The organism is Streptomyces sp. CA-135486 (genome assembly GCF_050936555.1).
Lineage (GTDB): Bacteria > Actinomycetota > Actinomycetes > Streptomycetales > Streptomycetaceae > Streptomyces.
Genome location: NZ_JBNJMM010000001.1, coordinates 3,588,053 through 3,818,738, shown reverse-complemented (window position 1 = coordinate 3,818,738; position 230,686 = coordinate 3,588,053). Strand labels below are relative to the sequence as shown.

At 69.3% G+C, this 230,686-nt stretch carries 188 protein-coding genes and 7 pseudogenes (2 of these 195 cut by a window edge); 108 read left to right on the top strand and 87 right to left on the bottom strand.

Annotation, left to right across the window (positions count from 1 at the left end; all coding sequences use genetic code 11):
• From ACQEVG_RS17220 to ACQEVG_RS17190, 7 genes and pseudogenes are all read right to left on the bottom strand, one after another.
• Positions 1-570 carry the beginning of a S8 family serine peptidase gene (locus tag ACQEVG_RS17220; protein WP_432985419.1) on the bottom strand. Its footprint begins 2,181 nt before the window's first position, so only the first 570 of its 2,751 coding nucleotides appear in the window; its start codon is at positions 568-570; its stop codon lies off the left edge, out of view.
• Between the two features lie 915 nt (positions 571-1,485).
• Positions 1,486-2,316, bottom strand: a complete 831-nt coding sequence (gene nadE, locus ACQEVG_RS17215) for an ammonia-dependent NAD(+) synthetase (protein ID WP_432984020.1) — start codon at positions 2,314-2,316, stop codon at positions 1,486-1,488.
• A gap of 204 nt (positions 2,317-2,520) precedes the next feature.
• A complete protein-coding gene (locus tag ACQEVG_RS17210; RefSeq protein ID WP_432984017.1) occupies positions 2,521-3,051 on the bottom strand; it encodes a trypco2 family protein in 531 nt (176 codons plus the stop codon).
• 11 nt (positions 3,052-3,062) lie between these two features.
• A complete protein-coding gene (locus ACQEVG_RS17205) occupies positions 3,063-5,672 on the bottom strand; it encodes a CHAT domain-containing protein (protein ID WP_432984014.1) in 2,610 nt (869 codons plus the stop codon).
• Positions 5,673-5,834: 162 nt separating this feature from the next.
• Positions 5,835-6,140, bottom strand: coding sequence for a tetratricopeptide repeat protein (locus ACQEVG_RS17200; RefSeq protein ID WP_432984011.1), 306 nt, complete (start codon positions 6,138-6,140; stop codon positions 5,835-5,837).
• A 323-nt stretch (positions 6,141-6,463) separates the two neighbouring features.
• Positions 6,464-7,243 (bottom strand): alpha/beta fold hydrolase, encoded by a 780-nt coding sequence (locus ACQEVG_RS17195; protein WP_432984008.1) that lies wholly within the window; start codon positions 7,241-7,243, stop codon positions 6,464-6,466.
• A gap of 196 nt (positions 7,244-7,439) precedes the next feature.
• Positions 7,440-7,881, bottom strand: a pseudogene (locus tag ACQEVG_RS17190) (XdhC family protein); the annotation flags it as partial.
• Positions 7,882-8,076: 195 nt separating this feature from the next.
• Here ACQEVG_RS17190 and ACQEVG_RS17185 point away from each other — a divergent pair.
• Together ACQEVG_RS17185 and ACQEVG_RS17180 are read left to right on the top strand one after the other, a co-directional pair.
• A complete protein-coding gene (locus ACQEVG_RS17185) occupies positions 8,077-9,030 on the top strand; it encodes a M48 family metalloprotease (protein WP_432984005.1) in 954 nt (317 codons plus the stop codon).
• Complete coding sequence (locus tag ACQEVG_RS17180; protein WP_432984002.1) at positions 9,027-9,572, top strand: hypothetical protein; 546 nt, start codon at positions 9,027-9,029, stop codon at positions 9,570-9,572. Before ACQEVG_RS17185 ends, ACQEVG_RS17180 begins: the two co-directional genes overlap by 4 nt.
• Here ACQEVG_RS17180 and ACQEVG_RS17175 read toward each other — a convergent pair.
• The 6 genes from ACQEVG_RS17175 to ACQEVG_RS17150 all read right to left on the bottom strand — a co-directional run bounded on the left by ACQEVG_RS17175 (position 9,554) and on the right by ACQEVG_RS17150 (position 15,324).
• Positions 9,554-11,632: a caspase, EACC1-associated type gene (locus tag ACQEVG_RS17175; protein ID WP_432983999.1), complete on the bottom strand. Its 2,079-nt coding sequence runs from the start codon at positions 11,630-11,632 to the stop codon at positions 9,554-9,556. The two genes, ACQEVG_RS17180 and ACQEVG_RS17175, sit on opposite strands and share 19 nt — an antisense overlap.
• Positions 11,629-12,042 carry an effector-associated constant component EACC1 gene (locus tag ACQEVG_RS17170; RefSeq protein WP_432983995.1) on the bottom strand — a complete coding sequence of 138 codons (414 nt, stop codon included), beginning with the start codon at positions 12,040-12,042 and terminating at the stop codon, positions 11,629-11,631. The genes ACQEVG_RS17175 and ACQEVG_RS17170 overlap by 4 nt, the downstream gene beginning before the upstream one ends.
• Positions 12,043-12,238: 196 nt before the next feature.
• Positions 12,239-12,466, bottom strand: coding sequence for a hypothetical protein (locus ACQEVG_RS17165; protein WP_432983992.1), 228 nt, complete (start codon positions 12,464-12,466; stop codon positions 12,239-12,241).
• A gap of 372 nt (positions 12,467-12,838) precedes the next feature.
• Complete coding sequence (locus ACQEVG_RS17160; protein ID WP_432983989.1) at positions 12,839-13,855, bottom strand: SMP-30/gluconolactonase/LRE family protein; 1,017 nt, start codon at positions 13,853-13,855, stop codon at positions 12,839-12,841.
• Entirely contained in the window at positions 13,852-14,496 is a 645-nt protein-coding gene (locus ACQEVG_RS17155; protein WP_432983986.1) for a diguanylate cyclase, read from the bottom strand. Before ACQEVG_RS17155 ends, ACQEVG_RS17160 begins: the two co-directional genes overlap by 4 nt.
• Before the next feature lie 192 nt (positions 14,497-14,688).
• Positions 14,689-15,324: a TetR/AcrR family transcriptional regulator gene (locus ACQEVG_RS17150; protein WP_432983983.1), complete on the bottom strand. Its 636-nt coding sequence runs from the start codon at positions 15,322-15,324 to the stop codon at positions 14,689-14,691.
• Positions 15,325-15,427: 103 nt separating this feature from the next.
• Here ACQEVG_RS17150 and ACQEVG_RS17145 point away from each other — a divergent pair, with 103 nt between their 5' ends.
• The 5 genes from ACQEVG_RS17145 to ACQEVG_RS17125 all read left to right on the top strand — a co-directional run bounded on the left by ACQEVG_RS17145 (position 15,428) and on the right by ACQEVG_RS17125 (position 22,401).
• Positions 15,428-15,610: a hypothetical protein gene (locus ACQEVG_RS17145; protein ID WP_432983980.1), complete on the top strand. Its 183-nt coding sequence runs from the start codon at positions 15,428-15,430 to the stop codon at positions 15,608-15,610.
• A gap of 90 nt (positions 15,611-15,700) precedes the next feature.
• Positions 15,701-16,069 carry a VOC family protein gene (locus tag ACQEVG_RS17140; protein WP_432983977.1) on the top strand — a complete coding sequence of 123 codons (369 nt, stop codon included), beginning with the start codon at positions 15,701-15,703 and terminating at the stop codon, positions 16,067-16,069.
• 94 nt (positions 16,070-16,163) lie between these two features.
• Complete coding sequence (locus tag ACQEVG_RS17135; RefSeq protein ID WP_432983974.1) at positions 16,164-16,994, top strand: SDR family NAD(P)-dependent oxidoreductase; 831 nt, start codon at positions 16,164-16,166, stop codon at positions 16,992-16,994.
• 243 nt (positions 16,995-17,237) lie between these two features.
• A complete protein-coding gene (locus ACQEVG_RS17130) occupies positions 17,238-17,642 on the top strand; it encodes a CU044_2847 family protein (protein WP_432983971.1) in 405 nt (134 codons plus the stop codon).
• 1 nt (position 17,643) lies between these two features.
• The gene (locus ACQEVG_RS17125) at positions 17,644-22,401 is read left to right on the top strand and encodes a tetratricopeptide repeat protein (RefSeq protein ID WP_432983968.1); all 4,758 of its coding nucleotides are present in this window, start codon (positions 17,644-17,646) and stop codon (positions 22,399-22,401) included.
• Between the two features lie 178 nt (positions 22,402-22,579).
• Here the strand turns inward: ACQEVG_RS17125 and ACQEVG_RS17120 are convergent, their stop codons facing one another.
• On the bottom strand, positions 22,580-22,774 hold the full coding sequence (locus ACQEVG_RS17120; protein WP_432983965.1) for a hypothetical protein: 195 nt from the start codon (positions 22,772-22,774) through the stop codon (positions 22,580-22,582).
• Between the two features lie 209 nt (positions 22,775-22,983).
• Here ACQEVG_RS17120 and ACQEVG_RS17115 point away from each other — a divergent pair, with 209 nt between their 5' ends.
• Both ACQEVG_RS17115 and ACQEVG_RS17110 read left to right on the top strand, forming a co-directional pair.
• Complete coding sequence (locus ACQEVG_RS17115) at positions 22,984-24,084, top strand: mechanosensitive ion channel family protein (RefSeq protein WP_432983962.1); 1,101 nt, start codon at positions 22,984-22,986, stop codon at positions 24,082-24,084.
• Between the two features lie 71 nt (positions 24,085-24,155).
• Positions 24,156-26,045: a hypothetical protein gene (locus ACQEVG_RS17110; protein WP_432983959.1), complete on the top strand. Its 1,890-nt coding sequence runs from the start codon at positions 24,156-24,158 to the stop codon at positions 26,043-26,045.
• A gap of 380 nt (positions 26,046-26,425) precedes the next feature.
• Here the strand turns inward: ACQEVG_RS17110 and ACQEVG_RS17105 are convergent, their stop codons facing one another.
• Both ACQEVG_RS17105 and ACQEVG_RS17100 read right to left on the bottom strand, forming a co-directional pair.
• Complete coding sequence (locus ACQEVG_RS17105; RefSeq protein ID WP_432983956.1) at positions 26,426-26,872, bottom strand: hypothetical protein; 447 nt, start codon at positions 26,870-26,872, stop codon at positions 26,426-26,428.
• 161 nt (positions 26,873-27,033) lie between these two features.
• Positions 27,034-27,148 (bottom strand): annotated as a pseudogene (locus ACQEVG_RS17100) (FAD-dependent monooxygenase); the annotation flags it as partial.
• A 271-nt stretch (positions 27,149-27,419) separates the two neighbouring features.
• Between ACQEVG_RS17100 and ACQEVG_RS17095 the strand changes: the two are divergent.
• The 3 genes from ACQEVG_RS17095 to ACQEVG_RS17085 all read left to right on the top strand — a co-directional run bounded on the left by ACQEVG_RS17095 (position 27,420) and on the right by ACQEVG_RS17085 (position 30,724).
• Positions 27,420-28,010: a hypothetical protein gene (locus ACQEVG_RS17095; protein WP_432983953.1), complete on the top strand. Its 591-nt coding sequence runs from the start codon at positions 27,420-27,422 to the stop codon at positions 28,008-28,010.
• 614 nt (positions 28,011-28,624) lie between these two features.
• A complete protein-coding gene (locus ACQEVG_RS17090) occupies positions 28,625-29,101 on the top strand; it encodes a GNAT family N-acetyltransferase (protein WP_432983950.1) in 477 nt (158 codons plus the stop codon).
• A gap of 393 nt (positions 29,102-29,494) precedes the next feature.
• On the top strand, positions 29,495-30,724 hold the full coding sequence (locus ACQEVG_RS17085) for a cytochrome P450 family protein (RefSeq protein ID WP_432983947.1): 1,230 nt from the start codon (positions 29,495-29,497) through the stop codon (positions 30,722-30,724).
• A gap of 9 nt (positions 30,725-30,733) precedes the next feature.
• Here ACQEVG_RS17085 and ACQEVG_RS17080 read toward each other — a convergent pair whose 3' ends face one another.
• Both ACQEVG_RS17080 and ACQEVG_RS17075 read right to left on the bottom strand, forming a co-directional pair.
• Complete coding sequence (locus tag ACQEVG_RS17080) at positions 30,734-31,435, bottom strand: formylglycine-generating enzyme family protein (protein WP_432983944.1); 702 nt, start codon at positions 31,433-31,435, stop codon at positions 30,734-30,736.
• A 67-nt stretch (positions 31,436-31,502) separates the two neighbouring features.
• Positions 31,503-31,652: a hypothetical protein gene (locus tag ACQEVG_RS17075; RefSeq protein WP_432983941.1), complete on the bottom strand. Its 150-nt coding sequence runs from the start codon at positions 31,650-31,652 to the stop codon at positions 31,503-31,505.
• Between the two features lie 342 nt (positions 31,653-31,994).
• On the opposite strand from ACQEVG_RS17075, the gene ACQEVG_RS17070 reads away from it, so the two are divergent.
• On the top strand, positions 31,995-33,443 hold the full coding sequence (locus ACQEVG_RS17070; RefSeq protein WP_432983938.1) for a gamma-aminobutyraldehyde dehydrogenase: 1,449 nt from the start codon (positions 31,995-31,997) through the stop codon (positions 33,441-33,443).
• A gap of 379 nt (positions 33,444-33,822) precedes the next feature.
• Entirely contained in the window at positions 33,823-35,712 is a 1,890-nt protein-coding gene (locus tag ACQEVG_RS17065; RefSeq protein ID WP_432983935.1) for an ABC transporter ATP-binding protein, read from the top strand.
• Between the two features lie 149 nt (positions 35,713-35,861).
• On the opposite strand, the gene ACQEVG_RS17060 is transcribed toward ACQEVG_RS17065, so the two are convergent.
• Positions 35,862-37,400, bottom strand: a complete 1,539-nt coding sequence (locus tag ACQEVG_RS17060) for a S8 family peptidase (RefSeq protein WP_432983931.1) — start codon at positions 37,398-37,400, stop codon at positions 35,862-35,864.
• Positions 37,401-37,619: 219 nt separating this feature from the next.
• Positions 37,620-38,675, bottom strand: a complete 1,056-nt coding sequence (locus ACQEVG_RS17055) for a hypothetical protein (protein WP_432983928.1) — start codon at positions 38,673-38,675, stop codon at positions 37,620-37,622.
• 546 nt (positions 38,676-39,221) lie between these two features.
• Between ACQEVG_RS17055 and ACQEVG_RS17050 the strand changes: the two genes are divergently transcribed.
• The gene (locus tag ACQEVG_RS17050) at positions 39,222-39,752 is read left to right on the top strand and encodes a hypothetical protein (RefSeq protein ID WP_432983925.1); all 531 of its coding nucleotides are present in this window, start codon (positions 39,222-39,224) and stop codon (positions 39,750-39,752) included.
• Between the two features lie 65 nt (positions 39,753-39,817).
• Here the strand turns inward: ACQEVG_RS17050 and ACQEVG_RS17045 are convergent, their stop codons facing one another.
• The gene (locus ACQEVG_RS17045) at positions 39,818-41,254 is read right to left on the bottom strand and encodes an amidase (protein ID WP_432983922.1); all 1,437 of its coding nucleotides are present in this window, start codon (positions 41,252-41,254) and stop codon (positions 39,818-39,820) included.
• Positions 41,255-41,430: 176 nt separating this feature from the next.
• Positions 41,431-42,416, bottom strand: a pseudogene (locus ACQEVG_RS17040) (chitinase).
• 457 nt (positions 42,417-42,873) lie between these two features.
• Between ACQEVG_RS17040 and ACQEVG_RS17035 the strand changes: the two are divergent.
• Positions 42,874-43,656 carry an Fpg/Nei family DNA glycosylase gene (locus tag ACQEVG_RS17035; protein WP_432985416.1) on the top strand — a complete coding sequence of 261 codons (783 nt, stop codon included), beginning with the start codon at positions 42,874-42,876 and terminating at the stop codon, positions 43,654-43,656.
• A 129-nt stretch (positions 43,657-43,785) separates the two neighbouring features.
• Here ACQEVG_RS17035 and ACQEVG_RS17030 read toward each other — a convergent pair whose 3' ends face one another.
• Positions 43,786-44,055: a WhiB family transcriptional regulator gene (locus ACQEVG_RS17030; RefSeq protein ID WP_432983919.1), complete on the bottom strand. Its 270-nt coding sequence runs from the start codon at positions 44,053-44,055 to the stop codon at positions 43,786-43,788.
• Positions 44,056-44,684: 629 nt separating this feature from the next.
• Between ACQEVG_RS17030 and ACQEVG_RS17025 the strand changes: the two genes are divergently transcribed.
• Entirely contained in the window at positions 44,685-44,861 is a 177-nt protein-coding gene (locus tag ACQEVG_RS17025; protein ID WP_432983916.1) for a hypothetical protein, read from the top strand.
• A 254-nt stretch (positions 44,862-45,115) separates the two neighbouring features.
• On the opposite strand, the gene ACQEVG_RS17020 is transcribed toward ACQEVG_RS17025, so the two are convergent.
• The 4 genes from ACQEVG_RS17020 to ACQEVG_RS17005 form a co-directional block, all read right to left on the bottom strand.
• Complete coding sequence (locus ACQEVG_RS17020) at positions 45,116-45,499, bottom strand: hypothetical protein (RefSeq protein ID WP_432983913.1); 384 nt, start codon at positions 45,497-45,499, stop codon at positions 45,116-45,118.
• Between the two features lie 176 nt (positions 45,500-45,675).
• Positions 45,676-46,239 (bottom strand): hypothetical protein, encoded by a 564-nt coding sequence (locus ACQEVG_RS17015; protein WP_432983910.1) that lies wholly within the window; start codon positions 46,237-46,239, stop codon positions 45,676-45,678.
• 191 nt (positions 46,240-46,430) lie between these two features.
• Positions 46,431-47,111: a response regulator gene (locus ACQEVG_RS17010; protein WP_432983907.1), complete on the bottom strand. Its 681-nt coding sequence runs from the start codon at positions 47,109-47,111 to the stop codon at positions 46,431-46,433.
• The gene (locus tag ACQEVG_RS17005) at positions 47,108-48,289 is read right to left on the bottom strand and encodes a sensor histidine kinase (protein WP_432983904.1); all 1,182 of its coding nucleotides are present in this window, start codon (positions 48,287-48,289) and stop codon (positions 47,108-47,110) included. Before ACQEVG_RS17005 ends, ACQEVG_RS17010 begins: the two co-directional genes overlap by 4 nt.
• A gap of 358 nt (positions 48,290-48,647) precedes the next feature.
• Between ACQEVG_RS17005 and ACQEVG_RS17000 the strand changes: the two genes are divergently transcribed.
• The 4 genes and pseudogenes from ACQEVG_RS17000 (at position 48,648) to ACQEVG_RS16985 (ending at position 51,204) form a co-directional block, all read left to right on the top strand.
• A complete protein-coding gene (locus tag ACQEVG_RS17000; protein WP_432983901.1) occupies positions 48,648-49,469 on the top strand; it encodes a class I SAM-dependent methyltransferase in 822 nt (273 codons plus the stop codon).
• Positions 49,445-49,570: pseudogene (locus tag ACQEVG_RS16995) on the top strand (IS481 family transposase); the annotation flags it as partial. The gene ACQEVG_RS17000 and the pseudogene ACQEVG_RS16995, both read left to right, overlap by 25 nt.
• A gap of 109 nt (positions 49,571-49,679) precedes the next feature.
• Complete coding sequence (locus ACQEVG_RS16990; RefSeq protein WP_432985413.1) at positions 49,680-50,654, top strand: NAD(P)-dependent alcohol dehydrogenase; 975 nt, start codon at positions 49,680-49,682, stop codon at positions 50,652-50,654.
• Positions 50,655-50,820: 166 nt separating this feature from the next.
• The gene (locus tag ACQEVG_RS16985; protein WP_432983898.1) at positions 50,821-51,204 is read left to right on the top strand and encodes a hypothetical protein; all 384 of its coding nucleotides are present in this window, start codon (positions 50,821-50,823) and stop codon (positions 51,202-51,204) included.
• A 27-nt stretch (positions 51,205-51,231) separates the two neighbouring features.
• On the opposite strand, the gene ACQEVG_RS16980 is transcribed toward ACQEVG_RS16985, so the two are convergent.
• Positions 51,232-51,459 (bottom strand): DUF5133 domain-containing protein, encoded by a 228-nt coding sequence (locus ACQEVG_RS16980; RefSeq protein ID WP_432983895.1) that lies wholly within the window; start codon positions 51,457-51,459, stop codon positions 51,232-51,234.
• A 271-nt stretch (positions 51,460-51,730) separates the two neighbouring features.
• On the opposite strand from ACQEVG_RS16980, the gene ACQEVG_RS16975 reads away from it, so the two are divergent.
• Together ACQEVG_RS16975 and ACQEVG_RS16970 are read left to right on the top strand one after the other, a co-directional pair.
• Positions 51,731-53,839, top strand: a complete 2,109-nt coding sequence (locus ACQEVG_RS16975; RefSeq protein WP_432983892.1) for a SpoIIE family protein phosphatase — start codon at positions 51,731-51,733, stop codon at positions 53,837-53,839.
• Between the two features lie 115 nt (positions 53,840-53,954).
• Entirely contained in the window at positions 53,955-54,326 is a 372-nt protein-coding gene (locus tag ACQEVG_RS16970) for a hypothetical protein (RefSeq protein ID WP_432983889.1), read from the top strand.
• Between the two features lie 71 nt (positions 54,327-54,397).
• Here the strand turns inward: ACQEVG_RS16970 and ACQEVG_RS16965 are convergent, their stop codons facing one another.
• The gene (locus tag ACQEVG_RS16965) at positions 54,398-54,808 is read right to left on the bottom strand and encodes a MerR family transcriptional regulator (RefSeq protein ID WP_432983886.1); all 411 of its coding nucleotides are present in this window, start codon (positions 54,806-54,808) and stop codon (positions 54,398-54,400) included.
• 101 nt (positions 54,809-54,909) lie between these two features.
• Here ACQEVG_RS16965 and ACQEVG_RS16960 point away from each other — a divergent pair, with 101 nt between their 5' ends.
• On the top strand, positions 54,910-55,716 hold the full coding sequence (locus ACQEVG_RS16960; RefSeq protein WP_432983878.1) for an amidohydrolase family protein: 807 nt from the start codon (positions 54,910-54,912) through the stop codon (positions 55,714-55,716).
• 216 nt (positions 55,717-55,932) lie between these two features.
• Here ACQEVG_RS16960 and ACQEVG_RS16955 read toward each other — a convergent pair whose 3' ends face one another.
• Complete coding sequence (locus tag ACQEVG_RS16955; RefSeq protein WP_432983875.1) at positions 55,933-57,018, bottom strand: DUF5937 family protein; 1,086 nt, start codon at positions 57,016-57,018, stop codon at positions 55,933-55,935.
• 432 nt (positions 57,019-57,450) lie between these two features.
• Between ACQEVG_RS16955 and ACQEVG_RS16950 the strand changes: the two genes are divergently transcribed.
• Positions 57,451-58,452 (top strand): ArsR/SmtB family transcription factor, encoded by a 1,002-nt coding sequence (locus ACQEVG_RS16950; RefSeq protein ID WP_432983872.1) that lies wholly within the window; start codon positions 57,451-57,453, stop codon positions 58,450-58,452.
• A 29-nt stretch (positions 58,453-58,481) separates the two neighbouring features.
• Here the strand turns inward: ACQEVG_RS16950 and ACQEVG_RS16945 are convergent, their stop codons facing one another.
• The 6 genes from ACQEVG_RS16945 to ACQEVG_RS16920 form a co-directional block, all read right to left on the bottom strand.
• Positions 58,482-60,299, bottom strand: a complete 1,818-nt coding sequence (locus tag ACQEVG_RS16945; RefSeq protein ID WP_432983868.1) for a hypothetical protein — start codon at positions 60,297-60,299, stop codon at positions 58,482-58,484.
• Positions 60,300-60,301: 2 nt separating this feature from the next.
• Positions 60,302-65,563: a hypothetical protein gene (locus ACQEVG_RS16940; RefSeq protein WP_432983865.1), complete on the bottom strand. Its 5,262-nt coding sequence runs from the start codon at positions 65,561-65,563 to the stop codon at positions 60,302-60,304.
• Positions 65,556-68,894 carry a hypothetical protein gene (locus ACQEVG_RS16935; RefSeq protein ID WP_432983862.1) on the bottom strand — a complete coding sequence of 1,113 codons (3,339 nt, stop codon included), beginning with the start codon at positions 68,892-68,894 and terminating at the stop codon, positions 65,556-65,558. The genes ACQEVG_RS16940 and ACQEVG_RS16935 overlap by 8 nt, the downstream gene beginning before the upstream one ends.
• Before the next feature lie 130 nt (positions 68,895-69,024).
• The gene (locus tag ACQEVG_RS16930; RefSeq protein ID WP_432983859.1) at positions 69,025-72,441 is read right to left on the bottom strand and encodes a DUF6603 domain-containing protein; all 3,417 of its coding nucleotides are present in this window, start codon (positions 72,439-72,441) and stop codon (positions 69,025-69,027) included.
• A complete protein-coding gene (locus ACQEVG_RS16925) occupies positions 72,434-74,095 on the bottom strand; it encodes a hypothetical protein (protein ID WP_432983856.1) in 1,662 nt (553 codons plus the stop codon). Before ACQEVG_RS16925 ends, ACQEVG_RS16930 begins: the two co-directional genes overlap by 8 nt.
• Before the next feature lie 185 nt (positions 74,096-74,280).
• Positions 74,281-75,864 (bottom strand): hypothetical protein, encoded by a 1,584-nt coding sequence (locus ACQEVG_RS16920; RefSeq protein WP_432983853.1) that lies wholly within the window; start codon positions 75,862-75,864, stop codon positions 74,281-74,283.
• Between the two features lie 442 nt (positions 75,865-76,306).
• Here ACQEVG_RS16920 and ACQEVG_RS16915 point away from each other — a divergent pair.
• Both ACQEVG_RS16915 and ACQEVG_RS16910 read left to right on the top strand, forming a co-directional pair.
• A pseudogene (locus ACQEVG_RS16915) lies at positions 76,307-76,407 on the top strand (ATP-binding protein); the annotation flags it as partial.
• Between the two features lie 170 nt (positions 76,408-76,577).
• Positions 76,578-79,004, top strand: coding sequence for a SpoIIE family protein phosphatase (locus ACQEVG_RS16910; protein WP_432983850.1), 2,427 nt, complete (start codon positions 76,578-76,580; stop codon positions 79,002-79,004).
• Positions 79,005-79,945: 941 nt separating this feature from the next.
• Here ACQEVG_RS16910 and ACQEVG_RS16905 read toward each other — a convergent pair.
• Both ACQEVG_RS16905 and ctaD read right to left on the bottom strand, forming a co-directional pair.
• Positions 79,946-80,239, bottom strand: coding sequence for a hypothetical protein (locus ACQEVG_RS16905; protein ID WP_432983847.1), 294 nt, complete (start codon positions 80,237-80,239; stop codon positions 79,946-79,948).
• 68 nt (positions 80,240-80,307) lie between these two features.
• Positions 80,308-82,038 (bottom strand): aa3-type cytochrome oxidase subunit I, encoded by a 1,731-nt coding sequence (ctaD, locus tag ACQEVG_RS16900; protein ID WP_432983844.1) that lies wholly within the window; start codon positions 82,036-82,038, stop codon positions 80,308-80,310.
• 301 nt (positions 82,039-82,339) lie between these two features.
• On the opposite strand from ctaD, the gene ACQEVG_RS16895 reads away from it, so the two are divergent.
• From ACQEVG_RS16895 to ACQEVG_RS16885, 3 genes are all read left to right on the top strand, one after another.
• On the top strand, positions 82,340-82,735 hold the full coding sequence (locus ACQEVG_RS16895) for a hemerythrin domain-containing protein (protein WP_432983841.1): 396 nt from the start codon (positions 82,340-82,342) through the stop codon (positions 82,733-82,735).
• Positions 82,732-84,147: an amidohydrolase family protein gene (locus tag ACQEVG_RS16890; protein ID WP_432983838.1), complete on the top strand. Its 1,416-nt coding sequence runs from the start codon at positions 82,732-82,734 to the stop codon at positions 84,145-84,147. Before ACQEVG_RS16895 ends, ACQEVG_RS16890 begins: the two co-directional genes overlap by 4 nt.
• A 92-nt stretch (positions 84,148-84,239) precedes the next feature.
• Complete coding sequence (locus tag ACQEVG_RS16885) at positions 84,240-84,530, top strand: Atu4866 domain-containing protein (RefSeq protein ID WP_432983835.1); 291 nt, start codon at positions 84,240-84,242, stop codon at positions 84,528-84,530.
• Here ACQEVG_RS16885 and ACQEVG_RS16880 read toward each other — a convergent pair.
• A complete protein-coding gene (locus ACQEVG_RS16880; protein ID WP_432983832.1) occupies positions 84,485-85,099 on the bottom strand; it encodes a TetR-like C-terminal domain-containing protein in 615 nt (204 codons plus the stop codon). The two genes, ACQEVG_RS16885 and ACQEVG_RS16880, sit on opposite strands and share 46 nt — an antisense overlap.
• Positions 85,100-85,786: 687 nt before the next feature.
• Between ACQEVG_RS16880 and ACQEVG_RS16875 the strand changes: the two genes are divergently transcribed.
• The 6 genes from ACQEVG_RS16875 to ACQEVG_RS16850 are packed head-to-tail and all read left to right on the top strand — an operon-like array spanning position 85,787 to position 94,592.
• Positions 85,787-86,785, top strand: coding sequence for a 3-oxoacyl-ACP synthase III family protein (locus ACQEVG_RS16875; protein ID WP_432983829.1), 999 nt, complete (start codon positions 85,787-85,789; stop codon positions 86,783-86,785).
• A 2-nt stretch (positions 86,786-86,787) separates the two neighbouring features.
• The gene (locus tag ACQEVG_RS16870; RefSeq protein WP_432983826.1) at positions 86,788-87,735 is read left to right on the top strand and encodes a hypothetical protein; all 948 of its coding nucleotides are present in this window, start codon (positions 86,788-86,790) and stop codon (positions 87,733-87,735) included.
• Positions 87,735-89,702, top strand: a complete 1,968-nt coding sequence (locus tag ACQEVG_RS16865; RefSeq protein WP_432983823.1) for a fatty acid CoA ligase family protein — start codon at positions 87,735-87,737, stop codon at positions 89,700-89,702. The genes ACQEVG_RS16870 and ACQEVG_RS16865 overlap by 1 nt, the downstream gene beginning before the upstream one ends.
• Positions 89,660-90,733 (top strand): NAD-dependent epimerase/dehydratase family protein, encoded by a 1,074-nt coding sequence (locus tag ACQEVG_RS16860; protein WP_432983820.1) that lies wholly within the window; start codon positions 89,660-89,662, stop codon positions 90,731-90,733. Before ACQEVG_RS16865 ends, ACQEVG_RS16860 begins: the two co-directional genes overlap by 43 nt.
• A gap of 2 nt (positions 90,734-90,735) precedes the next feature.
• On the top strand, positions 90,736-93,915 hold the full coding sequence (locus ACQEVG_RS16855) for a non-ribosomal peptide synthetase (RefSeq protein WP_432983817.1): 3,180 nt from the start codon (positions 90,736-90,738) through the stop codon (positions 93,913-93,915).
• Complete coding sequence (locus tag ACQEVG_RS16850) at positions 93,912-94,592, top strand: formyltransferase family protein (protein WP_432983814.1); 681 nt, start codon at positions 93,912-93,914, stop codon at positions 94,590-94,592. Before ACQEVG_RS16855 ends, ACQEVG_RS16850 begins: the two co-directional genes overlap by 4 nt.
• 219 nt (positions 94,593-94,811) lie before the next feature.
• On the opposite strand, the gene ACQEVG_RS16845 is transcribed toward ACQEVG_RS16850, so the two are convergent.
• Positions 94,812-95,306 (bottom strand): peptidylprolyl isomerase, encoded by a 495-nt coding sequence (locus tag ACQEVG_RS16845; protein WP_432983811.1) that lies wholly within the window; start codon positions 95,304-95,306, stop codon positions 94,812-94,814.
• 99 nt (positions 95,307-95,405) lie between these two features.
• On the opposite strand from ACQEVG_RS16845, the gene ACQEVG_RS16840 reads away from it, so the two are divergent.
• From ACQEVG_RS16840 to ACQEVG_RS16820, 5 genes and pseudogenes are all read left to right on the top strand, one after another.
• Positions 95,406-95,564, top strand: coding sequence for a hypothetical protein (locus tag ACQEVG_RS16840; RefSeq protein ID WP_432983808.1), 159 nt, complete (start codon positions 95,406-95,408; stop codon positions 95,562-95,564).
• 282 nt (positions 95,565-95,846) lie between these two features.
• On the top strand, positions 95,847-97,823 hold the full coding sequence (locus ACQEVG_RS16835; protein ID WP_432983805.1) for a PQQ-binding-like beta-propeller repeat protein: 1,977 nt from the start codon (positions 95,847-95,849) through the stop codon (positions 97,821-97,823).
• 98 nt (positions 97,824-97,921) lie between these two features.
• Complete coding sequence (locus tag ACQEVG_RS16830) at positions 97,922-99,670, top strand: glycosyltransferase family 2 protein (RefSeq protein WP_432983802.1); 1,749 nt, start codon at positions 97,922-97,924, stop codon at positions 99,668-99,670.
• A complete protein-coding gene (locus ACQEVG_RS16825) occupies positions 99,667-100,791 on the top strand; it encodes a glycoside hydrolase family 26 protein (protein WP_432983799.1) in 1,125 nt (374 codons plus the stop codon). The genes ACQEVG_RS16830 and ACQEVG_RS16825 overlap by 4 nt, the downstream gene beginning before the upstream one ends.
• Positions 100,792-100,957: 166 nt before the next feature.
• Positions 100,958-101,170, top strand: a pseudogene (locus tag ACQEVG_RS16820) (DUF6224 family protein); the annotation flags it as partial.
• A gap of 169 nt (positions 101,171-101,339) precedes the next feature.
• Here ACQEVG_RS16820 and ACQEVG_RS16815 read toward each other — a convergent pair.
• From ACQEVG_RS16815 to ACQEVG_RS16805, 3 genes are all read right to left on the bottom strand, one after another.
• A complete protein-coding gene (locus ACQEVG_RS16815) occupies positions 101,340-101,765 on the bottom strand; it encodes a VOC family protein (RefSeq protein ID WP_432983796.1) in 426 nt (141 codons plus the stop codon).
• Between the two features lie 27 nt (positions 101,766-101,792).
• Positions 101,793-102,665: a helix-turn-helix domain-containing protein gene (locus ACQEVG_RS16810; protein WP_432983793.1), complete on the bottom strand. Its 873-nt coding sequence runs from the start codon at positions 102,663-102,665 to the stop codon at positions 101,793-101,795.
• Between the two features lie 341 nt (positions 102,666-103,006).
• A complete protein-coding gene (locus ACQEVG_RS16805; protein ID WP_432983790.1) occupies positions 103,007-103,414 on the bottom strand; it encodes an ester cyclase in 408 nt (135 codons plus the stop codon).
• 91 nt (positions 103,415-103,505) lie between these two features.
• Between ACQEVG_RS16805 and ACQEVG_RS16800 the strand changes: the two genes are divergently transcribed.
• Both ACQEVG_RS16800 and ACQEVG_RS16795 read left to right on the top strand, forming a co-directional pair.
• Complete coding sequence (locus tag ACQEVG_RS16800) at positions 103,506-104,108, top strand: TetR/AcrR family transcriptional regulator (protein WP_432983787.1); 603 nt, start codon at positions 103,506-103,508, stop codon at positions 104,106-104,108.
• Positions 104,109-104,156: 48 nt separating this feature from the next.
• Positions 104,157-104,699 (top strand): GNAT family N-acetyltransferase, encoded by a 543-nt coding sequence (locus tag ACQEVG_RS16795; RefSeq protein WP_432983784.1) that lies wholly within the window; start codon positions 104,157-104,159, stop codon positions 104,697-104,699.
• A gap of 192 nt (positions 104,700-104,891) precedes the next feature.
• On the opposite strand, the gene ACQEVG_RS16790 is transcribed toward ACQEVG_RS16795, so the two are convergent.
• Entirely contained in the window at positions 104,892-105,689 is a 798-nt protein-coding gene (locus tag ACQEVG_RS16790; RefSeq protein ID WP_432983781.1) for an ATP-grasp domain-containing protein, read from the bottom strand.
• A complete protein-coding gene (locus ACQEVG_RS16785) occupies positions 105,686-106,642 on the bottom strand; it encodes an ATP-grasp domain-containing protein (protein WP_432983778.1) in 957 nt (318 codons plus the stop codon). The genes ACQEVG_RS16790 and ACQEVG_RS16785 overlap by 4 nt, the downstream gene beginning before the upstream one ends.
• A 332-nt stretch (positions 106,643-106,974) precedes the next feature.
• On the opposite strand from ACQEVG_RS16785, the gene ACQEVG_RS16780 reads away from it, so the two are divergent.
• The 5 genes from ACQEVG_RS16780 to ACQEVG_RS16760 all read left to right on the top strand — a co-directional run bounded on the left by ACQEVG_RS16780 (position 106,975) and on the right by ACQEVG_RS16760 (position 109,461).
• Complete coding sequence (locus ACQEVG_RS16780) at positions 106,975-107,319, top strand: hypothetical protein (protein ID WP_432985410.1); 345 nt, start codon at positions 106,975-106,977, stop codon at positions 107,317-107,319.
• 103 nt (positions 107,320-107,422) lie between these two features.
• Positions 107,423-108,181 (top strand): hypothetical protein, encoded by a 759-nt coding sequence (locus ACQEVG_RS16775; RefSeq protein WP_432983775.1) that lies wholly within the window; start codon positions 107,423-107,425, stop codon positions 108,179-108,181.
• A gap of 160 nt (positions 108,182-108,341) precedes the next feature.
• Complete coding sequence (locus ACQEVG_RS16770; RefSeq protein WP_432983772.1) at positions 108,342-108,761, top strand: phage holin family protein; 420 nt, start codon at positions 108,342-108,344, stop codon at positions 108,759-108,761.
• The gene (locus ACQEVG_RS16765) at positions 108,758-109,198 is read left to right on the top strand and encodes a DUF3618 domain-containing protein (protein ID WP_432983769.1); all 441 of its coding nucleotides are present in this window, start codon (positions 108,758-108,760) and stop codon (positions 109,196-109,198) included. Before ACQEVG_RS16770 ends, ACQEVG_RS16765 begins: the two co-directional genes overlap by 4 nt.
• A complete protein-coding gene (locus tag ACQEVG_RS16760; protein WP_432983766.1) occupies positions 109,195-109,461 on the top strand; it encodes a DUF4235 domain-containing protein in 267 nt (88 codons plus the stop codon). Before ACQEVG_RS16765 ends, ACQEVG_RS16760 begins: the two co-directional genes overlap by 4 nt.
• Positions 109,462-109,527: 66 nt before the next feature.
• On the opposite strand, the gene ACQEVG_RS16755 is transcribed toward ACQEVG_RS16760, so the two are convergent.
• A complete protein-coding gene (locus ACQEVG_RS16755; RefSeq protein ID WP_432983763.1) occupies positions 109,528-110,019 on the bottom strand; it encodes a hypothetical protein in 492 nt (163 codons plus the stop codon).
• 272 nt (positions 110,020-110,291) lie between these two features.
• The gene (locus tag ACQEVG_RS16750; RefSeq protein ID WP_432983760.1) at positions 110,292-110,750 is read right to left on the bottom strand and encodes an SRPBCC family protein; all 459 of its coding nucleotides are present in this window, start codon (positions 110,748-110,750) and stop codon (positions 110,292-110,294) included.
• A 283-nt stretch (positions 110,751-111,033) separates the two neighbouring features.
• Between ACQEVG_RS16750 and ACQEVG_RS16745 the strand changes: the two genes are divergently transcribed.
• Positions 111,034-111,978 (top strand): ribose-phosphate diphosphokinase, encoded by a 945-nt coding sequence (locus tag ACQEVG_RS16745; protein ID WP_432983757.1) that lies wholly within the window; start codon positions 111,034-111,036, stop codon positions 111,976-111,978.
• A 178-nt stretch (positions 111,979-112,156) separates the two neighbouring features.
• Positions 112,157-113,659, top strand: coding sequence for a DUF6056 family protein (locus ACQEVG_RS16740; protein WP_432983754.1), 1,503 nt, complete (start codon positions 112,157-112,159; stop codon positions 113,657-113,659).
• Here ACQEVG_RS16740 and ACQEVG_RS16735 read toward each other — a convergent pair.
• The gene (locus ACQEVG_RS16735; protein ID WP_432983751.1) at positions 113,634-114,611 is read right to left on the bottom strand and encodes a glycosyltransferase family 2 protein; all 978 of its coding nucleotides are present in this window, start codon (positions 114,609-114,611) and stop codon (positions 113,634-113,636) included. The two genes, ACQEVG_RS16740 and ACQEVG_RS16735, sit on opposite strands and share 26 nt — an antisense overlap.
• A 795-nt stretch (positions 114,612-115,406) precedes the next feature.
• Between ACQEVG_RS16735 and ACQEVG_RS16730 the strand changes: the two genes are divergently transcribed.
• The 4 genes from ACQEVG_RS16730 (at position 115,407) to ACQEVG_RS16715 (ending at position 120,213) form a co-directional block, all read left to right on the top strand.
• Positions 115,407-116,252: an MIP/aquaporin family protein gene (locus tag ACQEVG_RS16730; protein WP_432985407.1), complete on the top strand. Its 846-nt coding sequence runs from the start codon at positions 115,407-115,409 to the stop codon at positions 116,250-116,252.
• A gap of 54 nt (positions 116,253-116,306) precedes the next feature.
• Positions 116,307-117,824: a glycerol kinase GlpK gene (gene glpK, locus ACQEVG_RS16725; protein WP_432983748.1), complete on the top strand. Its 1,518-nt coding sequence runs from the start codon at positions 116,307-116,309 to the stop codon at positions 117,822-117,824.
• A 75-nt stretch (positions 117,825-117,899) separates the two neighbouring features.
• Positions 117,900-119,612: a glycerol-3-phosphate dehydrogenase/oxidase gene (locus tag ACQEVG_RS16720; protein WP_432983745.1), complete on the top strand. Its 1,713-nt coding sequence runs from the start codon at positions 117,900-117,902 to the stop codon at positions 119,610-119,612.
• A gap of 133 nt (positions 119,613-119,745) precedes the next feature.
• Positions 119,746-120,213 (top strand): hypothetical protein, encoded by a 468-nt coding sequence (locus ACQEVG_RS16715; RefSeq protein ID WP_432983742.1) that lies wholly within the window; start codon positions 119,746-119,748, stop codon positions 120,211-120,213.
• 548 nt (positions 120,214-120,761) lie between these two features.
• On the opposite strand, the gene ACQEVG_RS16710 is transcribed toward ACQEVG_RS16715, so the two are convergent.
• The 3 genes from ACQEVG_RS16710 to ACQEVG_RS16700 all read right to left on the bottom strand — a co-directional run bounded on the left by ACQEVG_RS16710 (position 120,762) and on the right by ACQEVG_RS16700 (position 123,882).
• Entirely contained in the window at positions 120,762-122,060 is a 1,299-nt protein-coding gene (locus ACQEVG_RS16710; protein WP_432983739.1) for a tetratricopeptide repeat protein, read from the bottom strand.
• A gap of 146 nt (positions 122,061-122,206) precedes the next feature.
• Positions 122,207-123,025 (bottom strand): hypothetical protein, encoded by an 819-nt coding sequence (locus ACQEVG_RS16705; RefSeq protein ID WP_432983736.1) that lies wholly within the window; start codon positions 123,023-123,025, stop codon positions 122,207-122,209.
• A gap of 281 nt (positions 123,026-123,306) precedes the next feature.
• A complete protein-coding gene (locus tag ACQEVG_RS16700; protein ID WP_432983733.1) occupies positions 123,307-123,882 on the bottom strand; it encodes a hypothetical protein in 576 nt (191 codons plus the stop codon).
• A 584-nt stretch (positions 123,883-124,466) separates the two neighbouring features.
• Between ACQEVG_RS16700 and ACQEVG_RS16695 the strand changes: the two genes are divergently transcribed.
• The 9 genes from ACQEVG_RS16695 (at position 124,467) to ACQEVG_RS16655 (ending at position 135,453) form a co-directional block, all read left to right on the top strand.
• On the top strand, positions 124,467-125,372 hold the full coding sequence (locus ACQEVG_RS16695) for a LysR family transcriptional regulator (protein WP_432985404.1): 906 nt from the start codon (positions 124,467-124,469) through the stop codon (positions 125,370-125,372).
• Between the two features lie 150 nt (positions 125,373-125,522).
• Positions 125,523-126,689, top strand: coding sequence for a CaiB/BaiF CoA transferase family protein (locus ACQEVG_RS16690; protein ID WP_432983730.1), 1,167 nt, complete (start codon positions 125,523-125,525; stop codon positions 126,687-126,689).
• A gap of 22 nt (positions 126,690-126,711) precedes the next feature.
• Positions 126,712-127,482, top strand: a complete 771-nt coding sequence (locus tag ACQEVG_RS16685) for a crotonase/enoyl-CoA hydratase family protein (RefSeq protein ID WP_432983727.1) — start codon at positions 126,712-126,714, stop codon at positions 127,480-127,482.
• A 19-nt stretch (positions 127,483-127,501) separates the two neighbouring features.
• Complete coding sequence (locus ACQEVG_RS16680; RefSeq protein WP_432983724.1) at positions 127,502-128,257, top strand: acetoacetate decarboxylase; 756 nt, start codon at positions 127,502-127,504, stop codon at positions 128,255-128,257.
• 29 nt (positions 128,258-128,286) lie between these two features.
• Positions 128,287-129,255: a 3-hydroxyacyl-CoA dehydrogenase NAD-binding domain-containing protein gene (locus ACQEVG_RS16675; protein WP_432983721.1), complete on the top strand. Its 969-nt coding sequence runs from the start codon at positions 128,287-128,289 to the stop codon at positions 129,253-129,255.
• Positions 129,256-129,440: 185 nt separating this feature from the next.
• Positions 129,441-130,955 carry a class I adenylate-forming enzyme family protein gene (locus ACQEVG_RS16670; RefSeq protein ID WP_432983718.1) on the top strand — a complete coding sequence of 505 codons (1,515 nt, stop codon included), beginning with the start codon at positions 129,441-129,443 and terminating at the stop codon, positions 130,953-130,955.
• A gap of 47 nt (positions 130,956-131,002) precedes the next feature.
• The gene (locus ACQEVG_RS16665) at positions 131,003-132,772 is read left to right on the top strand and encodes a DUF3556 domain-containing protein (protein WP_432983715.1); all 1,770 of its coding nucleotides are present in this window, start codon (positions 131,003-131,005) and stop codon (positions 132,770-132,772) included.
• Positions 132,765-134,180: a phytoene desaturase family protein gene (locus ACQEVG_RS16660; protein WP_432983712.1), complete on the top strand. Its 1,416-nt coding sequence runs from the start codon at positions 132,765-132,767 to the stop codon at positions 134,178-134,180. Before ACQEVG_RS16665 ends, ACQEVG_RS16660 begins: the two co-directional genes overlap by 8 nt.
• 25 nt (positions 134,181-134,205) lie before the next feature.
• Positions 134,206-135,453: a PucR family transcriptional regulator gene (locus ACQEVG_RS16655; protein WP_432983709.1), complete on the top strand. Its 1,248-nt coding sequence runs from the start codon at positions 134,206-134,208 to the stop codon at positions 135,451-135,453.
• Positions 135,454-135,490: 37 nt separating this feature from the next.
• Here the strand turns inward: ACQEVG_RS16655 and ACQEVG_RS16650 are convergent, their stop codons facing one another.
• Positions 135,491-136,765: an MFS transporter gene (locus ACQEVG_RS16650; RefSeq protein ID WP_432985401.1), complete on the bottom strand. Its 1,275-nt coding sequence runs from the start codon at positions 136,763-136,765 to the stop codon at positions 135,491-135,493.
• Positions 136,766-136,906: 141 nt separating this feature from the next.
• Here ACQEVG_RS16650 and ACQEVG_RS16645 point away from each other — a divergent pair, with 141 nt between their 5' ends.
• The gene (locus ACQEVG_RS16645; protein WP_432983706.1) at positions 136,907-137,989 is read left to right on the top strand and encodes a DUF5937 family protein; all 1,083 of its coding nucleotides are present in this window, start codon (positions 136,907-136,909) and stop codon (positions 137,987-137,989) included.
• Between the two features lie 62 nt (positions 137,990-138,051).
• Here the strand turns inward: ACQEVG_RS16645 and ACQEVG_RS16640 are convergent, their stop codons facing one another.
• Complete coding sequence (locus ACQEVG_RS16640; protein ID WP_432983703.1) at positions 138,052-140,079, bottom strand: SpoIIE family protein phosphatase; 2,028 nt, start codon at positions 140,077-140,079, stop codon at positions 138,052-138,054.
• A 277-nt stretch (positions 140,080-140,356) separates the two neighbouring features.
• A complete protein-coding gene (locus ACQEVG_RS16635) occupies positions 140,357-140,818 on the bottom strand; it encodes a MarR family winged helix-turn-helix transcriptional regulator (protein WP_432983700.1) in 462 nt (153 codons plus the stop codon).
• Between the two features lie 115 nt (positions 140,819-140,933).
• On the opposite strand from ACQEVG_RS16635, the gene ACQEVG_RS16630 reads away from it, so the two are divergent.
• The 3 genes from ACQEVG_RS16630 to ACQEVG_RS16620 all read left to right on the top strand — a co-directional run bounded on the left by ACQEVG_RS16630 (position 140,934) and on the right by ACQEVG_RS16620 (position 145,423).
• Positions 140,934-142,427 carry an MFS transporter gene (locus tag ACQEVG_RS16630; RefSeq protein ID WP_432983697.1) on the top strand — a complete coding sequence of 498 codons (1,494 nt, stop codon included), beginning with the start codon at positions 140,934-140,936 and terminating at the stop codon, positions 142,425-142,427.
• Between the two features lie 124 nt (positions 142,428-142,551).
• Positions 142,552-144,549: an aldehyde dehydrogenase family protein gene (locus ACQEVG_RS16625; RefSeq protein ID WP_432983694.1), complete on the top strand. Its 1,998-nt coding sequence runs from the start codon at positions 142,552-142,554 to the stop codon at positions 144,547-144,549.
• Between the two features lie 79 nt (positions 144,550-144,628).
• On the top strand, positions 144,629-145,423 hold the full coding sequence (locus tag ACQEVG_RS16620) for a maleylpyruvate isomerase family mycothiol-dependent enzyme (protein ID WP_432983691.1): 795 nt from the start codon (positions 144,629-144,631) through the stop codon (positions 145,421-145,423).
• A gap of 106 nt (positions 145,424-145,529) precedes the next feature.
• Here ACQEVG_RS16620 and ACQEVG_RS16615 read toward each other — a convergent pair whose 3' ends face one another.
• The 8 genes from ACQEVG_RS16615 to ACQEVG_RS16580 form a co-directional block, all read right to left on the bottom strand.
• A complete protein-coding gene (locus tag ACQEVG_RS16615) occupies positions 145,530-145,988 on the bottom strand; it encodes a DUF5709 domain-containing protein (RefSeq protein WP_432983688.1) in 459 nt (152 codons plus the stop codon).
• A 203-nt stretch (positions 145,989-146,191) separates the two neighbouring features.
• On the bottom strand, positions 146,192-146,773 hold the full coding sequence (locus ACQEVG_RS16610; protein WP_432983685.1) for a hypothetical protein: 582 nt from the start codon (positions 146,771-146,773) through the stop codon (positions 146,192-146,194).
• A 680-nt stretch (positions 146,774-147,453) separates the two neighbouring features.
• Positions 147,454-148,503, bottom strand: a complete 1,050-nt coding sequence (locus ACQEVG_RS16605; RefSeq protein ID WP_432983682.1) for a polyprenyl synthetase family protein — start codon at positions 148,501-148,503, stop codon at positions 147,454-147,456.
• Complete coding sequence (locus ACQEVG_RS16600) at positions 148,500-149,564, bottom strand: tetratricopeptide repeat protein (protein WP_432983678.1); 1,065 nt, start codon at positions 149,562-149,564, stop codon at positions 148,500-148,502. The genes ACQEVG_RS16605 and ACQEVG_RS16600 overlap by 4 nt, the downstream gene beginning before the upstream one ends.
• Positions 149,565-149,790: 226 nt before the next feature.
• The gene (locus ACQEVG_RS16595) at positions 149,791-152,472 is read right to left on the bottom strand and encodes a SpoIIE family protein phosphatase (protein WP_432985398.1); all 2,682 of its coding nucleotides are present in this window, start codon (positions 152,470-152,472) and stop codon (positions 149,791-149,793) included.
• A 329-nt stretch (positions 152,473-152,801) separates the two neighbouring features.
• Positions 152,802-154,502 carry a CocE/NonD family hydrolase gene (locus ACQEVG_RS16590; protein ID WP_432983675.1) on the bottom strand — a complete coding sequence of 567 codons (1,701 nt, stop codon included), beginning with the start codon at positions 154,500-154,502 and terminating at the stop codon, positions 152,802-152,804.
• 184 nt (positions 154,503-154,686) lie between these two features.
• Positions 154,687-155,793: a hypothetical protein gene (locus tag ACQEVG_RS16585; protein WP_432983672.1), complete on the bottom strand. Its 1,107-nt coding sequence runs from the start codon at positions 155,791-155,793 to the stop codon at positions 154,687-154,689.
• Between the two features lie 283 nt (positions 155,794-156,076).
• A complete protein-coding gene (locus ACQEVG_RS16580; RefSeq protein ID WP_432983669.1) occupies positions 156,077-158,398 on the bottom strand; it encodes a collagenase in 2,322 nt (773 codons plus the stop codon).
• Positions 158,399-158,571: 173 nt separating this feature from the next.
• Here ACQEVG_RS16580 and ACQEVG_RS16575 point away from each other — a divergent pair, with 173 nt between their 5' ends.
• The 13 genes from ACQEVG_RS16575 (at position 158,572) to ACQEVG_RS16515 (ending at position 171,261) form a co-directional block, all read left to right on the top strand.
• Positions 158,572-159,936 carry an aminopeptidase P family protein gene (locus tag ACQEVG_RS16575; RefSeq protein ID WP_432983666.1) on the top strand — a complete coding sequence of 455 codons (1,365 nt, stop codon included), beginning with the start codon at positions 158,572-158,574 and terminating at the stop codon, positions 159,934-159,936.
• A 69-nt stretch (positions 159,937-160,005) separates the two neighbouring features.
• Positions 160,006-161,154, top strand: coding sequence for an NAD(P)/FAD-dependent oxidoreductase (locus ACQEVG_RS16570; RefSeq protein WP_432983663.1), 1,149 nt, complete (start codon positions 160,006-160,008; stop codon positions 161,152-161,154).
• A gap of 32 nt (positions 161,155-161,186) precedes the next feature.
• Positions 161,187-161,486 carry a (2Fe-2S)-binding protein gene (locus ACQEVG_RS16565; protein WP_432983660.1) on the top strand — a complete coding sequence of 100 codons (300 nt, stop codon included), beginning with the start codon at positions 161,187-161,189 and terminating at the stop codon, positions 161,484-161,486.
• On the top strand, positions 161,479-162,870 hold the full coding sequence (locus ACQEVG_RS16560; protein ID WP_432983657.1) for an FAD-dependent oxidoreductase: 1,392 nt from the start codon (positions 161,479-161,481) through the stop codon (positions 162,868-162,870). The genes ACQEVG_RS16565 and ACQEVG_RS16560 overlap by 8 nt, the downstream gene beginning before the upstream one ends.
• 73 nt (positions 162,871-162,943) lie before the next feature.
• The gene (locus ACQEVG_RS16555) at positions 162,944-163,852 is read left to right on the top strand and encodes a dihydrodipicolinate synthase family protein (protein WP_432983654.1); all 909 of its coding nucleotides are present in this window, start codon (positions 162,944-162,946) and stop codon (positions 163,850-163,852) included.
• A 16-nt stretch (positions 163,853-163,868) separates the two neighbouring features.
• Positions 163,869-164,870, top strand: coding sequence for a proline racemase family protein (locus ACQEVG_RS16550; RefSeq protein WP_432983651.1), 1,002 nt, complete (start codon positions 163,869-163,871; stop codon positions 164,868-164,870).
• Positions 164,867-166,237, top strand: coding sequence for an aldehyde dehydrogenase family protein (locus ACQEVG_RS16545; RefSeq protein ID WP_432983648.1), 1,371 nt, complete (start codon positions 164,867-164,869; stop codon positions 166,235-166,237). The genes ACQEVG_RS16550 and ACQEVG_RS16545 overlap by 4 nt, the downstream gene beginning before the upstream one ends.
• A gap of 42 nt (positions 166,238-166,279) precedes the next feature.
• Positions 166,280-166,999 carry a GntR family transcriptional regulator gene (locus ACQEVG_RS16540; RefSeq protein WP_432983645.1) on the top strand — a complete coding sequence of 240 codons (720 nt, stop codon included), beginning with the start codon at positions 166,280-166,282 and terminating at the stop codon, positions 166,997-166,999.
• Between the two features lie 641 nt (positions 167,000-167,640).
• Positions 167,641-167,988 carry a MerR family transcriptional regulator gene (locus ACQEVG_RS16535; RefSeq protein WP_432983642.1) on the top strand — a complete coding sequence of 116 codons (348 nt, stop codon included), beginning with the start codon at positions 167,641-167,643 and terminating at the stop codon, positions 167,986-167,988.
• A 343-nt stretch (positions 167,989-168,331) separates the two neighbouring features.
• A complete protein-coding gene (locus ACQEVG_RS16530; RefSeq protein ID WP_046930152.1) occupies positions 168,332-168,535 on the top strand; it encodes a cold-shock protein in 204 nt (67 codons plus the stop codon).
• Positions 168,536-168,889: 354 nt separating this feature from the next.
• Positions 168,890-170,437, top strand: coding sequence for a DEAD/DEAH box helicase (locus tag ACQEVG_RS16525; RefSeq protein ID WP_432983638.1), 1,548 nt, complete (start codon positions 168,890-168,892; stop codon positions 170,435-170,437).
• Positions 170,438-170,496: 59 nt separating this feature from the next.
• On the top strand, positions 170,497-170,895 hold the full coding sequence (locus ACQEVG_RS16520) for a CBS domain-containing protein (RefSeq protein ID WP_432983635.1): 399 nt from the start codon (positions 170,497-170,499) through the stop codon (positions 170,893-170,895).
• A gap of 57 nt (positions 170,896-170,952) precedes the next feature.
• Positions 170,953-171,261, top strand: a complete 309-nt coding sequence (locus tag ACQEVG_RS16515) for an SCO5918 family protein (RefSeq protein WP_432983632.1) — start codon at positions 170,953-170,955, stop codon at positions 171,259-171,261.
• Between the two features lie 79 nt (positions 171,262-171,340).
• Here the strand turns inward: ACQEVG_RS16515 and grpE are convergent, their stop codons facing one another.
• Both grpE and dnaK read right to left on the bottom strand, forming a co-directional pair.
• Complete coding sequence (gene grpE / locus ACQEVG_RS16510) at positions 171,341-171,988, bottom strand: nucleotide exchange factor GrpE (protein ID WP_432983629.1); 648 nt, start codon at positions 171,986-171,988, stop codon at positions 171,341-171,343.
• Entirely contained in the window at positions 171,985-173,859 is a 1,875-nt protein-coding gene (gene dnaK / locus ACQEVG_RS16505; RefSeq protein ID WP_432983626.1) for a molecular chaperone DnaK, read from the bottom strand. Before dnaK ends, grpE begins: the two co-directional genes overlap by 4 nt.
• Before the next feature lie 503 nt (positions 173,860-174,362).
• On the opposite strand from dnaK, the gene ACQEVG_RS16500 reads away from it, so the two are divergent.
• The 4 genes from ACQEVG_RS16500 (at position 174,363) to ACQEVG_RS16485 (ending at position 179,655) form a co-directional block, all read left to right on the top strand.
• Positions 174,363-175,778: an APC family permease gene (locus tag ACQEVG_RS16500; protein WP_432983623.1), complete on the top strand. Its 1,416-nt coding sequence runs from the start codon at positions 174,363-174,365 to the stop codon at positions 175,776-175,778.
• Positions 175,779-176,014: 236 nt separating this feature from the next.
• On the top strand, positions 176,015-176,140 hold the full coding sequence (locus ACQEVG_RS16495; RefSeq protein WP_432983620.1) for a hypothetical protein: 126 nt from the start codon (positions 176,015-176,017) through the stop codon (positions 176,138-176,140).
• Positions 176,141-176,578: 438 nt separating this feature from the next.
• Positions 176,579-177,850, top strand: a complete 1,272-nt coding sequence (locus ACQEVG_RS16490; protein ID WP_432983617.1) for an MFS transporter — start codon at positions 176,579-176,581, stop codon at positions 177,848-177,850.
• 551 nt (positions 177,851-178,401) lie between these two features.
• Positions 178,402-179,655 (top strand): cytochrome P450 family protein, encoded by a 1,254-nt coding sequence (locus ACQEVG_RS16485; RefSeq protein ID WP_432983614.1) that lies wholly within the window; start codon positions 178,402-178,404, stop codon positions 179,653-179,655.
• A 65-nt stretch (positions 179,656-179,720) separates the two neighbouring features.
• Here ACQEVG_RS16485 and ACQEVG_RS16480 read toward each other — a convergent pair whose 3' ends face one another.
• Both ACQEVG_RS16480 and ACQEVG_RS16475 read right to left on the bottom strand, forming a co-directional pair.
• On the bottom strand, positions 179,721-180,989 hold the full coding sequence (locus ACQEVG_RS16480) for an ABC transporter substrate-binding protein (protein WP_432983611.1): 1,269 nt from the start codon (positions 180,987-180,989) through the stop codon (positions 179,721-179,723).
• Between the two features lie 80 nt (positions 180,990-181,069).
• Entirely contained in the window at positions 181,070-183,118 is a 2,049-nt protein-coding gene (locus ACQEVG_RS16475) for a nitrate- and nitrite sensing domain-containing protein (RefSeq protein ID WP_432983608.1), read from the bottom strand.
• A gap of 900 nt (positions 183,119-184,018) precedes the next feature.
• Here ACQEVG_RS16475 and ACQEVG_RS16470 point away from each other — a divergent pair.
• Together ACQEVG_RS16470 and ACQEVG_RS16465 are read left to right on the top strand one after the other, a co-directional pair.
• On the top strand, positions 184,019-185,599 hold the full coding sequence (locus ACQEVG_RS16470; protein WP_432983605.1) for an acyl-CoA carboxylase subunit beta: 1,581 nt from the start codon (positions 184,019-184,021) through the stop codon (positions 185,597-185,599).
• A 61-nt stretch (positions 185,600-185,660) separates the two neighbouring features.
• A complete protein-coding gene (locus tag ACQEVG_RS16465) occupies positions 185,661-185,855 on the top strand; it encodes an acyl-CoA carboxylase epsilon subunit (protein ID WP_432983602.1) in 195 nt (64 codons plus the stop codon).
• A gap of 170 nt (positions 185,856-186,025) precedes the next feature.
• On the opposite strand, the gene ACQEVG_RS16460 is transcribed toward ACQEVG_RS16465, so the two are convergent.
• Positions 186,026-186,229: a cold-shock protein gene (locus tag ACQEVG_RS16460; protein WP_432983599.1), complete on the bottom strand. Its 204-nt coding sequence runs from the start codon at positions 186,227-186,229 to the stop codon at positions 186,026-186,028.
• Positions 186,230-186,625: 396 nt separating this feature from the next.
• Here ACQEVG_RS16460 and ACQEVG_RS16455 point away from each other — a divergent pair, with 396 nt between their 5' ends.
• Positions 186,626-187,246, top strand: coding sequence for a hypothetical protein (locus ACQEVG_RS16455; RefSeq protein ID WP_432983596.1), 621 nt, complete (start codon positions 186,626-186,628; stop codon positions 187,244-187,246).
• A 289-nt stretch (positions 187,247-187,535) separates the two neighbouring features.
• Here ACQEVG_RS16455 and ACQEVG_RS16450 read toward each other — a convergent pair whose 3' ends face one another.
• From ACQEVG_RS16450 to ACQEVG_RS16440, 3 genes are all read right to left on the bottom strand, one after another.
• Entirely contained in the window at positions 187,536-188,807 is a 1,272-nt protein-coding gene (locus ACQEVG_RS16450; protein ID WP_432983593.1) for an MFS transporter, read from the bottom strand.
• A gap of 85 nt (positions 188,808-188,892) precedes the next feature.
• The gene (locus ACQEVG_RS16445; RefSeq protein WP_432983590.1) at positions 188,893-189,372 is read right to left on the bottom strand and encodes an ATP-binding protein; all 480 of its coding nucleotides are present in this window, start codon (positions 189,370-189,372) and stop codon (positions 188,893-188,895) included.
• Positions 189,373-189,812: 440 nt separating this feature from the next.
• Positions 189,813-190,526: a GntR family transcriptional regulator gene (locus ACQEVG_RS16440; protein ID WP_432983587.1), complete on the bottom strand. Its 714-nt coding sequence runs from the start codon at positions 190,524-190,526 to the stop codon at positions 189,813-189,815.
• Positions 190,527-190,840: 314 nt separating this feature from the next.
• Between ACQEVG_RS16440 and ACQEVG_RS16435 the strand changes: the two genes are divergently transcribed.
• Genes ACQEVG_RS16435 through ACQEVG_RS16420 form a run of 4 tightly spaced genes read left to right on the top strand, consistent with a single transcriptional unit; the run spans position 190,841 to position 194,010 of the window.
• Positions 190,841-191,635, top strand: a complete 795-nt coding sequence (locus ACQEVG_RS16435) for a putative hydro-lyase (protein ID WP_432983584.1) — start codon at positions 190,841-190,843, stop codon at positions 191,633-191,635.
• Between the two features lie 55 nt (positions 191,636-191,690).
• Positions 191,691-192,455, top strand: a complete 765-nt coding sequence (locus tag ACQEVG_RS16430) for a LamB/YcsF family protein (protein ID WP_432983581.1) — start codon at positions 191,691-191,693, stop codon at positions 192,453-192,455.
• Positions 192,452-193,126 (top strand): 5-oxoprolinase subunit PxpB, encoded by a 675-nt coding sequence (gene pxpB, locus ACQEVG_RS16425; protein WP_432983578.1) that lies wholly within the window; start codon positions 192,452-192,454, stop codon positions 193,124-193,126. Before ACQEVG_RS16430 ends, pxpB begins: the two co-directional genes overlap by 4 nt.
• Positions 193,123-194,010 carry a biotin-dependent carboxyltransferase family protein gene (locus ACQEVG_RS16420; protein WP_432983575.1) on the top strand — a complete coding sequence of 296 codons (888 nt, stop codon included), beginning with the start codon at positions 193,123-193,125 and terminating at the stop codon, positions 194,008-194,010. The genes pxpB and ACQEVG_RS16420 overlap by 4 nt, the downstream gene beginning before the upstream one ends.
• Positions 194,011-194,059: 49 nt before the next feature.
• Here the strand turns inward: ACQEVG_RS16420 and ACQEVG_RS16415 are convergent, their stop codons facing one another.
• The 3 genes from ACQEVG_RS16415 to ACQEVG_RS16405 form a co-directional block, all read right to left on the bottom strand.
• Positions 194,060-195,334 carry an MFS transporter gene (locus ACQEVG_RS16415; RefSeq protein WP_432983572.1) on the bottom strand — a complete coding sequence of 425 codons (1,275 nt, stop codon included), beginning with the start codon at positions 195,332-195,334 and terminating at the stop codon, positions 194,060-194,062.
• A 166-nt stretch (positions 195,335-195,500) separates the two neighbouring features.
• Positions 195,501-196,793: an RNA polymerase sigma factor gene (locus tag ACQEVG_RS16410; RefSeq protein WP_432985395.1), complete on the bottom strand. Its 1,293-nt coding sequence runs from the start codon at positions 196,791-196,793 to the stop codon at positions 195,501-195,503.
• A gap of 3 nt (positions 196,794-196,796) precedes the next feature.
• Positions 196,797-197,198 (bottom strand): YciI family protein, encoded by a 402-nt coding sequence (locus tag ACQEVG_RS16405; RefSeq protein ID WP_432983569.1) that lies wholly within the window; start codon positions 197,196-197,198, stop codon positions 196,797-196,799.
• An 870-nt stretch (positions 197,199-198,068) separates the two neighbouring features.
• Here ACQEVG_RS16405 and ACQEVG_RS16400 point away from each other — a divergent pair.
• Positions 198,069-198,461: pseudogene (locus ACQEVG_RS16400) on the top strand (M14 family zinc carboxypeptidase); the annotation flags it as partial.
• Positions 198,368-199,069, top strand: a complete 702-nt coding sequence (locus ACQEVG_RS16395; RefSeq protein WP_432985392.1) for a M14 family zinc carboxypeptidase — start codon at positions 198,368-198,370, stop codon at positions 199,067-199,069. The pseudogene ACQEVG_RS16400 and the gene ACQEVG_RS16395, both read left to right, overlap by 94 nt.
• Before the next feature lie 210 nt (positions 199,070-199,279).
• On the opposite strand, the gene ACQEVG_RS16390 is transcribed toward ACQEVG_RS16395, so the two are convergent.
• Complete coding sequence (locus ACQEVG_RS16390; RefSeq protein WP_432983566.1) at positions 199,280-199,666, bottom strand: helix-turn-helix transcriptional regulator; 387 nt, start codon at positions 199,664-199,666, stop codon at positions 199,280-199,282.
• A gap of 127 nt (positions 199,667-199,793) precedes the next feature.
• Here ACQEVG_RS16390 and ACQEVG_RS16385 point away from each other — a divergent pair, with 127 nt between their 5' ends.
• Complete coding sequence (locus tag ACQEVG_RS16385) at positions 199,794-200,312, top strand: STAS domain-containing protein (protein WP_432983563.1); 519 nt, start codon at positions 199,794-199,796, stop codon at positions 200,310-200,312.
• A gap of 62 nt (positions 200,313-200,374) precedes the next feature.
• Positions 200,375-200,833: an SRPBCC family protein gene (locus ACQEVG_RS16380; protein WP_432983560.1), complete on the top strand. Its 459-nt coding sequence runs from the start codon at positions 200,375-200,377 to the stop codon at positions 200,831-200,833.
• Between the two features lie 37 nt (positions 200,834-200,870).
• On the opposite strand, the gene ACQEVG_RS16375 is transcribed toward ACQEVG_RS16380, so the two are convergent.
• Positions 200,871-201,980 carry a YihY/virulence factor BrkB family protein gene (locus tag ACQEVG_RS16375; RefSeq protein ID WP_432983557.1) on the bottom strand — a complete coding sequence of 370 codons (1,110 nt, stop codon included), beginning with the start codon at positions 201,978-201,980 and terminating at the stop codon, positions 200,871-200,873.
• Between the two features lie 143 nt (positions 201,981-202,123).
• On the opposite strand from ACQEVG_RS16375, the gene ACQEVG_RS16370 reads away from it, so the two are divergent.
• On the top strand, positions 202,124-202,549 hold the full coding sequence (locus ACQEVG_RS16370) for an SsgA family sporulation/cell division regulator (protein ID WP_432983554.1): 426 nt from the start codon (positions 202,124-202,126) through the stop codon (positions 202,547-202,549).
• A gap of 154 nt (positions 202,550-202,703) precedes the next feature.
• Here ACQEVG_RS16370 and ACQEVG_RS16365 read toward each other — a convergent pair whose 3' ends face one another.
• Positions 202,704-202,916 carry a CsbD family protein gene (locus ACQEVG_RS16365; RefSeq protein ID WP_432983551.1) on the bottom strand — a complete coding sequence of 71 codons (213 nt, stop codon included), beginning with the start codon at positions 202,914-202,916 and terminating at the stop codon, positions 202,704-202,706.
• A gap of 409 nt (positions 202,917-203,325) precedes the next feature.
• Between ACQEVG_RS16365 and ACQEVG_RS16360 the strand changes: the two genes are divergently transcribed.
• A complete protein-coding gene (locus ACQEVG_RS16360) occupies positions 203,326-203,622 on the top strand; it encodes a hypothetical protein (protein WP_432983548.1) in 297 nt (98 codons plus the stop codon).
• 192 nt (positions 203,623-203,814) lie between these two features.
• Here the strand turns inward: ACQEVG_RS16360 and ACQEVG_RS16355 are convergent, their stop codons facing one another.
• A complete protein-coding gene (locus ACQEVG_RS16355; RefSeq protein ID WP_432983545.1) occupies positions 203,815-204,495 on the bottom strand; it encodes a UdgX family uracil-DNA binding protein in 681 nt (226 codons plus the stop codon).
• A gap of 236 nt (positions 204,496-204,731) precedes the next feature.
• Here ACQEVG_RS16355 and ACQEVG_RS16350 point away from each other — a divergent pair, with 236 nt between their 5' ends.
• The 4 genes from ACQEVG_RS16350 (at position 204,732) to ACQEVG_RS16335 (ending at position 208,977) form a co-directional block, all read left to right on the top strand.
• The gene (locus tag ACQEVG_RS16350; RefSeq protein WP_432983543.1) at positions 204,732-205,394 is read left to right on the top strand and encodes an HAD family hydrolase; all 663 of its coding nucleotides are present in this window, start codon (positions 204,732-204,734) and stop codon (positions 205,392-205,394) included.
• 253 nt (positions 205,395-205,647) lie between these two features.
• Positions 205,648-206,865: a cytochrome P450 gene (locus tag ACQEVG_RS16345; RefSeq protein WP_432983540.1), complete on the top strand. Its 1,218-nt coding sequence runs from the start codon at positions 205,648-205,650 to the stop codon at positions 206,863-206,865.
• 58 nt (positions 206,866-206,923) lie between these two features.
• On the top strand, positions 206,924-207,895 hold the full coding sequence (locus ACQEVG_RS16340) for an LLM class F420-dependent oxidoreductase (RefSeq protein ID WP_432983537.1): 972 nt from the start codon (positions 206,924-206,926) through the stop codon (positions 207,893-207,895).
• Positions 207,896-208,095: 200 nt separating this feature from the next.
• Positions 208,096-208,977 (top strand): SDR family oxidoreductase, encoded by an 882-nt coding sequence (locus ACQEVG_RS16335; RefSeq protein ID WP_432985389.1) that lies wholly within the window; start codon positions 208,096-208,098, stop codon positions 208,975-208,977.
• Positions 208,978-209,021: 44 nt separating this feature from the next.
• On the opposite strand, the gene ACQEVG_RS16330 is transcribed toward ACQEVG_RS16335, so the two are convergent.
• Positions 209,022-210,206, bottom strand: coding sequence for an alcohol dehydrogenase catalytic domain-containing protein (locus tag ACQEVG_RS16330; RefSeq protein WP_432983534.1), 1,185 nt, complete (start codon positions 210,204-210,206; stop codon positions 209,022-209,024).
• 320 nt (positions 210,207-210,526) lie between these two features.
• Here ACQEVG_RS16330 and ACQEVG_RS16325 point away from each other — a divergent pair, with 320 nt between their 5' ends.
• On the top strand, positions 210,527-211,345 hold the full coding sequence (locus ACQEVG_RS16325) for a VOC family protein (RefSeq protein ID WP_432983531.1): 819 nt from the start codon (positions 210,527-210,529) through the stop codon (positions 211,343-211,345).
• A 48-nt stretch (positions 211,346-211,393) separates the two neighbouring features.
• On the opposite strand, the gene ACQEVG_RS16320 is transcribed toward ACQEVG_RS16325, so the two are convergent.
• The 6 genes from ACQEVG_RS16320 to ACQEVG_RS16295 all read right to left on the bottom strand — a co-directional run bounded on the left by ACQEVG_RS16320 (position 211,394) and on the right by ACQEVG_RS16295 (position 216,768).
• Complete coding sequence (locus ACQEVG_RS16320) at positions 211,394-212,410, bottom strand: iron-containing redox enzyme family protein (RefSeq protein ID WP_432983528.1); 1,017 nt, start codon at positions 212,408-212,410, stop codon at positions 211,394-211,396.
• Positions 212,407-212,628 (bottom strand): CDGSH iron-sulfur domain-containing protein, encoded by a 222-nt coding sequence (locus tag ACQEVG_RS16315; protein WP_432983525.1) that lies wholly within the window; start codon positions 212,626-212,628, stop codon positions 212,407-212,409. The genes ACQEVG_RS16320 and ACQEVG_RS16315 overlap by 4 nt, the downstream gene beginning before the upstream one ends.
• The gene (locus ACQEVG_RS16310; RefSeq protein WP_432983522.1) at positions 212,609-213,295 is read right to left on the bottom strand and encodes a HemK2/MTQ2 family protein methyltransferase; all 687 of its coding nucleotides are present in this window, start codon (positions 213,293-213,295) and stop codon (positions 212,609-212,611) included. Before ACQEVG_RS16310 ends, ACQEVG_RS16315 begins: the two co-directional genes overlap by 20 nt.
• Positions 213,296-213,461: 166 nt before the next feature.
• On the bottom strand, positions 213,462-214,685 hold the full coding sequence (locus ACQEVG_RS16305) for a carboxylate-amine ligase (RefSeq protein WP_432983519.1): 1,224 nt from the start codon (positions 214,683-214,685) through the stop codon (positions 213,462-213,464).
• On the bottom strand, positions 214,678-215,049 hold the full coding sequence (locus ACQEVG_RS16300; RefSeq protein ID WP_432983516.1) for a DUF6479 family protein: 372 nt from the start codon (positions 215,047-215,049) through the stop codon (positions 214,678-214,680). Before ACQEVG_RS16300 ends, ACQEVG_RS16305 begins: the two co-directional genes overlap by 8 nt.
• A 210-nt stretch (positions 215,050-215,259) precedes the next feature.
• On the bottom strand, positions 215,260-216,768 hold the full coding sequence (locus tag ACQEVG_RS16295) for an FUSC family protein (RefSeq protein WP_432983513.1): 1,509 nt from the start codon (positions 216,766-216,768) through the stop codon (positions 215,260-215,262).
• Positions 216,769-217,831: 1,063 nt separating this feature from the next.
• Between ACQEVG_RS16295 and ACQEVG_RS16290 the strand changes: the two genes are divergently transcribed.
• On the top strand, positions 217,832-218,731 hold the full coding sequence (locus ACQEVG_RS16290; protein WP_432983510.1) for a DMT family transporter: 900 nt from the start codon (positions 217,832-217,834) through the stop codon (positions 218,729-218,731).
• A 264-nt stretch (positions 218,732-218,995) separates the two neighbouring features.
• Positions 218,996-220,909, top strand: a complete 1,914-nt coding sequence (locus ACQEVG_RS16285; RefSeq protein WP_432983507.1) for a protein-arginine deiminase domain-containing protein — start codon at positions 218,996-218,998, stop codon at positions 220,907-220,909.
• An 87-nt stretch (positions 220,910-220,996) separates the two neighbouring features.
• Here the strand turns inward: ACQEVG_RS16285 and ACQEVG_RS16280 are convergent, their stop codons facing one another.
• Entirely contained in the window at positions 220,997-223,402 is a 2,406-nt protein-coding gene (locus tag ACQEVG_RS16280; RefSeq protein WP_432983504.1) for a SpoIIE family protein phosphatase, read from the bottom strand.
• 525 nt (positions 223,403-223,927) lie between these two features.
• On the opposite strand from ACQEVG_RS16280, the gene ACQEVG_RS16275 reads away from it, so the two are divergent.
• On the top strand, positions 223,928-227,212 hold the full coding sequence (locus tag ACQEVG_RS16275; protein WP_432983501.1) for a GH92 family glycosyl hydrolase: 3,285 nt from the start codon (positions 223,928-223,930) through the stop codon (positions 227,210-227,212).
• A gap of 116 nt (positions 227,213-227,328) precedes the next feature.
• On the opposite strand, the gene tgmB is transcribed toward ACQEVG_RS16275, so the two are convergent.
• Both tgmB and tgmA read right to left on the bottom strand, forming a co-directional pair.
• Positions 227,329-228,261, bottom strand: a complete 933-nt coding sequence (gene tgmB, locus ACQEVG_RS16270) for an ATP-grasp ribosomal peptide maturase (RefSeq protein ID WP_432983498.1) — start codon at positions 228,259-228,261, stop codon at positions 227,329-227,331.
• 13 nt (positions 228,262-228,274) lie between these two features.
• A complete protein-coding gene (tgmA, locus tag ACQEVG_RS16265) occupies positions 228,275-228,466 on the bottom strand; it encodes a putative ATP-grasp-modified RiPP (protein ID WP_432983495.1) in 192 nt (63 codons plus the stop codon).
• Positions 228,467-228,820: 354 nt separating this feature from the next.
• Here tgmA and ACQEVG_RS16260 point away from each other — a divergent pair, with 354 nt between their 5' ends.
• From ACQEVG_RS16260 to ACQEVG_RS16250, 3 genes are all read left to right on the top strand, one after another.
• Positions 228,821-229,096, top strand: coding sequence for a hypothetical protein (locus ACQEVG_RS16260; RefSeq protein WP_432983492.1), 276 nt, complete (start codon positions 228,821-228,823; stop codon positions 229,094-229,096).
• 97 nt (positions 229,097-229,193) lie between these two features.
• Complete coding sequence (locus ACQEVG_RS16255; protein ID WP_432983489.1) at positions 229,194-230,489, top strand: MFS transporter; 1,296 nt, start codon at positions 229,194-229,196, stop codon at positions 230,487-230,489.
• A 7-nt stretch (positions 230,490-230,496) separates the two neighbouring features.
• Positions 230,497-230,686, top strand: the 5' portion of a protein-coding gene (locus ACQEVG_RS16250; RefSeq protein WP_432983486.1) for a type 1 glutamine amidotransferase domain-containing protein. Its footprint extends 557 nt past the window's final position; the window shows 190 of its 747 coding nt (coding positions 1-190); it begins with the start codon at positions 230,497-230,499; the stop codon falls past the right edge of the window.

The window sequence follows — 230,686 nt, the reverse complement described above, 5'->3', positions numbered from 1 at the left end:
GTAGTCGCGCAGCCGCGGCCCGCGGGAGGAGAAGGAACTCACACGGTCGGTCTTGGAGACGCTGCCGACCGCGAGGGCCGCGTCCGCGGCCGCGGGCGTGCCGACGGTCAGCGGGCTGCCCGCGTTGCCCGCGGCGACGACGAACAGCGTGCCGTACTGCGCGGAGAGCCGGTTGACCGCGGCGGACAGCGGGTCGGTCCCATCGGTTGCGCTGCCGCCGAGGCTCATATTGACGATCTTCGCGCGCTGCGCGGCCCACTCCATCCCGGCAAGGATGGCCGAGTAGTCGCAGGTCTCCCCGGAGCACACCTTGCCCACGAGCAACTGGGCGTCGGGGGCGGCGCCCTTGTACGTGCCGCTCGACGCCGCGCCCGAGCCGGCGATCGTCGAGGCAACATGGGTGCCGTGCCCGAAGGTGTCCTTGACGCCCACGGAGCTTGCCGTGAAGTCCTTCGCCTCGGTGACGGCGGAGGCGAGATCGGGGTGGGTGGCGTCGTAACCGCCGTCGAGAACGGCGACCTTGACCCCCTTGCCGGTGTATCCGGCCTCCCAGGCGGCGGGCGCACCGATCTGGGTGTTGCTCTGGTCGTCGGAGACCGCGCCGCGGAGGGCGGGCCGACGATCGAAGTCCAGAGCCTGCCGAGCTGCTTCTTGTCGGTCACGACCGACGAACCGCCCACGCCGGGCAGGGCACGGGTCGCCCGGGCAAGGCGGCGCACGGCGTCCGGGGCGGCACCGGAACGGGAGTCGCGGGAGGTGACGATGAGCGGGAGGGTCGCACGGGAGGCGTCGTCCCGGTGCTGGCGTATCAGCTCCGGGATGTCGAACAGACGGCTGTCGAGCACGCCCGACGACACCAGCGGCGCGGCGTCGTTGGGCAGGAGGACGAGGTGACGCAGGCCGTTCTTGTCCGTGTGGCCCTGCTTGATGAATCCCACGTCCTGACGGCCGGGTCCGGGAAAGACCGTGAGCGACTGCTTCCCCTGGGCGAGTTCACGGACGACGACCCGGTCTCCGGTGATGAGGGTCGCGGACTGGCTCGCCGTGGTGGGCATGAGCGCGGAGTGTGTGAAGGCGGACGTCCTGGGATCCGGGGCGGGGCCCCGGTCGGGTAAGGCGGGTGTGACGCCCAGTGCGGGTGATGGCGGCCCGAGTACGGCGACTATCGCAAGGGAGGCAGTGATTGCCCTGGTCCAGTGCATGTTCGACTCCTTGAACGGCGGCTTGGGTGCACGACGTACGGCGGCGCTTGCTACTGGCTCGCTCAAGGAAAGTGGACTGGACCTCTCACGCTGTCAAGGGGAAGGTACAGACCAATAGTCGGTGCCCCTGCCAATCCGGCCAGGTGCGCCGGAACTCCTGCACAGGGCCCCTTGCGAAACATCCGGGAAAGGCCGCGGACGGCAGGGTGGGCCGCACAATGAGTTCCTGACCCCCGCCGCGAGCATCGTCCTCCTGCTTCCGGCCCCTCTGGACCTGTCATATCTAGGGAGCGACGGGCAGCCGGCGCTTGTGGTCGGTGAGGCGGTAGCGGCTGACGATCGTTTCGAAGGCCCGCTCGTCCACCGGCTTGCCCTCCAGGAAGTCGTCGATGTCGTCGTAGGTGACCCCGAGCGCATCCTCGTCGGCCTTGCCCGGGTCGAGGGTCTCCAGGTCGGCCGTCGGGGTCTTCCACACCAGCTCGGCGGGCGCGCCCAACGCGTCCCCGACGGCGCGCACCCGGCGCTTGGTCAGGCCGGTCAGCGGGACCAGGTCGGCGGCGCCGTCGCCGAACTTGGTGAAGAAGCCGGAGACCGCCTCGGCGGCGTGGTCGGTGCCGACGACCAGGCCGTCGTGCGCGCCGGCCACCGCGTACTGGGCGATCATGCGCTGCCGGGCCTTGATGTTGCCGTGCACGAAGTCCTGGTGGTGCGCGTCGCGGAAGCTCATGCCGACGGCCAGCGAGGCCTCGAGCGCGGCGTCGCTCGCGGGCTTGATGTCCACGGTCAGCACGTGGTCGGCCCGGATGAAGGAGAGCGCGAGCTGGGCGTCGTGCTCGTCGGCCTGGATCCCATAGGGCAGCCGCATCGCGTAGAACCGCGCCTCGTGCCCGGCGGCCCGGGCCCGCTCGACGGCGAGCTGGCACAGTCGGCCGGTGGTGGTGGAGTCGACACCGCCGCTGATGCCGAGCACGAGGGAGCGCAGACCGGTGGAGGTCAGCCGCTCGGCGAGGAAGGCCACCCGGCGTTCGATCTCCCGCTCGGCCTCGAAGGTCTCATCGACCTGGAGGTCCCGGGCGATCTCCTGCTGCAGGGCGATGGACGCCGGCTCGCTCACGTCTGCTCCTTGTTCCCGTTCACGATGTGCTGTCGCGGCCACCCTATCCAGGGGGTGTCCGGCGGCTCAGGGCCGGACAACGCCATGTGCATGAGCGCGGCCACCGATTGGCGTGGCAGTCGCGCACACCACGCGCCGTCTGCGGCCTGGATGGCGCCGGGCACTGACGAGAACAAGATCGTGCGTGCAATGGTGCGACACGCTTCAGGCGTCCGGCTGGAGCACCACCGCCGGCGGGGCAATCGTAATGACCAGCGTGTGCGTCACTTCCTCGTGCAGCATGCCGTCCAAGCCGAGAGAGACGGACCCGTCCTCAGTGATCGCGAACTCGAGGCTGACCGTACTGTCCTTGAGGTGGAATGGGTCCTCGCCCGCACGGGCCGAAGCCATCACGCGGCGGATCATCGTGATCGCATCGACCAGCACACTGTCCACCGTTCCGTCACGAAGCTCGTGCTGCGCTGCCAGATCAGGGGGGACCAGGGTCATGTCGATGACGTGGGTGTCCCGCTGCGTCACCGAGCGCCCGACCTTGAGTTTCATGCCGATGAACGGCAGACGAAAGTTCCATGAGCTGCCCGCGGTAGCGGTGGCAACGGCGTGAAGGGTGAGTCGCACCGAGGTGATGCGCAGATCCCTCTCGGCGTCGGTGGCCGAGATGTTCGACTGCGTCACCGCACTCTTGACCGCGGCCACCAGGTCCTCCACGGGAACGCCGTCGTCGGTCACATTCATGCTTCCTCGCCTTAGATGTAGGTGGGCACGACCGCCGCGGGGTTGCCATAGACCGTGTACGCCAGCCAGGTGGGATCCGCGGCATCGTGTCCAGCGTGACAGCGCGCCTGGTGTACCGCGACACCGAGCGGCTCGCCCGCGGAGAGCGACGCGTAGAAGGCTTCTGCGAACCGCTGGGCGCTGTCACTGCGAACCGCCCACAGCGTGCCCACGAAGGCTCCGGCACCGGCTCCCATGAACTGCTGCGCCCACCCGAGCATCTGGGTGTACTGCGGGACCACTCCGGCAGCCCGGCATGCGTTGATGAAGACAAGCGGGCTGCTGCCTTCCAGGGCGCGGCGTGCGACCGCGCTGTTCAGCAGGGCCGGGACGAAGGGGCCTCCCTCCAGGGCGATCGATGAACCCCCTCCGCCGGTGTCGAAGGTGTTGTGGCAGGTGAAGTGCAGTGGCCCCGTCGTGCCTGCATCGATCACCGAGAGAATGTCGTCCAGTGTGTTGACGATCTTTCCGCTGCCGAGGATCCGGCTGATCGACTCGATCTCGTTCGAGCCATTGACCGGTACCCGTGAGGAGACGACGTAGTGCGGCTCACCGATGGGCAGGGCAGGCGAGCGTGGCCGACCCAGGCTGTTTCTCAGGACCGGAAATTGTTCGACCATGAACCCTTCGTCGCGCCCCGGCGCGACGGGGTAGAGCAGTTCCCACGGGATGACATCGTGCTCGGTCGCGATACTGAACGCCGTGATGTGATCCCGCAGCTGCCAGAACTGCTCTTTGATCAGGTCCGGAACCATTTCGATCCACAGACCGACGCCTGTCTCCTTCATCCAGCGCCGGGCATGGCCGCCGCTGTAGTCGCCGCGGCCCGCTGCCAGTCTCTGCAACATCGCGAACGCCCGCTCCGTGGCCGCTTCCGGGTTCGCCGTGAGAGCCTGCGCGAGAACGGCGCCGTAGATGCACCGGTCCGAGAGAAGCCGGAACGTGTACTGGCCGCCCACGCGGTCGACGAGCAGCGTGACTTCACCGGGGTTGGCGCGAATCTCCCCCACCGCGGCGGCACTTGGCGAACCCACCTCGTAGGGGCCGTCGGACTCCACCGACACCTCGAGGCCGATCTCCGTGAGAAAGGTCCCGCCCGCCCAGGCAGTCACCCGGACGCGGTGCAGGCCCTCTCCCCGAGCCAGAAAAGAGAACCGCGCCGGGGCGGGGTCACCCGACGGCGCCACCATAATGGTCTGTTCCAAGGGTCCTTGAGGGTCCAGCCCGGCAGGCGCCTGAACAATGACGGTCAAAAGCGTGCCCTCGCCGCTCGGTTCGAACCCCCGCAGCGGGGCCGATACCTCATTGTCAAGGGAAGAAGCGCTGGTCGGCACCCGTACGATCAGACTCACCGGCCCGGACAACGCCGCGTGAGAGGGCATCTGCGCCACCAGGAATCGGCTGGTCACCGGAGTGATCGGCGCTGTTTCCTCATCTTCATCATCCGTGACGCTCAGCGTCTCGGCGTCGCCCCAGCCGGCACTCGCCACCGACCTCGAGCCGAGTGCGTAATGCGCCCGTTCGCCCCACTCAAGAACGTCGTCCGCAGCGCCGGCACGTGTCCACCACTCGACGGCACCGGACTGCCTTCCTGTCCGCGCGAGGTAGCCGGCCAGCACACGCATCGCCTCGACGTCACCCGCGACAGCCATCTCGTGCAGTTGCCACTCCACCCCCTCATCCCGAGCCCAATGGGCGGCTCGGCCCAGTCGCTTGGTCAGCCTCGCGGCCAGAGAGGAGGCGACACGGGCATCCAGGGTGTCAGCCCCCTCCCACCACTGGATGGCCTCGCCACGGCGACCGAGGTGGGCGAGTGCTTCCGCGACCCTTCGGACGTGCCGCATCCCGCGTTCGCGTGCCAGACGGAGCAGCTCCTTGCGGGACACCTCCTGGCGCGTATCCGCCGCTGCGCGGCCCACCAGTTCCGCCACCGCCTTGACGTCACCGCTGTCCGCCAACTGCCGCAGTTGCTCCTCGGCTTCGGCCGAGCGTTCTGCGCGGTCAAGGGCCGCGACGAGTTCCCACCGCAGGGGTGCACCGGCGCTCGAGGCACGGGACAGCCATTCAATAGCTTCGGAGAGCCGCTCACCCACGCCACCGTCCTGCAGGCGCCCCGCCAGGCCCCGCATGGCCTTTACGTCACCACCGTCTGCCAACTGCCGAAGTTGCTCCTCGGCTTCGGATGAGCGTCCTGCGCGGTCAAGGGCCGCGACGAGTTCCCACCCCAGGGGTGCACCGGCGCTCGACGCACGGGACAGCCATTCAATAGCTTCGGAGAGCCGCTTACCGGAGCCGCCGATCTGCAGGCGCTTCGCCAGGTTTCCCATGGCGACCACGTCGCCGCTCTCGGCCAGTTGCCGCAGCTGCCGTTCGAGCTCGACGGCGCCCAGATGGTCCGAAAGCTCGTGCAGCGCGGTCTCGTCTCCAGCCGCGGCCGACTTCTGCCACCACGCGATTGCTTCGTCGTGACGCCCATCCGCAGCCAGCGCGGCGGCCAGCACACGCATCGCGAACGCGTCACCCGCCGCCGCGAGCCGCCACCGCCAGTCCTGCCCCTCCCGACCTGCCCCACCGCCCGACACGCGCCCTCACCCCATGCATCATCGTCACCGAAGGTAGACGGAGAATCACAGTAGGGCCGATACGGTCGGCTTCACGCTGTTTTGCTCGAAGCGGGGGCACGGCCGGTGCCGGCGTGAGCCACCCGCTCCTCGGCTCGCCCAAAGCGTGCCGTCGGAGTGCCTTCATCGGCCGGTACCGGCGGGAGCAGTCCTGCGGCGCAGGCGCCACCACCGGTTGTGTCGCCGTGGGGAAACACGCGAGGCAGCCAGCGCCGTCTCCAGCTCGCCGCGGCTGGCCCGCGTGTGCGGGTGCTCGAGGCCCAGCACACGGGCACGGTCGTCGAGGACACGTTGCAACAGGCGTATCGCCTCGGTCGGCGCACCCATCCGGAATAAGGTCGTGGCCAGGTTGTTGCGGCTGGGTTGGTCACCGTTCCCAGTCCCGCCGCCACCACTGCGGCCGTCCCCGCCACCACCGAGCCGACCCACGCACCTTGCCCACGCCCCATGGCCCCGCCACCCCCGTCCGCCGCCACCAGCATGCCCCCAACGAGACAACGAGGGGCTCCGCCCGGCGCAAGCCGTCGTGTTGCTCGTGCTGTTCGTGCTGTTCGTGCTCGGAGACGGTCTGCAGTTGGTGATTCGTCACCGTACAACGTGCACAGCGCTGGACGGACCGAGAGATCGATCCAGGCGGCAACCTGTCGTCCCGCTCATGAGGAATGACGGCTCACGCCGGGTGGGTTCACCGAGTACAGCGCTGAGGACGGGTGACGAAGACCCGCAGAGGATCCACTCGGCCGCCTACCGCCTCATGCTCGGTCGGTCACGAACCCGTCGAGCGCCGCGGTCAGCTCCGCCGGTTTCTCCACCGGCAGTTCGTGGCCGGCATCCACGATCCGGACCAGCGCGTCCGGGTAGGCCTTCGCCATCCGCAGCATCTGCGCGACGGGCAGCTGGATGTCGTGGTAGCCGTGCACCAGCAGGGTGGGCGTGCGGATCTCGCCGACCCGGTCGAGGACGTCGAAGGACCGCATGGCGGCGTAGCACGTCATGACCACCTCCCGCGGCGTTGCCCAGGAGGCCCGGATGTACTCGCGAATCTCCTCGCGCGGGTAGCCGGGGGCAAAGGCCCGCTGGATGTTGGCGGCGACGAACAGCTTGAACGGCGCCAGCGTGGATGCCGCCATCAGCAGGCCCCGCCCACGGCTGTAGGTCATCCGGCTGATCGAGTTCACCAGCACCAGGCGCTCGACCCGCTCGGGATGGCCGAGGGCGAGGGTCTGCGCGATCATCCCGCCCATGGAGTGGCCGACGGGAATGAACCGGTCGACCTCCAGATGGTCGAGGAGGGCGAGGACGTCCGCGGCCAGCTCCTCGATCGTCCGCGCCCCCGACCCGCTGCTCTCGCCGTGCCCGCGCAGGTCGAGCCGTATGACCCGCCGCTTCGGCGCGAAGTGCGCCATCTGGTGGTCCCAGCGGTGCCGGTCGGCCGTCCAGCCGTGAATGAACACCACGGGCACGCCGTCACCGTCGCGGGTGCCCTCGTCGTCGTACGTCAGTGCTGCGTCGTCGACAGCGAGGTGCGGCATGGGTCGTGGCCTCCTGGAGTGTGGTTCGGGTATGGCCGGGTACTGCCGCCGACCGCCTTGGAAGCCGTCACCGGCGCTCGCCGAGGAAGCCGGGGATGTGCCCGAACACGACGAGGGCGGCGCCCCGGCCGAGGAACGTGTCGAGGTGACGGTAGCCGGGAATCTCGGTGTACGCCACGTCCAATTGCGGCTGCGGTCACGCCGCCGTTCGGGAGCGGGCCTCGCCCTCCTCCCGCCCGTCCACATCATGGTGAATGGGCGTCCCGAACCGGTCAGCGGAACCCCCGTCCCGCCCCGGCGCGCCGCGACGATCTCCGCCGCGATGGACAGGGCGCTCCTCGGGGGTGCGGGCGCCGAGGTCGAGGCCGATCGGGGAGCGCAGGCGGGCCAACTCGCGGTCGGTGACGCCGACTTCGCGCAGGCTCCGGTTGCGGTCCTCGTGGGTGCGGCGCGAGCCCATAGCGCCGACGAACACGACCGGTAGCCGCAGGGCCGTCTCCAGCAGAGGAACATCGAACTTGGCGTCATGGGTGAGCACGCACAGGACGGTGCGTTCGTCGCTTGCGGTGCGCCGGAGGTAGCGGTGCGGCCAGTCGACACACGATGTCGTCGGCCTCGGGGAAGCGGACGCGGGTGGCGAGTAGTGAATTCCCGTCAGCTCTTTGCCGTACCCCTCGACCAGATAGAGGCTGATCCGGTGGTAGGGGAGGCGTAATTCGCCGCGAAGCACGTTCGGCCGTGTGGCCCACTACGCCACGATGCGCACAGGCCGGCACATACGGGGGACTCCCGGGGCGTCGGCCGCGCAATAGCCTGCACCACGAGGGGGAGCCGTGACGACCGCGACCTTCGACACCCATGACATTCTCCATCCCCTTGATCTCGCCGCCCGTCAACAATTGGAGAAGATCCCGGGGCTCCAGACCGCGGCGAGAAAGTACCGCAGCATGATCGCGGACCGCCGCGACCGTGCCCGGCTGCTCTCCAACGCGATCCGGCTGGGCCCTCATCAGGTTCCGGACGTCTACAACCTGTTGCCGCCGATATGCACGGCCTTCGGCATCGAGGAGCCCGAGCTCTATCTGATGCCCGGACCGGCCAACGCGCTGACGATGGGGCACTCCAGAACCTGTGTCGTGATCCACAACGAACTGTTCCTCGACCTTCCCGAGGACGAGATCCAGGCGGTGCTGGCGCACGAATGCGGCCATATCCTCGCCGAGCACGTGCTCTACCGGCAGATGGCGCTGGCGGTGTTCAGCGGCATGGGAGCCCTGAGCGGCAAGGCCGGGATGGTAGCCGCTCTGCTCTCGGAGCCGCTGAAGGTGGCGCTGCTGGACTGGTACCGCAAGAGCGAGCTCACCGCCGACCGGGCCGCGGTGGCGTTCATGGGCGGTCCCGAGGAGCTCCAGCGGGCTCTCTTCCACCTCCATGGGATACCCAAGTGGCTGCCGAAGGAGCAGATCAGCTACGCGGCGTTCGCGGCGCAGGCCGACGAGTTCGACGTGGCGATGGGTGAGACGAAGCTGGACCGTTTCCTCCTGCGCCAGTTGGACAACGGGGCGACCCACCCGAACCCGGCCATGCGGCTGCGGGAGATTCAGCGTTGGGCGGACTCGGAAACGTTCCGCCAGGTCATGGCGATCGCGAAGGCCCCCGGCACCGCCGGGATCGACGGGACTGATCCGGAGACATGCGGCGGGTGCGGTCGTCCGGTCAGGTCCGACTGGCTGTACTGCCAGGGCTGCGGAAAGGACCTCAAGGCGACCGCGGGGGCAAGCTCATGAGCGCGTTCAGCAGCGAGAAGCTCGTCACCGTCACGATTGCCGACCTCGCGCCCGTGGCCGCCGATCTCGTCACCCACTTCCAGGAACGGGGCTACGAGACCGTCAGCATCGTGGGTCCGGACGGTGGACTGGAAGTCAGCATCACCAAGGGTGGCATGTTCAAGAAGGCGGTCGGCCTGCGAACCGCGCTCAAGATCGAGATGTTGCCGCAACCGACAGGAACGCTGATCCGGGCGGGGGTCGGGATCTTCGGCAAGCAAGCGCTACCGTTCGCGATCGCCATGCTGGTCACCTGGCCCGTACTGCTGACCCAGGTCTGGGGGCTTGTCAACCAGGCCGGGCTGGACGACGAGGCGATCAAGGTGGCCGAACTGAGCCTGAACCGCCTTTCCCGACTCGCGGGTCCGCCAGGTTCTGCCGGTGCGCAGTCACCAATCGGGGCGCGGAGGTTCTGCCCTCAGTGCGGCCACGCGCAGTCCGGCGAGGGCAACTTCTGCACGAAGTGCAACACCCGGAGTACGGATCACAAGGCGGCCACATAACGGGAGACCGTGGCCACCGCGTTCTCCACCACTCCGCGCGCTGTCGCCACCGGATCCAGCACTCCCGCGGCGCGCAGATCGGTCACCGAGCCGCTGCCGTACTCGAACCCGGCAGACGCATCGGCCGACGTGGCGTCGAGCAGGGCCATCACCTTGTCGGCATCGTGCCCCGCATTGCGGACGAGCTGCCGCAACGGGGAAGCCAGCGCGGCGCGGAACAGACCGGCATCCGCTCCGAGTGCCCGCCCGGCGCGGTACAGTCCGGTCCCGCCTCCGGGCAGCACACCGGAGCGGGCCGCCGAGCGGGCCACAGCGAGCGCCCGTGCGGCTGCGGCGTGCGCCGCTCCCCCAGCCGGACCCGCGTGAACCTGGACCCGCCCGCCGTCGGGTGGTGCGGCCCCGGGAAGCCCGGTGACCGTGGTGGAGGACGGGGTGACCAGCGCCCGGTCGGCCCGGCCCAGCGGCCTGCCGGCCAGCAGGCCGTGGCCGGTCCTGGTGCACAGCGCATCCCAGTCCGTGGCGGCGCCCGCGGGGCGCACCACGACCACCGTCCCCGCGAACAGACTGTGCAGGGAGCTCATGGCGAAGGAGTCGATACGCGACGCGATGATCAGGAGCGGTCCCGGCTCCCGCCAGCCGATCCGCTGCAACTCCTCGACCGGGAGGTCCCCTTCCGGTGCGACCAGAACGTACGGCTCATGGAGGGTCACGGGACGGGCGGAGGAGTTCGGCACCAGGACCGACGTGTCCAGAGTGAGCCGACTGACGAAGGACAGCCCCGGCTCGGGGTCGGCGGCAGCCCGGGTGCTGGTGGCGATCTCGACCCGATTCGCCCCCACGCGTGCGACTGCCGCCATCACCAGCGCTCTTTCCGGGACGTCCCCGAGGGCCGTCGCCACGGCTCCGGCCAGCTCTTCCACGGAGAGCGTTTCCCGGTCCGGGGCCGGCCCGGTCAGCCGCCGCAGAACTGCGGCGGCCTCCTCCTCGGCGCGGTCGGCGATCTCCTCCCACCGGGCGCCCGCCCGCACCACCTCATGGATCCCGGAAAGCAGTTCGCTCACGACGATCGCGGCGGTCGCGGCCCCATCACCGTAGTCCCGGCGCATGGCCGTCATCACGTCACGGACCAACTCCATCCCCGGCAGCCAGCGGCGGTCGGCCGTGTCGATCGCCGCTTCGAGCTCAGTGAGGGAATCGGGCCCTGCGGGGCCGAATACGGGCCGCACCGCGCTCACGCCGACATGGATCCCCACGACGAGATCCGAGGCGTCCTCCCCTGCTCCCCCGGCGGGGCGTCGACGCTGCGAGAACCATCCGCGCATGCCCGTCCATGGATTTCGCATGAGCTCGAGCTCCCGAATCCTGTTTTCGTGGCTCTGCGTCGGTTGCGGCCAGCCATTACCGGCCATGATCTTCTGGGTGTACTCAAAGAGGTCGCCGGGGGTGAGAAACGGCCTTCCGCTGGGGACACCGCTGCCGATGACGTCCAGCAGGCCGCCCGTGAACGCGGTGTGCCGATTGCCCTCGGGGGCCTTGCCCAGCACCGTGGCTCCTGTCGCGGACAGGACATACGCCCCCTCGATCTCCAGCTGCCCCACGACGACCGAGGAGGGATCCGCCATGACGCCGGTTGCCCGCCCGCTGAAGCAGCAGTCCAGGATGAGCAGCAGTCTTCTGGCCCGGCGGCGCCTGAGGATGTCCCGGACGTCCGGGTATCTCAACCCGGTGAGGAGGGGTAACCCGGAGGTTGTCCTGCCAGTGGCCAGGACCAGTTCACCCGTCGTCGGCTCGACCAGACCGTGCCCGGCGAAGTAGACGAGCAAGGTGTCCAGCGGCTCCTCCACGACCTGGGCCAGCACAGTGCTGACATCGGCGGAGTCTCTTCGGTCGGGCAGTACGACGCAGTGTTCCTGCGGCAGCCCCCATTTCTCCGGGTCACGGAGCGCCGCGCCGAGATCCGTGAGGTTGTTGACGACAGCGGGCAGCGGCGTCAGCTCCTCGTACGCGCTGTTGCCGATCAGAACCGCCTTGGACAGCAGTGGATCAGCGGGCTCGGTCATGACGCCCCGTCAGGGGGCGAACCACCGTCCTCACGACCCCTGTCCAGGGATGAACCGCTGTCGGGGTCGGGGCGTTCCTCCAGGACCCGTGTGATCAGGGCGGCGGGGTCCCTGACGTTCCCGGCCTCCACCTCCACGCTTCCGTGCGGACCCTCGATCCGTACCTTGACCTGCGTCACACGGCTTTGCAGCCACACCGATACGGAGTTCGCCATGACCGCCCCGGCACCTCCCGCGCCCAATGACGCCAGCAGAATCTCGCTGCCCGCTCCCATCTCGCCCGGTCGGGTAACGGGCGCGGGGCGCGTGAAACGAGCCTGCCGCAGACCAGGCTCCTGGAGGAGCCACTGCTGTAAGGAGCGAAGGTCCGCTTCGCCCTGGTCAGAGTCAACTGTGATGCTGATATCCACCTTTGTACTGTGCCATGGCGGTGGCCTCACCGAGGCCGGGTCACAAAGATTGAGCGGACGGACCCCGCAGTGCCCGAAACGCAGTACGCCGTGCCCCGCGTAGACCGTGCTTCCGTCGTCGCCCTTGCGCCGGGCAGCAGCGGTGGATTGCCGATCCGCACAGCGCTGCCTTCCCGAGCGAGCACTGGACGACCCATCAGCACACCTTCTGGTAGGGCAGGCCGGGGACGTAGCGGTGCCACTCGGCGCGGGTGAGGCCCGAGAAGGCGGCTCGGCAGGCCAGGGCGGGCGCGTCGGCCACCACTTCCTGGAGATCGCCGGTGTCCCAGAAGGCGGCGCCGCTGGGGGTCTTGACCATGAGCGTGTGCCCGTACGGGACTTCGCGCTGGACCCATCGCGATGCCGCGGCCTCGGGCGAAGCCATCAGGATGAATGCCGGTGCAGACAGCGTTGGAGCGCCGGGACCAGCCGACCGTCGGCAGCGTGGCTGTAGGAGATGAAGGCGTCGTACTCGGATCCGGAGCGAGGGTGCGGTGTCTGCCATCTGTTGACGCTGCGCAACTGCAACTCCACTTGTGAGCTCCGTTGTGGTCGCCGAGTTGCCTCAGGCTGATGACTCTACCTCCGGGTCAAACCGTCGTCGGCGCCAAGTCCGGTAACTTTGGGGGCAGTTGGACCGCCGAGACGCACATGCCGAGCAAGGCCGGGCTGACGTATCCGCGATCGGTCCCGCAGGCGGACAAGTACGCCGGGTCCAGGAGCGCGCAGGCTGCTGGCTCCGGCGTCCTCGTAAGATTCAGAGGCTCTGCACGCGAGGCGGTCCGCCAGGCAGGTCGCACAGCGCGACGGCCTCTTCATGAAGGCTGCCCAGAATCAGCCGTCCGGCGTGCTCGCAGACGCTTGTCACCATCCTGTAGCCGGCCCGCCGGCGGCCCAGATCGTGCCGGACACGCCCCTGCATGTCGACGCCCACCACCCGTGGGGCGTCCTGCGGTTGGGGCCTCAGCCGACGCGCCAAGCGCCACGCGAAGTGTCTGACCGCCGGCGGCGAGCGATGCAGCAGGTCCAGGGCAGCCTGGCGCGGTCCGGCCAGCGCGATCCAGATGATCGACCCGTCAGCGCTGCGGGAGAGATTGTCGGGGAAACCGGGCAGCCCATCGACAAGGATGTCCCGTTCGCCTGCCCGGGGCCCGGAAAGCCACAGGCGGACGAGCCGGTACGCACCGGTCTCCGCCACCGTCACAAACGATTCGTCCACCGCCAGCACCACCCCGTTGGCAAACTGCAGACCGTCCAGGAGCACCTCGACACCCCCGTCGGCACGGAGCCGCAGCAACTGCCCGGTCCCCTGGTGCTCCAGGATGTCGCCGAGCCAGTCCTGCAGTCCGAAGCGCCGGCTCGACACGGTGAAGTAGACCGTGCCGTCGGAGGCGGCCGCAGCGTTGCTGCAGAACCGCAAGGGAGAGCCGTTCACCGCGTCGACGAGGACCTCGACAGCCGCGTCGGTGCCATTCTTCAGATCGATACGGAGAAGGCCGCGTTCTGCGTCGCACGCCAGCAGCCGGCCGTCGGGGAGCAACTCGAGCCCGAGCGGCCTGCCACCCGTGTTCGCCATCTCTTCCACGAGAGGAGAGCGCCGGTCCTCCAACACGCTGAGCCGCAGGATCCGGCCGTCCGCAACGCCCGTGTACACCCGCCCCAGGTCGTCGACAGCCACATCCTCGGGGCCCTGCGCCCCGATGGGGATCACACGCAGCGCAGGCAGGGCGCGTCCAGGCGGGTTGTTCGGACGGCTCTCCCGGGCCGCCCTCATCGCTTCCGCCCGGCGCGGCGGGCCCGTACACAGCGGGTCATCTCCTCGGTGTACGGGAGTGCTACGCCCAGGCCGATGACAGCGGCCAGACCGGCCAAGTAGCGGACCGGCAACGGGTTCTCCTTGGGCAGAAGCCTCCAGTCCTCGGGGCTTCGCCCACCGGCCACCAGAGCCCGTACCTGATCCGAGTGCAGGCACGCGGTGAAGGCCATGGCCGACAGCGGGAGTACCTCGAGGAAGCTGTGGATGTGCTGTTCCAGGGGCCGTACTTCGCGCTCCCCGGTGGCAAGACTCACGTCATAGAGCGCAGTTGCCCCATGGGCCAGCGCCGCGCCGCCCATGGCCGAGAGCACCAGCGGATTGACCTTGGCCAGCAGGCCCATCGCGACGGGCACTCCGGCTTCGGCCATCATCAACGCGTGCACGGCCGATTCGCGGGTGCCGCTGGTGTCCTCTATGTGCGAGCGCCGGTGCATCCACCAGTCGGCGACTGCCGGGACCACCCACAGTGGGAGAACCCCATACAGCAGGAACCGCCGGTTGGCGTCCTCGACATCGGTCGTATCCAGGGGCACATCGAGGTCAGGGCCGCGGCGCCAGCGCTGCCACGCGCGGAGTCCGGAGCTGCGAGTCAGGGGCATGAGGGCCTTTCGGTAGCGAGCTGTCGTTGTCTGTCCGGTCTCTCTCTACGAGGGGCGAGCCGGCGTACCGGGCTCGGGTAACCAACTGCGCCGAGGAGGAAACGCCCGGGAGCGGTGATGGCCTGTTCACCACTGTCGGTCGTCCTGCCGTGGGCGGTGGGCGCCGGCCGGGGTCCGGCCGACCGCGGTGGGTCAGCGGGTGGCGTAGGTGCCGAGTGCAGGTTCGAGCTGGTCGAAAACGTGGGCGGCTTCGGCGGTGAGGGCGGTTGCGATGTGGTCGTTGTCGTGGCCGGCGAGGGTGAGTTCCTGGATGCGGGCGAACAGGAGGCGGTGGGCGGCGGCCAGTTGGGCGGCGGCGGCGCGGGGAGCGATGTCGTCGGGGGCGGCGTCTGTGGCGGTGGCGAGAGCCTGGGCGAGGGCGTGTTCGCGCAGGTCGTGGAGGTCGCGCAGGCGGGCGGTGAGAGTGGGGCTGTCGGCGATCATGCGGGAGAAGGCCGGTCCGGCGAAGCCCGCGACAGGGTCGCGGGCTTCGAGCGCGGCATCGAAGGCGCGGCGCAGGGCGGTGAGGGGGGATTCACCGTCGGCGCGCTCCGCGACGGTGGCGGCGAGGCTGTTGCTGAATGCCTCGTGGTGGTCGAGGGCGAGGTCTTCCTTGCGGGCGAAGTAGTTGGTGACCGTCTTCTTGGCGACGCGGGCGGCGGTGGCGATCTCGGCGATGGTCGTCGCCTCGAAGCCCTGCTGCATGAACAGGCGGGTGGCGTGGTCGGAGATCAGCTGCCGGGTCTCCAGCTTTTTGGCCTCGCGGAGGCCCGTGGGTTCAGCGCTCATGGAGCGCAACTTTACCACCGGAGTAAGTTTTCTCTTGACGAACAGGAAGCCTCGATATAAGTTTACGTCCGTCATAAGTTTTCCGTCCTGGGAGGGACCCCGCATGCGCCGCACCACCGATGCCACCCCCGCCGAGATGACCGCCACCGTTGCCGCGTTCCTCACGGGCCGGCGCGGCGGGACGGGCCCTGCCCCCACCCCCGCGCGTTCCCGCAGGGGCATGGCGACGACCGCCCGCGAGATCAAGCCGACCCGCGTCAACTCCCGTGCACGCCGCACCCCCTGAGCCCCGCCCCCACGATCTCTTCCACCTGCCCGACCAGCCCGCACACTGCCGCCACCGAGGGAGCTCCTCATCAACATCACCGCCTCCACCGTGTCCCTGACCGTCGACGACGTCGCCGCCTCCAGCGACTTCTTCACCGCCCACTTCGGCTACCACCAGGTCATGGCCGCGGACGGCTTCGCCTCCCTCGCCCGTGAGGACGCCGCCGTGGACCTCGTGCTGCTCCAACGCGGTATCGAGGTCCTGCCCCCGGAACAGCGCGACCAGCGCGCGGCCGGCCTGATCGTGGCGTTCACCGTCACCGGCATCGCCGAACACGAGGAGCGCCTGCGCAAGGCCGGGGCGCCCATCACGATGCCGCTGCGCGAGGAGCCGTGGGGCGAGCGGCTCTTCCAGGTCACCGACCCCAACGGCGTCGTCGTCCAGCTCGTCGAGTGGACGACACCCGTCGGCGCCTGACCCGGCGACATCGCGCAACAGCCCCCTGACCAGGGCCGGCGCAGACCCGAAGCAAGCGAGGCGGAGCATCTCGCACCGTTGATTGGAGAACCACATGACCCGAAGCACCGCTGCCGTCGACCGCGTCTGGTTCATCACCGGCGCATCCAGCGGCTTGGGCCTCGCCTTCACCCGGGCAGCCCTGGACGCCGGCGATCGCGTCGTCGGGGCCGCCCGGCAGACCGAGACGCTCGCCGCCCTCGCCGCCGAGCATCCCGACCGGTTGGTCGCCCTACCGCTGGACGTCACGGATCGCGCCGCGGTCTTCGCGGCGGTGCAGCAAGCTGCCGCCGCGTTCGGGCGACTGGACGTCGTCGTCAACAACGCGGGCATCATGGGCATAGGCGCCGTCGAGGAGTTCACCGAGGCCGATGCCCGGGCATTGCTGGAGACCAACTTCTTCGGCGCGCTCTGGGTCACCCAGGCCGTCCTCCCCCACCTGCGCCGGCAGTCAGGAGGCCGCCTTGTGCAGATCTCCAGCGTCGGCGGGGTCATCGGCTTCGCCACCAGCGGGCTCTACAGCGCGAGCAAGTGGGCGCTGGAAGGGATGACCGAGGCGTTGGCGCAGGAGGTCGCGCCGTTCGGCATCAAGGTGAGCATCGTCGAGCCTGGCGGGTACGCCACCGGTCTTTACACCGCCATGCGCACCCCGCCCGCCCACGAGGCATACGTGCCGCTGCACTCCGCCCTCGCGGAAATGTGGCAGGACGCCGAGGACGCCGATCCGGCCGACGCGGCCAGAGCCCTGCTCACGCTGGTCGACAGCGACGAGCCACCCCTGCGACTGATCCTCGGCGGCGCGATGTACGACGTCGCCCAGGAGAGCGCCGAACAGCGCAAAGAAGTATGGGCCAGTTGGGAGGGCGTCAGCCGCGCCGCCGGGTGAACCCGACCGCGGCCGCCCCAAGGAGAGAGTCTCTGCCGGGAACGTGAGACGCAACCCCTGATCATGACTGGTTGCGTCTGCGCAGAGACCTCGATGCGCCCATTGCCCAAAAAGCTCCATCCGGTACGAGGTTCGCTAAATCGGGCATCAATTGTGTGATTGTCGGCCGGAGGTGGCCGTGTGCCTGGTAAGGGTTGTCCTGATTGTTCGTCATCAGGTGCAGCGCTGTTTGTGGGGGGACGTATGGCTGGTGGGTCGATCACGGTTCAGGTCGGGGAGACCGAACTCCTCGTGGAGACGGTGCAAGTAGGCGGCACGCAGGCCACCTCGCGGGTGGGTGACGCGGCGGACAGTGTGCGCGAGGCATTCGTGCGGGCTCAGACCGCGATCGTGGAGGTGGCCACGTCCACGATCGCAGTGCTCAACAGGGCGGGGCAGCGAGCGGCACGGCCGGACGCGATGGAGGTGGAGTTCGGGCTGAAGTTCTCCGCCCAGGGCAATGTCATCGTGGCCGGCTCAGCGGGTGAGGCCACGCTGCGGGTGAAGCTCACCTACAACCGTGGCGCCACGGAGCCGGCCACTGCTGCCGCTCCCGTGACGTCTGCCGACTCAGCGAGCGGCACCACCTCGGGTCCTGCGGGGGCATGAGGTGAGCGCTCACGGTCCGGTCCCGGCGGTCCCGGTCCCCGGATATCTGGGGAGGGTCCTGGACGCCGGCGGCGCACCGGCCGGGACGTGTTTTCAGGCCGCGCCCGGGCTGTTGGTCACCGCCTGGCACGTCCTGGACAGCATCGGGGCAGGCGAACTGGAGGCGGAGGTGTCGGTGGACCCGCTGGCAGGCGGAAGCGCCTTCGGCGGAACCGTGGCGGCGCTCGACGCCGTGCACGACCTGGCGGTGATCCGTGCGCAGGAAGTGCTGGCGGCGTCGGTGGCCGGCTGGGACCGCACCGACGCCCAACAGCGCGGCGCCGAGGTGGTGATCACTGGTGCGCCCGAGGTCGAGGACGTACACGATTACCGGTTCCTGGACGCGCGGGGAACGTGCGAGGGCGGGACGGTGCGTGACGACGCGGTGCCACTGGGCCGGGCAAAGGCCCAGGATGTTCTTCCCGGGATGAGCGGGGCACCCGTCCGCCGCGCCCGCGACGACTATGTCATCGGTGTGCTGTCCGCCCGCTACAACAGCGCGGACGGCTGGCTCCAGCACAGCATCTGGATCGCCCGGACCGAAAACCTCGCCCTCCTCCTGGACGGCCTGACCCCCGTTGAGTTACCGGCCGCCACGCTGCCGGCGGACGGTGTCGAGCTGACCTTGCACATCGGCCCGGACGAGGTACAGCTCACCGGGGCGGGTCCGCAGCCGGCTCTGGCCGTGCATCAAGGAGTCCGGCCCGCTCTGGTCACCGCGCTGGACGAGGTCCGCCGGGCCCGGTTGAGGGCATCAGCGGAAGCCCCGGGGGACGTGCACCTGGCAGCCGGTGGTGGTGGGGCGGTGTACCGCGGACGCGGGACCGCGCAGGTGGTGTCGGTGGCGGCCGCCGTGCACCGGGCCGGCCGACTGCTGACCGACGCGTTCGTCACCGGAGATGTGGCCAAGGTGCTGGCCGGTGTGCTGCGGCAGGCCGAGCGGGAGCACAAGCCGGTCCGGCTGGCTGTGCGGGCCGACGGACCGACCGGGCGGCTGCCGTGGGAGATGCTCACCGACCCCGACACCGGCCTGCCGCTTGCCCTGCGCCCGCAGATCACCCTGTACCGGAAAACCCCGACTCATGCCGCGTCCGCCCTGCCGGGGCCGCTCCGGATCCTGGTGGCGGTCTCCGGGCCCGAGGACAGTGGCGGCGGAACGCTGGACTACGAACGCGAACTGCGCAACGTCCTGGCCTCCGTACGCTCAGCGCGCCAGGGCAGGGCCCGGGTGCGGATCGTGCCGTTCGCCACCACCGCTGCGATCCGCGCCGCGCTGGAACGCGAGCGTTTCCACATCCTGCACCTGTCCGGCCACGGCAATCCCGGACAGCTGGAACTGGAGGACGAGGAGGGCCAGTCCCGGCTGGTGGACGCCGACACCTTCATCACCGAGGCCGTTCCCGCGGGGCGGATGCCCTCCGTCGTCGCGCTGGCCGCCTGCCACACCGCCGTCGGCGACAGTGAACGACCATCGTTCGCCGCAGGGCTGGCCGCCCACGGCGCCGCCGCCGTGATCGCCACCGAAACCTCCATCACCGACATCTACGCCACGCGCGTCTTCGCCCGCATCTACAGCGCCCTTGCCGATCACGCCACCGCGGACCTCATCCAGGCCGTCGCCCAGGCCCGCCGTACCGTCCACACCGACCTCGCCCGCTCCCCCAACGCCCGCGAACACAAAATCGCCGCTCTGGAGGAATGGTCCACCCTCACCGTCCTCGCCGCCGCCGGCACTCTCCCTCTCCTGCCCGGGAACACTGCCGACAACAACGCGGGGAGCGACCAGCGCGAGAGTGGGGGCGAGGGTGTCCCGGCTCAGGGACGGCCGCGGCTGGACGGCCTCGTGGTCCGTCCGGAAGGAGACTTCGTCGGCCGCCGCCGCGAACAACGCGCCTGGCCCCGCACCCTGGACTCCCCCGCCACCGCCGGCCTGGTCCTCCACGGCATCGGCGGCATCGGTAAGACGACCCTCGCCGCCGAACTCGTTCTGCGCATGCAACACCTGCGCCCCGCATGGATCCACACCGGGCTCACCGGAGAAATCTCCGCCGACGACTTCTTCACCGCCGTCACCGACCCGTTCCTCTCCCACCCACCAGCAGCACCCGGACCGGGACAGGCACACGCACAAGGACAGCTGCAGGGGTGGACAGAAGAGTCAGGTCCGGTCCTGACCCGGCAGCAGCACGCGTACTTGCTCCAGGCCCGCCGCAGCGATCTGGCGTGGCAGCAGCGCCTCAAAAGCCTGCGCAGGGCCATCGGCGACATCCCCGTTCTGGTCAGCCTCGACAACTTCGAAGACAACCTCGCCACAGTCGGCGTCACCCCCGCAGCCGGTACCGCCGACTCCCGCGCTGCAGCCTCGTACACCACCGCGACAGGGCAGGACGAACACAGCGACCCTGGCGGGATGCGGATCAACGACCCTGATCTGGCCGGCCTCCTGGCGGCCTGGGTCCTGGATCCCGGCGACAGCAAACTCCTGATCACCTCCAGGTTCCCGTTCCTGCTGCCCGGCCACGCCCACGACGCACTCGTCTTCGAACACCTCGGCCCCCTCACCCACGCCGAAACCCTCAAACTCGCCTGGTCACTCCCCGCCCTGGACCGGCTCACCGAACCCGAACTCACCCGCGTCTGGCACCTGGTCGGCGGCCACCCCCGTGCCCTGGAATACCTCGACGCCCTCTTGAACAATCGCGTCGCCCGCTACCCCGACGTCACCCACCGCCTCGCCCAGTCACTCCGCAACAGACAACGACACGTAGCCGCCACCCCCGCGCCCTCACCAGCCAACGGCACCGCCACCGCAGCGCACACAGCGGGTGAAAACCGTGGAAACAACGAACTGGAAGGGACCGGCAGCGGAAGGCTGGACGTACGCCTCGCCGAAACGGCCACACTCGCCGCCGACGAGGTTCTGCTGCCCGGCCTTACCGCCCGCCTGTCCCCCGCAGCCCGCACTCTCCTCAACGGCGCAGCGGTCTACCGCGAGCCCATCGACATCAACGCCCTGCTCTTCCAGACCGGCACACCTGACGACACTGCCGCCACCACCCCCGACACCGCCGCCGCGTGGCAGCGCATCAACGACATCCTCACCGCAGCGGGCATCCCCCTCGACCAACCGGTGGACGCCGGGACCCTGCCCACCGGACTGCAGCAGGAACTCGCCCCCCATCTCGTGCAGATGAGGCAACTACCCACACCACCCCGCACCCGGCCCGCCGGCCTGGAACAGCTCATTGCCCAATGTGCCGGCACCGGCCTGCTCCACACCGACCCGCGCACCGGCCGGTTCTTCGTCCACCGCTGGACCGCCACCGAACTCCACCGCCACACCCACAGCGACTTCGGCATCGAAGACATCCGCCAGGCCCACCGCAACGCCGCCGCCTACTGGCTGTGGCGCGTGTCGAGATGGCCACAGGACCCGGACGCGAACATCCACGACGGCCTCGAAGCACGTCACCACCTGCTCCAGGCCGGCGAGCTCGAACAAGCCGCCGAAGCCACCGAAAGCGCCTTCGCCACGCTGCGCGACCGTAGCGCATGGAACCGCGCCCGCACCCTCATCATCACCACCCTCGCATGGCTCCCCTCCGACTCACCCCGACACGCCGCCTGGACCCTCGAACTCGGCAACCTCGCCTACCTGCAGGGTGACTACGACGAAGCCCGACGCCTCTACGAGCACTCCCTCGAGGCCTTCCAGCGCCTTGGCAACCAGTCCGGCACCGCGACCAGCTACCACCAGCTCGGCATCATCGCCCAAGACCAGGGTGACTACGACGAAGCCCGACGCCTCTACCAGCAATCCCTCGACATCGAAGAGCGCCTCGGCAACCAGGCCGGCGCCGCCAGCAGCTACGGCCAGCTCGGCAACCTCGCCTACGACCAGGGTGACTACGACGAAGCCCGACGCCTCTACCAGCAATCCCTCGACACCTTCCAGCGCCTCGGTGACCAGGCCGGCACCGCCACCGTCTACCACCAGCTCGGCATGATCGCCTACCTGCAAGGTGACTATGACCAGGCCCGACGCCTCTACCAGCAATCCCTCGACACCTTCCAGCACCTCGGCAACCAGGCCAGCACCGCCACCGTCTACCACCAGCTCGGCAACCTCGCCTACCGGCAGGGTGACTATGACCAGGCCCGACGCCTGTATCAGCACTCCCTCGACATCAAACAGCGCCTCGGCAACCAGGCCGGCGCCGCCACCAGCTACCACCAGCTCGGCATGATCGCCCAAGAGCAGGGTGACCACGACGAAGCCCGACGCCTGTATCAGCACTCCCTCGACATCAAACAGCGCCTCGGCAACCAGGCCGGCGCCGCCACCAGCTACGGCCAGCTCGGCAACCTCGCCCACGACCTGGGTGACTACGACCAGGCCCGACGCCTCTACCAGCACTCCCTCGACACCTTCCAGCGCCTCGGTGACCAGACCGGGGCCGCCACCAGCCACCTCCTGCTCGGCAACCTCGCCCAGCAGGAAGGCAGCTGGGAAGAGGCGGTGTCTTTCCATGGAAAGGCGCTGATGGTGTTCGTCCGCCTCCAGTCGCCTCATGCAGTGACCTGCCTGCGTCAACTTGGGGCATGTCGTGAGGCATTGGGCGACGAGCGGTTCGCGGTGCTGCTCTGCGAACAAGCAGGTCAGGAGTTGACCGAGATGGTCATGAGCTTGCTGAACGAAGACGGGGAGAACGGCGAATAGAGGGGAGGTGCGGGAGGCGTCTCGGAGCCTATCGGCCGGGCGGGTGAGTGGTGGTCGGTCACGGAGTCCACCGGGAGAAGGACCTTGGGGCATCCGTGCTGGCGCGTACCTCGCCGCGGACCGCTGACGCCGAGCGTGAGGTAGGCGTTGGACAGCTGCAGTTCGACAGTACGTACGCTCAGCGCCAGGGAACCGGCGATCCCGGAGGACGCTCGACGCACAGCGCGGCCGCCTTCTCCGTCGAGGTGGACATCCGCTGTAGCGCGTCGACCCAGCGCATCTGCTCCTCGGACGCCCCGGGGATCAGCATGTTGGTGAACACCCGGCGGAACAGAGAATCCGACCTGGCCCAGCCCACTCGGATCATGCTCACGAACGCCTCGAGAGGCGGGCCCGCCCGCAGCACTGTCTGCGGCGTGCGGCAGGATGGCAGGTCGCGCCGAGTCGACTCCGTACGTACCGACGCGACCGCACAACCGCACTCCCAGAATGCACAGGTGGCAAGGTGACGAGACATCACATCCGGATCCCAGCGGCGACCACCGCCGCCGGCGCCCTTCCCCGTGCATGGGGAGGGACGCGGTGAACCGGGACCTCACCATGCACGACGTGGTCGTCGCCGGAATCGCGGTGGCCTCAGGCATCGCGGCCGCCCTGCTGCTGCACGTGATCCTGAAATGGCTCGCCGTCCGGGCCGACAGAACCCGGTGGAGCGGCGACGACGTCATCGTCCACGCCCTGCGGGCGCTGGCCCCCTGGGCCGCGATCACCGGCGGCGCTGCGGTCGCGGCGTCGGTGCTGCCGCTGACCGCCAGGGTCGGACGCAACGTCACCATGACGCTCACCGCCGTGCTCATCATGGCCGCGACCCTCACCGCCGCGAGGATCGTCGCCGGGCTGGTGCAGGCCGTGGCGCAGTCCAAGTCCGGTGTCGCCGGGTCGGCCACCATATTCGTGAACATCACGCGCGTCGTGGTGCTGGCCATGGGTTTCCTTGTCGTACTGGAGACCCTGGGCGTCTCGATCGCCCCGCTGCTCACCGCGCTGGGCGTGGGAGGTCTCGCAGTCGCCCTGGCCTTGCAGGACACTCTGGCCAACCTCTTCGCAGGTGTGCACATCCTTGCTTCCAGAACGGTGCAGCCCGGTGACTACATCCGGCTCAGCAGCGGCGAGGAGGGCTACGTCGTCGACATCAACTGGCGCAACACCGTGGTGCGCCAGCTCTCCAACAACCTGGTGATCATCCCCAACACAAAGCTGTCCGGCACCAACATGACCAACTTCCACCGGCCGGATCAGCAGATGACGCTCAACGTCCAGGTGGGAGTCGGCTACGACAGCGACTTGGACCATGTCGAGCGGGTCACCACCGAGGTCGTCGAGAGCGTGATGGCGGACATCGCCGGTGCCCTGCCCGACCATGAACCGGCCGTTCGTTTTCACACGTTCGGCGACTCAAGGATCAGCTTCACCGTGATCCTGGGGGTCGGCGAGTTCAGTGACCAGTACCGGATCAAGCACGAGTTCATCAAGCGTCTGCACCGTCGCTACCGTGCCGAGGGCATCAGCGTTCCCGCTCCGACACGGACCATTGCCGTGAAGCAGGGAGAACTGCCCATTCCTCACCAGCGCTCCGTCACGGAGCCGCCGATGGCCGCCCCGACGCACGCTCGCGAGGCATGACCGCCGCAACCTGGGGGTAACAAGAGCTGCTCCGGCCAACCGGTCGCGGAGCATGGGATGGGAAGGCAACCGTGACGCAGCACGACCCGCCGGACGGATGGAGTCCGCAGGAACGGCGGATGTGGGAGGCGTACCGGCGCGGCGAGTGGTGCGACGACGCGCCCGAGGTCGGCGGTGACACCCTCCGCTGGCTGCTGATCTCCGCGCCTCCGCCCCACCCCGGCTGCCAGGCCCGCCTCCGGCTGCGCGACACGCACGTGACGGGAGACGTCGATCTCGCCGAGGTCACCGTGCTTGGATCGGTCCGTCTGCACGGGTGCCGTTTCGACAAAATGCCTTGCCTCGACGGCGCTCAGCTCGAAGCCCTGGAACTCACCGACTGCGAGATACCGGGGCTGAGCGCGCTCGGCACCCGCATCACCCAGGAATGCGAGATCGTCGCCTGCACGGTCACAGACACACTGGACCTGCGCTCCTTCACCGTCGGCAACTGGCTGTCCCTCAAGGACACGTCGGTACGCCCGCCGGACGGCCGAGCCGCGATCGACGCACAGTCCGTTGACGTGGGTGAGGACCTCTATGCCCCCGGCCTGCGGTGCACGGGGCCTGTCTATCTCAACAGCGCTCGGATACAGGATGTCCTGGTGCTCGGCGGCGCGCACATCAGCGGCTCGGGCGCCTACCTTCAGGCACCCGAACTCACCGTGGGCGGCGGACTGTATCTGGGCCAGGGGTTCACCTGCACCGGCATTGTCAATCTCTACGGGGCCTCGGTGGGCGGCTCGGTCGCGCTGGGCGACAGCACGCTCGCCCCTCACGTGCCCGAGCGGCAGACACTGCACCTGGCGTGCGCGGAGATCGGAGGCGACATCGAGTCGGTCGGGGGCGGCCTGACTGTGCACGGTTCCGTCGACCTCCGGGACACCTCGGTACGGGGTAGCGTCGTCCTCAGGGGCGCCCGGTTCCACAGCGCTTCCGACTCGGGTCTCGCGCTCAACGCGGCCCGTCTGCGCGTCGGCGGCGACCTCGACCTCCGGGGCGGCCTCGTCGCGCACGGCACGATCGACCTCTGCGATGCCCGCGTCGGCGGTTCCGTGCTTCTTGAGGGCGCGGACCTGACGGCTCACGACAGTCGGCTCGCCTTGCGCGGCAACGGAATCGAGACCGGCGGCGTGCTCCATCTGTGCGACGGATTCACGGCGCACGGCAGGATCTCCCTCAACAGTGTCACGGTCCGCAGCCGCCTCTGCTTCGACGACGCAGCCCTCGACGTACCCGCCGGCGCGACGGCGCTGTCCTGCCGCGGATCGTCCGCGGCCACGCTTTCGCTGCACACCCGTGAGGCATCGCCGGGCATCATCGATCTGGGGCAGAGCAGATTCGGGATGCTGCGCGACGATCCCGCCACCTGGCCCGCCGGACTCATCCTCGACGGAGCCGTCTACGAGAGCGTCCAGCCTGCCCTTCCGGCCCGCACCCGTCTGCCCTGGCTCGGCCGCGACCCTGCCGGCTTCGTCCCCCAGCCCTACGAGCAGCTCGCCGCCACCTGCCAACGCCAGGGCCAGGACGCCGACGCCCGCTCCGTACTCGTCGCAAAGCACCGAAGCATGCGCCCCACGCTGGCGCCCCCGGCCCGACTCTGGAGTCTCCTCCAGGACGCGACGGTCGGCTACGGCTACCGCCCCATGCGTGCAGTGGTACTCCTGCTGGGCTTACTGGCCCTGGGAACAGCGCTGTTCACTGCATGGCCCCCGACGGTGGTTGGGGACGGCAAGGCTCCGCACTTCCAGGCGGCGATCTACACCCTCGACCTGCTGCTGCCCCTCGTGGACCTGGGCCAGGAACGCTCCTACGCCCCGGGCGGCGCCCTGCAGTGGGCTGCCGTGGTTTTGATCGGCACGGGCTGGCTCCTCGCGACCACGGTCGCAGCCGGCGCGGGACGGGTGCTGCGCCGCACCTGACGAATGTCCGGCCGTCTCAGCGGCGGTGAACCGCAACGGCCGGTCTGCCAGGTCTCATCGGCGTGAGCTTGACGGTCAACCCGCGCGGGGCCGGCCGACGGTCGGCCGACTGGTCCTCGAGGACGTACCGCCGCCGTTCCCGCGGGATCGGACCATCCCGACCTGTCCAGATGGGCGGTCATGCGATTCCTACGGCCTGCCGCGGTTCCAGAACGTAGTCACGGACGTGGACGTAACCACGGACCGTGACTCGGGCTGGAGCGGGGCTGAAAGCGGATGCCGCGGGCTCCAGCGCGGCACGGTTCATCGTGGCACGGCGGACGGCGGTGCAACCGGCCGCCGAGCAGACCCGGTTCGCCCAGTAATGGTTCCGGGTTCCGCTACTGAGGTGGAGCGGGCGGGCGCATCGGGCACCGCGAGTCGGCCTGCCCTGCGCGGTAGGGAGCAAACGCCTCCTCGGCCGCCGAGTGGTATGGGCGCCGCGACATCCGGGTGACCATCTGCCACATGGTCCGCTCGTCGGCCAGGCTTTCGGGGAGGGTCAGGCCAAGGGCTTCGGCGAGCGGCTTACGGCCAAGGTTGACCAACGCCCGTACGGAGGCTGCCCATTCGTCGGTGGCGATGACGGCGGAGCGGTACCAGAGCGGGATCAGGGCGACGAGGACCACGACGGTGATGATGGGCAGCTCCAGGTACCCGCTCATGCCGAGCGTGGCGACGGCGAAGGCGGCCACAGCGGCATGGCCGCAGAGCAGTGCCACGAAGAAATCCACGCTGGTACGCGAGTTGTCCGCCTGGCGGCGGACCTGTGCGGGCACGGCACCCATGAGCTCGTTCCACAGGACCTGGGTGTCCAGTAGCGGTCGTGCCCGTATTCCTCGATACGTCGGATGGCGTTGCCGAGGCGGGTGGGGCCGATCTGGGCCTCGTTGTTCGGCTACCGGGACAACTGCTCGTGAAGTACGCCGAGTTGGATGTCTGAGAGCCTGGAACATCGCCTTCTCGTAGGTCGCGAGTGCGGCCTCTGTGTCGCCGGGGTGCGCGGCGAGGGCCTGTCCGAGTTCTGCGCCGTCCTGCATGGCGAGGTTGGCGCCCTCGCCGGCGCCGACCAGACCGCCGACCCCTGGCCAATCGACGGCGCGAAATCAATCGATGAAGAAGGGGCTCGTATCGCACCAGAATCCCGGATTCCAGTGGCTTGTTCTGACATAGACCGAAAACCTCCTCTTACTCTCCGGGCGGCGTCGCTAGCTTTCTGAGGCCGGATCGCCCGGCGGCTGCCCCCGCCCCCGACGCGGCGTCAGTCACCGCCTGTCCGCGCCGCAATTGAATGGGCGGCGCGGGCCTTTCAGAAAGAGGTGGTACATGCGGAACATGCGTACATCCACGCGCTCGTTCCCTGACTCGTCCAGAGCGCTGCCGGCGGCACTCGCCCTGCTCGCGACGGTCCTGCTCATGGCCGTCAACGCGCCCGCCGCCCGTGCCCAGGCGTCTGGGCTGGACAACACGTGGGCCTGTTCCGTGCCCGCCGGCTACACCTACGACCGAGTGGCCAGCCAGCTCAATGTGTGCGGATCGGGATTCCGCACCTCGTACCACCTGCGCGCGCCGCAGGACAACATCTGGGTCTGCAGCGTCTCCCCCGGCTACACCTACGACCAGGCCTCCAGCCAGCTCAATGTGTGCAGCACCAGCGGCTTCGCCACCAGCTACCGAATGCGTGCGCCCCAGGACAACCTGTGGGCCTGCACCCTCCCCAACTGGAACCTCACCTACGATCGGGTCTCCAGCCAGCTGAACGTGTGCAGCACCTCCGGATTCGCCACCAGCTATCGCCTGCGCAGCCCGGCCAACGGACTGTGGGCATGTACCGTGCCGTCCGGGTGGACGTACGACCAGACGAGCAGTCAGCTGAATGTGTGCAGCACTTCCGGGTTCGCCACCAGCTATCGCCTGCGCGGCTGAGCCGACCCGCACGGACGACGACGGGGCGGGCCCGCACCACGCGGCCCTGGAGCATGAAGTCGGGATGACCCGGTGGAATACGGAACCCCCGTAGCCGCAGCCGTGCTCCATACCCGGGACCGGCCATGACGGCGTGTCCGCCCGTTTGCGCAGAATGCCTTGGCGACCCGCAACGACGCCACGGACAGACCGCTGCCCGCGCCATGGTCGTACCGGCGCGGGCAGCATTTCTGCCTCGGTCCGTCCAATTCCTCTGCGTGACCGACACAGTGGACCCTGTACCACCCGCAAAGGCGTTGAGAATTACCAAGGTACGGACTGACGACGGTGAACGTGACGACCAGCCGGCCGAGTTGGCACCTCGTCACGTACGACCCTGGGACCATCTGTCACGCGGTCCGTACATCCACAGTCGGACGAACCCCGCCCTGGCGGCGGATTCGTCCGAACTGCCTTACGCGAGAGGGTTACTGAGTCCCCAACGCACCCACTCAGAAAGGCGCGGCCGGAGCGGATCAGCAAGCCCAAGCTCAGCGGAAGTGGTGGCGGTTCTGAGATGATCCAAGGGCGCTTTCGAGGCTTGCGACCGCTCACGATCAGCGCTGGAGGCTCTGATGCATGTCACGCTGCGAGAAGTACGGGACGGCGATCTGCCGGTCTTCTACTCCCAGTCGAATGACCCCGAGGGAAATCGGATGGCAGCGTTCACCGCCAAGGATCCCTCGGACCGCGACCATTTCGAGGCCCACTGGGCGCGGATCCGGCACGATCCGGCCGTCGTCGTGCGCACCGTCGTTGGCGAGAACGGCGAGGTCATCGGGCACGCTTCGGTGTTCGGCCCGCCCGGGGAGCGCGAGGTCACGTACTGGATCGGGCGGGAGCACTGGGGCCGTGGAGCGGCGACAGCCGCGCTGCGGGAGCTGCTTGGGGTCGTATCGGAGCGTCCGCTGCGCGCCCGCGCGGCCGCAGACAACGGCGGCTCTCTTCGAGTCCTGGAGAAGTGCGGATTCGTGGTGACCGGCAACGAACGGGGTTTTGCGAACGCGCGCGGCGAGGAGATCGACGAAGTGGTTCTCACCTTGGCCGACTGACACGTGCGCGACGCCAGGGCAGCCCGGTGAGAGCGGTCAGCCGACCACACCCCGGTGACCACCTACGGACAAGCCGCACCGCGGCTCCGCCTGGCTCATGCGTCAGCGTCGGGTTGTTGGGGAAGGACCAGACAGGGCGGAGGCCTCGATGCCGCGGTAGTTGGAGTCGGAGGTGTGGCGAACTGGGCGAGTCGTGACCGTGAATCGACGATGTGATCGCGCCAACCCGTGCCGGCTGAAGGACGAAGGTGGGTGCCGCTGACCCTGAGGATCCATAGGCTCACCTCACGTTCGCCCACTGTCCAGCCCTCAGCTTCCCGGTCTGCCCCGCCCGCTCCCACGCGTACCTGATCGCCCCGCCCGCCCCCTGGTCCGGAAAACGGAGACCCCGCCATGCCCCAGCCTCTCGTCCTTGACCCCACCGGCGCCGACCCGGACGCCGAACACCGCGCGCTGCGCGCCAAGGGACCCGCGGCCCGCGTCGACATCCTCGGCGTAACCGCGTGGTCCGTCACGGATCCCGATCTGCTGAAGAAGCTGCTGACCAGCCCGGACGTGTCCAAAGACGCCCGCCGCCATTGGCCGCAGTTCAACGGCGCCATACAGACGTGGCCACTCGCCCTGTGGGTCGCGGTCGAGAACATGTTCACCGCCTACGGCCAAGACCACCGCAGGCTGCGCCGGATGGTCGCCCCCGCCTTCAGCGCGCGGCGCGTCGACGCCCTCAAGGATCGCGTCGAGGACATCGTCGCCGCCCTGCTCGACGACCTGGAGAAGACCGCGCCCGGCGAGCAGGTCGACCTGCGGGACCGCTTCGCCTATCCGCTGCCGATCCAGGTCATCAGCCACCTCATGGGTCTGCCCGCGGGCCAACGGGAGGGCTTCCGCACCCTCGTCGACGGCGTCTTCGCAACCACCCTCACCCCGGAGCAGACGGCCGCCAACACTGCCGGCCTCTACGCGGTACTCGACGACCTCATCGCGACCAGGCGGGCCGAGCCCGGCGACGACATGACCTCCCTGCTCATCGCCGCGCGGGACGAGGACGGCGACGGGTCGGCGCTGTCCGAGAACGAGCTGCGCGACACGTTGCTGCTGATGATCAGTGCAGGCTATGAGACCACTGTCAATCTGATCGACCAGAGCATCACCGCGCTCCTGACCCACCCCGAACAGCTCGACGACGTCCGCTCAGGCCGCGCGACATGGGGGGCCGTTGTAGAGGAGACCTTGCGCCTGGAGCCGGCCGTCAAGCACCTGCCGATGCGCTTCGCCGTCCGTGACATTCCACTGCCCGACGGTCAAGTGATCGCCCAAGGGGAGGCGATCCTCGCCTCCTACGCCGCGGCAAACCGGCATCCCGACTGGCACGGAGACAGCGCCGAGAGCTTCGACATCACCCGCACCACTCCAGGACCGGAGCATCTCGCCTTCGGTTACGGCGCCCATTTCTGCCTCGGCGCTCCGCTTGCCCGCCTTGAAGCGGCCATCGCGCTCCGGGCCTTTTTCGATCGCTTCCCCCACGCCGCACTCGCCGTCCCCTCGGACGAACTCCAGCGCGTGCCCTCGCTGATCACCAACGGGCACCAGTACCTGCCCGTCCGTCTGCAACCCGCCGTCTGACAACGCGCATCAGCGCAGAATGGAACGCGCGATGCGGAATCCTACGTCGTCGATCCGGAAGGTCGGGTGGCTGCGGCGCCGCACCGAGGCCCGGCAGCTCCAGGGCTCGTCGAACCACCCACCGCCACGTAGCACCCGGTAGGTGCCGTAGACCTCGGCGTCGTAGACGTCCCAGGACCACTCCCAAACGTTGCCCAACATGTCGTACAGGCCCCACGCGTTGGGCTGCTTGCCGCCCACGTCGTGAATCCGCTCGTGCGAGTTGCCGCGATGCCAGGCGATCTCGTCGAGCTGCCCGTACCGCGCGCCGGCCGTACCGGCACGACATGCGTGCTCCCACTCGGCCTCGGTCGGCAGCCGGTACCCGTCGGCGGATGCGTCCCACTCGACGCCCTCGACACCGTCGACACCTTCGACGCCCTCGACCTCAGCCTTGTGGCGATACGCGGGCGCCAACCCCTCGCGCTCGGACAGGGCGTTGCAGAACCGGACAGCGTCCAACCACGAAACGCCCTCGACGGGCAGCCGGTCGCCTTGCGCGGTGCTCGGCCGCTGACCGGTGACCTGTGCGTACCGCGCCTGAGTGAGGGGGAACGCCGCGAGCTGGTAGGGCGCGAGCTCGACGGACCAGCTGCGCTGCGTTCGCCGGTCAGACAGCGTCACCTGACCGGGCGGGAGGGCAATCATCTCGTTTGCTGCACTCGCGTTCATGGGCAGACGATCTTACCAATCGCCTGTCCCCGCAGGGCGAACAGCTCCAGCGCCGGTATGGCCACGATCAGGCGGCCATGGCGAAGACGCCGATGATGAGGGCCATGTAGAGCACCAGGATCGCGGCCGCTCCGGCCGCGACAATGAGGACGACCTTGATCACTCTTTCTACGGGCCGAATGGCACGGGCGGGCTCCGGGATGACGCTCGTGCTCACTCATGAAGCCATCATGTTGATCGCACTGGCGTCAGGGATACCCGTAAACGTACTCATGCGCGACGGTCACCTCCGCACGCCCCGACGCGACGTGACCGGCCAGGTGCCGGGCAAAGCCACAGTGTGCAGATCATCCACTAGCACACCGGGGCAATGGATGATTCCGATACTTCATCGGCGGTCGAACCCCGGATAGCGTCCCCATCACCGCCCGGAGCCGACCACGCTCCGGCACCACCGGACCGTGCCCCCGCGTCCGCCGTGACCCGAGGGGGACGCGCCGTGACCATGGTCCGCTCTGCCCGGCAGCCGTTCCCCTCACCCAGCCACAAGGAGAGACGCGTGAGTGATCTTCATTCGCTGCGCAACTACATCGACGGAAAGTTCGTCGACGCACAGGACGGCCGTACCCTTCCCGTCGTCGACCCGACGACCGGCGAGCCGTACGCCACCTCCCCGCTCTCCGGCCCGGCCGACGTGGACGCGGCCATGGCAGCCGCCGCGGCCGCCTTCGCCGTCTGGCGCGACTCCACGCCCAGCACCCGCCAGCGGCTGCTCCTGAAGATCGCCGATGCCGTCGAGACACGCGCCGACGAACTGGTCCAGGCGGAATGCCGGAACACCGGCAAACCGCGCGCCGTGACCAGGGCCGAGGAGATCGGCCCCATGGCCGACCAGATCCGCTTCTTCGCCGGCGCGGCCCGGATGCTCGAAGGCCGCTCGGCCGGCGAGTACGCCGAGGGACTCACCTCGATCATCCGGCGCGAGCCGGTCGGCGTCTGCGCACAGGTCGCACCCTGGAACTACCCCATGATGACGGCGGTGTGGAAGTTCGCCCCGGCCATCGCCGCGGGCAACACCGTCGTCCTCAAGCCGTCGGACACCACCCCGGCCTCCACGGTGCTGCTCGCCGAGATCGTCGGGGAAGTGCTGCAGGAACTGGACCTCCCGGCCGGCATTCTCAACGTCATCTGCGGTGACCGCGAGACCGGCCGCCTCATGGTCGAACACCCGACCCCGGCCTTCGCCGCCATCACGGGCTCCGTCCGCGCCGGCATCGAGGTCGCCAAGAGCGCGGCCAAGGACGTCAAGCGGGTCCACCTGGAGCTGGGCGGCAAGGCACCCGTCATCGTCTTCGACGACGCGGACATCGACCTGGCCGTCGAGACCATCACGGCGGCGGGCTTCTTCAACGCGGGCCAGGACTGTACGGCCGCCACCCGCGTCCTGGTGCACGAGCCCGTCCGTGACGAGTTCGTGGCCGCCCTCGCAAAGGCTGCCGCCGGCACGAAGACCGGCGACATCGACGACGAGGACGTGCTCTACGGCCCACTGAACAACCCGAACCAGCTCGCGCAGGTGTCCGGCTTCATCGACCGGCTGCCGGTGCACGCGAAGGTCGAGGCGGGCGGCCACCAGGTGGGCGAGAAGGGCTACTTCTACGCTCCGACCGTCGTCTCCGGCCTCAAGCAGGACGACGAGATCGTCCAGAACGAGGTCTTCGGCCCGGTCATCACCGTCCAGTCGTTCACGGACGAGGCGCAGGCCCTCGAGTGGGCGAACGGCGTCGAGTACGCGCTGGCGTCGTCGGTGTGGACCAAGGACCACGCGCGCGCGATGCGGATGTCGAAGTCACTCGACTTCGGCTGTGTGTGGGTCAACACCCACATGATCCTCGTCGCCGAGATGCCGCACGGCGGCTTCAAGAAGTCGGGTTACGGCAAGGACCTGTCCGCGTACGGCTTCGACGACTACACGCGGATCAAGCACGTCATGACCTCCCTGGGCTGATCCGACTGCCGCGACGTCCCGAGTCGCAGGAGAAGAATCGGTGCCGGCCGTACCGCAGGCAGCCGTGTTCTGTGCCGGCCACCGCTCTTGTCGGGCGGCGACCGCACAGAGCACGGCTGTTGCCGTCACGGCCCCGGACCCGATCCGGTCAGCGATGATCGTCCGGCCGGTGATCCAGCGGGCGCGGTGAAGGTGGTGGTCACCTGGCCGACCACCGACTGCGGATGAGCGGTGGGTGAGCCTCATTGATGGGCTGCTTGGTGAGGACCAGAGGAATCAGTTGACCTCGAGTCTGGTTTAGGTCTTAGCGTTCTGGGTGCGCCCCGGGCCACGCCGGCCGACGGGAACCGCGTCGGCCCACCAGATTCCGGAGGCACTCATGGACATGGAAGTCACCGCGTGGACATCGCTGCACAGTGTGATGAACGCCCAGCAGGATCGCAGACCCTTCTCGCGGGCCACCCTGAAGCGCATCGCCGCCTTCGCCCGGCCGCACCGCCGACAGCTGTACCGTTTCCTGGTGCTCAGTGTGATCACCGCACTGCTCGCCGTGGCCACACCCGTGCTCGCCGGCCGCGTCGTCGACGCGATAGTCAAAGGCCAGGAGGCCGGCACGGTCACCCGGCTCGCGCTGCTGATCGCTGTCATCGCCGTCGCCGAGGCGGGGCTCGCTCTCCTCACCCGCTGGTTGTCGGCCACCCTCGGCGAGGGGCTGATCCTCGATCTGCGCACGGCGGTCTTCGACCACGTCCAGCGGATGCCGGTCGCCTTCTTCACCCGCACCCGCACCGGCGCACTCGTCAGCCGGCTCAACAACGACGTCATCGGGGCCCAACGGGCCTTCAGCAACACCCTCTCCGGTGTCGTCTCCAACCTCGTCACGCTGCTGATGACGCTCGCCGTGATGCTCAGCATCTCCTGGCAGATCACCTTGCTCGCCCTCGTCCTGCTGCCGGTGTTCGTCGTCCCCGCCCGCCGTACCGGCTCCCGCATGGCGAAGCTGCAGCGTGAGGCCGCCAATCACAACGCCGCCATGGGCACCCAGATGACCGAACGGTTCTCCGCGCCCGGCGCTACCCTCGTCAAACTCTTCGGGCGCCCCGCCGACGAATCCGCCGAATTCGCCGCCCGCGCCCGCCGGGTGCGCGACATCGGCATCCGTACAGCCATGGCCCAGTCCGTCTTCATCACCGCGCTCACCCTGGTGTCCGCCCTGGCCCTCGCCCTGGTCTACGGGCTCGGCGGCTACTACGCACTGCGCGGCAGCCTGGACCCGGGAGCCGTCGTCGCCCTCGCCCTGCTCCTCACCCGCCTCTACGCCCCACTGACCGCACTGGCCGGTGCCCGTGTCGAGGTGATGAGCGCCCTGGTCAGCTTCGAGCGGGTCTTCGAGATCCTCGACCTGAAACCACTGATCGCCGAGAAGCCGGACGCCCGCCGGGTACCGGACGGGCCGGTGTCCGTCGAGTTCGACGGCGTCCGCTTCGGCTACCCCTCCGCCGACAAGGTCTCCCTCGCCTCGCTCGAGGAGGTCGCCACACTCGACTCCCGCGGCGGCACGCAGGTTCTGCACGAGATCTCCTTCCGCGCCGAACCCGGCCAGATGGTCGCGCTGGTCGGCTCCTCAGGCGCGGGCAAGTCCACGATCGCGCAGCTCATGCCGCGGCTGTACGACGCCGACGCCGGCTCCGTACGGCTGAACGGCATCGACGTGCGCGACCTGGCCTCGGACTCGATCCGGGAGACGATCGGCATGGTCACCCAGGACGGCCACCTCTTCCACGAATCCGTCCGCGCCAACCTGCTCCTTGCCCGGCCCGACGCCACCGACGACGACATCTGGGATGCCCTGCGCCGCTCCCGCCTCGCCGGGCTGGTGACCTCGCTGCCCGACGGCCTGGACACCGTCGTCGGCGAGCGCGGCTACCGGCTCTCCGGCGGCGAGCGGCAGCGGCTGACCATCGCCCGGCTGCTGCTGGCCCGCCAGCGGGTCGTCATCCTCGACGAGGCGACCGCGCACCTCGACTCCACGTCCGAGGCGGCCGTCCAGGAGGCCCTGACGGAGGCGCTGCAGGGCCGTACCGCCGTGGTGATCGCCCACCGGCTCTCAACCGTACGGGCCGCCGACCTGATCCTGGTCGTCGAGGAAGGCCAGATCGTCCAACGCGGAACCCACACCGAACTCCTGGCCTCCGGCGGCCGCTACCAGGAGCTCTACCGCACCCAGTTCGAACACCCCGGAGCGGAGGAGGCACAACCCGTCCACTGACGCCACCACACCGACAGCGGACGTCGCGGCAGAGGCGATGAGGCCTTCAGCGGTCGACGGTGACAACGATCTTGCCCACCTGAGCGCGGTCGGGATGAACCGAAGCCCTGAGACCTGCGGACTCTGCAGGCCTCAGGGCACGCGGTGTGTCAGTGCCTTGTGACGGCGTCGAGCGCGTTGACGATGCCGTAGCCGTAGAACCCGTTCACCCGACCGGTGCCTTTGCAGGCCGAGTCTTCGACACCGTTGCCGTCCGGGTCGTACAGTCCGGTCGGGCAACCCGGGTTGTCCGCCTGGGCCTTGAGCAGGGCCTGCAGAGCCTGCGGTCCGGCCCACGGGTGGGTGCTCTTGAGGAGGGCCGCAACACCGGCCACGTGCGGGCCGGCCATCGAGGTGCCCTGCAGGAAGGCGTATCCGTTGTTCGGCATGGTGGCGAGGATCCGGCCGTTCTTCGACGGGGTGTCCGGGATCTGGTACTTGTCGCCGCCCGGAGCCGCGACATCGACGACGCCGAGTCCGTAGCTGGAGTAGTACGACTTCAGGTTCTGCACGCCGGTCGCGGAGACCGTGACGACACCCGGCAGCTGGGTGGGGATGTCGAAGCACTTGTGCGGGTCGATGGTCCGCGGGGCCGGAGTGGTGTCGTCGGGGCTGGAGTCCTCGACGATCGCGTCGGAGTCGAGGTCGTGGTTCGAGTTGCCGGCGGACGCGACGTGCAGCGTGCCCTTGCTCTGCGCGTACAACGAAGCACGGTTGACCGCGTCGACGATGGCCTTCTGGTCCGGGTCGTCGAGGCAGTTGTAGAGCCACGGGTCGATGTAATAGCTGTTGTTGGTTATCTCGACACCGTGGTCGGCGGCGAAGACGAACGCGCAGACGACGCTCTCTGGGAAGAACAGGCTGGTCTTCGGGTCGCTCACCTTGATCGAGGCGACCTTGACGCCCGGAGCGACACCGGCCACGCCTATGCCGTTGCGGGCGGCGGCTATCTCACCGGCGACGTGCGTGCCGTGGTAGTCGCTCGCCGGGTCGTAAGGGCGCCAGGCACCCTCGCTGGTGTCCGCGACGCCGCCCACGCAGTTGGCCGACTGGCTCTTGGAGAAGTTCGCGGCGAGGTCGGGGTGAGTGTCGTCGACACCGGTGTCGATCACGGCGACGGTGACGTTCCTGCTGCCCGGGTTGATCTTCGCGGCCTTGTCCGCGCCGATGGCGCGCAGGTCCCACTGGTCGGCCTCGAGCGGCTCGGTGCCATCGGTGGCGGCCGTAGCGGCCTGGGCCTTGGCGCTGTCCACGTACTCCGGGGCACCGGCCTCGGTGGTGCTCGCAGGGGCGAGTGCGGCGGTACGCGTGGCACCCGCGCTCTGAACGCCCTTGACCGTGCGCATCTGCTTGGCGAAGTCGGGGTTGGCCGAGTGGACGACGATGACGCCGATCTTCGCATGAGTGATGACAACGGTGCCGCCGGCCTCGGCTATCGCCTTCTCAACAGCCTTGATGGTGCCGTGGTTCGCCTTGGTGTTGACCACGTACGAGAGCACGGGGCCGTCCGCGGTCGCTGTGGCAGGGGTGTCCTGCCCGGCGGCCTGGGCGGAGGCAGCGCCCGGCAGAAAGCCGAGCGACGCGGTCAGCGCCAGTCCGGCCGGTACCGCGAGGGCGGCACGCAGGCGTCTGGAGCGCAGATGAGCCATGGAGGTACTCCGCATCATCAGTGGGGCCGCCCGAATTGAGTACGCACGGGCGGGGTACGTGACGATGAAAGCTAGCGTCGATCACACGTGCGTATCAATGGCCAAAGACCCCTGGACTTACTCGCCTCCTTCCGACACCTGCACAGCGCCCGGGCCATGCCGTCTGCCGCACCGGAATCCGATCACACCAACTGCGGGCAGGGTGTGGGCGATTCCCCCTCAATCAGCCCCGCAGCAGGCCTCCGGCTCACTCGAGTCACAAGGGCAAGCCCGCCACTTCGGCGCTGAGCCGGTCCACGGGGCAGCCGCAGGCGGCGGGCCGCTGCACGTTCGACGGCCAGGCGGCACAGTGAGCCGGCGCTTATGGATCGTGCCTCCCAACGGCCCTTCGTGCTCGTGCTTTCGCTGACTCGTCGTGGCACTGACGGAAAGTGATCCAGAACCCCGATTCAGCGTCGCCGGGAGCACGTCCTCGTCCCTCGGTCGACGAGCCGCGAGGCGTCCGTGAAGCAGCCCCAAGACGATCGCAGTGCCGATCGCGATCAGGTGCTCACGAGCTGCCAGATTGGGTTTGACGACAGACTCCAGCACCATCGAGCCACCGGTGAAGGCGAACAGAACAGGTGCCCGCCGGATCACCGCCAGGTAGGTGAACAGCCCTACCACAGCAGCAGATGGTCCCGTGTCGAGCACCTGCCCGATCTCGGGCGGCAGCCCCAGCCCCCACCACCCCGGGCCGAGCGCGATCATCACCCGGACGCTGAGTGTGCCCGCCAAAGTCGTGGCGTACGCGACCACAAGCGTCCGGGCACGACCCAGCGAAAGTTCGGCAAGCGCGAACGCCAGAAACAGCTGTGTAATGCCTGCCCACACCGGCAGGTCGAGGGCAGGGACGAACAGGGACACGGGAGTCCGCAACAGGGCAAGCGGGAGGGGCAAATCGGCACGTACCTCGCCCAACAGGCGCACCACCACCGCACCCATCGGCGTCTGGTGAATCGCGTGGAAGAAGATCACCGCGAATGTGGCCAGCAACGCCAGGGAGACTCCGCCCACCCCCCGGCGCAGGAGCTCCCGCACAGGCGCCACGACAATGCCACGCCACTCGCCGAGCAGCGTGCCCCCGACGAAGCGCGCGAACCAGCCCAGCGCAGCGGGCACTTGCCCTCGGACGCCATCACGCACCGCGCCCGGGCCGTCGTCGCCGAGGGACTCGCTTCTGCCGGTTCGGCCCTTTTCGGGTACGTCATCGCGAACACCCGCCACACGGGACATGAGCCCGATCAACCCCCTCATCACGGCGCCGAGCAATTGTGCCCATCAGCGCACCGGTGTGCCCACGCACTCCAGATCGCCCACCAGGCCGAACACGGCCTGCACCTGGGGGTCCTGGACGAGGTCATGAGCAAGGGGGCCGGCCATGCCCCCCGCCAGCCCGACGAACAGCGAGCTGTGGGCGTTCCCGCACGCCAACATCAGAAGCGGAGCGCGCTCCTTCGACGCGCCCGTCCACTCCGCGCGGCGCCCCGTACAAGCGGCACGCGATGGTCGGCACCTGGGGAAACGCAACTGCCTGTCGAAGTCGTCAGGAACGCAGCGCCGATAAATAGGAATGGTTTTCGTTTTCACTGACGTTGCTGGCGGCGACAACCCACCAGGACCACGTCGCATTCCCGGGCACAGCCCGCCTCTGTAAACAGCGCAGGCAATGCACGGCGCGCGCACACTGGAGGTGGTCCGCAGCGTGCCGGTGATACGGCGCACCGCAAACCGCCGGTCTTCCGCTGACGGTGCCTGGCCGGGCTGTGACCAGGAGGAACCATGCCCGTACATGTCACTCAACACCCGACGTCGCGCCTGTCCCTTTCGGCACAGGACCTGCTGCACCGCACGGCCCGTGCCCTCCGGCGCTGGGGGCCCGCCGCGCATACGCCTCCGGTGCGGCCCGCACGATCCGAGCAGCTCCGGACCCTGGCGGACGTGCTCGATGTGGCGGTCGCGGCGCAGCGGCAGGCGGACCAGGTGGTAGCCGCATGCGGAGAGCCGCAGCCGGTATCAGGCGCAGTCGCCAAGGCATGTGGGGAGCAGGTGGTGGTCTACCACCGCCTACGAGGGATGGTGCGCGCCCTGCCCGCGGACGGCGACGTCGCCGAAGCCCGCGAACGCGCCGCACGGCTGTTGTCCTACCACCAGTGGATGCTGCACCAGTCGCTCGTCTTCGCGTGCACCACAAACCCGCATTCCCGTGTGGAGGCCGCGCGGCTCTCACTGAACGGACTGGGCGCCCCTGCCGACGCTCTGCGCGAGCTGCGTGACCAAGTCCGGACCGCCGCGGACGCCGCGCCGGACTAGGGTCGCCGCAATCGAGGCCCGGTCGCCGTTGCCCGCGGTCGCGGTCGCGGTCGCTGTGGCAGTCGTCATGGCGTCGACGGTCGGCTGTCCTGGATGCGGCGCCAAGGCCGGTCGGCCTCCAGCGCGAAGGCGATTTCCAGCAGTGTGCGTTCGTCGCCGTTCCGCGCGGAGAACATCACCCCGATGGGCAGGCCGTCCTCGGTGGCGATGCGCGCGGGCAAGGAGATCGCGGGGCTGCCGACCACATTGTTCAGTGGGGTGAAGGCAACGTAGGAGGTGAGCCGCTCGATCAGCGTCTCGTACGGCACATCGGGGCTGAGGTGGCCCAGTCGCGGCGTGGTGTGCGCAAGCACCGGCGAGAGGATGAGGTCCAGGTCGCGCAGGGCCGCCGCGTACGCCTCGCGGGAGCGGCTCAGCCGGCGCAGCACCGCCGGTGTGCTGCCCAGCCGGCGCCGGTAGTGGGCGCGCAAGCCCTGGCTGAGACCGTCCATGCGGCGCCGGTCGAAATGGCGGTCCAACCGCTTGCCCGTAGCGCCCACGAGGAAGGACAGCATGCCCCAGTAGGTGATGAAGTCCTCTGCAAAGCGCCCGTCCAACGCGATTTGCACCGGCGTCACGGTATGGCCCAGCTTCTCCAGCGCGGCCGCGGTGTCCGTCACGGCAGCTCGGGTGGCGGCGTCCGTGGTGACGCCGGTCGGGGAATCGAGCAACAGCCCGATACGCAGACGGCGTTGTGACGGGCCCTCGACCAGGCCGAGCGGTGGCAGCTTCGGGTTGCGCCAGTATTTCTCCGCGGCAGCGAAAAACACGGCGGTGTCCCGTACCGATCGGCTCAGTATCCCGTCGCTGACCAGGTTGATGGGCAGAGTGCGGCCTTCTTCGTTGGCGACCAGCCTGCCGCGCGTGGCTTTGAGGCCGATCAGCCCGCAGCAGGCGGCCGGGATGCGGATCGAGCCACCGCCGTCGTTGGCGTGTGCGACCGGCACGGCGCCGGCGGCCACCAGCGCAGCGCTGCCACCCGACGAGCCGCCCGCAGAGTGCCCCGTGTGCCAGGGGTTGCGCACCGGTGCCGCGTTCTCGAACTCGGTCGTGGCGTTGAAACCGAACTCCGGCAGCCGGGTCTTGCCGAGCACCGTCACGCCGGTGCTCAGGAACTGCCGGGCGAACGGCGCGTTCCGCCTCGCGGGCCGCGCAAGGTACGCGGCGCTGCCGAAGCCCGTGGGCAGGCCGCGGTAGTCGATATTGTCCTTGATGAAGGTCGGCACCCCCGCGAAAACCCCCGACCCGCCCGCGGCGGAGGCCACGGCCCCGTCGTACGCGGGAACTTGCACGGCCTGCAGGTCCCCATCGACCTTCCGCACCCGCTCCACGGCGGCCCGCACCACCTCGACCGGGTCGGCTTCTCCGGCACGTATCAGCTTGGCCATGCTCACCGCGTCGTGCTCGCCGAGCACGTCGTCACCAAAGGCATGGACAGCGGTCGCGCTCAGGGGATCGCTCACATGGGCCTCCGCCACGATTCTTCGAGAGGCAATCAACGCTATGCCGTGCAGGCGTCGGCCACAATGAACCCCGCCCACCAAGATCGCTGCCGGCCGCCTCGCTGCGCCACCCGGCGGGCAGGCAGCTGCGCCACCGGGCGGCGGCGCAGCTGCTGGTACCTACAATCCCTGCCGCGCTACGACAGGCTGTGGACGTGCCGTCCAACGGACTCCGACCAGGCGTTGCCCGCGGCCGCGTCCCAGTTCGTCGACCAGGTCATCGCGCCGCGCAGACCCGGGTAGGTCTTCGACGGCTTGAACGTGCCGCAGTTGGCGCCCTGTGTCAGACAGTCGAGAGCGTTGTTCACAACCGACGGCTCGACGTAGCCGCTGCCCGCGCCACTGGTGGAGGCGGGCACGCCGATGCCGACCTGGGACGGGTCGAGGCCGCCTTCGAGCTGGATGCAGGCGAGCGCGGTGAGGAAGTCGACCGATCCTTGGGAGTAGACCTTGCCGTCGCAGCCCAGCATCGAACCGCTGTTGTAGTACTGCATATTGACGACGGTGAGGATGTCCTTCACGTTCAGCGCCGTCTTGAAGTGCTCGTTCGACGTCGACTGCATGTCGATGGTCTGCGGCGCCATCGTCAGGACGAGACCCGAACCGGCCTTCGCCGCCAGTGACTTCAGGGCCTGCGTCATGTACGTCGAGTTGAGTCCGTTCTCCAGGTCGATGTCCACGCCGTCGAACCCGTACGTCTCCATCAGCCCGTACACCGAGTCGGCGAAGGCCTTGGCGGAGGCGTCGTCGCTGACGGCAACCGCGCCCTTCTCACCGCCGATGGAGATGATCACGGACTTTCCGGCGGCCTTCTTCGCGGCGAGGTCCGCCTTGAACTGATCGACGGTGTACCCGCCGAGGCCGCCGAGTCGAGGTTGAACGTGACCTCGCCGGGCGTGCCCGTCGCATCAGCGAACGAGACCGCGATGATGTCGTACTGGTCCTGGACCTGCGCGAGGGTCTGGACACTCGCCCCGTTGTTGAAGTTCTGCCAGTAACCGGTCAGGGCGTGCGCGGGTACGGTGGTGGGGGCCGCCGAGGTGGTGCGTGACGTCGGCTCCTCCGACGCGTTTGCGGCGGGTATGGCGATACCTGCGGCCGCGAGAACGCCGACGGCGAGCATGGCTTCCAGCGTGCGGGGGCGTACTTTCCTGTGCACTGCATGGCCTCCGTGGGGGGGGAGAAGATCACGCCGCAGCACGCAGAGGTCCACTGCGTGAACGCGCGGCGCGCGTGGGGGGTGTGCGATTCGAAACGGTGGCCACCGCTGGACGTACAAACTGGTCCAGACCATTATTCTTGTCAAGGGCCCGCACACGGTCCCTGCCGCGCTTACCGATTTCCGCGCATCACCCCCGCTGTCCGGGGCAGTTGAAGCGCGTGGGCCGACGCCCTGGTCACCGCGGCAGCCCGCACCCTTCCCCGTAAGACGGTCGTCACGACGCCGGCCGCAGGCCCGGAGCGTGGCTCGGTAACGAGCATCTGGCCAGGAGCTGGGTGACCCGGCTCGCTCCGGGTACCCGCCCTCTATGTCCCAACCTCGTGGCCTGACCAGGCCCGATACCGTGCCGGAGGAGGACATGCCCGAGCTGCCCGACGTCGAAGGTTTCCGTGAGGTGCTGCACTCTTGCGGCCAAGGTCGGCGAGTCGAAAGCGTCGAAGTACTGGATGCCGGCGTCCTGCACGGGGTCACCGCGAGGCGGCTGCGGAAAGAGCTCGCGGGGCAGCGTTTCGCCAAGCCGTGGCGCCATGGCAAATGGCTGGTCGCTCCGACCGACGACGGACCCACGCTCATATGGCATTTCGGCATGACCGGAGAGCTGCGGTGTGCCGCTGCTGACGACCCGCTCGAAGCCCATGACCGTGTCGTACTGAACCTCGACGACGGCCGGCAGCTGCGCTATCGCGACCAGCGCAAGCTGCAGGGCATTCGGCTGACTGGAAGCAATGCCACTCTTGAGCGGCTCCTGACCGATCTGGGCCCCGACGCCCTTGACGTCGAGCGCTCGGAGTTCCTGGAGCTGCTGGCCAGGCGACGGGGAACCGTGAAAAGCGTGCTGATGGACCAGTCCGTCCTCGCAGGCCTCGGGAACCTCCTCAGCGACGAGATCCTCTGGCGGGCACGCGTCGATCCCGGACGTCCGGCTCGGGATCTCAGCGAGGCCGAGTGCGGAAGCCTGCATGCCGCGATGGGCCGCGTCCTGCGGTCCTCCGTGCGCGCCGCGCGCGTGCCACCGCGTCGTACGTGGCTCACCGGCCGCAGGGACGACGGCGAACCGGAATGCCCACGGTGCGACGGGGCGCTGCGGTCGCGCCGCATCTCCGGCCGCCGCACGGTCTGGTGTCCGCGCTGCCAGAGCTGAGACCGCTTGACGGCATCCGCACCGGCATCGCTGAGTCCATGTCCTCCCGGCCTCGGGCTCGCCGATGTCTGCCTCGAGGTGGAGGGCCGGATGCCGCTTCGGGTGACGGCCCTCGCGGCGGCTCCGCCGCTAGCGGGCGCTCCGCGCCCGGGACTGCCGCCTCGCCGTGCGGCGCTTGAGCGCCCGCCGTTCGTTCTCGTCGAGTCCGCCCCACACCCCGAAGTCCTGGCCAAGCTCCATAGCCCACTGCAGGCACTGCTCTCTGACCGGGCACCGGCCGCAGACGGACTTGGCCTCGGCGACCTGAAGCATCGCGGGGCCGGTGCTGCCGACCGGGAAGAACAAGTCGGGATCTTCCTCGAGGCATGCCGCGTCATGACGCCAGTTCTCGTTCTCCACGGGGAGTCTTCCTCCATTCGCAGACGTTTGCCGATTCTCTTCGGGTCACCGACGGTCGGCCGCTGAAACGACGAAAGTGTCGGCGAATGCTGGATCTGCCCCACACCCGGCGTCGCACGCCGACGGCCGCATTGCCGATGTCGCCTCTCTCGCGTGCAAGGTCGTCGGCAACAAGGCGCCTGAGCCCCCGTCACCACCACGCCTCACCACCACGCGGGAATACCGCCCTGGATCTGGGTACGCGCAGCGCCCGCACAGCGCCGACGCGGCCGCAGGGCCGCACGCAGCCAAGGTCATCGCAGCGTGATCTCCTCGCCGACTTGGCGCTCGCGGGCTGCGGAGAAGGGCGGCCCGCCGGGTTGTAGCCGACCGACGTGACATGCACGCCCGGGATCAGCCACCTCCAGCCCACCCGCGTCGGGCAGAATCGGCATAGCCTCGCCTTCTCAAGCCACCGCACACGGCGGCAACGAGCGGCAGAACACACCCATCCCGCCAAACGGTCATATGATCAGCCAGTCTTCGCTGCTCGCGCCACCCCATCAGGGGCGCGGCGAACAGGCGGGACAGTCACCCAGACGTCGGCGGGACGACCACGCCGCGTCGCACCTCACCCTCGGAAGGCCTGCATGAGTACTGCTGCAACCCGGCGCGATCCCGGCAACGAGCCGACCCCCGCCACCACCCCTACCGCGGCCTACGTGGGGCTGTTTCGCGAACCGCAGTACACCGTCGACCTTCCGCCGTTGGACGACGATGACGATGCTGCCCCGGCCCCGGCCCGAGGACCCGGCGCTCGCGGCTGACGTCGAATACCTGGTGCACGGAGAGCGGGACGAACCGGTTCACGGATCTGCTCTCGCTCGTGCAGCGCGACCAGGCAGTTGAGCCACTCGGCCGGGAGCAGAGTACCCAGCCGGTCGGCGTGCCCACCCGCGCCGTCGTCGAGCCCCCAACCCATCTGCTTGAAGCCGCAGTTGAGGAGATCCAGCACGGGTGTGCCGAACCGGCCGCCCGCGTAGGCGAACCGGCCCCGGTTGGGAGCTCGACAGACCGGGTCCTACGTGGTGAGCAGGCGGTCGAAGAAGGACCGGTACTGCCGTAGGGCGATCCGTAGATCCTCGGTGGCGACCTCATTTCCCTGGTGCCATTGCCCTTCGAGCGCCTCTTTGTGGTCGGCGAAGGTCGAAGCGAGCAACTGCATGACCTCGGCGACCAGCCCGTCCGCTGCTCGCACGGACTCCTGAGGGTCGTCGACGAAGCCCTGCTGGATCTCGCTCCACCGGGACCGCAACTCTTCCGCCTCCCGGGATCCGAGAAGCGGAACGGCTTCTTCGCCCTCCTGCCCTGAGCCAGTGGGTTCAGAGGCGGCGGGCCGCTGGTCCCCGGGCGCGTCCGTGATTCTGCTTCTCGGCTCCGCGCGGTCGGCATCGGAGACTGGCATCGGGTCGTCCCGGGGCGGCGGCTCGGCAGGTTCTGTCTCGGTCCGGGCTATGTCCTCAGTGGACAGCCTCTCCTCACCGGGTCCGGCACCGCCGTCACGCCCGAATCCGCCTTCTCTCTGCATGTCGCTTCCACCTCCATGGACTGGTGGTGACAGATGTTGTCCACGCTCGCCGGTCAGCGGCGTCCTTCATCCGATGAAGTGGTGTCGTCCTTCAGCAGTTCCTCGAACAGCGCCCGGTAGTGGACCATCGCGCTCCGCAGTTCTTCTGTGGAGGTGTCCCTGCTGCCGGCGCGACCGTTGATCTCGTGGGCCGTGCGGTAGTGCTCCAGCGTGCGGGCATGTTCGACGGACAGGTCGCGAGACTGCTGCTCGTACCCTTCGGTCGGATAGCCGCGCTCGCTCATCAGGGTGGTCACAAGGCGGTCGGCCTCGCCCACGGCCCGGTCGGGGCTGTCCACGAAGTGCTCCTGGACACTGGCCCAGTCCCGCGCGTACCGGTCCCGGACGGTCGACGGCAACGGCCGGATTTCCAGATCCTCGTGGCGCTTCTCTCGTGCGGCCAGATCACGCTCGGCCGCTCGACGGCTGTCCTCAGCTTCAACCGTGCGCTCGTATTCGGGCCCGAAGCGCTCCTGCAGTCGCCGGCGCTGGGCCATGTTCCGCACGGCCAGCGCCACCAGGGCCGCCACGACGATCACGGCGACCACGATGACGACGATCGTCCACTTCGTATCCATCGCATCCTCCACTGGGCAGCCAAGACCAGGCGTCCGAGCACGGGGACCGAAGCTTCGCGGCCCCCTCGGGGCGCGTCAGATCCAGAATTTCACATAGCGGCTAATCGGGACAATTGACAACTGTCGGAGGAACTACTCAAGCCATCAGGCGAGGTCATGGGCGAGAACAAGCGGGGCCCGCAGCGGGCGCGTCACGGCAGCACTCGCTGCTCTTTGGCGACCGCCACCGCCCCCGCCCGCGACTCCACCCCCAGCTTGCCGTAGATCCGTCCCAGGTGGGTTTTGACCGTGGCCTCGCTGATGAACAGGGCTCGGGCGATCTCCCGGTTTCCCAGGCCGCGCGCCAACTGCTGGAGGATCTCGCGCTCACGCTCGGACAGGGCGGGGCGCGGGGTGCGCAGCTGGGCCAGCACCCGGTCGGCGATCGGGGCCGACAGTGCGGTGCGGCCGGACGCCGCGTTGCGGATCGCCGCGAACAGTTCCTCCGGCCGTTCGGCCTTGAGCAGGTAGCCGGTGGCGCCCGCTTCGATGGCGCGGGTGATGTCGGCGTCGGTGTCGAACATGGTGAGCACCAGCACGCGTGGGGCCGGCGTGTGGGGATCCTCCCCGCCACGTGACGACAGGTGCCGGGTGGCCGTCACGCCGTCCATGCCGCCGCCGAGCTGGAGGTCCATCAACACGACGTCGGGTCGGACGCGGGCGGCCACGGCGAGGGCCTCCTCGCCGCTGCCCGCCTCACCGACGACCTCGATGCCGTCCGTGCTGGACAGCAGCGCGCGCAGTCCGGCACGCACCACGACATGGTCGTCGCACAGCAGCAGCCGGATCGGCGAGGAGGACTCCTGGGGGCTTACGGGGCTCACGGCGCTCACGGGGCGGTCTCCGTCGGGGTGTCGGGGACGAGGGGGGTGAGGGGAAGGGCTGCCGACACGACGGTGCCGTCACCCGGCGTGGATTCCACGGTGAGCGTGCCGCCCGACTGCCGAGCCCGGATCCGCATGGCCGGCAGCCCGTGCCCGCGCGCCCGGCCCGCTTCGGGGGCCGGCGGGCCGTCCGGGTCGAAGCCGCGGCCGTTGTCGGCGATGTCCAACGAGATCTGGTCGTCCAGGCAGGTCAGGGTCAGCGCGGCCCGCGTCGCCGCGGCGTGCTCACGCACATTGGCCAGCGCGCCCTGGGCGATGCGCAGCAGTGCCGCCTCGACCCGCTCCGGCAGTGGGCCCGGGGTGCCGTCGAGCCGGAAGACCACCGTCAGTCCCGGACCGCTCTCGCGGTCGGCGAGTGCGCTGAGCGCCTCGGCCAGGGTGCGCTCGGCGAGGTCGGCCGGGGCCAGGTCATGGACGAACCGGCGGGCCTCGGCGAGGCTGCGGGACGTGATCTCGGCCGCGTCCCGGATGTGCCCGCGGGCCGTGTCCGGGTCCGCCTGCCAGACGCGCTCGGCGGCCTGCAGCAGCATTTGCTGACTGGACAGGCTCTGCGCGACGGTGTCGTGGATTTCCGTGGACAGCCGCTGTCGCTCCGTCAGGATGCCCGCCCGCCGCTCGGTGGCGGCCAGATCACGGCGGGTGCGGACCAGGTCGTCGATCAGGACGCGCTGCCGGGCCGCCTGGCGCTGCAGATGAACCAGGACGGCGGTGGCCACTGCGGCGATGGCCGGCGGGGCGATGACCATATTGGGATTGAGCGCGCCCTGTGACACCCGCACCTGGGAGGCGACGACCAGCGCAGTGAGCCCGGCCACCACCGGCACCGCGATCCGCGCGGGCAGCGTGTGCAGGCCGGCGAACAGCAGCGGCATGGCGCACCACGTGGCGCTCGGCGCGAGGGCGAGCAGGACGATCCAGACGGCCGACACCGCACCCAGCCAGGCCAGGTGCCGGGCGGAGGGCCGGCCGCCGGGGCGCGGCGCGGGTGCCAGCAGCCGTCCGAGGACGTAGAGCAGCCAGAAGACGGCGAACAGCGCGATCACCCATGCGGTACGCATGTCGCCCGGGTCACGGGTCAGGAAGCGGGCGAGCGAGGAGCCCAGCAACAGGACGAATGCCGCGTGCATGACCGCCGTCAACCATCGCCCGTCCGGATCGGCCCGCTCCCCCTCCCCCGGGGAAAGGCTCCCGATCGCCGCCGTCACAGACCGCACGACCGACGTGATTGTTTACCGTGCCGCACCGACGGCCTCCTCATCGCCTCGCTCGGCTCTCCTCGCAGGCAGTCCCAACGTGCATGGCGTGCTCAACGTGCCCGACATGGTGCCGCAACATCCGATCGGCTGACAGCGGCATCCCTCGAACTGTCCCCGTAGCGGAGCCGGTCAGCCGCATCCGGCACGCGTTCGTACACCGAGGCTGGTATCGAGACTTGCGAGGCGAGGCGGCACGGCCGCCGCGTCCGCACCGAGCGAGGAGGACCGCGTGCCTGCCAAGAACGTCACCGTCAACCGCGCCACCCTCGGGCACCGCATCGCCTATGCGCTGCGCCACCCCGAGCGGGTGCCGCGCCACATGGCCCGTGCTGCCCGGGACGCGTGGCTGCGCCACCGCTGGCCGGACCACATCTCCTACTACCGCGCGGTGATGCGGTCCGACACCCGCGCCGACCCGGACGCGGCGGTCGGCAGCCGCAGCCACGAGCGGTGGCTGGCACTGGGGGCGATGCAGTTCGACTACCTGCTCGGCCACGGCCTGCGCCCGGAGCACCGGATGCTGGAGATCGGTTGCGGCAACCTGCGGGCGGGCTGGCGGTTCATCCGGCACCTGGAGCCGGGGCACTACTACGGCATCGACATCTCACCGGACATCCTCGTCGCCGCTCAGGACACGATCGTGCGCGTGGGGTTGCAGAAGCGTCTCCCCACACTGACGCCGGTCCGCGACCTGACCCTGCGCTTCCTGCCCGAGGCCCATTTCGACGTGGTGCACGCGCACAGTGTCTTCTCGCACTCCCCGCTCCCGGTCATCGAGGAGTGCCTGGCCAACGTCGGCCGGGTGCTGGCACCGGAGGGCTGGTTCGACTTCACCTTCGACCGCACCGAGGGCAAGGAGCACCAGGTACTGCGGGAGGACTTCTACTACCGCACCGAGACACTCATCGCCCTGGCCGAAAAGCACGGCCTGGCGGCCCGCTTCATGGCCGACTGGGAGGACCTGCCGCACGGCCAGTCCAAAATCCGCGTCACGCACGGCCCGGACAACGCCAGCGAGCGGCACCAAACACCGAACGCACCGCGGCCCTGACGGACTTCCTCCACACCTACGACCACCACCGCAGCCACACCGCACTCGAAGGCAAGCCACCGATCATCCGCGTGAGCAACGCTCCAAGTCAAAACACCTAGGGCTTGTCCCTGATGCCCGCATCGAGGCCGCTCGCCTACCGTCATGAGCAGTGCTGACCTCCCGGTCAGCCGATCCACTCGCACCGAACTCGTGCGTTACGGAGGCTTGATGAAGGCGATCGTCCAGGACCGGTACGGCTCACCCGAGGTTCTGGAGCTCAGGGAGGTCGACAAGCCGGTGGTCGCCGACCACGAGGTGCTCGTACGGATCCACGCGGCCGCGGTCAACGCCCGCGACTGGCATCTCATGCGGGGCGACCCGTACCTAGCGCGCCTGGTGCTCGGGGTCGGCAGGCCGAAGACGAAGATCCGGGGCACGGACTTCGCGGGTCGGGTGGAAGCGGTGGGCAAGGACGTGAAACGGTTCCGTCCCGGTGACGAAGTATTCGGTGAAGCCGACGGAGCATTCGCCGAGTACGTGTGTGCCGCGAACGACGTACTGGAGCCGAAACCGGTCAACCTGACGTTCGAGCAGGCGGCCGCAGTGCCGCTGGCGGGGAACACCGCCCTCATGGGCCTTCGTGATCTGGGGCGAGTACAGCCGGGACAGAGGGTTCTGGTCAATGGTGCGTCAGGTGGTGTGGGGACCTTCGCCGTGCAGATCGCCAAGTCGTTCGGCGCGGAGGTGACCGGCGTGTGCAGTACGAGAAACGTGGACCTGCTCCGGTCGATCGGCGCGGACCACGTCATCGACTACACCCGGGAGGACTTCACCCGGAGCGGACCGCGGTACGACGTCGTTCTCGACCTGGTGGGGAACCGTTCGTTGAGCGAGTGCCGACGCGCCCTGACGCCCGCGGGGACGCTCGTTCTGTCCGGTGGGGGCATGTCCGAAGGCGGCAGTCTTGTCGGGCCGATGGGGCTCATCCTCAGAGGGCAGGCGCTGTCACGTTTCGTCCGCCATCGGGTGCTCGTCCTCACGGCGACGCCGAGCAAGGAGAACCTGGCGGCGCTGAGGGAACTCGCCGAGTCCGGAGAGGTTACCCCGGTCATTGACCGTACCTACCCGTTGAGCGAGGTGCCCGAGGCCATCCGGTACCTCGAAGTGGAGCACGCGCGCGCGAAGGTCGTCATCACCGTGTGACGGACCGCCGCGGCCCAGTCATCCACACCGCCGAGGGCGCCCGTCGTGCTCGCGCCCGGATCCTGGCGCCCTCACGGTGAGGCGCCCGCCGAGTGAGATGCCCATAAGGGGGCACACAGTGACATAGAAGAGCATTTCGTCTGATGCAGGACAGGAGGAGGCTGCCATGTCGAAGAAGCGGCGGGAGCCCTCACACGGCGAAGGACCGAGCCAGTTCAAAGGGCCTGACCAGCACGGTTGGGCGCCCGATGTGGACGACAAAGACCAGAACAATCCCAGCGGCCACCGGTCGTTCCACCCCGATACATATGCGCCCGGGCCGAAGAAGGGCCGTCGGGCCAGCCACGAGGACAAGGAAGCCTCGACGGCCGGTACGCCGGTGAAGAGCGAAAGCCGCAGCGGCGAGGACCAGGGCGGCAAGTCCGCCGAGGAGGGAATGCGCGACACAGGCCGCCGCGGCCGCTCGCGGCGCCCCAGCGGCTCCAAGGACGCCTCGACGTTCACCGGCGTGGATCCACAGGACCCGCAGACCGGTCACTCGGGGCGCTGAGGCCGGCCGTCTGCGTACGACCCGCCTTTACGTGGTGAGCAGCGAGTCGTCTTCGGGTCGGGCGCCCGGGAGTTGGTAGCGGGCGGCGATGACCGCCGCGTCGATGTCACTCGTGCCAGTGGAGAGGCACAGGGTGTACGCGACGTCATCCATCCGCTGGTGAACTTCGCGGCTGCCCTTCTCGGCGTGCAGGATCCTCAGCGCCTCGTACTGCTGGACAAGGTTTCCCAGCACCGCGGGGTGTGCCATCAACACGGCAGTCTCCTTCGTATCAAGTGTGTCTCCCGGTCTGCTCCTGCTGCCCACGTTCGGCATCTCCATGCTCGGAGCGGGGCTACGTGCTGAGAGGCGACAGTCCGCGATCACGAAGAGCACCGGAGTCTCGTGCGGCGGACGCGCGGAAGGCCTGAATGGTGCGGCACAACCGCCCCATCACGTGAGGGAAGGCAGAGCCTCTGGCCATACAGAGTCGCCTCGATGTCTGCACAATGGATGACAAAGACGCCTGAGCCTCGACCGGCACCCCATGGGCGGAGCGAGGCGATGCGTGCCGCGGTGGAAGGCGACAGTCGTGCCGTCAGATCGGTCGGGGGGCGAGAACGCTCCTGGTCCCCTCTGGTCCGAGCCCGGGACGCTGCTGGAACACGTGTCCATTGCCGTCCTCGGCATCGACGAGGACAACCGGATCTGCTACTGGGGGCCCGGCGCGCAGGACCTCTTCGGGCACGACCCCGCGGCGGTGCTGTCCAGACCCGCCGCCGTCCTCTTCCCGGATCCGCCCCAAGGCGCCCCTGACGCTGCGGTCCGGCTGGCGGAGCGGGGCCGCACCCTCGGGTACTGGCGCGGCCGGCTGCCGGCACGACACCTGGACGGCGCGGTCTTCGACTGCGGTTTCAGAGTCTTCCCGGTGTCCGGCGCCGGAGGCCGTTCGGTGGTCATGGCCCTGGCGAGCCGCAGCGACGAACTCGATCGGGTCAAGACCAACCTGGCCTTCCTCGATGCCCTCTTCGAGACCTGCCCCATTGGCCTGGTGATGCTCGACGAGGAGCTGCGATACGTCCACCTCAACCAGGCCCTCGCCGACATGGACAGCCTCCCCATCGGGGAGCACCTCGGACGGCGCATGGAAGAGATCATGATCACCTCCGACGGCGGCGAGTACCAGCGGAAACTGCGCGCAGTCGCCGCCGGGGGACGGCCCGTCGTGGGCGCCCTGGTGGGTGTGCGCACGCCGGGCCACCCGGATCGGGATCAGGTGAGGTCGGTGAGTTTCTTCCCCCTCACCGGTGCGGTCGGCTCCCGGCCCGGAGTGGGCGGGCTGCTGGTGGACGTGACCGACCGGGAGCAGGCCATCATGGAGGCAACCGCCGGTAGGCAACGGCTGGCCCTCCTGGACCGGGCTGCTGCCCGGATCGGCACCACCCTGGACGTGGACGTCACCGCCCGGGAGCTGGTCGCGGCCGCGGTTCCCGACTTCTCGGACGCCTCCGTCGTGGAACTCGTGGAGTGGATGGACGAGCCTGAGGTGTTCGACCCGGAACAGCCGCTGGTCACCCGCCGGATCGCCTCCGGCACCATCCTGCCCCCACCCGCAACCGAGCTCGTGAGCGGGCTCGAGACCGTCACGTACCCGCCGGGCTCCGCCATCCACCGGATGCTGCTGACGGGCCGCCCCGTCTCCGTCCTCGTGAACGACGAATTCATGACCCGGACCGTCATCCACCAGGCCCGCGCCCAGCTCCTGCGAGACAGCGGCCTGGCCTGCATCCTTCTCGCCCCGCTCATCGCCCGAGGCACGGTCCAGGGCATCACCATGTTCGGACGCTCCGCAGCCAGGCCCGCCTTCACCGAGGAGGACCTCAGCCTGGCCGGTGAACTCGCCTCCCGCGCGGCACTCTGCCTGGACAACGCGCGCCTCTACAGCCGAGTGCAGGACATCGCGCTCACCCTCCAGCGCGCGCTACTCCCCAGCGCCCTGGCGACCAGCCCTTACGTGCAGGTCGCCCACCGCTACTTGCCCGGCAGCCACCTCACCGAGGTCGGCGGCGACTGGTACGACGTGATCAACCTGCCCGACGGCCGGGTCGCCCTGGTCGTCGGTGACGTGATGGGACACGGGGTGCCGGCCGCCGCGGCCATGGGACGGCTGCGCATCACCGCCAAGGCACTCGCCAGACACAACCAGGAACCGGACCACCTGCTCACCGAGCTCGACGCCTGTGCCCAGGAGGCAGGAATCGAGCTGGCGACCTGCCTCTACATCCTGTACGACCCCTCGACCGGGCGCGCCCGCATCGCCAGCGCCGGACACCCGCCGCCCCTCGTACGCCACCCGGACGGCACGGTCGAGACCGTCAGCGACGTTCTTGGAGTCCCCCTCGGGGTGGGCGGTCATCCCTTCAAAACAATCGAGATCACCCTGCCTGAGGACGCCATTCTCGCCCTGTATACCGACGGCCTCATCGAAGCACGCGGCCAGGACATCGAAGAGGGCCTGGCCGCGGTACGGGCCGAACTCCGCAGAGCACCAGGCCAGTTGGAAGAAACAGCGGACCGCATGCTGTCGAGCCTGCTGCCCGACCCGCCGGACGACGACACGGTGCTCGTCCTCGCCCGCGTCCGCCGCAGTCCGTAGTGGACGTGCGGGCGGCCTCGCCAACCCCCCGGGGGCGTCGACAATGGTGTTAGAACGGGCGAAAGCGGGGCAGACGCCCTACGCCCACGGTGGACAATCTGAAGGGATTCGCACCATGATCCTTCTCGGGCTTCTGCTACTCCTAGCGACCGGAGCCTTCGCCGGGCTGCTGATCGCCTACAACACCTCCGGTGGCCCGGAATACACCGTGACGATGTTCGACAACGACGTGGCCACCATGAACAGTCTGTCCATCTTCCTGGCCGGACTCGCCCTGGCCCTGCTCTTCTGCCTTGGGGTCGCCATGATCATGGCCGGCAGCGCACGGCGGCGGCACCGATCCGTCGCTCGGAGGGATACGCGAGCCCCGGTGGAAACGGCCGAGCGCGACGCCGTGCGCGATCGGCCCGCGGAGGGCCAGGCACCCGCCGACCAGGCACGGACGGGATCCCCTCGCCACAAATTCCGGCACCATTTCGGGCATTAGACCCGCGTCGTCGGCGCCGGTGGTCACCGCCTCACCCTGGGCAAATTCGTCGGCCTTGGTGGTGCCCGCGCCTAAGGGGTGTCGTCACATGTCCGGCCGCTGCGGCACGGGCTGTACTGCTGGTCATCCCGGCGTCGGCCCTCCGCACCCGCGATGGTCTCGCGCAGCACCTCGCGGGCCGCAGCGAGCTCGGCCGACTGCTGTTCGAGGGCGCGCAGCTGGTCGCGGAGGGCGTCGAGCACGCCGGGGCAGGGCTGCACGGCGGCCGTGCCGGTGGTGCAGGGCAGCACCTGGCGGATGACGCGGGTGGGCAGCCCGGCCGCGAGAAGGGCGCGGATGCGCCGTACGGCGGCAACGTCGGAGTCGGCGTAGGCCCGATAGGCGTTGGGCAGCCGCTCGGGCCGCAGCAGCCCCGCCCGCTCGTAGTGGCGCAGCAGCCGCTCGTTGGTCCCGGTCCGCTCGGCCAACTCCCCTATCAGCAAGGGTCTGCCCCCTCTCGCTTGACCTTCCAATGGTGTCAGGGATCAACACTGGCCCCCGGCGCCCGCATTCCGCCGGCGGCCCGCACCACAGGAAGGCGCACATGATCATCGATGCCCACAGTCATGTCCACGACCCGCTCGACGCCCACCTGTCCGCGCTGGACGACGCGGGCGTGGATCGTACGGTCCTCTTCCCCACCCGCCCGCACCCGGAACGGGCGACGGACCTGGCATCTCTCCGACACGAGATGAGCGTGCTGGACCGCGCGCTGACGGGCGGGACCGACGGCAGTACGGACGCAACCGGCGACGACGGCTACGCCATGGCGCGGCGGGAGCTGGACGAGGCCCTCGCCGCCCACCCCGCCCGCTTCCTGGGCTTCGGCTCCGTACCCCTGGGCCGTCCCGCCGCCGAGACCGCCGCCGCGGTGGCGCGCAACGTGGCCGATCGCGGACTGCACGGCATCGGGGAGCTCACCCCGCCCCCAAACCAGGCGGCCCTGGTCGAGCCGGTGCTCCAGGCGGCGTGCGACCACGCCGGCCTCCCGGTGGTCGTCCACGGCTACTCCCCCACGACCGCAGCGGACCTACGCACCCTGGTCGGCCTGGCGGCTCGCTATCCGAGGGTGCCGCTGGTGATCAGCCAACTGGCCGGAGCCAACTGGATGGAGGCGATCGAACTGGCCCGGGACACGCCGAACATCTACCTGGAACTGTCCACGGCGAACATCATCTTCGCCGTCCGCCTGGCCATCCGCGAACTTCCCACCCGCACCCTCTTCGGCTCGGACGCCCCCTACGGCGACCCCCTCCTGTCCCGCGCCACGGTGGAACGGGTCACGCCGCCCGGCGAGGTCCGCGAGCGGGTGCTGGGCGGGAACCTGGCGGAGCTGCTGGGCTTGGGATGAGGCAGGAAGTTCATTCGTGCGCTGTTGCCCGGCCCGGTCGAGGCGCCGCGAACGGCTCGATGATCGCCGGGTGCTCAACGTCCGGCGGTGCAGCGTGTGCGCCGCCCGGCTGCCCGGGGGCGGCAGGCGGTCGCGCCGGTACTGCTGGGCGGCCTGCCGAGTCGGACGATGCCGGCGAAGGCGGCGGTCGCCCGCGTTCTGGCAGTCCGAGGCTGCTCAGCGCAGTACGGCCGCCAGCAGGTCGGCGCCCAGCGCCGTCAGATCGGACAGATTGAGGGTGTAACGGACGTAACGACCGTGCCGCCGGGTCGTGAGCAGGCCCGCGCGGCGCAGGACAGCGAGGTGGCGGGAAACCTCCGGGGGTGAAAGTTCCCAGCCGTGGGCCAGCTCACCGGTGGTGTGCGGGCCGCGGGCCAGGGTGCGCAGCAGCCGCAGCCGTACCGGATGTGCGAGTGCCTCCAGCCGTAGGGTGACCGTTTCCAGCGATACCGGCTCTGATGGACTCGGCTCGGCCACGGGGTACTGCACCACCGGCTGCCACCCGGACGCGTGAACCACCACCAGGTGCGGGCCGGCGAAGACACTGGGGATGAAGGTGACCCCGGTGCCATGGGCGGCGGTCGCCTTGTCCTGCAGCTTGTCCACGATGATGCAGTCGCCGTCCGGTGCCAGGGTGACTGCGGCGGACACCGATGCGAGTGCCGCCCCGGTGCCCTGGCGCTTCAGCAGGTCGTTCTTCAGGCGCAGATCGGTGGCGAGCTGCACGGCGACGCCCGCCCAGGCGGCGTCGAAGAAGGCCTCGGCGCACTGTTCGAGGGTGTGGCGCACCCGCGCCCGCACAGCGGCCGGGTCCGCGAGCAGCCGTTCCGCGAAGGCCTCTTGCCGCGCGCCGCGGGCCTGTGCCAGGTCCAGGGCCCGCTCGCGCGCAGTCGCGTCGGTGAGCGGCGACGTCGCGGCGAAGTGGACCCGGTTGCTGCCGCACGTGGTGACGAGCGCGGCGGTCACATACGTTTCGTCGTCGATCCGGTCCACGTCGTCCAACTCCTCGGCGAGGGTCGGCCGAGGTCGGGCAGGGACCAGGAAGTCGGCCTGGGAGGAACGCCAGAGGAACTCCGCCTCCCGCAACCGCTCGGCCAGCTCCGGCCGCAGCCCGGCCCAGACATCCCCGGCCCAGCCGGCGAGCTGCGGATGATGCCCGGGCTCGGCCAGCACGTGCAGCATCGCGGTCAACTCGGCCAGCGGGGAGGCGGCGAACCGCAGTCGCTCGGACGGCAGGCCACTGATGTCGATCCTCAACGTCACCCCCTCAGCATCCCTGACCGGACGGCCGGCGACGGCGTCGGTTGACAGTGTCCGTCAACCGACGCACCCAGCCCTGCGGCCGAACGCACCGTTGACGCCATGACAACCACCACCAGGATCCAGCCCCGCGCCCTCGTCCGTGCCTCCCAAGGCCCCCGCCATGCCGTCGCCCTGGCCGTGGACGCGCTCGGTGGATGATCCAGGACTGCGCACGCTGCGGTCGTCGGGCCTCGAAGTCAGCCAAGTGGTCGGCCGGTCCGATCTGGTGAGCTGTCACCGGCGGGCTGAGCGCGCTCGCGCACCAGCGGCCGTTCCTGGAGGTGTGGCCTGTTCCCGCATTGAACCGGACCGAGGGCGTGTGTGAACCTCACCCCAAGCGACGCACCGGCAGGACCACTTGGTGCATGAGCAGGCCGCGCAGGGGGATCGGACATGTTGCGCATCCACTTCGGCAGCACGGACCTCTCATCCAGTCGCATGGCCTCGCGCCCCGATCCACTGTGGGAGATCGCCTGCAGCCTGCACCGCTTCCAGACCGCCAGGGGCCGGTGGGCGTACGCCGACTGGTTCCGCACAACGCGGGCCGCGCTGACCGGAACGCCCCTGGGCAAGGCCGTGCGGACGCTGCTCATCCCGCTGTTCCCGCGCACGGCCTACTTCCCCGACTTTCTGACGCCGCAGGAGGGGGCCGAAGGGCTGAACGCGGCCCTGCAGGCCATCATCGACACCCCCGCGGAGCGTGTACGCGACGAGATCGCCCGGCTCGACCATGTCAGGGGTGCGCCGCCGTGGGCCCACCGACTCACGGACAAAGAAGACAGAGAGCAGCTCGTCACCGTCCTACGGTCCTACCACGAGGCACTCATCGCTCCCTACGGCGACCAGATGCAGGCCGCCGTGGACGCCGAGCGATGCGTCCGGGCTCGTACGGTCCTGGACGCCGGCACACCGGGACTACTGCAGGGCCCGGCAGCCATGGCCCGCTGGACGCCGCCGGCGCTGGAGGTCGAGTACACCTCCGAGGACCGCGATCTGTACCTCGACGGCCGCGGGCTGCGGCTCGTTCCCTCCTATTTCTGCTGGCGCGAACCCATCTCCTTCGCTGACCCGCAACTGCCGCCGGTGCTGCTCTACGCGCTCCAGCACCCAGCCGCCGGCGGGACACGGCCCTCCGAGGAGACACTTGCCGCACTGCTCGGCCGGACCCGGGCAGCCATCCTGTGCTTGACGGCCGAAGGTGCCACCACGTCCGAACTCGCTCGCCTCACAGGCATATCACCTGCGTCGGCGAGCCATCACACGACGGTTCTCCGCGACGCCGGCCTGGTCACCAGCCGACGCCACGGCAACACCGTCCTGCACACCCTCACCCCGACCGGAGCCGCCCTGTTGCGGCGCCCGCCGACGGCCCGGGAATCACGTCACCAGGCATGACCGAGACCGCTGTGATGCCCAATCACGGATTACTCCTGCTCCGCCGCGGGCCGGTCCACGAGGCGGTCCCAGTCCAGCGAGCTCGAACCCTCGCCCCGGCCGGTCGAGCGCCGGACGCCGTACCAGACGACGACGCGTCCGTTCGGCATGCGGGTCCGGTTGTAGGCGGCGGAGAGCCGGGTCCCCGCGCGTGGCACCTCCTCCTCGTGCACGAAGTACGGCTGCCCGGCGCTCAGGCCCTCGCTCAGCAGCGTGGTCCGCGGCCGCACCGGCACCGGCGGCGTTGTGGTGCCGTCGAGCACACGGGGCATGGCTCCGCGCTGCAGCTGGATCTCCCGGTTGTCGCCGGGCACATGCACCGGGATGAACGGAATCCAGTTCTCCGGCACCGTGTTCATCGCCTCGTACGCGATCGGCGCCGACGGGGCCGGCGGCGTGTGCGCAGGGGCGAGCAGTCGGCGGTGTGCCAGGGTCTCCCGCGCCGCCTCCTCGCCCCGCAGTGAGTCGCCGGTGGCGAGCAGTACCGAGCGCTCGACACCCCACACCATGTTGGCGGCTTCGTCGCGGATCAGCACGACCTCCTCGACTGTCGGCCCGTCAACCACTCCGGGCACGCTCGGCGGCAGGAAGAACCCGGTGTCGGCGGCGACCGGCGCCTCGCCCTGGATGTCCAGGTTGAACATCGACCATCGCTGCCAGTCGTCGTCGGAGCCGGCACCCGCGGGCTCGACCCAGAACCGCCGTCCGAAGACGTCGGTCACGACCAGACCGTCGACGCGGGCCAGCGTGCCCGTGTCGAGGTCGCACGGCAGCACGAACCAGTCGTTGCTGTAGGTCAGCGCGAACTCCATGAACAGCAGCCGGATGAGGTCCGTGGTGTCGGCGGTGATCGCGCCGAAGTCGGTGCGCCCGTCCTCCATCGCCCACAGCCGGGGCAACGGCATGCCGGAGAACCGTACGGTGCCCGGCACCGCGGTACGGATCACCTCTCCCGGCGCGCCGGTGGCGCCCAGCGTCAGCCCGGACGTGTCATAGGAGAAGGCATGCCAGTCGAGGTGGCCGCCCGGATACTCCTCCGCGGCGAGCACGGTTTCGCCGGAGGCCTCGGGCGCGGCCAGATCGAAGCGGTGCTCCAGCCGGGACGGGTCGTACGCCTGGGCGGCGGGCGGCTGCGTGATCAGGTCGTCGAACCATCCGACGAACCTCGGGATCAGCGCGTCGAGCTGCTGCTTCTGGAACTGGGAGACCACTCCCTGAATGCCGTCCCAGGCGTGCCCGCCGTTCTTCAGGTGCACATAGAACTCGTAGCCGTCCATCGCGCGTCCGGCCACCGCCTGCATCGTCGCCCACACCTCGGCGTGCGCCACCAGAGCGGTGTCCCCCTCGGCCGCCGGGTCCGGCAGCCGGATCGGCCAGCGCTCGACGTAGGAGCCACGGTGGTGCAACGGCGCAAGCTTCAGCCACCGGCGCCCCATCGCCAGCCGCAGGTCGAAGGAGACCCGGTCGGCCCCGATCCGAAACGGCAGAGGGCGGCGCTCCACCACGGTCTCCAGCGGCAGCCCGCCCGGCAGGTCGCCGGGCGGGGTCTCCCGGGGGCGGTAGCGGCCGGGCTTGGTGGTGCGCATGTGGTACTTCGCGGTGACCGGGGTGCCGGCGTCCTCCCCCTGGAACTCGCCGAACTGCCATTGACGGGTGAGCATCCACAACGGGTCGCGGACCTCGGCCCGCAGCGCGCGCCCGAACTCGGTGCTCCGCGGCCTGCCTTCCAGCCGGTTCCACACCGTCACCGTGGGGAATTCGCGGGCGGCGAGCGCGGCCCGCATGTCCTGGATGGTGGTACGAACCATGGTCAGCCCCTCGCCGGTCGCAATGGGCCGCTCGCCGGCGGCTGATCGTTGTTGATGGAGAGATCGGTCGAGATCGTGATCGGCGACGCCGTCGCCGTCATGACCGTGGCGGGCAGCAGCTGCGCGTACGCCGTCCCGTCGATCTCGGTGGGTTCGACGGCGCGCGACCGCGCCAGGTCGAGCGTCTCGTGCAGCGCGGCGACCAGGTCGTCCCAGTTCCAGGCGCCCGTGCGCTTGGGTGGCGCGACCAGCAGCATGGTCTGCGGCGGCTCCGAGCCCGGACGGTCGTAGTGCAGGGCGATGCCGGTGGTTTCCGCCTTCGCGGGGAGCGTCTCGGTCCATTCGTCGATCAGGAGCGCGCAGTAGGTGTCGTGCGGATTCGGCTGGTCGCTGTAGTGCGCGGTGTAGAGCAGCCGGTCGCTCCTGAGCTGATAGCTCGCGGGCAGCTCCATGGCCAGCCACGGGGCGTTCTCCTCGAACGGGAACTGTACGGGGAGCAGTTCGGGCTCATGCCCGCCGAGCGCGTCGGTCAGCAGCGTGACCCGCTCCCACACGCTCAGCCGGGGCCGGACCCGGGCCACGCCGTGCACCCAGTCGTCCACCGGGAAGTCACGGTCCAGATGGTCCGTGAGCTTGCCCCGCCTCGATGCGAGGTACCCGTCGCGCCAACCGCCGCCGAGCTCGTCGGGCACGGTGAACTCGTGGACCGCGAGCGCGTCCGAGCCGATCAGCGCCCGGATGGCGGCGACGGCGGCGGTGACCCGGTCCTTTCCGGCGGCCACTGCGTCGTAGCGGGCGAGCTCCGCATCGGCGGCGGTCAGCCGCTCGCCGACGTCCGCCCGCAGGTCCGCGGCGCGCGCCGCGAGCCCGGTCAGGAACGCGATCACCGCGTCCTCGGTCGGTGTGAGATCCAGGCCCTCCGGATCGAACGCGGTGATCGGCTGCAGGGCGCCCACGTCGCGCAGGAGCCCCGACAGGGTCGAGCGGTTTGTCTTCGCGATCCCCTTCAGCCCGGACAGGCGGGCGTCGAACGCGGCGCGGCGGCCGGCCACGATCCCCCGCAGCTGCTGTGGCGTACGCGGCCGCGGGCTGGTCGGCGTGGTCGTCAGCAGCCGTTCGGCCTGCTGCAGCAGGCCGAACCTGACCTCGACCGGGGTGCCCGCGGGCAGCGCGTCGTTGGCCGCAATCTTGGCGTCCGCCGCGGCCAACGTGGCCGTCATGCGGTCGGCCACCACGTCCACCGCGGCGAGCACCTCGCGAAACCGGTCGCGCCGCCACTGGGCCAGCTCGCCCCAGCCACTGCGCACCATGCCGAAGCCCGCTGCGGTGATCGCGAGCTCGGCCATCCGGACCAGGTGGTCGTCGACGTCGGAGAGCAGCTCGGCGCGGTTCTCGCCGGGATCGGCCAGCGGCTCGCCGAGATCGTCAATGAACTCGTCCACCTCCAGGGAGAAGTCGCGCATGGCCTCGCGTACGGCCGCGGGACGGGCCCGGGGCAGGTCCACGTTCTCGTCGAGCGCGGAGCCGGTCGTCTCGGTGCCTGACGGCGGCACGAGGTCGCTCGGCCGGAGCGGGCGGGCCGTGAGCAGTAGCTGCCGCAGGGCGGAGATGAGCGGGGACAGCTCGAAGAGCGTGATTTTGCCGTGGACGCGCTCGGTGTACCGGATGAGCGGCTCGGCGTCGGGGCGGATGTTGCCCATCTGCATGACCCGGCCGATGATCCGGTCGTCAAGGTCGGCCATCGCCGCGGCGTCGTTCGGCCGCAACGCCCACAGCAGATCGATCGGCTGCACACCGAGCTCGGCCAGGTTGACCACCCGGTCGCGGTCGTCACCGGTCCGCGGGTCCGTCCAGGTCACCCGGCAGGCCACCTGGCCCTGGGCCGGCAGCACCCGGGCCAGCCAGTCGTTGACGCCGGGCTCGCCGCTGCCACGCGGGGTCATGTGCCCGCCGGGCACCGGCGACGCCTTCGGATGGCGGCCGGCCCGCACGTGCAGGCCGACCCGGTGGTTCAGGCTGACCCCGCTGCGCGGTGTCGCGGCCACGACCGGTTCGGGCGGGAAGCCCGACTTGGTGTAGGCCTCGAAGACGGCGCCGGCGCGGTCGGGGTTGCCGAGTACGGCCTGGTGCACACCCTCCGCGACGGCCAGGTCGGCCAGCGCGTCGTGGATCTCCACGAGCCGCTGGACCTCCTCCTCGATGGCCTGGGCCTGTGCCGGCTCGGCGTCGGGCAGCTCGGTGTGCCCGAACGGATACGTGGCCGGACCGGTGCGCGTGACGTGCCGTACGAGCTCCAGCCCGTCGACCACGTTGCGCGCCTCCATCTGCTCGATCGCGGTGCCCCCGGGCGGCTCGGTGCCCGGCAGCTTCGTTGCGACCAGCGGGAACGCCGTGCGCAACGCGAGGATGAAGAAGTCGACTTCGGCCACATCGTGCTTGTCGTGCAGCCCGCGCTCGAACCGGTACCCGAGCAGCGCGCCGAGTGACTGACCGGCACGGATGCCCTCGATGAACGACAAGGCGATGCGTACACGTTCGGAACTGAGGTTGACCGCCATGGTGCCCGGGTTGTCGGGGCCTCCGTTGGCCAGATAGCCGGTGCGCAGCAGCGCTGCGGTCGTGGCGTGGTTCAACGAGGGCGTGTGGATGTGCCCGCCGCTCTCCGGGTCACGCAGCAGCGGGCCGCTCCCCGGCGGGGTGAAGACCTGAGCCAGCCGACCGGAGAGCTGTACCTGCTCGAACGCGCCGCGAGGACGGATGTCCTCCAGCCAGCCGAAGGCGCCGAGGTGCAGCCCGGTCGTGGCGGGGCCGCTGCCCGTGGGCCCGTACCGCATGGTGAACAGCCGCTCGGTGGCGAGTCCCAGCCGCCAGGCGTCCAGCCGGTAGGTGGAGCAGTCGATGTGCTCGGCGAGTGCGCGTTCCAGCCGCGCGGTCGGCACCTGCGCGAGCAGGTCGACGGCATCGAGCTGCTCGGCGAGATCGGCCGTGGCCGGGCGCTGCCCGATGACCCGTGGGATGAAGTCGGCGATCAGTGTGTCGGGCGCGCCCGTCACATCGGGGTCGGTGGCGTACAGCCGTCCGTACCGGCTCTCGCTGACCTGGGTCCGGGTGCTGATGTGCACGAACGGCTGCTCGCGGCGCGCCGCGAGCAGTTGGGCCTCGTCGCCGCCGTGCGCGGCCGCCGACAGCCGCAGCGCCGCCTCGTCGTACGCCGTGAGCACGGCGTGCCGCAGCAGCAGGTAGAGCAGCGCGGTGGGTTTCCCACCGCTGAACCCGTCCTCGCGGCGTACGGCGTTGAAGTCGGCACGCGCGAAGTGCGCGAGCCAGGCGAGGTAGTTGCGGCCGTCGTCGGAGGAGACGTGCACCGGCCGGCTCTCCGACATCGGAAGGTCGTCCACGATCGGGCCGCGCAGCGCGTGCTGACGGCCGGTGAACAACCGCGTGGACGCGTCGGGATCGGGCCGCTGCGGGTCGTAGCCGAGGTGGGTGAGCAGTGTGCGGATCCGCCCCCGGACGTTGAGCGTGTCCAGGGCGGTGATGACGTCCGTGCCGAAGCCCTCCAGGTTCAGCCGGTTGAAGTAGTCCTCGGCGCTCTGCCCGTAGCGCTGGTGGAACTCCACCGAGGCCGGGTGCGCGGCGAGCAGGTCGAGCAGCAGCTGGTGCGGATCCGCGTCCTTGCCCAGGTGCGGCACGTCGGCCGCGAGCTGCTGCCAGTCGCCGGCCATGGTCTGCAGCACGGTGTGCAGCCGCCTGCGGTGTGCTGCGGCGGTGTCGTTGTCGGCCCAGGCCATACGGGAGAAGGCGGTCGTGACCAGCAGCCCGTACGGCTGCCTTCCCACCTGCACGGTGGGCAGTGGGCCACGTCCGCTGACGTACCGGGTGAAGAAGGACCGGGTGGCGTCCACGGCGGCGGTCCCGAAGACCGGGTTCAGCATGGTGTGCAGGTGGTAGCCCCAGGTGGCGGGCCACAGTGCGGTGTTCATCGCCCGCGCCTCGCGCGTGTCGGTGCCGTCGGTGCCGATCAGCTGCCGGGTCACCTCGGGGTTGATGCCGAGCAGCTCGGCCAGCCACTGGCCGTCGGTCTTGCCCCGCCAGTCTCCCGGTGGTGCGGGAGAGGACGGGCCCTCGAAGACGGCGGTGTAGCTCTCCTCGGCCTCGTCCCCCGTGCCGTGACCGGACTGCGCATCACCCGTGTTGTTGGTGGGTGTGCCCTGGCGCAGCAGTCGGTAGCCTGCGCGGCTCTGCGACTGCCGGGCGATCAGTCCCTCCAACTCGGCCTTGGCCTGCGTGGGGCCGGACTTGACGCGTACGCCGATCGCGATGAGCCGGTCCAGGCCGCCCCTGATCGCGTCGGTCAGCGGGATGCGGAATCCCATTCCGGCCTGGACCGCGCTGTTGAAGTCGGTCAGCCAGGCGAGCGCCGGCGGCACCTTCAGGTCACCGTTCTGTGCTCGCAGTTGGTCGGCGGGCGCCGTCGAGGGGTCCGGGCTGACGGCGAGCTCCTCCGGCACGGCGTTGCCCGTGACGTTCACGACCAGTTGGCCGCCCGCGTATCCGAGCAGGGTGAACCGGTCGGGCAGCAGCCTGGCCTTGGCTGCCACCGTCCACGACGAGCCCTTGGTCTGCCCGGCCTGAGCCTTCGGCATGTCCAGGAAGGCCACCGTGATCTGGGCGGTCGCCACACCGGCCGGAGGCACATGGGTCATACCCGCCGGACGGCGTGCGCGGACCCGGGTGGCCCGGGTGGAGCCGACCGCCGACTGCAGGGCCGAGTCGGCGGCCTGCACGGCGGCTTTGGCGCCGGCGGCGCGGTAGATCGCCGTCCAGTAGGTGCGCGTGGGCGGCCGGTCGGCCGCCGGCAGCGGATCGTCGTCCGCGATCACCAGGATGACGTGGTCGGGCCCGGTACGGTGCGGCTCGTCCTGTGGGTTGAGCGGTTTGCGGTTCTCCGCGATCCACTTGGCCCGCCCGGCGCCCGCGCTGTTCACCAGGTCGCGCCAGGCGGACAGGCGCAGCGCACGGTCGCCGCCGGCCTGCCACACCTTGCGCCAGTAACCGAAGGCGAGTTCGTGCTCGTGGTCCGTGCGCTTGGGCTCGAAAGCGTCGACGGCCCACTCGTCGGGAAACACCCGGACCAGCAGCTCGGTGCGGGTGAACACCGTCTCCAGGCGCACCGGTCCGAGCAGCATCGGGTAGGCGTCGCTGAGGTTGCCCGGGATGGGGGCCACGGCCTGCTCGATTCGCCGAGTGTGCGGTTCAGCCATCGCGGAGCATCTCCCTCGCGTGCACGGCGACCAACACGGGCGCCTGGTAGAGGATGTAGGCCAGGTCGCCGGCGCCGATCTGGGCGCTCCAGAGGATGTCCTTGTCCTCCGCGTACTGCTCCTGCTTCGCGGCGTCCGCCGGAGCGGTGGGCGGCTCCAACGCGAGCACAGGGGTACTGGCGTCGAGTGTGAGGTAGCGCGGAGCGCCGGTCGGCGGCCCGGTGAGCACGTCGGGCCAGGCCAGGTCGTTCCAGACCTGCAGCTTGCCCTCGCGGTTGATGTCCAGGCCGAACCTCGGGTCGCCGGGGCGTTCCTTCATGACGAAGAACCAGCCGGCGTCGTCGTTCGGCTCCTCGCCGGAATCGCCTTTGGCCTCGTCCTCGTTGAGGTCGAAGCCGAAGAAGTAGATGTCGGGCGCGGCCTTGGCCTCGTACAACGGCAGCTTGACGATGTCCTCCGACGGCTCGGTGGCGGCCGGGTCGAGATCCATGAGCTTGCGCCCCAGGGAAGGGTCGGGGTTCCCGCCGGGGCCGGGGAGCCACTCGGCGCGGTGCGCGTAGACCACCGTGGTCGGGTACTTCTTCAGCAGCTCGCCTCGGATCACCAGCACGAGCTCGTCGTCCTTCTCGCCGTTGATCTCGCGGTTGTCGTGGTCCCCCAGCTCCGACTCCGCGGTCCAGGTGTCGATCGGCGGGATGTCGAGCAGCCGCTCGCGCCGCTCCTCCGCCGACTCGCCAGGCTTGGAGCGGACCCCGCGTACGTCCCAGAACTGGGCGAAGGGTGTGCCGCGCTGATCCGTCGGGTACTCGCGCCACAGCAGTTCGCGGGCCATCTCGTGGTTCAAGCCGACCATGTAGGACTCGATGAACCGCTGGTTGGTCTCCAGCAGCGTGATGCTGTCGCGCGGCACCAGGTTCAGGTTGGGCAGGAAGAACTCGTTGGACAGGTCGATCAGCGGCTGGAACATCGGCAGGTCGATCACCGGGTAGGCCATCGCCTCGACCATCGTGGCCGGGGTCGGCAGCAGTGTCCGCAGCCGGGGCGGAGGCCGCGTCGGGTCCGGCGCCGAAGACAGCCCCTCCCCTTCGGAGTGCGGGTGGTGGATGCCGGCCAGGACCCGGCGCGGGATCGTGTGGTCGGGGTGCAGCCCGTCGAGCGTCCCGGTGCCGATCGCGGTCAGGTTCACGGACTTGCGCTGCGGCGTCTGCCCGGCGATCGCGGAGCCGTTGAACACCCCGTACGCCGCGTTCAGCGCCTGCTTGAACCGGGTGGCCTCGGGGCTGTCCGTGCCACCCGCGTGCGGAGTGACGCCCTCGCCGGGCAGCGAGATGACGAAGTCCGAGCTGGTCGGCAGTCCCGGCACCGGGTTGGGGACGATGACGGTGCCGCCGGTGGCGTTCATGTGGCCGGGACCTGTCGCGCCTGATACGCCCTCGCCGGCGTTGGTGACGCCGATGACGGGGCCCTCGAGCTCCGTCTCCAGCTTGTCGACGGTGGTCACGGCGGGCGGCGCCACCTTGGGCGGCGCGGCCCGTACCTGGTCCAGGTTCATCCGGTCGAGCAGGCTGGGCGGCGGGCCGCCGTCCTGGACGAGGTCCCCGCCGCCGCCTCCGAGGGGAGGCAGCCGCCGCATGAGCCGTGAACCCGGCCGGGTCTGCCTGCGCATCGCCGGTGACACGGGCGCGCCGGCGATCCGGCTGCGAGCGAACTGCTCGGCCACACTGACCGGTTCGGCGGTATCCAGCGGCGCCAACTCGTCGCCGGCCACGCCGGAAACGGCGATGGCGGCGGTGACCAGGCGGGAGTGCACGGGCGCCGTCATCGCCAGGACCTGCGCGGGAGCGACCTGGTTCAGCGTCTTCAGGTGCCCGCTGTGCAGCGCGTGCGACACCTCGCGGGCCACTTGGGCGCCGCGGATCCGCTTGTTGGCCTCCAGTACGTCGCCGATCTGCGCCCACGCGGCCTGCATGTACTCCTCTTGGTGCTCGCGTACGACGCGTGCGCCGATGCCCGCGGCGGCCCGGAACCGGGGGTCGAGGTTGAGCTCGTGGACCCAGTTGCGCGGGTGCGGCAGCGGATTGCCGGCCCCGTCGGTGAGCAGCCGTGAGGTGAGCGCGTGCCAGCGCCCGTACAGCGGCGGGGTCACCAACGGGTCGGGGCCGGCGTCGGCGACGCTCGCCAGGTCCACCGGGCTCGCGGCGATCTGCTGGTGTGCGGTCAGGGGCTGTTCTTCGGTGTACGTCTCGCTCAGGTTGATCAGCGTGGCGAGCGCGGTCTGGAACGGATGTGGGTACGGCTCGTCCCAGTCCTCGTACGCGTTCCGCTCGTCGAGCTCCTCCTCGGACAGTGACGACTCGGGGACCTTGAGCGCGCCGCCCAGCCGCAGCACACGGTCAAGACCGGGGTCCGTGGGAGTGGCCGGCGGCAGCCCGGCGCCCGGCTCCTGGGTGTCCATGTCGCGGTTGCCCACGCGGGCGTCCGGGGGCCGCGGCTTCAGCAGCCTGACCAGATATTCGAAGTCGCCGGTCGGCGCCGTACGGAACGACCACCGGTGGTAGACGGGGATGTTGCCGGGTTCCGGCCGCCCGGAGTACGGGGACCAGCTCGAGTGCAGCGCACCGGGCGCACCAGCCGGGTCGTGCCCTAGCCCGGCCAGCCGTCCGGTCTCGAACGCCGGGACCAGGAACGCGTGGTAGGCGACCACCGGGTCCAGTCTGCGCGGGCACATCAGACGTGAGCAGGCGAGGTCGGGGTTCTCTCCGAGGGTGGCGGCCAGCTGCGGCAGCACCGCGGCCATGTCGTTCGTGGCGGTGTGCCCGGAGGTGATCTCGCGGTTGACGTGGACGTGGGCGAACGCGCCCACTTGGTCGGGGGGCGGCAGCATGGCGAGGTCGTCGACCGTGATGAACGGCAGCTGGCGGCCGGGCGGCATGCCCGCGTCCTCGAACTCTTCCTCGGTGAGCACGATCAGCGCCAGCCAGGGCGCCAGCCGTCCGGTCGTGGCGTTGGGCACCGCCGGGCTGTAGCGCCAGCAGTAGTCCTCCTCGTAGAACTCGACGAACGCGAGGTAGTTGGGGTCGAAGTTGGTCACCCAGTCACGCGGCTCGGTGCGGACGATGGCCCGCGGGTCGACCCCGATCACGTCACCCGGCCCGTAGAGCTGGACATTGTGCCCCACCTGCTGGGTGAGCGTGGGCCCGGCCGTCCGCGGGGTGCCGTCGATGCGCAGCTTGACCTCGATGCTGGCGCGGGAGGCCGATCCCGGGTCCGCGCTGATCTGGGTGGCGATGCCACGGCGCAGCCAGGGCAGGAACGAATATGCGCTGCTCATCGGTTGCTCGCCTTCCTCACTTCGGTCGTGGCGGAGGTGCACGGACACGCACCGAGCGGGAACAGCGGGAGGCGCTGCCCGAAGCGGGATCCCCCACTCGGCTCGCTGCGTTCGGGTCGCCGCTCCGCGCTCATGACAGGGCCTCCGAGGCGGGGATGACGTGCAGGGTGCCGTCCAGTGCGGGGGCGCCGGCCACGCGGTCGGCCAGATCCTGGGCGGCCAGGGCCTGGCTGGTGAATGGGCCGCTGAGGCGGCGGTTGTTCAGCGTTCGCGCGACCACGTACGAGTCGCCGGTGACGGTGAGCCGCTGGCCCGCGGGTTCGCGCAGCGTCCGCTGGGCGGCGGCCAGGGGCGAGCGTGCCACGCTCGATCCGGCCATGAAGTGGTTGAACAGGGTGCCGTTGTAGTTCACGAACGACTCGGACGGCTTGTCCGGCGGGGTGATGGTGTCGATGACGCTCTGCTCGTACCGGGCGCTGCGGCGCACCGCGCGCTGCGACGCCATCGCCACACCGTCCGGGCTCAACTCCAGCCCGGCGTGCTGCCGCTCGAAGGCCCGGCGCGCCAGCTTGGCCGCGTCGTCCATGTTCTGGAACTGGGCGAGCGCGAACATCTCCTCCGCGTCGGACAGCTTGGTCAGCCCGGTGCCCGCCGGGCTCACCGCCAGCTTCGAGACGTCGGCCGCGGCCTCGGAGCCGACCTTGTCGACCTGGATGTCCAGCGGTACGGCGCGCTGGCGTACGAACAGCGTGCCGAGCGGGTGAAGCACGAGCTCCGACTCGGCCTCGGGCAGCGCGCGCAGCGTCACCAGCGGCGCTCCCCCGGCGGGCGGCCTGGCCTGCCAGCCCTCCGGCTTGAGCAGCTCGCCCGCGAGCAGCGGCATGACGTTCACCGGCGGCAGCACGGTGTCGCGCTCCTCGCCCCAGGTGATGTCGAAGTCGGCGGAGATCTCGAAGAAGAAGAACGAGATCGAGCCGGTGCCTCTGGCCCGCCATGGAGTGGGACCGGACAGGGCGAATCGCAGCGAGATCGAGAACACCCCGACGCCGAACGCCTTGAGCGACACCGAGGCGTGCACTTCGATGATGAACATGAACGGCGAGAACTGGAACAGGGCATCGAACCCGATGTGGCCCTCGATGCCGAACCCGCCGAACCCGAAGAACAGGTCGGCCTGCGCGCCGAACTGTGCCGTGTTGCTCGTGACGGCGAAGTAGCCGGAGATCGTGATGCGCCCGATGCCGCTGTTGAGTACGTCCACCGACACTCGGCGCGGGCTGGGGAAGGGCAGCGGCGGCGGCGCGAACGACGGGTGGAAGCCGCCGACGCTGAGCACGAAGTTGGGGTCCGCGCCGTATGCGACGAGCAGGCCCATCTCGCCGTTGATGGACATGGTCAGCACGCGGGAGCCGAACAGCGAGGCGAAGAAGAAGATCCGCTTCCTGTCGAATTCGATGGCGCCGGCAAAGTTGACCTGCAGGATCAGCAGCGGCAGTTCCTCGGTGGGCAGCGCAACCTTGAGCACACCGACGATCGCGATGTTGCCGGGGATCTCAATGATCACCCCGAGGGACACGCTGACCAGCGTTGGCGTGCCCCAGCCGAGCTTGGCCATCGGGCCGATCAGGAAGGTGCCCTCCTGCGGCGGGAAGAACGCCCTCAGATCGCTCAGGATGCGCGGAGCGTTCGCCACGATGTCGCGCGGGAACATCACCGACTCGATGGCGCCGGTCCGTACGCCCTCCATCAGCGCGTCGAGCCGCATCGATCGGTTGAGGCCGATGATGCCGCCGACCCCGATCAGCTTGAACCCGTAGCCGAGCTGCAGCCCGCCGCCGCCGAACTCGGCGGTGAGCACGAGCAGTAGCGAGAAGCCCGGCGAGCCGTCCGGCATGCGGGTGGTGATCAGACCGATCGCCTTCACCGCGAGGAACTTCGCGAACTCCAGTTGCAGCACGCCCGCGTACTCGCCGCGGTCGGGGTCGGCGAACAAGTACCCCCCGCCGGTGACGACACCGGCGTCCAGCGACAGGCCGACGCCGGTCGGCGGCTTGAAGGCGAAGGCCAGGTCGGCGGGGCCGAGGTTGCCGCCATTTCCCGGGAAGCTCAGGTCGGCGCGGACCCCGATCCGGTCCACCGCTGCGGAGATCGGGCCGAGCTTGGCGGTGAGGCCGGCGGACAGCTCGATCGGCAGCTTTCCGGCGTCGATGGTGGCCAGCAGATAGATCGCCTGGAGCTGCACGGGGCCGAGCTCGACGTGCACGGGAACCTGGATCTCAAGACCGCCGCTGCCGTGGAAGCGCAGCCCCTCCTCCGGCGTGAAGGAGAACCCGACGTCGAACTGGCTCTCGAGGTGCAGTTGGCCGAGCAACGTGGAGATGAAGCCGTCTCCGCCGGCGGTGTCGATGATCAGCTTGCCGCCGGTGACCTCGCCTTCGGCGATGGGCCCGCCCCCGGCCTTGCCGGTACTGGGGTCGAACGTCAGCTTCATCCCGCCGGTGGCGCTCAGCCCGGCGAACTCCAGCCGGCTGCCGCCCACAGTGCCGAGCAGCAGGAACGGGGTGGGCGGCGTGGCCTTCAGCCCGGCGGTGATGGACGCCTCGAACGGGCCGGCGGGCGGGGTCAGTTTGAGGTCCAGCGGGGGACGCAGCTCGCCGGACGCGCCGGCGGGCAGCGTGCCGGAGAGGCCGATCTCCGCGTTCCAGGTGGGCGGCGAGACCGGGAAGGTCAAGGTGGTGGTCAGCGCGCCGCGCAGCATCACGGCGACCTTGAGCCCGGCGCCGTCGGCGGTGGGCTCCAGGTCGAAGGCGAAGATCTGCAGCCGAGGAGGCTCGGTGGCGGTACCGGGGGTGAACAGGACGGGCAGCCCCAGTCCCGCAACCATCGTCTCGATCACCAAGAGCAGCCGTGCCGCGTCGAAGTGGGGGGTGCCCCAGCCGTACAGGGTGCCGAGGTGCCCGACCGGGTTGGTGAGCGCGGGCAGAATCCGGTCAAGATGAACCGAGACCCGTTCGTGCGGGGGCTTCGACGGGTTTGTGTCGTCGCCGGGTACGAAGGTGCGCTCGAGGATCCCGAAGACCAGTAACAGCGCCGACGCCGGAGCGGAGAGCTGGAGGATGTCGGCCAGCAGCAGGTCGACCATCTTGCGCGGCAGATTGTCGTTCAGCTCGGCGATCTGTGCCGCGGTGATGCCGGGCAGCGTGGGGCCCGCCGTGGCCAGCGCGTTCGCCAGCTCGGGCAGCGCCTCAACCACCCGCCCGAACTGGGTGATCAGAGCGAACGAGGCACCGGCGACCGCAGCCTGGTCGCCGGAGGCGATCGCGGCGGTCAGCCGCTGGGTGAGCGGCCGTAGCTCCGCCCCGCACCCGTACACGGTGAGCCGGGCCGCGCTGATCGTCGGCTCGGTCAGGAACTCCTCGGGGAAGTGCACCCCGAGCTGCTCGAAGGTGTCGATCGCGGAATCGTCGCCGAGTTTGTTCGTGATCCGGGTGAACACCCCGGCGAGCTCCGTGGCGACGCGCTCGATGCTTCCCGCGGCCTCAGCCATCGCGACCGACCTCCTGTCGTTCTGCGCCGAGTGCGAAGATGATCTCCGGGAGGGTGCGCCCGCCGATGTCGGGCAGGATGCTGCGTACGCGTTCGAGATCCGTACGGAGCGGCAGGCCACCACGGGCCGACAGCGCAGTGATCAGCTCGTCGGCGCATTCGAGCAGGCGGCGCCCGTTGAGGGTTTCGGGCAGAGCCAGTTCAGGACGGCTGATCATGTGCATGAACAGCTGCGTGACCGCGGCGCCGCCGCCGTGGTGCCAGGCGAGGGTGACCGGGCGGTCGGTGCGGATGAGCCGGTTCAGCTCATCCTGATGGTTGAGCCAGAACGTGATCAGGAATCGGCCCCTGGCCGTGGCGTCCAGTCCTTCGCGCAGCGTGGCCAGGTCTGCGTCGCGCGGACGGCCCTCCGCGAACCAGGCCCGGCCGACCGGCGCGCGCAGCCCACCGTCGTCGTCCACGTCTCCCACGAACGCGGCCTTGTCGGCGGGCTGCGCCGTAATCCGCCGCGCGACCTCGGCAGGCACGGCGACGGTGCTGCCGCCGGGCACGGTGTGCACCTGGTCCTTCGCCGAGGCGGTCGGCACAACCACGTGGATGTTCTCGGTCGCCGCGAACCGCGCGAGGACCTTGGCGATGGGCAGCGCGAAGCCGAGGACGCGCTCGATCCCGTCGGCGGGCAGGGGCGGCACCGGCGCGCCCTTCGCCTGCAGCTCCGCCCGGGTCAGCCCGCGCCGGTGGATCAGCCCGGTCACCTTGCACGAGTCGGCGGCCGCGTCGTCGACCAGGACCGATCCCGAGTCGCCTTCGGCCGCGAAGAACACGATGTCGCCCGACGTCTCGCCGGTGGCGCTGTTCGGCCGGACGAGCAGCAGGTTCTGCGCTTCGGTGCCGGTCGCGTCCAGGCCGACGACGACGCCGCCGGTGAGCCGGGTACGGGCACCGCGCTTGCGTACGGCGAAGTTCGCCGCCGCCTCGATCGGTGTGATGTCGTGCTGCCCGCTGATGAACCCGATCTCGACGATGTCGAACACGTACTTGAGGCCCGGGGAGAGCGCGAAGAGCGCCTCGTCCCGTACCGGGTCGCGGCGCTGTCCGCCCGCGTACTTCCCGATGATGTCGTCGCAGCAGGCGGTGGAGCTCGACGAGTTGGTCGGCTGGCCGACCTTTGTGCTGCCCGGGGTCGGAGCCGGATCGCCCGGCGGCTGGATCACGTGGTGATTGGTCAGCCCGTACGCGATCTGGATGTCGGCGGGATCGTGCACGATGCACCCCAATGTGCCCTCGCCGCTCGCGCTCTCCGCCCTGATCCGGGAACCGCCGGGGACGGGCGGCCGGTACCGGGTGTCATCGGTGGCTTCGCTGCGGACGAAGGTGCCGGGGACGACCAGCGGCACCGACCGGCCGCCCACGCACACGTCGGTCCTCACCCCGTCGATCTCCTCGGGGATCCGCTGCTCCGGCGGGATCTCCGAAAGCGGCAGCTTCTCGTCGACCCAGACCTGGACCACGAGCTCGCCGGTGGATCGGCCGCCGGTCTCCTTGCCGCCGATGGCTACCAGATTCACGCCCGGCAGCGAGAGCAGCCACGAGGTGGACTCCTCCTTGACCCTGGCCACTTGGGCGATGGCCTCGCGATCGGATGCGTCACTCATGAGCGGGTACCCCCTTGTCCGCACCGAGCGCGAACGCCGGTGACGTGCGCCCGCCGAGGTCGGGCAGAGCCCGGCGTGCGTGTTCCAGATCCGTATGGAGTGATGGACTTCGGCGCCCCGACACCACGCTGATCAATTCGTCGGCGCATTTCGACTCCGGTTCGCTCGGTGCCATCGCCGACCCCCTACTCCAGCCGGAACGCGGTCAGAACCTGCGGATACGTCATTCCGCCCAGGTCGGGCAGCGCTGCCCGGGCCTCCGCCAGGTCGTGCCGCAGTCCGGGGCTCGCATACGGCGCGAACGCGTCGGCGATCCGGTAAAGGGCCTCGGAAAGCGGCCTGCCGTTGATCGTCTGCGGCATGACCAGCGTGTGATCGGCGGTCATCCGGAAGAACATCTGCATCAGTGCGGGCCCACCGCAGCGGTGCCAGACCAGGGCCACCCTGCGGCGGCTCTCCAGCAGCGCGATCAGCTCGCTGCCATGCCTCAGCCACAGGGTGATCAGCCGGCGCCCTGCCCGCGTGGAGTCGAGCTCCTGCTCAAGTCCCGCGAGCAGATGCGGCGTTGGCAGTGGCATCCCGGGCAGCCATGGTGCCTCCACCGGCACCCGTACTGTCTCGCCTGCGGGTAACCCGGCCAGCGCCGGGACGAGTTCCTGGGGCAGGGCGACGGTGGTGGCGCCGGGGACCGTGAAAACCACCCCGGTTGTGCTGCCGGTGGCCATCTTGATCGCGAACCCCTCTGCCACAAACGTCGCGATGATCTGTTCGATCGGCAGCTCGAGGCCCTTGTTCACCTTCTGCGTGGCCACGAAGTCGCCCGCGAAGTGCAGCGTCACGGCCTGGCCCTGGTCGTTGACCAGGACGCTGCCGGAGTCGCCGCCGTCGGAGAAATACAGCGGCTGGCCCGCGGGTACGGCGATGTTGGGGTTGGGCTTGACGACAGTGATGTTGCTCCTGGTGAACCCGTCAGAGGTGGTGTGCGTCGTGTTGATGGCCTCGACCACACCACCGGTCAGCCGGGTCCGGGCGCCGCGCTTGCGTACGGCGTACCGCTGGGTCTGCGCCTCCTGCTGGGTGATCGTGTGCGTACCGGTGATCACGCCGATGTCGATGAGCTCCTTGCGGTACTCCATCCCTGCGTCGAGCTGGATCAGCGCCGCGTCCCTGACGGTGTCGCGGCCACCGCCCACGAACGTGCCGATCATGTGGGAGCAGCACTTGGTGGGGCTGGAGGATGCTTCGGACTGCCCCACCCGGGTACTCCCCGCGACGGCGGGCGGGCGGTTCAGCCCCCCGCCCACGATCACGTGGTAGTTGGTGATCGCGTACACCTTGTTCAGGTCGGTTTCGTGCAGCAGGAAGCAACCCAGAGTTCCGAAGCCGACGCCGGACATGTCGCTCTGCACCCGGCCTCCACCGATCAGCGGCCGGTAGCGCTCGTCGTCGGTGTCGTGGTCGGAGGTCAGCGGCGACCCGGGGATCGTGCCCGGCGTGGCCTCCTCGACGATCGAAGGTGCGGTCTCCAGCCGGCCGATGCCGAGTTCGCTGACGTCGATGCCGATGCCCTCGAACCGGGTGGGCAGGGTCTCGCCGGGGGTGAGTTCGGCGAGCGGACGTTTGCGCTCGACGAAAACCTTGAGGACGAGCTCGCCGGTGGGGCTGCCATTGCGTTCGCGCCCGCCAATGCCGACGCCGGTGACGCCGGGGATCTGCATGAGCACGTCTGCGGCACGTTCCTTGACCGCAAGAAGAGCCTCGTCTGGCATGGCGTGCCCTCCTCGCTCCCGACATGCGGGTACACGGGTGGCCCGCACCTGCGGGCCCTGTGATTGCGAAGCAGACCTCCGCCGACGGTGGACACCACCCGACTGGAGGACCTGATTAGCCTAATTAGGTACTTTAGGTTCCAGGCCTGACGGGTAGCCAGCATGTTCACTCGAGTGGGCTACGGGCCGGTCAGCTTTCCGGCGCATCTCAGTTCGTGCGCGGGCACCGCTGTGATCATTGCTCGGACAGTGGATTCGAGCCCAGCCTTTCAGGGTCGCCATGACCAGGCCGAGCGAGAGTGCATCGTCCCCCAGCCGGTGGCACGAGGCGGGTGCAACAGCGGCAACCGGATGATGCATGCGGTACTGGCGTTGTGTCGTCTTGGCCGGTCGTGGGCGTGGGCGTACGAAGTCCGGGTGAGGAGCCCCGGGTGAAGCCCAGGACCGCCGCTTCCGCCAGGGGCTGCGACTGTCGAAGCTGCCCATCGCAAGACACTCAGTGAGTACGACTTCTCCTTCCAGCCCGACCTCGACCCCCGCAAGGAAGGCTTCTGGGCTTGGCCGCGTTCAATAGGCTCACAGCATCACCTGGTCTTTTGCACCGGACATCTTGTGGCGCGGCCCAGTGACCCGGGCTGAGCGGCGCCAGTCTCGGTCGCGCATCCAGTGCCAGCGGGAGAACATCGATAGCCGAGTAGAGGTGGTGTCCGGCAATGAACCAGCGGGTGACGACGCTCAGCGAGAGCCGGGATGATCCGTTCGCTCTGCACCGGGGCGCCTCGGCGGTGCTCGACGACCGGGGAACCGTTGTCGGATGGAGCCGGCGGGCCCAGGACCTGCTCGGCTACCCGGAGACAGCAGTGCTCGGCCGTCCGGCGCTCGAAGTCCTGATCGATCCCCGTGACCTGCCGGCCGCCAAGGACGCCGCGACGACGTGCAGGAGAGCCGGAGGCTGGTTCGGCGTACTGGCAGTGCGGCATCGCGGCGGGCAGCTCATGGAGATGGGGTTCAGGGCACGTGCGCTCCTCCGGGATGGCGATGTCCGAGAGTGGTTCCTTGTCGGGGCGCCGATGGCGGAGGTCCTCGAGTGGCAGAGGGACCGCGCGGTTCTCGACGGGTTGTTCCGCCGGTGCCCGATCGGCCTTGTCGTCCACAGTCCCGAGATGACGATTCTCCGGGTCAACCGGGCGGTCGAACGGTTCACCGGCGTTCCAGCCGCCTCATTTCGGGGAATGCCTACCGGCGGGTTGCTGGTTGCCGAGGACGCGCGGAAGGCCGTGGACCGGGTGCACCAGGTGATGCAGACCGGAAAATCACTGGTCTCCACCGAGCAGTACGCCCGCCTGGAGCGGGATCCGGCACGAGAGCGAGCCGCGTCCGTCTCGGCCTTCCGGTTGGAGGATCCGTCCGGCCGGGTCCTGGGAGTGGCCGAGACCGTCGAGGACGTCACCGAACGCCATCGGGCTCGACTTCGGCTGGCGCTCCTTGCCCAAGCCGGCGCCCGCATCGGAACCACACTCGATGTGGCAGAGACGGCCGGGGAGCTCGCTGATGTGATGGTCCCTCACCTGGCCGACCACGTATCAGTGGACATGTCGCAACCGGTGACGCGCGGTGAGGAGTCGGCGCCGGGCTTGACGGAGCCTGTCGTACGAGTGGCGGTCCGCAGCGTCCTGGCGCAGCAGCACGAACTTTCGCAGCCGGGAGGGGAGCCAGTCGAGTTCGCACCGGACACCCCCCAAGCCAGGTGCCTGGCCGACGGGCGCTCCGTCCTGGAATCCGTTCTTGCGCCTGACTGGTTTTCCATGGAACCGCGCCAGGGTGAGCACGCTCCCGACCCCGGTGTCCATTCCCTGATCGTGGTGCCCCTGGCCGCACGGGGCCTGGTGCTGGGGGCGATGAGCCTGTGGCGCTCGCGGCGCCCCGAACCGTTCGAAGCAGACGACCTTACGCTGGCCCAAGAGATCGGCTCGCGCGCCGCCATCAGCTTCGACAACGCCCGGCGCTACACCCAGCAGCAAGAGACCGCGCTCACCCTGCAACGCAACCTGCTGCCGAGGGCGGTTCCGCCCCAGTCGGCCGTCGAGGTGGCCCCGCGCTACTTCCCCGCCAGGGCGGCCTCGGGGCCGGGCGGCGACTGGTTCGATGTCATCCCACTGTCCGGCGCCAGGGTCGCTCTCGTTGTCGGCGACGTGGTCGGCCACGGCCTCCACGCCTCAGCCACCATGGGCCGGCTGCGTACCGCCGTGCACACCCTTGCCAGCCTGGACCTGGAACCGGACGAGGTTCTCTCCCGCCTGGACGACCTGGTCAACCTGCTGGCCGCCGAACAAGAAGCAGTCGGGCAACGGCCCGTGGGCGAGCAGGTCATCGGCGCCACCTGCCTGTATGCCCTCTACGACCCGGTCTCCCGGCTGTGCTCCGCGGCCCGCGCCGGCCACCCGCCACCGGTGGTGACCACCCCGGACGGAGAGGTGAGCCTGCTTGAGCTGCCCGCCGGCCCACCGCTCGGCCTGGGCGGCCTGCCGTTCGAGGCCCGGGACATCGAACTGGCCGAGGGAAGCCTGCTCACCCTCTACACCAACGGACTCATCGGTGAACGCCTCATCGACCTCGACACGGGTCTGGCACGGCTGCGCGCGGCGCTCACTCGCCCCAGCGACCCCCTGGAACGGACCTGTCAGGCGGTGGTCGACTCCCTCGTACCCGCGCACCCCGCCGACGACATCGCCCTGCTCGTCGCCCGCACCTGTGTGCTCCCCCCGCAGAACGTCGCCTCCTGGCAGCTTCCGCTGGAACCGACCTCCGCCGCCCGCGCCAGGACACTGACGACAGCCCAGCTGGCCGAATGGGGCCTGGAGCACCTGACCTTCACCACCGAGCTCATCGCCAGCGAGTTGGTCACCAACGCCTACCGCTACGCGAACGGCCCCGTGACCCTGCGGCTCATCCGTGAACGATCCCTGACCTGTGAGGTCACCGATACCAGCCACACCTCACCGCACCTGCGCCGGGCACGCACCACCGACGAGGGCGGGCGTGGCCTGTTCCTGGTGGCCCAGCTGACCGAGCGCTGGGGCACGCGCTATACCCGCGATGGGAAGACCGTCTGGACCGAGCAGCCACTGCTGGGGCTGTGACGTGAGCCCAGTGGATGAGCCCGGAGACGTTCGGTAGCAACCTCGGTCAACTAAGCATGCATCGGTGTTTGTGCCGACGGGTGGGCAGGGGCCCGATCGAAATGCAAGAGGCCCTCGGCCGCGTTTCCTTCCCCCGCATCCCGGAAAGAGATCGCTCCTGCCCTGACCGGCAAAGGATTCCGCCCCGCCCAGGGAAGCCCGGCTCCGACCGACCGAACACCCGGCCCGACGCGTTCCTCGTCTCAGCTGGCCAGCCCGGCCGTTGCTGCAGGCGGTGCAGGAGCTGGGCGTGGTGCAACTCCGCATCGGCACGAGCGGGCTACTCGGTTTAATCCTGCAGGGCCGGGGCGTCGACGTTCGCTGAGGGAAAGCGCTGAGGCGGCCAGGCGCGAGGCGTTCCTGGGTGACTCTCCCCTGGCGGAGGCCCCTATTCAGGAATGGCGCTTCCTGCGGAACGGTTGCCCAGGCAACCACGGCGCAGCGGACTCTGCGAAGCCCAGGCCAGGCTGACCGACGCCGTCCCCTCCCGCGTTGGCAGCCAGCGCCCCAGAGACCGTCGGCGGGCCTACTGCCCGGCTTATCAAAGTCGTCGGCCACGCCCTGGAGCACTGAGGAGAACGCATCGAGTGAACGGCATCACCCTCACCTGCGGTCCACCACGTCGAGCGCCGCCAGGGCCGAGGAACTGAGGACCGTGGCAGAACGTCATTACCTCGAGCACGAAAGTGTTGGCCACGACTTCTGTCTGGGATTCTGCCGCGCGAGCCATACCAATGTCCGCCGAGGCCCTGGGCCGCCGGCCGGGCCACGGCCGGGCCCGTTCCTGCTGCATTCGACCTGCGGGACCCGCACCTGGGTACCTCCAAGCAGCAGGCGGTGCGCCGAACCAGCGCACTGGTCGCCTGCCGGCCGTGATGGACGGCGGGGCCCGAGAGACTCGATCAGTGAGCGCGCACCAGGAGAAGCACGGTCACGCAAAGGGCTGCGGAGCAGACCAACGCAGCCACGCTCGGGTAGAGAACACGCCGACGAAGAACCTTGTATCTGGCGGTGTACTCGGCACGCAACTCCCCCGCCCGCATGCTCACGGCCTCCCAATAGCTGCGGGCTCCGGCCACGCTCTCCTCGGCGTAAAGCCGGATCAACTCCTCACGCTCCGCGGCGGTCAGCCAGGGCATACGGGAGGCGAATGCCTCCGCCCGAAGGCGGGCCTCACGAGCCGCACCGTGAGCCATGAGGTATCCCTCGAGGTGCGCCATACCCGCGGCGTATTCCCCAACTCGGCTTTGCCCGCCCTTCTGGGTCATGCGTCACCTCGCTCGTCGCCGGAAGGCGAGTCCACTCCCTGACCCGGCTCGACCACGTCGCGGCGCCCAGTTCGGTCGGCCTGGTCCAAGGCCGAGACAGCAGGGTGGTGAAGGTCGAAGGCGGGTGACTCAGTACGGATCCTGGGTAGCGTGACGAAGTTGTGCCGCGGCGGTGGGCAGGATGTCGCCCATTCCAGTGATCGCCCGTGGCCCCACGGGTCGTCGACGTCAATCCTCTCGGCGAATTTGGCTGTCTTCCACACGTTGTAGAAGAACGGCAGGGTGGAGGCACCGAGGAGGAAGGCACCGATGCTAGAGATCGTGTTGAGGGCGGTGAATCCGTCGGCTGCCAGGTAATCGGCGTAGCGGCGTGGCATGCCTTCCGCCCCGAGCCAGTGCTGGATGAGGAATGTCATGTGGAAGCCGATGAACAGGGTCCAAAAGTGGATCTTCCCCAGGCGCTCGTCAAGCATCGTGCCCGTCATCTTCGGCCACCAGAAGTGGAAGCCGGCGAACATTGCGAATACCACCGTACCGAAGACGACGTAGTGGAAATGAGCCACGACGAAGTAAGTATCGGTGACATGGAAGTCCATCGGGGGCGACGCTAGGATAATCCCGGTCAGGCCACCGAAGAGGAATGTTACGAGAAATCCGATGGTCCACAGCATCGGCGTCTCGAAAGACAGAGACCCCTTCCACATAGTGCCGATCCAGTTGAAGAACTTCACACCGGTCGGCACGGCAATCAGGAAGGTCATGAAAGAAAAGAATGGCAGGAGGACGGCGCCGGTGGCGAACATGTGGTGTGCCCACACTGTCACCGAAAGGCCGGTGATGGCGATGGTGGCGCCGACCAGCCCGACGTACCCGAAGATCGGTTTACGGGAGAAGACCGGGATGATCTCGGTGATGATGCCGAAGAACGGCAGTGCGATGATGTAGACCTCGGGATGCCCGAAAAACCAGAACAGGTGCTGCCACAGGACCGCCCCGCCGTTTTCCGGGTTGAAGACCTGGGCCCCGAAGCGCCGGTCCGCCTCTAGAACAAGTAGCGCGGCCGCCAGAACGGGGAAGGCCAGCAGGACCAGCACCGAGGTGAACAGGATGTTCCAGGTGAAGATCGGCATGCGGAACATCGTCATTCCCGGGGCCCGCATGGCAATGATCGTGGTAATGAAGTTGACCGCCCCCAGGATGGTGCCGAACCCGGACAGGGCCAGCCCCATGAGCCACATGTCGCCCCCGACATAAGGTGTGCGTTCACCACCGCTGAGCGGGGTGTACGCCGTCCATCCGAAGTCGGCCGCGCCCTGGGGGGTAAGCAGGCTGCCCACCACGATCAGGCCACCGAAGAGGAACAACCAGAACGAGAACATATTCAGGCGCGGGAATGCGACATCCGGAGCGCCGATCTGCAGCGGCATGATTGCGTTGGCGAAACCGGCGAATGTCGGGGTGGCAAAGAACAGCAACATGATCGTGCCATGCAGGGTGAATGCCTGGTTGTACTGCTCGGTGGACACGATCTGCAGTCCCGGACGCGCCAGTTCTGCCCGCATCACCAGCGCCAGCAGCCCGCCGAAGATGAAGAACATGAACGACGCCATGAGATAGAGATGGCCGATCTTCTTATGATCGGTTGTAGTAAGCCAGGCCACCACAACAGCTCCGCGACCACGGCCACGCACGGGGATGGGTGTAACTGGCTCGGTCGACGTATCCATGCGCATCCTTAGAAAGGTCCCGAACAAACCAAAAAATTGCCTTCAGAGCGCCGTGAAGTTCATTACGCAAGCGAGGTCGAAACAGAAGGTACACGCAATGACACTCACAGCGAAGAGGCCTTCCCCTGTTCCCGCTGCCAGGTGCTCCAAAGGGATGAAGCGTCAATGGCAAAAGTGGGCTCCGCGGCTGCTTGTCCAGCGGCCTGGTTAGTCCCAGCACCTACGCAACCCTCCCGAGCCTGCTCCGGCCGGCCCCTGCGTTGCTGCACGACTTGATGGAAGTGCACCGGCTGGTCGCCGAGTGGCGGCAGCCATCACAAGCAAGACAGAACGTGAGGAAGCCGCAAAGCTCCCGAAGGGCGACGTGGTAGGCATCCTGCTTCAGCAGCATGGCCGCATCCGGGACCTGTTCGCAGAAGTCAAGAGCGCGCAGCGCGAGCATAAAAAGCAACTGTTCGACGAACTCCGGGCCGTGCTGGCTATGCACGAGACCGCCGAGGAGATGATTCTGCGGCGGGCGGCGAAGAGGACCGTAGGCGCGGAGGAGGCCGAGGCGCGGGTGGCACCAGAGGGGGTGCCGCACACCCAGGTGAGCGGCGGCCTGGTTGCCGCTCCCGCGCCGCCGGACGCTGATCTCACGGGATGCCCGCCAAAGGCGCCCCACCCATCCCGACCCGTGAACGGACGAAGACCGTGAAACTCGACCACACCCCGCGCCAGGCCGTCCTCGATCAATTGCGTCGCGCCGCCGCCGACCCGGACGGCCGCATTCTGTTCACCGGCGCCACCGTCGTCACCATGGACCCCGCACTCGGCACCCTCCCGGTCGGCGACGTACTCGTCCAGGGCGCCACCATCGCCGCCGTCGGCACCGATCTGCGCGCCCAGGGGGCAGCCGACGGCGCCGTCGTCATCGACGCCGCCGGCACCATCCTCACCCCCGGCTTCGTGGACACCCACCGCCACGCCTGGGAGGCCCAGCTGCGCCGGATCATGCCGGACGTCGACGACCTCGGCGCCTACGTCACCACCACACTCCTCGGCTACGCCCCGGTCTACCGGCCCCAGGACATGTACACCGGGACGAAGCTGGCGGCGCTCACCGCCATCGACTCCGGCATCACCACCCTGCTGGACTTCTCCCACAACTCCCGTACCGCCGCCCACTCCGACGCCGCGGTCCGGGCCCTGCTGGACACCGGCATCCGCGGCGTCCACGCCGCCATGGGCCCGCACTTCGGCGCCTGGGACCACCAGTGGCCGGCCGACATCGGCCGTCTCCAGAAGGAGTACGGCAACGAGCTGCTGACGTTCCGCCTGGCCACCCTCGCCACCGACGAGATCGCCGGCCCCGGACTCGCGTACGGTCCCGAACTCGCCCGCTTCGCCCGGGAGTCGGGCATCGGCGTCAGCGTGGACGCGGTCTTCGGCGCCTCGTCCTCGCAAGCCATCCTGGACTGGGAGCGGCAGGGCCTGCTGGGCCCGGACCTCACCCTGATCCACTCCACCGGGCTGGCCGCCGAGGCCTGGCGCGCCATCGGCGCCAGCGGCACCACCATCGCCCTGGCCCCCACGTCCGACGCCCAGATCGGCCTGGAGAGCGCGATCCCCGCGGTGGACGAGGCCCTCTCCGCCGGCGTCCGCCCCGGCCTGAGTATCGACGTCGAAGTCGCCCTGGCCAGCGACATGTTCACCCAGATGCGGGCCCTGCACGCCATCCAGCGCATGCGCGCCGTCAACAACCTCTACGGCACCGACCGCGAGCCGGTACGCATCGGCACCGCCGACGTACTGGACTTCGCCACGCTTCAGGGCGCCCGCACCAACGGGCTGGGCGACGTGACCGGCTCGCTGACCCCGGGCAAGCAGGCCGACCTGCTGGTGATCACCGCCGAGGAGATCAACAACATGCCGCTCAACGACCCGATCGGCACCATCGTCCTGGGCTCCGACGCCCGCAACATCGACACCGTCCTGATCGCCGGCCACGTCCGCAAGTTCAACGGCCGAGTGCTGGACGTCGACCTCACCGAGCTGCGCGCCGAGGTCGCCGCCTCACGCGACCACATCCTCTCCGCCGTCCAGACCGCCACCGAGGCGACCGCCTGAGCACCGGGAGGGGGGTGTGCCGCACCCAGGAACCTCTCACCTGGGCAGACGGCGGCCTGGTTGGTCCCCGCGAAGCGGCCCACAGTAGAGGCATGACCAGCAACGACACGCCCCGGACACCGCACCCGTACATCGGGATGTGGGTGACAGCAGACGGCTTCATCCGCCAGGAACTGCTGCCGAACGGCCGCTACGACGAGGCCCGCGGCAACCGCGCCAGCGCCTACACCGGCCGCTACACCGTCACCGGCAGCCATATCGACTACGTCGACGACACCGGCTTCACCGCAACCGGCGATGTCCGCAACGGAGTTCTTTTCCATGAGCACTTGGTGCTCTACCGCGAGGGCGAACTGAACACTCCGGTGCGCGCCGCGAGGTAGGCCGCTTCCGCACTCACGTGTACCAGGCGGTCGTCGATGGTGCCGCGCAGGATCAGGAGCCGGTAGTAGAAGGGGGCACCCAGTGCCGCTATGACCTCCTTCGCGTCGACTTCCGGGGGCAGTTCGCCGCGCGCGATCGCGTGGGTGACGATCTGGGTCACGTGCTCGGTGCGTGCGGTGAAGGCATCGCGGACGATGTCGGCGATACGGGGGCCCTGGGCAGCCCCGGCGACGATGTGCTCGATGAGGTTGCGGTTGCGCAGGGTGGCGTGGAAGTCGGCGATGGCCCGCGCGAGTTGGTGGAGGTCCTGACGGAGGTCCCCGGTGTCGGGGGTGGGGATCGTCCCGCCTTGCTGGCTCAGCAGGTCGATGACGACGCCTTCGACAGTGCGCCAGCGTCGGCGGATGGTCGAGGCGTGGACCCCGGAACGCTGGGCGAGTCTGTCCATGGTCAGGGCGCCGAACTCGTGAGTGCCGAGTTCCTCGAGGGCAGCGGCCAGCACGGCTGCGCGCGTTCGCGCCGTCCGCCCGCCGGGGCGGGCCGAGCCGTGTGGTGGTCGCTCTGCCATCGGTTGTGGGTCGCCGTGTTCCTGAGCCGCGGGGGTGTGCCTGGCCGCGCTCAATCTAGCGGGTACGAGATCTTCACTGCCCCTGTGGCCAGTTCCCGGTGGTGCACGTTGCAGGACGTGTTCGCACCTGGATACGGTGGTGATCTATTAATGCGCGATCTCGCGTGTTAAGCGTCGAGCGCCTGTCGGCGCGGGACGCCGCGTCGACGGTGCCTCATTCGGCCAGATACAGCGCACGGATTGCGCACAACCAGCCCTCCCGAAACACAGGTTCCGGCCCCCATCCCGCAGCCTGAGCTAGGCAAGCACCGCGGCAACGGCGCGATTTCACCGAGCCAGGTTCCTGCCCTTCCGGCCGTCCCGCCATTTCGCGCAGCGCACCACGACACGCTGTCGCAATATCACCGCCGGTTTTTAGCCATCGCCCTCGGCAACGCTCCATAACCGCCGAGTGGTGATCATCACAGGCTCGCGGCGTCAGACCCCGCTGATCAGTGCGCTAACGTCGTCGGGCGGCGCGCCGTAGTCAGGGATTTCACGAACACGACCAGTTCGGCCCTGCGGTGAAACCGGAATTCATCGAGGTTGTCACCCCGTCAGTGCGCCACGTGAACAAGGAATCACCGGGAGAGGTTTGTGAACAAGAGTCGTTTAGAGTCCATCGGGGCGTACCTCCCCTCGGCTGTTATGAGTACTCCGGAACTGCTCACTCGCATGGAGAAGGTTCCAGAATTCGACCTCTTCAAAATTACGGGAATGGCCGAGCGCCGCGTCGCGGACGATACTGCCGACATTCCCGAGGACTGCCTCACGATGGCAGTCTCGGCAGCCCGCGAATGTCTGGATCGCTCGCGCTACGCACCGGATGAGATCGACGTCGTGATTTCCTGCTCCATCAGCCGCACGACGGACGGCCGACGGCACCAGTTCGAGCCGTCGTTCGCCCATCGCATCGCCAAGGAGATCGGCGCGACCTCCGCCGTTCACTTCGATGTCTCCAACGCCTGCGCGGGCATGATGACCGGCGTCTATCTGCTGGACCGGATAATCCGGTCCGGTGAGGTGCGCAACGGACTCGTGCTCAGTGGAGAGCACATCACCCCGATCGCCTTCACTGCCGCGCGCGAGATGGAGGACAGCCGGGACCCCCAGTTCGCGTCCCTCTCCGTGGGCGACTCGGCCGTCGCCGTAGTGGTCGATCGCGCCACCGACGAAGCAGACGTGATCCACGACATCGAGCTGATGACCTGCTCGGAGTACTCGCACCTGTGCCTGGGGATGCCCAGCGACGACACCGGCGATCTGGCCATGTACACCAACAACAAGGAGATGCACGCCCAGGACAGGCTCTCGCTGTGGCCGACGTTCCACCGCGACAAGCTGACCGAAGACGGTCGCCAATTCGCCGACGAGGGATACGACTTCGTCGTCCAGCACCAGGTCGGCAGCCGGTTCATCGACTTCATGAATCACGTTGGCGAGAACATCTTCGAGGCACCGATGCCGCAGACGCTCTCGGTCGTCGAGAAGTTCGCCAACACCGCGACCACCTCCCACTATTTGGTACTGCACCAGGCACTCGCGGAAAGCCGAATACCCAAGGGGTCCAAAGTCCTCCTGGTGCCCGCCGCCTCGGGTGTGGTGACCGGATTCCTGTCCGCGACCGTCTCCTCCCTGGAGGTATGACCATGGCCACCGTCATCACCTCCACGGCACTCAGCCCGGCCGACGACACAGGCAGCGCGATCCGGTACGCGGCATCGGCCGGGACCGCCTGCCTGCAACAAGCCGGGCTCACCGGCGCAGACGTCGACGTCCTGATCAACGTCGGTGTCTACCGCGACTCCAACATCTCCGAACCGTCCGTCGCCGCGCTCATCCAGAAGCGCATCGGTATCAACCTGGACTATCTGCACGCCCCCGACAGGCGGGCCGCGTTCTCGTTCGATCTGATGAACGGCGCCTGCGGCGTGCTCAACGCCGTCCAGGCCGCCAGTGCCCTCCTCGCAACCGGCAGCGCACGCCGGGTGTTGGTGGTCTCCGCCGACACGCATCCCTCGATGGACCCGTCCAAGGCGGGCACTGCCGAGTTCCCGTACGCGAGCACCGGAGCGGCACTCCTGTTGGAACGCACCGACGACGCCCGCGGCTTCAGCCGGGTGCACCACCGGTCGGCGCCGGGGGCACACGGCGTCAACGGGTATGTGCCGCTGTACGAGGCCGGCTCCGAAGGCCGCAACACCATCGTCGTCGACCGCGAGGGCGACGTCCTGGAGCAGATGCTCGACCTGGCCGTCGACTCCGTACTCGGCTGCCTCGCGGCCGAGGACGGCACCGACGCCGACGGAGCGACAGCAGTCCTCGACCGCACGCTGCTGATCACCTCCCAGCCGTCGCCAGACTTCCCCGCCCAACTCGCCAAGCGCCTGGGCGTGGCCTCCGATGCCGCCATAACCGTCGAAGGAGTGCGGGGCGACCCGCACACCTCGGCACTCGCCTACGGCTTCCGCCAGGCACAAGACACGGGCAGGCTCACGGGCTTCGAGCGGATCCTCTTCCTCGCCGTCGGCGCCGGGCTGAGTTCGGCAGCCTCCCTGTACCGCCCGGCCGACGACATCGACGGAGCCACGCGCTGATGCCCAGCAGCTCGACCGCACTGCGCGAGGACGCGTTCCTGACCGAACTGCTTGCATGGCATGCCGTCCGTACGCCCGACAAGGCTGCCGTCATCCACCCGGACGGCGACCGGATGGAGTCGGCGGGCCGACCGGCCTATGCCTCGGTCGGCTACGCCGAATTCGCCGCCCGGGTCAGGGCCTGCGCCGCCGCCCTGGAAGAGCACGGCATCCGCCGCGGTACCCGTACCGCCCTGCTGGTGACTCCGGGCGTCGACCTGCTGACGCTGGTCTTCGCGTTGATGCACGTCGGCGCGGTTCCGGTGGTGGTCGATCCGGGCATGGGCCTGAGCCGCATGGTGGACTGCCTGCATCGGGTGGGTGTCCAGGCATTCATCGGCGTACCGGCCGCACACATCCTGCGACGGCTGCGCCCGCGTGCCTTTGCCGGAGTGCAGAGCCTGATCAAGGTGGGCCGCGGGAGCGGCACCGCGCTTGAGGAGCTGACCTCCCTCGGTGCGGATCTGCCGCAGCTGCCTCCGCTGGAGTCCGGGCCCGACGACCTCGCGTTGATCGGCTACACCACCGGCAGTACCGGCCCGGCCAAGCCGGTCGAGCTCACCGTCGGCATGCTGCGTGGCATGGCATACGGCGTCGAGCAGGGCCACTTCACCGCCGACATCAACAGCACTCTGGTCACCCTGCCTCTGATGGGCGTGTTCGACCTCGCGGCGGGCCGCACCGCCGTGGTGCCGAAGATGAACATGGGCCGGGTCGGCGCCGCCGACCCGGCGCTGCTGACCGACGCGATCCAACGCTTCTCCGTGAACGCCATGTTCGCCTCCCCCGCGCTGCTGGATCCGCTCTCGGCCCATCTGGCAGCGACCGGCGCCCACGTGCCCTCGCTGCGCGTGATCGTCTCCGGTGGCGCACCGGTGAGCCCCGAGCTGATGGCCGCGCTTCGCGCCGTACTGCCCGCCGAGGCACGTGTGTTCAGCGCCTACGGGTCGACCGAGGCGCTGCCGATAGCACTGGTGGAGAGCAGAGAAGCGCTGGCCGGGCCGGCTGCCGGCCCGGCTGAGGGCCTGGGCGTCTGTGTGGGCCGGCCCGCACCCGGCACAACCGTGCGCACCATCAAGGTCAGCGACGGGCCGGTCCCTCGGTGGACCCCCCTACTGCAGGTGGCAGCTGGTGAGACGGGCGAGATCGTGGTCAGCGGTGAGGCGGTCAGCCCGCGCTACTTCCAAACGCCCCAGGCCGACTCCGAGCACAAGATCCAGGACGGCGAACGTCGTTGGCACCGCACCGGTGATGTCGGATGGATCGACGGTGAGGGACGGATCTGGTTCTGCGGTCGCAAGAGCCACCGGGTCCGCGCAGCCGGCGGCGACCTGCACACGGTGCGCTGCGAGGGTGTCTTCAACACCCACCCGCAGGTGAAACGCTCGGCGTTGGTGGGCTTCGGCCCACACGGCGAGCAGCGGCCGGTGCTGTGCGTGGAGCTGGCGCCGGGCACCGACCGCGAGCAGTGGCCCCGAATCGAGGGCGAGTTGCGCGAACTGGGCGCGAACAACCCGATGACCAAGGCGATCGCGGACTTCCTGCCGCACCCCGCGTTTCCCGTCGACATCCGCCACAACGCCAAGATCCGCCGGGAGCTGCTGGCCGGCTGGGCCGAGGACCAGCTCACCGGAAGCCGCCGCCCGACCGCGGCGGACCGGGCGCTGCGCGCCGTCCCGCTGCTCGGGTGGGCGTACCTGGCGGCCTGGCCGCTGCTGCCCTGGGACAACGTGGCCCTGACCTCTCTGTGGTGGCTCGACGCCTTCCTGAGCGTTGTCGTCCACGCGGTCCAGATTCCGGCCGCGCTGCGCGCCGAGCAGGAACTCGCCACCGGGCGCAAACCGTTGGCGACAGCCGGGCTCACGATGCTCTTCGGAGCCACGTGGTGGCGGACACAACTCCGCAGGAGGAAGGGCTCTTCCATATGAAGGTGCTGGTGACGGGCGCGTCCGGGTTCCTCGGCAGCCATATCGCCGACGCCTGTGTTCGCGCCGGCGACGAAGTGCGGGTGCTGGTGCGCAAAGAGAGCGACCTGAGCCATCTGCGCACCATTGCAGGCATCGAGTTCGCATACGGCGACCTGCGCGACGCCGCCTCGGTACGCCGGGCGATGGACGGGATCGATGCCGTGCACCACAGCGCGGCCCGGGTCACCGACAGGGGTACCCGTGCCCAGTTCTGGGACGAGAACGTCTCGGGCACGGAGCGCCTCATGTCGGCGGCTCAGGAAGCCGGGGCACGGCGCTTCGTCTTCATCAGCAGCCCCAGCGCGCTGATGGGCATCCATGGCGGCGACCGGCTCGACATCGACGAGAGCGAGCCCTTCCCCGCACGCCACCTCAATCTCTACTCGGAGACCAAGGCCGCAGCGGAGCGCCTCGTGCTGGCCGCTGACCGCGCGGACTTCACCACCGTCGCGCTGCGCCCGCGCGCCGTGTGGGGCCCGCGCGACCACTCCGGTTTCATGCCGCGGCTGCTGGCGAAGATGATGACGGGCAGCCTGCCCGACCTGTCCGGGGGCAGACCGGTGTACGCCTCGCTGTGCTACTGCGAGAACGCCGCCGATGCCTGTGTGCGGGCGGCGCGTGCCGACGGTGTCGGCGGCAGGGCGTACTTCATAGCCGACGGTCAGCCCGTGGAGATCTGGAGCACGCTCGCCGCCCTCGCCGAACGTTTCGGCGGCAAGCAGCCGACCAAGCGCGTCTCCCACGGCCTGCTGCGCGCAGTCGCCTTCACGGCGGACATGGTCTGGAAACTGCCGCCGCTGGCCAAGCACTCCTCGCCTCCGCTCTCCCGGTATTCGCTGGCACTGCTGACCCGTTCGGCGACGTACGACATCTCGGCGGCTCGGCGGGATCTGACGGCGCCCCGGGTGGACCACGAAGCCGGGATGGCCCAGCTGGAGGCCTGGATCGACAGCATCGGCGGCGTCAACGAATTCATCCGGAAGGTGAAGTAGCCATGACTGCGCAGCATGCCGCCACGGGCATCGATGCCGAGGCCGGTCCTGGGGCCGGTCCCGAAGCCGGTCCTGGGGGCGGTCCTGGGGGCCGAACCGCCTTCCGCCGGCCTGTCTCCCCGACCGAGTGGTCCTATCTGGCCGCCACCCGCCTGGGTGAGCTGCTGGTGCTCCAGTTGGTGGTCGAGGGCACCGGAGCCATCGACGCCCTTGCCCTGAGCCGCGCCGTCGCGCAGGCCTCGGCGTCCTGCCCGGGCTCGCGCCTGGTACGCCGCGGCAGGATGTGGGTCGACAGCGGACTGCCTGCCCGGGTCGTGGTGGCCGACGGGAGGGCTTTCGACCGCAGTACGCTCACCGGCTTGCCGGAGCTCACCAGCCCGCTGGCCGAAGCCGAAGGCCGCTCCGGCTGCGAGGTCCTGCTCCTCACCGGCGAACCCGGCACCGTGGTCTTCCGCGCGTCCCACGCCGTGATGGACCTCAAGGGCACGGCGATCTGGGCCGCCGAGGTCTTCCGCGCTCTGCGGGGTGAACCGCTGCACGGCGCCGCCGGCCCCCTGGCCGACTACCAGCTGCTGGAAGCGCTCGGCCGAACCGGGCAGCGGCCCCGCCTCGGGCTCGACCACCGCTCGCCGTTGGCCGGCCGCGCGGGCAGCGGCTCGGTATGGCGGCGGCGTACGGTTCCGGGCCGGCACCCGGCGCTGGCCGCGAAGGTGGCCGCTGAGGTGGCCGGGGCCGTGGGTGGATCCGCCCGGATCATGGTCCCGGTGGATCTGCGGCGTCACGCTCCCACCGTGTCGTCGACGGCCAACCTGGCGCTGCCGGTGTTCCTCGACATCCCGGCCGGCCAGGGCACGGATGCGGTGCACTGGCGGTTGCTCAACGCCCTGGCCTCCCGGCAGGAGTTGGCGACCGGGACGGAGGCGACGCTGGCCCGGCTGCCGCTGCCCGCGGCCGCAGCGCTGGTCGGGGCTTCGCGAGCCGCCTCGTACGCCCGGCACCGCTATCTGGCCTCGGCAATCGTGTCCAACGCCGGCGGACTGGCGCTCGAGGAATTCAGTACCGGGGAGTTCACGGCGGCGACCGTGTACGCCCTGCCGGTGCATGCCCCCCTGGTTCCGGTCAGCATCGCCCTGCTCGAACTGCCCGAGCACACCGAATTGGTGGTCTCCGCGCGCGGGGCCGCTGACGTCGGCGATCGCTGCGAACTGCTGCTGGACCGGATCGAGACCGCGCTGGGCACGGCTGTACCCGTCTCCTATGCCCCGTCCGTGGCACCGCCTCGGGAGCCCGGCGCAGCCGACCGGCTGCTCGCACCCGGACCTGATGGGCTTCCGTCGCTGGACACCACAGTGGTGCAGCTGTTCCGGGCGCAGGCCGCCCGGCGGCCGGACACACCTGCCGTCATCGGCGACAACCACCCATGGTCGTACGGGGATCTGGACCGGCGCTCGGACTCCGTCGCGGCCGCACTTCTGGCCCAGGGGGTCGGGCGCGGCGAGGTGGTCGCTGTGCTGGCCGACCGCTCGGCTCTCGGCCTGGCCGGGGTCTGGGGTGTCCTCAAGACGGGCGCCGCGTTCTTGCCGATGGACATCCGCAATCCGGCCCAGCGGGTCAAGGAACTGCTGCACGACGCGCAGGTCCGCTTCTGTCTGACGGACGCGGCCTCGGCCGACCGTACGGAGGGGGCCGACTGTACGACTCTCCTCCTCGAGGACGTCGCAAGCGACGACGCGACAATCGACGAATACGCCCGGGCGGCAGTCGCCGCTGCCGCTCCCGGACCGGACGATCTGGCGTACGTCATCTACACCTCGGGTTCCACCGGCAAGCCCAAGGGCGTCCAGATCGAGCACCGGAGCCTCGTCAACGTGGTCGGCTGGATAGCCCCGTTCCTGCGGTGCGACGAACAGACCCGGGCCGCGTACTCCTTCTCGTCCGGCTTCGACCTGTCGATGATGCAGATCTTCCCACCGCTGCTGCACGGTGGCGCCGTCATACCAGTGCCCGGCGAACTCGACCACCTCAAACTGCGAGAGATGTTCTCGGGGCAGCGAGTCAACACCCTGGCGCTGACCCCGACCCACCTGGAGCTCGCCGCCCGGCTCGGCCTCCGGCCGGCCGGCATCCGCGCGCTCCATGTCGGCGGCGAGAACCTCTCCACGGCCAGCGGCCAGTGGGCACGCGCGTCGTTCGGACCGGACTGTCTGATCGTCAATATCTACGGACCCACCGAAGCGACAGTGGCCTGTACCGCCGCCGTCGTCGGCGACGATGCCTCACGCGCGTCCACGCCGATCGGAGTGCCGGTGCACCGTACCTCTGTCGCCGTGCTCGACGAGCAGCGGCACGAAGTCCGGGACGGCGCGTTGGGCGAGCTGTACGTAACAGGTGTTCAACTGGCCCGTGGCTATCTCGGCCGCCCCGACCTGACGGCCGACCGCTTCGTCTATCTCGCGGACGGCCGGCGCGCGTACCGGACCGGCGATCTGGTGCGGCGGCTGCCGGACGGGCAGCTCGAGTACGCGGGCCGGATCGACGCGCAGGTCAAGATCCGCGGCCACCGGGTCGAGCCGGCCGAGGTCGAGGCGGCGCTCACCGCGCTGGCGGACATCGCACAGGCCGCCGTGGTCGCCCGCCGCAGGCACCACTCCGGTCCGCAGGCGCTGTGTGCCTATGTGGTTCCCGCCGAGGGTGCGGAGGCCCTCGACGAGGCAGCCGTACGGGCGGAGTTGGAACGTTCGCTGCCGTCCCACCTGGTGCCCTCGGTGGTGTGTGCGGTGCCCGGACTGCCGGAGACGGCGAGCGGCAAGACCGACCGCAACGCGCTGCCGAATCCTTTCGACGAAGCAGCCGCAGAGCCCGGACTTGCGCGGGGCGGCGGCGCTGGCTCCTCTCCCGCACCCAGCACCGGGCTTGCCCCGGTACCCGACGCCGCTGCGGTGATCGCCGGGATCTGGTCCCGCGTCCTGCACTGCGATGCCACTCGCCTCGATGCCTCCTCCGACTTCCATGCACTGGGCGGCGACTCTCTCGCCGTCCTGGAGATGCTGGCCGCGCTCGGCGACGAACTGCTGGGCAAGGCCATGGAGCAGCAGTTCCTGGCCCGGCTCGGGTCCCTGAGCGAGAATCTGACACTCGGCCGGGTCGTCGAGACCGTCGACGCCCTGCGGAGCACGTCGTGATCTTCGTCGGTGAGGGCGCGCTGCTCTGGCGCGCCGTACAGCACACGCTGGACAGCGGTCTGGCCGTGGACCTGGTCTGCGGCCCTGCCGACGCGCGGACGGCTCGGCCCGACGTGCCCTTCCTGGCCACCGCGGACGTGAACACGGTCGCTGCCGAACTGGCCGCCGCGGGCACGGACGGCCTTGTCTGGTCGATCAACAACCGGATGATCTTCCGCGCTCCGGTCCTCTCCACCGGGCTGCGCATCCTGAACGTCCACCATGGCCCGCTGCCTGCCTATCGGGGGCGGCCGGAGGTGGCCCTGGTGTACGCGATGCTGCGCGGCGAGCCGGAGTTCGCCGCGACACTCCACCAAGTGGACGAGGGCATCGACACGGGCCGGACCCTGGCCGCCGAGTATTATCCGATCGGCCCGGACGACCCGTACCACGTGGTGCTGCGCCGGGGTTTGGAAACCTGCCACAACCTGTTCAAGCGCTGCCTGCCCCTCGCTGCAGCCGACCCTGCCTGGACCGGCGAGCCCACCCGGCTCATGGAGACCGAGGGCGGCGGCTACTTCGGCCGCAAGGCACTGCTCCGGCTGCCGGAGCACCGCACTGACCCGAACTTCGAGCGGGCCACGGACCTGGGTTTCCTGGCCGGCTACTTCCCGGAGCTCGCCGCAACCCTGTCATGAAGCCGGCAGCCATCGGGTACAGACCCGTCGCGACCGGGTCCGTTGCGGAAAGCAGTGAGCGGTGTGTCTGCTGCGGTCAGGCGGCGGGGCCGGCGTGCGAAGGCCACCACCGAGATCGTGACGCCCAGGACCGGTCGGACGGGCGGGAGGCCGGGCGACCGTCGCGTAGACGGTTCGCCCGGCCCCCGACGTCGCGCGGCGGACACCGCGCGGACGGGCTCAGGCCTCGACGACGCCCGACTTGGCGATCGTGACCTTCGCCTTGGGGGCACCGCTGCGCGAGCCCAGGCCCTCGATCTTCTTCACGAGGTCCATGCCCTCGACGACCTCGCCGAAGACGACGTGCTTGTTGTCCAGCCAGTCGGTGACGATGGTGGTGATGAAGAACTGCGAGCCGTTGGTGTTCGGGCCCGCGTTGGCCATGGAGAGCTGGCCCGGCTTGGTGTGCTTGAGCTGGAAGTTCTCATCGGCGAACTTCTGGCCGTAGATGCTCTTGCCGCCCGTGCCGTTACCGGCGGTGAAGTCGCCACCCTGGAGCATGAAATCCGGGATGACACGGTGGAAGGAAGAGCCCTCATAGCCGTAGCCGTGCTCGCCCGTGGCGAGCTCGCGGAAGTTCCTTGCGGTCTTGGGGACCACGTCATCGAACAGCTGGAAGACGATCCGGCCGGCGGGCTCGTCGTTGATGGTGATGTCGAAGAACACGTTACTCATGGCTTCATTTTGACACCCGCAGTCACGGGAACGCACACCAGACCCGCCTCGAGGCCGAGAGAACACCCACTCCGCCGCGCGGCCGCGCGGCGCACCGGCGTGCTTGCCGACGCGCAGGACGTGTACGACAACCTGAAGCCGGGCGGTCGGCTGCTGTTTTCCGTTCTGCACACCAACTCCGACGGAGATCCGCCCTCCACCACGGTTACGCCGCTAAACCTGCTCGATTCCATGCGGGCCACCCTGCGGCGTCCGTGAGCGGGAGCAGCCGTGCGGTAGCCGGTCGGCACTTCAACGGCGGCCACTGTTGTGCCCACGGCACGTACGGACCTGCACCTTGCCGCGGCCGCGTGCTTGCTCGTGCCCAACAGAGTGAACACAACATGCGTTCATCTCATCCCACTTATCGAGATAACCGACTTCGTTGTCTGATTTACATGAGTATCCGATACACTGCCGCGGCAAGTGAAATGGTTGTTTGTCCAGGATGTGACCCGGGGGGGCACCTTGGAACCATTGGGGCCTGACGACCCTGCCGTCGTGGGGCCGTACCGGCTGGCCGCCCAGTTGGGCAGTGGCGGCATGGGCCGTGTCTACCTCGGGTACTCGCCGAGCGGCCGACAGGTCGCGATCAAGGTCATCCGTCCGGAATACGTACAGGAGCCCGCTTTCCGGGAGCGCTTCGCCCGCGAGGTGGTCGCCTCCCGCGCCGTGAGCGGATTCTTCACGGCCGTGGTGGTCGACGCAGACCCCGAAGGACGCCAGCCGTGGCTCGCGACCGCGTACATTCCCGGCCCCTCACTGCAGCAAGCGGTGCAGAAGAGCGGCCCCTTCCCGGAGCGGTCCGTGCGGGCGCTCGGCGCGGCGCTGGTGGAAGCCCTGACGGCGATTCATGGTGCGGCGCTGATCCACCGGGATCTCAAGCCCGCCAATGTACTGCTTGCCCAGGACGGGCCACGTGTCATCGACTTCGGGATCTCGCGGCTCGCCGAGCACAGCGGACTGACGCTCACCGGCACCACGATCGGGTCTCCGGGCTATATGTCGCCCGAGCAGATCCGGGGACTCGCCATCGAGCCCTCGTCGGACGTGTTCTCGCTCGGCTCGGTTCTGGCTTTCGCCGCGACGGGCGCCGGCCCCTTCGGTGAAGCGTCCCTGCCGGCACTGTTGTTCCGCGTGGTGCACGAGGAGCCCGATCTCCAGGCGGTACCGGCCGACTTGCGAGAGCTGATCAGGCGGTGCCTGGTGAAGACGCCTGCCGACCGCCCGACGCTGCCGGAACTGATGCCGGCTCTGACCGGCGGCCGGTCACCGGTGGAGCTGCTCGGCGCGGGCTGGCTGCCGGAGACCTGGCAGGGCGAAGACGCGACGGGGACACTCGCCTTCCCGGACGTGCCGACCTCGACCGTTGCGCTGCGCGCCCCGGCCCCGGAGCAGCCGCAGAATCTTCCTGAGCCTCTGCCGGAGCGGCCGGTCAGCCGTCGCCGACTCCTGTACGCCGCGGCCGGCGCCCTGGGGGCCGGCGGGCTGGCAGCTGCCACCTGGGCGATGACCCGGGACGACAAGCCCGCCGCCCCGGGATCGCTGCGCTGGCGGTTCCCCACCACCGGCACGGTCCTGTCCTACCCGAGGGTGGCCGGGGATCTGGTCTACGCGGCGAGCAACGACGGCACGCTGTACGCACTGACCACCGCCGACGGGGTGCGGCGGTGGAAGTACACAACCGCCGCGGCCATCGGCTCAGCACCCACCGTGCTGGGCGGCAGCGTGTACCTGGGCAGCGACGACCGCACCCTGTACGCCTTCGACGCGCTTTCGGGAAAGGTCCGTTGGCGGTTCGCCACGGGAGGCATCGTCCATACCCCGGTCGTGACAGGGGGCGTCGCGTATGTCGGCAGCGCGGACCGTCGGCTGTACGCCGTGGACACGGCCAGCGGAAAGCGCCGGTGGGCATTCGCCGCGGGCAACGACACCCACTCCCCCGCCGTGTCCGGCGAAACGGTCTACGTGGGCAGCAGCGACACCAGTCTCTACGCGGTGAACGCGAACACGGGCGAGAAGCAGTGGGCCTTCACCACACGCGGGGCGGTGTCCGGCATCCCGTCCGTAGCGGGCGGCATCGTCTACTTCGGCAGCACCGATGGCAACTTCTACGCGGTCGACGCAGGCACAGGGAAGCAGGTCTGGCGATTCGAGGGTGCCGCTGTCGGATCCAACCCGGTGATCGCCAAGGGAGTTGTGTACGTGGGAGGCGGCAAGACGCTGCACGCGCTGGACGCCGGCACCGGCAAGCCCAGATGGGAGTTCGGGGCCGCGGGCGACGTGCACGCGCCCGCCGTGGCTGGAGCGGTGGTGTACGTGGGCAGCGACGACAGCAGGCTCTACGCGGTGAACGCTGCCACGGGAAAGCAGCTTTGGGCCTACTCCGCCCCTGCCGCGGTGCACTCGCCGACGGTCGCACAGGACACCGTGTTTTTCGGCAGTGACGACAGCAGCCTGTACGCCGTTCGTATCTGAACCGACCGGGAACCGGGCGGCAGACGCAAGCAGTCCTACTCACCGCAGGTAGGGGCTTTTTCATGTCTGAGTGACGCTGTTTGTTACCAAGGGGGGACATGTCTACGTATTCATCGCGGCTGGATCGGCGCGCCGAGGGGAGGAATCGCCGCAACGCGTCAGCCGTCGCTGCCTATACCGGTGCTGCCCGGGCCTGCGGCCCGCTGGCCAACCCGGGACCGGAAGTGGAGTTCCGTTCCGTGCTGCGACCGGGCCACCGGGTGTCGCTCACCGCTCTGACCGCCGCCACCGCCCTGGCCGACATCGCATTCATCGGCTGGCTGCTGCTGCCCGAGCATGTGCCGGGCCCTGGGGTGACCGGCATCGGCAACGGCTGGCTGATCCTCGCCCGGCTCGGGTTCTGCCTGGTCATAGCCGTCGAGACGATCAAAATCGTGCAGGCGGTGGCAATCTGGGTGTTCGCCTTCCGGGCGAGGGACCCCATTCCCATGGTCCCGCCGAGCAGGCTGCGGGTCGCCATGCTGACCACCATCGTGCCGTCCAAGGAGCCGATTGCCGTCGTACAGCGGACGCTGCGGGCCATGCTGGAGGTGGCGCGTTGGGACTGCACCGTGGACGTCTGGATCCTGGACGAGGGAAACGACCCGACCGTACGGCAGATGGCCGCACGCCTGGGGGTCCACCACTTCAGCCGCAAGGACAGGCCGGAGTACAACCAGCAGTCCGGCCCGTTCCGGGCGCGTACCAAGTCCGGCAACCACAACGCCTGGCGCGCCGAGCACGAGAACGAGTACGACGTGGTCGCCCAGATGGACCCGGACCACGTGCCGCTGCCGTGCTTCCTGGAGCGGACCCTGGGCTACTTCCACGACCCGGACACCGCGTTTGTGGTAGCCCCCCAGGTGTACGGCAACGCCTATGACAACTGGGTCGCGCACGGCGCCTCGGTACAGCAGTACCTCTTCAGCAGCATCGTCGAGCGGGGCGGCAACGGTCTGGACGCCCCCTTGCTGATCGGCACCAATCACCTCTACCGGGTCAGCGCATGGCAGCAGATCGGCGGCTACCAGGACTCGATCATCGAGGACCATCTGACCAGCATGAGGATCCACGGCACGGTCAATCCCGCCACCGGAAAGGGCTGGAAGGGGGTCTACACCCCCGACGTGGTGGCCGTGGGCGAGGGCCCGACGACCTGGACCGACTATTTCAACCAGCAGCGGCGCTGGGCCTATGGCATCTGGGAGATCAAACTCAATCCGCGGCTGAGGCAGGGCATCCGGCTCCGGCGCCGTCAGCGGCTGCTGTACGACCTGGTCCAGTTCTACTACCCGAGCGTCGCCATGAGCCTGATGCTCGGCACCCTCGCCACCGCCCTGTACATGCTGCTGGGGGTCTCGTCCATCCAACTGCCCGGACGCCCCTGGTTCCTGCTGTGGTCGGCGGGCATGGGCGGCTCATTCGCCCTGTGGCTCTGGCTGCGCCGATTCAACCTCGCCGAGCATGAGAGGCGGGAGATCGGCATGGCGGGGATCCTGCTGTCGCTCTTTGCCGGGCCTGTCTACATCGCGGCCGCGGCGAACGCCCTGCTGCGCCGGCCGCTGGCGTACGTGGTCACCGCCAAGGGCGAGCTGCGCAGTTCGGAGTCGCTGCGCACCTTCCGGCTGCACCTGATGTGGGCCCTGCTGGCCGGAAGTCTGCTGACCGTCAGCTTCCTCAACAACCATGACTACACCGGCATGCGGATCTGGACACTGCTGGGCCTCGCGGCCGGCTCGGCCCCGCCGCTGCTCGCCCTGGCCCAAGGTGTCTCCACACGCTTGCGTACCGCGAGGGCCGACCGGTGAGGATCACCACGCCACGGGTGCTTGCGCTGCTGTGTGCCGCGCTGCTGTCCTGGTACACCTTCCAGGTGGCGCCGGACCTGGCGGACCGCGAACGCCGCGAGGCAGCCGCGCGCGCCGACGCCGTACTGCCACCGACGACCGTGCTGCCGGACGACGATGGCGCGCCGCACCACCCCGCCACACCGACGCCCACGGTCTTCTTCCCCGCCGCGGGAAAGGCGTTCGTCGGCGTCTTCACGTCAGCGGGCACCCACGACTTCACAGAAGCGGCCGATTTCGCCCGGCAGACCCGGCACCGCCCGCAGGTGTACGAGTTCTCGGCCGACTGGGAGACCGATCACTTCGACGCAGAGGCGATCAACCGTGTGGCCAGGCGGGGCATGCTGCCCATGGTCGCCTGGGAGCCATGGGACCACACAGCCGAGGCCGAGGAACCCACGCTGCGTGGCGAGCAACCCGAGTACCGGCTGTCGAGGATCATCAAAGGCTCCTTCGATCCGTACATACGGTCCTGGGCGCTGGGCATCAAGTCGCTCGGCTACCCGGTGGCCATCCGCTTCGCTCACGAGATGAACGGCTACTGGTACCCCTGGTGCGAACAGTCCAACAGCAACCGCCGTGGCGAGTACGTCCGGGCATGGCGTCACATACACAAGATCTTTGACGCGGTGGGAGCACGTAATGCCGTGTGGGTGTGGAGCCCCAACGTCAGCTACACGAACTCCACGCCGCTCACCCGGCTCTACCCGGGAGACGCATACGTGGACTGGGTGGGCCTGTCCGGCTACTACGGCACCGTGGGCAAGGAGAACTACCAGTCGTTCGACCGCCTCTTCACTCCGTCAAGGAACGAACTGCGCCGCTTCACCGGCAAGCCGCTCGTCATCACCGAACTCGGCGCGACGGACGCCGCTGGGCGGAAGGCAGAGTGGATCACCGACATGTTCCGTGCGCTGCCACGCCACCGCGACATCATCGGCATCATCTGGTACCAGGCGGTGAAGGAAATCGACTGGCGCGTGGGCACGTCCCAGGCATCCTCGGCCGCCTTCACCGCCGGGGCCTCGGCGAACCGGTACCAGCAGCGGTGGGCGCCGGGTATGACACCCCGCCTTCGGTGAACCGGGGATGTGACGATGCCGGACTCAGCCCTCGGGACTTGGTGAGCTCCGAACCGAATCAGTGGAGTCCCTCTGAGGTTACGGCGGGGAGAGCGGCCGTACTGGGACTTCGAGCCGCAGCCGACGTGAAACCGACTGATTCCCCTGGTCAGGCTCGTACGGCCACACCAACCCTGTCCCCGAGCTCAGCCTGGCCCTCCTCATGGTCGAGCGGATCGAGCAGCGACTGGAGGTCGCAGATGCCCACCCCGTGGTCAACGCGCTGTCGATGGGCGATGTGATGGGTCTGATCGTGCGCTGCGCCGGAACCGACATGGATGACGTGCCCGCCTTCCTCGACACGGTCCGCGAGCGCACGCTGCGCGCAATGGCCACCTGACGGGAGCCTCGGCGTCACGAATCGGCGTCATGAGTATCGCAACCGGTCCGCGCGCGATCCGCTGGTGCCGTGGTCAGGCGCGCGGGGGCGACAAGGCAGTAGGCCCGCCTCGGGTAGTGCCAGGCAGATCGACCGGAGCCGGTTCAGCGCTGAATGTGCCATGGCCGGATCAGCCGTGATCCGCGGCCTTGCGGGGCTCCCCGCGGTAGGTGCCGAACGACCACCGGTTGCCTTCGGGATCGCGGGCGGCGAAATCTCTGGAGCCATAGTCGGTTTCGCGCAGCCCGGAGGTGATCTCGGCGCCGGCGGCCTTCGCGCGTGCGTACAACCTGTCGGGGTCGGCGGTGACCACATAGGCGCCGAAGCTTCCGGGCCGCAGCGGCCAGGCGTCGTCCTCGGCGTCCTGCTTCGCCGAGCCGAGCATGATCCCGCCGCCTTCCGGCCAGGACAGCTGGGCATGGTCGACACGGTCACCCTCCCCGTGGACCACGGTCTCCTCGAATCCGAATGCGTCGATCAGAAACCGGATCAGCGCGCGGGCGTCGTGGGCCCGCAGGGTGGGCCACACCTGCGGTGCCGGTGTCGTGTCGTCCATGTCCACCAGACCTCCTCGGCCAGTCCTTCAGCACTGGTTGGGCTTTTGCCGCGTCCAACCTTCCGCTGGTTCGCCGCTGGGGGCTTGGACGTTTCGGAACTCCTCGGCCAGCCATGTGCTGGGGGCGCAGCCGGCCAGGGAGCGGAACTCGCGGGCGAGGTGTGCCTGGTCGAAGTAGCCGCACTGCGCAGCCACGTCGGCGAGCCGGGGAAGCTCCGACCGACCGGCACCGGCGGCCAGCAGTCTGCGGGCGCGGTCGAATCGGACCACCCTCGCGGCGGCCTTGGGCGTGAGCCCGGTCTCCCGACGGAAGCGGTCCGCCAAATGGCGTCCGCTCCAGCCGACCTCGTCCGCCAGCGCCGACACCGGCACGGCACCGCCGGTGCGGATCAGCAGCTGCCAGGCCCGGGCGACCTCGGGCGGAACGCCTCCGTAGGGGGAGGTCGCCCTAAGCAGCAGCTTGTCCAGCACGGCGAAGCGCTCCGGCCAGCTGCCGGCCGCCTGCAGCCGCGCCTGGAGCTCACCGCACACACGGCCCAGTACTGCGTCTGCGGGAAGATCGGTGTTGGCCAGCTCACCGGCCGGCAGGCCGAGCAGCGCCCGCGCACCGAGCGGGTGGAGCGCAATCTGGATGCCCGACTGGCGGCCTTGGTGGGTGATCAGCGCCGGCGACGTGTGCAGGCCACCGAGCAGGGTGTCGTAATTTCCCGGTGCCTGTCGGGGATCAGGGTGGCCGGCCACGGTGAGCACATCGTCGAGCGTGAAGATCAGCGTCAGGTAGGGCGAGGGCATCCCCCGGTGCTGTGTGGCCGGGAAGCCGTCCTGGCGGTAGCCCGTGTACCAGGCCACAAAGGGCCGCAGCGCGGCGGCGGCGCGAACACGGACGGACTCGTTGATCACGCCGGGGCGCGGGAAGAGCGTAGCGCCGCGGCGACCGGCCCACGCGGCGCTGAGCCGGCGAACAGCTCCGAAATGTCCACTCGCGGCGCGTCGTCCACGCCACCAGTATCAGCCCGACAGGGCCGAGGAGTCACCCGGGGCCGGCTCGACAACGGGCCAGGTGTCCCTCTGATGTGTTCTTACCGTCGGCGGTCTCGTGATGGCATGCCCGGCCCGTAAAGGCAGACGAAGTCGGACACGTACGGCTGCGCCACACGCGACTTCTTCCTCATGGAAGCCCAGGGGCAGCACGGAAGTCCAGCAGTCCCAGGCGCGTTTGCGCCTGGTCGCTCGAACCAGGCCTAGTCGGCCTGCAGTTGCTGGAGCAGGCCAAGCCGGTCGATGACGGCGTGCCGTTCGCTGATGCGGTCGCCCACGAAGCGGAACAGGGCGAAGGCCTCCATGCTGACCTGCCGGCCGGTGGCAGGCACGCCCATCAGCTCGCCGCTGTGGGTCGACCGCATGCGCCAGCGCACCATGACCCGGTCGTCCTCCGCCACCATGTCCAGGATCTCGAAGCTCGGATCGGCGTGGGTGGCATGCACCTCACGGATGGCGTCCTTGAAGCCCTGCGGCCCGATGACGTTCTGGTGCCGGCCTTCGCTGGTGACGAAGTCCGGAGTGAACAGCTCATCGGCCACATCGAGGTCGCCGTCTTCGAGTGCCTTGTAGAGCCGTCGGATGGCGTCCTTGTGAGACTGGGCGGTCATGATGCCTTCCCTTCCGATCCGGATTACTGAGTGAACCATCAGTAAATTATCATATTCCTGAGCGATGACTCAATAAGATGGGAGACATACCGTGGCGGACACGCGGCGCGGTCGGCCCTCGACAGGCGTGCGGGAAGCGGTGCTGAAGGCCACCGAGGAGGTGCTGGGCGAGGCGGGCTTGGCCCTGTCCACCAAGGAGATCGCGCGCCGGGCCGGTGTCGCGGAGTCCAGCATCTTCTACCATTTCGGCGACCGGCTGGGCCTGCTGCAGGCGGTCATCAACCTGCATCTGCCGGTGTTTTCCGATGCCACCGTGGTACTGGGGCGCCGTACCCCCAGCGGGAACCTGCCGGCCGATCTGACTGCGGTGGTGACCGGTCTGGAGCGGTTCTATCTGCGGATCATGCCTATCCTCGGCGCCCTGCAGTCCGACAGCCAGTTGCGTGAACTGCTCGCGGAACGCCACGGCGAAGTGGGTCCACACCTGGCGCTCCAACCGGTCGCCGATCTTCTTTGCGCCGAACTGACGGCCGGGCGAGTGCGGGACACCCTGGACCCGACCGCAGGTGCGCTCCTGCTGATCGGGGCCGCCCACCAGCGGGCCATGCACCGATATCTGCTCGGCACCACCGCCAACCGATTCCTGCCCTCGGTCGACACGGTGGTCCGGGCGTTGCTGCCGGTTTTTGAGTAAAGGCGTGTCCGAGAAGCGGCTCGGCTCGCCGAGTGGAGAGGGGCCGATGTGCCCAGAACGGTGGAGTTGCGTCACGTCGACGAGGAGATGCTCGAAGGACTCCTCGCGGTGGCTGTCAACGACGCAGCGCCCGACGAGGTCATGCCACCCGTGACCGGACCGCCAGGCTGGACGACAGCGCGGCAGGACGCCTTCCGGGCCTGGCACCGGGCTCGGCGACCAGGACTGGCCGGCCCGCTCCACGAATGCACATTCGCGATCCTCATCGACGGGAAAATCGTGGGATCAGCACGGCTGGCCCGCCGCGACAGTCAAGAGGTCCTGGAAACCGGCATGTGGCTTGCACGTTCCGTCCGAGGGCGCGGAATCGGCACCGCCGCCCTTCACGCGGTGCTCAACGCAGCGGCCAGGGCCGACGCACGCCTCGTGGTCGCCGAGACCACCGCCACCAACCTCGCCGCAATCGCCGCCTTGCGCCGCAACGAGGCCAGGCTCACCACGGACCGGCGCACCGGTCACGTTCACGCCCGGCTGCCCCTGGACCAGGCACAGCCCCCTCCCCTGGCGCCGTCTGTCCGGGCACCCCAGTAGTCGGCGGCGGAGAGATCTTGTTGCGGCATCGAGTTTCGGTCAGACCTCTGTTGACTGGCTGAATCTGGTGCCATGCTTTGTCCGGCTGGCCGCCCCCCGAATGATGCGGAGGGCGTCACGCTGGCGTCCCTCCCGGCCCTCCCCACGGGAGGGCCGACGCCTGCCCTCATCCGCCTGCGAGTCGCGCCCCAGTCACCCGTTCACTCGTGGAGGACGCAGAGCCAGTGCCGCCAGGGCCTCCGGAGCGCCGGACTGACCCCGGACTCCGGGGAAGGCGTTGATGTCCACGATCAGCGGGGCGCCGTCGCCCGTGTCGATGATGTCCACGCCGTACACGTCGAGTTCGAAGACCTCGCCGACCCGGCGCACCAGGGCGGGCCAGCCGGGCGGCAGGCCGGCGGCGGCGAGCGGCCGTGTGGGGCCCCGCCCCTCGCGCGCGAGTTCGGAACGGCGCAGGGCGGCAAAGAGCTGGTCTCCGACCGCCCACAGTTTGTGGTCCAAGCCGCTGTTCGGCGCGAACTCCTGGACCACGACCGGCTCCTGCGAGTATGCGGCCGCGAGCTCCCGCAGGTGTGTGTCGTTGTCGACGCGGGCCACCAGATCGTGCCTTCGGCTGTGGCGGCTCTTGACCACCACCGGGCCGGGGAGCCGTGGGCCGGACGCCAGTTGAGTGAGCGTGGCGAAGGTGCGGGTGGCAGCGAACGGGAGGCCGGCCCGCCGGGCCAGGTCCGCCATCGCCGTGCGGTCCTGGCACAGCGCGGTGGCCGCGGCCGAGTTCACCACCGGGACGCCGCGCTGCTCCAGGTCGCGGGCGAGGGTCAGCGCGCGTGGCGTACGCGACTTCAGCAGGTAGACGTCGGCGAGCGGCTCGGGGACTTCCCTCACCGTGTTCGGGTCGAGCGTCTCCACTTGATGCTCGGGGGCGAGCAGGGCGGCGGTGGCGGCCAGCAGCGGATGGTCCGGCTCAGGCGTGATCAGACCAACCCTCATGCGCTCTCACTCCCCGCCACAGGAACCTGCACCGGAGCCGTGGCCTGCACCATGTGCGGGCGGCTCGTCAACGACAACCCGCCGACCGCGCCGTGCTGTTCCGGCGGCCGAGCGGAGGGCAGGGTGGCCGCGCCCGACGCCCGGCCGTCGCGGGCCAGCCCGAGCACCGCTCGCGCCACCCGCGCCGCCGCGTCCGGGACCTGCCGGAAGCTCGGGAAGTCGTTCACATCGACGACCACAGGGCCATCCGGTCCCAGCAGCACGTCCACGCCGTACAGATCGAGGCCGTAGACCGCCCCGACCTGGGCGACTATCGCGGCCACCTCGGCCGACAGCGGCACGCGGCGTTCCCGCACCGAGCGGTCCGGGTGGAGCGGGGAGCAGCGCTCGGTCGCGTACAGCTCACCGCCGACGCAGTACACCTTGACATCGATTCCCGGGTTGGCCACATACGGCTGGGCGATGAGCATGCCCTCCCTGGCCAGTTCCGGGAGCATCGCGGCAAGCCGGTCCGGCGACGAGAGAAGGTATACGGCCCGCCCCGAGCTGCCGTCGGCGGGCTTGACCACAAGCGGGTACTCCGACGCCGGTATCTCCGCCAGCAGCTCCGGGCGCGCCGCCGCGTACGTCGGCGGCAGCGGAAGTCCACGGCTGCGACCGATCGCCGCGGCCAGTGCCTTGTCCCGTACAGCTCGTATCGACCGGGCGTCGTTGACCGTCGTCATCCCGGCCGAGGCCGCGGCTTCGAGCAAGGTGAGCCCGGGGCCGCCGGAGACCGTCTTGAGAACCCACGCGTCATGGGTGCCCGCCCGCACCGCCTCGGTCATGCGCAGCAGGGAACCGCCCGGCCGCACCACGTCCACCTGGTGCCCCCACGAGGTCAGCTGACGGATCACCTCGATCGGCATGCCGTCATGGCGGTAGTGCTCCTCCACCAGGAAGCAGAGCCTCATTGACCTTCCCCGTAACCCCCGGACGCCGCCGATCCCGTCCGGCGAGTTGATACGTAACAGGATGTCATGAACACCATGCGGCCCCGGCGCGAGGCTGGTTCGCTGCCCCCGCCGCGGCAGACGCCCGTGAGGCATGGGCCCGTGCCAACGGGACGACGAGGTGGGGGGAGACGGTGCCAACCTGCTCAACAACATGGGAATCCGGCATTCGCGGCACAGATCCACGCGTGTTTATCGAGATCCGGAAACCGATATGAAATCGCAGGTTTGAAAGAGGTTTTGCACACTCGCACGAGGCAAGCAGGGAGGGCATGAACAGTCCCCATGAACCCATGCCCCTGAACGACACCTATAACCCCTATGACCATAACCGGGACGCCCATGGGCGTAACCGGGACGGCGTCGGAGCAAACCGGGCAGCCTTGGTCATCCACACGATCGCGGACATCGCTGCAGGTTTTCTGGGCCTGTGGATCCTGCTCCACCTGCTCGAGGCCAACCAGGGAAACGTCTTCGTCGGCTTTGTGCACGGTATGGCGGACTGGCTCGCCGGCTGGTCCCAGGACATTTTCACTATGGACACCGAAGGTCTGCGGGTTTTCCTCAATTACGGGCTGCCCGCGGTGATTTACCTTCTGCTCGGCCATGGGATCGCTGCGCGGATACGCCGCCTCTGACCGAATTCAGGTCGAGCGCGTCATACATGTCGGTGAGGTCCGTGATCAGATCACGCAGAAAATCGCGGGCCTCACGACACGCCGGGCTCCTCATACTGTCCGGATGGACATCCAGGCAAGGGAGGACGCCCGCCGATGGCTCGCGGAGGACGGCGTCGCGCAGGTCGGTCATGACGAGTGGACCGACGGCGAGGCCCCGGACCACCGGCTCACCGCCAACGAAGTCGCCCACAACTGGGCGGGGCCGGCGTTCACCGACGAGCGCCTCGACGCGCCCGGGCAGCTACGGCTTGCGTTCGGGCTGCTGGACCTGCTCGACGACTACTGGGTGACCTGCGAGATCCTGTTCGCCCACCAGGGCCCGGACGGCCCCCTGCCGACCGAGGTGCTCTGGAACGGCTATCGGCGGCGGCTGGAAGCACCCCAGGTGTCCGAGGCCGTCACCTACTCCCTGTGGGTCGACTGGTTCGAGGACCGGAGCACGTCAGCGACGGCCTTTGCCGAAGTGCTCGGCCATGACATGGACCAGCTGACGACCGACGCGCCGGACACCCTGCTCCGCCGAGCCCGCCGGGTCCTGGAGTGCTCGGGCCCCGTTCCCTGGCAGACGAAGCAAGCGACCTACCGCTTCGCGACACGGCTCCCCGCCCTGCACCTAGCACTCTTCAAGGGCTTGCTGAGCAGCTATCACGACTTCTACGGAGACCTGCAACCGGACGCCGCACTGGCCCTCCTCGCCGAACTGGATCTCCCGGTGAACACCGAGCACCTCAAGGAGCTGCGCACCGTACTCACCGCAGGGCACAGCAACCACTACCGAAGCCCGCATGCGTGGGACAGCGCGCTACGGACTCATCTGTAGGAGCCCTCCACCGGATCACCGTCACGAAGAAGGGCCTCCGCGGCTGAATGGGCCCGGCAGGGCTCGGGTACCCGCCGAGAAACGACCCGGCACGACACGAACGGACCCCATGGAGGTCTCGAGCCGGCCCGGGACGTGCAACGAAAGGCAGGTCACGACCGTGAACACGTCAGAGGAGCACCCGCCGCACAAGGACTCCGAGGAATCTGTCGGCGAGCTGGTCAAGCAGGCATCGGAGCAGATCTCGCAGCTGATGCGGCAGGAACTGCGACTGGCGCAGGCGGAGATGCAGCAAAAGGGCAAACGGTTCGGGCTCGGCGGCGGCCTGTTCGGCGGGGCGGGGGTCGTTGGCTTCGTTGCCCTGCAGGCCCTTGCGGCCACCGCGATCGTGGCCCTGGACCTGATCTGGCCGCTGTGGGGCTCGGCGCTGACCGTGACCGCTGTCCTGCTCGTGGCGGCCGGCGTACTCGCCGCCGTGGGCAGGAAGCAGGTCGCCCGGGCCACCCCGCCCACCCCCGAGCAGGCCATCGCGGGCGTCAAGGCCGACGTCGCCGAGATCAAGGAAAGGGCACACCGATGACGGACAAGCCCCAGAAAAATGACCCCACACCCACCCCCACCCCCGACGAATTGCGCGAGCAGGTCGAGGGAACCCGCGTGGAACTGGGCCAGACGGTCGAGGCGCTGGCCGCCAGGGCCGACATCAAGGCCCAGGCGCAGCAGAAGGCGGCGAAGGTCAAGAGTCAGGTGCAGGACAAGGCTGCCCACGCCCTCCACATGGCGCAGGACAAGACTCCGGAACCGGTACGGGAAAAGGCCGCACAGGCCAAGCAGCAGCTGGCCGAGACCGCCCAGATCCTCAGCGACAAGATCCAGCACAACACCCCGGAGCCGGTGCGCGACAAGGCCAGTTGGACGGCACAGGCCGCGCGCAGCAACCGCAACCTGCTCATCGGCGGTGCGGCCGCCGCCCTGGCTGTGATCATCCTCGCCCGCCGCAGGAGGAAGAGCTCATGAATGCGTCCAAAGTTGCCTACAAGCCGATCGGCCTGGTGCTGGGCGCCATGAGCGGTGCTCTGGCCGGCGCGGTCTTCAAGCGGGTGTGGAAGGCCGTCGGCCACGAGGCGGACGCTCCCGACGCCACCGACCAGGACCGCAGCTGGCGCGAAGTCGTGATCGCCGCCGCCCTGCAGGGTGCGATCTTCGCCGCCGTCAAGGCGACGGTCGACCGCGGGGGAGCCACCGCGGTGCACCGCCTGACGGGAACCTGGCCCGGCTGACTGGACCGTTCCGGGTTCGCCGGGCGGGCAAGGACCAGATCGGCAGCCCGGGGCCGCACCGGATCATCAATCGTGGCGGTGGGGCAGCAACACTCCGGCCGCGGTGTGATGAAGCGAGTCCACGGTTGCCATCTGGTTCGTAGCCCGGTCGATGAGATCTTCGAGCCGTGACGTTTCGAGCTGCTCCGACTCGGCGGCCACGGGCAGCAGCGCCCGCCACAGGTGATGTTTGCCCTGGATGCCCAACCGCAGGGCCTCCAGTTCGACGAGCGTACTCAGCCCCGAGCGACGGTAGACGCGGCCGTTGGGCTTGAGCCGGGCGGCTTTCTCCGCGACCCAGCCCCCGTAGATCCGGTATCGGTGCGGGGCGATCTCAAGGGCGTCCATCAGCTCGAGGAGGCTCTGGCGGTCCTGGGCGATGTCCTCCGCGAGGCGCCGCAACTCCGAGGCACGCGCCGACGAGCGGTGTGCGCGTGCGATCCGCCGCGACAGCTCGACTCCAGCGGTAGCGCCGGCCAAGTGGTCGTTCAGGTAGATCCTGAGGGCTTTGTAGGACACGGGGGCTTCTTTCGCCTGTCACGGCGCGACCAGGGCTTGTCTCGGAATGGGGAGCCCTTTGATCATTCCGTCGAGCGGCGCTCGAATCACCCTCGGACGCGGACCATCCCCCTTTCAGGGGCATGGGTCTTTCAGTGGCATGGGTGACAGCGGTGCGGCGCCCCACCGCACCCGCGCCCGAGACGGTGCTCACGCAGTGGGCAGGTCGCGGAAGCGCGCTCCCACCTGGTGGGAGCGCGCTTCCGTGACTGTGGACCGCGGACGGCAGACCGTCATCCTGGGCTGACGCGGCCACGCCACGAACCGGATTCACCGCCGCGCTGCTCGATGTACTCCTTGAAGCGCCGCATGTCCCCCTTCACGCGCCGGTCGATCATGCCGACCATGTCCGCCGTCTTCTCCGCAACCCCGCTTGTTTCGACGTCCATCACGAGCTCCACCCGGGTGTGCGTCGCGTCCAGGCTCTGGAACCGGACCATGCCCATCTGCTTGGTGTCACCGCCGGTCGTACGCCACGCGATCCGCTCGTCCGGGAGCTGGTCGATGATCTCGGTGTCGAACTCCCGCCGGACCCCGCCGATCTTTGTGGTCCAGTGGTTGTGCCGCTCATCGAGCTGCCTGACCTCCTCGACCCCTTCCATGAAGTTCGGGAACTCCTCGAACTGCGTCCACTGGTTGTAGGCAGTGCGGACGGGGACGCCGACCTCCACCGATTCCTTCACCGTGCTCATGGCTTTGCCTCCTCTCAGTGACCACCGCGCCGACAGCGGACCTGCCGCGCGGACCAGGCACGGTCCAGCGGGTACCCGATATTGCGCCGAGTACGACCCGCAGGCTGCTCGAGGATCACGACCGGCCCTCGCACTGGCAGCGCCCGTGCCGGCGACGGAGAATTTGAGCAGTGGCAACGCGGGCGGCTGCGAGATGACCACCGGGTCGACCCCGGGCTGACCGGGTTGTCCCGGCCGATAGCCTGTCAGCGGCATCCCGACTCGATCATCCCAGGAGCTGTTGGTGCGAGACATCGCCGTATTCAGCGGTAGTGCCCATCCCGAGCTGGCAGCCGAGGTCTGTGCCCATCTGGGTGTACCACTCAATCCGGTGCGGGTCAGCCGGTTCGCGAACGACTGCCTCGAGGTCCAGTTGCAGGCCAACTGCCGTGAACGCGATGTCTTCTTGATTCAGCCGTTGGTCGCTCCTGTGCAGGAGAACCTCGTTGAGCTGCTCTTGATGTGCGACGCCGCCCGCGGGGCATCGGCGAGTCGCGTCACCGTGGTGATGTCGCACTACGCCTACGCACGTTCGGACAAGAAGGACGCGCCAAGGATCTCGATCGGCGGGCGTTTGGTGGCCGACCTGCTGGTGGCCTCGGGCGCCGACCGTGTTCTGGCGCTGACGCTGCATTCGCCGCAGGTCCACGGCTTCTTCTCGGTGCCGGTGGATCATCTGCACGCACTGCGAGAGCTGGCCGAACACTTTCGCGGCTACGACCTGTCCAACACCACGGTCGTGTCTCCGGATCTGGGTAACGCCAAGGAGGCGGCTGCCTTCGCGCGGCTGCTGGGAGTGAGGGTGGCGGCGGGGGCCAAGCAGCGCTTCGCCGACGACCGGGTGAGCATCAGCTCCGTCATCGGGGATGTCGCCGGCCGCGATGTCATCGTTCTCGACGACGAGATCGCGAAGGGCAGCACTGTCCTTGAACTTCTGCAGCGTCTGAGGGAGTTGGGAGCCCGGTCGATCCGGGTCGCCTGCACCCACGGCTTGTTCTCCGCGGGCGCACTCAAGCGTCTGTCCGATCAGCCCGACGTGTTGGAGATCGTCTGCACGAACACCGTGCCCATCCCGGCCGAGCACCGCACGGACAAGCTGCAGGTCCTGTCGATCGCCCCGGCGCTCGCTGAGGCCGTCCGGCGCATCCACAACGGCGAGTCGGTGAGTGCGCTGTTCGACGCAACGTGAGTGGCGAGGAGCAGTGTCCACTGGTCATCGCTGATCGCCGGGTAGCCCGAAGGGCACGAGGCAGGTACCGCCTGAAGCCTGCCAGCGAGCGCATCCCGCCGCGCCGAAGATGGAACGGCACATCCAGGATTCACCTCTAGGGAGTCGCACCATTGGTTTCCCGAAAGGCAGTGTTGATATGGCCGTCGACGCATCGAGCGTCGCACGAGGGCGGGACCGGGAGTCCGGTGATGAGCGATGGAACGGCGGGCAAGGCACCTCGTCGTCGTGGCGGACCCTCTGGCTGCCGGCCCTGTCGCTGCTGCCGCTCGGTCTGCTCGTCATGGCGTCGTGGATCGGCCGGCATGTGCGCCCGAGCGCGGACGAGTGGTGCTTCCTGCCGAGCGTGCGTGACCACGGCGTTTCCGGGCTGATCGGAAAGTTCTACTTCACCGACAACGGACGGGTCGGCAACGGTCTGCTGGTCGGGCTGTACGCGCAGTTCCCCGTCGCCGGGCACCAGTGGTTCGGGCTGATCAGCGGCGTGCTCATGCTGGTGCTGCTGTGGGTGCTGACCGTTCAACTCCTGCGCAGGGCCGATCTGGAGGTGACCCGCGGTCTCCCGTTGCTCGTGGCGTCCATGATCACCGCGGTGTTCCTCTTCGCGACCCCCAATACGTACAAGACGTTCTACTGGCCCGCGGCCTCCGTCTCGCACACCGTCGCTCCGGTGCTCGGCTGCGCTGTCGCCGTCCCGCTGCTGCGCGCAGGTGGCCGCCGCAGCCGTGTCGCCGCCCTGGCCGTCGTGTTCACCGCAGGCGTCTTCATGGGCACGCTCTCCGAAGAGGCGTCGGTCGTCGCCCTGGTGGTGCTGTCGTGTGTGGTGCTGTTCGCGCACCACCTCTTCGCCGCGCGGGTAACGGCTTTCGCCCGCCGCTGGTCGCTGCTCGGCATGGCCGGCATCGCCGTCGGCACCGTGGTGCTGGTGACATCTCCCGGTTCGCGCAACCGCCGCGAGCGCTACGACGCCGACCGCGCATCCATGCTCGCGCCCGAAACACTGCTGAACTCCCTGCGCGGATATCTGCAGATCCTCGAGACGATCCTCACCACCTGGCAGTACGCCGGAGCCGTCGCTGCCGGCGTGCTGCTCGGTCTGCTGGCACGCGGCCGGGGCCGGCGGCCTGCCGCCCTCCTGCCCTGCAGCCCGCTGCTGCTCACCAGTCTTGGCGCAGCCGCTTTCCTGGTCTCCGGCTATCTGTGCACCGTCATCACCTACCCCGTCTTCGGAGCAGACGTGGTGACGACGGAACGTACATGGAACGACTACCTCCTGCTCTACGTCATGCTGCTGGTCGGCGTCGGCGCCTTCGTCGGGCGCTCACTTCGGCTGCGTACGCGCCGTAGGGGTGTGGCGGCCGTGGCGGCAGCGGCGGTGTGCGCCGGGGCCGTGCTCGGACTGGTCCGCCCGCTGAACGCACTTGGGGACGCGATGCAGGTACGGGCCGAGAAGTGGGATCGCCAGGACCGGTATCTGCGCGAGCAGGCGGCGGACGGCGCCAAGGTTGCCCCGTACACGCCCGTTTCGGTCGCCATGATGCTGGAGCCGTTCAGCGACCGGGGCCGCCGGATCTGGCCGGCGCAGTGTGTCGCCGACTACTACCACCTGGACAAGGTCACTTACTCGACAGAGCGTCCCTGAGCTCGGAGGTGGAGGCGGCCGCACGGGAGATGTTCGTCTCCCGCACCACATAGTGCGGCCGCCGCTTCGCCTCGTGGTAGATACGGCCCACGTACTCGCCGATGACACCGAGGGTGGCGAGCTGGATGCCGCTGAGGGCGACGATGGCGGTGATCAGAGTGGCGTAACCCGGGGTGTCCACACCGTCGAGCAGGACGTTCGCGATGATCCACAGCGCATAGCCGAGGGCGGACAGAAAGAGCCAGAGTCCGGTGTGAATGGCCATGCGCAGGGGGCGGCTGTTGAAGGAGAGCAACCCGTCGATGCCGTAGTTGAGCAGCCGCTGGCCGCCCCACTTGGACTGCCCGGCCGCCCGCTCCACATTCTGGTAGGTGAAGCTGACGGTGTCGAAGCCGATCCAGGAGAAGAGCCCCTTGGAGAAGCGGTTGCTCTCCGGGAGGGAGAGGACGGCGTCGACGGCACGGCGCGACAGCAGCCGGAAGTCACCGGCTCCGTCGACGACTTCGACCTCCATGAACCGGCGCACCAGTCGGTAGTACGCCCGGCTGAGCGTCCTGCGCACGGCGCCTTCTCCGGCACGGTCACGCTGCGCGATGACCTGGTCGAAGCCGTGCCGGTGCAGCTCCAGCATGCGGGGCACGAGCTCCGGAGGGTGCTGCAGATCGGCGTCCATGAGGACGACCGCTTCGCCCTCGGACATCCTCAGCCCGGCGAGCATCGCCGACTCCTTGCCGAAGTTACGGCTGAAGGAGGTATAGCGCACGCGGGGGTCCGCGGTCGCAAGGTCCCGGAGTTGGATACGGGTGTGGTCGCTGCTGCCGTCGTCGACGTAACAGATCTCGAAGGCCGTCCCAGTCGACTCGAGAGCGGCGACCAGCGCCGTGTGAAAGGCGCCGATCACCTCACTCTCGTTGAAGCAGGGTACGACGACCGAAGTATGGACCGTTGTCATCTCTCTCCATGCGCTGAGGTGCGGGCAAGCCGCGTAACGCTGCAACTCGTCGCGTATGGAGGATGCTAGGGGGGCCGAGGAGGTTGCCTCCCGGGACCGTTTTCAAGAAGGTGCTGACCCAACGGACCGGTGGTCGCCTGACCTGCATGCGTCTGGACGCCACCGTGCGTCTCGTGGCAGCTGAGGACGAAGGAGTACGGGGAGATCTGGAGGGCCGCCCGGCTCGCGGCACTGTCGGAGTCAGAAGCGGACTCGCCCCTGGCAGAGGTGAGGACATGCAGGTCAGCCGGCTCCTGGACAGCGTGCCGACGGTCAGGGTTTGGCTACTGCGAGAAGGTAAGGGCTTCTCGGGTCGGCTGTGACAGGCGGAATTCGACGGACCGCCGCCGCCCGGTGGACGCCGCCACCCGTTCGGATGTGCGCCTGTTGCCCAGCACGGCTGGGGCCGGTCATATGTCACATTGCCTGCCGACACCCAGCCGCTGGCCGTTTGCGAGGCCCATGACCTGCCGGCCCAGCGAGCCCACACGCTGCTGCTGCGCCCTCGCCGACTTCGAGGCCGACCACCCGCACAGGCCGGAGCGTCGGCCACCGAGGCGCTGCCGCTGCTCGCCGTCCTGGGTGACACCACCGGCCAACGGCAGGCCGAGGACGACGCCGGGCGCCGGTTTCCGCCCTGGTCAGGTGCGGCGCACGTTGCCTCGCGTGCGGCTGACCATTGATCGTCATACGATGATGTCTTGGGGGATTCGGGCAAGCGACGGCCGGCCCTGGGTCGGCGGGAAGCGGGCTCCCATGGCTGAGCGTCTTAAGAGATCAGGGCTGGTCGGCGAGCTTTCGGCCGAATTCGCCGGCACCATGATTCTCATCCTCTTCGGTTGCGGTGTGGTGGCTCAAGTGGTCGCCGGCGGAGCCCTCACGGATCCCCCGGGCGGCCTTGGAAACCACGACAGCATCGCCTGGGCATGGGGCCTAGGCGTCACCCTCGGTGTCTATGTGGCGGCGCGATTGAGCGGTGCTCACCTCAACCCCGCGGTGACCGTGGCCCTTGCTGCGTTCAAAGGTTTTCCGTGGAGCAAGGTGGCGCCCTACGCGCTGGCCCAGACGGCCGGCGCCTTCGTCGCAGCCCTGCTGGTGCGCTGGAACTACACCGAGGCGCTGGCGAAGGCCGACCCCACCCACACGATCAAGACCCAGGGCGTTTTCTCCACTCTGCCCGCCAACGGTAATCCGAACCTGCCGGTCCACGAGTGGGGCGCCTTCCGTGACCAGGTCATCGGCACCGCGATCCTTCTGCTGATGATCCTGGCGATCACAGACCTGCTCAACACGCCCCCCGGCGCCAACATGGCCCCGTTCATCATCGGCCTGGTCGTCGTGGGGATCGGCATGGCCTGGGGCACCGACGCGGGCTATGCGATCAACCCCGCACGTGACTTCGGTCCCCGGCTGGCCAGCTTCCTCACCGGGTACGGCGGAGCGTGGCGAGATCAGTACGGGAACTTCTACTTCTGGGTGCCGATCATCGGTCCGCTGATCGGCGGCCTGCTCGGAGCTTTCCTCTACAAGTTCTTCGTCGGCCGGTTCCTGCCGACCGCGGAGCCGGAGCCCCCCGGACGCGTCCCGACCCCCGAGGCCTGACCAGCCCAGCGTGAGGCCGCAACCCAGTCCATTCCACAGGAGAGGCGGCATGCCATGGCGGACTTCGTCGGCGCGGTGGACCAGGGAACCACCAGTACCCGTTTCATGATCTTCGACCATGACGGCAACGAAGTGGCGAAGCACCAGCTGGAGCACTCCCAGATACTCCCGCGCTCGGGGTGGGTAGAGCACGACCCGGTGGAGATCTGGGAACGCACCAATTCAGTGATCCAGAACGCCCTCCGGCACGGGAACCTGTCCCCGTCCGACCTGGCGGCGATCGGCATCACCAACCAGCGGGAGACGACCGTCGTCTGGGACCCCCGTGACGGCCGTCCCTACTACAACGCCATCGTCTGGCAGGACACCCGCACCGACTCCATTGCGGCCGCTCTGGACCGCTCGGGCCAGGGCGACGTGATCCGCCGCAAGGCGGGCCTGCCGCCGGCCACCTACTTCTCCGGCGGCAAGATCAAGTGGATTCTGGAGAACGTCGACGGCGTCCGCGAGGCGGCGGAGCAGGGCCATGCCCTGTTCGGCAACACGGACTGCTGGGTGCTGTGGAACCTCACCGGCGGCCCGGAGGGCGGAATCCACGCCACCGACGTGACCAACGCCAGCCGCACCATGCTGATGAACCTGGAGACCCTCGACTGGGACGACGAATTGCTGGGGTTCTTCGACATCCCCCGGGCGATGCTGCCCACCATCAACCCGTCCTCCCACCGGGAGGCGTTCGGCGAAACCCGTACCTCCCGGCCACTGCGCGCCGCCGTCCCCATCACCGGGGTGCTCGGGGACCAGCAGGCGGCCACCGTCGGGCAGGTCTGCTACGCGCCCGGCGAAGCCAAGAACACCTACGGCACCGGCAACTTCCTGGTGCTCAACACCGGTACCGAACTGGTCCGCTCACAGAACGGCCTCCTCACCACCGTGGCGTACCAGTTCGGCGACAGCCCGGCGATCTACGCCCTCGAGGGTTCCATCGCGGTCACCGGGTCCGCGGTGCAATGGCTGCGCGACCAGATGAAGATCATCACCGACGCCGCCGAGAGCGAGCGTCTGGCCCTGACTGTCGAGGACAACGGCGGCATGTACTTCGTCCCCGCCTTCTCGGGCCTGTTCGCCCCGTACTGGCGCTCCGACGCGCGCGGCGCGATCGTCGGCCTCGCCCGGTACAACAGCAACGGCCACCTGGCACGGGCCACCCTGGAAGCCATCTGCTACCAGAGCCGGGACGTGGTGGAGGCCATGGAGCAGGACTCCGGCGTCCATCTGGACGTGCTCAAGGTCGACGGCGGTGTGACGGCCAACGACCTGTGCATGCAGATCCAGGCCGATGTCCTCGGCGTACCGGTCAGCCGCCCGGTCGTCGCCGAGACCACCGCGCTCGGTGCCGCCTACGCGGCCGGTCTGGCCACCGGCTTCTGGCGGGACGAGGACGAGCTGCGCACCCACTGGCAGGAGTCCAAGCGCTGGGAGCCCCAGTGGTCCGAGGAACAGCGCGCGGACGGATACGCGGGCTGGAAGAAGGCGGTGGAGCGCACGCTCGACTGGGCCACGGTCGAATAGGCCCGGGTCCGGGGGCGCCCGCGGGCGCCCCCGGCCACGTGCGCAGCGCACGGCCGCAGCACGAGTAGGAGGCCGATGGTGAATCCGGTGGCTCTCTCACCCGAGGCACGCGCACAGGCCCTGACCCGGCTGGGGGAGGATGAGCTGGACGTCCTCGTCGTCGGTGGCGGTGTCGTGGGCGCCGGGTCGGCCCTGGATGCCGCCACCCGGGGCCTGCGGGTCGGCCTCGTCGAAGCCCGGGACTGGGCCTCGGGCACTTCCAGCCGCTCCAGCAAGCTGATTCACGGCGGCCTGCGCTACCTCGAGATGCTGGACTTCCGGCTGGTCGCCGAGGCACTCAAGGAGCGGGGACTGCTGCTCCAGCTCCTGGCCCCGCATCTGGTGCGACCGGTGCCCTTCCTCTACCCGCTGCAACACCGGGTCTGGGAACGCCCGTACGTCGGCGCCGGCGTGCTGCTCTACGACACCATGGCCGCGGCCTCGGGCACCTCCAGCGGCCTGCCCCACCACCGCCACCTGCTCAAGCGCCAGGCCCTGCGCGAGGCGCCCGCGCTGCGTTCCGACGCGCTGGTCGGCGCGATCCAGTACTGGGACGCCCAGGTGGACGATGCCCGGCACACCCTGTTCCTGGCCCGTACGGCAGCCGCCTACGGGGCATTGGCCGCCAATGCCACCCGCGTCAGCCGCTTCCTGCGCCAGGGCGAGCGGGTGGTGGGCGCCGTGGTCACGGACCTGGAGACCGGCAACGAGACCGAGGTGTCCGCCAAGCAGGTCATCAACGCGACCGGCGTGTGGACCGACGACACCCAGACCATGGCCGGCACCCGCGGGCAGTTCCACGTCCGCGCCTCCAAGGGCGTGCATCTGCTGGTCCCGCGTGACCGGATCATCTCCCACACCGGGCTGATCCTGCGCACCGAGAAGAGCGTGCTGTTCGTCATTCCGTGGGGGCGGCACTGGATCATCGGGACGACCGACACCGACTGGACACTGGACAAGGCCCATCCGGCGACGAGTTCCAAGGACGTCAGCTACCTGCTGGAACACGTCAACCGCGTGCTGATCACACCCTTGGCGGCGGAGGACGTCGAGGGCGTCTACGCCGGTCTGCGCCCCCTCCTGTCCGGCGAGGCCGCGGAGACCAGCAAGCTCTCCCGGGAACACCTCGTCGCGCATCCGGTCCCCGGGCTCGTCGTGGTGGCCGGCGGCAAATTCACGACCTACCGGGTGATGGCCAAGGACGCGGTCGACGAGGCCGCGCGCGGTCTGGACGAGAAGGTGGCCGACTGCGTCACGCAGCGCGTTCCGCTGCTCGGCGCCGACGGCTATCCCGCCCTGTGGAACTCCCGGCACAGCCTCGCCGAGCGCTCCGGGCTGCATGTCGCCCGCATCGAGCACCTGCTGAACCGCTACGGCTCCCTGGTGCACGAACTGCTCGACATGGTCGCGGCCGACCCCTCGCTCGGCGAACCGTTGCCGAGCTCCGACGACTATCTGCGCGTCGAGGCCGTGTACGCGGTGACCCATGAGGGAGCCCGACATCTGGACGATGTGCTCGCCCGGCGTACCCGGATCTCCATCGAGTCCTGGGACCGCGGTGTGGACGCGGCGCGAACCGTCGCCGAACTGATGGCACCTCACCTCGAGTGGGACCGGGCGCGGCAGGACCGCGAAGTCGACCACTATCTGAAGCGGGTGGCGGCCGAACGCGAGGCCCAGCAACAGCCGGACGACCGGACCGCCGACGCGGTACGGCTCGGCGCCCCCGACATCATCCCGGTGCGTTGAGCGGAACGAAGGCCAGGGCCTGCCCGCCTTGCCCGCCGTCGCACCGGCAGGCGGCATGAGAAGTCACGGGTGGCGCACCCGCTGCCCGTAAGGGTTCCGGTTTGCCATCGGGGTGACCGGTTACACGCACACCATGGCTGAATCCAAGAATTCCACCAACTCAACGCCCCAGACGACGGCTTCCCGCTCGGCAAAGAGGGCCGCCTCCAACGGCGCCAAGGCGCCCGCTCGGGATGCCAAGGCCTCCGCGGCGTCCTCTGCCGCCGCGGCGAAGGACGCCACGGCCGCGTCCACCACGGCGGCACGCGAGGCCAAGGACGCCACCCGGTCCGCCGCACAGGGCGGCAAGGAGGCGCTCGCCGGGATCGGCGGGGCGGTCGCCGACAAGGCCAGGACCGTTCAGCGGACCGTCGGCTCCGCGGCGGGCCAGGCCGGGGCCAAGGTCGGCGTGGCCTGGACGCTCGTCAAGGCCCGCAAGGCCATCACGGCCGGCGCGGGCGCGGGTGTGGCCACCGCGGTGGCCTCGTCCTATGCGCTGGGCCGTCGCGCGGGCCTTCGCCGACGCGGCCCGCTCTCGCGCCTCACCGGCGGCCGCCTGTAGTCCACTTCGGCCTCCCGCGCCTCAACCCGCGTGGTCGGATGGGCCACTACGGTGCGTCGACTGCCCAGGCCTGTGAGTACATCGGGCCGGACGGTCTGAGTATGTCGGCCGATTCCCGCCACTGCTGGCGCTGGTCGAATGAGGACCATGAGCCCTGAGGCACCACGCCACCCTCGCATGCGGCACGTCACCACCACCGGCACGGCGCTGGCCGTTGTCCTGCTGCCACTGGCCGCCGGCATGCTGCTGGCCAGGTCGATGGGCTCGGACCCGCTGGCATCGGTCAACGCGATGATCACCCACAGTGGACAGCGAGTACGCGTCTCACCGTCGCAGTGGCGCGGATGCGGCAGGTACGCACTGCGCGGTCGGAAGGCCGCCGCGCGCAGAGCCGCTCTTCGCACCCGCGCGGCTACAGCTGCCTGCCGCGTCCGACCGGCTGATGCAAGCCCTCGGCCGACAGTCCCCCGGCCCGAGCAGGACCAGGGGGCGCGGCGGTGACAGCACAGGTGTGGCGCGTGCGGACCCCGTCGGCCGTCACTTTCGGGTCATGCCCTGGTGCCGGGCCCGCCGCCCCGACCGGGCCACCGTTGGACCAGCCGGTGCCGTAGGGAGCGTAAAGACGCGCGGCGCCCGGGGCTCCGCCGACTGGAGGCATCGGGGATCGATTGTGGCGGCTGATCCGTGTCGAGGAGGCCTTCGACGGCCCGTAGCCGGGTTACCCAGGTGGCGGCGTTCTTGTCGCCCTCGGCGGCGCGTGCCTGCGCGACGGCGATGGCCTCCTCGACGCGCCCCTGCCCGGCCAGCAGTTCCACGATCGTGTCAGTGAGGCCCTGAAAGATGTGCCAGTCGTTGCCGCCGGACCGGACGATCTCGATAGCTTCCTCGACGCGGCCCAGTTCGGTGAACAGTCGCATAAGTCCCGCGTAGGTGTCGCCGGCGTCGGCGAGAGCCTTCAGATCGTCGGTGCGGCCGTGCTCGGCCAGAAGCGGGACGAGCCGTACGGCCGCGGCTCTGTCCCCGGCATCCGTGCGGGCGCGCAGCTCGTCGATGCCGTCGTGTTGGACGAGATGGGCGACCAACCGCCCGGCGGCTGTCGTGTTGCCGGCATCCGCCCGCGCACGCAACTCGTCGATCCGGCCCTGTTCGGCCAGCAGATCGACCAGTTGCTCCATAGCGTATCGGTGCCCGGCGACCGCCTCGGCGTCGAGGACGGCGACGGCCTCGTCGATCCGGCCCTGTCCGGCCAGCAGCTCGGCGAGCGTCCCGGGCGCGTGCGTGCGCGTCCGCAGGATGGTGATGGCCTCCTCGATACGACCGAGTTCGACCAGCAGCTTCGCGAGCCGGTAACCGGCGTCCTGGTCCCGGGCATCGGCCCGGGAGCGAAGAACGGAGATGGCCTGCCGAGTGCGGCCGTGCTCAAGCAGGAGGTCGACCAGCCAGTCGAAGGCGAGCGGCTCGCGGCTCCTGACGCGCGCCTGCATGACGGCCACCGCCTCGTCGACGCGGCCCTGGCGGGCCAGCGTCTGGGCGTACAGCCGGGCGATGCCCGTGTGACCGCGGCCGGCCAGAGTCCTCAGCTCCCAGATGCGGCCCTGCTCGGCGAGCAGCTCCGCCAACTGGTAGCGGGCGTAGATGTCGCCGTCGTTGGCCAGAGCCCGCAGCTCATCGACGTGCTCCTCTTCGACAAGCAGATTGACCAGCAGGCGCGGTACAGGGACCCCGCCCGGGAGAGCGCGAAGAACCGTGATGGCCTCCTCGACCCGGGCCTGCTCGACCAGTAGCTCGGCCAGCCGACGACCGGCTACCCCGTCGCCGGCGTCGGCCAGAGCCCGAAGCTCGTCCATGGATTCATCCCCCACCAGTAAGCCCCCGTCATTCCACCGACATCAGTGTGGGTCCCGCGAGCCTGGTGGCCCTGTCCCGGAGGGGCCTGCTCGTCGAGGGTCCCTTTGCTCCCAGTAGAGCAGACGCCCACCCTGCCACCGCCCGCTTACTGGCACTCCTCGGCCCGGCCCGCCGGGCCGCTGATGTACTCCACGCGCAGCGTGTCACTCTTCTCCAGCACCCACACGGTCCCTTCCCGCGGACTCCAGTGGACCGGCACGACGTAGACGCGATCACCGGCAATGTGGAAGAGGCGGAGTCCGGAGTACCGGAAGCCGTAGGCGCTGTCCTTCTCCTGAACGCGCAAGTAACAGCTGCCTCCGCCTCGAATCATGAGATCTTTCTCGCTGAAGACGACCACGGCTGGGAGTCTGGTGCCCACGGTTCGAGCGGTCTCGGCGGCTCGGCCCCGGCCCACGACGCCGGCGTATGCGTACACGGCCCAGAACAGCATGAGCACGCTGATCAACAGCGTCAGCGCCCACAGGCGCTGCCGACGGCGCTTCTCGACATCGGTGATTCCTGTGCCGCCGGAGGCTCCCGGCGCGGCTGCGAGCGGGCGGGTGCGGGCGTAGGCAGTGAGCAGGAAGCCGATGATGGCGGCAAGCGGGATGAGCAGGTCGAACAGGCCGGGGTGGAGCGGGTAGAGCAGAAGCAGGGCAAGCGGCGGAAGCCAGGCGAACCGCAGGCGGCGCGAGACCCTCTCGGTCCTGCGGGGCTCCTGGCTGGTCCAACGGTGCAGGCCCGCTGCGGCGAGTGCCGCACCTGCGATCAGCCACGACGGCAGGAACAGCGCCTGCACGCTACGCAGCAGGTAGTCGCTCGTGGAGAGATGGAAGAGTGAGTCCTGGAGCCCAAGAGCGCGGCTCTCGGCGTCGCTGCTCGCCCAGCCGAAATAGAAGAGCACGGCGGTCAACAGCGTCACGAGCGAGCCTACGGCTCCCACCAATTCCAGCCAGCCGGGGGTGAGGGCGCTCGCGGGGGCGGGATCCGGGGATGGAGCGGGTAATGGTGCGGGCGGCGGCTCAGGACCGGGATCCGGCACTGGTGACGGAGGTGGAGGGGACGGGTCGGGTGTGCGTGGCTGAGGCGGCGAAGGGTCCGGCTCCGGTCGCGGGTCCGGAGTCGGGTCCTGTCCTGGGTCCGGGTTGTTTCGGCCATGGCCAGCCCGTCTGCGGACTCGTGCCACGAGCGCCGCGGCCCATGTCATGGTTGTGAGATGGGGGGAAGGACCTCAACAGTTGGCCCTGCGAGGAAGAACGAATTGCCCTCGCCCCGCAAGGAGACCTTTGCCTCCCCCAACGGCAGGTTGTCCGGAACATCGACGGACACCGTCGCCTTGTGGCAGCAGAGAGAGTCCGTTCCCCCGTCTTTCTTGACCGGGGCGTTGATCTCATTGAAGTACAGCGAGACCGGCACCGGCCAGGTTCCCCTGACATAGAAGTTGTCGCCCTGACGTACTGTCAGTGAGCCGTGCTCGGTGATTTCGTTCTTGCACGCGGGACTTCCTGCCGGGGCGTCCCGGAATACGACTTTGCCGTCAGGATGCTCCATCCGGAAAGTAGCGAGTCGCTTCAGTACCTTGAAGGCCGCGGTGTACTTGCAGCTGCCCGACGGGTGCCCCTTGACGTCGGAGTACGCAGCAGTGACGGTCTGCCATTCACTACCCCGGCCGTTGGCCACGTAACAGGCGGCAATGAGCCCTTTGATCACACTCCAAGGCATGGGGTCGCTCACCCATTTGCCCTGTCGGCCCGCCTCATTGAAACGGCTCTCTGCCAACGGGCAGTCCCTGCGCTGCACCAGGTCGTAGACATAGTCGAAGTTGGCATAGTCGTTCGACGGAGACTTCGGACCGAACGGGGTCCAGGCCAGTTCCTCCTTCGCCGCTGTCCGGCTGGGTGTGCCTCCACCAACCGAAGGCTGCCCCCCGTGAGACGTGCTCGGTGTCCAGCCAGGCGTCCATGCGGACGCCGTGCCGGGCGTCCATGTCCCGCCCTGGCCGCTGCCCTGCGACCCGCCTGTGCCACCGGGCCACGTGGAACCACTGGGGCCGGTTGTCGGGCCGGGACTGTCGGACGAGCCCTGCGTCGTCGGCAAGGCGAGAGTCGGACCGTTGGTCCTCGGCGCCGCATCCCGACCGTCGCCCCCGGCTCCGCACCCGGCCAGCGCTAACGCCACTGCTGCCGCAAGCAACGCTGCGGTCCTGGTCCCCCGCCACTCCATGTCACGCCCCCCAGGCAGACATCACTGGACTTTCACGCTCAGACGCCGCAATTCATGGTAGGCGCAAAGCCTCGCAATGCGCGGGAGTTTGGACCGACACCCTGGTCTGCGGCTGCTGCGGGTAGGTTGGACCGGTGGAGATGCTGCACCTTCGCTACTTCGTAGCCGTCGCCGAGGAACTGAACTTTTCGCGGGCGGCACGCAAGCTGCACATGGCGACATCTCCACTGAGCCAGCGCATCAAGGACCTTGAGCGCGAGCTCGATCAGGCGCTGTTCGAACGCACCACACACCAGGTCACTTTGACCCCGGCGGGCGCCACGCTCCTGCCCATGGCACGAGACGTGCTCGACCGCGTCAATTCGATCCCTTGGCGGCTGGACGAGGCCATGTCCCGCCGGCGCAAGACACTGTTCATCGGCATGCCGCCCACGCCGCACCCCGTCTTGCGCGACCGGGTCTCTCTGCTGGAAGAGGCATGCCGCGAGGAGTGCGACCTGAAGCGCTGGCCCGGCACGTCGGCGGGTCTGATCGCCGCGGTGCACGACGGCAGGCTGGCGCTTGCGCTGGCTCGGTTGCCCGCCTCCGATCCCTCACTCGAGGTCATCGAGGTCATGACGGAGCGACTGGGCGCGGCCGTGCCGGCCGACCGGTTCGCCGGCCGGAAGTCACTCTCGCTGGCAGATCTGGTGGATCTGCCCTACGCGACCATGCCCAATGACGCCGTTCCCGCATATTTCGAGGAAATCGACGCACGGCTCAACTCCGCAGGCATCAAGAAAAGAATCCGGATCAATACCGGGGACTACGCAGGCACGTCGGAGCTGATTTCCAGCAGTATCGCCTTCTCGATGACGATGCTTTCACCGGAAAGCCCGATGCATTTGCACCGGCTGGAGAACGTGGCCGTACTACCCATCGACGACTTTCCATCCTCCCTGGTCACAGGGCTATTGTTCCGCAAGGACCGGGCGCTCGACGGTGCGGACCTCGAAACTGTCATCGCGCGGGCCCGTACCATCTTCAGCGAACCCGTTTCCATGTGAGGCATTTCCCCTTCCCTTATTAGCTGCCGTAAAAGAAAACCGGTGTGACCGCAGCGGTCACACCGGTTTTCTGCACATGATCATTCCCAGTTCTCATATTCCCCACTAGCTTCGGTGAGGGAACGGACAGCCGCGAGAACAGGAACGACGATGGACATCACGGCCGAGAACGTCGCCGGCCCGCTGGACGGCGTGCGAGTGATCGACCTGTCGACGGTGGTGATGGGTCCCTACGCCGCACAGACCCTGGGCGACCTCGGCGCGGACGTAATCAAGATCGAGTCGCCGTCGGACGGTGTACGGGTCGGCCCCTACCGCCACACCCCGGGCATGACGCCGCTCTCGCTCAACGTGAACCGCAACAAGCGGAGCGTTGCCCTGAATCTGAAGGACGAGGCCGGCCGTGAGCGGGCTCTGGAGCTGATCGACACGGCCGACGTGCTGATCACCAATATGCGGCCCGGCGCCCTGGCCCGCCTCGGTCTGGACTACGTCAACGTCTCCGCACGCAATCCAGGTCTGGTCTACGCCCACGGCCAGGGTTTTCGCGGCGACTCCGAACGCGCCGGCAACGCCGCCTACGACGAGACGGTCCAGGCCGCCTCCGGCCTCGTGGACGTGGCGAACCGGGCGCTCGGCGAGCCGGTCTATCTGCCCACGATCCTGGGCGACAAGGTATCCGCGCTGACCATCGTCTACGCAGCGCTCGCCGCGCTGGTGCACCGGAACAGGACGGGCTCCGGCCAGTACGTCGAGGTCCCGATGACCGACACGCTCCTGGCCTTCACCCTGGTCGAGCATCTGTCCGGCCATGTCTTCCAGCCCGCCTTGGGCCCCACCGGGTTCCCCCTTTCGCTGACGAAGGGTCACCAGGCGATGCGCACGCGGGACGGCCTCGCCTGCCTCATGCCGTACAACCCGCCGAATTTCCGGGACTTCTTCACCGCGGCGGGCCGCGACGACCTCGCAGCGGACCCGCGCATCAACGGCACGAGCATCGAGGACGCCGACGTCAGTGCCCTGATGGACCTCGTGGGGCAGTGCTCGCCGGCGCTGACAACCAAGGAGTGGGAGCGCATCTGCGCCAAGCACAGCATCCCCATGGCGCCGGTACTGGAACTGGAGCGGGCGGGTGAGGACCCGTACGTCCGGGACGGGCATCTGCTCGATGTGGTCGAGCATCCGAGCGAGGGTCCCACCCGTTCGATCGGCATTCCGGTGCGCTTCTCCGCCACCCCGGCCTCCGTCCGCCGGCTCGCCCCGCTGCCGGGCCAGCACACGGACGAGGTCATGGATGAACTCACTGCAAAGCACTGATCAGTCGGCAAAGGACAGCTGCATGAACGACACCTCCCAGGTACGGTCCGAGCGATTCGGCTCGTCCCTGCTCATCACCATCGACCGGCCCAAGGCTCGAAACGCGGTCAACGCGGCCGTCGCCGAGGGCCTCGCCGCCGCCCTCGAGACGCTGGAGGCGGACCCGTCACTGCGCGCCGGTGTGCTGACCGGCGCGGAGGGCACCTTCAGCGCCGGAATGGACCTCAAGGCCGCACTGACCGGTGAGTCGCCGGAAGTCCCCGGCCGCGGGTTCGGCGGGCTGACCGAGGCCCGGACCACCAAGCCGCTGATCGCCGCGGTCGAGGGCTGGGCGATGGGCGGCGGCTTCGAGCTGGCCCTGAGCTGCGACCTCATCGTGGCGGCGGAAGACGCCAAGTTCGGGCTGCCGGAGGTGACACGAGGTCTGGTCGCGGCCGGCGGCGGTGTGATCCGGCTGCCCAAGCGGATCCCGTACCACCTGGCGATGGAGCTGCTGCTGACCGGCGAGCCGATCTCCGGCGAGCGGGCCGGCCGGCTCGGCATCGCCAACCGAGTGGTACCCGCCTCGGAGACCACCGCGGTCGCGCTGCAACTCGCCGAGCGGCTCGCGGCGAACGCCCCGCTGGCGCTCGCCGCCGTCAAGAGGATCGTCCGCGCCGCCGACGGAGTGCCCGAATCCGCCGCGTTCAGCGCCCAACGGCGGGAGACGGCCGCCTTGATGGCCTCCGCCGATGTCCGCGAAGGCATGACGGCCTTCGCGGAGCGCCGGACCCCCTTCTGGCGTGGCGAGTAGAAACACAGGAGAAAAGATCATGAAGGAAGTCGACGTGGCGGGGCACATCGCGACCCCGCTGATGAACCCGGCGTACGCCCCGGTCGTGCCCCGCTTCACCAACCGCGAGTACCTCAACATCGTGTACCGCACCGACGCCGACGCCCTGCGCGCGGTGGTGCCGGAGCCCCTGGAGATCGACGAACCGCTGGTGCGCTTCGAGGTCATGCGGATGGGCGATGTCACGGGATACGGCCCGTACTCCGAGTCCGGACAGGCGATCCAGGTCCGCTACGAAGGCGAGCGGGGCGAGTACCTCCACGCGATGTACCTGGACAACTTCCAGGCGACCGCCTCCGGTCGCGAGGCCGGTGCCTATCCGAAGACCATCGGCTCCCCCGGTCTGTACGTGGACTCCGGCGTTCTCGTCGGCGTCCTCGACTACGGAACGCTGCGGGTGGCGGCCGCGACGATGGGCTACAAGCACCACCCCATGGAGGCGGAGGAGGCGAAGGCACAGATCACCGTGCCGACGTATCTGCTCAAGCTGGTCCCGGGCTTCGGCGACGTGCCGCAGGTGGCGCAACTGGTGCGCACCGAGATCACCGATGTGGTGGTGAAGGAGGCCTGGACCGGTCCCGCTCGGCTGCAGTTGTTCGAGCACGTCCTCGCTCCGCTGGCCGACCTGCCAGTGCGCGAGATCGTCTCCGCCAGCCACATCCTCACCGATCTCACCCTGGCCCCGGCCAAGCCCGTGCACGACTATCTGCGTACCGAAGCGGGTGGCAGCCGATGACGCGCGAATCAGCGGAACACAGTGCGGGGTTGACCGAGCCGTTCACCACCGCAGCGGTGATCGGTGCCGGCACCATAGGGCTGTCGTGGGCGGCACTGTTCGCCGCGCACGGCATGGAGGTATGGGTCACCGACCCGCGGCCGGATCTCGCGAAGGCTGTCGATTCGGCGCTGGCCTCGGCAGCTTCGCCGCTGGCACAACAGGGGCTGGACGTCCGGGGCCTCACCAACCGGGTGCACCTGGCCGCTGACGTCACGCAGGCCGTGCGGAACGCCGATGTCGTCCAGGAGAACGGCCCGGAGAACGTCGGGTTCAAGCGAGAGCTGTTCGCCACCTTGGTCCGCGTGGCCCCGCCGCACGCGCTGCTGCTCAGCTCCTCCTCGGCGATCCCGTCCACGGTGTTCACCGAAGGCCTTGAGGACGCGAGCCGGGTACTGATCGGCCATCCCTTCAACCCACCGCACGTGGTACCGCTGGTCGAAGTGGTCCCCGGCGAGCGGACGTCCGAGGAATCCGTGGCACGGGCGGTGGAGTTCTACCGCTCCCTGGGACGGCTACCGGTGGTGGAACGCAAGGAGATCCCCGGCTTCGTCGGCAACCGCTTGCAGAACGCCCTGAGCCGCGAGGCCATTTACCTGGTCGAGCAGGGTGTGGTCGGCCCGGCCGAGCTGGACCTGGTGGTGGTGAACTCGCTCGGGCTGCGCTGGGCGACCGTGGGGCCCTTCCTCGCCGCACATCTCGGCGGTGGACCCGGCGGCTACCGGCACATGGCCGAGCACATCGGTGCGTCGATGCAGCAGATGTGGGACTCGCTGGGCCAGCCCGAGCAGACCCCCGAACAGACCGAACGGCTCGTCGGGGCCGTCGAGGACGCCTACGGCTCCCGCTCGTGGGCCCAGCTGAGCCAGGAGCGTGACCACCAGCAGATCAGCGTGCTGTCCGCTGTTCGCGGCACCGCCGGCAGTCCGGCCGGCAGCGGCGAGCAGAAACCGACATGACCGCCCGGCGTTCTTCGTGGCGCGGCACCGGCGCAGACCGGAGTCGAGCCGCGCCGCACGGCTTGTGCCACGAGCACAACGGACGCTGACACAGTCGTCTCCCGCGCCCATGGGCCCACGCTGCGGCGCGTTCGTAAGGTCTCTCGTCACAGCACGGACAAACGTGCTGTGACGAAGGAGCCGACATGCATTTTGCGGTACTGCCCGATGTACGGGCAATGGACGACCCCGATGCCCCGAGCATCGCCGATGATTCGGTGAGCTTGAGCAATGCCGGTTTTCTGGCGTGGGTCGACGCGGCGGCCGCGTGCCTGCGGCGGCGCGGAGTCGGGAGCGGCGACGTGGTGGCGGTGATGCTGCCCAACCGCGTCGAATTCGTGGTCGCGCTCTTCGCGGCATGGCGGCTCGGGGCGGTGGTGACCCCGGTGAATCCGGCGCTGACCGCCACTGAGGCCGGATACCAGATCGCCGACTCGGCCGCGAAGGTCGTGATCCGCCTCGACGGCGGCCCGGCCCTGGCCGCTGAGGAGATCGGCGTCGCGGATCTCCTCAGCGGCGCGGAGCCGGCAGACTCCGCCGGGCTGGTGAACCGTGCCCTGAAGAACGCCGGGAACCAACATCCGGCCTCCGGCGACGCCGGTGCGCTGGCGCTGCTGATCTATACGAGCGGCACCACCGGGAGGCCGAAGGGCGTCATGCTCTCCCACGCCAATCTGTCTGCGATGGCCACGATGATGGTCCAGACGTCGGGACTGGGCGAGGATGAACACAGCCTGCTGGTCCTCCCCCTCTTCCACGTCAACGGCATCGTCGTCAGCGTGCTGTCACCGCTGCTCGCGGGCGGCCGGGTCACCGTCTCCGGACGCTTCAAGGCGGACACGTTCTTCCAGACCGTCGAGGCGGTACGGCCCACGTGCTTCTCGGCCGTACCCGCGATCTACGCGACGCTGACCGCGCTGCCGGAGTCGCAGCGGCCTGACACCTCCTCCGTCCGCTTCGCGGCGTGCGGGGCCGCGCCCATGCCCGCACAGCTCATCGAGCGGTTCGAAAGCCGGTACGGCATCCCGGTCGTGGAGGGCTACGGGCTGTCGGAAGGCACCTGCGCCTCGACGGTGAATCCCGTCGACGGACTGCGCAAACCCGGCACAGTAGGTCTGCCCATGCCGGGCCAGGAAGTTGCCGTCATGGACGCGTCGGGAGGCCTGCTGCCGCGCGGCTCCACCGGCGAAGTGGTCGTACGAGGCCCCAACGTGATGCTCGGCTACCTCAACAGGCCTGAGGAGACGGCCCGTACCGTCGTCGACGGCTGGCTGCACACCGGCGACGTCGGCCGGTTCGACGAGGACGGCTACCTGATGATCGTCGACCGGATCAAGGACATGATCATCCGTGGCGGGGAGAACATCTACCCCAAGGAGATCGAGTCCGTCCTCTACGGCCACCCGGCGGTGTACGAGGCGGCCGTCGTCGGAGCCGCCCATGACGTGCTCGGCGAGGTGCCCGTCGCCTTCGTCGCCCTGCGCCCGGACGCTGCCGTCACCGCGGAGAGCCTGGTCGAGCACTGCCGCGGCTCGCTGTCCCGCTACAAGCTCCCGGATCGCGTCATCGCACTGGAGAGCCTTCCCAAGAATCCGGTCGGCAAGATCGACAAGCCCGTGCTCCGCACCCGGCTCGCTTCCATCGCCTCCCCGGCCGCTTGAGCCGCCTCCTCCGCTTCCGCCATCGCAGCGAAACTTGAAGGTGCTTCATGGGATTCATCACGCCAAATCTGGCCGACGTCGATCTGCAGGAATGGCGTTCGCGGCCGTATGCGCAGCGCATCCGCCCGCTCGCCCAGCACTGGGCCGAGAACGGCTTCGGCACACCGTACGCGGTGTACGTCCTCTACCTCGTCAAAATCGTGGGCTACGTCCTCGGCGGCGTGGCCATCGCCGCGGCAACCCCAGGAGTCGGGGAGATCGGCGACTTCGCGTCCTGGTGGACCGAGCCGATCGTCTATCAGAAGATCGTTGTCTGGACGCTGCTGTACGAAGTGCTCGGCCTCGGCTGCGGATCCGGACCGCTGACCCTGCGCTTCCTGCCTCCCGTCAGCGCGTTCCTGCACTGGCTGCGGCCCGGCACCGTCCGATTGCCTCCGTGGCCGGGCAAGGTGCCACTCACCCGTGGCACCCGCCGCACCATGACCGACGTGGTGCTGTACGCGGCGGTCATCGCCTCGGCCGTGTGGCTGCTCTGTTCGCCGGGCAACCCCGACCGGGTCCCCGGGCCACACACCGCCGGCCTGATCGAGCCCGTCCGCCTGGTCCCGCTCGTCGTCGCGCTGGCGTTGCTCGGGCTGCGTGACAAGACGGTCTTCCTCGCGGCACGCGGGGAGCAGTACGGGCTGACCCTGCTGGTCTTCTGCTTCCCCTTCACCGACATGATCATCGGTCTCAAGCTGGTGATGCTCGCCCTGTGGTGGGGCGCAGCGACGTCCAAGCTCAACCACCACTTTCCGTATGTCTGCGCCATCATGATCAGCAACAGCCCGCTGCAACGGAGCAAGTGGCTCAAACGCAAGCTCTACCGCGGGTACCCGGACGACCTGCGCCCGTCCCGGCTGTCCGCCTTCGCGGCGCACGGGGGCACGGTCATCGAGTACTCGGTGCCGCTGGTGCTCCTGCTCTCCCACGGCGGCATCACCACGACCGTCGCACTGACCGTCATGGTCGTCTTCCACCTGCACATCATTTCGACGTTCCCGATGGGCGTGCCGCTGGAGTGGAACATCTTCTTCATCTTTTCCGCACTGTTCCTCTTCGGCCACTACTCCGGGGCCGAGGTTTCCGCACTCGACTCCCCGCTCCTGGCGGCACTTCTGCTGGTCTGCCTGGTCGCGGTCCCGGTGCTCGGCAACGTGAAGCCGCATCTGGTGTCGTTCCTGCCGGCGATGCGTTACTACGCCGGGAACTGGGCCACGAGCACATGGTGCTTCCGCAGGGGCTCGGAAGAGAAGCTCAACACCCACATCGCCAAAGCCGCCGGCACGCCCAGGGACCAGCTCACCAGCCTGTACGGTGAGCAGATCGCCGAGCTGATGCTGCATCAGGGCATGGCCTGGCGGTCGATGCACACTCACGGCCGGGCATTGAACGGCCTGCTCTCCCGAGCCGTGGAGGACCCCGATGCCTACGACATGCGTGACGGGGAGTACGTCGCCGGCACGGTCCTCGGCTGGAACTTCGGTGAGGGCCACCTGCACAACGAGCAGCTGCTGCGGGCGGTCCAGGAGCGGTGCGGCTTCGCGGAGGGCGAACTGCGCGTCATCGTCCTCGAATCCCAGCCTATCCATCGGCAGCACCAGCACTACCGCATCCTGGACGCGGCAACCGGCCGGATCGAGGAAGGCTTCGTGGACGTCAAGGAAATGATCGCCCGGCAGCCCTGGCCGGCCGACGACGATCCCACGATCCCCGTCAGGACGGCCGACGGCCGTCCTGACCCGGCAGGCACGCACGTGGTGGCGACACATGAGTGACGCGATCGTGGTGGGGGCCGGCCCCAACGGGCTGGCCGCCGCCGTCGCCCTGGCCCAGCAGGGCGTGGGTGTCACCGTCCTGGAGGCCGCGGAGGAAATCGGCGGCGGCACCAGGAGCAGCGAGTTGACGGTGCCCGGCGTCCTGCACGACCACTGCTCCGCCGTGCACCCCCTGGGCGTCGGCTCACCCTTCCTGCGCTCGCTCGGCCTGGAACGGTACGGCCTGGAGTGGGCCTGGCCCGAGATCGATCTCGCGCATCCGCTGGACTCCGGCCGGGCGGGGGTGATGGTCCGCTCCCTCGAACAGACCGCGGCGGGCCTCGGCCTGGACGGTCCGTCCTGGCGCCGGCTCTTCGGCCCGCCGGCATCGGGGTTCGACGCTCTGGCCGAGGACCTGCTGCGGCCGGTGGTGCATGTGCCCAGGCATCCGGTCCACCTCGTACGGTTCGGGCTGCGGGCGCTCCAGCCGGCCACCTGGGTGGCCCGCCGCTGGCAGACCGAAGAAGCACGTGCGCTGTTCGCCGGGATGGCGGCGCACGCCTTTCATCCGCTGACGCGCCCCACAACCGCCGCGGTCGGGCTGATGCTCGGCGCCGTCGGGCACCGGTACGGCTGGCCGGTCGCGCGCGGCGGCTCCCGAGTGATCGGCGCGGCGCTGGCCGCGCTGCTCAAGGAACTTGGCGGCACCATCGAAACCGGTGTCCAGGTGCGCTCCCTCGAGGAGTTGCCCCCCGCGTCGACGGTCCTGCTCGACGTCGCCCCGGGCGCGGCCGCCGACATCTGCGGGGACCGTATGCCCGCCCGCGTCCGCCGCGCCTACCGGCGCTATCGCCACGGCCCGGGTGCGTTCAAGGTCGACCTGGCGGTCGAGGGCGGGGTGCCGTGGACCAACTCCTCCTGCCGTCGCGCGGGCACTGTGCACCTCGGCGGCACTCTGGAGGAGACCGTCCACGCCGAGCGGGAGACCGGTCGCGGCCGTATGCCGGAACGCCCGTTCGTTCTGCTCGCCCAGCAGTACCTCGCCGATCCGGGCCGCTCGGCCGGCACCATCCATCCTGTCTATGCGTACGCCCATGTCCCGCACGGTTACACCGGTGACGCCACGGACGCCGTACTGAACCGGATCGAGCAGTTCGCCCCCGGCTTCCGGGAGCGCATCGTGGGCACATTCGTCCGCTCGACGGCCGAACTGCCGCACTACAATCCGAACTATGTCGGGGGCGACATCATCACCGGGGCCAATACCGCTGTGCAGGTGGCACTGCGGCCCCGAATCGCGCTCGACCCGTACAGCACCGGCATCCCCGGGGTCTTCCTCTGCTCGGCGGCCACCCCGCCGGGTGCCGGGATCCATGGGATGAGCGGCTACCACGCGGCGCGGTCCGCGCTGCGGTTCCTCGCCCGGTGACATCGCCCCAGGGAAGGAAGCACACATGGGCGCGTCGGCAGACCCTCTGGTTCAGCTCGCGGACGCCCTCATACCCCACCGCGACGCGTTCATAGCGGAGCTCGTGGTGGCCACAGAGAAGGAAATCGCGGTCCTCGACCACGATGAGCGGCTGCACAGCCTGCTCCATGCCAGCATCACCGAGAACGTCGTCGCCGGACTGCACATCCTGACCAACGGCATCGACCCGCGGACCGTGGACGCACCTCCGTCGGCCGTCTCCTACGCCCGGCGGCTCGCCCAGCGCGACGTCCCCATGTCGGCGCTCCTGCGCGCCTACCGCCTGGGCGCGTCGCGCTTCCTGGAACTGGGGCTCAACGAAGCCGTGAAGCTGCCCGTCCAGGACACCTCGCGCGTGGTCATCACGGTGGTGGGGATCTCCGCGGCGTACATCGACCGGATCTGCGAACAGGTCGCTCGCGCCTACGAGGAGGAACGCGAACGCTGGGTCAGCAGCCGGGGCGCGCTGCGGCAGCACTGGGTGACCCAGCTGCTGCACGACCCCTCTCCCAGCATCACGCAGGCCGAAGCCGCCCTCGGGTACCGGCTGACCGGAACCCATCTCGCCGTGGAGGGCTGGATCGACCGCTCGAGCGACCCGTACGACGCGATGAACATCCTGGAGCGCCTGAGCACCCTCCTGCACCGGATCTTCGAGGCGCGCGGCCACCCGCTGCTCGTGCCCACCGACGAGACGGACGTCCGCATCTGGCTCCCGGTAAAGGCCCGTCAGAGCGTGGACGCCGACGCGGTGGCGGCGGAAGTGGACCGCGCACGCCTGCCGGTACGGGTGGCCATCGGCAACCCCCGGTTCGGACTTGACGGCTTCCGACTCAGCATCCGCGGCGCCTCCCTGGCGAAGGCGCTCGCACTGGCGGCGGGAGAGGCCGCGCCCCGTGTGGTCTCCTTCGCCGAGGTGGCGCCGGTCGCCCTGCTGGCCGATGAGCCCGCCGACCTGGCGGATTTCGTCGCCGACACCCTCGGCGGCCTGGTCGTCGACGACCCCTGGCGGCAGTCCCTGCGGGCGACTTTGGAGGTCTTCCTCGCGACGAACCGCAGCTACACCGCGACCGCCGACCAGCTGACGGTCCACCGCAACACCGTCCACTACCGCATCCAGCAGGCCGTCGAGAAGCACGGCGTACTACTTGAGGAAAACACGTTCCAGCTCCAACTCGCCCTGGCCGTCTGCCGCTGGCACGGGGCAACCGTCCTGCGCCGGGCCCCGGAGTGAGCACCTGATTGCCTGGGGAGGTCGCAGGAACGAAGTGCTACGCGTGCCGCGCCGAGCCTTGAGCGGCTCGCTCTGTTTCCGATTCGGCCTGGTCGCCGGGAGCCCAGCGGTGGATCACGACGGCGGCCAGCAGGGTCGTGGCAGCCAACGAACCCCAGAGCGCTCCCGGCCCCCAGGCGAACAGCGTCATCAGCACTGCGGGGGACGCCGCGAGGCCGATGCCACTGGAGACCTGGAACCGGGACAGCGCGCGGCCGAGCAGATGTGAGGGAGTGGTGGCGGCTATCAGTGCGGTGGCGCTGCCCGTGTACATGATCTCCCCTGCCGTGTACAGCACGGACACCGCGGCGACGGCCGCGGCCGCGCCCTGGCCCGCGATGCCCCCGGCAGCCCAGAAGCCCAAGTAGGAGGCGCTGAGCACGAGACCGGAGGCGGCCAGGGCCGAGCGGCGCGCAAACCGCGACATCCACACCACGACGGCGATCTGGGTGGTGACGACGATGACGGTGTTGCCGACGAAGATGCCTGCGGACCAGGCCGGAGAGGCGTGCAGTTGGGAGACGAGGACGGCAGGCAGCGCCACCTCAAGGACGTTGAAGCAGAATGCGTAGGGCAAGTTGGCGATGTCCAGGGCGGTGACTCGCCCACGCCGGGGTCGCCCGGCACGGGACACGTCGGCACTCGGCCCCTGCGCATGCCTGGCGGCGGTGACCCGCATCGACCAGGCAAGTGCTGCGGCGACGGTGTAGCCGAGCGCGGTCACGGCGGCCAGGGTCCGCAGTGCGCCCGTGCCACCGGTCATGCTCACGGTCGCGATCAGCGCGCCCGCACCCATGCCCGCATTGCGCAGCGACCGGCCCGCGGCCAGCGCGGCATCCCGGTTGCGGCCGTCGGCCAGTGTGGTGACCAGCGCCGCGTGTGCGGGGGGCCAGCACTGGTTGCCGATCCCGAGGAACAGCGCGGCGGCGGTGAACCCCCAGACAGCAGAGCCTCCAATGCCGTCGGCGGCGAGCAGGAGGGCGATGCCCAGGACGCGGACCAGCATCGCGCAGGCGACTGCCGCGGTGCGGGCGCCGCGGTCGATCCACCGCCCGAAGAACGGCACCGCCGCGAGGCCGAGCAACATGCCCACCGACATCGCCGTACCGGTCTCCGTCACCCCCAGCCTCAGCACCTTGATCCCGTAGAGCAGGAGGAAGGGCCGCAGCATGCCTGAGCCGAGCGAGTCCACTGCCAGGGCGACGGCGTAGCGGGCGCCGCCCGATACCCGCATGAGTTCGCTCAGCCGAGGCCGCCCGGGCCGCCCTTGCATCGTGGCCGGATGCCGGGTCCGTACCGGCGGGGTCGTCGTCATGGCGCCACAGTCGTTGGACGCTTGCCGACGGTCACCTTGATTGACTGTTGTCGTCAATCCATTCCGGCACACCGGCAGCCGCCTGCGAGGATGTCCGACATGAGCCTCGCCATCGACATCACCGGGGTGCCGGCGGAGCGCCTGTTGTTCGCGGCGTCTCCGCTGGCGGAGCTGACCGCGATGCTGCACGTGCTGGCGGTGCCGGAGCATCATCCGGCGTACCAGGGCTGGGCGGCCGGGACGCGGGCGGCGCTGGAGCCGGATCTGGCGGAGCGGCTGCTCGAAGCCGAGTTCCTGTGGCGGTCGTCGCGGGCGGACTTCCTCCTGCCGGGCCGTCCGGCGGCGACCTTGGAGGAGGAGCTGGACGAGGTCGACCGTCTCGACGACGAGACATATGTGTCCGCGGCCCTCGTCACGACCTGCGGAGCCAACCGGTTGCAGTTCGGCATGCCGTCGCCGCTGACGGACCCGGCGAACCGGGAGCGCGCCCTGGATCTCGCCCAGGCCCGTGGGCCGCGCCAGGCGTCCTTCGCGGACCGGCTGATCGCGGATCCGCCGATGGTACGGGCCCGAGTGCGCCGGATGCTGGAGGACTGCGAGCCGGCTTTCTTCACGGAGAACTGGCGGCACGTCAGGCCGAAGATCGCGGCAGATCTGCGGCTGAAGATGGATCTGCTGGCCCGGCGCGGCCTCGCCGACACCCTGGCATCGGTGTCCCGGGCCGTCACCCTGGACGAGGAGCGGCAGCAGATCGTCATCGACAAACTGCAGGACAACGCGGCGAGCGCGGCGGGGGGAATGACGTTCGTGCCCACGGTGTTCGGCCACCCGCACCTGGTCGTGGTGCATGCCCCCGGCCGGCGTCCGGTGGTCCAGTACCCCGTCACGGTCCACGGACTGCCGGAGCCGGTACCCATGGAGCTGGTGAATCTGCGTCTGGAGGCACTGTCCCATCCGGTGCGCATCCGGCTGGTGCGTACGCTCGCCCGTGGATCCCACACGACAGGCGAGCTGGCCTCGGCCTGGTCCCTGACCACCCCGGAGGTCTCGCGGCACCTGGCTGTGCTGCGCAAGGCCGGCCTGCTGACCACGCGGCGTCGCGGCCGCTACGTGCTGTACGAGCTCGATGCGGCTGCGACAGCGGCACTGGGTACCGACTTGATGGATGCCGTACTGCGCTGAACGCGGCACCGGTCCCCAGGGGCCGAGCCGCCGCCAAGCAGCGGCAGCGGACTCCTGCCCCTTCAACGCTGACGATGTTCGGAGCTGGGCGTGAAGGGCTGCGTGCGGGCGATGAGCAGGGCGACGTCGTCGGGGTCGTCGGGACGCCGGAGTTCGTGAAGGAGCCGGTCGCAGGTTTCCTCCAGGGAGTGGTCGGGCCGGTCGAGCAGGTGGCGGAGGGTTTCCAGGCGTTCGTCGATGGGGTGGTGGCGGGTTTCAACCAGTCCGTCGGTATACAGGACCAGCTGGTCGCCGGGGCCGAGGTCGAAGGTGGTGGTCTCGAAGGCGACGCCGCCCACTCCCAACGGGATGCCGGTGGGCAGGTCGAGCAGTTCGGGATGCTGGCCGCTGCGTACGAGGGCCGGGGGCAGGTGGCCGGCGGTGGCGATGTGGCACTGGGCGCGGTGTGGGTCGTAGACGGCGTACACGCAGGTCGCGATGTAATGCCCCAGCCCGGAGGTGATCCTGTCGAGGTGCTGGAGGACCTGGGCGGGGTCGAGGTCGAGGTCGGCGAAGGCACTGGTGGCGGTACGCAGGCGGCCCATGGTGGCGGCGGCGTCAATGCCGCTGCCCATGACGTCGCCCACGACGAGTGCGGTCTTGTCGCTGTCGAGCGGGAGGAGGTCGTACCAGTCGCCGCCGATCTCGTAGGTGGCCTGGGCCGGCCGGTACCGGGAGGCAACCTCCAGGCCTGGCAGGTGCGGCGGGTGTTCCGGAAGGAGGCTTCGTTGCAGGGTCTCGGCGGCATTGCGCACGCTCTGGTGCGAACGGGCGTTGTCGATGCACACGGCGGCACGGGAGGCCAGTTCAGCAGCGACGGCGAGGTCGTCCTCGTCGAAGGGCAGCGGGTTGCGGGCGCGGGTGAGACCCACGAAACCGAGGATCTGGCCGCGGGCTGTGAGCGGGGCCAGCATGCAGGAGTGCACGCCGGCGCGGGCCAGCAGCGTGGCGGCGTGGTTGTCGCGGGCGAGGCGCGCCAGGTCGCTGTTGTCCGCGTGGGTGATCAGGATCGGGCGGCCGGTGCGTACGCACTGGGTGGCCAGCCGGTCGGGGGCGTAAGCGGCGACATGGCCGGGTGGGCCGGCGGCCTCAGCGGCCTCGGTCGGGTAGGCGGCCTGCACCGCCAGGGCGCGAAAGAGCGCGGGGCCGTCGCGGGCGGCTGGGTGGCCGCCTTCCAGGACGGAGTCGAGGACGTCGACCGCGACCACGTCGGCGAGTTCGGGAACGATGACCTCGGCCAGCTCTTGGGCGGTCCGTTCCACCTCCAAGGTGGTGCCGATACGAACGGAGCCGTCGGCGATCAGGGCCAGCCGACGCCGGGCCCCCGCAGCCTCCATGGCTGCCTGATACCGGTCGGTTACATCCACCACCAGGTCGGCCACCCCGAGAACACGCCCCTGAGGGTCCTCCAGCCGGTACAACGAGACCGACCAGGCATGCTTGCGGTCATCGGCGGGGGTCCGGCCGACGATGGTGGACTGGTCGACCATGGGGATCCCGGTCTTGAGGACCTGCCGCATCCCGGCCTCGGGCACCTCGAACTTCGCAGAGGTCATGATCTCGCGGTAGTGCCGGCCGAGGTGGTCTTTCGCGGGTATGCCGTGCATCCGCTCCAGGGCGGGGTTGACGGCCAGGTACCGCAGATCGGTGTCGAGGATCGCCAGCCCAATGGGGGACTGGGAGATCAGCCGGGTGGACAGGGCGACATCCCGCTCCACCTGTCGCAACGTCGGTGAGTCGGTGGCGAGCCCGAGAGCGTAGAAGTCGCCGCGGTCGTTCAGCAGACGCATGTTGCGCAGCTCCACCAACCGGGTGCTGCCGTCCTTGTGCCGGACGGGGAACGCCCCGGCCCAGCTCTGTCCGGTCTCCATGACCTCGGCGAACTGCTTGATCACCCAGTCCCAGTGCTGTTCGTGGAGGAGCAGCGGCGCCGCGTACTGCCCGAGCGCCTCTTGGGCGGTGTAGCCGTACAGGTCCTCGGCCTGCGGGCTCCACAGAACGATCCGCCCGTCGGCGTCCAGCAGCACAGCGGCGACACCGAGAAGGTCCATGAGCCCGCTCGGCTGCGATGGTCTTCCCTCAGCCCGACCGGTGTCATCCCGAGGCCCTTCGGCTGCGCTCACCCGGCACTCCTTCCACCTGCCGGACCGCGTGGGCCGTCCCCCGCCCCGGTCCGTGGCCTGTCCACTCGTCTGCCGCCTGCCCCCTTGTCCATTGGGTGCTCCGGCTTCCATGGTCCTCCCGGATCGGCCGACCGCACACCCCGCCCGTACGGGGTTCGCCGGACCGCCCGGCCCGCGAGGTGACCGGCCGGCGGGCGGCCCGACGTCAGGAGGTGATGGCGGGGAAGACCTGGCTCAGCAGGTGCTGGAAGGTGCGCCGCTCGTCCTCGCCCAGTTCTTCCAGCCCACTGAGCATGGACATCAGCTCGGCGCGGATCAGGCGGACGGTCCGCTCCCCCTCCTCGGTCAGCATCACCATCTTGATCCGCCGGTCGGCGGGGTCGGCCTCGCGGCGAACCAGCTCGTGCGCCTCCAACCGGTCCACGATCCCGGTGACGTTCGAGGCGTCGCAGGCGAGCAGATCGGCGAGGGTCCGCATGGACATCGGCTGCCGGAGCAGGCTGAGCATCTTGCCCTGCATGAGGGTGAGGCCGCGCTTCGCCGCCACCACGGCGAAGTTCCGGTAGTAGCCGGCCGCGGCCTGTGCGAGTTGGTCCATCAGCTGAACGGGCGTGGGCGCGGAAACCGCGCGAGGTGAAGTCGGCGCGGGCGGGACGGTGCGAGTCATGGCTCAAGTGTAGGCGAAACAACTTGACAACCTTAACTATCGAGGATTACCTTCAACGCATTACTTGAAGACATCAACAATCCATGCCTTCAATCTCCCTGGAAGGTTCGACCTCGTGAGTCACGTCCCCACCCCTGCCAAGGAGCGTGGCAGCACACCCCTGGTCCTCGCGCTCGGCCTCGCCGCGATGGTGGTGGCCATGGCCCAGACACAGGTCATCCCGATCCTCGCCCTGCTCCAGAACGAACTGCACACCAGCGCCGCCGGTGTCAGCTGGGTGACCACCGCCGCCCTGCTCTCCGCAGCCGTCTTCACCCCGCTGCTCGGCCGCGTCGGCGACCAGTACGGAAAGAAGCGCACGCTGGTGGCCGTCCTGGTGGTGATGGTCATCGGCTCGGTCATCGCCGCGACCACGACCTCGCTGGCGCTGCTCATCGTCGGCCGGGTGCTCCAGGGCTCCGCCACCGCGATCTTTCCGCTCGCCCTGTCGGTGCTCCGCGACGAGGTCAGGCACGAGAAGCTGCACGGGGCGATGGCGCTGGTGAGCGGCACCCTGGCGTTTGGCAGCGGCCTCTCGCTCGTCGCCACCGGGCTGCTCACCCAGGGCGGCCACCCCGACTACCACCTGGTCTTCTGGTTCTCCACCGCCCTGACCGTGCTAGCCCTGGCCGCGGTTGCGCTCGTCGTCCCGCACGGCGGCTCACCCACGGGCGGCCGGATCGACCTCCTCGGCGCCGTCACCCTCGCCCTCTTCCTGGTCCTGCTGCTGCTCGGGATCTCCCAGGGCCATGAGTGGGGCTGGTCCTCGGGACGCATCGTGGGCTGCCTCGTCGGCGCCGCGGCCACGGCCGTGGTCTGGGTCCTGGTCGAGCTGCGGGTCGCCAACCCGCTCGTGGACATGCGGATGTTCGTGCACCGTCAGGTGCTCTTCACCAACCTGGCCGGGCTCTTCGTCGGCTTCGCCGCCTTCGCGCAGTTCATCGGCATCTCCTACCTGGTCCAGATGCCACAGCGGATCACCGGGTACGGCTTCACCGCCTCCGTGCTGCGTGCCTCCGTCGAGTATCTGCTGCCCAGCGCCCTGATCGCCCTGGTGGCAGCCCCGGTCGGCGGCACCCTCGTCCGCCGGATCGGCGCCCGGTTCACGCTCGCGGTGGGCGCGCTCTTCGGCATCGCTGGCTTCGCCTGGCTGGCCTGGGGACACGGCGCGAGCGCTGCTGTGATCGCCGCGGGAATGCTCACCGGCGTCGCGATCTCGTTCGGTTACGCCGCGATGCCCGCGCTGATCGCGGCCAGCGTTCCGCTGCACCAGACCGGCATCGCCAACGGCATCAACTCCATCTCCCGGTCGGTGGGCAGCTCGATCGCCAGCGCGGTGGTCACCTCGTTGCTCGCCTCCAAGACAGTCACCTACGCCTCGGCCGGCGTGGCACTGCCCGCCGAGAGCCAGTTCACGCTGAGCTTTGTCATCGCCGCCGGTGCGCTCTTCCTTGCCGCCGCCGTGGCGCTGCTGGGGCTGAGCAAGCACCACCGCCCGCTCACCGCGTCCGTCCCGATGGCCGCGAGCAGCCCCGTCGAGGTGGCCGAGGCCGCCCCCGCGAAGCTCTGACGCACACGGCACAACCCTCGCGGCAGTGGCTGAGACCTCGCCCGGACAACGTCAGCCATGTCCCGCGCACTTGCCCGGTTCCCGCCGCTCTTCAAAAGCACACCAATCCCCACTGGAGCACCACATGCCCTCCGCGCTGTTCGTCGTCACCGCAGCCACCCACTGGACGCTCGCCGACGGGACGCCGCACCCGACCGGCTACTGGGCCGAGGAACTCGCCGAGCCCCACCGGATCTTCCGGGAGGCAGGCTACGAGATCACCATTGCCACACCCGGCGGCGTTGCCGCCACCGTCGACCAGGGCAGCCTGAGCGCTGCGGCCACCGGCGGCCAGGGGCGCGCCGACACCCTCGCCGCCTACCTCGACTCCATCCGGGCCTCGCTCGATGGCCCCGCCAAGCTGGAGGGCATCGACCCGGACGCGTACGACCTGGTCTTCTACCCCGGCGGCCACGGCCCGATGGAGGACCTCGCGGTCAATGAGGCCTCCGGCCGGATCCTGACCCGCGCACTCGACTCGGGCAAGCCGCTGGGCGTGGTCTGTCACGCACCCGCCGCCCTGCTCGCCGCCCGCCGCGAGGACGGCAGCTGGCCGTTCGCCGGCTACCGCATGACCGCGTTCACCAACGCGGAAGAAGCAGAGGTCGGTCTCGCCGACAACGCCAAGTGGCTGGTCCAGGACCGTCTCGTCGAGCTCGGCGCCGACTTCATCGAGGCCGCGCCGTTCACCCCCCACACCGTCATCGACCGCAACCTGTACACCGGTCAGAATCCCGGCTCCTCCGCCGAGCTGGCCCAGGAGCTGGTCGAGGCACTCTCCGCCGACGCCGACACCGTTGTGAAGCGGCTGCGCGCCACCTTCGACTCCGGCCGTACCAAGCCGCTCGCCTGGCGCCTCGGCCAGCTGGAGGCGCTGCGCTCGCTGCTGACCGAGCAGGCCGAGGTGTTCCAGGAGGCGCTCCACTCCGATCTGGGGAAGAGCCCTGCCGAGGCGTACCGCACCGAGGTCGGCTTCACGTTGAACGAACTCGACCACACCGTGCGGCACCTTGAGGAGTGGCTGCGCCCGAAGCCGGCCGCAGTTCCCGGGGCGTTGCTGCCCGCGGAGGCCCGGGTCGTACGGGACCCGCTCGGCGTCGTGCTGATCATCGCGCCGTGGAACTACCCGCTGCAGCTGGCCCTCGCCCCGCTGGTCGGCGCCCTCGCGGCGGGCAACACCGCCGTCATCAAGCCCAGCGAGCTGGCTCCGGCCACCTCTGCGGCAATGGCCCGCCTGCTTCCCCGCTACCTCGACCCGCAGGCCGTCACCGTCGTCGAGGGTGCCGTCCCGGAAACCACCGCGCTGCTGGCCCAGCGCTTCGACCACATCTTCTACACCGGCAACGGCACGGTCGGACGGATCGTCATGACGGCCGCCGCCAGGAACCTCACCCCGGTCACCCTGGAGCTCGGCGGCAAGAGCCCCGTCGTGGTCGAATCGGGCGTCGACCTCGCCGCCGCTGCCCAGCGGATCGCCGGGGGCAAGTTCCTCAACGCAGGCCAGACCTGCGTCGCCCCCGACTACATCCTCGCCATCGGCGACACCGCCGCCGCCCTCGAATCGCACCTGGCCGACGCCGTCAGCACGATGTACGGAGACGACCCGGCGCTCAGCCCCGCGTACGGACGGATCGTCAACGAGCGGCACTTCGACCGGCTCACGGCGCTACTGGGCGACGGGCGCATCGTCACCGGCGGCGGACACGACCGTGCGAGCCGCTACCTCGCTCCGACCGTCCTCGCCGACGTTTCCCCCGAGGCTCCGGTAATGCAGTCGGAGATCTTCGGCCCCATCCTGCCGATCATCGGCGTGCCCAGCCTCGACGCGGCGATCGCCTTCATCAACGAGCGCGACAAGCCTCTCGCTCTGTACGCCTTCACCGACTCGGCGCGGACCAAGCAGCGGCTGACCGAAGAAACCTCCTCCGGCGCTCTCACCTTTGGCCTTCCCGTCTTGCATCTGGCCGTCCCCGAGCTGCCGTTCGGCGGCGTCGGCGAGAGCGGTATGGGCCGCTACCACGGCGAATACTCCATCGACACGTTCAGCCATGCCAAGGCGATCCTCGACAAACCGCTGAGCTGACAGCCCGCGCTGCTGTGACAGCCCGCGACACCCGCCCGGCCGCTGCGGCAGCGGCCGGCACCACGAAAGGCACGACAGCATGAACACCTCTGGCCACCCCGAACACGGATCGGCCCCGGTCGACCACCGCGCGGCCGTTGCCGCGGAGACCGCCCGGTTCGTGGCCGTGGTCGACGGTGCGGACCTGGCAGCCCCGGTGCCCAGCTGCCCCGGGTGGACACTCGCCGACCTGGTCAAGCACACCGGAAGCGTGCAGCGCTGGTTCTCGGTCCTGCTGCGCGGACGCATCCAGGAACCCCCTCGGAGCCGCGACGTGGACCTGCGGCTGCCGGCACAGGACGACGGTTACGCAAACTGGCTGGCGGCCGGCGCCGCAGAGGCGGCGGGCGCTTTCGCTGCCACCGACCCGGACGTCCCGATGTGGGTGTGGGGGGCCGATCCCCACGCCGGGTTCTGGGCGCGCCGGATGCTGTTCGAGACCCTGCTGCACCGGGTCGACGCGGAGCTGGCGCTGGGGCTTTGCCCCTCGATCGATCCCGCGCTCGCGGCGGACGGCATCGACGAGTTCTTGGTCAACCTGCCGTTCGCCACGTTCTTCGCACCCAAGGTGGCCAACCTGCGCGGCGCCGACAGGACCATCCGCTTCCGGTGCACCGACGAGGACGGCGACTGGCTGGTCCGCCTGCGGCCCGACGGCTTCGGGCTCGACGCGGACGGCGCGGGAGCGGACACCGCCGCCGACGCGAGCGTCCAGGGAACCGCGGCCGATCTGCTGCTGCTCCTCTACGGCCGCCTCCAGCGTGATGCGGATGTCTTCGAGCGCGTCGGGGACGACGACCTGCTGGCGCACTGGTTCGCCAACTCCGAGTTCTGAGACGGCAGTTGCGCGCGTGGTCACCTCCGCGGCGCGCAGCCGGTTGCACCTGGTCGGCCCCGGCCGCCGACACGTGCGCGATGACGCGCCGGGCCGCGGGTTCCGGTCAGAACTCCTCGGACTCCGGGATCAGGTGCACGGCCGCCTCTTCGGCCGAGGCGGCTCCGTCGATGCCCACATCGTGAGCGATCAAGGACTTCTCGAGAATGGAGTGAGCGCCCTCGTCCGGAGCCACCAGGCGCCCGGCGCTCTCCTCCCCGACCTCGTCGTCGATCAGCTCGCCGTCCGTGTCCCAGGTATCGCCCAACCCGTCGCCCGCAGGTACGGAGACATCCTGCGCCTCCTGGGCCAGCCGCTCGTCGAGCGTCTCGCCGCGATGCTGCTCCGACGCCGTGGTGCCCACTTTCTCGACGGCCCAGGGCTGCTCCGGCGGGGAGTACCCGTCGCCCAGGATCTGCAGCGAGGGATCCTCGAGTGTGTCCTCGGCGTCCAGCAGCCCGGCATCGTCCTGTACCTCGGACCCGTCCGGCTGGTAGACGTCGTCGCCCATCCCACTCTCGGCCATCTCTCCTCCTCTGCTCCTCCCTGCCCTTCCAGTCTCCGCCGGGCAGGCCGGGACGTACACTCCACATCCGGGTTGCGCCCATGCGGTGAAGGAGACCCTGGGACAGACACCTTGTGGCTGCGCCCGATCGCGCCCCCTTGTCTCCCGCCGGGCGCCGCACGGCCCCGGCGGGACGATCGATCATTCGTGCTCAGCTGAGCCGGTCAGCGGGTGCGCACCGCCGTGATGGTGAAGCGTTCGACCTCGGCGACGTGCCCACCGGTGGTTGCGACAATCGTGAGCACCGGGTCGCTGGCGCCGGAGAAGGACACCGACTGTTTCCAGGGCTGGGCGTTGCCGCCCGCCGGGGTGCAGCACGAGGTGCCCAACGGCGCCGCGGACGACAGCTGCCGCACCTGCACGCGGATGCCCTCGTCCACGCCGGTGATCCGCCCGCCGGTCAGCAGTGGGGAGCGTACGAGCGACCCGTATCCGGGCATGGTCAGGGAGAACGTCGTGTCGTCGGTGCCCACGACCTCCCACGGGGCGTCCCGGCCGGTGCCGTACCGCACGAGGTGGACAACCGCCGCCGTGCCACCCTCGGGCCCGCTCCCTGCGACGCCGATGTGGGCGTCCGGACCGCTGACCTTGCGCGAGGAGATTCGGTTGATCTCCCGGAAGCCCAGGTAGCCCCGGGTGAAGAACAGTGCGGTCTGGTCCGCGTCGAGATGCCACGGCTGGTGTCCGCCCGAGCGATAGTCGCGCTGCCACGCCTGGGCTTGGGCGAGCGTGGCGAACGGCCACACGGGCTGAAAGCGCCCGGGGCCGAACGCCGGCGCACTCCCGCCGGGTGCGGGCGAGGTGGGCGCTTGCGTGCCCGGCTGTGTGGTCGCCGACGGGGCCGAGGGGGCGGGCGTGGCGGACGACTGCGAAGGGGTGGACGTAACCGGTGTGGCGGACGGCGATCCCGACGCCTTCGGAGACCCGCCGGAACTCCCGCAGGCCGTGAGCATCAGGCCGGCCACGGTCGTTGCGGCGAAGAGTCGGAATGGGAGCCAGCTGTTCATATGTGCCCCAAGAAACGTGAATGACCGCCGATACGGTCTGTGCGGCTATCGTGCCACCAGTCCGGTTGCTGTCACAGAGCCCCGGACCGGCCACATCCTCGCGGGTGAGCGGGTTCCCCGATGGACGCCGTTCAGTTCTCGGTCTTGTTTCGCGTGATCCAGGCGGCGTGCTGCCGCATCCGGACCCGGTCTTAGGGAAAGTACCCCTGCCACTGCTGGTCCAGCCGCAGCCAAGCCGCGGGCTGACCGTCCTCTGGAGTGAGTGGTGTCCCCCGGTCGACGATCGCCGCGAAGGACACCCCCATCGTGGCCGACCAGCCGGGACGGTACTGATGTTCTGACGGCCTCGACCGCGGGCCGCCGCAGGTGCCTGCGACGGCCAACGCGGGGGCGCGGCCCTCCATGGACACGACGATCCGTCACATCCTGCGGTCGATGAGGAACGGCAGGAGCGTAAGGATCTCGCCGACCGCCGTCGGTGCCAACGGGATGCTCGTCAGGCAGTCGCGGGCGCTGTCCACGTGGTGGTGGGCTTCGGCCAGCGTGGCTGAGCGTCCGCCCGCGTCTTCGATGAGCTCGGCGGCTCGGCGGGCGGCGGTGTCGTCGAGCGGATGGTCGGAGTTGAGGAGCGCGGCGAGGCGCCGTGCGGCCGGGCCGTCTGTGGTCAGGGCCGCGAGGACGGGGTACGTCTTCTTCAGCCGGCGTAGATCGTTGTGGACCGGTTTCCCCGTGACCTGCGGGTCTCCCCAGATTCCCAGCAGGTCGTCCACGGCCTGGAAGGCCACCCCGAGATGCCGACCGGCCTGGGCCAGGGTGTTGACGGTCGGCGTCGGAGCCCCCGCGAGCACGGCGCCCAGGCCGGCTGCGCAGCCGAGCAGCGCGCCGGTCTTGTGCTCTGCCATGGACCTGTACTCGTGTGGCCGCACCGCGTCGGGCCCCGTCCAGGGCCGGGACTCGAAGAGCAGGTCTTCGGCCTGACCGCGCGCCAGGTCGTTCAGTGTCCCCGCCAGGTGCCTGACCGCTGCTCCGCTGTGTACGGCGCGGGAGTTGGCCAGCGTCTCCACGGCGAGGGCGAAGAGTGCGTCTCCCGCCAGGACTGCGGGACCTGTGCCGTACGCCTTCCACACGGTCGCGCGCTGCCGGCGCGTCTCATCGCCGTCCATGATGTCGTCGTGCAGGAGCGAGAATGTGTGGATCAGCTCGACCGCGACCGCGCCGACGACGGCGTCCTCCCCGGGCGCGCCCGCGGCCTCGGCGCAGAGCACCGTGAGCGCTTGGCGTACTCCCTTGCCGTGCGGGCCGGGGACGAGTCTGCCGCCCACATTGCTCCAGCCAAGGGAGAAGGCAGCCATCTCGGCCGGCCAGGGGTGCAGGCGGTGGACTGCCTGTATGAGGGCCGGCCGCACGAGGTCGCGGCAACGGGCGAGAATCTGCGGTGCGGTGGCCTGGGCGGTTACGGGAAGCGTCATCGTCGGTCGTCTCCCTCGCCTGCCACCGTGGCAAGGGGCACCACCCCGAGTTCGGCATGAGCCTTGTCGACCATGTCCCGGGCGTGCCGCAGGCCGATCCGGTCGAGAGTACGGCGCAACTCGTCCAACTCCGCGGCGGTCTCGGCGTGGTCCCGGCCGAGGTGCGCGAGGGCCTTGACCAGCCCGAGCCGGGCCAGCGCCTCGCCCCGCGGCTCGCCCATGGCGCGGAACTCCGCGAGCGCCTCCTCGTAGACGTGGCGGGCTTCGCCGTAACGGCGGGCGCGGAAGAGCACGTTGGCACGCATCTTGTGGTTGTAGGCGAGCGCGCTGGACAACTTCATCTCGCGGCAGGTGAGTTCGGCCTCGGCGAGCAGGGAAAGGGCGCGCTCCGTGTCGTCGTCCCGCAGGGAAACGATGTCGGCCATGCCGCGCAGCGCCCACGCCCGGCCGCGCCGGTCGTCGGCCTTCCCGGCTATCTGAGCCGCTTCCTCGAACATCGCAAGAGCAGTGTCGTACGAGCCGGTGTTGCGGTGAATCTGCGCGATGCCCTCCAGCGCCCACACGGTGTGGCGTGCCTCGCCGCGTTTGCGCGCCTCGGCGAGCAGTTGCTCGTGCAGGGCGGCGACGGCCTGGTAGTCGCCCTGTATCCGTCCGGTCTCCGCCAGACCGGCGAGGGAGTAGCCGCGCGCAACGACGTCGCCGCCGCGCTTGCCCATGTCGGCGGCAAGTCCCAGCAGCCGGAAGGCCAGCGCCAGCGCGCCTCGCTGCCGGGCGAGCGTCCCACCGCTCCACAGCGCCCAGGCCATGGCCCCCAGATCACCGGCCGAGCGGGCGGCCCGGTAGCTGGCCTTCCAGGCCCGATCGGCTTCCTCGACGTTGCCCAGCCTGCGGTGCGCCTCGGCCACGGCGAGCCCGGACCGCGCCACCTCCTGCTGTGAGCCGGAGACTTCGGCCGCCCTCAAGTGCTGGGTTCCTTTGGCCAGTACGTCCGTGAGGGAGGAGTTCACCGACATTGCGGTGAGGGCGCCTTGGTACTCGGGCGCGAATGCCTTGCTGTGCATGGGTGCCTTTCGTGCGTGGCCAGGACAGTGGCGAGCAGCTATACGCTGCATGTATACATACAGCGTATAGCTATCTGGAGCTCTGGTCCTGGCCCGTGGGGGGTCCGGGAGCCGCCGGTCACCTGCGGCGAATGCGGCGGCCGCCTTGCTGTTGATCAAGACGGCTGTTGCGCGCTCGGGGTTGCTCGTTCGCGGCGAGTTTCCACCGGGGGTGCCCGTCCGGCAGTCAGAGTTCCGCGTCGAGGATGTCCAGCCACGCCGTGCCGTCCACGCTCCCGCCGGGCCGGTGCAGCGACAGGGCCGCCCAGATGACCTTCCCCTGGGGCGTGTAGCGGGTGCCCCAGCGGTCCGCCATCTGCGCGACGAGGAACAGCCCGCGGCCTCCTTCATCCATCGTGGCCGCATACCGCAGATGGGGCGAGGTGCTACTGCCGTCGGCCACCTCGCAGGTCAGGGCGCGGTCGCGCAGCAGTCGCATCGTGACCGGCGCCGAGCCGTAGCGAATGGCGTTGGTGATCAGCTCGCTGAGCACCAGCTCCATGGCGAACGCGAGCTCGGACAGACCCCATTCGTCCAGCTTCTCGGCCACGGCGGCACGCATCCCTGCCACGGCGGCGGGATCGAACGGCACGTCCCAGCTGGCGACGTGGTCGGGCGGGATGGCCCGGGTGCGGGCGATGAGCAGCGCCACATCGTCCTTCGGTCGGCCGGGCAGCAGTTCGTCGAGCACCGCCTGACAGCTCTCCTCCGGCGTCCGGTCGGGATGCGACGACAGGGCCTGACGCAGCAGCTCCATCCCCACGTCGATGTCCCGGGTGCGGTCCTCGATGAGCCCGTCGGTGTAAAGGACGAGCTGCGTGCCCTCTGCCAGCTCCAGCTCGGCGGCCTCGAACGGCATACCGCCCAGGCCCAGCGGCAGCCCGGCCGGCAGATCGGGGAACGACACACTGCCGTCGGGGTGAACCAGCGCGGGCACGGGGTGCCCGGCCCGCGCCATGGCGCAGTGGCAGGAGACGGGATCGTAGATCGCGTACAGGCAGGTGGCGCCCATGACCCCCGCACCGACGGCGGCCCCGGCCTCCTCCTGGTCGATACGACCGACCAGGTCGTCGAGATGACTGAGGATCTCGTCGGGCGGCAGGTCGAGGGTGGAGAAGTTGTGGACCGCCGTGCGCAGCCGTCCCATCGTGGCGGCCGCGTGCAGGCCGTGGCCCACGACATCCCCGACGACCAGCGCCACGCGATTGCCCGGAAGCGGGATCACATCGAACCAGTCCCCGCTCACCCCGGACAGCGCAGGCAGGTAGCGGTGGGCGACATCGAGGGCACTCTGCTCGGGCAGGGCCCGCGGCAGCAGGCTGCGCTGCAGAGCCACGGCCAGGGTGTGCTCACGGGTGTAGCGGCGGGCGTTGTCGATACTGACCGCGGCCCGGGCGACCAGTTCCTCGGCCAGGGACAGGTCGTCCTCCTCGAACGGCTGGGGTTTCTCCGAGCGCCAGAAGTTGGCGACGCCCAGGATGACGCCCCGCGCCTGGAGGGGCACGGTGATGAGCGAATGGATGCCGTACTCGACGATCATCCGTGTCCGCTGCGGGTCCTGGGCAAGCCAGCCGGACGCGGCGGACAGGTCGGGCACCAGTTCCGACCGGCCGCTGCCGAGACCCCGTGCCTGCGGTGTGGAGGGGAGGAACTCGATCAGGCGGTCGAGTTCATAGAGGGGATGGTCGTCCCGGATGCCGTGGACGGCGGTACGGCGCATGTCGCCCGTACCGGCCGGCTCCTCCCCGCGCAGCACTGGGTCGGCCAGATCGACGGTGACGAAGTCGGCGAACCGGGGGACCGCGACCTTCGCCAGTTCCTCGGCCGTACGCACCACGTCGAGGGTGGTACCGATGCCCAGACCGGCGTCGTACAGCAGTTTCAGCCGCTCGCGGGCCATCTCCGCCCTGCCGTACAGCGCCCGCAGCTCCGTGGAGTCACGCAGGGTCGCGACCGTCCCCTTGGGGCCACCGTGTCGATCCGTGGGCCGCTGGTTCACCACAAGCAACCGTTCCCCGGCCAGGTGCACCTCGTCCGTGGCCACGCGGCCCGAGGTCAGCAGCTCCACCGTGCTGGGATCAAGGCTGGGCAGCTGGGAGATGTGCCGCCCCTCGGCGTCGGGCGGCACCTCCAGAAGCCGTCTGGCCTCGTCGTTCGCCAGCAGCAGCTGACCGGCGTTGCCGACGATGAGCACACCTTCGCGGACGGCGTGCAGCACGGCGTCGTGATGCTCGTACATACGGGTCATCTCGGCCGGGCCCAGCCGGTGCGTCTGCCGCCGCAGCCGCCTGGCCACCAGCGCCGTCCCGGCCGTGGCCAGGGCGAGCGCGGCCGCTCCGGCGCCGAGGATGATCGGCAGCTGCCGGTCCACCACGCTGCTCACGTTCTTGACCTTCAAGCCGGCGGACACCAGGGCCACGACGTTGCCCTTGGCATCGAAGATGGGCACGACCGCCTGCACCTCGTGGCCGAGCGGGCCATTGACGCTCTCTGTGTAGACGCGGCCTGCCAGCGAGGGCTCGATGGTGCCGACGAACCTCTTCCCGATCCGGTCCGGCTGGGGATGCGAGTAGCGGATCCCCTTCGTGTCCATCACCACGATGAAGTCGACGCCGGCCGCCTTCCGTCCCGCCTCGGTCAGCGGCTGGAGCACCTTGGAAGGATCAGGGGCCTTCAGCGCGGCCAGAACGCCCGGAGAGTGCGCGAAGGTCTCCGCGACGGCAACTGAACGGTGCTTCGCCTCCGTGCTGCTGTCGTGCCGTGACTGCAGCACAAGCGCCAGCACCGCGGTCGCCACGAGCAGCACCACGACAGCCACCTGCAGAGCGAAGACCTGACCGGCCACGCTCCGGGGATATTTATCGGCCAGTGACCGAACCGGTGCGCCCCGGAATCGGTCGAAACGTTTGACCACGTTAACCGTTCTAACACCGCGAGGCGCTCAGCGGCACATTAATGGGCTGCTGACTGGCCGAGGGCCTCCAGCCGTCGGCCGGCCTGGATGCTGCTGGTCACCGGCGGTGGGCCCACCGAGCCTCGCCGCCCGCAGCGGGCCGCACCCCTGATCGCGCCAGGCGCGCTGGGCACCAGTTCGGCGGCGCTCGCCCTGGACGTGGCGACTATCCGCAGGATCCCTCACAGCCTCCCAGTCCCTACTGCGACCTGGCCCCGCCTCCACTGACGCTTACGGGCCGATGCTCAGCGCAGGGGCAGCACCAGTTCGGACGGGTCGCCCTCCGGCGAGCCGAACGACACCTTGCTGCCCAGCGGGGAGCGACTGCCGTACAGCGGGTCCTTGGTGTCGAGAACCAGAGCCAGCCGGTGTCCGGCGGGCAGGTCGTAGGCCGTGGCGAAGAGCTGGATGTCGAGGGGGAAAGCCTCCCCCGGCGTCCTGCCGGTCCAACTCTGCGGGGCGTGGGTGATCAGCTTCCCCACGCCGCTGGCGTTCACATCGTAGAGGTGGCCGATCACCGTGCCCTCCGGTGCGGAGGCGGTGACGGTCGTGTGCAGCCTGGCGGCTCCGCGGATGTTCTGCGTGGCCGTGTACGGCGCCGACTGCCACACGGCTCCGGCCCGGCGGGGAATGAGCGGTACAACGACGACGGGAGGCAGCTTCACGAGCTGGTCAAGCAGCCCGGACACCTCGGTGATGCCGCCGTCGGCGCCCGAGTTCGTACCGCCGGCGACCGACGTCCACCACCCCGTCCCCACCGTGCCGCTGCTCCCGGGAGTACCGCCGCCGAGCGCACCGGTGCCGAAAGCGTTCGCTCGGCCGAGCCGCAACCGCTCGGTCCGGGAACTGACGGCCTGCCAGGACGGATAGGTCTCGTGTGCACCCGTGGGCCGCACTTCCAGGTCCACCGGCGGACGCGGAGTGCTGCCGCTGCCCTTGAGGTGCTGATCGAACCAGCGGAGCGCGCTCGCCCAGGTGGCGTTGTCCAGCCCCAGCAGGCCGGTGACCTCCTGCGTGGCATGGTCACCGGGACGCAGCTCCATCCGTTTGGGGCCGGTCAGCTTCTGGTAGAAGGCCGTGATCTGGCTGGGGTTGAAGATGCTGTCCCCCCATGCGCCGGCGAGGAAGACGGCCGTGCCGTTGGCATTGATCCGGTCCACGTACGCGCCCGGGGATCTGGTCCGCGCCCATTTGACGACTTCCGGCGCGTTGCGGTCGGCGAAGAGGTCGGCCAGCATCTGATGGAACTCGGCGCTCTGGCGTCCGGTGGGCACCTGCACGGCGGTGAGTGCGGCGGCGGCCTGCAGATGCCGGGTCTCGCCGCTGTAGAGCGAGTCGACCAGGTCCCCCCAACCGCTCATCGCGGCCACCGCTTTGATCCGTGGGTCGGTGGCGGCTCCCATCAGGGTCAGGCCGCCGCCCAGGGAGAGACCGGTCATGCCGATACGCTGCGGATCGGCCGAAGTCCGGGCGATGACCCAGTCGATGACCGACGAGATGTCCGCCACGTCCTTGGGTCCCGCGACGTCGACCTCTCCACCGGAGAACCAGAAGCCGCGGACCGTGTAGGTGACAACGACATAGCCGCCTGAGGCGAGTCGCTTGCCCTGGAGAACGTACTCGTAGTCGTTCTGTCCCCAGCTGGCCGGCTGCACGATCACCGGGTAGCGGCCGTGCGCGTCGGCGCCGGGTGTGCCGGGGGCGGGGGTGAAGACGTTCGCCTTGAGGACGACACCGTCCCTCATCGGGATGTCGGCGAGGCGGAAGGAGGGATCCGCCGCGGCGTGGGCTGCCGCGCGCTCCGGCCCGTGGTCCGCTGCCGTGGACGCCGCCTGTGCTGCCGGTGCCGCAGCGACCGTTCCGACGAGGACGAGGGCCGCGGCAACCGCGGCACTCGTCGTCCGGACACTGGCGCGGTGTCCGCCGGGGCGTTGCGTTCGTCTCACTGTGGCTCCATCTGGTTCAGACCGTCGTGCCAGGTAGGCACGCCATCTGCGGGTGATCGGAGCGTAGAGGTGCGGAAACAGCCGCAGTGAGACGACGATCAGCCAAATTACCGATGAGTAGCGGGTGGAGGTCGTACGCCCTCGCCGCCGCATCCCGTCGGGTTGCCGGTCCGGCGGCCTCAGCTCACCAGTCCCCGTCCGTCACCGGCGTCCCGGGCGGCTGCGGCGCGTCGCCGAGCGGCTTGATCTGGTGTGCGCCGGGCGGGGCCCACGGGGTGTGGTCGTCTCCCAACCAGTCACCGACCGGCTTGACCTGGCTCAGAGCGTCCGTCGGCGCGAGGTCGGTGCCGTCCTCGTCGTAGTAGTCGAACCAGGGGAGCCCGGCCCGGGTGTACGCGGCACGGTCGACGGGCGACGGCGGCGCCTCCTCACCGGTGATACGGCGCCACTCGGGCGGGGTCACCAGATGGACGAACACCCGGCCGGAGGGGTCCTCGGCCCAGTCGGACATGGGCCGGTCGTCCTGGTAGACCTCCTGCCGCATCGCGCCTCCCGCTCCCAGTCCCATCGCGGCCGCGGGCCGGGGCGGGGGCGGCCCGGCGGGAGCTGCCGGTGCGGCCATGGCTACGGGGAAGGCCGCACCGTAGCCGCCGCCGGGTGCGCTGGGCGGTGCGCCCGGCGCACCCATCGGTCCCCCGGTCCATGCCGGTGCGGCCGACCGCGCCCGTGCCGCCCGCTCGGCCACCACACGCTGCTCTTCGCGCCAGGCGTCGAGCGCCGGCCCGGACAGCGTGAACGCCTGGAGCTGAACGCCTCCCATGGTCTCCTCGCCCGTGATCTGTCCCTCCACTGTGGCACCCAGACCGAGTGGCACGGCGACGAACTGACGCACCGTCCCCCGGCCTGAATTGATGCCGTCCAGCCACGGCTGCCGGGGCAGCACCAGATAGTTCTGCGGCTCGCGCGTCAGCCTGCCGGTCCACCGCTCGCCGGAAACGGCGCACACCTTGCCGACGCCGATCTGGAGCGCCGCGGGTTCCCGGCTGCCCGCGAAGCTCAGCCACATGGCCTCCCGCAGATACACCGGCAGCATCACGCCACCCCGTGCGAGCCACTGTTGCGGCACGGTGTCGGAAAAGTCCTCGACGCGCCGCACCGGGAACTCGCCAAGTCCCGGCGGCAGCGGATGTGTCCCTGACTCCGGCAGGCGCAGCGTTCGGATGAAACGGATCTGCACCCCGCCGCCCAGCAGCAGACTGTTGCCGTCGATACGCACGGCACTGGTGGCCACGGCGGACTCCCCTCTCCTCAGCACCTCTTCCGCTGCTATCACGTCCTGCTGTCCGTCACGGTTCCGTTCAGGAGGTATGGGAGCCGGCCCGTTCCGCGCGCTCGTCAGGGGCAGCCTGTGGCGACGAGGTCGCGGCGTCATCGGCTCAGCAGGAAACGGATGAACTCATCGGACCGGCCCGGGATGCCGCCGCCTGGCGTGCCCCTCGGCAAGCGGCGGAAGACCGCTCCCGGGCCGCAGGGCCGATGTGCGCCGTACGGCCCGGGAGATCCCATCACCCCCGTCAGCTGCGCAACGGGCCCTCACAGGTGTAGTCGGCGCTTCCGGCGCTCCCGTCGGCCCAGAGGTCGACCTTGCCGAAGTGGCAGTTCATGTCGGCCAGATTGGTGGAGGCGGGCAGAACCCGGTCCAGGATGAAGTAGTCGACCGTCTCCGACATGTCCTTGAAGACGCCATCGGGACTCGTGGAGTCGGCGAGGCGCGCGGTGATCCGGCCGGTGCAGACGAAGCGGCGCATCGTCGGATCCGGTGCGGTCGCGCAGGTGGGGCTGAGCTGAGTGGCGGCCGCGAAGGAGGAGCGGACCGCCTCGGCCGAGGAGTCCCTCAACCGGTCGTTCGGGGTGTAGGTGGTGTTCGGCACGAAGAGCTTGTCCACCTGGGCGATCTGGGCGTCCAGGAAACTGTCGTAGGCGCGCTGCAGCGCGGCGTCCTGACCCAGGCGGCTGCGCCAGGCGTCGAAGCCTGCCGGGTCGTTGACGCGCAGGTATCCGTACATCTCGCGGATCAGCGACGGCCGCTCGGTCCACAGGAACTCGAAGAAGGTGCCCGCGTAGTCGTAGAAGCGGAATCCGTCGCCGTCATAGGTGGCGTGCAGCAACTGCTGTACGGTCATGCGCGGTCCGCCGCCCGCGGTGTCCTCGATGACGCCCTGGACCAGCGACTTGCGGACGGCGATGCCGCCGTCGCGGGTGGCGCCGTCGAAGAACTCGGCCGTGCCCTCGTCCATCGCGGTGGTGCGGTCCCCCTCGTACCAGGGGCCGTCCCCGAAGTAACCGGGCACCGCCCAGCGTCCGTTGAGGTAGTGCGTGTACTCGTGGCGGAAGAGCTCCTCAAGGGTGAGTGAGGAGTCCTGCGGAACGCGCCGCTGGTACGTGTAGAAGGTTGCGCCGCGCTCGATGTAGATGCCGCCGTTGTTGGTGCCCATGCCGGTGAGCAGCGGGTGGTACGTCTCGTAGTCGGCGCGCGAGGCATAGAGCACGATGTTCAGCGAGGTGTTGGTGTCATCGGCCAGCGGTGCATCGGTGCCGATGACCCGGTGGAAGTGCGCCTTCACCTGCTTGCTCGCGTAGTAGAGCTGATCGACGGTGGCCCGGTTCAGCCCGGTGCGAACCTTCAGGACGCCGTTGTCGTAGATGTACGTGTTGGGGAAGATGCGGCGCTCGATGTCGGCCTTGCACACCCCGTACGGCTTGCAGGCCTCGAAGAAGTTGAGCCAGGTCGCCACCTTGGCCCAGGGCTGGCTGCCCTCGCCGAAGTTGCGCGTCGTGACGGGCAGCAGCGCGCCCAGGCCCGAGACGGTTTCGGACTTCAGCGCGTCGATCTGGCCGAAGCGGCCGTACTCGCCGAGCGCGTCCCGCACCACCCATTCGTTCGGCGTGCCCTTGAGGTGGGTGTAGCCGGCGAACTTCTTGAAGGCGCCTCGGTAGGTCGCGTTGCGGGCGACCAGCGTGCGGAAGGAGGTGTCGTTGTTGCCCGGGTAGACGCCCAGGTAGTTGACGGAGAGCCCGGCGAGCGCGGCGCCGCCCCACGCCGGGTCCTTGTAGGTGGCGGTGTGGTACTGGTCCATGGTGGCCAGCACCTTCTGGATCAGGCCCAGCTGGGAGTGGCGCAGCCCGGGGCCGCTGCCCGCGTAGAGCGCCTCGCGCAGGGTTTCGGCGTTGGTGCGCGTCACGTCGAAGGAGCGGCGCGCCGCCTCGAAGGCACTGATGGCACGGCGCATGGCTTCGGTGGTCGGGACGTCGGTGACGTCGATCTCGCTGCGCGAGAAGTCGTGGTACACCACGGCGTGGAGGTAGGTGAACATCTCCAGCAGATGGCTGCCGTTCTTCCCGTTGTGGGCCGGGGCGAGCGTGGATATCCGGCGGGAGACGGCCTGGACGTGGGCGTCGGACATGACCGGGGCGAGGCGGGCGTCCCAGGTCCAGATGAGTCCGCGCAGACAGCCGTCGGCGGTGACGGCCGGATCGCCGAGGAAGTCGGCGAACTGGTCCGGGGTGAGGCCGGCGATGCCGTCCAGGGTGCAGGGGACGGCGTACGTACCGGCCGCCGCCTTGGCCTTGCCCGTCGTACGGGCGCCGGGAACGCGGCCCTCCGGCAACCCGCCGGGGGCGGGCGCGGTACGGACCGTGGCCTTCGGTGCCCTGGCGAGGCGTTCCACCTCGTCGTGCGGGTCGTGGCGGTCAACGGATCCGGCGGGGGCGGCGGTCCGCTGCGACTGGACGGGCGCCGCCGAGGCCTGGCCGAGCTGACCGAATGTGGCCAGCAGCGCCGCGGCTGCTGTGGCCGCGGCGAGTAAGGGTCTGCGTGCGTATCTGCGTCGAGACACCGATGTCTCCTGAGGGGGGTTGGGGATGAAGTACTGCGCCACAGGCGGCAGTTGAAGCGAGAGCAGCGCCCGCTACCGCTATGTGATGCGTAACGTAGTAATGTGAAATTGCACTGCACAACCCCCGTGCACACCCCACTTCGCCGGACCTTGTCCCAGGGAGACGAAATCCGATGACCGAACAGGCGCTCCGCACCGGGAGCCACGACCTGACGCCTTCCGCCGACCTGCAAGCGTTCATGGCCCGCGACTGGGAACCCAGCCCGCTGCCCGGCGAGCTCCTTCTGCCCGCCGCCCGGGTCACCCCCTCCCGCCGCGCCCGGCTGTCCGCCCGCTTCCCCGGCGAACGACTGCTGATCCCGGCGGGTGAGCTCAAGGTCCGTTCGAACGACTGCGACTACCGGTTCCGCCCGCACAGCGCATATGCCTGGCTGACCGGACTGACCGGCGAGGACCAGGCGGGACATGTACTCGTACTGGAGCCGTCGGGGCCGAGCAGCCACGAGGCCGTGCTGTATGTCCGGCCCCGCTCCCCGCGCGACGACAGCGAGGAGTTCTTCCGGGACCGCCGCCACGGCGAGTTCTGGGTCGGCCGGCGCCCCGACCTCGGCGAGGCGGAACGGATGACCGGCATCCGCTGCGCGCACCTGGATGCGTACGGAAAGCTGCCTCCCGGCCGCGACCCGTCGCGCGACAGGGAACTGGCCTCCGCGCTGAGCGAACTGCGGCTGGTCAAGGACGCCTGGGAGGTGGACCAGCTTCAGCTCGCCGTCGACCACACCACCTCCGGTTTCGAGGACGTCGTCCGGGCGCTGCCGCGAGCACTGGCGCATCCGCGCGGTGAGCGCTGGATCGAGGGGGTCTTCGGACTGCGCGCCCGCGCCGAGGGCAACGGCACGGGTTACGACACCATCGCGGCATCCGGCGCGCACGCCTGCGTGCTGCACTGGATACGCAACGACGGCCCCCTGGACGCACAGGAGTTGCTGCTGCTCGACGCGGGTGTGGAAACCGACTCCCTCTACACCGCCGACATCACCCGCACTCTTCCGCTCTCCGGGCGCTTCTCGTCCGTTCAGCGGCAGGCGTACGAGCTGGTGCTGGCCGCGCAGGAAGCGGGGATGGCCGCGCTCAGGCCGGGCGCGAGCTTCGGGGACTTCCACCGGGCAGGCATGCAGGTGATCGCCGAGGGACTGGCCGAGTGGGGAATTCTGAAGAGCCCGGAAGGCGATCTGCACCGGCGCTACACGCTCTGCAGCAGTGGCCACATGCTCGGGATCGACGTCCACGACTGCGCGCAGGCCCGGGCAGAGACCTATCTGGACGGCGTGCTGACGGAGGGCAGTGTGCTGACCGTGGAGCCGGGCCTGTACTTCCAGCCGGACGACGAGACACTGCCGGCCGAGTTGCGCGGCATCGGGGTGCGGATCGAGGACGACCTGGTGATCACCGGGGACGGCGCACGGCTGATGTCCGACGCACTGCCGCGGACGCCCGACGGAATCGAGTCCTGGATGGGCGGGCTCCTCGACGGCTGACCGCCGCCCCCTGGTGGGCGTGCCGGGCAGGACCTTGGCAGACGGAATGCCATGTGACATATTACTCGCGTGCTCACAGGAAAATCGCCGGACATCGTCGTCATCGGGGCCGGGGTGGTCGGCGCGGCCTGCGCCTACTACGCCGCCCGGTCCGGCCTCTCCGTCACCGTGATCGACCGCGGCCCCGTCGCGGGCGGCACGACCGGTGCGGGTGAAGGCAATCTGCTGGTCTCCGACAAGGAGCCCGGCCCCGAACTCGAACTGGCGCTGCTGTCCGCCTCGCTGTGGCAGGAGCTCACCGAAGCGCTGCCGCCGGACATCGAGTTCGAGGCGAAGGGCGGGCTCGTCGTCGCCTCCGACGCAACACGGTTGACCGCGCTGCGGGTGTTCGCCACGGCGCAGTCGGCCACCGGGGTGAAAGCGGTGGAGGTACCGGGCGACTCGCTGCACGAACTGGAGCCGCACCTCGCCCCGGGTCTGCCGGGAGCGTTCTTGTATCCGCAGGACGCACAGGTCCAGCCCGCGCTCGCCGCGGCCCACCTGCTGCACGCCTCCGGCGCCGAAGTACGGCTCGGCGAGGAGGTCACCGGGATCCTCACCGGCTCGTCGGGCGAGATTCGCGGTGTGCGGACCGCCTTGGGTGAGCTGCACACACGCCATGTGGTCAACGCGGCGGGCACCTGGGGCGGTTCGGTGGCCGGCCTGGCCGGCGTCTCGCTCCCCGTCCTGCCCCGGCGCGGCTTCGTCCTCGTCACGGAGCCTCTGCCGCGCCTGGTGCGGCACAAGGTGTACGCGGCTGACTATGTGGCCGATGTGGCCAGCGGCTCGGCCGAGCTGCAGACCTCGGCCGTGGTCGAGGGCACCCCGGCGGGCCCGGTCCTGATCGGAGCGAGCCGCGAGCGGGTCGGCTTCGACCGTTCACTCTCGGTGGAGGTGCTGCGCCGACTGGCCGGGCAAGCGACCACGCTCTTCCCGGTGCTCGCCGGGGTATCCGCGATGCGCACGTACGCGGGCTTCCGCCCGTACCTGCCGGACCACCTCCCCGCCATCGGTCCGGACCCCAGGGTTGCGGGCCTGTTCCACGCCTGTGGGCACGAAGGCGCGGGCATCGGCCTGGCTCCGGCCACGGGCCTGCTCGTCGCCGGGATGCTGACGGGCGGCGAACTCCCGTTGCGGGCAGAGCCGTTCGCCCCGGACCGCTTCGAGGACCAATGGTGACCGAAGACCCTGCACGGCAAGGAAGGAACAGCATGCGCACCCCCGCGGATCTCGTCCACGCCGCTCCCCAGTCCACGTTCGAGATCACCATGGACGGGCGCCCCCTGACCGCCCTGCCCGGACAGTCCGTCGCCGCCGCGCTGTGGGGCGCGGGCATCCTCGCCTGGCGGACCACCCGGGTCGAGGGCCGTCCGCGCGGCGCGTTCTGCGGGATCGGGCAGTGCTACGACTGTCTGGCCACCATCAACGGGCAGCCGAACCGGCGTGCCTGCCTCGTGCCGGCCCGGCCCGGCGACGCCGTCACCACGCAGGAAGGGCACGGCCGTGGCTGATCCGTACGACCTCGCGGTGATCGGTGCCGGGGCCGCCGGGCTCGCCGGCGCCGTGACCGCTGCCGAACTCGGTTTGCGTGTCGCCCTGCTGGACGCCGAGGCCCGGACGGGCGGCCAGTTCTACCGGCACCCCGACCCCGCGCTCGGCGCCGCGCGCCCCGAGAAGCTGCACCACGACTGGGCTGCGTTCACCCGGTTGCGGCGGCGGCTCGGGGACAGCGGCGCCGACCATCTCGCCGGACACCATGTCTGGACGGTGACCCGGGGGCGGGAACTGTGGGACATGCACGCGGTGACCGGGGCCGACGGCGCCGATGGGCGGCCCGTACGGGTGCGCGCCCGCGCCGTACTGCTCGCCACCGGGGCATACGAGCGACAACTCCCCTTCCCCGGCTGGACGTTGCCCGGCGTCGTGGGCGCCGGCGGGGCGCAGGCCATGCTGAAGGCGGGTCTTGTCCTGCCCGGCAGGCGGATCGTCGTGGCCGGGAGCGGGCCACTGCTGCTCGCCGTCGCCTCGTCGCTGGCCGCCGCGGGAGCGCGTGTACCGGAGGTGGTGGAGGCGTCCGGATATCTCGGATACGCGCGCCGGCCACGCGCCCTCGCCACCAACCCGGGCAAGCTCAAGGAAGCGGCCGTCCATGGGGCGGCCCTGCTGCACCACGGGGTCCGGGTGCGCACCCGCAGCGCGGTCACGGAGGTGCACGGCACCGACCGCGTGCAGGGCGTCACGGTCTCCCGGCTCGACCGTGACTGGCGGCCACTGCCCGGCACGGGCCGCCGGATCGCGTGCGACGCACTCGCCGTGGGACACGGGCTCGTGCCGCGGATCGAACTGGCCACCGGCCTCGGCTGCGCCACCCGGCGTACACCGGACGGCACCTTCGCCCTCGCGCTGGACGAGGACCAGGAGACCTCGGTGCCCGGTGTCTGGGCCGCGGGTGAGACCGGAGGCATCGGCGGCGCTGCCCTGGCGCTGACGGAGGGTGAGCTGGCGGCCCGCGCGATCGCCGCACGGCTGCGTGGCACACCGGCCGTCAGTGACGCGCTGCGCCACCGCCGGAACCGGATGCGGGCCTTCGCCGACGCGATGGGCGCCGCCCACGCGCCCGGCCCGGGCTGGCTCGACTGGCTCACCGACGACACCGACGTCTGCCGCTGCGAGGAGGTCACCGCGGGCCGGATCCGTGCGGCCGTGAACGACCTCGGCGCCCGGGACGCGCGCAGCGTGAAGCTCATGACGCGCGCGGGCATGGGCTGGTGCCAGGGCCGCATGTGCGGCCAGGCCGTGACGTGCCTCGCAGGCGGGACCGACTCCCCCGAACGCCGCCCGCTCGCCACTCCGGTCCCGCTCGGTGTGCTGGCCGAGCTCGACCCGGCCGATTGAACCGCCGCCACGGAGCCTTGCACGCTCCGCGTGCCCATTAATAAAATGTCACACATTACGGAAGGGCTTCTTCATGACCTCCAGCTCCTGGACCAGCACCCGCCCGTGGCGCGGGATCATGGTCGCCACCGCGCTGCCCCTGCGCGACGATCTGTCCGTCGACTACGACGCGTACGCCGAGCACGTGGCCTGGCTGATCGAGAACGGCTGCGACGGTGTCGTGCCGAACGGTTCGCTCGGTGAGTACCAGACCCTCACCGACGAGGAACGGGCCCGCGTGGTCCGCACCGCCGTCGAGGCGGCGGGCGACGGAGCCCGGGTGATGCCCGGTGTCGCCGCCTACGGCAGCGCCGGGGCCCGCCGCTGGGCCGAGCAGGCCGCCGAAGCCGGCTGCGGCTCGGTCCTCCTCCTGCCCCCCAACGCCTACCGCGCCGACGAGCAGGCCGTCCGCGCCCACTACGCCCAGACCGCCCAGGCCGGGGTGCCGGTCGTCGCGTACAACAACCCCCTCGACACCAAGGTGGATCTCACCCCCGCACTGCTGGCCACACTGCACGGCGACGGGCACATCGTCGCCGTCAAGGAGTTCACCGGCGATGTCCGCCGGGCCTACGAGATCGCCGAACTCGCCCCGGAACTCGACCTGCTGATCGGCGCCGACGACGTCCTGCTCGAACTCGCCCTGGCCGGCGCGGTCGGCTGGATCGCCGGCTACCCCAACGCCTTCCCCGCCACCTGCGCCGAGCTCTACCACGCCGCCGTCACCGGCGACCTCGACACCGCCCTGCCCCTCTACACCTCCCTGCACTCCCTGCTGCGCTGGGACTCCAAGACCGAGTTCGTCCAGTCCATCAAGCTGTCGATGGACATCACCGGCCGCCGCGGCGGCCCCACCCGCCCGCCGCGCTTTCCCCTCACCGGAGCCGTCGAGGCCGGAGTCCGGGCCGCCACCGAGAAGGCCGTCGCCGACGGTCACCACTGACCACGGGAGCCCACACATGCGCACGAGCCATGTCTTCCACGCCGTCGACTCGCACACCGAGGGCATGCCCACCCGCGTCATCACCGGCGGCGTCGGCGTCATCCCCGGCGCCACCATGGCCGAGCGGCGGCTGCACTTCATCGAGCACCTGGACCACATCCGCACGCTGCTGATGTACGAGCCGCGCGGACACGCCTCGATGAGCGGCGCGATCCTCCAGCCGCCCACGCGACCCGACGCCGACTACGGCGTTCTCTACATCGAGGTCTCCGGGCTGCTGCCGATGTGCGGACACGGCACCATCGGCGTCGCCACCGTTCTGGTGGAGACCGGCATGGTCCCCGTGACCGAGCCGGTCACCACGGTCCGTCTGGACACCCCGGCCGGTCTGGTCGCCCTCGACGTACGCGTCGAGGACGGCGCGGCAAAGTCCGTCACGCTCACCAATGTGCCTTCCTTCAGCGTCGGCCTGGACCGCACGGTGGAGGTGCCGGGGTACGGGAAGGTGACCTACGACCTCGCGTTCGGCGGCAACTTCTACGCCTTCGTCGAACTCGACGCGCTGGGACTGCCCTTCGACCGGGACCGCAAGGACGATCTGCTGGCCGCCGGACTGGCAATCATGGAAGCCATCAACGCCACCGACCGGCCGGTCCACCCGGAGCAGCCGGAGATCGGCGGCGTCAAGCACGTCTACCTCGCCGCACCCGGCTCAAACGCGCACCGTTCGCGGCACGCCATGGCCATCCACCCGGGCTGGTTCGACCGCTCCCCCTGCGGGACCGGCACATCCGCCCGGATGGCACAGCTGCACGCCCGCCGCCTGCTGCCACTGCACCACGACTTCGTCAACGAGTCCTTCATCGGTACGGAGTTCACCGGCCGGCTGGTCGAGGAGACCACCGTGGGCGGACTTCCCGCCGTGGTGCCCACGATCACCGGCCGCGCGTGGATCACCGGCACCGCCCAGTACTTCCTCGATCCGGACGACCCCTTCCCCGGAGGCTTCCTGCTGTGACCACCGTCGTCTCCCGCAATCCGGCGGAACCCTCGGACCTCGTCGTCGAGGCTCCGGCCGCCGGCGCGTTCGCCGCCGCCGAAGTGGTGGAACGGACCCGCACCGCCCAGCCCGGCTGGCTGCTGGGCGGGGCCGCCGGCCGGTCCGCCGCGCTCACGGCGATCGCCGGGGCGATCGAGGCAGCGGCCGACGAACTCACCGCGCTGGCCGTGCGCGAAGTGGGCAAGCCGGTCAACGAGGCGCGCGCCGAGGTGGCCCGGACCGCCGCGATCTGGCGGTACTACGCCCAACTGCCGTACGACGCGGTAGGCGAGGTCCACGAACCCGCGGCAGGACCCGGGCTGCTGCTCACCCGCCGCCGCCCGCACGGGGTCGCTGGGCTCATCACCCCATGGAACTTCCCGTACGCGATTCCCAGCTGGAAGGCGGCCCCCGCGCTGGCCGCGGGCAATGCCGTCGTCCTCAAGCCGGCGCCCGAGGCCACCGCCTGCGCCCTGCGCCTGGCCGAACTGATCCAACAGCCCCTCCCCAGCGGGGTGTTCACCGTGGTGGCCGGAGGGGCCATTGAGGGCCGCGCCATCGCCTCCGCCGCCGACGCGGTGTCCTTCACCGGCTCCACGGTCACGGGCGGCGCGGTGGTGCGCGCCGCGACGTCGCGGGGCATACCGGTGCAGGCCGAGATGGGCGGTCTCAACGCCGCGATCGTGCTGCCCGACGCCGACATCGCCGCGGCAGCCGGGCAGATCGCCGCCGCGATCGCTGGATACGCCGGGCAGAAGTGCACGGCCACCAGCCGGGTGATCGCGGTCGGCGCCGCCCTCGGCCCACTGCGCGAGGCCCTGTCCGAGGCGCTGCGTGCCCTGCCGGTGGGCGATCCCGGCGAGCCCGCGACCGTCTGCGGCCCGCTGATCTCCGCGGCCGCACGCGACCGTGTCCTCAAGTCCGGGGAGTCCGCTTCGGTACTCGCGGGAGGAACCGTGTCCGATGCCCCCGGCTGGTACGCGGCCCCGACCCTGGTCGAGAAGGTCCCCGCCGACCACACCCTGCTGCGCGAGGAGGTCTTCGGCCCGGTCGCCGCCCTGCTGCCCGCCCAGGACCTGGCACATGCCGTACGGATCACCAATTCCGTCCCGTACGGCCTGGTCACTTCGGTGCACACGGCGGATCTGGACATGGCGTTGTACGGGCTCGACCAGCTCGACACGGGCATGATCCGGATCAATGCCCCGTCCAGCGGCGTCGACTTCCATCTGCCGTTCGGGGGTGCGAAGTCCTCCAGCCACGGGCCGCGCGAACAGGGCCGGGCGGCCCTGGAGTTCTATTCCACCGGTCGCACTTACACCCTCGCACCTGCGAAAACAACGTGACATTGTACGCTGGTGATCCGCGTCGGCACGGAGGGGAACACCATGGGGCATCTGAAGCGCAATCTGGTCACGGCCCGGGAGCGGCTGCGCGACCAGGTCGCCCACGCCCTGCGGGCCGCGCTCATCTCCGGCGAACTCCGTCCCGGCGAGGTCTACTCCGCGCCGGGACTCGCGGAGGACTTCGGCGTCTCCGCCACCCCGGTGCGCGAGGCGATGCTCGACCTGGCCCGCGAGGGTCTGGTCGAGCCCGTACGGAACAAGGGCTTCCGGATCACCGAGGTCAATGAGCGCGATCTCGACCAGTACACCGAGATCCGCACCCTGATCGAGGTCCCGATGGTCGGCCGGATCACCCGCAGCGCCTCCCGCGAGGACCTGGAAGCGCTGCGCCCGGTGGCCGAGGAGATCGTCCGCGCCGCCCGCGAGCACGACCTCATCGGCTATCTGGAGGCCGACCGCCAGTTCCATCTCACCCTGCTCGGCCTCACGGGCAATGAACGTCTCGTCGAGACCGTCGGCGATCTGCGCAAGCGCTCCCGCCTCTACGGGCTGACGGCGCTGGACGAGCGCGACCAGCTGCTGCCGTCCGCCGAAGAGCACCTGGAGCTCCTCGATCTGATGCTGGCCGGTGACGCCAAGGCGGCCGAGGCCTGCATGACACGGCATCTGGGCCATGTGCGCTCCCTGTGGGCGGAGGGCCTCAAGGACGCCGAAGCCCCGGCGGGGCGCCGCTCGAAGCGCAGCCGGGCCGCCGCGGGCTGACGGCCGCTCGCCGCCCCAGGCGGAGGCACGCCCGCACGCCATCACCCCTCCGCTGAACCGCTCGACCAGCGCGGCACCGGACGCAGCACGCCGGTCGCCTCCCGTACGGCTGCCCGCTTCGATCCGTCGCTTCAGACAGGCAGTGAAGACAGCTGCCCTCCCGGACCATAAAATCTGTCGCGGTCAAGGTAGACATTGCGTGCCCTCATGGCTAGAGTTTCTCCCGTAGCCGACGAAGTCAGCGATACGCGGCAGAGACGAACTGGCGCGAGCAGTACACGGCACGGCAATGGAGTCTCGGGGCCAGGAAGGCAAGAGGGCCTCGGGACTGATGGCCGGGCCGGGCGGCCTCGGGGCCGCCGTGCAACACCGTATGTTCCGATCAGTACGACCCGTAGCACAGAGAGGAGCAGACGCCATCAGGATCGCCCGGGCGAGGGTCCAGTTCGCCCGGGTACCGCAGGCCCCGATTGGAAGGTGGTCCCCGGTCACGCATCCTCGATACCCGCACTGCCGACCTCAGGGACGGACAAGCGGAATACGAAAGCCAGCGCAGAGCGCCGGCAGATGGTGTTGATACCCCTCGGGGCCCCGGTGTGTATGCACCGGGGCCCCTCGACGCGTTCCAGAAAGAGGTGCCAATGCCCCAAGAGAACCCACCGCAGGCCACCGATCGATTCGACGATGACGACTTCCCCGCCTACACCATGGGTCGCGCTGCCGAGATGATCGGTGCTACGCCCGGCTTCCTCCGAGCCATCGGCGAAGCCCGGCTGATCACCCCCCTGCGGTCCGAGGGCGGCCACCGCCGCTACTCCCGCTACCAGCTGCGCATCGCCGCCCGCGCACGCGAACTGGTCGACGGCGGCACGCCGATCGACGCCGCCTGCCGCATCGTCATCCTGGAAGACCAGCTCGAGGAAGCCCTGCGACTCAACGACGAACTGCGCCGGACCTCAGCGGACTCGGGCGGGGCCACCGATTCCTGACCGACGCTTGAGGGACGGCGAAACCCCGACCCCCGTTCCGCCCAGACCCGCTCCGCGCACTCGAATATCTAGTGCCGCAGGCGCAGATATTCGAGCAATGCGCGATGAGGGTTTATGACACGGCGGGCGGAGTGATATTACTCGCCGCGCCCGGCCGCTTGCGCCGTGCTATCGTTACGTCAGTTGCAGTTGTGGTTCCCAAAAGACTTCAGGTGCTCGTGCCGGCTTTATACACCGGAGCGTGCACCTCTTTATTGCCGGTATTTTCGGACGGGGCAATCATCGCGGCGACACGGAGTTCGCACAGTGCGGGCACCGAGCACTGCCCCGAAGGAGATATGACATGGCTACTGGTACCGTCAAGTGGTTCAACGCGGAAAAGGGTTTCGGCTTCATCGAGCAGGACGGCGGCGGCGCTGACGTGTTCGCCCACTACTCGAACATCGCCACCCAGGGCTTCCGCGAGCTGCAGGAGGGCCAGAAGGTGAACTTCGACGTCACGCAGGGCCAGAAGGGCCCGCAGGCGGAGAACATCGTTCCCGCCTGACGCACGACGTGGCTGGGGCCCGCACCTTGGGGTGCGGGCCCCAGCTCGTTCCTTTTGCGGGTTTTCACCAGGGCCGCAGCGACGTCGCCTGCGGCGCGATGCAATACGTTCCACTCCGCGCGGCGGACAGTCCGCCCACGGCTCCGGCCGGACATAGAGGTCCGCCCGTTCCCCATGATTCGGCATCCCAGCCGCTTCGGCGCATGCCAGTCAATTCGGCGTGTCGGCCCCGACCCCTTTCCGGCGGCAGCCCGACTCCGTCTCCGTATTACTTCGGCTCGTTCTTGCGATTCTCTGTGCCGCTCATTGCTGGCGAGAATCCCTCGATACGCGCCACATCGAGGAAGGTTCTGCATGAACCGCACAGCTCGCACGAACGACCGCTACTCCCGCACCCGTAAGGGCAGCAACGCCGGTTCCGGCAGAGGCGGCAGCTTCCGCTCGCAGTCGCAGGGACGCAACGGCGCTTCCGGCCGCTCGGCAGCCCCCAGCCGCTCCGGCGGATACGGGCGCCGTCCAGCAGCGCGCCAGGGAGAATTCGCGCTGCCCGTCACCATCACCCCGGCGCTGCCCGCCGTCACGGCATTCGCCGAACTGGACATGCCCGCTCCCCTGCTGGCCGCGCTCCGCACCCAGGGAGTGACCGTGCCATTCCCGATCCAGGCGGCAACCCTGCCGAACACGCTGGCCGGCCGCGACGTTCTGGGCCGCGGACGCACCGGCTCCGGCAAGACCCTCGCCTTCGGCCTGGCCCTGCTGGCCCGTACCGAGGGCAAGCGCGCCGAGCCCCGGCAGCCGCTGGCTCTGGTCCTGGTTCCCACCCGGGAACTGGCTCAGCAGGTCACCGACGCGCTCACCCCGTACGCCCGGTCGCTGCAGCTGCGGCTTGCCACCGTGGTCGGCGGTATGTCCATCGGCCGTCAGGCCGGCGCCCTGCGCGGCGGGGCCGAGATCGTCGTGGCGACCCCCGGCCGGCTCAAGGACCTCATCGAGCGCGGCGACTGCCGCCTGGACCGCGTCGGCATCACCGTCCTGGACGAGGCCGACCAGATGGCCGACATGGGCTTCATGCCCCAGGTCACCGAACTGCTCGACCAGGTACGCCCCGAGGGCCAGCGGATGCTCTTCTCCGCCACCCTCGACCGCAACGTCGACCTCCTGGTGCGCCGCTATCTGCACGACCCGGTGGTCCACTCGGTCGACCCGTCAGCCGGCGCCGTCACCACGATGGAGCACCACGTACTGCACGTCCATGGCGCCGACAAGTACGCCACCACCACCGAGATCGCGGCCCGCGACGGCCGGGTGATCATGTTCCTGGACACCAAACACGCGGTGGACCAGCTCACCAAGCACCTGCTGAACAGCGGCGTACGCGCCGCCGCGCTGCACGGCGGCAAGTCCCAGCCCCAGCGCAACCGCACCCTGGCCCAGTTCAAGACCGGCCACGTCACGGCACTGGTGGCCACCAATGTCGCCGCCCGCGGCATCCACGTCGACAACCTCGACCTCGTCGTCAACGTCGACCCGCCCAGCGACCACAAGGACTATCTGCACCGCGGCGGCCGCACCGCCCGCGCCGGCGAGTCCGGCAGCGTCGTCACCCTGGTGCTGCCCAACCAGCGCCGCGAGATGACCCGCCTGCTGGCCGACGCCGGCATCACCCCGCAGACCACCCAGGTGCGCTCCGGCGAGGCCGAGCTGAGCCGCATCACCGGCGCCCAGGCGCCCACGGGTGTTCCCGTCACCATCACCGCGCCGGTGGCGGAGAAGGCGCAGCGCGGCGCCTCCTCGTCCCGCGGCCGGCGCAGCCGTCCTGCTCAGAGCCGCCGCTCCCCCGCTGCCTCCCAGGGACGGTCCGGTGCCTCGCAGCGCCAGTCCTCGTTCCGAAGCGCCGCGTGAAGTCGCAGCCCTCGCAGTCGCGCCCGGCCCACTGATCCTCCGAACACGGAAGGTGTCCATTGACGCTGCTTCTTCCTCCGCCACGGCAGACGGACCGCATCGGCCTCACTGCCGCCGACGTCATGACCTCCCACGGACCACAGGTCGGCGATGACATGATCGTCGACGACGCCCTGTCCGTCCTCATCGGCGCGGGCGTGGGCCATCTGATCGTCCGCGGCGAGGACGACCGCTGTGCCGGTCTGGTCTCCCGGGCCCAGCTCACCGCGTACCGCAGCGGCTCCTGGTACGCCGAAGGCACTCGGTTGCGGGACATCGTCCACGACCGGGGACCGTTCACTCTGCCGGAAACGTCGCTGCCCGAAGCGGATTACGCGATGCGGGCGCGGGACCTCGGCGCCTCGCCCGTGGTCGACGAGGACGGGTACATCCTCGGCGTCCTCGCCCTCACACGCTGAACGGCCCGTGACGGGCACTCCGTGTCCGCCCTTCCCTCCAAACCTTGTTGAGGCACTATGCGCTGCGTCATCGCCCGTTTCCCCTTCGACCTGGTCAAGAGTGACGTGCAGCAGTCGATGAAGGGCATCAAGCCCGAGCCCGTCACGGGTGAGTCCGTGACCATCGGCCGCCGGATCTACCCCGTCAAGCAGGTGGGCGAAGTGATCACCGGACAGGATCGCCGCGACTTCACCGCAGGCGAGGTGACCAGGGCACTCACCCGCCTCGGTTTCACCTGCCACACCGCCCCCGTGGTCGGCCATGCACCCGTCCTCACCCCGCTCGAGACTGCGTCGGCGCAGCTCGGAACGGCGGCAGTCATGTGACCGGGGCGCGATCTCCCCGACGGCCACCACATTCCCCGGCCCGTCTCACTCTGGGTAGCCCGCCCCTCCGGGCCTCCTGCTACCGGCTGCGGCGGCGCCCATCAGAGCCGATTCCGGATGAGGGGCCGGCCTGCGGTTCAGCGACCGCCACTTCGGCGGGGCGCAGCAGGTGGTCGCCGACACGGTATCCCTGGCGGAGGATCTCGGTGCAGGTGGGGTGCTCGACCTGGTCGCTGGAGGTGTACGAGACGGCCTCGTGGACAACGGGGTCGAAGAGGTCGCCCGCCGTGCCGAAGGATTGCAGGCCGAGGGTCGCCAGTTCGGTCTCCAGCACCTGGGCCACGCGCTCGAAGCCACCGGTCACCTCGCCCAGTTCAGTGGCCTCGGCAAGGGCGTCGAGCACAGGCAGGAGCCGACCGAGCACGTTGGCCACGGCGATCTCGCGGACCGCCAGGCGATCGCGGCGTACCCGCTTGCGGTAGTTGTCGTATTCGGCCTTCAGCCGCTGCAGGTCGGCCGTGCGTTCCCGCAGTTCCGCCTGGAGCCCGGACTCATGATGTGGCGGCTGGGCGGCGGCCCGATCACCGCGGCCGGACGGCGCACCATCGGCTCGTTCCTCCCCGTCGGCGGGGCGGGTCGGGAGCGTGGCCGGGTTGTGGCGTGACCTGTTGCCGACGATCTCCAGCGGTGGGGCGGAGAGGCCCGGGACGTCGGTGGGGCGTTTCATCCTGTGCTTCCCTCCTTCTTGTCCTCATCGACGATCTCCGCGTCGACGACCTCCTCCTCACCCTCGGCGGTCGCACCCGACCCGGACTCGCCCGTGTCGCCGGTGGCGGTGCCGGGGCTTTGGGCCTGCGCCTTGGCGTACATGGCCTGGCCGAGCTTCTGGCTGACCGCCGCGAGCTTCTCGGTGGCCGTGCGGATCTCGGCGGTTTCCTCGCCCTTGAGCTTCTCCTTCAGCTCGCCGACCGCGGTCTCGACCTCGGTCTTCACCTCGCCGGGAACCTTGTCCTCGTTGTCCTTGAGGAACTTCTCGGTCTGGTAGACGAGCTGCTCGCCCTGGTTGCGGGACTCCGCGGCCTCACGCCTGCTGCGGTCTTCCTCGGCATGCCGCTCGGCCTCGCGGACCATGCGGTCGATGTCGTCCTTCGGCAGCGAGGAGCCGCCGGTGACGGTCATCTTCTGCTCCTTGCCCGTGCCGAGGTCCTTCGCGGTCACGTGCATGATGCCGTTGGCGTCGATGTCGAAGGCGACCTCGATCTGCGGGACCCCGCGGGGGGACGGCGGCAGACCGGTCAGCTCGAACATCCCGAGCTTCTTGTTGTACGCCGCGATCTCGCGCTCGCCCTGGTAGACCTGGATCTGCACGGACGGCTGGTTGTCCTCGGCCGTGGTGAAGTTCTCGGACCGCTTGGTCGGGATCGTGGTGTTGCGCTCGATGAGCTTGGTCATGATGCCGCCCTTGGTCTCGATACCGAGGGACAGCGGGGTCACGTCGAGGAGCAGGACGTCCTTGACCTCACCCTTGAGGACACCGGCCTGGAGGGCCGCGCCGATGGCGACGACCTCGTCCGGGTTCACACCCTTGTGCGGGTCCTTCGCGGTGAGTTCCCTGACGAGCTCGGTCACTGCGGGCATGCGGGTGGAGCCGCCGACGAGGATCACGTGGTCGATGGCGCTGACCTTGATCCCCGCATCCTTCACCGCGTTGTGGAACGGGGCCTTGCAGCGCTCCAGGAGGTTTGCGGTGAGTTGCTGGAACTGGGCGCGCGTGAGCTTCTCGTCCAGGTGCAGCGGGCCCTCGGCGGAGGCGGTGATGTACGGCAGGTTGATCGTGGTCTCGGTGGCGGCCGAGAGCTCGATCTTCGCCTTCTCGGCGGCCTCACGCAGCCGCTGCGTGGCCATCTTGTCCTTGGTCAGATCGATGCCGTGTCCGTTCTTGAACTGTGTGGCCAGATGATCCACGATCCGCTGGTCCCAGTCGTCGCCGCCCAGGTGCGTGTCGCCGTTGGTGGCCTTCACCTCGACGACGCCGTCGCCGATCTCCAGCAGCGAGACGTCGAAGGTGCCGCCACCGAGGTCGAAGACGAGAATCGTCTGGTCGTCCTTGTCGAGGCCGTAGGCCAGGGCGGCCGCAGTCGGCTCGTTGATGATTCGCAGGACGTTCAGACCGGCGATCTCACCGGCCTCCTTGGTGGCGGTGCGCTGGGAGTCGTTGAAGTACGCCGGGACGGTGATGACGGCGTCCGCCACGTCCTCGCCCAGGTATGCCTCGGCATCGCGCTTGAGCTTCTGCAGCACGCGCGCGGAGATCTCCTGCGCCGTGTAGCGCTTGCCGTCGATGTCGCCGCTGTCGGGGAAACGCCAGTCCGCCTCGCCCATGTGGCGCTTGACCGACCGTGCGGTGCGGTCGATGTTGGTGACCGCCTGCCGTTTGGCGACCTCACCCACGAGCACGTCGCCGTTCTTCGCGAACCCCACCACCGAGGGGGTGGTCCGGGCGCCCTCGGTGTTGGTGATGACCGTGGGCTCGCCGCCCTCCAGCACGCAGACCACCGAATTCGTCGTTCCGAGGTCGATACCTACTGCTCGTGCCATGGTCTCACCTGCCGATTCGGAGCAACTCGCTTGTAAACCTGCATAGAACGTCATGGCGAGCCAGTCAAGATGCTCCAGTTCGCGGCATATCGGCGATACGCGCCCCATCACCGCGGGGAGGGTGCCGCGAGGCGGCCGACGGGCAGTGGACGCGGTCCGGATTGTGGACGGATTGCAAGCGAGTTCCTGGACGGTTGCTTCGGATATCGCAACAACGGCATGAAACGGGTGACGCAATCAATTACCTCAAACAATCTTTCATTACATGGTCATCAAGCGCTTCCATCTAGTAATTCCACGCCCCAGACGCGATAGGCCATGGAAGCTTCACAACGAAGATCGAGATGCAGATACGGATTCCGTAGGCAAATGACCGTTGACGTTGCGGTTTTCGCAGGGTTGCATGTCGCCCCGGGAGCAGGTGCCACCCATTACACAGCCGCCGGAGGCGATAGCGCTCCCCTCGATACCCGTTGTACGAGTCGATCGGAACCACCACCTCCATGACCGAGACGCTTCGCACCCCCGCCCCCGCCGCAATCCCCGAAGAGCCGCCGGCGGCGGACGGCAGCACTCCCCAGAAGCTCAAGCGTTCCATCGGTGTCGTGGGCGGCACCCTGCTCACGCTGTCCTGCGTGACGCCCGCCTCCACGCTCTTCGTCGTTGTTCCCGACCTGTTCTCCAGCCTCGGTACGGCGACAGCGCTCACCATCGCGATCGGCTCTCTGCTCTGTATCGCCGTCGCCTTCTGTTACTCGGAGCTCGGCACCCTCATCCCGAGCGCCGGCGGCGAGTACGCCATGGTGTCGACCATGGCCGGCCGGCTCGCGGGCTGGCTCGTCTTCGTGCTGTCTCTCCTCGTCGTGATGATCGTGCCGCCGGTGATCGCCATGGGCACAGCGGACTACCTCGCCCCGGTCGTCCACCTCAACCCCTCGTACGCCGGCGCCGGCGTGATGCTGCTCGCCACCCTGGCAGGCCTGCTCGACCTGCGGGCCAACGCCTGGATCACCGGCGTCTTCCTGGTACTCGAAGTGATCGCCGCGGCCGTCGTCGCCGTCCTCGGGTTCGCGCACTCCCAGCGCGGCGCGGGCAGCCTCGTCGACCTGAGCGTGGCCGGCTCCAACGGCAAGACCGACACGGTCACGGCGATGCTGATCGTCTCGGGGCTGGCCATCGCGCTCTTCGTCACGCAGGGCTTCTCCACAGCCGTCTACCTCTCCGAGGAACTGGACAACCCCCGCCGCAACGTCGCCCGCACCGTCCTCACCACCCTCGCCATCTCCGCCGTGATCATCCTGGTACCGGTCATCGCCATCACCATGGGCGCCTCCGACCTCCAGGCCCTCACAAGCGGCGACATCAGCGGCATGGTCACCGCGTGGAGCAACTCCGCCGTCGGCACCTTCGTCAGCCTCTGCGTGGCCCTCGCGATCATCAACGCGGGCATCGTCATGGTCATCCAGAACTCCCGTGTGCTGTTCGCCTCCGCACGCGACAAGGCCTGGCCGCAGCCGGTGAACAAAGCGCTCGCGAAGCTCGGCCGCTTCGGCTCCCCGTGGGTCGCCACGCTCCTCGTGGGCGTGCCCGGAGCGCTCCTGTGCTTCGTGAACCTGGACACGCTCTACGGCGTCACCGGTGTCTCCGTCACCGGCATGTACCTCCTGGTCGCCGTGGCCGCGCTGCTCGCCCGCCGCGGGTCGCACGCCCACCAGCCCGCCTGGCGGATGCCGCTGTGGCCCGCCATGCCCGTCCTGCTGATCGCCGTACTCGCGTACATCCTCAGCCAGCAGGAGGTGACCTACCTGCTCTGGACCGGAGGGATCACAGCCGTCGCCACCCTGTACTGGGTCGGCTACCTGCGGCCGCGCCGTGAGACGAGGTGGCTGGTCTCCATCCCTGAGGACGCACAGGCTTGATGCCCGTCGGGCGGCGAAGTCCCGGCTGAGCATCCCGATGTGACGCCCCGACCGGCCACAGCGGCCGACAGGCTGCCAGGCCCTGGACAACCGCCTCGTACAGACAACCGCCTCGTACAGCGGCACGCATGCTGGTCACGGAAGGACCCGTCCCGCTGGGCTCGGCGGGTTGGACGACATGAACGCGGCCGCCGTCTCACCGGACGGCGGCCGCTCCGCTGTGTTCGAAGGATGGTGTGGAAACGGCCGCCCGGCGCGTCGCCCGCACCCCAGAGCGCCTCCGCGTACATCGCGCGGGGGCCGGCTCCAGCAAGACGCAGCACCGGCTCGGTCTCATCGACGGCTGCATCGCCAAGGCCTGACTGGTACTCAAACTCCTTGACACGCGCGCCATTGAGCATCTCCGGCGACGTGCGGTCGATCGCCCAGCAGCCGTGGCTGCCGGCCGGGCAGCTTCCGCTCGCAGGGCCCTGAGTTCAGAGATCGCCGCATTGCCGTGCCTCAGGGCGAGAGAAGGCCGGGCCGGAGGGGCGGATACCAAGTCCAGTCTCGTGAGCCACTGGCAGGTTTACCAAACAGCAACCAAGGCCATCGTAGAAACTTCCCCTCAACCTCTTGAAGGATCGTTGAACAATTCCTACGTTGTTCATCACACACGACGGAGCCGTCGGTGGTGCGACACATCGGACGTGCCTCATGAACGCAGGGCACGGGCACACCGGTGATTCCGCCGGCAGCGGCTCGACAGGCGTCGGTGACGTCCGTCTTCCCCCTCTCGCAGTCCAGTGAGGTGCAGCACCGTGACATCCACACCCACCCGACCCACCGTGGACGAAGACCAGGTGACCGGGTCATTCGCGTGGTACCGCTCGTTCACCCCCAAGGGCCGTCGCGCTTTCAAGGGAGCGTTCGGCGGATTTGCCCTTGATGCGTACGACTTCCAGGTGCTGCCGCTGAGCATGGTCGCCATCACGGCCTACTTCAGCCTCACCAAGGCCCAGACGGGCCTGCTGACCACGGTCACCCTGCTGATGTCAGCAGTCGGCGGAATCCTCGCCGGCCTGCTGATCGACCGGGTCGGCCGGGTCAAGACCCTCATGATCACCGTCTCCACCTACGCCGTGTTCACCGTCCTGTGCGGTTTCGCGACCAGCTATCCGATGCTCCTGGCATCCCGGGCCCTCCAGGGGGTCGGCTTCGGCGGTGAGTGGGCGGCCGGCGCCGTCCTGGTGGCCGAGTACGCCAGAGCCCGCTACCGCGGCCGCGTCCTGGCCTTCGTCCAGAGCTCCTGGGCCGTCGGATGGGCCCTTGCCGTCGTCGTGTCCACCGTGGTCATGGACAACGTCGAGTCGGGCCTCGCCTGGCGCGTGATGTTCTGGACCGGTGCCCTGCCGGCACTGCTGCTGGTCTACGTCCGGCGCAACGTCAAGGATGCCCCCCAGGTGACCGAGCGGCTGGCGAGGAAGGAAGCACGCGTCCCGCTGTCATCGATCTTCAAGGGCAACCTCGCCCGCAAGACGTTCTTCGCCACACTGCTGGCCACCGGCGTGCAGGGCGGTTACTACACCATCGCCACCTGGCTGCCCACCTACCTCAAGACCGAACGCGGACTGACCGTCGTCGGCACCGGCGGCTACCTCTCCACTCTCATCACCGGCGCCTTCTGCGGCTACGTCACCGCGGGTCACCTCGTCGACCGGCTCGGACGCAAGAAGTCCTTCGCCTTGTTCGCGGTCCTCAGTGCCGGGCTTCTGATGACCTACATCAACATCCCGCAGGGCCAGAACACCATCCTGCTGGTGCTCGGCTTCCCTCTCGGCTTCTGTTTCTCCGCCATCTATGCCGGGTTCGGCTCCTTCCTCGCCGAGCTCTACCCCAGCGGCGTCCGCGGCACCGGCCAGAGCTTCACCTACAACGTCGGCCGCGCCGTGGGCGCGTTCTTCCCGACAGCGGTGGGCTTCCAGGCAGGAGCCGGGGTGGGTGGCGCGCTGATCTACGGCGCCATCGGCTACGCCATCGCCCTGGTTGCTCTCCTGGGCCTGCCCGAGACGCGGGGCATGGAACTCGAGTGAAAAACGATGTGGCAGGCACAGGACCCTGACAGCCATCACCGTCATCGTCCGGCGCGCGTAGTCGTCACAGGCAGCGACGAGAACGTGGGCAGTGCGCACCACTCGGTTCCGGACCTGCTCCATCGCGCGGGCTCGCCGTTCCAACGGCGGGCCCGCCGACGGTAGTCGGCACTGGCGCCACAGACGGCGGCTTCGCCATCGCTGCCGGCCTCCCCCGCAGATGGCGAAGCCGCTCCCCTCTCCGGAGTCATCCAGCACGCCCTTGCGCTTCACGCATACGACAAAAGAAACAAATCGCTCACACCGCAGTCTCGAAGCGAGGGTCCCCTGAGAAGGGGACTGAGGTGCTCGATAGGCTGATCGGCAAGGGGCTTCCGGCGAGCTCGCCGCGCCGGTGGGGCACTCACGGTACTGGCGACCTTCGACGATCAGCCGCTCGATGTCGTCGCCGCGACGGGGCAGGTTCGGCGCCACCGGCCCAGCCATCAAGTAACCGCTCAACGCCCCACCCGTACCGTGCCAGAAGCCCATCCCCTCAAGGTGATCAGACAATGAACGTTCGCCCGTCGGCCGAGATCAACCACGGTCGGATGGTGACGGCGCCGAAGTGCCCGTACATCGCCGGGGCCGCGCTGGACCCGGCCGACCCCGCGTTCGCCGCCGACCCCCATCCGTTCTACGCGGCTCTGCGTGAGCGCGGCCCAGCCGCACGGGTACCGCTGGCCAACGGCTCCGAAGCATGGCTGGTCACCGGCTACGACGAGGTCCGAGGGCTGCTCGCCGACCCCCGGTTCTCCAATGTGCCACCGCGCGGTGCGGGGCGTCCGAAGCCCGACTCCCCCGGCCAGCAGGCCCGTGCCCTGCTGGCCCGGCACATGCTCAACACCGACGCCCCCGACCACGTACGCCTGCGGCACCTGGTGACGAGAACCTTCACGCCCCGACGCGTCGACGCACTGCAGCCCCGCATCCATGAACTGGTCGCCCGGCTGCTGCGGGAGATACCCCGCGGTGCCGAGGTGGACCTTGTCGACGCGTTCGCCTTCCCGCTGCCAGTTCTCGTTATCGGCGAGGTGCTGGGCGTGCCGCCTGCTGACCGCGACGCACTGCGCGAATGGACTTACCAGGTGGGCTCGCCCGCCCACACACTGCCGCCCGGCGCACTGGACGATGCCTGGTCGTCCCTGCACGCATACTTCACGTCCCTGATCGACACCAAACGCCGCGCCCCCGGCGACGATCTGTTCAGCTCGCTCGTACAGGGCGAGCTGGACAACGACGAGCTGCTGGCCATGGCGTTCCTGCTGCTGTTCGCCGGCTACGAGACGACGATGAACCTGCTTGCGTCGGCCGCCCTGCTCCTGCTCACCCATCCCGCGGAGCTGGCCGAGCCGCACTGGCCGCACGTGGTGGAGGAAACACTGCGGCAGGCCAGCCCCCTCGAGGGAGCAACCTGGCGGCGAACGGTGGACGAGGTGGAGCTGAAAGGAACGCGCATCCCGGCCGGTGCGTCCGTACTCGGCGTGCTTGCGGCTGCCAGCCGCGACCCCCTGCGCTATCCGGAACCGGACGCCTTCCGGCCACAGCGGTGGGCCGACGAACGTACGCCGCCGAGCCTCGCATTCGGGCACGGGCCGCACTACTGCGTGGGAGCGCGCCTGGCCCGCTTGGAGGCGCAGATCGCGCTGCCCGCCCTGTTCGAGGCGTTTCCCGGCTTGCAGCTGGCTGCGGACCCGTCACAACTGTCTTACCGCCCAGGGCTGCTGGTGCGTGGACCGCGTGTACTGCCCGTCCGCACCTACTGACCTCCGCAACGCGTCGGCCGGGAACGCTCGGCCCCGAGGGTGCCCGGTCACTCGCCCGGCTTCGGTTACTGACGGGCCTTCCTCAGCGGCCAGAAAACGCGCGTCTTGGCGACATCGTTGGGATAGACCACGTGGTAACGCCCGTTGATGAGCTGCTCGACCGTGCCGCGGGCGCCTGTGTTCTGGTGGTTCTCGTCGAAGCGGATACCGTCCCAGGGCATGATCGTGTCGCGGCCGGGTATCTGCAGCGTGGCCAACGCGGCCCGGATCCGGCCGGGTTCTGCGGATGCGGCCTTGTCGATCGCCTGCGCGAGGGTCATGACCGCCGTGAAGGCGCGCGCCGCGACATCGTCCATCGGGGCGTTGAATCGCCGGCGATACCGGTCGAAAACAGCCCTGGCTGTGGGAACACGCTGGGCGAGGTCCGGCGACCATGCTGCGCGACTGCACAGACCGGCTGCCGCCTGTCCATGCGTTTTCACGAACTTCGGATCGGTGAACCCTGCGCCGAAGGCCAGCAAGGCGGGTGGGGCATAGCCGGTCGAGCTCAGGGCGTCTATGAGACGCCGGGCGTTTTTGGTATAGGCAAGGGCGAATACCACATCGGGCTGGGCCGCCTGGAGCTGTTGGACCTGAGCCGTGAGGTCGGTACTGTCCGCCGGGATCGTCACATCGCGGACGATGTTTCGGCCACTCTGTGCCGCGAGCCGGCTGATCAGAGCGTCTCCGTCCCTGCCATACCGGTCGTCGGTGTGAATGACGGCGATGCGCTTGGTGGGTGTACCTGTGTTCTGTTTCTCCTTCAGCAGCGAGAAGAGTATCTGACCCATCGTCACATCAGTCGGACCGGTACGGAAGAACCAGTTCAGATTACGTTCCGTGAGGGATGCCGCGGAGGAATCACCGTTGACGAAAGGAACGTGCAGCTCCTCCGCATGCGCGCTCGCGGTGAGGGTGACCGCTGACTGATACGCGCCGACGAGTGCCGTGGCGTGGTTGTCCCGGACCAAGCGGTCAACGGCCCGGGGCCCGCGGGCAGGATCACCCGCCGTATCGGCGAACCGTATCCGGATGCCGGCGCCGTCCAGGTGTGGCAGGCCTCGTCCACCGGACAGGGGCAGGTCGATCGAGGGTACGGCCTCGTTGACGAGCTCTACCGCGAGTTCGGCGCCATGCCGTGCGCTCTCACCGAGGGCCGCATCGGGACCGGACAGCGGAGCGAGGTATCCGATGGTGACAGACCGGTCCGCGCCGGTGTGGTCTGAGGCCCCGGTGCACGAGGCGACAAGCGCCAGCGCGGTAAAGGCGAGCATGGCCCTGGTGGGGGCAACCACACGGTTTGCCCTTCCTGCCGAGTTGCAGGAGCGGACCCGAAGCCGGGAGCGAAGGCTGGGGAGGGAAATCGTCAGGTGGTTCACTGCTCGCCGTCCGGGTCGGTTGTGGTCATGCTCTCCACCAATCTGCGATGAGTCCGCCACTCCTCGACGGAACCGAAGACCGCGGAAGGAGTGGAGTCGTCTGAGCCGACAGCCGCCTCGGGCGCAGAAGTCCCGCCGCCCTGCGCACCGGTGTCGGGGGACTCCAGCAATACGGGTTGCTGCGCAGGGCCGTTGCCTGCATTGGACAACAGGGTGTCTGCCGGCGCCCCGGCAAGAAGAGCGACGGGGATCATCACCGAGGCGGTCACTCCCCCATGGGCGGAGGACGCGAGCCACACGCCGATACCGTGCCTCGCCGCGAGCTGGCTGACCACGAACAGTCCCATGGTGCGAACCGACGACGGGTCGATGGGGGGCGGCGTGGCGAGGCGCCGGTTTGCGGTGTCGAGCTGACCGGCGTCCATGCCCCTGCCGTGATCGGTGATCTCGATGCACAGCCCGCTCGGCCGGGTGGAGGAATACCACCTGACGATGACATTGCTTTCCGGCCGTGAGAAGGCGGTGGCGTTCTCCATCAGCTCGGCAAGAAGATGAATGACGTCAATGGCGGAGTCGGAGGTGAGGGTCACATCGGGGACGTCCGCGATGACTATTCGGGTGTAGTGGTCGACTTCGGATGTGGCGGCCATGAGGGCCTGCGCGAGCGGGAGCGCCCGGGTGTGGGCGCGTTTGTTCTGCGCGCCGGCGAGCACCAGCAGGCTCTCGCTGTTGCGCAGCATTCGAGTGACGAGGTGGTCGATCGAGAAGAGGTTCTCCAGTTGGTCGGGGTTGACTTCCTTCTGTTCCAGGCCGTCGACGAGCCGCAGCAGTCTGTTCCCGAGGTGCTGGCTACGGAGGGAGAGGTTGACGAACATCCCGTTGACGCTCTTCCGCAAGGCCGCCTGGTCCTTGGCCAGCCCGAGCGAAGCTTGCTGCAGTGCGTCAACGGCGCGGGCCACTTCTCCGATCTCGTCAGGCGAGGATGTATCGATGGGGACGGCCTTCAGGTCACCGAGATCGTCGACCTGGGCGCTCCGAAGGCGCTTGACAGCCTCGGGCAGTCGTCGGTCGGCGATCTCCATGGCCGACAGCCGGAGTCGCTGAAGGGGCATGGTGAGCGAGCGCACCACAGTGATCGAGATACCGGCGGCCAGAGCCAGCATGACGAGAACCTGCGCTGCGGCGAACAGTGCGGCGCGCTGTTGCCGTGACTGCAGGTCCTGTGAGCGGGAGATCAAGGCGTCAAGGACGTGTGACTCCACGGCCTGCATGAGCTGCAGCTTCTGTGACGACGACCGGTACCATTCGTCGGCCTTGAGTCCCAGGCGTGAGGCGCCGGCCAGCTCGCTGGCACGGTTCTCCAGCGCTTTCGTCCGGGTGACCGCCGCCCCCTTCACCCGGTCGGCATAGAAGGCCTGCTGCGAGGCGCTCGCCGCGGAGAGGAACTCCTCCACGGTTTGCTCCTGGCGCGCGACCGTCCCCGCGAACTCCGGGAACTGGCCGCCCAGGAACGTGTTGCTGGTGAAGACGGCGTTGAGTTCTGCCCGTGACTGGCTTGTGTATTCCGCGGCTTGGGAAATCAGGTCCAGGCTGCGGATCTCCCTCGCCAGAGCCTGGGCTCCCGGCTCTGTCGTGAGGCCCGATCCCAGGTTCAGCAGGCTGGACATGATGTCGGTGTACTGGGCCTGGACCGAACCCTGCGTCAGGCCTGCGGCATCCACGGAAGCCCGCAATTGCGGAAGGCCGTCGAGCGCGTCCGCGACCTCGTCCAACCTGGTTCGAAGCGGAGTGGCGAACGGGGCTTCGATCTCTCCTGAAGCCTGTTTGTAGGCAGCAATGAGGCGGTCGGCGGACGCACGCTGAGTACGTACAGCCTTGCCTCCCGAGGTGCGGCGGCCGCCAATGTATCCGGCGGTGAGGTCCCGCTCGTTCTGCAGCGCATGGCTGAGCTCGAGTGTCGGCCTTTCCAACTGCGCCAGGCTGGAGAGGCGCGCGTAGTCACTCGCGTCCCCGAGGGCGCGGGAGATGGTGCCGACCACCAGCACGGCGGCGAGCAGGGTGGGAACCGCAACAGCGGCCGCCAGCTTCCAGCGAACTCGCCAGGTGCGGGGCGAAACAAAACCGGCGACAACTCCGCCGCCTGATGGGAGTCGGCCGGCCCGACGGCCGGCGGCACCACCGCCCCTGCCGGTTCCGGGCCTCGGCCACGAGGGCTGTCTGTGGGATGTGGAGCGTGGCTGTGTGGGTGGGGCGGGTTGTGCGGGCACGGTGGGACTCACTCGCCTCTCGCGGGAGCTGCTGGGTCGAGGGCGGCGCTACGACGGGCCTGCGCAAGGGCGATCTGTCCACCGTTTCGGCCGACGACGGTGGTGCATGCCCTCGCTTGATCGAGCGCTGCGAGGATACGAAGGTAGAAACGTTCAACAATCCTGCGAGAGGAATGTAGCCTCTCCCGCGTCCCCCGGTCCACTGATTGGTGCGGCCGCTCCCCGCTCCGGCTACGTGCCGACCGGAGACCCCTGTGGACGGCGTCCTGGACTGATGGCGCCGCGCTGGTCACGCACGCACCCGCACAAGGGCCCGACTAATAGGGGGCGTTGGCGTGGGCGGTGAGGTCGGTGCGATTCCACTGACGGTCAGGCGTCCACCACAGCTCGTGGGCGAGTCCGCCGAAGCCCTGACGCACGCGCCGACGCCACCCGGTCCACGTACTGACACGAACGCTCTCACCGTCGCCGCTTCGAACACTCTACCCACATATTGAAGAATCGTTCTACAATCCAACTAGTGGGCTCCGATCGGAATCGGCACGACTGCTGTGGCCGGTTCATCATCGGCCCGCCCTTCATCGACCCGCCCAGCAGCCCGGCCCTGGCCTCGCGCCGCCACCCAGGGCCGACCTCACCCTTTCACCACCGACTCGCACGTACAGGGAGACGCACCCGATGACCGCAACGGAGAGCGAAGTCCACACCATCGCGGGGCAGATAGAAGATCTGCAGCGGCGGATCGGCGAAGCCATGCACCCCGTGGAAGAAGTGCTCGCCCACGGCAGGGTGACCGCCCGCGAGCGCGTGGAGCAGTTGCTCGACGAGAACTCCTTCATCGAGCTGGGCGAGGCTCCCGGGCACCGCCCGAGCATCGCAGGCATGGAGAAGACCTGCCCGTACCGGGACGGAGTGGTCACCGGTTACGGCACGGTCGATGGCCGTCCGGTGGCCGTCTTCTGTCAGGACTCCATGGTCATCGGCGGCGCCCTCGGCGAAGCCTTGAGCCGGAAGATCGTCAAGGTGATGGACTTCGCGTTGAAGACCGGCTGCCCGCTCATAGCCATCAACGACTCCAGCCCGGCCCGCATGCAGGACGGCGTCAGCGCAATGGGCATGTACGGCGAGATCTTCCGCCGCCATGTACATGCCTCCGGAGTCCTCCCCCAGATCTCGCTCGTCATGGGATCGTGCGCAGGCGGAGCCGTCTACTCCCCCGGTCTGAGCGACTTCACCGTGATGGCCGAACGGACCTCTCACATGGTCACCACGGGGCCCGAGCTCATCAAGACGGTCACCGGCGAGAACATCGGCCTGGAAGAGCTGGGCGGGGCCCGTACACACAACACGGTCTCCGGCGTCGCCCACCACATGGCGGGCGACGAGCAGGACGCCATCGAGTACGCCAAGGCGCTGCTGTCCTACCTGCCCTCCAACAACCTCGAGGAACCACCGGCCTTCCCGGAGCAGGCCGACCTGGAGACGTGTGCCGAGGACCTGGAGCTGGACACCCTCATCCCGGACTCCCCGAACCAGCCCTACGACATGCGCCACGTCATCGAGCACATCCTCGACGACAACGAATTCCTCGAGACACAGCCGCTGTTCGCACCGAACATCCTCACCGGCTTCGGCCGCGTCGAGGGCCACGCGGTGGGCATCGTCGCCAATCAGCCGATGCAGTTCGCCGGCTGCCTGGACATCGACGCCTCCGAGAAGGCCGCGCGCTTCGTGCGTACCTGCGACGCCTTCAATGTCCCTGTGCTCACCTTCGTCGATGTGCCCGGCTATCTGCCCCGCACCAACCAGGAGCACGACGGCATCGTCCGGCGCGGCGCCAAGCTGATCTACGCCTACGCGGAAGCCACGGTTCCCCTCATCACAGTCGTCACGCGCAAGGCCTTCGGCGGCGCATACGACGTCATGGGCTCAAAGCACCTGGGCGCCGACCTCAACCTGGCCTGGCCCACCGCGCAGATCGCGGTGATGGGCGCCCAGACCGCGATCAGCATCCTCCACCCGGAAGAGCAGACCGGAACGGAATCCCCGGATGCGGCCACGGTGGAGGAGCAGCGCGCCGAGTTGATAACCGAGTACGAGGAAGCTCTCCTCACTCCCTGCATCGCCGCCGAACGCGGTTACGTCGACGCCGTCATCACACCCTCGCAGACGCGGCAGCACATCGTGCGGGGCCTGCGGGCGCTGCGAACCAAACGCCAGACACTGCCGCCCAAAAAGCACGGCAACATCCCGCTCTAGACCAGCAGCCGCCGTCCGCACGGACGTTGCGGTGAGTACCCACCCCATCCAGGAGCACACCATGCCCCCCATCAAGGTGCTGTACGGGCAGCCCACCCCCGAGGAACTGGCCGCCGTCGTGGCAGTGGTCCAGGCCCGGGCCAGCACTGCGACGGCCGCCCCTGAACTACCCCGAAGAACCGCGGTGTCGGCCTGGACCGACCGCGCGGCCGCCATCGCCATGCGCCGACCGCCCCTCCCTCGATCGGGTCTTTGACTGCGCAGGCGCCGCGCAAACTGGCAGTGGTGCCATGTCCGCCGCGCCAGCCACCCGCGCACACCAGGACCTCCTCCCGGCAAGCCCGAAAAACAAAGAGATCCCGCCCGATCTGATCGATCGGGCGGGATCTCCTCAACCGCTCCCCCGCGAAGGCAGGAGCGGCCCGCCTACGCGAGGGTGATGTTCTCCGCCTGCGGGCCCTTCTGGCCCTGCGTGACGTCGAACGTCACCTGCTGGCCTTCCTGAAGCTCACGAAAGCCCGAGGAGTTGATGTTGGAGTAGTGGGCGAACACGTCCGGACCACCACCGTCCTGGGCGATGAAGCCGAAGCCCTTTTCCGAGTTGAACCACTTCACGGTACCGCTGGCCATGTGTCCTCCAAGGGGACTCGAAGTCGGCTCCCGCACCGTGCGGGAGCCGGAGGTGATCGCCCTGGTCCTCAGAGACGCTGAACATCAAAACCGCCCGTGCGGAATGCCCACGGGCGAGAGTGCTTCGGAACCACGACAGCTGACAGTGACGCTACACGCACGGGCGGGTTACCACCACGACAATGATCAGCCGGATACCGCGGAGATTGGCCGACATGGTCGTTGCCTTCTTGTACCCGCTGAGCAGGCGCGGGAGTGCACCTCGATCCTGTCGGACGCACATGGTGAAGCGGTGGATGACCCGCCGGTTGGGTGGTACGCCTGCCGATCGAGGGTAAAGGTCCTGGCCCGAGTGCGTATCATCCGCGAACAACACGGCGAAGAGAGCGGGATGTCATGTCCGAGCAGTGGGAGAACACCAACCTCAAGGATCAGTACGGCACGCAGTTGGCTGCCGACCTCGAGCGCAATGAGAAGGAGCAGGAACACCTCAAGACCCAACTCACCGCGCTGCAGCGGGACCACGCGCTTCTTTTGAGCCTGCAGCAGGCCTTGGAAAGCGGTGCTTCCCCGGTCGGCTCCGGTGAGCGTGTCACGGCCGACGTACACTCGACCGGGGCCGAATCAGGCACCGCGGTCAATCAGGCGGCTGTACCGCGTGCGCGAAAGGGCAAGGGCGAGACACACGCCGGCTCCGGCCGGCCGAAGAAGGCGGCCGCCCCGGCCAAGACGGCAGCCAAGGCAAAGTACAGCGGAAAGCCCACACTTCGAGACCTCGTCGCCGGCCACCTCGCCGAGCAGCACGAACCGCGCTCAGTTGCCGAAGTCACCGCCGAACTCACGACAGCGCACCCGGACCGCACCCTGAGCGCCACGGTGGTGCGCAACACCCTCGAAAACCTGGTCGCGAAGGCGGAGGTCGAACGCACGAAGCAGGGCGGCTCGGTCTACTACACCGCGGTCCGCCCACAACCCTCGGCAGAAGCAATCGCCGAACCCGTGGCAGTGGAGGCCTAGGAGCTCGAGTTCGGACGCTCGCCACTCTGTTCATGACGTGTGAGGCACACGCCAGGACCTCGCGCACCGCTCTACGGACTCCGTGCGGAGTACGTGTCGCCCGTACGGGGGTAGTACGTGCGGCCCGTACGGGGGTCACCCGGCACGGTTGGCGGCGGCCAGGACTGCGAGCACCGAGGCGGTCAGGATGGAGGTGTCCTGGCCCGCGCTCCAGGCCGTGGCGGTGCCCGTAGAGCACTGGGCACAGGCCACGGCCGGCTGCCGGGCATGGCCCGGGCTGTCGGCGCGATCAGGTGAGTTCGGTGCCCCGGGTTTCGGGGAGGCCGAGAAGGGCGATGAGTGCGAGCCCGTATCCGATGGCGCCGTAGATGAGGGCGCCGCCGACACCTGCCGACGAGAAGCCGACAGCCGTCGGGAAAATCGCCCCGAGCGCGCGTCCCACGTTGTAGCTGAAGCTCTGGCCGGTGCCGCGCACCGCGCCGGGGTAGAGCTCGGCCAGGTAGGAGCCGAATCCGGAGAATATGGCGGAGGCGCTGAACCCCAGAGGGAAACCGAGGACCAGGAGAAGAGAGTTGGAGCCCTGGGGGATGTTGACGTAGGCCATCAAGAGGCCCGCACTGAGGAACGCGAAGAGGGCGAAGACGATCTTGCGTCCCAGGCGGTCGACGAGGTGACCCGCGGTGATGTAGCCGCAGAAGGCACCGCTGATGAGCACGAACAGGTATCCGCCGGTGCCGACGACCGTCAGTCCGCGCTCCGTCTTGAGGTAGGCCGGCAACCAGGTGGCGAAGGTGTAGTAGCCCCCCATCACACCGGTGGAGAGCAGGGTCGCGAAGAGCGTCTTGCGGGCGAGGCCGCCGCGGAAGATCGATGACAGCGGAGCTCGTGCTTCCTTCTTGGCCATCCGCTCCGTCACCTCGGGAGCGTCCTTGACGTTACGACGCACATAGACCAGCAGCAGCGCCGGCATCGCCCCGGTCCAGAACAGCACACGCCAGGCGATGCCTTGGTCGATGTTGTCCATGACCACGGTGCCGACGATGACGGCCAGCGCCCAGCCGACCGCCCAGGCGCTCTGGACCCAGGCGAGGACCCGGCCGCGATAGCGCGCACTGGCGTACTCGGCGACCAGGATCGCACCGGCCGCCCACTCACCACCGAAGCCGATTCCTTGCAGTGCCCGCAGGCCCAGCAGCATCGGATAGTTCACGGCGAAGCCGCACAGCACGGTGAACAGGGCGTAGGTGGTCACTGTGATCATGAGTGTCTTGACCCGGCCGACTCTGTCGATCAGGCCCCCCGCGACGACGCCGCCGAGCGCGGACGAGAGCAAGGTGACCGTCGTCAGAAGGCCGGTCTGGGCCGTACTGAGGCCGAAGTAGGCCGCGATGGCGACCATGCCCATCGGCAGCACGAGGAAGTCGTAGGAATCGAGAGCGTATCCACCGAAGGCCCCCTTGAAGGCGCGGCGACCCGGTGAAGACAGCGACCTGTACCAGCTGAATGGCCCGGTCGTCTCACCAACGGCTCCTGCGGGGGGACTGGTTGGGGTGGTTGTCACAGTCACGGTGACCTCACGGGAGAGAGGAGGAACCCCGACGTCCGTTGAACGGCCTTCACGGCGTCCGCGGGACACGGGAGGCAGGTCAGCGGTTCACCAGGGACGCGTCGGGCTCAGGTTCGGCTGCGAACTCCGCCCACACCACGTAGCCGTGAGGCAGGCGCAGGGTGCCCCACTTCGAGGACAGGGCTTCGACCAGATACAGACCCCGTCCATCGCAATGGGTGTCATCCCCGGCCTCGCGCGGAACCGGAATGTTGTTCCAGCCGGATCCGTAGTCGCCCACCTCGACCCGGATCACATCGTCAGCCGCAGTGCGGATGCGCCGTACGGTGTGCCAGATGGGGCCGGACCCGTGGCAGATCGCATTGGTGACGAGTTCGGAGACGATCAGTGTCACATCGTCGATCAGATGACACAGCCGCCAGTCCCGCAGCCGGTCGGCAGCCTGCCGCCGGGCCGACTGAGCAGATTCGGGCGCAGAAGGCAGGATCCAGGTTGCTCGGTCCGCGGCGCCAACACTCGGGAGGGCGGGGTGCTCCTGAGGGGAGGTGAAGGGAAGCATTGCTTGCTCGCTAGGGAAGGGCGTGGCCGAGTTGCCGGAACTACAGTGGCCGCGCGGCGGTCCGCCTACGAGAAGGCTCGAGAGCGGGAGGACGATGGCTGACGCCGCGGCTTTGGCTGGACTTCGAGAACGAAGCCAATCGACTCTGAGTCGCAGCCTCTGCCTAACCTCTGCGTAGAATTGTTCTACGATTCCCTCATTGGACTATCACCTCGCCCGGGCGCTGTCAACCCCTCCCCAGTGAGCCCGGAGCCCCGGCGAGAGGACCCGGGCGCCCCGCCGACAGGGACGCCAGGCCATAGAACGCGCCGGGTAATAATCGAGCAAAGTAGGCGGTATCGCCTCGCCCCCGGGTCGCCCCGCTCCACCTGGCGTCAGCGCACGAATCGCGCACGGCTCGCGATGAGCGGCCCCACCGACCTCGGGGGGAAACCCGGAGGTCAGAGGCTTGGGGTGGGTTCCGCAGCGATGGCCTCGGAGTGCCTCTTGACCAGCTGCTTCTCGGCGTCGTTCAGGTACGACGCAAGAAGCAGCTCCGCATTGACCGTGTCCGCCGCCTTGAGGGCAGCGAGGATGTCACGGTTGCGGGCCAGATACGGCTCGTGGAAGGCGCGCGAGTTTTCCATGCCGTGGAAGACCAGGCGCAGTTCCGCGAGTACACCGCGCATCAGATCGTCCAGGCGGGTGCTGTGGGCAAGGGCGACGATGGCACCGTGGAAGTGGATGTTGGCGCTGCCCAGCTCACGCCAGTCGCCTTCCTTGGCGGCCTTCTCCCCTTCGGCGACCGCGGCCTCGGCGTTGCTCAGGTCGTAGGGCGGCATACCGAGATTGCGCACCGCGGCGCATTCGATGAGCCTGCGGACCTGGTAGATGTCGATGACGTCCTGGACGGTGAGGACGCGGACGAAGACACCCCGGTTGAGTTCGTGTACCAGCAGCCTCTCGTGGGTGAGAAGGCGAAACGCCTCACGGAGGGTGTTGCGCGAGATCCCCAGGGCGCTGCCAATGGCGTCTTCCGAGAGCTTGCTGCCCGGCGGCAGATAGCCCTCGGCGATACGCGCGCGCAAGATGTCAGCAACCCGGTCGGCGGTGCTGGAGCGCCCGAGTAGTGCGCGGTCGCTGAAGAGACCGGTCGGGTCGACCTCGGCTGCCATGGTTCATCCTTCTCACGTGGGCCGCCAGGATCGCCGGCGGAATGGAAGCAGGCCTGCTGGGGACCAGTCAACCGGAAACGTGGGAACAAAACAACAGAGCGCTTGTCGGATCGTTCAACGATCCTCTACACTGACGTTGTGTTGCGGTGATCCGCCGGTCATATTCCACCTGACCCAGTCCCGGAGGGCAGCAAGTCAGGAAGGGCGGCGGGGAGAATATCCCCATGCCGGCTCGCAACCGCACGCCTGTGCCGCTTTGACGCGGCGGTAACTTCTGGGTCTGCCGCGCGGCGCCCGTGACGAGAGGACTGCTGATGGCCACAGTCGCCCATCCCGGTGCCCTGACGCCCGCCCAGGCGCGGACCATGTTCCGCGAGGGCACGAGCCTGCCCACCGCGGGCTGGTGTGCCGCATGCACCCAGGTCAACATCATCACAGTCCCCTCCGACTGGGCCCATGACGTTCACATGTTCTGTCGGCAGAACCCCCAACCCTGTCCGGTGCTCGACATCGCGGACCGGGGGTCGTGGACCACGGCACTCGCCCCCGGCGCGGACCTTCGCACCGACCTTCCGCTCTACCACGTCTGGGAGCACGGCCGGATGATCGCCGAGCAGACCGATGTCGTCGATCTCTGGCGCGAAGACCTGGTGACCTTCCTGATCGGATGCAGCTTCACCTTCGAGTCCGCGCTGACCGAAGCGGGTGTGCCACTACGGCATGTCTCCCAGGGGGGCAACGTTGCCATGTACGTGACGGATCGTGAGTGCCGTCCGGGCGGCCGGCTGCTCGGCCCCTTGGTGGTGTCCATGCGCCAGGTCCCGGCCGGCCTCGTGGATACCGCGACACGCGTGACCTCCGAGATGCCCGCGGTACACGGCGGCCCGGTCCACACCGGAGACCCGGCAGGCCTGGGCATCAAGGACTTCACCCATCCGGACTTCGGCGACCCGGTAGAGGCCGAGCCGGGCGATGTGCCCATGTTCTGGGCCTGCGGCGTCACTCCACAGGCAGCACTGATGGCATCCCGGCCGCCGTTCGCGATCACTCATGCGCCGGGACACATGCTGATCACCGATGCACGGGACACGGACTACCGCGTTGGATGACACCGGAGCGGCAGAGGACATGGGCGGCGGACGGCTTCAGGGAGACCACCAAGCGATGACAGACATCGTGATCGACCTCAACGCAGACCTCGCGGAGGGCTACGGGCGATGGATCCTCACCGACGACGAGGCCATGTTGTCGGTGGTGACCAGCGCCAATGTCGCCTGCGGCTTCCACGCCGGCGATCCCAGCATCATGCGCAAGGTCTGCGACATCGCCGCCGAGCGGGGTGTGAGGATCGGAGCGCAGGTCTCCTACCGGGACCTGGCCGGTTTCGGGCGACGGGCCATGGACGTGCCCAGCGACGAACTGGCCGACGAGGTCACCTACCAGATCGGCGCGCTTCAGGTGTTCGCCAAGGCCGCCGGGGCGAAGGTGGCCTACGTAAAGCCGCACGGGGCCCTCTACAACCGCGTCGTCGCCGACAAGGAACAGGCGTCCGCCGTAGCCGCGGGCACCCGGCTCGCCGACCCGGGCTTGCCGGTCATGTGCCTGCCCGACTCGGCCATGCATCTGGAGGCCCGGCGAGCGGGACTTGAGGTGATCAGCGAGGCATTCGTCGACCGTGCCTACACCGCGGCGGGGACCCTGGTTCCGCGCGGCACACCGGGCGCGGTGATCACAGACCCCCGGGAGGTCGCCCAGCGGGCGGTCATGCTCGCCCGAGAGGGCCGCGCCACCACCCTGGACGGGGAGACCGTGCACGTACAGGCGCGGTCGCTGTGTCTGCACGGCGACACCCCCGGCGCGGTCGAGATCGCGCGGCAGGTCCGTTCGGCGCTGGAGACGGCCGGAGTCACGCTGGAGGCGTTCGTATGAGACTGCTGCCAGTCGGCGAACACTCGCTGCTCATCGACCTGAACACGCCGCAGGAGGCCCAGGCGTGGCACACCGAGATACTGCGCCGTCACGGGGAGGGCACGCTGGCGCCGGTCCGGGAGATCGTTCCCGGAGAGAAGACCGTGCTCCTGTACGGAGCATCCGATCTCCCGGCCCTGTACAGGGCGCTGCGCCGCTGGTCCGTCCCCCCGCTGGCGACGAACAGCGGCCCTCTGGTGGAGATCCCGGTGCATTACAACGGAGCCGATCTCGCTGCGGTCGCCGAGATGTGGGGGGTGAGCGAAGACGACGTGGCGCGCGTGCACAGCAGCGTCGAGCACCGGGTCGCCTTCTCTGGATTCGCCCCGGGATTCGCGTACATGACCGGACTCGACGAGCGGTATCACGTGCCTCGCCGAGCCGAACCCCGCACCTCGGTCCCCGCGGGATCCGTCGCCATCGCAGGCCACTACACGGGCATCTACCCGCGTCCCTCGCCGGGCGGCTGGCAGCTGATCGGAACAACTCCCGTGCGTCTGTGGGACTTGGAACGCCGGCCGGCGACGTTGCTGGCACCGGGCACGCGGGTACGGTTCGTGCCCCAGGGGCCTGCAGCAGGGACCACGGAGCGACGTCTGGGACGGACGAACGCCGAGGGGGCCGTCGCATGAGCGGCAAGCTGGAAGTGGTACGCGCCGGAGCGCTCACCACGATCCAGGACCTGGGACGCTTCGGCCACGCCGGGCTGGGCGTGCCTCGCTCCGGAGCACTCGACCAGCCGGCCCACCGACTGGCGAACCGGCTGGTGGGCAACTCCGCCGACGCCGCAACGCTGGAGACCACGCTGACAGGCGTGGCTGTACGCACCACCCAGGCCGTGACCGTCGCCGTGACCGGAGCGCCCGCTCCGGTGCGGATCAACGACCGGCCGGCGCCCTGGGCGAGCGCTGTGCATCTGCCCGCCGGTGCGGTGCTGGATGTGGGCGCCGCCACCAGCGGTCTGCGGAGCTATGTCGCCATCGGCGGAGGCATCGCGGTCGCCCCCGTACTCGGCAGCCGTTCCACCGACCTCCTCTCCTGCCTCGGGCCCGCCCTCCTCAGGGACGGAGACACCCTCCCCGTGGGCGAGACAATGGGCCAACCGATCCATACCGACATGGCACTGTGGGAGGGCCCGCCGCAGGAACTGGTGCTGCCCGTATTGCTCGGCCCGCGTGACGACTGGTTCACCGCTGAGGCCGTACGGACCCTTGGCGCAGCCCGGTTCTCCGTCTCCCCCCACAGCAACCGCATCGCGCTGCGCATGAACGGGCCCGCCCTGGAGCGGGCTGTACACGGTGAACTGGCCAGCGAAGGCATGGTGGTTGGAGGAATCCAGGTGCCGCCTGACGGAAAACCCGTGGTCTTCCTCGCCGACTGCCCGACAACGGGCGGCTATCCCGTGATCGGCGTGGTGCCGGAGAGGCGGCTGGCCGCAGCCGCGCAGGCGGCGCCGGGCCTTCCAGTCCGCTTCGTGCCGATGCGCCGCCCGCGCCCCAGCCCGTCCGGGCGATGATGAGCGGATCGGCGGGGACAGCGGCGTCCCGCCCGGCGGGGCAGTGAACTCAGGCGAGTTCGGTTCCGCGGGTTTCGGGGAGGCCCAGGAGGGCGACGAGGGCAACCACGTAGCCGATGACTCCGTAGATCAGGGCTCCCCCGACGCCTGCGCTGCCTGCTGTGAAGCCGACCGCGGTGGGGAAGAAGGCGCCGACGGCGCGGCCGACGTTGTAGGTGAAGCTCTGGCCGGTGCCACGGACGGCGTTGGGGTAGAGCTCGGCGAGGAAGGAGCCGAATCCGGCGAAGATGGCGGAGGCGCAGAAGCCAAGGGGGAAGCCCAGGAAGAGCAGGAGGGTGTTGGCTCCTTGGGGGATGTTGATGTAGGCCAGCAGCAGGCCGGCGCTGAGGACCGCGAACAGGGCGAAGGACTTCTTGCGTCCCAGGAAGTCGATGACATAGCCGGCCGTGAGGTAGCCGCAGAAGGCGCCGGTGATGAGAAGGGACAGATAGCCGCCGGTGCCGACCACCGTCAGGCCGCGTTCGGTCTTGAGAAAGGTGGGCAGCCACGTGGCGATGGTGTAGTAGCCACCCTGCACGCCGGTGGCCAGCAGTGTGGCGAAGAACGTCTTGCGGGCGAGGCTGCCCTTGAAGATCGATGACAGCGAAACGCGCACTTCTTTCCTCGCCAGCCGCTCGGTCACCTCCGGGGAATCCTGGACGTTGCGGCGCACGTAGACCAGCAGCAGTGCCGGCAGGGCACCGGTCCAGAACATCACGCGCCAGGCGATGTCCGGGGAGAGGTTGTTCATGACCAGGGTGCTCACGATGACCGCCAGGCCCCATCCGACGGCCCAGGCGCTTTGGATGAAGGCGAGGACGCGGCCGCGGTAGCGGGTTCTGGCGTACTCGGCCACCAGGACCGCACCGGCTGCCCACTCGCCGCCGAAGCCCACGCCCTGGAACGCCCGGGTCACCAGCAGCATCGGGTAGTTGACGGCGAAACCACACAGAACAGTGAACACGGCGTAGGTGGAGACGGTGATCATGAGGGTCTTGACCCGGCCGACCCGGTCGATCAGCACGCCCGCCAGGACTCCGCCCACTGCTGACATCAGCAGCGTGACCGTGGTCAGCAGACCCGCCTGTGCCTGGCTGATGCCGAAGTAGGCCGCGATGGCCACCATGCTCAGCGGCAGCACCTGGAAGTCGTAGGAATCAAGACCGTATCCGCCAAACGCCCCCTTGAAGGCGCGGCGTCCCTGCGGGGTGAACGACCGATACCAGGCGAACGGGCCGGTCGTCTCCCCACTGACTGCCGGAGGGCTGGTGGGAGTGGAAGTCACGGTGCGGCACCTCACTGCAGTGCGGGTACCCAAAAAGTCTGCCCGAGAGAGTCGGGGCGGGTCTACATGGGTCTCACCAGGACAGTCTCCTGGCCGACGGGACGTCCGGCGGGAGCTCGGGCGATTCGGCCCTGGGTCATTCCAGGCGCAACGCGCCCGTCGGCGGTCATGTGGCGGGGCTGTCCTTGGCCCGCCGGTCACGCCCTGCCGCGGCCGAGGCGAGCCGGGCAGCGCGGATGGTGAGGTGGTGCCGTTCCGGAAGGCTGGTCGTACGGTTTGCCGCCGCGCGGTAGTTCTCGATGGCGGCCGGCCGGTCACCGAGCATTTCGAGGAGATGGGCACGTACCGCATACAGGCGGTGATGTCCCGCCAGCCGCCCGTCGGCGTCGAGGGCCTCGACGATGTCGAGGCCGGCGGCCGGGCCGTGGACCATGGCGGCGGCGACGGCCCGGTTGAGTGAGACCACGGGGTTGGCCGAGAGGCGTTCCAGCACTCCGTACAGCGCGAGAATCTGCGGCCAGTCGGTCTCCTCGACGTGCTTCGCCTCGTCGTGGACGGCGGCCACCGCCGCCTGGACCTGGTACGGGCCGACGGGCCCCCTGGGCAGGGCGCCGGTGACCAGTGCGATGCCCTCGTCGATGGCACGGCCGTCCCACAGGCTCCGGTCCTGTTCGGCGAGCGGGATCAGCTCGCCGCCCGGTCCCGTACGCGCCGGGCTGCGCGCATGGTTGAGAAGCATCAGCGCGAGAAGTCCGGCGACCTCGCTGTCATCGGGGAGGTGTTGGTGCACGGCTCTGGCCAGCCGGATCGCCTCCCGTGACAGTTCGACGCGCTGCAGCTCGGGGCCGACGCTGCTGGTGTAGCCCTCGTTGAAGATCAGATAGAGAACGGACAGCATGGCATCGAGCCGGGGCCCCCAGTCGGTGCGGTCCGGCATCTCGAAGGGGATCCCGGAGGTCTTGATCCGCTGCTTGGCCCGGCTGATCCGCTGGGCCATGGTCGCCTCGGGGACCATGAAGGCCCGTGCGATCTCGGCCGTGGTCAGACCTCCCACCGACCGCAGGGTGAGGGCGACCGCCGACGCGGGCGTCAGGGCGGGGTGAGCGCACATGAACAACAGGATCAGTGTGTCGTCCCGGTCCGGCGGCGTCTCTTCGTCGGCCGGCGGGGCCGACCGCCGGTCGGCGGGCTCCCGTCTGGCCGCGAGCTCCTCCCGGCGGCGGCGCGCCCGTTCGCTGCGCACCTGCTCGGTCAGACGCCGGCTCGCGACCTGGATCAGCCAGCCCCGCGGATTGTGCGGCACACCGCCGTCCGGCCACTGGGTCGCGGCGGCCAGCAGCGCCTCCTGAACCGCGTCCTCGGCGGTGTCGAAGTCCCCGTACTGCCGGGTGAGCACACCGACGACCTGCGGCGCCAGTTCGCGCAGCAGGCCGTTGGTGTCCGCGTCCGTTGCGGCCAGCGCCTACAACTCCTCGGTCGGTGCCGACATCACCTGGCGCACCTCGATCGGCATGTTCAACGGGGCGGCGCCGGGGCCGGGTGCGGCCGAGATGTACGCGGCGATCTCGTAGGCGCGCTCCGGACTCTCGCAGTCGACGATCCAGAACCCCGCCAGGAACTCCTTGGTCTCAGGGTAGGGGCCTTCGGTGATCAGCGGCGCTCCGTCCTTCCCCGCGCGCACGATCCGGGCCTGTTCCGGCATGGCCAGCCCCTGTGCCTCAACCAGCTCCCCCGCGTCGGCGATCTTCTTGTTCGCGTCCATCATGAACGCGATGTGCGCCTGAATCTCCTCCGGAGTCCAGGTCGCGATCGACGGGAAGTCCGCCGTCTGCTCGCTGAACTGCATCAGCAGCATGTACTTCATGGCCTGCTCCTCACACTCGTGCGCCACGTCGGCGCTCTCATGGACAGGTAGAAACTGGCGTCGCTTTCTCGACATCCTCGGCGAAGATCTGCCGAAAAAGTTTCACGGTGGCCTGCTGGAGCCGATGTGCCGACGTTGACGACGCCGGACCGATGGTGATCTGCAGGCGAGCCGGGGGCGTCGCATGCCGACCGTGAACCGGCCGGTGACCTGAAACCACAGACAGGGCAGCAAACCCGAGGACAACGCGACCGCGCCTGACACCGGGCCCCTCGGCAACGGCTTCGGTGCCGGCAAGGACCCTGACCGACGACCGGTTGGGTGGCCAATCCCCCTCCGTGCACCCGCCGTTGATGCGATGGACGTCATTGACCCGGGGCACCGACCCTCATATTGTTTGGGCCCAAATATTTAACCGCTGCGTGGCAACTCCCGCAGCAGGGCCGGACATCGCGTCCTCCCCCCACTCGCCCAGGAGGTACCTTGCGCACACGACCACGTACCGCGCTGCTCGCCGCCACTGCGGCCGTCGCCGGTGTTCTGATCGCCGTCCCCCTCGACTCGGCCGAGGCCAGCCGCCCCGCTGCCGACGTCGCCACGACGAACCTCTACGAGTTGACCGTCCCCGCCAAAACCACGGTGGCGAAGGACGCCGAACTACTGGAGGCCCAGGGCTTCGACGTCCTGGAAGGCAGTGGTGCCGGCAAGGTGAAGGTGCTGGCCGACCAGACCGAACGCGAGCGGCTGATCTCGCTCGGCTTCAGCACCACCGTCACCCGCAGCCTGCCGCAGGTGCGGTGGAAGACCCCCAGCACCACCGACAGCACGTACTACGAGGGCTATCCGACCGTGACCGGCCAGTACACGCACATGGAGAAGGTCGCACGGACCAAACCCGCCCTCGCCAAGGTGGTCAACTACGGCGCCTCGTGGCGCAAGAAGAACAATCTGGGCGGTCGCGCGCTCAAGGCGATCTGCATCACCCGCATCGCCGGCCGGAAGGACTGTTCGCTCGACCCGAAGGCGCCCAAGCCCCGATTCGTGCTCATGGGCCAGATGCACGCGCGCGAGATCGCGACCGGCGACGTGGCCTACCGCTGGATCGACCATCTCGTAGGCAATTACGGCACCGACGCGACGGTCACCTCGCTGCTGAACTCCACGGAGTTCTGGGTCATTCCGGTCTCCAACCCCGATGGCGTCGAGATCGTCCAGGACGGCGGCGACGCACCGTATCTGCAGCGCAAGAACGCCAACACCTCCAATGGGCAGGACTGCGCGATCCCGCCGACCGGGCAGAGTCAGAGCGGCGTGGTCGGAACGCCGGTTTCCAGTGGAACACCGGTGGCTCCTCCGACGACCCGTGCAGCCCCGCATACCACGGCCCCACGGCCGACTCGGAGCCGGAGCTGACCGCCATCCAGGCGCTGTTGCGCAAGCTCTACCCCGACACCCGCGGCCCCGCCCTCACGGACACTGCCGCGGCCGGCACGCGCGGCATGTTCATCAGCCTCCACAGCGACACCCGGATGGTCCTGTTCCCCTGGGCGTTCACCAAGGACGACGCCCCCAACGACACCTCGCTGCGCGCCATCGCCGCCCAACTCGCCGCGGACACAGGCTTCACCTACGGACAGCCGGGAGAACTCCTCTACACCGCCTCCGGCGGGACCGACGACTGGGCCTATGGGGAGTTGGGCATTCCCAGCTTCACCATCGAGATCGGCAGCACCACGGACACCACGTGCAATGGCTTCCTGCCGGCGTACTCCTGCATGGAATCGTCGTACTGGCCGACCATGCTGCCCGCGCTGCTGAATGCGGCGAAGTCGGCGGGCGCCCCGTACCAGGCGGGCTTGGCCGCCCGGTAGACCACTCGACGATCTCGTTCGCTCCCCGTTTCCACCGCCGGGTGGGCGGAGTTGGCCACGCCGCTTCGCCCACCCGGTGCGGGATCACGTCGGCGAGCCGTATCAAGGGCACCCACGACCTCGGCACCCACGACCTCGGCAGGTGCGACCACGGCAGCTCGCAGGGCGAGGCGTCAAGCGTGCCCGAGCAACAGCATCAAGCCCCGCCGCTCACGAGAGCCGGTCGTGCGCGTTGGTCGCGTCTGCGCGGCGCCCCTCCGCAACAGGCCGGTCCGTGGTGTCGTCCCCCGCGCCGTCGGGCCCCGCCGGAGTCGTGAGGATCTCCAGGAGCGGCGCGATGTCCCGGTCCTCTTCCGCCGGATGACGGAACCGTCCTCCGATCAGGCGATATTTGTTCCGGCGGCCTTCGCGCGTGTGGGTCAGATATCCGGCCGCCTCCAGGTCGGAGACGATGGCTTGGACGGTCCGCTCAGTCAACTCGAGAGACTTGGCAAGATCGCGAATCCGGACCCACGGGTCGCGTGCGATGGCCGAGAGCACACGCGCATGGCTGGTCAGGAACGTCCATGTCGTGCGGGGCACTGGGGCTTCGTCCATGCCTCCATCGTACGTTCCCTCATGCACGCTTCGCACTACCCGAAACTAAATTCAGGTATCTATTGACGTGTCTCCCGCCGCGTCTCAGCATGGGGTCAGAGGGACTTCCCGTTCGAGGGAGATGATCATGGCTTCCCCTTCAGGCGGCTCCGAGAAGCCCGGCTCGCACTTCTCGCACCGCCTTGGTGGCCGGACCGACAGTAGCCGCCTCACACTCACCGTGACCGCGGCCGCCGAGGGCCGCGCCCGAGTCGTCGTCGTGGGCGAGCTTGACCTGGACAGCGCAGCAGACCTGCGCCGGGTACTCGCCGCCGCCCTGCAAACGTCCACCGGCCTCGAAATCGATCTCGCCAGGGTCTCCTTCTTCGACTGCTCTGGCCTTCACGTCCTCATGGACACCCGCCATGAGTCCCTGTCGTCGGGCCAGACCGTGGCCGTGGTCGACACCAGCCCCTGCGTGCGGAGGCTGCTGGGACTGACCGGCACCCTCGACTTCCTTGCCATCACGACTCGCGGCGACGCGAACGGTGATCCCCTGCCCACGGTTCACTGCGAGAGACCGGCAACCGAGACAGGTGGGCGCGACCACCCGCGCCAGCCACGGAGCGGCAGGCCGCTACTGCCGCGCGGCTCCGATGACGTGTAGTACTCCATTCCTGGATCCTGATCATGGTCAGTCCCGACACCCTCGGTTGAAGGAGGTTGGCGATGACCCACGATGGCGGGCTGAGGCTGCATATGGAGCGTGTCCTCGGCGCAGCACCCTCGGTGATATTCCAGGCCTTGACCGAACCGCGGAAGCTGGCCACGTGGTGGGGTCCTGACGGGTTCGGCATCCCGAGTGTGGAGAGCGACCTCCGGCCAGGAGGCGGCTATCGGATCGCGATGCAGCCTCCGGAAGGCGATCTGTTCTACCTGGTGGGGGAATTCCTGGAGGTCGAACCTCCCCAACGCCTGTCCTACACCTTTCGGTGGGAGGATCCCGATCCTGAGGATCGCGAAACGGTGGTGACTCTGTCCCTTCGCGATATCGGCGGTACGTCGGCCGAACTGGTCTTCACTCAGGGCGACTTCGCCACTGAGCGCCGCCGAGCTCTGCACGAGGAGGGCTGGACTCAGAGTCTCGACAAGCTGGAGCAGCTGATGTCGTCGGCCGCGTCGCCCTGAGACCCTTGCCACGAGGAAGACCCCCTGACGGTGGCCGTCAGGAGCTGAGGTCTTCGCTGCCGCGCCCGGCCTCGGTCGAATCGATAGCCATACGCCTGCGGTCCTCCTCGCTCCACTTCCGGGTGTCCCGCGGCGGAACATATGGCTCCTCGCGCTTGGGGTGCCCGCCGAGGATCGCTCGTTCCCGGGCCAGCTCGGCGTCGAACTCCAGCCCCAGCAGAATCGCCAGATTCGTGATCCAGAGCCACACCAGGAAAACGATCACTCCGGCGAGAGTGCCGTATGTCTTGTTGTACGAGGCGAAGTTCGCCACATACAGCGCGAAGCCGCCGGACGCGATCATCCAGATCACCAGGGCCAGAAAACTGCCGGGCGTGATCCACTTGAAGCCGCGCCCCTTGGCGTTCGGTGACGCCCAGTACAAGGTCGCGATCATCACGGTGACGAGCACGATCAGGACCGGCCACTTCGCGATCGACCACACCGTCAAGGCTGTGTCCCCGACGCCCAGGGCGGTACCGAGCTGCCGGGCCAGAGCACCGGTGAGCACCACGATCAGCACGCTGAGACACGCCAGAAGCATCAGCACCACCGTCAGGGCGACACGCAGCGGCCCCACCTTCCACACCGGCCGGCCCTCCGGCATGTCGTAGACGGCATTGGAGGAACGGATGAATGCCGCCACATAGCCCGACGCCGACCACAGCGCACCCAGCAGACCGACGATCGCGAGGACGGAGCCGGTTCCACCGCTGGACTGCAGCTGCTCCACCGCACCCGTGATGATGTCCCGCGCCGAACCCGGCGTGAGCTGCTTGATGTTGTCCAGGACAGTCCGCGTCGCCGACTCGCCCGCGATGCCCAGCAGGGAAACCAGCATCAGCAGCGCGGGGAAGAGCGCCAGCACTCCGTAGTAGGTCAGCGCCGCCGCGCGGTCGGCCAGCTCGTCATCCTTGAACTCGCGGACCGTACGGCGCAGCACCGCCCACCACGACTTCTTCGCCAGCTCGCTCGGCTCGTCCGGAGCCCTTCCCTCCACCTGCGGATCCGGGCCGGCACCACGGCTCTCGGCATCCGCCGCCTGGCCTGTACGGCCGGGCCGGTCACCCTGGTCGCCCCCGGCCTCCTGTCGCCATATCTCAGCCATGCAGTACGAGTAACCGCAAAACCCGGGATGAATCGCGCGATCCGCAGCGGAAAACTCAAGGCCACGTGTCAAACGCGCTGTTCTGGATACCCAGATCTGCACCCCGTTCATCAATCCGTCGTCCTCAGCCAGGGAGGGTTGCCATGCCCCCGCCCGAAGAGCCACTCACCCTCGAACTGACCCTGCGCCATGTCCGCTCCGCGCAGCTCGGGCTTCCCGTACCCGCCTCCTTCCGCTACGACGTCCGCCAGCCGTTCACAGTGGGCCTGGTTCTCAATTCCGCCACTGACGGACCGGTCAACTGGCAGCTGTCCCGCGAACTGCTGTACTCCGGCACCCGCGTTCTGTCCGGCATCGGTGACGTCAGGATCTGGCCCACCAGCATGCCCGGAAACGCCGACACCGTGCGGCTGCGCCTGGGGCCGAGCCACGCATTCGCCCTGTTCGAGGCGGACAGAGCAGGCTTGCGAACCTGGATCAGGCGAACCTTCGACCTCGTACCGGCAGGCACCGAGTCGCGGCACATCGACTGGGACTCACTCGCCCATCGCCTGCTGAGCGGGCGGTGAGGTGCTGCCTTCAGGAGCTGCCGTCCTGAGCCAGAGACGGGCCGGGCCGGCCGCCGCTGCGGCCGGCCCAGGCCGGCGCGTATGTGTCACCGAGACCCTGGGTGGGTCATTTCCCACCGCGATCCCTGATTCCGCATCGCGTACTACCGATTCGTCACTTGTGCTTACGGGCCTTCCCCTTGAGCTCCTCCGCCGTGCCCTTCACGGTGTCCTCCACCTCTCCGGCGGCCCGGCGGGTCTTGCCCTCGACGCGGTCACCGGTCCCCTTGAGGCGAAGGTCGTCGTTGCCCGTTGCGCGCCCGGCCTTTTCCTTCGCCTTGCCCATGGTTTCCTGGGCCTTGCCGCGAATCCTCTTGCCCTCAGCCATGCGGATCAGCTCCTTGACCAAGTAACGGTTCCGTTTGTCACCTTATGCGGCTACCCGATCAGGAGCTCGCAAACGTTATTCGTCCTCCTATTCGGCATCCGAATACTCTTTCCCCGTATCCTCCACGTCCCCTCTCGGGTAATCCGAAACCGCATTACCGCAGGTCAGTCGCTCTTCCCGGACCACCTCCGCCGGATTCGGGACTGCCGGGTCCCCAGCCCGTCGAGCAAGCCGCGGATGCGATGCAGGGTGGTCCAGTCGCACCCCGTGCCCGCCTCTCCCCCGGACCACTCCGGCATCGCCGCGCGCACCCGTCCGTCAGGTGTCAGACTCGAAGAACGGCTCCCGGAAGCTGCCGCGGGCCGTCCCTTCCGCACTTTCCCCATTCCCCGTCCCGTGAGGGTGCACCATGACCTGGGCATCGTGGACGACCACCGGCATCTACGCAGGATCCGGCGGCGTGCTCACCGACGAAGTCGGCGTCATTCGAGGTGACTTGACCATCCACACCACCTGGTCCGGCGGTCAGGCCCAGATCGCCGTTCAGTTCAGCGGCGCCTCGGACTGGTTCACCGTGACCGGCAGCCCCGTACCGTGTCCGTCCGAGGAAGCCAGCCGCAGCCTGCACCAGTCGATCGTCGAATCCGTGCGTGACCAGGCCGATGGCCCTGTTTCCCTCGGCCATGGGGCGGCCCCGTCGCCCTGAGCCGGCAGCCCCCTCGTGGCCGACGGACTCAGCTTGCCGACTCGGCCCGGACTCGGATGGTGTGGAGGCGTGGGTCGAACGCGTCGGGCAGGCTCATTCCGCCGTCGAGACCGGTCCGGAGTCCAGCGACCACCGATTTGTGGGCGTCGCGTCCCACGACCAACTTCTCGTGCGGCCCCGCCACGGCGAGCATCAGCGATGTGGTGACTGGGGACTTTCCAGCGCCTTCGCGGCCACCCGCAGGTCCGACAGCAGGCCCGCATACGCGGCCTCGCGGTCGTCGGAGCGCAGGACGGCCGAGGGGTGAAGGGTCGCCACGACGTACCGCTTCTCGTCCACGTCGGGCAACGGGATGAGGGCGCCCCGGTCCTTGGTCACCTGGAACGACCTCCCCAGGAGCGCCTTTCCGGCGGTCGCACCCAGCGCCACCACCACGTCCGGGCGGACCAGGTGCAGCTCGGCGACCAGCCAGGGCCGGCAGGCGGTCATCTCCCGCAGACTCGGAGCCTTGTGGATACGACGTTTACCGCGCTCCGCCTCGGTGAATTTGAAGTGCTTCACCGCATTGGTGAGATACGCCGCATCCGCGTCGATGCCGGCCTCCTCCATTGCCTTCCTCAGCAGCCGCCCGGCCGGTCCCACGAAGGGTTCGCCCTGCTTGTCCTCCTGGTCGCCGGGCTGCTCGCCGACGAGGACAATGCGCGCCGACGGGTCGCCCTTGCCGAAGACGGTCTGCGTGGCGTTCTCGAACAGCGGGCAGCCGTGGCAGTCGGCGGCGGCACGCCTGTGCGCGGGGAGTCCGCCTCGTTCCGGGACGTACGGAGCGGCGTCGTACGCGTCCTGCGCCGCCGGTGCGTCGTCGGTGCGGCTCATCGTCGTCACCTCCCGCCCGCGGCTGGGCCCGCGGGATTTCTGGGTACCCCTTCCGAACCAATTGATTCCGTCCCCGAGCCGGGTGGCCCCAGGTCCTCCGCACCTGGACGGATCCAGGCCCGTGGAGATGCGATGAGCCGCCCGCCGCAGTGCCATGGAGAGAGCAGGAGGAGAGCCGCGGCGGGCCTGACACCTCCCACGGTCACACCGCCCGGCACCCTACGGAAGGAAGCTCCATGGCACGCGCGGCCGTGTTCGATGTCGACGGCACCCTGGTCGACACCAATCACCTTCATGTGACGGCCTGGTGGGAGGCGTTCCGGCAGGTGGGCCACACGGTGCCCATGTACGCCATCCATCGGGCCATCGGGCTGCCGTCCGACGACCTCATCGCCCATCTGCTGGGAGACGAGCGCGACCGCGGCGAGGACGGCACCATCGCCGCGGCGCACAAGGCGCTGTACGGGACGTACTTCGACCGGCTGCCCGCGTTTCAGGACGCGGGCAATCTCTTGCGCGCCCTGGCCGAGGGAGGCTGGACCGTCGTCCTGGCCACGTCCGCCAGTGGTACGGAACTCAAGGCGCTCCGGCGTGCCATCGACGCCGACGACGCCATCAGCGCCAGCGCCAGCGCCGACGACGTGGCTGCCGGGAAACCGGCGCCGGACCCGGTCGAGCATGCCCTGGAACTCGTCGGTGTCCCCGCGGACCGGGCCGTCTTCGTCGGCGACACCGTCTGGGACATGCGAGCGGGCTCCCGGGCCGGCGTCGCCTGTGTGGGGGTGCTGTGCGGCGGCATTCCCCGCGGCGATCTGGAGGAGGCGGGAGCGGCCACGATCTTTCTTCATCCCACCCATCTGCTTCAGTCGCTTGCCGACAGTCCCCTGGCCCATGCCTGACCCGCTCACAGCCGACCGCGCCGGGGCGCGTCCACGGCAGGAGTGCGAGCCGTACGACCGGGTACTCGGCGAGGACTCCGCCGTGCCCCGTCACGAGCCAGTCGGAGTATGAGGCTGCCCTGAACGAAGTACACCTCGCGCGAACGGCCCGTCCGCGTCCGGGAAGTGTCAAAGGCTGTCCGGGAGAAAGCCGGCCACGACACAACAGGGCCGGACCAGACGCCGGCGGACAGAACGAATTCCTGGAGACACCATGCTCGACCGCACCGTGCCGCTCATGATGCGGGGCTACGCCTGGCTGCCGGACCGGCTGCGCCGTACCGGTGGCCGGCTCGTACGCACCCGGCTGCTGGGCAAACCCGCCGTCGCGCTGCACGGCCCCGAGGCGGTCCGGTTCTTCTACGACGAGGCTCACATCCGGCGCCGCTCCGCCCTGCCGGAGCCCGTCATCAGCACGCTCTTCGGCCAAGGCGCCGTACATACGCTCGACGGCGACCGTCATCGGGAGCGCAAGTCGATGTTCGTCTCGCTGCTGAAGGACCCGGCACAGGTCTCTGCCCTGGCCCGCGGCGTGGAAGCCGAATGGGACCGGGCACGGCGCGACTGGGCGCGGCGCGAGCGGGTCGTGCTCTTCGACGAGGTGAGTGTTGTCCTCGCCCGGGCCGTCTGCGGGTGGGCAGGGGTGCGTCTGACGGATGACGAGGCTCGCGAGACGGCGGACGACCTGGTGGCCATGGTCGACGGCTTCGCGACCCTGGGACCGCGGCACTGGCGGGCCCGCGCCGCGCGGAACCGCCAGGAGACCCGGCTGGCCGCGCTCGTCGCGCGGACGCGCGAGGAACCTGCGGCGGGCGGCCGGGTGCTCCAGGCGGTGGCCTCCCACCGTGAAGCCGACGGCGCGCTGCTCGACCCCCGCACCGCCGCCGTCGAACTGCTGAACATCATCCGTCCGACGGTGGCGGTGACGTGGTTCATGACGTTCGCGGCGCACGCGCTGCACCGCCATCCCGGGATGCGGCGGAGCCTCGCGGAGGGCGACCCGGAGTACGCCCGCGCTTTTGGCCAGGAAGTCCGGCGGTTCTACCCGTTCGTGCCGTTCCTCGGCGGCCTTGCGGCCAAAGACCTGCGCTGGCGGGACGAGTCCATCCCCGCGGGTGTACTCGTGCTGCTCGACGTCTATGGCCACCACCACGACGCCGCGCTCTGGGCCGACCCCTACACCTTCGATCCTCAGCGGTTCGTGGGCCGCGAGCCCGGCCGGGACGAACTCATTCCCCAAGGGGGCGGCGCCGTCGACGCTGGGCACCGCTGCCCGGGTGAGGACGTCACCCTCGCTCTGCTGAGCACGCTCATTCCCCGACTGGCGCGACTGCGGTACGCCGTTCCACGGCAGGACCTCAGGATCCCGCTGAGCCGGGTGCCCACGCGTCCCCGTAGCGGCTTCGTCCTCACGGACGTCGGGACGGATTGATGCTCGACCACGCGGTCCGCGACGCCGGGCCCTCAACGAATTCGGAAATCCACTGACCATGATTCACATCGGATACACGATGATGACCGAGCAGGCAGGACCCCGCGAGCTGGTGGACCACGTCGTCCAGGCCGAAGACGCGGGTTTCGACTTCTCGGTGGCCTCGGACCACTACTTTCCCTGGCTGCGCTCGCAGGGGCACGCCCCCTACGCATGGAGTGTCCTCGGGGCGGCCGCTCAGGCGACCTCGCGCATCCCGCTCATGACGTACGTGACGTGCCCGACGTTCCGCTACCACCCGGCGGTGGTGGCCCAGAAAGCGGCGACCATGCAGTTGCTGTCCGAAGGCAGGTTCCGTCTGGGGCTGGGGTCCGGGGAGAACCTCAACGAGCATGTCGTGGGCGGCGGTTGGCCACCGGTGAATGTGCGACACGAGATGTTCGAGGAGGCCGTCGGTATCATCCGCGCGCTGTTCGAGGGGAACCATGTCACCCACCACGGCACCCACTTCGATGTGGACTCGGCCCGGCTGTGGGATCTTCCGGACGACCTTCCGCCCATCGGGATCGCCGTGTCGGGCGAGCAGTCCTGCTCCCTCGCCGGCCGCCTCGCCGACTTCGTCATCGCCACGGAGCCGAAACCGGACCTGCTGACTTCGTTCGACCGGCACGGCGGAGAGGGCAAGCCCCGTGTCGGGCAACTGCCGGTCTGCTACGACACCGACCGCGACACGGCGGTCCGGCGGGCCCATGACCAGTTCCGCTGGTTCGGAGGCGGCTGGAAGGTGAACGCGGAACTGCCGCACCCGGATTCCTTCGACTCGGCGACGCAGTTCGTACGCCCCGAGGACGTCGCGGGCGCCATTCCGTGCGGGGGCGACGTGAACGACTTCGTAGAAGCCGTACGTCCGTTCGTCGACGCGGGCTTCACGGAGGTGGCACTCGTACAGATCGGTGGCGAGAACCAGCCCGAATTCCTCGACTGGTCGGCGAAGACGCTGCTGCCCGCCCTCAGCGAGGCCTTCGGGTAGATCCGGACGGTGGCCGTCACTTCACCTGGATACCGGCCAGCACACGGTCGGGCGTCAGCGGGATTCGCGGAAACGGGTGCCGGCGGCGTGGTGGGCGCCCCGCGAGGAATCCGCCGGCCGGGGCCGCGCGATTCATCGGCGTCGATTCGGGAACGCGGGCTGTGTCCTGGAATTTCGACGAGGAGGCAGCAATGGCAGCCATGGAGAACGGCTCCCAGAATCCCGTCAGCAAGTACCCCGAGCCGGAATTTCCGCAGCAGGACCAGGAGCATCCGGGATGGACGGGTCCCATGGATCCGCCACCCGACCACGGGGAGGATTCCTATCGCGGTTGCGGCCTTCTCACGGACCGCAAGGCACTGGTAACGGGTGGTGATTCGGGCATCGGACGTGCAGTGGCGCTGGCTTTCGCTCGCGAAGGGGCCGATGTGCTGTTCACCTATGTGGCCGAGGAGGCCGACGAGGCACGCGGCACGTCCCGTCTGGTGGAGGAGGCCGGTCGCAGGGCGGTCGCGGTGGAGTGCGACATCCGCGAGGAGGAGCAGTGCCGGCAGCTCGTCGACCGCGCCGTGGCGGAGTTCGGCAGGATCGACATCCTCGTCAACAATGCCGCCTATCAGATGTCGCAGCCGGACGGCATCAGCGCCATCTCGACCGAGCAGTTCGACCGAGTGATGCGTACGAATCTGTACGGCATGTTCTGGCTGTCGAAAATGGCTCTGCCGCACATCCCGGAAGGCGGCTCAATCATCAACTCCGCATCCGTGCAGGCTTATAAGCCGAGCCCTCATCTCCTCGACTACGCGATGACCAAGGGTGCCATCGTCACCTTCACCCAGGGGCTTGCGCAGATGCTGGCGCCGGACGGCATTCGCGTCAACGCGGTGGCCCCAGGGCCCGTGTGGACGCCGCTCATTCCGGCGACGCTGCCCGACACGGTGAATTTCGGTAAGCAGGCGCCGTTGGGTCGTCCCGCGCAGCCCGCGGAGATGGCTCCGGCGTATGTCTTCCTCGCCTCGCCGCGGTCCAGCTACATCACCGCGGAAATTGTCAACGCCACGGGCGGAACCCCGCTGCCCTGACGGCCGTTGCGGTTCAGCTCACCGCGTTCATGGCTTCAGGGAGTTCATGGCTTCAGTAGTGTCTTGATCATGCTGTCCTGCTTCTGCTGGAACATCTCGTACGCCTTCGGGCCGTCGTCCAGCGCCATCGTGTGGGTGGCGAAACCCTCGACCCCCAGCACGTCATCGTCATCCAGCAGCGGCAGAATGTCATCCACCCAGTGCTTGACGTTGGCCTGCCCCATCCGGAGCTGGATCTGCTTGTCGAACATGGTCAGCAGCGGCAGCGGATCAGCCGCGCCCCCGTACACGCCCGCCAGCGAGATCGTGCCGCCGCGCCGCACGATGTCGATCGCCCCGTAGAGCGCGTTCAGCCGATCCACCCCGGCGCGCTCCATCAGCCGCTCGGCGAGGGCGTCGGGCAGCAGGCCGGTGATCCACTGGGTGGCCTTCACGATGGGCGCTCCGTGCGCCTCCATGCCGACGGCATCGATCACGGCGTCCGTTCCTCGCCCGTTCGTCAGTTCACGGATGGCCTCGCCCAGGTGTTTGCCGTGCTCGCGCAGGTCGATCACGTCGACGCCGTGGGCACCGGTCCGGGCCAGCCGGGCCGGCACCAGGTCGACACCCACGACCCTGCTCGCGCCGCGGTGCAGGGCGATTCGGGCCGCCATCTCGCCGATCGGCCCGAGCCCCAGCACCGTAACCGTGCCGCCGGGCAGAAGGTTCGCGTACTCCACCGCCTGCCATGCGGTGGGAAGCACATCGGACAGATAGACATAACGTTCGTCGGACGGCCCGTGAGGCACCTTGATCGGAAGGGTGTCACCGAAGGGGACCCTCAGGAACTCGGCCTGCCCGCCCGGCACTTGACCGTACAGCTTGGTGTAGCCGAACAGTGCGGCTCCCGTGCCGCGTTCACGGACCTGTGTGGTCTCGCACTGCGAGTGCAGGCCTCGTTCACACATAAAACAGTGTCCGCACGAGATGTTGAACGGAATGACGACCCGATCGCCGGCAGCGAGCGAGGTCACGCTCGCCCCCACTTCCTCGACGATGCCCATGGGCTCGTGTCCGAGGATGTCACCGGGATCGATGTAGGGCCCCATCACCTCGTACAGATGAAGGTCCGAACCGCAGATGCCGGTGGAGGTGATCCGGACGATGATGTCCGAGTCTTCTTTGAGCACGGGATCGGGCACGGTGTCCACCCGCACATCCCGCTTTCCGTGCCATGTCAGCGCGCGCATGCCGTCCTCCTGATCGCAATGATGGACTCGGTGCACTCCGGGTCCCCATGCCGCGACGAATCACGCCCCGAGCCGTGCGACCGGTGCCGTCTCACCCTCGTCGGCACGATCGGGCTTCAGCCGGACGAGTGGCGCGGGGTGGCTCTGACCATGCGCTTTCCATCTCACGCGCCGCATCCGGCTTGCGAGCGCTCTCCGAGGGGCCAGAATGAAAGGCCCGGGTCCGGGTACTCGGCGCGCAAGAGGGGACACCGGACGGACCGGGCGGTTTGTGATTCATCAATGCCCTGCCCGCCCCCGAGACCGGGACTCCGAGTGTGATGGACGAGAAGACGACAGAAGGCAGACCGGGCGTGACGTCCAGCCACGAAGTGTTCGGCGCACCGTGCTGGATCTCTCTCATGACGGGCGACCAGGAGGCCGCCCAGTCCTTCTACGGTGCGGTCCTCGGATGGCAGTTCCGGCGGGCTGCCAGGCTGGGCGACGAGTTCAGTCTCGCCCTCCTCGACGGAACGCCCATCGCCAGTATCGGCGCGCTCGCCCCGGCGCTGCAGATGCCCGTCGCCTGGACGCCCTACTTCGCCGTCGCGGACGTGGACGAGACCGCGGCACGGATCCGCGAACGCAGCGCCACCGTGGCAGTGGGCCCCCTCCGCTTTCCCGTGGGACGCGGTGCCCTCGCCGCCGACCGGGACGGCGCCGTGTTCGGCATCTGGGAAGGACAGCTCATCTCCGACTGGCAGACCTGGCGCAAGAAGGCTCCCGCGTGGCTGCGCCTGCGGACGCGCAACGCGTTCGAAGCCGCGATCTTCTACGGGGAGGTTCTCGACTGGGCCGCCGCCGACCGCCCGGGCTGCTGCGAGGTCGACTACGAGGGGGACGAAGTCGTGCTGCGCCAGCGCGGGCAGGTTCTCGCCCGGCTCAGCTCCGGCGCGGTCGACACCACACCCGACCCGCTGATCCAGCCCCGGTGGCACGTCTACTTCCCGGTGGCCGACGTGGAAGAGACGATCGAAGCGGCGCAACTCAACGGCGGCTCCGTCCTGGGACAGGGCCCCGCCTCCTACGGTGTGGAGGCAACGCTGCGCGATCCCAACGGCGCGCTGTTCACCGTGACGAGCCAACCCGCGAACGACTGAAGCCCGCGCGTCGCCCGCGAACACCGAAGCCAGAACGACTGATGTGCATCACAGCGGCTTCCGCAGGCTGGATCGACCGCCACGCCACGCCGTCAGGACCTGGTCGCCGAACCGGGAATCCACCCAGCCGGTGGCGTCGATGCCGAAGGCCACCTCTTCCTCGAGCCAGGGTTCCTCCTCGAGCAGCCCGCCGATGACGTCTCGCCGGACGATCTGCTCGTGGACCGCGTCCGCCTCCACGTGCTCTGTGTAGAAGTGCACCGCGGCAGGCCCCGCGCCGACCCTCCGCAGTGCGTGAGCCAAGCGGCGTGAGCCCGGCGACGACGTCACCTCGACGGCAGCGAAGTGCCCTACCAGAGCGCCCCGCAACGCACGATGCAGGCCGAACAGCGACATCAGGTTGACGCTGGTCAGCATTCCCGAAGCGGCTGAGTCCACATAGTGGCCGTACGCCGTGTTCAGCCCCAGGTCCGCCATCAGATCGGCGAAGAGCCGCGCATGCACGCGCTCCGCACGCCCCGCACCGAACTCGTCGAACTCCACGGCCACCATCGCCGCTTTGGCCCTGCCCCAGAGCCGCGGGAGGACCCAGGCATGGGGATCGGCTTCTTTGAGGTGGTAGAGGGATCGCTGGGCCGCGTACTCGCGAAGCTGCCACAACTCGCCCCGCTCTTTGAGGAAATGGGATGTTCCCGTGCCGTCGAGGGGTTCGACGAGGATGTCCTCGAGCGCATCCCGCACCGCCCTGGGCCGCTGGACATCCAGGCGTAGCGCGGCGAGAAAGCACCGTTCCATCTCCCCGCGCAGGCGCAGCAGTCCGGGGTCCCATTCCCAGGCCGGGTCGACGCCGGAAAACCCCCGGTAGTGCAGTTCGTAGCAGAGGTAGAGCGCCAGTTGGAGGTCGTCTCCGTACGGGTCGGCGCAGGTCACCGACTCTCCACCCGGCAGGGGGTGCCCGGGACGGGCACGCAGCGCGCGTACGACTCCGTACGAGAGCTCCCCCCGGTCCTCCGGCAGGGCGGGCCCGGCCGTGCGGCCGTCGGCGGTTCGCACCGGGGCCGTCACTGTTCTCGCCCCTTCGCCCGGCGGCGGTGGCTGGTGTCGCACCACGGATAGGTGCGGCTGCGCCGGCAGGTGCACAGTGCGACGGTGAAGCGGTCCGACACCGCCGTGCTCCCGTCGTCGAGAACCACTTCGACGGGGCCTTCGACAAGCATCGGGCCGTCTTTCGTCAAAGTGACGCGACGCGGTCGTTCGGTCGGTTCAGTCGGTCCGGGCGGCATGGAAAATCACCAGCTCTTCCTTCTCCTCGCCGGGTTCGATCAACCCCCGGTCCTGCAGCCACTGCCTTCGTGAGCCCAGCACCGGTCCGAAGGGCACGTAGCGGCGGTCCAGCACCGCCGCCCGCAGGCCTGCCCTGTTCAGGCGCGCCAGCGTCTGCGCGACGCCGCACAGGCCGGAGTGCACCAGCAGGAGCGCCCCGCCGGGGTGGAGCTTTTCCGCGGCCCCGTCACAGATCCGGTCCACCACCGCCCGGCCGTCGCCCCCCGCGTCCCAGGCCATCGCGGGGCCTCGTCGCGGCAGGCCGGGCCCGGGCGCGGGCACGTAGGGCGGATTGCTGAGGATCAGATCGAAACGGCGGCCCTCGACGGGGGCCAGCAGGTCACCGCACAGCACTTCCACTTTCAGCCGGGCGAGGGCCGCGTTGACGCGGGTGGTCAGTGCGGCACGCCAGGCCCGGTCGACCGCGGTGACGCGTGCGCCGCGCCGGGCCGCGGCCAGGGCGAGGGCTCCTCCGCCGGTCCCCACGTCGAGGACGTCGGCGCCCGGTCTCAGTGGCTCACGTCCCAATGCTTCCGCGAGGAGGAGCGTGTCCTCCTGCGGGGCGTAAACCCGGGGTGGAACCAGTACACGGCCGCCTTGGTCGTCCTTCACCAGCAGACTGAGCATCCACGTCACCTCTGTTGCCTACGGCGCCTCGTGCTGCGCAGCCGCCAAGTCCGTCACGGTTCCCGAGTGCCCACTGAGGCGGATTCCTCACGCCGAATGGAGCACTTTATTGCGGTTTCATCCGGTCTGTTCTAGGGAGCCGGATGGCACGGCCGCGTTCTGGTCATCACCTTCGCGGCAGGCTGAGGCCGTGCCCGGACGGTGCCTGATGTGCCACGGGATCGACGCGGCCGGCCGTCAGCCCAACGAGGTCGTCCACGACGCCGACGAGGCCGCGCGTCGATTCGGCAGAGGCGCGCTGGCGCTGGGCACCGGATCCCCGTATCGCCAGCCTTCGCAGGAATGCACTGACATGGTCCAGGTCTCCATGCTCTTCCAGCGCGGGCCGGATGTGGTCGACCAGCCGCTTGGCCTGCACCGAGGCAGGGAGAATCCGGCCGGTGAGCGCGTCGACGCCGCTGCCCGGCCAGCCGTCCCGCGCCGCGCGCCAGTACGCCGCGCGCAGCAGCTCACTGCTCGGACGCGGGCCCGGGTCGCCGCGCCGGACCCGCGCCGCCGCGGTCACCACGAGTGCCCTGATCAGGACCGTCAGGGCCGCGGTGTCGCCGATGTCCGGCATCACGTCCATCGACCGGATCTCCAGCGTCGGCAGACGCGGGTTAGGCCGGATGTCCCAGTACGGAATGGCCGCGTCCAGCAGGGCCTCTGATTCCTGCATGGCGGCGGCGAGCCGCTCGTAGTGATCCAGGGATTCGACGTACGGCGGCGGTCCCAGGCAGGGGAAACGTCCTCTGACGACGGAGCGCCAGCTTTCATATCCGGTGTCGTGGCCCTGGTGGAATGGAGAGTTGGCGCTCATTGCCACAAGGAGCGGAAGCCAGGGTCTGAGGTGATTGCTCACCAGCACACCGAGCTCGCGGTCCGGAAGATACACGTGGGCATGGCATGCGCAGACTGCGAAATCGTCGAGCATCGCACGGTACTGGTCCACGCTGGCCCGATAGCGCGGATGGTCTCCGATATCGGCCGGTCCGCCGCCTTGGATGACCGGAGTACCCGATGCGCACAGCCGCAGCCCTTCGGCCCGGGCGGCCGCCGAGGTGGCAGCGCGTATCCGGGCCAGCCGGCCGCGGAGTTCCACAAAGCTGGAGCACGGCGGTGTCTTTCCTTCGATCTGGTATTCCGTGAACTCGCCGGAGACCAGATCACCCACCGCGGTGGAAGCTCGTGCGACCACCCTGGAACCGCTCGCCTCGACGCAGCGGCTCACGGGATGAACGAGAAGGAACTCCTCCTCCACGCCCACCGTCGGAAGGGCTGCGTGATCGGGGCCGTCCGCACCGCTGCCCGCGGCCGCTCTGCCGTCGTCAGCCCTGCCGTCGTCAGCCATCGCGCCCGCCGCTGCCGAACGCCCCTCCGCTGTCGTCCTTGCGTTGTGCGCGGTCCTTGTCGGGAGCCGGCCGGGAACCCTGGTTTCCGAAACCCCCCAGCTCATGGGGAGTAAGGCTCTCGCCCTCGCCGCCGAAGTCGTCGGGTTCACGGGTTTCGTCGATGTGCGTCTGATGTGACGGACGGCGGGGCTGTTCGCTGGGGCGAGGCGGCCTGCTACGACCTCGCCGCATCCCCCAGCCGACGAGGCCGATCAAGAAAGCGACCACAACGAGTCCCACGACAAAGGGAGCGATTCCCGTCATCCATTCGTTCTCGGCCGCGAGGGTCGTCAGACTTCCACGATCCGGATTATTGATGCTCATGTGATGACGGGTGCCCTATATGGCCCTGTTCATGTCGCATGCGAAGCCGGCATCGCGGTGGCGAACCGTGACGTCATGCAGGTCGAGGCTGCGGAGCAGATCGAGGTGGACCGCGGTCCTCGCCCCACCGCGCCGACGGTTGAGCCGAGCCAGATGGCGTCGGCGTTTCGGCGCGTGGCCGCCCCTCGCCAAAACCGGGTGCGACGACGCCTACGAGTCCTGAACCGCTCGGCTGTCCTGCCTCACCGAAGCTTCGATACGGGCAAGTTGGGCAGCAAGGCTGCCCAGCCAGTATTCGAGGTCGATCAGGACAGGCAGCGGCGGGCGGTCGGGCACATCGTGGGGCGCGCGATTCGCCGACCGGGCAGGCAGCCGCCCTGAGGGGTCGTCCTCGGCGCAGAGCGCGGCGACCCGGTCGGTGGTCAGGGCGAGCCGGTCGGCCGTCGTACGAGCCCACGCGGCAGCGTCCGGTGGGACGGCGGGCGCGGGCAGATCGAAACGGGGCAGCCACTGGACGCCGAGCAGGATGTGGTTCGCCGCGATGAGCACGGCATGCCAGTCGACCGCCGCGGCCGAGCCCACGCCCGGTTCGCTCCGGAGCTGCAGATACGCCGCTTCGGCCAGACGCAGTCGGTGCAGGACGGGGAGCGTCGACGGCAGAGGTGCACGTCGTGGCGGAGTGGCGACAAGCACCCCGACCAACTGGGTGATCAGCGGGCCGCAGGAGTGCAGCAGCGCGGCCATGGTTCTTCGTACCTCGCGCCGGGCACCGGCCGGCCAGGCCAGCAGACCGCACAGCAGACCGATCACGCTGCCCGTGACCACATCCACGATCCGGTCCTCCGCCAACTGCCAGGAGGAAGGCGCGATCTGGGCGAAGGCAGCCGACACCACCAGCGTGAACAGGGCCTGCGCCCAGGCGACTCCGAACAGCGGCCCCAGCGCGAACGCGGCCAGCATGGCCGGCGCGAGCAGCGCCGCGTACACATCGGCGTGGGGGCCGACGAGGAGCAGCAACGTACCCGCCGCGACCGCCCCGACCAGAGTGCCCGCCAGCGCCGAACGTACCGCCCTCCACGTCTCCCCCGCGGTGGTACGTCCCAGAGTGAGCACCGCGAGCAGCACCCAGAAACCGTGGGACAGATCGAGTGAGCCGGCCACCAGCCGGGCGGCGCCCAGCCCCAGCGCGGTCCGGGTGGCGTTCTGGAACACGACCGAACGCAGCGTCATATTTCCGGCCACCCGCCGCCACCACAGCACGGCGGCACTGGCGTCGGCGTACCAGAACAACTCCCGCGGCGGGATCGGCGGCGTGCGGCTGCCGTCCAGACCGACACGGGCGGCAGTCTCCAGGATGCGTGCCGACCCGGCCATGGCGAGGACCACGGCCTGGCGTCGCAGCACCGGGACGGACGGCACGGCGTCCGGAGGTCCTGTGGCCTGGGTGATCCGCACCGCCTGAAAGTCCCCTATCGCCATCTCCAGGCCCGGGGCTCCGGGCTGCGCAGCCGAACCGCGGGTGCGCAGTGCCGTCGCGGTGGCGCCGCAGACGGCCGCCACCCGGCCCAGCAAACGCGCCGAGGCGGCATCCGCTGCCGCGTCGGCGCCGGTACGGGCACCCGCGGCCGCGCCGACGGGCGGCGAGGTCTGGGCCAACCGCGCCAGTTGGTCCAGCAGCCTGCGGGCCGCGGTACCGGACTGCGCCAGCGCGCGGTCCACTCGGCCCGCCCCGGCGGGCCGTTCGGCAGGCGCAAGCCGGGACAGCCGCAGCTGATGGCCCCTCTCCCGCAGCCGGTCCGCCCAGCCGGCGCCTGCCTCGGCAGGCTCGGGCCCTTCTGTTGCTCCATCGGGGGGGCTCGGCTCCGGCTGCCGCCGCGGCGGCGCGGCCTGCCGTCGAGACGGCGTCGCCCAAGCACTGCCGGTAGGAAGTGGTCGGCGGGGCGGGCAGCAGAAAGACCTCGCACGCGGCGAGCAGCAGCACGCCCAGGGTCAGGCCGGCCAGCCGCGACCCCAGAGCGCCCGGTTCGTAGGGCGGAAAACAGGCCAGGATGTAGAAGAGCTGAAGACCGGGCGCCGCTCCCGCCGGGCGTGGCCCCGCGACCGCCGCAAAGGTCAGGACGAATCCGACGACCAGCATTCCGGCAACCGCCGCCCAGGTGTGTGCGGCCAGCATCGTTCCCAGCGCGACCAGCGCCAGGCCAACCGGCAGCGCACGCAGCATCACAGCGGCCCGCTGCCGCCCGGAACCGGGGATCGGCGACAGCATCCCGAACGCCACCGGCCCGAACAGGGCGTACAGCGCCGTCGCCGGCTCATCCACGCCGTACACGAACGGATAGAACCCGGCGGAGGCCGCCGTCGTCACCCGTACGGCCCGGTGCACGATCGCCGTACGCTCCGGGTGGCGCGCGGCCGTCAGGTGTCGTCGCGGCGGTTTGGCGGTGCGTATGCCGGTCACCGCGAACGCTCGGCCGACGACGTGGCGCGCATGGGCACGTTCCTCTCGCGCGACGCCGTCACGACATCGCGAGTAGGTCGGGCGTGCGCCCTTGCCCCCCATTGTCGGCGAGCCCTCGCCGGTCCGCAGCCCGGCCGGTCCGTCCCCCGGCGGGGCGGTCTGGATCGCGGGGCAGGTCGGGCCGGGGCCACCATGGCAGATAGTGCGCAGGCAGGCCGGCCCACCTCCGGCCTGAACCTCGAGAAGGACCACTGCCCGACAAGGACTGCTGACCGAAAAGGGCCACTGAAGAAAAGGGCCACTGACCGCCGGAGGACCACCACGGTGCACACCCTGCTGCCCGTCGTCTTCGCGCTCGGCGCTGCGTTCAGCAACGCCGTCGCGACCGTGCTGCAGCGCCGGGCGGCCATCAGCGTGCCACGCTCCGACGGCTTTCGCGCGAGGCTGATGCTCGATCTGCTGCGCCACCCCGTCTGGCTGGCGGGAATCCTCACCGTCATCGTCGCCGCCGTCTGCCAGGCAGTGGCCCTGGCGACCGGGCCGCTGACGATCGTTCAGCCCCTCTTCGTCCTCGAACTGCCGCTCACCCTCATCGTCGCCTCGCTGCTGATGCGCCGGCACCTCCCGCGCGCCGGCTGGCTGGCCGTGACCGGTGTGGTGGCGGGCCTCGCAGTCGCCCTCGCCGCCGCGTCCCCGGAGGGCAACCGCACCCATGTCCCGCTGGACCGCTGGCTCCCCGCGCTCGTGGTGTGCACGGCAGCGGTCGTCGGGCTCGCCCTGGCCGCCCTCAAGCGCCCCGAGGGCCGGGCCCGCGCGGTCTGTCTCGGTACGGCCACCGCCATCAGTTACGCCATGACGGCGGCGCTGATGAAGGCGGCCATGCACATCCTGGACGACGAGGGGATCGCGGCCTTCTTCGCCGCCTGGCAGACCTACGCCTTCGCTGCGTTCGGCGCGGGCGCGCTCTTCCTGCTGGAGAACGCGCTGCAGGCGGGTCCGCTGGTCGCTTCCCAGCCCGCGATCACCCTCGGCGACGCGACGGTGAGCATGGCCCTCGGCATCATCATCTACGAGGAAAACGTCCGCTCCGGCTGGTGGTTGCTGCCGCAGCTGCTCGGCCTCGCCATGATCGCGGCGGGCGTCCTTGTGCTCTCCCGTATCCCACTCACCCAGTCCGTGGTCGCCGCCCCGGACGAGCAGGCGCGAGAAGCGGACATTCCCTGAGTCACCCCGGCTGAAGGCGGGAGGCCGAGGTCAGCACGGTGTCTCTCGCCGAAATCCGGGGGCCGGTCCTCGATTCGATGACCCTCCGCGCCCTGTCGCCATTACCCGATGGCACCTGATTTCTCGTCATTCCCTGGGCTGACACTGCCTCCTCCCCCAGTCGCGTCTCGGTACCCCTCCCAAGGATCCCGGCGCCCGCAGGCAACGCGCCTTTCCTCCCACGCCTCTTCCGGCTCGGTAACCGACCTTGAGGAAGGACGCATCGTGGGTACGAGCCATGCGACACGCGCGGCACTGGCCATCACCGTGATCGGGGGCGTACTGGCGCCCGTGTCACCGGCGTTCGCCGCCGATCCGCCGCAGGTTGACCTCCGGGCGGATGTGAACCGGGACGGGCGGGTGGACATGACCGGCACGACGGACACCGCCGGTGAGGACGGCTGGACCCTCCAGCGGGGCGCGGTCTTCCTCCCCAACATCGACGACGACACCAAGCGGTGCGCGACCACGGGCCCGGGTGGCAAGCCGCTGCCGGATGTCCGGCTCGCCGCGTGCAACGACGCGGCCGACACCGTGGTGAACGGCTCGGACGACGCCGCCGACCTGGCCCGGGTGCGTTCTGTGCCGATGGCCGGTCTGCCCGCCACGGCGACAGGGCAGCTGACGGTCGTGGCCGGAGCGAAGAACACCCGGGTCTTCGTCAAGCGTGCCGGCGGCTGGGCCTGGGTGACGGCCAAGACCCGCCTGTCCGCCGCCGAGCTCCGGGCAGGAGTGGAGTTCGGGGTCGAGGGCACCGATGTGATACGCGACAGCGCGCTCTGGGGCGGTCGCACCGTGATCCGCCTGACCGTGAACGCGGGCGGAAAGAGCACCTCCGACGACATCACCCTGCGGGTCGCTCCGCTGCTCACCCACCACCATCTGCAGAACGCACAGCAGTTGCTGGTCACCAGAGTGAAGGGGAAGGACGACTATGCGCGCCGGCAGCAGGCGTTCGTCAACGGCCTGGCCGCGGACGTCAAGTCGGCCGGGATCGACAAGCCGCTGCAGACCCTCACCAAGTACGGGGACATCTGGGCCCAGGACTTCGTCGAGCCCGGCTATGTCAACATGACCGGTCCCGGCGGGCGTCCGCAGGTGATGCGGGTGATGCTGCGGTCGGCGCAGGCGGACCGCGCGGCCGGCCGGGAACTGTTCGAGAAGCTGCGCGGCAACGGCGTGGGTGTGGTGCAGGTGTCCGGGGTCCGTGACTCGGAGGAGTGGACCCTCAACTCGATGGGGAACCTGGAGACCATCCCGCCGTACACCCACGGTGGCCGGTCCTTCCCGGCCGGCCGCATCATCATGGGCGAGCGCAAGGACAACGGCTCGAAGCCTGCCCGGGCGATGCGTACGCTGCTGAAGTCCCAGGGCCTCCAGGACCCGCTGCTGCTGGACACCTCGTGGCTGCATGTGGGCCACGTGGACGAGTTCGTACAGTTCCTCCCCGCGGACACACCGCGTGGCTGGAGGCTCGGGATCGCCGACCCCGAGCTGGGGCTGAAGCTGCTGCGCGAAGCGCAGTCCGCCGGGCACGGCAGGACTCGGATGTTCTCGGTGCCGGGGAACAAGGACATGCCCGCGCCGAAGGAGACCATCGACCAGGCGCTCGCCTCGAAGTGGCTGGTGGCCGACAACACCATGGCCGCGAAGCGGATCGCGGCGAATCTGGAGGTGCTCAAGCGGGAGACGGGCGTGACCGACGCCGAGGTCGTGTGGGTGCCCGCGCTGTTCACGCGGGGTACGGACAACGGCGAGCAGGGCGACAGCATGCCGCGGCTGACGAGGATGGGCGCCGGCAACGCACCGGACGTGGTCCGCGAGTTCGGGCAGCAGAAGGAACTCGCGCGGCAGGGCGACCGTGGCGCGGCAGCGGATGCGGTGATGACCAGTGCCTACGTCCCGGGCGCGGTCAATGGAATCCTGCTCGGCCGCAACCGCTATCTGGCCCCGCGGCAGTGGGGCCCCGTCATAGGCGGCGAGGACATATTCACCTCGGCCGTGACGGCCGCGTACACGCGGGCGGGCCTGAAGGTGTCGTACCTCGACGACTGGCACACGTACCACCTCGGCATGGGCGAGGTGCACTGCGGCACCAACACGCTGCGCGACGCGTCCGCCGCATGGTGGAAGCCGTAAACCGGGACGGGTAACGGCCCGGACGCCCCGCGGCGTTCGGGCCGCTCGGCCCGTCAGAGCTCAACGGCGTTCGGGTCGCTTCGCCCGTCAGGACTCGCGCGGTGGCAAGACGATTTCGGCCCAGACCTGCTTGCCGCCGCCGAGCGGTACGGAGCCGTACGACGTCGACACCGCCTTGACGAGCAGGATTCCCCGGCCACCGGTCGCCTCCCAGTCCACCCGCGCCGGTTTGACGGGAGCGCGCGGCGACGTGTCGCTCACCGCCACCCGGAGCCGTTCCCCGGAGAGTGTGAGGTCGAGGCGCACCGGGCCCTGGGTGTGCACGAGGGCATTGGTGACCAGTTCGGAGACGACCAGCAGGACCGCGTCGCGCTCTTGCGTCACGTGCCAGGAGCGCAGGGTGCGAGAGGTGAAACGGCGCGCGTGCGCGACGGCATCGGGCAGCCTCCACACCGTCCAGCCGGCCCGGAGCGGCCGGACTCCTATCCCGTCGTAACGCAGGAGCAGCAGGGCCACGTCGTCGTCGCGCCGGTTGGCACCGCCGAGCAGTTCGTCGGCCATCCGTCCGGCATCGGACGGGTCGGCGGTGGCGAGCACGTCGCACACGCGGTGCATGCCGTCTTCAAGGTGAAGGCTGGACGACTCGACCAGGCCGTCCGTCAGCAGGGCGAGAACAGCGCCCGGGGACAGTGCGACCGCGGTCATCGGGAACTCCGCCTCCGCCAGCACGCCCAGCGGAGGTCCACCGTCGAGCTCCACCTCCGCGGTGCTGCCGTCCGCTGCGCGCAGCACCGGCGGCAGGTGCCCGGCGCGGACGCACCAGGCGTTGCCCTCCTCCATGTCTATGGCGACATAGCAGCAAGTGGCGAAGAGGTCGGTCTCCATGCTGACGAGCAGGCGGTTGGCGCGGGAGACGACGACGTCGGGCGGGTGGCCCTCGACGGCGTAGGCCCGGATCGCCGTACGCATCTGGCCCATGATCGTCGCGGCACCCGCGTTGTGCCCCTGCACATCCCCGACGACCAGCGCCACCTGGCTCTCGGAGAGCTGGATGACGTCGTACCAGTCGCCGCCCACCGCGAGTCCCACCGTCGCGGGCAGATAGCGGGCGACGGCCACCCCGCCGGACAGCCGCGGCAGCTTGCGCGGCAGCAGGCTGCGCTGGAGCATCGTGGCGAGCTCGTGTTCGGCGTCGAGCGCACGGGCGCGCACCAGGGCCTGTCCCACCAGGCCGGCGGTCGCGGTGAGCAGATACCGTTCTTCGGGGCCGAACGCGTGCGGCTCGTCCCATCCGACCAGGCATGCGCCGACCACCCGGCCCTCGGCCGGCAGCGGCAGTACGGCGAGACCGCCGGGGCCGATGCCCTGGAGGCCCGGTTCGAGGGTGGAGCCCGGCGTCCACAGGCTCGTGCGGCCCTCTCGCACCGCGGCCTCCAGCGTCGGCAGGGCGCGGGCGGGCGCATCGGGCCACTCGGACCGCCATTCGGACCGCCAGAGCTCCGGCCAGGCATCGGGCTCCGGCGGGTCGAGGACCGTGACCACCAGCCGGTCGCCCTCGAGTTCGGCGAGAGCCACCCGATCGGCTTCCAGCGGGCCGCGCAGGGCGGCGACCACCGCCCTGCTGACGTCCCGGACGGTCATCGCGCCGGCCAGCGCGACGGACAGTCGCTGCACTCTGGAGACCTCGCCGCCGCTGGGCCTCAGATGCGAGGCGTCGGCGAGGACACCAACCACCCGTTCCGGCTGGCCGGCGCCGGCCGGGAGCACCCGGCAGCGCAGGCGCAGCCAGCGCAGCTCGCCGGTGGGGCGGCGGATGCGGAACTCGAGTTCCCGGCTGCCGGAGGTCATATGGCCGGGGTCGACGATCGACAGGAGCGCGGGCAGGTCATCCGGGACGGTGTGCGCCAGCAGCGTCTCCACACGTCCGTCGAAGTCGCCCCGCGGGATGTCGACCAGGTTGAGCACCTTGCTGTCCGCGTCGATCTGCCCGGTGCCCAGGACCAGCGTGAACGAGCCGACGCAGAGACGGTCCAGGGCGGGACCCAGGACCGGCCGGGGCCCCGTACGGGCGGCGTGGGTGCTCGGTTCGCCGCCTGCTTCGAGCCAGGCGGCGACCTGGTCGGCGTAGAGCTCCAGAAGGTGGCGCCGGTCGCCGTCGAAGCCCTCGCTGACGTCGTCCACGACGACCAGGCAGCCCAGCGGACTGCCGTTCGCACCCAGCGGCAATGCGCCCAGCGAGATGTCGGAGGGCAGTATCTCCGGCGGATTCTCGCCGTAGGCAGCGATCCCTCCCGCGTTCAGCCACAGGGGGCGACGGGTGCGGAAGGCGTCCACGACGGGGGAATGAGCGGCCAGGGGATACGTGGGCGACAGCCCGTACAGCGCGCCGGAGCCTCCGGCCGATTCCACCAGTTGCAGGCTGTCGTTCTTCTTGCCCAGCACATAGACAGCAGCCAGCACCGCCCCGCCGAAGACCCGGATCCGCTCTCTCACCGGCCGCAGCGCCCCTGAAGCCGGAAGTGAGCGCGGTCGGCCCGGACCACGGGGCACACCCGTGGGCCCGCTGGCGCCATCGCCGGACGTGTCATCTTCCCTCGCCTCCGACCGGTCTTCGCCGGGCGAGCCGCCTTCCGAGGAGGCATACCCACCTCGAAACGCGTCAGGGACCAGTCACTTCCAGCCTAGGGAACGCGAGCGCCGCGTGCGGGCTTCTACGAGTGTTCCGCAGTTCCGGTCTCCCGAGTCCCGGCCACACCGCAGGGAACGCGCCCTTCCATGTGGCCGACCTTCGACGGCGATGGCTTGTTCGACCGGTCGAAGCGCGACAACGTTGTCAGAAGGAGATGCCGATCAGTAGAGCGGCAAACTCCCCGTGCCGTCAAGCATGTTCGGGATCGAGCCGCGGCATTGAGCACATGGGGCGAGGGCGCCCTTACGTGAAGCGAGGGATGTGCGGTACGGTCCCCTCCGGCTTGTTCGACCCGTCGTGCGCGGCCCTTCCGACAAGGCAGGACCGCCATGCAAATGAAGCTCCCGGCCGCCTTCGCGGCCGCGGCGCTGACCATGGGACTCACCGTGCCCGCGCTCGCCGCCCCGGCGGCGGCGGACACGCTCGTGCCCCTGGTCAGCGATCCAACCGCCTACGTCAATCCACTGATCGGCAGCAGAAACGGCGGCAACACCGTCCCCGGCGCCGTTCTCCCGCAGGGCATGCTCTCCTGGAGCCCCGAGAACACCCGCGGAAACGCCACCCGCACCGCCGCTCCAGGCGGCTATCAGTACGACGCCACGCGCATCCGCGGCTTCAGCCTGACCCATATGTCCGGCACCGGCTGCGCGGGCGGCTCCGGTGACATCCCGTTCTTCCCGTACGCGGGCGAGGTCACGTCCTCGCCCGCCGCGGACACGAAGGACGCGGTGTACGCGGCCGACTTCAGCCATGCCGACGAGACGGCCGAACCCGGGCACTACAAGGTCGCGTTGAAGTCCGGCGTGACCGCCGACCTGACGGCCACCACCCGCACGGGCTCCGGCCGCTTCACCTTCCCCGAGGACAAGGCCGCCTCGCTCCTCATCCGCAGCGCCAACTCCGAGGTCGGCTCCACGGACGCGCGGGTCACCATCGACCCGCGGCGCCGCACCGTTTCCGGCTCGGTCACCAGCGGCAACTTCTGCGGCTATCTCGATCCCGAGGGGCGCCGCAGCTACTACACCCTCCACTTCACCGCCACCTTCGACCGCGCCTTCGCCTCCCACGGCACCTGGCAGGACAGCGAGTTGAAGCCGGGCGCCACCACGGCCGACGGCGGCACGGGCGGCTACGGCACCGACGGCCGGCCCGTCGCGGGCAAGGGCTCGGGCGGGTACGTCCAGTTCGCGCCCGGCAAGGACCCGGTCGGCGTCAAGGTGGCCATCTCCTACGTCGACCAGAAGGGCGCCGAGGCCAATCTCGCGGCCGAGAACCCGCCGGCCCGCTCCTTCGACGACGTACGGTGGGCCGCGCACGACGCGTGGCGCCGTGAGCTCTCCGCCATCCGCATCGGGGGCGGCTCCGACGCCGACCGGACCACCTTCTACACCGCGCTCTACCACGCCCTGTTCCACCCCAACGTCATCAACGACGCCGACGGGCGCTACGCGGGCAGCGACGGCAAGGTCCACCGGGTGACGGGGCGGCAGAAGGCCCAGTACGGGACCTACTCGGGCTGGGACGTGTACCGCTCGCAGCTTCAGCTGCTGACCCTGCTCAAGCCGAGGACCGGCTCCGACATCGCCCAGTCGCTGTACAACCTGGCCCGCCAGAACGGTGGCCTCTGGGACCGGTGGATCCACAACGCCGGCGGCACGCACGTCATGAACGGAGACCCCTCCCCCGCCGCCCTCGCGGGCATCCACGCCTTCGGCGGCGACGGCTTCGACCTGGAGGGGGCGCTGGACTCGCTGGTCAAGGCCGCGACCGTACCGACCGAGAAGGACCTCAGTCCGGTCGGCAAGCCCATCCTGTCGGTGGGGCAGCGACCGTCCCTGGACAAGTACCTGGCCCTCCACTACATGCCGTCCGTCTCCAACGCCTGGGGCGGCGCGGCCGAGACCCTGGAGATCTCCGGCGCGGACTTCGCGCTCTCCCAGCTCGCCACCGCCGCAGGCAAGCGGAAGACGGCCAAATCGTTCGCCGAGCGCGCCCAGTGGTGGCAGAACAGCTTCAACGCAGCGGCCCATTCGACCGGCGGATACATCGCCAACCGCAAGGCCGACGGCAGCTGGGTCACCGGCTTCACTCCGGCCACCGGCAACGGTTTCGTCGAGGGCTCCGCGGCCCAGTACACCTGGATGGTCCCGCACAATGTCGCGGGCCTGTTCGCGGCGATGGGCGGCAAGGACAAGGCGGTCGGCCGCCTGGACTCCTTCTTCCACAACGCCGACGGCAGCTGGGCCTTCAGCGGCAGCGGCGGTGAGAAGTCCGAGCTGGACAACGAGCCGTCCATCAACGTGCCGTATCTGTACGCGTACGCAGGGCAGCCGTACAAGACACAGGAGACCGTACGGGCCGCGATGCGCAAACTGTGGTCCACCGAACCTCAGGGCATCCCCGGCAACGACGACCTCGGGGCCATGTCGTCCTGGTACGTCTTCTCCGCGATGGGCATGTACCCGCAGGTGCCCTCGCGTGCCGAACTCGTCCTGTCCTCACCGCTGTTCCCCCGTATCGAGATCGAACGCGGCAACCGTGACATCACCGTACGGGCAGCGGACGCGGCCGCCGACGCGCCGTATGTCCAGTCGCTGAAGGTCAACGGCGCGGCGAGCAACAGGCCGTGGCTGCCCGCCTCGGTCGTCGCGCGTGGCGGGACCCTCGACTACACCCTCGGCAAGGAACCCAACCGGTCCTGGGGGTCGGCCGCCGACGCCGCCCCGCCGTCGTTCCGCACCGGCGAGCAGCCGTACCAGATCGGCGTCGGACCGACCACGGGAACCATCGCGCCCGGTGGCTCACTGACCGTCAAGGTCGCTGCGGTGCAGGTGAGTTCGGGCACGGGACCGAAGGTGAACTTCAAGGTCACCGCGCCCGCCGGACTCACCGCCTCGCCTGCGTCCGGCACGGTCGGCCCTGACGGCACCGCCGAGATCAAACTGACGGCGGCAGAGCAGACGGCGGAAGGCTTCTACGATGCCGAAGTGACCGTCACGAGCGACGGCGGCCTGTCCGTGAAACAGCCGGTCACCCTCACCGTCGCGAGGCCCGGCAGCCTGCTCGCCGCGTACAACAACGTCGGGGCCTCCGACGACGCGGGCGAGCACGACGAAGCCGACTACGACGGCGGCGGCTGGAGCTACTCGCGCCAGGCCCTTGCCGGGGCCGGACTCGCACCGGGCACGAAAGCCACCACGCAGGGTCTGGACTTCACCTGGCCCGCATCGCCGGTGGCCCGGCCCGACAACGCTTCGGCCGCAGGCCAGACGATCGAGGTGGCCGGCACGCCCAGTGCCCTCTCCTTCGTCGGCAGCGCGGTCAACGGCAACCAGGCGGCAACGGCGAAGGTGACGTACACCGACGGCAGTTCGGGCACCGCCGACCTCTCCTTCACCGACTGGACGGTCGGCGGCGGGGGCGGCACGGTCCAGTACGGAAACGAGACTGTCGCCAGGACCGCGTACCGCAATGTCAGCGGCGGCGACAAGGACGTGGTGGACGCCTATGTCTTCGCCACCAAGGCCTTCCACGCCCCGGCCGGCAAGACCATCAGGAGCGTGACGCTGCCGGACAACCAGGACATCCATGTGTTCGCGGTGGCGCTGGGCTGACCGCCTGACGGCCTCATGCCTGAACCGCAGGCGCAGGCATGAGGCCGCTTCCGTACCGGTTGTGGATGCGGTCCGTTCTCCAGCGATAAGAGCGGAACGGATGCTTCAGGGCGAAGTCACGCGGCCGCTGTGACACTCAGCCAGTCGGCGACCGCCTCGGCGATCGGCTGCTCGGTCTGCAGCTGTACGAAGCCGAACTGACCGCCCTGGTTGCACTCCAGGAACCACCATGTCCCCTGCGAGTCCTCCGCGAAGTCGAAAGCCCCGTAGGCGAGGCCGGAAAGTTTCTTGTAGGTGGCAACGGCCCGCGCGATGCCGGCGGGCACGTCGACGGGCTCCCACAGGTGCCCGGTGTCTCCGAACCGCCCGTCCACCTGCCCCGGCTCGGAGACCTTCCGTGCCGCGAACGACTCGTCGCCGACACTGGTCAGCCGGATGTCGGCGCGCCTGTCGACGTACCGCTGCAGCAGGGTGGGACCGGCGGCAACGCCCGCGAAGTCCGCGTCCGGCGGTACGAGCGTGGTGGGCAGCACCATCGGCGGGTCGCTGGGCGGCTTGCCCGACACCGCCTTCACCACCACCTGCCGGTACTGCTCGGCGAACTGCCGCGCGATCTGCGGATAGGTGGTGATGATCGTGGCGGGCACCGGGAAGCCGCTTCGGTGCGCCAGGCGCAGCTGCCACGGCTTCAGACGCGCTCTCGCGGCCGCGCCGGGCTCGTTCATCCAGCGGGCCGCCGTGCAGTCCAGCATCCCGTACAACGCCTGCTCACTCTCGGCGGACAGCCACTCCGACGGCTCGGCGGCATGCGCCGCCGGCCGGCTCGGTCTTCGCATCCAGATCGACCGCAGACCGTCCATGCTCACCACACGCCCGCCCGTCGACAGATAGCCACGGAACTCACCGCGCACATACTCGGCCGACAGGGCCCCCTCGCCGGGAAGGTCGCCGGGATCGAAACGCACCAGCGGCACGCCCCGTTCGTGCAGCACCGCCACCACCATGTCGGCGGTCACATCCTGCTCACAGGTCAGGATCAGCACGGTCATTGAGTGCGGCCGGTCAGTCGTCGAAGTGGGTCGCGGAACCAGCCGTCGATGTCGTGGTGCCCACTGCTGCCAGCAACGCCCTGTCCATGATGGCCGGGCGCCCGTCCGGCAGCACGTTCAGCTGCAGCGTCGGGTCGTACGTGTACTCGTCCATCACCGGCGTCAGTTCGGCCGGCCGTGCGAAGTTCCACGCAAACGGTTTCATGCCCATCTCCCTCCCCTACGGGGCCGCTTGAGGCCCCATCAGAGTCACATGGGTAACAGTACGTAAGAAAAACGTAATGGTTTCATCACATACCGTCACAATGCGAAAAAGTGATCCTCAGCCTGACATCCGGCCCACCCAGCCATATGCCCGGCGAGGCGGCAAACCTCACGAACATGCCTGCGTGCGGCGCTCATTGATGTCCGGCGATGTCCTGTTGACGCCCGAGAAGACGTCAGAACGAGCAATCGCGTGCACCGCAAGGAAGTGAGATGTATCACCACCCGACACATGAGCACCACCCGTCACAGTGCACTCGAGTGGCGCCCAGGCCGGAGCGGAATGATCAGCCGCATGCGTCTCGATGAACTCAACGCCACTGTCGGCGAGTTCCACCTCGAAGGCGCCGAACTGAGCAACCTCGGCGGTACCGCACTGGACGCCTTCGACGACGCCCCGGACGCCTGGCTCGTCGGCTTCCGCCCCGCCGACGCCACCTACGAAGCCCGAACCGCCCTACCCGCACGGCACCGGGCAGTGGCTCGCCTGCCGCCGGTCGTCGCTGAAAATGGCGCGAACGGCTCCGGTGGCGTTTCGTACACTGACGACATGAGCCGACGACGACATTGATTCACCGCTGAAGGTCCGCAGGGAACGGGCTGCCGAGGGCCGCCGCCGGGACGAGCGCCCTCCGCCACCGTCCGTTCCGTGCCCATAAGGACCTTCCATGCTCTTCCCCACCTCACGCGTGCCCGCACGACCCTCCACGCCCGGCCGAAGGGTCCGGCAACTGGAGCGAAGACTCCTCGCGTACGCGGGACTCGAGGACCTGATTCTGCTCTACCCGGTCTACGCGGTGCTCTTCGCCGAGCACGGCCTCAGCACCGCCGAGGTCTCCTCCTTGTTCGCCATCTGGTCCCTGACGGGCCTGCTGGTCGAGGTGCCCTCGGGCATCTGGGCGGACGCCGTGTCGCGCCGGGCCTTGCTGATCGCCGGGCCGCTGCTGACGGCTGCTGGTTTCGCGCTGTGGGTCCTGCTGCCGTCGTACGCCGGCTTCGCCCTCGGTTTCGTGCTCTGGGGCACCGGCGGTGCGCTCCGGTCCGGCGCGATGGAAGCGCTGGTCTACGAAGAACTCGACCGGCTCGGCGCCGCCTCCCGCTACGTACGGCTCATGGGCCGCGCCGCAGCGGTGAGCATGGCCGCAACAGCCGCAGCCACCGCGGCCGCCGGCCCCGTGTTCGCCGTGGGCGGTTATGGCGCGCTGGGCGTGGCGAGCGTCGCGGCCTGCCTGCTGTGCGCGGTCACGGCAGCGGCACTGCCCGAGCATCGGGACGGCAGCCCCGCAGACCCTGCCGAGGGGACGGACAGGCGCCGCGTCCGCTACGCCGGGACACTGACGGCCGGCCTCCGCGAAGTCCGCGGCAGCAGGTCGGTACGCAACGCCCTGGTCATGACAGTCGTGCTGAGCACGGTGTGGGGCGCGCTGGACGAGTACATCCCGCTGCTGGCCACCGAGTCCGGGGCTGCCACGCAGGAGGTGCCCTTTCTCGCCCTGGTCGTATGGGCGGGAGTGACCATGGGCAGCCTGCTGGCCGCACGTGCGGAAGCGTTGTCCGCCCGCGCGATGGGCGCCGTGGTGGCGGCAGCCGGGGCGGTCATGGCGGCGGGCGCGCTCTCGGGGGCCCCGGCCGGCTTTGCCCTCCTCGGGCTGGCGTTCCTGGCGTTCCAGCTGGCCGACGTGCTTGCCGACGCGCGGCTGCAGTCGGCCATCACCGGACCGAGCCGGGCGACCGTGACCTCACTGGCCGGTCTCGGTACGGGTGTGGCGACGCTGATGATGTACGCGGCGTACGGCGCGGCCTCCCGGCACACCGGCCACGGGCCGCTGTTCGCGCTGTTCGCCCTCCCGTATCTCGGTGTCGCGATCGCGCTGGCGCGGCGGCCATCGGGATGCACAGATGATCCGGCCGATGCGGCTGAAGCGGCCGAAGCGGCTGAGATCAACGTGAAGCGCCTGCAATGATGCATGGATGCGTGTGCTGCTGCCGGTTCCCGACCGCGATTTCGACGTCACTGAAGTGGCCGTGCCATGGCGGATGCTCACCGACGCCGGGCACCAAGTGGTGTTCGCCACCGAACGCGCCGGAACACGGCCCGCCGCGGACCCGCGGCTGCTGACCGGAGTGCTCTTCGGGCAACTCGGTGCCGCGAAGGAACCCA

Coding starts and splice junctions, on each gene's coding strand:
- ACQEVG_RS17210 (WP_432984017.1), bottom strand. CDS start 3,051: ATGAATGTGACCGACGACGGCGTTCCCGTGGAGGACCTGGTGGCCGCG.
- ACQEVG_RS17195 (WP_432984008.1), bottom strand. CDS start 7,243: ATGCCGCACCTCGCTGTCGACGACGCAGCACTGACGTACGACGACGAG.
- ACQEVG_RS17180 (WP_432984002.1), top strand. CDS start 9,027: ATGAGCGCGTTCAGCAGCGAGAAGCTCGTCACCGTCACGATTGCCGAC.
- ACQEVG_RS17175 (WP_432983999.1), bottom strand. CDS start 11,632: ATGACCGAGCCCGCTGATCCACTGCTGTCCAAGGCGGTTCTGATCGGC.
- ACQEVG_RS17165 (WP_432983992.1), bottom strand. CDS start 12,466: ATGGCTTCGCCCGAGGCCGCGGCATCGCGATGGGTCCAGCGCGAAGTC.
- ACQEVG_RS17160 (WP_432983989.1), bottom strand. CDS start 13,855: ATGAGGGCGGCCCGGGAGAGCCGTCCGAACAACCCGCCTGGACGCGCC.
- ACQEVG_RS17155 (WP_432983986.1), bottom strand. CDS start 14,496: ATGCCCCTGACTCGCAGCTCCGGACTCCGCGCGTGGCAGCGCTGGCGC.
- ACQEVG_RS17150 (WP_432983983.1), bottom strand. CDS start 15,324: ATGAGCGCTGAACCCACGGGCCTCCGCGAGGCCAAAAAGCTGGAGACC.
- ACQEVG_RS17145 (WP_432983980.1), top strand. CDS start 15,428: ATGCGCCGCACCACCGATGCCACCCCCGCCGAGATGACCGCCACCGTT.
- ACQEVG_RS17135 (WP_432983974.1), top strand. CDS start 16,164: ATGACCCGAAGCACCGCTGCCGTCGACCGCGTCTGGTTCATCACCGGC.
- ACQEVG_RS17130 (WP_432983971.1), top strand. CDS start 17,238: ATGGCTGGTGGGTCGATCACGGTTCAGGTCGGGGAGACCGAACTCCTC.
- ACQEVG_RS17105 (WP_432983956.1), bottom strand. CDS start 26,872: ATGGGTGCCGTGCCCGCACAGGTCCGCCGCCAGGCGGACAACTCGCGT.
- ACQEVG_RS17095 (WP_432983953.1), top strand. CDS start 27,420: ATGCGTACATCCACGCGCTCGTTCCCTGACTCGTCCAGAGCGCTGCCG.
- ACQEVG_RS17090 (WP_432983950.1), top strand. CDS start 28,625: ATGCATGTCACGCTGCGAGAAGTACGGGACGGCGATCTGCCGGTCTTC.
- ACQEVG_RS17085 (WP_432983947.1), top strand. CDS start 29,495: ATGCCCCAGCCTCTCGTCCTTGACCCCACCGGCGCCGACCCGGACGCC.
- ACQEVG_RS17080 (WP_432983944.1), bottom strand. CDS start 31,435: ATGAACGCGAGTGCAGCAAACGAGATGATTGCCCTCCCGCCCGGTCAG.
- ACQEVG_RS17065 (WP_432983935.1), top strand. CDS start 33,823: ATGGACATGGAAGTCACCGCGTGGACATCGCTGCACAGTGTGATGAAC.
- ACQEVG_RS17060 (WP_432983931.1), bottom strand. CDS start 37,400: ATGGCTCATCTGCGCTCCAGACGCCTGCGTGCCGCCCTCGCGGTACCG.
- ACQEVG_RS17055 (WP_432983928.1), bottom strand. CDS start 38,675: ATGTCCCGTGTGGCGGGTGTTCGCGATGACGTACCCGAAAAGGGCCGA.
- ACQEVG_RS17050 (WP_432983925.1), top strand. CDS start 39,222: ATGCCCGTACATGTCACTCAACACCCGACGTCGCGCCTGTCCCTTTCG.
- ACQEVG_RS17035 (WP_432985416.1), top strand. CDS start 42,874: ATGCCCGAGCTGCCCGACGTCGAAGGTTTCCGTGAGGTGCTGCACTCT.
- ACQEVG_RS17025 (WP_432983916.1), top strand. CDS start 44,685: ATGAGTACTGCTGCAACCCGGCGCGATCCCGGCAACGAGCCGACCCCC.
- ACQEVG_RS17020 (WP_432983913.1), bottom strand. CDS start 45,499: ATGCCAGTCTCCGATGCCGACCGCGCGGAGCCGAGAAGCAGAATCACG.
- ACQEVG_RS17015 (WP_432983910.1), bottom strand. CDS start 46,239: ATGGATACGAAGTGGACGATCGTCGTCATCGTGGTCGCCGTGATCGTC.
- ACQEVG_RS17005 (WP_432983904.1), bottom strand. CDS start 48,289: ATGCACGCGGCATTCGTCCTGTTGCTGGGCTCCTCGCTCGCCCGCTTC.
- ACQEVG_RS16990 (WP_432985413.1), top strand. CDS start 49,680: ATGAAGGCGATCGTCCAGGACCGGTACGGCTCACCCGAGGTTCTGGAG.
- ACQEVG_RS16985 (WP_432983898.1), top strand. CDS start 50,821: ATGTCGAAGAAGCGGCGGGAGCCCTCACACGGCGAAGGACCGAGCCAG.
- ACQEVG_RS16975 (WP_432983892.1), top strand. CDS start 51,731: ATGGGCGGAGCGAGGCGATGCGTGCCGCGGTGGAAGGCGACAGTCGTG.
- ACQEVG_RS16970 (WP_432983889.1), top strand. CDS start 53,955: ATGATCCTTCTCGGGCTTCTGCTACTCCTAGCGACCGGAGCCTTCGCC.
- ACQEVG_RS16960 (WP_432983878.1), top strand. CDS start 54,910: ATGATCATCGATGCCCACAGTCATGTCCACGACCCGCTCGACGCCCAC.
- ACQEVG_RS16950 (WP_432983872.1), top strand. CDS start 57,451: ATGTTGCGCATCCACTTCGGCAGCACGGACCTCTCATCCAGTCGCATG.
- ACQEVG_RS16945 (WP_432983868.1), bottom strand. CDS start 60,299: ATGGTTCGTACCACCATCCAGGACATGCGGGCCGCGCTCGCCGCCCGC.
- ACQEVG_RS16940 (WP_432983865.1), bottom strand. CDS start 65,563: ATGGCTGAACCGCACACTCGGCGAATCGAGCAGGCCGTGGCCCCCATC.
- ACQEVG_RS16935 (WP_432983862.1), bottom strand. CDS start 68,894: ATGAGCAGCGCATATTCGTTCCTGCCCTGGCTGCGCCGTGGCATCGCC.
- ACQEVG_RS16930 (WP_432983859.1), bottom strand. CDS start 72,441: ATGGCTGAGGCCGCGGGAAGCATCGAGCGCGTCGCCACGGAGCTCGCC.
- ACQEVG_RS16925 (WP_432983856.1), bottom strand. CDS start 74,095: ATGAGTGACGCATCCGATCGCGAGGCCATCGCCCAAGTGGCCAGGGTC.
- ACQEVG_RS16920 (WP_432983853.1), bottom strand. CDS start 75,864: ATGCCAGACGAGGCTCTTCTTGCGGTCAAGGAACGTGCCGCAGACGTG.
- ACQEVG_RS16910 (WP_432983850.1), top strand. CDS start 76,578: ATGAACCAGCGGGTGACGACGCTCAGCGAGAGCCGGGATGATCCGTTC.
- ACQEVG_RS16905 (WP_432983847.1), bottom strand. CDS start 80,239: ATGGCTCACGGTGCGGCTCGTGAGGCCCGCCTTCGGGCGGAGGCATTC.
- ctaD (WP_432983844.1), bottom strand. CDS start 82,038: ATGGATACGTCGACCGAGCCAGTTACACCCATCCCCGTGCGTGGCCGT.
- ACQEVG_RS16885 (WP_432983835.1), top strand. CDS start 84,240: ATGACCAGCAACGACACGCCCCGGACACCGCACCCGTACATCGGGATG.
- ACQEVG_RS16880 (WP_432983832.1), bottom strand. CDS start 85,099: ATGGCAGAGCGACCACCACACGGCTCGGCCCGCCCCGGCGGGCGGACG.
- ACQEVG_RS16875 (WP_432983829.1), top strand. CDS start 85,787: ATGAGTACTCCGGAACTGCTCACTCGCATGGAGAAGGTTCCAGAATTC.
- ACQEVG_RS16870 (WP_432983826.1), top strand. CDS start 86,788: ATGGCCACCGTCATCACCTCCACGGCACTCAGCCCGGCCGACGACACA.
- ACQEVG_RS16865 (WP_432983823.1), top strand. CDS start 87,735: ATGCCCAGCAGCTCGACCGCACTGCGCGAGGACGCGTTCCTGACCGAA.
- ACQEVG_RS16855 (WP_432983817.1), top strand. CDS start 90,736: ATGACTGCGCAGCATGCCGCCACGGGCATCGATGCCGAGGCCGGTCCT.
- ACQEVG_RS16845 (WP_432983811.1), bottom strand. CDS start 95,306: ATGAGTAACGTGTTCTTCGACATCACCATCAACGACGAGCCCGCCGGC.
- ACQEVG_RS16830 (WP_432983802.1), top strand. CDS start 97,922: ATGTCTACGTATTCATCGCGGCTGGATCGGCGCGCCGAGGGGAGGAAT.
- ACQEVG_RS16815 (WP_432983796.1), bottom strand. CDS start 101,765: ATGGACGACACGACACCGGCACCGCAGGTGTGGCCCACCCTGCGGGCC.
- ACQEVG_RS16805 (WP_432983790.1), bottom strand. CDS start 103,414: ATGACCGCCCAGTCTCACAAGGACGCCATCCGACGGCTCTACAAGGCA.
- ACQEVG_RS16790 (WP_432983781.1), bottom strand. CDS start 105,689: ATGAGGGTTGGTCTGATCACGCCTGAGCCGGACCATCCGCTGCTGGCC.
- ACQEVG_RS16785 (WP_432983778.1), bottom strand. CDS start 106,642: ATGAGGCTCTGCTTCCTGGTGGAGGAGCACTACCGCCATGACGGCATG.
- ACQEVG_RS16780 (WP_432985410.1), top strand. CDS start 106,975: ATGCCCCTGAACGACACCTATAACCCCTATGACCATAACCGGGACGCC.
- ACQEVG_RS16775 (WP_432983775.1), top strand. CDS start 107,423: ATGGACATCCAGGCAAGGGAGGACGCCCGCCGATGGCTCGCGGAGGAC.
- ACQEVG_RS16765 (WP_432983769.1), top strand. CDS start 108,758: ATGACGGACAAGCCCCAGAAAAATGACCCCACACCCACCCCCACCCCC.
- ACQEVG_RS16760 (WP_432983766.1), top strand. CDS start 109,195: ATGAATGCGTCCAAAGTTGCCTACAAGCCGATCGGCCTGGTGCTGGGC.
- ACQEVG_RS16750 (WP_432983760.1), bottom strand. CDS start 110,750: ATGAGCACGGTGAAGGAATCGGTGGAGGTCGGCGTCCCCGTCCGCACT.
- ACQEVG_RS16740 (WP_432983754.1), top strand. CDS start 112,157: ATGGCCGTCGACGCATCGAGCGTCGCACGAGGGCGGGACCGGGAGTCC.
- ACQEVG_RS16735 (WP_432983751.1), bottom strand. CDS start 114,611: ATGACAACGGTCCATACTTCGGTCGTCGTACCCTGCTTCAACGAGAGT.
- ACQEVG_RS16730 (WP_432985407.1), top strand. CDS start 115,407: ATGGCTGAGCGTCTTAAGAGATCAGGGCTGGTCGGCGAGCTTTCGGCC.
- glpK (WP_432983748.1), top strand. CDS start 116,307: ATGGCGGACTTCGTCGGCGCGGTGGACCAGGGAACCACCAGTACCCGT.
- ACQEVG_RS16720 (WP_432983745.1), top strand. CDS start 117,900: ATGGTGAATCCGGTGGCTCTCTCACCCGAGGCACGCGCACAGGCCCTG.
- ACQEVG_RS16715 (WP_432983742.1), top strand. CDS start 119,746: ATGGCTGAATCCAAGAATTCCACCAACTCAACGCCCCAGACGACGGCT.
- ACQEVG_RS16710 (WP_432983739.1), bottom strand. CDS start 122,060: ATGGACGAGCTTCGGGCTCTGGCCGACGCCGGCGACGGGGTAGCCGGT.
- ACQEVG_RS16695 (WP_432985404.1), top strand. CDS start 124,467: ATGCTGCACCTTCGCTACTTCGTAGCCGTCGCCGAGGAACTGAACTTT.
- ACQEVG_RS16690 (WP_432983730.1), top strand. CDS start 125,523: ATGGACATCACGGCCGAGAACGTCGCCGGCCCGCTGGACGGCGTGCGA.
- ACQEVG_RS16685 (WP_432983727.1), top strand. CDS start 126,712: ATGAACGACACCTCCCAGGTACGGTCCGAGCGATTCGGCTCGTCCCTG.
- ACQEVG_RS16680 (WP_432983724.1), top strand. CDS start 127,502: ATGAAGGAAGTCGACGTGGCGGGGCACATCGCGACCCCGCTGATGAAC.
- ACQEVG_RS16670 (WP_432983718.1), top strand. CDS start 129,441: ATGCATTTTGCGGTACTGCCCGATGTACGGGCAATGGACGACCCCGAT.
- ACQEVG_RS16665 (WP_432983715.1), top strand. CDS start 131,003: ATGGGATTCATCACGCCAAATCTGGCCGACGTCGATCTGCAGGAATGG.
- ACQEVG_RS16660 (WP_432983712.1), top strand. CDS start 132,765: ATGAGTGACGCGATCGTGGTGGGGGCCGGCCCCAACGGGCTGGCCGCC.
- ACQEVG_RS16655 (WP_432983709.1), top strand. CDS start 134,206: ATGGGCGCGTCGGCAGACCCTCTGGTTCAGCTCGCGGACGCCCTCATA.
- ACQEVG_RS16650 (WP_432985401.1), bottom strand. CDS start 136,765: ATGCAAGGGCGGCCCGGGCGGCCTCGGCTGAGCGAACTCATGCGGGTA.
- ACQEVG_RS16645 (WP_432983706.1), top strand. CDS start 136,907: ATGAGCCTCGCCATCGACATCACCGGGGTGCCGGCGGAGCGCCTGTTG.
- ACQEVG_RS16640 (WP_432983703.1), bottom strand. CDS start 140,079: ATGGACCTTCTCGGTGTCGCCGCTGTGCTGCTGGACGCCGACGGGCGG.
- ACQEVG_RS16635 (WP_432983700.1), bottom strand. CDS start 140,818: ATGACTCGCACCGTCCCGCCCGCGCCGACTTCACCTCGCGCGGTTTCC.
- ACQEVG_RS16625 (WP_432983694.1), top strand. CDS start 142,552: ATGCCCTCCGCGCTGTTCGTCGTCACCGCAGCCACCCACTGGACGCTC.
- ACQEVG_RS16620 (WP_432983691.1), top strand. CDS start 144,629: ATGAACACCTCTGGCCACCCCGAACACGGATCGGCCCCGGTCGACCAC.
- ACQEVG_RS16615 (WP_432983688.1), bottom strand. CDS start 145,988: ATGGCCGAGAGTGGGATGGGCGACGACGTCTACCAGCCGGACGGGTCC.
- ACQEVG_RS16605 (WP_432983682.1), bottom strand. CDS start 148,503: ATGACGCTTCCCGTAACCGCCCAGGCCACCGCACCGCAGATTCTCGCC.
- ACQEVG_RS16600 (WP_432983678.1), bottom strand. CDS start 149,564: ATGCACAGCAAGGCATTCGCGCCCGAGTACCAAGGCGCCCTCACCGCA.
- ACQEVG_RS16575 (WP_432983666.1), top strand. CDS start 158,572: ATGACCGAACAGGCGCTCCGCACCGGGAGCCACGACCTGACGCCTTCC.
- ACQEVG_RS16565 (WP_432983660.1), top strand. CDS start 161,187: ATGCGCACCCCCGCGGATCTCGTCCACGCCGCTCCCCAGTCCACGTTC.
- ACQEVG_RS16555 (WP_432983654.1), top strand. CDS start 162,944: ATGACCTCCAGCTCCTGGACCAGCACCCGCCCGTGGCGCGGGATCATG.
- ACQEVG_RS16550 (WP_432983651.1), top strand. CDS start 163,869: ATGCGCACGAGCCATGTCTTCCACGCCGTCGACTCGCACACCGAGGGC.
- ACQEVG_RS16540 (WP_432983645.1), top strand. CDS start 166,280: ATGGGGCATCTGAAGCGCAATCTGGTCACGGCCCGGGAGCGGCTGCGC.
- ACQEVG_RS16535 (WP_432983642.1), top strand. CDS start 167,641: ATGCCCCAAGAGAACCCACCGCAGGCCACCGATCGATTCGACGATGAC.
- ACQEVG_RS16530 (WP_046930152.1), top strand. CDS start 168,332: ATGGCTACTGGTACCGTCAAGTGGTTCAACGCGGAAAAGGGTTTCGGC.
- ACQEVG_RS16525 (WP_432983638.1), top strand. CDS start 168,890: ATGAACCGCACAGCTCGCACGAACGACCGCTACTCCCGCACCCGTAAG.
- ACQEVG_RS16515 (WP_432983632.1), top strand. CDS start 170,953: ATGCGCTGCGTCATCGCCCGTTTCCCCTTCGACCTGGTCAAGAGTGAC.
- grpE (WP_432983629.1), bottom strand. CDS start 171,988: ATGAAACGCCCCACCGACGTCCCGGGCCTCTCCGCCCCACCGCTGGAG.
- dnaK (WP_432983626.1), bottom strand. CDS start 173,859: ATGGCACGAGCAGTAGGTATCGACCTCGGAACGACGAATTCGGTGGTC.
- ACQEVG_RS16500 (WP_432983623.1), top strand. CDS start 174,363: ATGACCGAGACGCTTCGCACCCCCGCCCCCGCCGCAATCCCCGAAGAG.
- ACQEVG_RS16485 (WP_432983614.1), top strand. CDS start 178,402: ATGAACGTTCGCCCGTCGGCCGAGATCAACCACGGTCGGATGGTGACG.
- ACQEVG_RS16470 (WP_432983605.1), top strand. CDS start 184,019: ATGACCGCAACGGAGAGCGAAGTCCACACCATCGCGGGGCAGATAGAA.
- ACQEVG_RS16465 (WP_432983602.1), top strand. CDS start 185,661: ATGCCCCCCATCAAGGTGCTGTACGGGCAGCCCACCCCCGAGGAACTG.
- ACQEVG_RS16460 (WP_432983599.1), bottom strand. CDS start 186,229: ATGGCCAGCGGTACCGTGAAGTGGTTCAACTCGGAAAAGGGCTTCGGC.
- ACQEVG_RS16455 (WP_432983596.1), top strand. CDS start 186,626: ATGTCCGAGCAGTGGGAGAACACCAACCTCAAGGATCAGTACGGCACG.
- ACQEVG_RS16445 (WP_432983590.1), bottom strand. CDS start 189,372: ATGCTTCCCTTCACCTCCCCTCAGGAGCACCCCGCCCTCCCGAGTGTT.
- ACQEVG_RS16440 (WP_432983587.1), bottom strand. CDS start 190,526: ATGGCAGCCGAGGTCGACCCGACCGGTCTCTTCAGCGACCGCGCACTA.
- ACQEVG_RS16435 (WP_432983584.1), top strand. CDS start 190,841: ATGGCCACAGTCGCCCATCCCGGTGCCCTGACGCCCGCCCAGGCGCGG.
- ACQEVG_RS16430 (WP_432983581.1), top strand. CDS start 191,691: ATGACAGACATCGTGATCGACCTCAACGCAGACCTCGCGGAGGGCTAC.
- pxpB (WP_432983578.1), top strand. CDS start 192,452: ATGAGACTGCTGCCAGTCGGCGAACACTCGCTGCTCATCGACCTGAAC.
- ACQEVG_RS16420 (WP_432983575.1), top strand. CDS start 193,123: ATGAGCGGCAAGCTGGAAGTGGTACGCGCCGGAGCGCTCACCACGATC.
- ACQEVG_RS16405 (WP_432983569.1), bottom strand. CDS start 197,198: ATGAAGTACATGCTGCTGATGCAGTTCAGCGAGCAGACGGCGGACTTC.
- ACQEVG_RS16390 (WP_432983566.1), bottom strand. CDS start 199,666: ATGGACGAAGCCCCAGTGCCCCGCACGACATGGACGTTCCTGACCAGC.
- ACQEVG_RS16385 (WP_432983563.1), top strand. CDS start 199,794: ATGGCTTCCCCTTCAGGCGGCTCCGAGAAGCCCGGCTCGCACTTCTCG.
- ACQEVG_RS16380 (WP_432983560.1), top strand. CDS start 200,375: ATGACCCACGATGGCGGGCTGAGGCTGCATATGGAGCGTGTCCTCGGC.
- ACQEVG_RS16375 (WP_432983557.1), bottom strand. CDS start 201,980: ATGGCTGAGATATGGCGACAGGAGGCCGGGGGCGACCAGGGTGACCGG.
- ACQEVG_RS16370 (WP_432983554.1), top strand. CDS start 202,124: ATGCCCCCGCCCGAAGAGCCACTCACCCTCGAACTGACCCTGCGCCAT.
- ACQEVG_RS16365 (WP_432983551.1), bottom strand. CDS start 202,916: ATGGCTGAGGGCAAGAGGATTCGCGGCAAGGCCCAGGAAACCATGGGC.
- ACQEVG_RS16360 (WP_432983548.1), top strand. CDS start 203,326: ATGACCTGGGCATCGTGGACGACCACCGGCATCTACGCAGGATCCGGC.
- ACQEVG_RS16355 (WP_432983545.1), bottom strand. CDS start 204,495: ATGAGCCGCACCGACGACGCACCGGCGGCGCAGGACGCGTACGACGCC.
- ACQEVG_RS16350 (WP_432983543.1), top strand. CDS start 204,732: ATGGCACGCGCGGCCGTGTTCGATGTCGACGGCACCCTGGTCGACACC.
- ACQEVG_RS16345 (WP_432983540.1), top strand. CDS start 205,648: ATGCTCGACCGCACCGTGCCGCTCATGATGCGGGGCTACGCCTGGCTG.
- ACQEVG_RS16340 (WP_432983537.1), top strand. CDS start 206,924: ATGATTCACATCGGATACACGATGATGACCGAGCAGGCAGGACCCCGC.
- ACQEVG_RS16335 (WP_432985389.1), top strand. CDS start 208,096: ATGGAGAACGGCTCCCAGAATCCCGTCAGCAAGTACCCCGAGCCGGAA.
- ACQEVG_RS16330 (WP_432983534.1), bottom strand. CDS start 210,206: ATGCGCGCGCTGACATGGCACGGAAAGCGGGATGTGCGGGTGGACACC.
- ACQEVG_RS16325 (WP_432983531.1), top strand. CDS start 210,527: ATGGACGAGAAGACGACAGAAGGCAGACCGGGCGTGACGTCCAGCCAC.
- ACQEVG_RS16315 (WP_432983525.1), bottom strand. CDS start 212,628: ATGCCGCCCGGACCGACTGAACCGACCGAACGACCGCGTCGCGTCACT.
- ACQEVG_RS16310 (WP_432983522.1), bottom strand. CDS start 213,295: ATGCTCAGTCTGCTGGTGAAGGACGACCAAGGCGGCCGTGTACTGGTT.
- ACQEVG_RS16305 (WP_432983519.1), bottom strand. CDS start 214,685: ATGGCTGACGACGGCAGGGCTGACGACGGCAGAGCGGCCGCGGGCAGC.
- ACQEVG_RS16300 (WP_432983516.1), bottom strand. CDS start 215,049: ATGAGCATCAATAATCCGGATCGTGGAAGTCTGACGACCCTCGCGGCC.
- ACQEVG_RS16275 (WP_432983501.1), top strand. CDS start 223,928: ATGCAAATGAAGCTCCCGGCCGCCTTCGCGGCCGCGGCGCTGACCATG.
- tgmB (WP_432983498.1), bottom strand. CDS start 228,261: ATGACCGTGCTGATCCTGACCTGTGAGCAGGATGTGACCGCCGACATG.
- tgmA (WP_432983495.1), bottom strand. CDS start 228,466: ATGAAACCGTTTGCGTGGAACTTCGCACGGCCGGCCGAACTGACGCCG.
- ACQEVG_RS16260 (WP_432983492.1), top strand. CDS start 228,821: ATGCGTCTCGATGAACTCAACGCCACTGTCGGCGAGTTCCACCTCGAA.
- ACQEVG_RS16255 (WP_432983489.1), top strand. CDS start 229,194: ATGCTCTTCCCCACCTCACGCGTGCCCGCACGACCCTCCACGCCCGGC.